215 protein-coding genes, 9 tRNA genes, 3 rRNA genes and 1 pseudogene (2 of these 228 cut by a window edge) are annotated in these 230686 nt (G+C 61.6%); 79 read left to right on the top strand and 149 right to left on the bottom strand.

Translation table 11 applies throughout. From position 1 onward, the window contains the following. Window positions 1-733, bottom strand: partial view of an ankyrin repeat domain-containing protein gene (locus STHERM_RS04675; RefSeq protein ID WP_148223867.1) — the 5' portion only. Its footprint begins 197 nt before the window's first position; only the first 733 of its 930 coding nucleotides appear in the window; the start codon lies at window positions 731-733; its stop codon lies beyond the left edge, outside the window. Window positions 734-826: 93 nt separating this feature from the next. Between STHERM_RS04675 and STHERM_RS04670 the strand changes: the two genes are divergently transcribed. Both STHERM_RS04670 and STHERM_RS04665 read left to right on the top strand, forming a co-directional pair. Next, complete coding sequence (locus tag STHERM_RS04670; protein ID WP_013313734.1) at window positions 827-2341, top strand: hypothetical protein; 1515 nt, start codon at window positions 827-829, stop codon at window positions 2339-2341. 23 nt (window positions 2342-2364) lie between these two features. After that, the gene (locus STHERM_RS04665; RefSeq protein ID WP_041623259.1) at window positions 2365-3141 is read left to right on the top strand and encodes a hypothetical protein; all 777 of its coding nucleotides are present in this window, start codon (window positions 2365-2367) and stop codon (window positions 3139-3141) included. A gap of 18 nt (window positions 3142-3159) precedes the next feature. On the opposite strand, the gene STHERM_RS04660 is transcribed toward STHERM_RS04665, so the two are convergent. The 3 genes from STHERM_RS04660 to STHERM_RS04650 all read right to left on the bottom strand — a co-directional run bounded on the left by STHERM_RS04660 (window position 3160) and on the right by STHERM_RS04650 (window position 4748). Further along, window positions 3160-3846, bottom strand: coding sequence for a queuosine precursor transporter (locus STHERM_RS04660; RefSeq protein ID WP_013313732.1), 687 nt, complete (start codon window positions 3844-3846; stop codon window positions 3160-3162). Between the two features lie 64 nt (window positions 3847-3910). After that, window positions 3911-4633, bottom strand: a complete 723-nt coding sequence (locus STHERM_RS04655) for a fumarylacetoacetate hydrolase family protein (protein WP_013313731.1) — start codon at window positions 4631-4633, stop codon at window positions 3911-3913. Between the two features lie 43 nt (window positions 4634-4676). After that, window positions 4677-4748: transfer RNA gene (locus STHERM_RS04650), tRNA-Val, on the bottom strand. 312 nt (window positions 4749-5060) lie between these two features. On the opposite strand from STHERM_RS04650, the gene cimA reads away from it, so the two are divergent. From cimA to STHERM_RS04625, 6 genes are read left to right on the top strand one after another with little or no spacing between them, the layout of a single operon-like run. After that, window positions 5061-6659 carry a citramalate synthase gene (cimA, locus tag STHERM_RS04645; protein ID WP_013313730.1) on the top strand — a complete coding sequence of 533 codons (1599 nt, stop codon included), beginning with the start codon at window positions 5061-5063 and terminating at the stop codon, window positions 6657-6659. Beyond that, a complete protein-coding gene (locus STHERM_RS04640; protein WP_013313729.1) occupies window positions 6656-7672 on the top strand; it encodes an AAA family ATPase in 1017 nt (338 codons plus the stop codon). The genes cimA and STHERM_RS04640 overlap by 4 nt, the downstream gene beginning before the upstream one ends. Window positions 7673-7683: 11 nt before the next feature. After that, window positions 7684-7818 carry a hypothetical protein gene (locus tag STHERM_RS12530; protein WP_257719906.1) on the top strand — a complete coding sequence of 45 codons (135 nt, stop codon included), beginning with the start codon at window positions 7684-7686 and terminating at the stop codon, window positions 7816-7818. 51 nt (window positions 7819-7869) lie between these two features. Further along, entirely contained in the window at window positions 7870-8496 is a 627-nt protein-coding gene (locus STHERM_RS04635; RefSeq protein ID WP_013313728.1) for a MotA/TolQ/ExbB proton channel family protein, read from the top strand. Beyond that, the gene (locus STHERM_RS04630) at window positions 8493-8900 is read left to right on the top strand and encodes an ExbD/TolR family protein (protein ID WP_013313727.1); all 408 of its coding nucleotides are present in this window, start codon (window positions 8493-8495) and stop codon (window positions 8898-8900) included. The genes STHERM_RS04635 and STHERM_RS04630 overlap by 4 nt, the downstream gene beginning before the upstream one ends. Before the next feature lie 4 nt (window positions 8901-8904). Then, complete coding sequence (locus STHERM_RS04625) at window positions 8905-9771, top strand: hypothetical protein (protein ID WP_013313726.1); 867 nt, start codon at window positions 8905-8907, stop codon at window positions 9769-9771. Here STHERM_RS04625 and STHERM_RS04620 read toward each other — a convergent pair. The 52 genes from STHERM_RS04620 to STHERM_RS04365 all read right to left on the bottom strand — a co-directional run bounded on the left by STHERM_RS04620 (window position 9768) and on the right by STHERM_RS04365 (window position 58534). Beyond that, window positions 9768-10388 (bottom strand): hypothetical protein, encoded by a 621-nt coding sequence (locus tag STHERM_RS04620; RefSeq protein WP_013313725.1) that lies wholly within the window; start codon window positions 10386-10388, stop codon window positions 9768-9770. The two genes, STHERM_RS04625 and STHERM_RS04620, sit on opposite strands and share 4 nt — an antisense overlap. Window positions 10389-10396: 8 nt before the next feature. Next, complete coding sequence (locus STHERM_RS04615) at window positions 10397-10729, bottom strand: hypothetical protein (RefSeq protein WP_013313724.1); 333 nt, start codon at window positions 10727-10729, stop codon at window positions 10397-10399. 3 nt (window positions 10730-10732) lie between these two features. Beyond that, window positions 10733-12646 carry a FapA family protein gene (locus STHERM_RS04610; RefSeq protein WP_420480338.1) on the bottom strand — a complete coding sequence of 638 codons (1914 nt, stop codon included), beginning with the start codon at window positions 12644-12646 and terminating at the stop codon, window positions 10733-10735. Window positions 12647-12684: 38 nt separating this feature from the next. Beyond that, on the bottom strand, window positions 12685-13473 hold the full coding sequence (whiG, locus tag STHERM_RS04605) for an RNA polymerase sigma factor WhiG (RefSeq protein ID WP_013313722.1): 789 nt from the start codon (window positions 13471-13473) through the stop codon (window positions 12685-12687). Window positions 13474-13479: 6 nt separating this feature from the next. Next, complete coding sequence (locus STHERM_RS04600) at window positions 13480-14136, bottom strand: hypothetical protein (protein ID WP_013313721.1); 657 nt, start codon at window positions 14134-14136, stop codon at window positions 13480-13482. Between the two features lie 58 nt (window positions 14137-14194). After that, window positions 14195-15058 (bottom strand): MinD/ParA family protein, encoded by an 864-nt coding sequence (locus STHERM_RS04595; protein WP_013313720.1) that lies wholly within the window; start codon window positions 15056-15058, stop codon window positions 14195-14197. A 3-nt stretch (window positions 15059-15061) separates the two neighbouring features. Next, the gene (gene flhF, locus STHERM_RS04590) at window positions 15062-16219 is read right to left on the bottom strand and encodes a flagellar biosynthesis protein FlhF (protein ID WP_013313719.1); all 1158 of its coding nucleotides are present in this window, start codon (window positions 16217-16219) and stop codon (window positions 15062-15064) included. A gap of 16 nt (window positions 16220-16235) precedes the next feature. After that, entirely contained in the window at window positions 16236-18320 is a 2085-nt protein-coding gene (flhA, locus tag STHERM_RS04585) for a flagellar biosynthesis protein FlhA (RefSeq protein WP_013313718.1), read from the bottom strand. A gap of 12 nt (window positions 18321-18332) precedes the next feature. Beyond that, window positions 18333-19496, bottom strand: a complete 1164-nt coding sequence (gene flhB, locus STHERM_RS04580; protein ID WP_013313717.1) for a flagellar biosynthesis protein FlhB — start codon at window positions 19494-19496, stop codon at window positions 18333-18335. Beyond that, a complete protein-coding gene (fliR, locus tag STHERM_RS04575; protein ID WP_013313716.1) occupies window positions 19493-20275 on the bottom strand; it encodes a flagellar biosynthetic protein FliR in 783 nt (260 codons plus the stop codon). Before fliR ends, flhB begins: the two co-directional genes overlap by 4 nt. Window positions 20276-20287: 12 nt before the next feature. Next, on the bottom strand, window positions 20288-20557 hold the full coding sequence (fliQ, locus tag STHERM_RS04570) for a flagellar biosynthesis protein FliQ (RefSeq protein WP_013313715.1): 270 nt from the start codon (window positions 20555-20557) through the stop codon (window positions 20288-20290). 11 nt (window positions 20558-20568) lie between these two features. Beyond that, entirely contained in the window at window positions 20569-21345 is a 777-nt protein-coding gene (gene fliP / locus STHERM_RS04565; protein ID WP_013313714.1) for a flagellar type III secretion system pore protein FliP, read from the bottom strand. Then, window positions 21342-21980 (bottom strand): flagellar biosynthetic protein FliO, encoded by a 639-nt coding sequence (locus tag STHERM_RS04560; protein WP_013313713.1) that lies wholly within the window; start codon window positions 21978-21980, stop codon window positions 21342-21344. Before STHERM_RS04560 ends, fliP begins: the two co-directional genes overlap by 4 nt. Before the next feature lie 33 nt (window positions 21981-22013). After that, window positions 22014-23066 (bottom strand): flagellar motor switch protein FliN, encoded by a 1053-nt coding sequence (fliN, locus tag STHERM_RS04555; RefSeq protein ID WP_013313712.1) that lies wholly within the window; start codon window positions 23064-23066, stop codon window positions 22014-22016. After that, window positions 23063-24088, bottom strand: a complete 1026-nt coding sequence (fliM, locus tag STHERM_RS04550) for a flagellar motor switch protein FliM (protein WP_013313711.1) — start codon at window positions 24086-24088, stop codon at window positions 23063-23065. The genes fliN and fliM overlap by 4 nt, the downstream gene beginning before the upstream one ends. A gap of 28 nt (window positions 24089-24116) precedes the next feature. Further along, entirely contained in the window at window positions 24117-24659 is a 543-nt protein-coding gene (locus STHERM_RS04545) for a flagellar basal body-associated FliL family protein (protein WP_013313710.1), read from the bottom strand. Between the two features lie 54 nt (window positions 24660-24713). Next, window positions 24714-25445: a flagellar motor protein MotB gene (gene motB, locus STHERM_RS04540; RefSeq protein WP_013313709.1), complete on the bottom strand. Its 732-nt coding sequence runs from the start codon at window positions 25443-25445 to the stop codon at window positions 24714-24716. Window position 25446: 1 nt separating this feature from the next. Next, window positions 25447-26235, bottom strand: a complete 789-nt coding sequence (locus STHERM_RS04535) for a motility protein A (RefSeq protein ID WP_013313708.1) — start codon at window positions 26233-26235, stop codon at window positions 25447-25449. Window positions 26236-26238: 3 nt separating this feature from the next. Beyond that, the gene (locus STHERM_RS04530; RefSeq protein WP_013313707.1) at window positions 26239-26436 is read right to left on the bottom strand and encodes a flagellar FlbD family protein; all 198 of its coding nucleotides are present in this window, start codon (window positions 26434-26436) and stop codon (window positions 26239-26241) included. A gap of 20 nt (window positions 26437-26456) precedes the next feature. Then, window positions 26457-27845, bottom strand: a complete 1389-nt coding sequence (gene flgE, locus STHERM_RS04525) for a flagellar hook protein FlgE (protein ID WP_013313706.1) — start codon at window positions 27843-27845, stop codon at window positions 26457-26459. Between the two features lie 10 nt (window positions 27846-27855). Beyond that, on the bottom strand, window positions 27856-28293 hold the full coding sequence (gene flgD / locus STHERM_RS04520; protein WP_013313705.1) for a flagellar hook assembly protein FlgD: 438 nt from the start codon (window positions 28291-28293) through the stop codon (window positions 27856-27858). A gap of 9 nt (window positions 28294-28302) precedes the next feature. Then, window positions 28303-29634, bottom strand: a complete 1332-nt coding sequence (locus tag STHERM_RS04515; RefSeq protein WP_013313704.1) for a flagellar hook-length control protein FliK — start codon at window positions 29632-29634, stop codon at window positions 28303-28305. Beyond that, window positions 29635-30258 carry a periplasmic-type flagellar collar protein FlbB gene (locus tag STHERM_RS04510; protein ID WP_013313703.1) on the bottom strand — a complete coding sequence of 208 codons (624 nt, stop codon included), beginning with the start codon at window positions 30256-30258 and terminating at the stop codon, window positions 29635-29637. Further along, window positions 30251-30709 carry a flagellar FliJ family protein gene (locus tag STHERM_RS04505; protein ID WP_013313702.1) on the bottom strand — a complete coding sequence of 153 codons (459 nt, stop codon included), beginning with the start codon at window positions 30707-30709 and terminating at the stop codon, window positions 30251-30253. Before STHERM_RS04505 ends, STHERM_RS04510 begins: the two co-directional genes overlap by 8 nt. After that, complete coding sequence (locus tag STHERM_RS04500; RefSeq protein ID WP_013313701.1) at window positions 30696-32042, bottom strand: FliI/YscN family ATPase; 1347 nt, start codon at window positions 32040-32042, stop codon at window positions 30696-30698. The genes STHERM_RS04505 and STHERM_RS04500 overlap by 14 nt, the downstream gene beginning before the upstream one ends. Window positions 32043-32045: 3 nt before the next feature. After that, window positions 32046-33026 carry a flagellar assembly protein FliH gene (gene fliH / locus STHERM_RS04495; RefSeq protein ID WP_013313700.1) on the bottom strand — a complete coding sequence of 327 codons (981 nt, stop codon included), beginning with the start codon at window positions 33024-33026 and terminating at the stop codon, window positions 32046-32048. A gap of 26 nt (window positions 33027-33052) precedes the next feature. Continuing rightward, complete coding sequence (gene fliG / locus STHERM_RS04490; RefSeq protein ID WP_013313699.1) at window positions 33053-34114, bottom strand: flagellar motor switch protein FliG; 1062 nt, start codon at window positions 34112-34114, stop codon at window positions 33053-33055. 1 nt (window position 34115) lies between these two features. Beyond that, entirely contained in the window at window positions 34116-35825 is a 1710-nt protein-coding gene (fliF, locus tag STHERM_RS04485; protein ID WP_013313698.1) for a flagellar basal-body MS-ring/collar protein FliF, read from the bottom strand. Between the two features lie 33 nt (window positions 35826-35858). Next, window positions 35859-36185 (bottom strand): flagellar hook-basal body complex protein FliE, encoded by a 327-nt coding sequence (gene fliE, locus STHERM_RS04480; RefSeq protein ID WP_013313697.1) that lies wholly within the window; start codon window positions 36183-36185, stop codon window positions 35859-35861. Between the two features lie 5 nt (window positions 36186-36190). Then, complete coding sequence (flgC, locus tag STHERM_RS04475; RefSeq protein ID WP_013313696.1) at window positions 36191-36649, bottom strand: flagellar basal body rod protein FlgC; 459 nt, start codon at window positions 36647-36649, stop codon at window positions 36191-36193. A gap of 11 nt (window positions 36650-36660) precedes the next feature. Further along, entirely contained in the window at window positions 36661-37077 is a 417-nt protein-coding gene (gene flgB, locus STHERM_RS04470) for a flagellar basal body rod protein FlgB (protein ID WP_013313695.1), read from the bottom strand. A gap of 82 nt (window positions 37078-37159) precedes the next feature. Beyond that, a complete protein-coding gene (gene hslU / locus STHERM_RS04465) occupies window positions 37160-38506 on the bottom strand; it encodes an ATP-dependent protease ATPase subunit HslU (protein WP_013313694.1) in 1347 nt (448 codons plus the stop codon). Beyond that, a complete protein-coding gene (hslV, locus tag STHERM_RS04460) occupies window positions 38503-39039 on the bottom strand; it encodes an ATP-dependent protease subunit HslV (RefSeq protein WP_013313693.1) in 537 nt (178 codons plus the stop codon). The genes hslU and hslV overlap by 4 nt, the downstream gene beginning before the upstream one ends. Continuing rightward, on the bottom strand, window positions 39036-39953 hold the full coding sequence (locus STHERM_RS04455) for a tyrosine recombinase (protein WP_237223360.1): 918 nt from the start codon (window positions 39951-39953) through the stop codon (window positions 39036-39038). The genes hslV and STHERM_RS04455 overlap by 4 nt, the downstream gene beginning before the upstream one ends. Window positions 39954-39970: 17 nt before the next feature. After that, window positions 39971-42142, bottom strand: a complete 2172-nt coding sequence (gene topA / locus STHERM_RS04450; protein ID WP_013313691.1) for a type I DNA topoisomerase — start codon at window positions 42140-42142, stop codon at window positions 39971-39973. Next, window positions 42139-43161 (bottom strand): DNA-processing protein DprA, encoded by a 1023-nt coding sequence (gene dprA / locus STHERM_RS04445; RefSeq protein ID WP_013313690.1) that lies wholly within the window; start codon window positions 43159-43161, stop codon window positions 42139-42141. Before dprA ends, topA begins: the two co-directional genes overlap by 4 nt. After that, window positions 43158-43871 (bottom strand): tetratricopeptide repeat protein, encoded by a 714-nt coding sequence (locus tag STHERM_RS04440; RefSeq protein WP_013313689.1) that lies wholly within the window; start codon window positions 43869-43871, stop codon window positions 43158-43160. The genes dprA and STHERM_RS04440 overlap by 4 nt, the downstream gene beginning before the upstream one ends. 2 nt (window positions 43872-43873) lie before the next feature. Further along, window positions 43874-44773: a tyrosine recombinase gene (locus STHERM_RS04435; protein WP_013313688.1), complete on the bottom strand. Its 900-nt coding sequence runs from the start codon at window positions 44771-44773 to the stop codon at window positions 43874-43876. Window positions 44774-44782: 9 nt separating this feature from the next. Beyond that, window positions 44783-45943, bottom strand: a complete 1161-nt coding sequence (gene ftsZ / locus STHERM_RS04430; protein ID WP_013313687.1) for a cell division protein FtsZ — start codon at window positions 45941-45943, stop codon at window positions 44783-44785. Window positions 45944-45968: 25 nt separating this feature from the next. Then, window positions 45969-47198: a cell division protein FtsA gene (ftsA, locus tag STHERM_RS04425; RefSeq protein WP_013313686.1), complete on the bottom strand. Its 1230-nt coding sequence runs from the start codon at window positions 47196-47198 to the stop codon at window positions 45969-45971. Then, on the bottom strand, window positions 47198-48013 hold the full coding sequence (locus STHERM_RS04420) for a cell division protein FtsQ/DivIB (RefSeq protein WP_013313685.1): 816 nt from the start codon (window positions 48011-48013) through the stop codon (window positions 47198-47200). Before STHERM_RS04420 ends, ftsA begins: the two co-directional genes overlap by 1 nt. Next, window positions 48006-49136 carry a putative lipid II flippase FtsW gene (ftsW, locus tag STHERM_RS04415; RefSeq protein ID WP_013313684.1) on the bottom strand — a complete coding sequence of 377 codons (1131 nt, stop codon included), beginning with the start codon at window positions 49134-49136 and terminating at the stop codon, window positions 48006-48008. Before ftsW ends, STHERM_RS04420 begins: the two co-directional genes overlap by 8 nt. A gap of 8 nt (window positions 49137-49144) precedes the next feature. Continuing rightward, on the bottom strand, window positions 49145-50200 hold the full coding sequence (gene mraY / locus STHERM_RS04410; RefSeq protein ID WP_420480339.1) for a phospho-N-acetylmuramoyl-pentapeptide-transferase: 1056 nt from the start codon (window positions 50198-50200) through the stop codon (window positions 49145-49147). 19 nt (window positions 50201-50219) lie between these two features. After that, complete coding sequence (locus tag STHERM_RS04405; protein WP_013313682.1) at window positions 50220-51632, bottom strand: UDP-N-acetylmuramoyl-tripeptide--D-alanyl-D-alanine ligase; 1413 nt, start codon at window positions 51630-51632, stop codon at window positions 50220-50222. Then, the gene (locus tag STHERM_RS04400; RefSeq protein WP_013313681.1) at window positions 51629-51898 is read right to left on the bottom strand and encodes a hypothetical protein; all 270 of its coding nucleotides are present in this window, start codon (window positions 51896-51898) and stop codon (window positions 51629-51631) included. The genes STHERM_RS04405 and STHERM_RS04400 overlap by 4 nt, the downstream gene beginning before the upstream one ends. Next, window positions 51885-52850, bottom strand: a complete 966-nt coding sequence (gene rsmH, locus STHERM_RS04395) for a 16S rRNA (cytosine(1402)-N(4))-methyltransferase RsmH (protein ID WP_071650357.1) — start codon at window positions 52848-52850, stop codon at window positions 51885-51887. Before rsmH ends, STHERM_RS04400 begins: the two co-directional genes overlap by 14 nt. 26 nt (window positions 52851-52876) lie before the next feature. Next, a complete protein-coding gene (gene mraZ / locus STHERM_RS04390) occupies window positions 52877-53317 on the bottom strand; it encodes a division/cell wall cluster transcriptional repressor MraZ (RefSeq protein WP_013313679.1) in 441 nt (146 codons plus the stop codon). A gap of 165 nt (window positions 53318-53482) precedes the next feature. Then, complete coding sequence (locus STHERM_RS04385) at window positions 53483-55099, bottom strand: glycoside hydrolase family 57 protein (protein ID WP_013313678.1); 1617 nt, start codon at window positions 55097-55099, stop codon at window positions 53483-53485. 3 nt (window positions 55100-55102) lie between these two features. Further along, window positions 55103-55816 (bottom strand): DUF4912 domain-containing protein, encoded by a 714-nt coding sequence (locus tag STHERM_RS04380; RefSeq protein WP_013313677.1) that lies wholly within the window; start codon window positions 55814-55816, stop codon window positions 55103-55105. A gap of 25 nt (window positions 55817-55841) precedes the next feature. Beyond that, window positions 55842-56696 carry a class I SAM-dependent methyltransferase gene (locus STHERM_RS04375; RefSeq protein ID WP_013313676.1) on the bottom strand — a complete coding sequence of 285 codons (855 nt, stop codon included), beginning with the start codon at window positions 56694-56696 and terminating at the stop codon, window positions 55842-55844. A gap of 9 nt (window positions 56697-56705) precedes the next feature. After that, window positions 56706-57545: a hypothetical protein gene (locus STHERM_RS04370; RefSeq protein WP_013313675.1), complete on the bottom strand. Its 840-nt coding sequence runs from the start codon at window positions 57543-57545 to the stop codon at window positions 56706-56708. Then, the gene (locus tag STHERM_RS04365; RefSeq protein WP_013313674.1) at window positions 57542-58534 is read right to left on the bottom strand and encodes a hypothetical protein; all 993 of its coding nucleotides are present in this window, start codon (window positions 58532-58534) and stop codon (window positions 57542-57544) included. Before STHERM_RS04365 ends, STHERM_RS04370 begins: the two co-directional genes overlap by 4 nt. A gap of 70 nt (window positions 58535-58604) precedes the next feature. Between STHERM_RS04365 and STHERM_RS04360 the strand changes: the two genes are divergently transcribed. Beyond that, window positions 58605-59027, top strand: a complete 423-nt coding sequence (locus tag STHERM_RS04360) for a cytidine deaminase (RefSeq protein ID WP_041623255.1) — start codon at window positions 58605-58607, stop codon at window positions 59025-59027. On the opposite strand, the gene STHERM_RS04355 is transcribed toward STHERM_RS04360, so the two are convergent. The 6 genes from STHERM_RS04355 to STHERM_RS04330 form a co-directional block, all read right to left on the bottom strand. Beyond that, complete coding sequence (locus tag STHERM_RS04355) at window positions 59015-59848, bottom strand: hypothetical protein (protein WP_013313673.1); 834 nt, start codon at window positions 59846-59848, stop codon at window positions 59015-59017. The genes STHERM_RS04360 and STHERM_RS04355 overlap by 13 nt on opposite strands. After that, a complete protein-coding gene (gene recN / locus STHERM_RS04350) occupies window positions 59841-61538 on the bottom strand; it encodes a DNA repair protein RecN (protein WP_013313672.1) in 1698 nt (565 codons plus the stop codon). Before recN ends, STHERM_RS04355 begins: the two co-directional genes overlap by 8 nt. After that, a complete protein-coding gene (locus STHERM_RS04345; protein ID WP_013313671.1) occupies window positions 61531-62376 on the bottom strand; it encodes an NAD(+)/NADH kinase in 846 nt (281 codons plus the stop codon). The genes recN and STHERM_RS04345 overlap by 8 nt, the downstream gene beginning before the upstream one ends. A gap of 14 nt (window positions 62377-62390) precedes the next feature. After that, entirely contained in the window at window positions 62391-63407 is a 1017-nt protein-coding gene (locus STHERM_RS04340; protein ID WP_013313670.1) for a DegT/DnrJ/EryC1/StrS family aminotransferase, read from the bottom strand. Window positions 63408-63417: 10 nt separating this feature from the next. Continuing rightward, window positions 63418-63897 (bottom strand): chemotaxis protein CheW, encoded by a 480-nt coding sequence (locus STHERM_RS04335; protein WP_013313669.1) that lies wholly within the window; start codon window positions 63895-63897, stop codon window positions 63418-63420. A 62-nt stretch (window positions 63898-63959) separates the two neighbouring features. Further along, entirely contained in the window at window positions 63960-64280 is a 321-nt protein-coding gene (locus tag STHERM_RS04330) for a hypothetical protein (RefSeq protein ID WP_148223865.1), read from the bottom strand. A gap of 114 nt (window positions 64281-64394) precedes the next feature. Between STHERM_RS04330 and STHERM_RS04325 the strand changes: the two genes are divergently transcribed. Then, entirely contained in the window at window positions 64395-65027 is a 633-nt protein-coding gene (locus tag STHERM_RS04325; protein ID WP_041623253.1) for an adenylate kinase, read from the top strand. 4 nt (window positions 65028-65031) lie between these two features. Here the strand turns inward: STHERM_RS04325 and STHERM_RS04320 are convergent, their stop codons facing one another. After that, window positions 65032-65949, bottom strand: a complete 918-nt coding sequence (locus STHERM_RS04320; protein ID WP_013313666.1) for a tetratricopeptide repeat protein — start codon at window positions 65947-65949, stop codon at window positions 65032-65034. Window positions 65950-66147: 198 nt separating this feature from the next. Here STHERM_RS04320 and STHERM_RS04315 point away from each other — a divergent pair, with 198 nt between their 5' ends. Next, window positions 66148-66636, top strand: coding sequence for a hypothetical protein (locus STHERM_RS04315; RefSeq protein WP_013313665.1), 489 nt, complete (start codon window positions 66148-66150; stop codon window positions 66634-66636). Between the two features lie 77 nt (window positions 66637-66713). On the opposite strand, the gene STHERM_RS04310 is transcribed toward STHERM_RS04315, so the two are convergent. From STHERM_RS04310 to STHERM_RS04280, 7 genes are all read right to left on the bottom strand, one after another. Continuing rightward, window positions 66714-66785: transfer RNA gene (locus tag STHERM_RS04310), tRNA-Glu, on the bottom strand. Window positions 66786-66801: 16 nt separating this feature from the next. Then, window positions 66802-66874 (bottom strand) — tRNA-Lys (locus tag STHERM_RS04305). A 58-nt stretch (window positions 66875-66932) separates the two neighbouring features. Continuing rightward, window positions 66933-68099, bottom strand: coding sequence for a hypothetical protein (locus STHERM_RS04300; protein ID WP_013313664.1), 1167 nt, complete (start codon window positions 68097-68099; stop codon window positions 66933-66935). Between the two features lie 83 nt (window positions 68100-68182). Further along, window positions 68183-69532: a tRNA (N(6)-L-threonylcarbamoyladenosine(37)-C(2))-methylthiotransferase MtaB gene (gene mtaB, locus STHERM_RS04295; RefSeq protein WP_013313663.1), complete on the bottom strand. Its 1350-nt coding sequence runs from the start codon at window positions 69530-69532 to the stop codon at window positions 68183-68185. Then, entirely contained in the window at window positions 69532-70164 is a 633-nt protein-coding gene (locus STHERM_RS04290; RefSeq protein WP_013313662.1) for a tetratricopeptide repeat protein, read from the bottom strand. Before STHERM_RS04290 ends, mtaB begins: the two co-directional genes overlap by 1 nt. Then, entirely contained in the window at window positions 70161-70514 is a 354-nt protein-coding gene (locus STHERM_RS04285; protein WP_013313661.1) for a bactofilin family protein, read from the bottom strand. Before STHERM_RS04285 ends, STHERM_RS04290 begins: the two co-directional genes overlap by 4 nt. Window positions 70515-70535: 21 nt before the next feature. Next, window positions 70536-71291, bottom strand: a complete 756-nt coding sequence (locus STHERM_RS04280; protein ID WP_041623250.1) for a prephenate dehydrogenase/arogenate dehydrogenase family protein — start codon at window positions 71289-71291, stop codon at window positions 70536-70538. A gap of 129 nt (window positions 71292-71420) precedes the next feature. On the opposite strand from STHERM_RS04280, the gene pta reads away from it, so the two are divergent. Genes pta through dapA form a run of 3 tightly spaced genes read left to right on the top strand, consistent with a single transcriptional unit; the run spans window position 71421 to window position 74053 of the window. Beyond that, window positions 71421-72413, top strand: coding sequence for a phosphate acetyltransferase (gene pta, locus STHERM_RS04275; protein ID WP_041623727.1), 993 nt, complete (start codon window positions 71421-71423; stop codon window positions 72411-72413). Window positions 72414-72423: 10 nt separating this feature from the next. After that, complete coding sequence (gene dapB, locus STHERM_RS04270; RefSeq protein WP_013313658.1) at window positions 72424-73179, top strand: 4-hydroxy-tetrahydrodipicolinate reductase; 756 nt, start codon at window positions 72424-72426, stop codon at window positions 73177-73179. Next, complete coding sequence (dapA, locus tag STHERM_RS04265) at window positions 73172-74053, top strand: 4-hydroxy-tetrahydrodipicolinate synthase (protein WP_013313657.1); 882 nt, start codon at window positions 73172-73174, stop codon at window positions 74051-74053. The genes dapB and dapA overlap by 8 nt, the downstream gene beginning before the upstream one ends. Here the strand turns inward: dapA and rsmA are convergent. From rsmA to STHERM_RS04245, 4 genes are read right to left on the bottom strand one after another with little or no spacing between them, the layout of a single operon-like run. Next, window positions 74046-74870: a 16S rRNA (adenine(1518)-N(6)/adenine(1519)-N(6))-dimethyltransferase RsmA gene (gene rsmA / locus STHERM_RS04260; RefSeq protein WP_237223356.1), complete on the bottom strand. Its 825-nt coding sequence runs from the start codon at window positions 74868-74870 to the stop codon at window positions 74046-74048. The genes dapA and rsmA overlap by 8 nt on opposite strands. 19 nt (window positions 74871-74889) lie before the next feature. After that, window positions 74890-76308, bottom strand: coding sequence for a ComEC/Rec2 family competence protein (locus tag STHERM_RS04255; protein ID WP_013313655.1), 1419 nt, complete (start codon window positions 76306-76308; stop codon window positions 74890-74892). Further along, on the bottom strand, window positions 76271-77473 hold the full coding sequence (locus tag STHERM_RS04250; protein ID WP_013313654.1) for a hypothetical protein: 1203 nt from the start codon (window positions 77471-77473) through the stop codon (window positions 76271-76273). Before STHERM_RS04250 ends, STHERM_RS04255 begins: the two co-directional genes overlap by 38 nt. Before the next feature lie 45 nt (window positions 77474-77518). Next, a complete protein-coding gene (locus STHERM_RS04245) occupies window positions 77519-78592 on the bottom strand; it encodes a PilZ domain-containing protein (protein WP_013313653.1) in 1074 nt (357 codons plus the stop codon). A gap of 68 nt (window positions 78593-78660) precedes the next feature. Between STHERM_RS04245 and STHERM_RS04240 the strand changes: the two genes are divergently transcribed. The 3 genes from STHERM_RS04240 (at window position 78661) to STHERM_RS04230 (ending at window position 80955) form a co-directional block, all read left to right on the top strand. Further along, window positions 78661-79329 (top strand): CPBP family intramembrane glutamic endopeptidase, encoded by a 669-nt coding sequence (locus STHERM_RS04240; RefSeq protein WP_013313652.1) that lies wholly within the window; start codon window positions 78661-78663, stop codon window positions 79327-79329. Between the two features lie 82 nt (window positions 79330-79411). After that, window positions 79412-80014 carry a TlpA family protein disulfide reductase gene (locus STHERM_RS04235; protein ID WP_041623244.1) on the top strand — a complete coding sequence of 201 codons (603 nt, stop codon included), beginning with the start codon at window positions 79412-79414 and terminating at the stop codon, window positions 80012-80014. After that, window positions 80011-80955 (top strand): cytochrome c biogenesis CcdA family protein, encoded by a 945-nt coding sequence (locus STHERM_RS04230; protein ID WP_013313650.1) that lies wholly within the window; start codon window positions 80011-80013, stop codon window positions 80953-80955. Before STHERM_RS04235 ends, STHERM_RS04230 begins: the two co-directional genes overlap by 4 nt. Window positions 80956-81037: 82 nt before the next feature. Here the strand turns inward: STHERM_RS04230 and STHERM_RS04225 are convergent, their stop codons facing one another. The 4 genes from STHERM_RS04225 to accB are packed head-to-tail and all read right to left on the bottom strand — an operon-like array spanning window position 81038 to window position 84717. After that, window positions 81038-82015 carry an acetyl-CoA carboxylase carboxyltransferase subunit alpha gene (locus STHERM_RS04225; RefSeq protein WP_013313649.1) on the bottom strand — a complete coding sequence of 326 codons (978 nt, stop codon included), beginning with the start codon at window positions 82013-82015 and terminating at the stop codon, window positions 81038-81040. Window position 82016: 1 nt separating this feature from the next. After that, complete coding sequence (gene accD / locus STHERM_RS04220; RefSeq protein WP_013313648.1) at window positions 82017-82919, bottom strand: acetyl-CoA carboxylase, carboxyltransferase subunit beta; 903 nt, start codon at window positions 82917-82919, stop codon at window positions 82017-82019. Then, entirely contained in the window at window positions 82916-84244 is a 1329-nt protein-coding gene (locus tag STHERM_RS04215) for an acetyl-CoA carboxylase biotin carboxylase subunit (RefSeq protein ID WP_013313647.1), read from the bottom strand. The genes accD and STHERM_RS04215 overlap by 4 nt, the downstream gene beginning before the upstream one ends. After that, window positions 84241-84717: an acetyl-CoA carboxylase biotin carboxyl carrier protein gene (gene accB, locus STHERM_RS04210; protein ID WP_013313646.1), complete on the bottom strand. Its 477-nt coding sequence runs from the start codon at window positions 84715-84717 to the stop codon at window positions 84241-84243. Before accB ends, STHERM_RS04215 begins: the two co-directional genes overlap by 4 nt. A gap of 171 nt (window positions 84718-84888) precedes the next feature. Here accB and fabZ point away from each other — a divergent pair, with 171 nt between their 5' ends. After that, the gene (fabZ, locus tag STHERM_RS04205; protein WP_041623242.1) at window positions 84889-85323 is read left to right on the top strand and encodes a 3-hydroxyacyl-ACP dehydratase FabZ; all 435 of its coding nucleotides are present in this window, start codon (window positions 84889-84891) and stop codon (window positions 85321-85323) included. 52 nt (window positions 85324-85375) lie between these two features. After that, window positions 85376-87286: an AMP-dependent synthetase/ligase gene (locus STHERM_RS04200; RefSeq protein ID WP_013313644.1), complete on the top strand. Its 1911-nt coding sequence runs from the start codon at window positions 85376-85378 to the stop codon at window positions 87284-87286. A gap of 105 nt (window positions 87287-87391) precedes the next feature. Here STHERM_RS04200 and STHERM_RS04195 read toward each other — a convergent pair whose 3' ends face one another. The 31 genes from STHERM_RS04195 to STHERM_RS04045 all read right to left on the bottom strand — a co-directional run bounded on the left by STHERM_RS04195 (window position 87392) and on the right by STHERM_RS04045 (window position 129203). After that, window positions 87392-88507 carry an endo-1,4-beta-xylanase gene (locus STHERM_RS04195; RefSeq protein WP_013313643.1) on the bottom strand — a complete coding sequence of 372 codons (1116 nt, stop codon included), beginning with the start codon at window positions 88505-88507 and terminating at the stop codon, window positions 87392-87394. A gap of 42 nt (window positions 88508-88549) precedes the next feature. Continuing rightward, window positions 88550-90601 carry a hypothetical protein gene (locus tag STHERM_RS04190; protein WP_013313642.1) on the bottom strand — a complete coding sequence of 684 codons (2052 nt, stop codon included), beginning with the start codon at window positions 90599-90601 and terminating at the stop codon, window positions 88550-88552. Continuing rightward, complete coding sequence (locus STHERM_RS04185; protein ID WP_041623240.1) at window positions 90602-91489, bottom strand: glycoside hydrolase family 43 protein; 888 nt, start codon at window positions 91487-91489, stop codon at window positions 90602-90604. Between the two features lie 10 nt (window positions 91490-91499). After that, window positions 91500-93782, bottom strand: a complete 2283-nt coding sequence (locus STHERM_RS04180) for a helix-turn-helix domain-containing protein (protein ID WP_013313640.1) — start codon at window positions 93780-93782, stop codon at window positions 91500-91502. 71 nt (window positions 93783-93853) lie between these two features. Further along, window positions 93854-95515, bottom strand: coding sequence for an extracellular solute-binding protein (locus STHERM_RS04175; protein ID WP_013313639.1), 1662 nt, complete (start codon window positions 95513-95515; stop codon window positions 93854-93856). Between the two features lie 50 nt (window positions 95516-95565). After that, window positions 95566-96474 (bottom strand): carbohydrate ABC transporter permease, encoded by a 909-nt coding sequence (locus STHERM_RS04170; RefSeq protein WP_013313638.1) that lies wholly within the window; start codon window positions 96472-96474, stop codon window positions 95566-95568. Then, window positions 96468-97406 carry an ABC transporter permease gene (locus tag STHERM_RS04165; RefSeq protein WP_013313637.1) on the bottom strand — a complete coding sequence of 313 codons (939 nt, stop codon included), beginning with the start codon at window positions 97404-97406 and terminating at the stop codon, window positions 96468-96470. Before STHERM_RS04165 ends, STHERM_RS04170 begins: the two co-directional genes overlap by 7 nt. 165 nt (window positions 97407-97571) lie before the next feature. After that, on the bottom strand, window positions 97572-100262 hold the full coding sequence (locus STHERM_RS04160; protein ID WP_013313636.1) for an alpha-L-rhamnosidase: 2691 nt from the start codon (window positions 100260-100262) through the stop codon (window positions 97572-97574). 11 nt (window positions 100263-100273) lie between these two features. Further along, window positions 100274-101101: a carbohydrate ABC transporter permease gene (locus STHERM_RS04155; RefSeq protein WP_013313635.1), complete on the bottom strand. Its 828-nt coding sequence runs from the start codon at window positions 101099-101101 to the stop codon at window positions 100274-100276. Further along, entirely contained in the window at window positions 101098-101955 is an 858-nt protein-coding gene (locus STHERM_RS04150) for a carbohydrate ABC transporter permease (RefSeq protein ID WP_013313634.1), read from the bottom strand. Before STHERM_RS04150 ends, STHERM_RS04155 begins: the two co-directional genes overlap by 4 nt. 89 nt (window positions 101956-102044) lie before the next feature. After that, window positions 102045-103352, bottom strand: a complete 1308-nt coding sequence (locus tag STHERM_RS04145; RefSeq protein ID WP_041623238.1) for an ABC transporter substrate-binding protein — start codon at window positions 103350-103352, stop codon at window positions 102045-102047. A gap of 76 nt (window positions 103353-103428) precedes the next feature. Further along, on the bottom strand, window positions 103429-104913 hold the full coding sequence (locus STHERM_RS04140) for a response regulator transcription factor (protein WP_013313632.1): 1485 nt from the start codon (window positions 104911-104913) through the stop codon (window positions 103429-103431). Further along, window positions 104885-106708 carry a sensor histidine kinase gene (locus STHERM_RS04135; protein WP_013313631.1) on the bottom strand — a complete coding sequence of 608 codons (1824 nt, stop codon included), beginning with the start codon at window positions 106706-106708 and terminating at the stop codon, window positions 104885-104887. The genes STHERM_RS04140 and STHERM_RS04135 overlap by 29 nt, the downstream gene beginning before the upstream one ends. A 20-nt stretch (window positions 106709-106728) precedes the next feature. Then, window positions 106729-108288 (bottom strand): methyl-accepting chemotaxis protein, encoded by a 1560-nt coding sequence (locus STHERM_RS04130; RefSeq protein ID WP_013313630.1) that lies wholly within the window; start codon window positions 108286-108288, stop codon window positions 106729-106731. Beyond that, window positions 108285-108578: a hypothetical protein gene (locus tag STHERM_RS04125; RefSeq protein ID WP_041623236.1), complete on the bottom strand. Its 294-nt coding sequence runs from the start codon at window positions 108576-108578 to the stop codon at window positions 108285-108287. The genes STHERM_RS04130 and STHERM_RS04125 overlap by 4 nt, the downstream gene beginning before the upstream one ends. A 13-nt stretch (window positions 108579-108591) precedes the next feature. Beyond that, window positions 108592-109854 carry an L-rhamnose isomerase gene (locus STHERM_RS04120; protein ID WP_013313628.1) on the bottom strand — a complete coding sequence of 421 codons (1263 nt, stop codon included), beginning with the start codon at window positions 109852-109854 and terminating at the stop codon, window positions 108592-108594. After that, window positions 109851-110999 (bottom strand): class II aldolase/adducin family protein, encoded by a 1149-nt coding sequence (locus STHERM_RS04115; protein WP_013313627.1) that lies wholly within the window; start codon window positions 110997-110999, stop codon window positions 109851-109853. Before STHERM_RS04115 ends, STHERM_RS04120 begins: the two co-directional genes overlap by 4 nt. 10 nt (window positions 111000-111009) lie before the next feature. Next, the gene (rhaM, locus tag STHERM_RS04110) at window positions 111010-111324 is read right to left on the bottom strand and encodes an L-rhamnose mutarotase (protein ID WP_013313626.1); all 315 of its coding nucleotides are present in this window, start codon (window positions 111322-111324) and stop codon (window positions 111010-111012) included. Next, window positions 111321-112325 carry an ABC transporter permease gene (locus tag STHERM_RS04105; RefSeq protein WP_013313625.1) on the bottom strand — a complete coding sequence of 335 codons (1005 nt, stop codon included), beginning with the start codon at window positions 112323-112325 and terminating at the stop codon, window positions 111321-111323. The genes rhaM and STHERM_RS04105 overlap by 4 nt, the downstream gene beginning before the upstream one ends. Further along, on the bottom strand, window positions 112322-113308 hold the full coding sequence (locus STHERM_RS04100) for an ABC transporter permease (RefSeq protein WP_013313624.1): 987 nt from the start codon (window positions 113306-113308) through the stop codon (window positions 112322-112324). The genes STHERM_RS04105 and STHERM_RS04100 overlap by 4 nt, the downstream gene beginning before the upstream one ends. After that, complete coding sequence (locus STHERM_RS04095; protein ID WP_013313623.1) at window positions 113305-114813, bottom strand: sugar ABC transporter ATP-binding protein; 1509 nt, start codon at window positions 114811-114813, stop codon at window positions 113305-113307. The genes STHERM_RS04100 and STHERM_RS04095 overlap by 4 nt, the downstream gene beginning before the upstream one ends. A gap of 81 nt (window positions 114814-114894) precedes the next feature. After that, entirely contained in the window at window positions 114895-115920 is a 1026-nt protein-coding gene (gene rhaS, locus STHERM_RS04090; protein WP_013313622.1) for a rhamnose ABC transporter substrate-binding protein, read from the bottom strand. A 93-nt stretch (window positions 115921-116013) separates the two neighbouring features. Further along, window positions 116014-117441 carry a helix-turn-helix domain-containing protein gene (locus STHERM_RS04085; protein WP_013313621.1) on the bottom strand — a complete coding sequence of 476 codons (1428 nt, stop codon included), beginning with the start codon at window positions 117439-117441 and terminating at the stop codon, window positions 116014-116016. After that, window positions 117422-119350 carry a sensor histidine kinase gene (locus STHERM_RS04080; RefSeq protein ID WP_013313620.1) on the bottom strand — a complete coding sequence of 643 codons (1929 nt, stop codon included), beginning with the start codon at window positions 119348-119350 and terminating at the stop codon, window positions 117422-117424. Before STHERM_RS04080 ends, STHERM_RS04085 begins: the two co-directional genes overlap by 20 nt. Before the next feature lie 16 nt (window positions 119351-119366). Then, a complete protein-coding gene (locus STHERM_RS04075) occupies window positions 119367-120629 on the bottom strand; it encodes a zinc-binding dehydrogenase (protein ID WP_013313619.1) in 1263 nt (420 codons plus the stop codon). Between the two features lie 4 nt (window positions 120630-120633). After that, a complete protein-coding gene (locus STHERM_RS04070) occupies window positions 120634-122154 on the bottom strand; it encodes an FGGY-family carbohydrate kinase (RefSeq protein ID WP_013313618.1) in 1521 nt (506 codons plus the stop codon). Between the two features lie 12 nt (window positions 122155-122166). Then, window positions 122167-123330 carry an SDR family NAD(P)-dependent oxidoreductase gene (locus STHERM_RS04065; protein WP_013313617.1) on the bottom strand — a complete coding sequence of 388 codons (1164 nt, stop codon included), beginning with the start codon at window positions 123328-123330 and terminating at the stop codon, window positions 122167-122169. After that, on the bottom strand, window positions 123327-124688 hold the full coding sequence (locus tag STHERM_RS04060) for a PHP domain-containing protein (RefSeq protein ID WP_052295659.1): 1362 nt from the start codon (window positions 124686-124688) through the stop codon (window positions 123327-123329). The genes STHERM_RS04065 and STHERM_RS04060 overlap by 4 nt, the downstream gene beginning before the upstream one ends. After that, a complete protein-coding gene (locus STHERM_RS04055; protein WP_013313615.1) occupies window positions 124689-127145 on the bottom strand; it encodes an alpha-ketoacid dehydrogenase subunit alpha/beta in 2457 nt (818 codons plus the stop codon). A gap of 37 nt (window positions 127146-127182) precedes the next feature. Further along, window positions 127183-128433 (bottom strand): dihydrolipoamide acetyltransferase family protein, encoded by a 1251-nt coding sequence (locus STHERM_RS04050; protein ID WP_013313614.1) that lies wholly within the window; start codon window positions 128431-128433, stop codon window positions 127183-127185. Between the two features lie 11 nt (window positions 128434-128444). Next, window positions 128445-129203 (bottom strand): DeoR/GlpR family DNA-binding transcription regulator, encoded by a 759-nt coding sequence (locus STHERM_RS04045; protein WP_013313613.1) that lies wholly within the window; start codon window positions 129201-129203, stop codon window positions 128445-128447. Between the two features lie 278 nt (window positions 129204-129481). Here STHERM_RS04045 and STHERM_RS04040 point away from each other — a divergent pair, with 278 nt between their 5' ends. The 5 genes from STHERM_RS04040 (at window position 129482) to STHERM_RS04020 (ending at window position 135053) form a co-directional block, all read left to right on the top strand. Continuing rightward, window positions 129482-130780 carry an ABC transporter substrate-binding protein gene (locus tag STHERM_RS04040; protein WP_013313612.1) on the top strand — a complete coding sequence of 433 codons (1299 nt, stop codon included), beginning with the start codon at window positions 129482-129484 and terminating at the stop codon, window positions 130778-130780. A 79-nt stretch (window positions 130781-130859) separates the two neighbouring features. Beyond that, on the top strand, window positions 130860-131789 hold the full coding sequence (locus STHERM_RS04035; protein ID WP_013313611.1) for a carbohydrate ABC transporter permease: 930 nt from the start codon (window positions 130860-130862) through the stop codon (window positions 131787-131789). Then, on the top strand, window positions 131790-132638 hold the full coding sequence (locus STHERM_RS04030) for a carbohydrate ABC transporter permease (RefSeq protein ID WP_013313610.1): 849 nt from the start codon (window positions 131790-131792) through the stop codon (window positions 132636-132638). Window positions 132639-132642: 4 nt separating this feature from the next. Beyond that, window positions 132643-133674 (top strand): glycoside hydrolase family 88 protein, encoded by a 1032-nt coding sequence (locus STHERM_RS04025; RefSeq protein WP_013313609.1) that lies wholly within the window; start codon window positions 132643-132645, stop codon window positions 133672-133674. Further along, window positions 133671-135053, top strand: a complete 1383-nt coding sequence (locus tag STHERM_RS04020) for a glucosidase (protein WP_013313608.1) — start codon at window positions 133671-133673, stop codon at window positions 135051-135053. Before STHERM_RS04025 ends, STHERM_RS04020 begins: the two co-directional genes overlap by 4 nt. Window positions 135054-135139: 86 nt before the next feature. Here STHERM_RS04020 and ligA read toward each other — a convergent pair whose 3' ends face one another. Continuing rightward, a complete protein-coding gene (gene ligA, locus STHERM_RS04015) occupies window positions 135140-137161 on the bottom strand; it encodes an NAD-dependent DNA ligase LigA (protein ID WP_013313607.1) in 2022 nt (673 codons plus the stop codon). Continuing rightward, on the bottom strand, window positions 137161-138876 hold the full coding sequence (locus STHERM_RS12645) for an SPOR domain-containing protein (RefSeq protein ID WP_013313606.1): 1716 nt from the start codon (window positions 138874-138876) through the stop codon (window positions 137161-137163). Before STHERM_RS12645 ends, ligA begins: the two co-directional genes overlap by 1 nt. A 166-nt stretch (window positions 138877-139042) precedes the next feature. On the opposite strand from STHERM_RS12645, the gene STHERM_RS04005 reads away from it, so the two are divergent. The 15 genes from STHERM_RS04005 to rlmN all read left to right on the top strand — a co-directional run bounded on the left by STHERM_RS04005 (window position 139043) and on the right by rlmN (window position 156877). After that, window positions 139043-140521, top strand: a complete 1479-nt coding sequence (locus tag STHERM_RS04005; RefSeq protein ID WP_013313605.1) for a polysaccharide biosynthesis protein — start codon at window positions 139043-139045, stop codon at window positions 140519-140521. Continuing rightward, window positions 140518-141711: a DegT/DnrJ/EryC1/StrS family aminotransferase gene (locus tag STHERM_RS04000; protein WP_013313603.1), complete on the top strand. Its 1194-nt coding sequence runs from the start codon at window positions 140518-140520 to the stop codon at window positions 141709-141711. Before STHERM_RS04005 ends, STHERM_RS04000 begins: the two co-directional genes overlap by 4 nt. Beyond that, window positions 141708-143711: a xanthine dehydrogenase family protein molybdopterin-binding subunit gene (locus tag STHERM_RS03995; protein WP_013313602.1), complete on the top strand. Its 2004-nt coding sequence runs from the start codon at window positions 141708-141710 to the stop codon at window positions 143709-143711. Before STHERM_RS04000 ends, STHERM_RS03995 begins: the two co-directional genes overlap by 4 nt. Further along, window positions 143695-144180 carry a xanthine dehydrogenase subunit XdhC gene (locus STHERM_RS03990; protein ID WP_013313601.1) on the top strand — a complete coding sequence of 162 codons (486 nt, stop codon included), beginning with the start codon at window positions 143695-143697 and terminating at the stop codon, window positions 144178-144180. Before STHERM_RS03995 ends, STHERM_RS03990 begins: the two co-directional genes overlap by 17 nt. Next, window positions 144167-145021 (top strand): FAD binding domain-containing protein, encoded by an 855-nt coding sequence (locus STHERM_RS03985; protein ID WP_013313600.1) that lies wholly within the window; start codon window positions 144167-144169, stop codon window positions 145019-145021. The genes STHERM_RS03990 and STHERM_RS03985 overlap by 14 nt, the downstream gene beginning before the upstream one ends. Before the next feature lie 122 nt (window positions 145022-145143). Further along, window positions 145144-148554, top strand: a complete 3411-nt coding sequence (dnaE, locus tag STHERM_RS03980; RefSeq protein ID WP_013313599.1) for a DNA polymerase III subunit alpha — start codon at window positions 145144-145146, stop codon at window positions 148552-148554. A 27-nt stretch (window positions 148555-148581) separates the two neighbouring features. Continuing rightward, on the top strand, window positions 148582-149172 hold the full coding sequence (locus STHERM_RS03975; RefSeq protein WP_013313598.1) for a YggT family protein: 591 nt from the start codon (window positions 148582-148584) through the stop codon (window positions 149170-149172). Window positions 149173-149179: 7 nt separating this feature from the next. Continuing rightward, on the top strand, window positions 149180-151231 hold the full coding sequence (gene recG / locus STHERM_RS03970) for an ATP-dependent DNA helicase RecG (RefSeq protein ID WP_013313597.1): 2052 nt from the start codon (window positions 149180-149182) through the stop codon (window positions 151229-151231). 9 nt (window positions 151232-151240) lie between these two features. Further along, window positions 151241-151783: a 16S rRNA (guanine(966)-N(2))-methyltransferase RsmD gene (rsmD, locus tag STHERM_RS03965; RefSeq protein WP_013313596.1), complete on the top strand. Its 543-nt coding sequence runs from the start codon at window positions 151241-151243 to the stop codon at window positions 151781-151783. Between the two features lie 27 nt (window positions 151784-151810). Further along, window positions 151811-152905 (top strand): ATP phosphoribosyltransferase regulatory subunit, encoded by a 1095-nt coding sequence (locus STHERM_RS03960; protein ID WP_013313595.1) that lies wholly within the window; start codon window positions 151811-151813, stop codon window positions 152903-152905. Continuing rightward, window positions 152902-153540 carry an ATP phosphoribosyltransferase gene (hisG, locus tag STHERM_RS03955; protein ID WP_013313594.1) on the top strand — a complete coding sequence of 213 codons (639 nt, stop codon included), beginning with the start codon at window positions 152902-152904 and terminating at the stop codon, window positions 153538-153540. The genes STHERM_RS03960 and hisG overlap by 4 nt, the downstream gene beginning before the upstream one ends. An 11-nt stretch (window positions 153541-153551) precedes the next feature. Further along, window positions 153552-154139, top strand: a complete 588-nt coding sequence (hisB, locus tag STHERM_RS03950) for an imidazoleglycerol-phosphate dehydratase HisB (RefSeq protein ID WP_013313593.1) — start codon at window positions 153552-153554, stop codon at window positions 154137-154139. 146 nt (window positions 154140-154285) lie between these two features. After that, entirely contained in the window at window positions 154286-154663 is a 378-nt protein-coding gene (locus tag STHERM_RS03945) for a hypothetical protein (protein WP_237223353.1), read from the top strand. After that, window positions 154656-155804 (top strand): tetratricopeptide repeat protein, encoded by a 1149-nt coding sequence (locus STHERM_RS03940; RefSeq protein WP_013313591.1) that lies wholly within the window; start codon window positions 154656-154658, stop codon window positions 155802-155804. The genes STHERM_RS03945 and STHERM_RS03940 overlap by 8 nt, the downstream gene beginning before the upstream one ends. 8 nt (window positions 155805-155812) lie before the next feature. After that, window positions 155813-156877, top strand: coding sequence for a 23S rRNA (adenine(2503)-C(2))-methyltransferase RlmN (gene rlmN, locus STHERM_RS03935; protein ID WP_013313590.1), 1065 nt, complete (start codon window positions 155813-155815; stop codon window positions 156875-156877). Here the strand turns inward: rlmN and STHERM_RS03930 are convergent. Beyond that, window positions 156834-158645 (bottom strand): alanine--tRNA ligase, encoded by a 1812-nt coding sequence (locus STHERM_RS03930; protein ID WP_013313589.1) that lies wholly within the window; start codon window positions 158643-158645, stop codon window positions 156834-156836. The two genes, rlmN and STHERM_RS03930, sit on opposite strands and share 44 nt — an antisense overlap. A 126-nt stretch (window positions 158646-158771) precedes the next feature. On the opposite strand from STHERM_RS03930, the gene STHERM_RS03925 reads away from it, so the two are divergent. The 6 genes from STHERM_RS03925 to STHERM_RS11440 all read left to right on the top strand — a co-directional run bounded on the left by STHERM_RS03925 (window position 158772) and on the right by STHERM_RS11440 (window position 164336). Then, window positions 158772-158844: transfer RNA gene (locus STHERM_RS03925), tRNA-Phe, on the top strand. Window positions 158845-158936: 92 nt separating this feature from the next. Beyond that, window positions 158937-159830 carry a CBS domain-containing protein gene (locus STHERM_RS03920; RefSeq protein WP_013313588.1) on the top strand — a complete coding sequence of 298 codons (894 nt, stop codon included), beginning with the start codon at window positions 158937-158939 and terminating at the stop codon, window positions 159828-159830. Next, window positions 159827-161113, top strand: a complete 1287-nt coding sequence (locus STHERM_RS03915; protein ID WP_237223351.1) for an SLC13 family permease — start codon at window positions 159827-159829, stop codon at window positions 161111-161113. Before STHERM_RS03920 ends, STHERM_RS03915 begins: the two co-directional genes overlap by 4 nt. Before the next feature lie 39 nt (window positions 161114-161152). Beyond that, a complete protein-coding gene (locus STHERM_RS03910; protein WP_013313586.1) occupies window positions 161153-161623 on the top strand; it encodes a COG2426 family protein in 471 nt (156 codons plus the stop codon). Between the two features lie 7 nt (window positions 161624-161630). Further along, window positions 161631-163628 (top strand): ATP-dependent helicase, encoded by a 1998-nt coding sequence (locus STHERM_RS03905; protein ID WP_013313585.1) that lies wholly within the window; start codon window positions 161631-161633, stop codon window positions 163626-163628. A gap of 9 nt (window positions 163629-163637) precedes the next feature. Beyond that, entirely contained in the window at window positions 163638-164336 is a 699-nt protein-coding gene (locus STHERM_RS11440; protein ID WP_013313584.1) for an NUDIX domain-containing protein, read from the top strand. Here STHERM_RS11440 and STHERM_RS03895 read toward each other — a convergent pair. Both STHERM_RS03895 and STHERM_RS03890 read right to left on the bottom strand, forming a co-directional pair. Continuing rightward, window positions 164318-164403: transfer RNA gene (locus tag STHERM_RS03895), tRNA-Leu, on the bottom strand. The genes STHERM_RS11440 and STHERM_RS03895 overlap by 19 nt on opposite strands. Window positions 164404-164469: 66 nt before the next feature. Continuing rightward, window positions 164470-165696: pseudogene (locus STHERM_RS03890) on the bottom strand (IS256 family transposase). A gap of 117 nt (window positions 165697-165813) precedes the next feature. Here STHERM_RS03890 and STHERM_RS03885 point away from each other — a divergent pair. After that, window positions 165814-166617, top strand: coding sequence for a TatD family hydrolase (locus tag STHERM_RS03885; protein ID WP_013313581.1), 804 nt, complete (start codon window positions 165814-165816; stop codon window positions 166615-166617). Between the two features lie 66 nt (window positions 166618-166683). On the opposite strand, the gene STHERM_RS03880 is transcribed toward STHERM_RS03885, so the two are convergent. From STHERM_RS03880 to STHERM_RS03870, 3 genes are all read right to left on the bottom strand, one after another. Then, window positions 166684-167388 carry a flagellar filament outer layer protein FlaA gene (locus STHERM_RS03880; RefSeq protein WP_013313580.1) on the bottom strand — a complete coding sequence of 235 codons (705 nt, stop codon included), beginning with the start codon at window positions 167386-167388 and terminating at the stop codon, window positions 166684-166686. A 9-nt stretch (window positions 167389-167397) separates the two neighbouring features. Next, window positions 167398-168171, bottom strand: a complete 774-nt coding sequence (locus STHERM_RS03875; RefSeq protein ID WP_041623226.1) for a flagellar filament outer layer protein FlaA — start codon at window positions 168169-168171, stop codon at window positions 167398-167400. A 98-nt stretch (window positions 168172-168269) separates the two neighbouring features. Continuing rightward, a complete protein-coding gene (locus STHERM_RS03870) occupies window positions 168270-169076 on the bottom strand; it encodes a hypothetical protein (RefSeq protein WP_013313578.1) in 807 nt (268 codons plus the stop codon). Between the two features lie 49 nt (window positions 169077-169125). Between STHERM_RS03870 and STHERM_RS03865 the strand changes: the two genes are divergently transcribed. Then, on the top strand, window positions 169126-170118 hold the full coding sequence (locus tag STHERM_RS03865; protein ID WP_013313577.1) for a class II fructose-bisphosphate aldolase: 993 nt from the start codon (window positions 169126-169128) through the stop codon (window positions 170116-170118). 97 nt (window positions 170119-170215) lie between these two features. On the opposite strand, the gene STHERM_RS03860 is transcribed toward STHERM_RS03865, so the two are convergent. Continuing rightward, the gene (locus tag STHERM_RS03860; protein ID WP_237223349.1) at window positions 170216-170896 is read right to left on the bottom strand and encodes a hypothetical protein; all 681 of its coding nucleotides are present in this window, start codon (window positions 170894-170896) and stop codon (window positions 170216-170218) included. 48 nt (window positions 170897-170944) lie between these two features. Here STHERM_RS03860 and metX point away from each other — a divergent pair, with 48 nt between their 5' ends. The 18 genes from metX (at window position 170945) to tsaB (ending at window position 184587) form a co-directional block, all read left to right on the top strand. Further along, complete coding sequence (gene metX / locus STHERM_RS03855; RefSeq protein ID WP_013313575.1) at window positions 170945-172123, top strand: homoserine O-acetyltransferase MetX; 1179 nt, start codon at window positions 170945-170947, stop codon at window positions 172121-172123. Next, window positions 172120-172749 carry a methionine biosynthesis protein MetW gene (metW, locus tag STHERM_RS03850; protein ID WP_013313574.1) on the top strand — a complete coding sequence of 210 codons (630 nt, stop codon included), beginning with the start codon at window positions 172120-172122 and terminating at the stop codon, window positions 172747-172749. The genes metX and metW overlap by 4 nt, the downstream gene beginning before the upstream one ends. Before the next feature lie 89 nt (window positions 172750-172838). Beyond that, window positions 172839-173357: a translation initiation factor IF-3 gene (gene infC, locus STHERM_RS03845; RefSeq protein ID WP_013313573.1), complete on the top strand. Its 519-nt coding sequence runs from the start codon at window positions 172839-172841 to the stop codon at window positions 173355-173357. 13 nt (window positions 173358-173370) lie between these two features. Further along, window positions 173371-173568, top strand: coding sequence for a 50S ribosomal protein L35 (gene rpmI, locus STHERM_RS03840; RefSeq protein WP_013313572.1), 198 nt, complete (start codon window positions 173371-173373; stop codon window positions 173566-173568). 28 nt (window positions 173569-173596) lie between these two features. After that, entirely contained in the window at window positions 173597-173956 is a 360-nt protein-coding gene (gene rplT / locus STHERM_RS03835; RefSeq protein ID WP_013313571.1) for a 50S ribosomal protein L20, read from the top strand. Continuing rightward, on the top strand, window positions 173957-174352 hold the full coding sequence (locus tag STHERM_RS03830) for a cell division protein ZapB (RefSeq protein WP_013313570.1): 396 nt from the start codon (window positions 173957-173959) through the stop codon (window positions 174350-174352). It abuts the gene before it with no gap. Between the two features lie 8 nt (window positions 174353-174360). Continuing rightward, entirely contained in the window at window positions 174361-174645 is a 285-nt protein-coding gene (locus STHERM_RS03825; protein WP_013313569.1) for a cell division protein ZapA, read from the top strand. A gap of 59 nt (window positions 174646-174704) precedes the next feature. Beyond that, on the top strand, window positions 174705-175529 hold the full coding sequence (locus STHERM_RS03820; protein ID WP_013313568.1) for a PilZ domain-containing protein: 825 nt from the start codon (window positions 174705-174707) through the stop codon (window positions 175527-175529). Window positions 175530-175559: 30 nt separating this feature from the next. Then, complete coding sequence (locus STHERM_RS03815; protein ID WP_013313567.1) at window positions 175560-176684, top strand: tetratricopeptide repeat protein; 1125 nt, start codon at window positions 175560-175562, stop codon at window positions 176682-176684. 200 nt (window positions 176685-176884) lie between these two features. Next, entirely contained in the window at window positions 176885-177742 is an 858-nt protein-coding gene (locus STHERM_RS03810) for a flagellin (protein WP_013313566.1), read from the top strand. A gap of 169 nt (window positions 177743-177911) precedes the next feature. Further along, a complete protein-coding gene (locus tag STHERM_RS03805; RefSeq protein ID WP_013313565.1) occupies window positions 177912-178760 on the top strand; it encodes a flagellin in 849 nt (282 codons plus the stop codon). A gap of 66 nt (window positions 178761-178826) precedes the next feature. Further along, window positions 178827-179156, top strand: a complete 330-nt coding sequence (locus STHERM_RS03800; protein ID WP_013313564.1) for a flagellar protein FlaG — start codon at window positions 178827-178829, stop codon at window positions 179154-179156. A gap of 24 nt (window positions 179157-179180) precedes the next feature. Continuing rightward, the gene (gene fliD / locus STHERM_RS03795; protein ID WP_013313563.1) at window positions 179181-181196 is read left to right on the top strand and encodes a flagellar filament capping protein FliD; all 2016 of its coding nucleotides are present in this window, start codon (window positions 179181-179183) and stop codon (window positions 181194-181196) included. 9 nt (window positions 181197-181205) lie between these two features. Further along, the gene (locus STHERM_RS03790; protein WP_013313562.1) at window positions 181206-182084 is read left to right on the top strand and encodes a hypothetical protein; all 879 of its coding nucleotides are present in this window, start codon (window positions 181206-181208) and stop codon (window positions 182082-182084) included. 5 nt (window positions 182085-182089) lie between these two features. Next, window positions 182090-183199 carry a PilZ domain-containing protein gene (locus tag STHERM_RS03785; RefSeq protein ID WP_013313561.1) on the top strand — a complete coding sequence of 370 codons (1110 nt, stop codon included), beginning with the start codon at window positions 182090-182092 and terminating at the stop codon, window positions 183197-183199. Window positions 183200-183230: 31 nt separating this feature from the next. Further along, window positions 183231-183497, top strand: coding sequence for a hypothetical protein (locus STHERM_RS03780; protein WP_013313560.1), 267 nt, complete (start codon window positions 183231-183233; stop codon window positions 183495-183497). Next, a complete protein-coding gene (tsaE, locus tag STHERM_RS03775) occupies window positions 183494-183916 on the top strand; it encodes a tRNA (adenosine(37)-N6)-threonylcarbamoyltransferase complex ATPase subunit type 1 TsaE (RefSeq protein ID WP_071650330.1) in 423 nt (140 codons plus the stop codon). The genes STHERM_RS03780 and tsaE overlap by 4 nt, the downstream gene beginning before the upstream one ends. Further along, entirely contained in the window at window positions 183913-184587 is a 675-nt protein-coding gene (gene tsaB, locus STHERM_RS03770; protein WP_013313558.1) for a tRNA (adenosine(37)-N6)-threonylcarbamoyltransferase complex dimerization subunit type 1 TsaB, read from the top strand. The genes tsaE and tsaB overlap by 4 nt, the downstream gene beginning before the upstream one ends. On the opposite strand, the gene csrA is transcribed toward tsaB, so the two are convergent. From csrA to STHERM_RS03745, 5 genes are read right to left on the bottom strand one after another with little or no spacing between them, the layout of a single operon-like run. Further along, window positions 184584-184817, bottom strand: coding sequence for a carbon storage regulator CsrA (gene csrA, locus STHERM_RS03765; protein ID WP_013313557.1), 234 nt, complete (start codon window positions 184815-184817; stop codon window positions 184584-184586). The genes tsaB and csrA overlap by 4 nt on opposite strands. Further along, window positions 184817-185269, bottom strand: coding sequence for a flagellar assembly protein FliW (gene fliW / locus STHERM_RS03760; RefSeq protein ID WP_148223863.1), 453 nt, complete (start codon window positions 185267-185269; stop codon window positions 184817-184819). Before fliW ends, csrA begins: the two co-directional genes overlap by 1 nt. A gap of 2 nt (window positions 185270-185271) precedes the next feature. Beyond that, window positions 185272-186519 carry a flagellar hook-associated protein 3 gene (locus STHERM_RS03755; protein WP_013313555.1) on the bottom strand — a complete coding sequence of 416 codons (1248 nt, stop codon included), beginning with the start codon at window positions 186517-186519 and terminating at the stop codon, window positions 185272-185274. A 10-nt stretch (window positions 186520-186529) separates the two neighbouring features. Continuing rightward, window positions 186530-188404 carry a flagellar hook-associated protein FlgK gene (gene flgK / locus STHERM_RS03750; RefSeq protein ID WP_013313554.1) on the bottom strand — a complete coding sequence of 625 codons (1875 nt, stop codon included), beginning with the start codon at window positions 188402-188404 and terminating at the stop codon, window positions 186530-186532. Between the two features lie 10 nt (window positions 188405-188414). Continuing rightward, window positions 188415-188906 (bottom strand): hypothetical protein, encoded by a 492-nt coding sequence (locus STHERM_RS03745; RefSeq protein ID WP_013313553.1) that lies wholly within the window; start codon window positions 188904-188906, stop codon window positions 188415-188417. Between the two features lie 172 nt (window positions 188907-189078). On the opposite strand from STHERM_RS03745, the gene trxB reads away from it, so the two are divergent. From trxB to STHERM_RS03720, 5 genes are read left to right on the top strand one after another with little or no spacing between them, the layout of a single operon-like run. After that, window positions 189079-190029, top strand: a complete 951-nt coding sequence (gene trxB / locus STHERM_RS03740; protein ID WP_013313551.1) for a thioredoxin-disulfide reductase — start codon at window positions 189079-189081, stop codon at window positions 190027-190029. Next, window positions 190022-191704, top strand: coding sequence for a glycoside hydrolase family 3 protein (locus STHERM_RS03735; protein ID WP_013313550.1), 1683 nt, complete (start codon window positions 190022-190024; stop codon window positions 191702-191704). The genes trxB and STHERM_RS03735 overlap by 8 nt, the downstream gene beginning before the upstream one ends. Next, a complete protein-coding gene (locus STHERM_RS03730) occupies window positions 191704-192537 on the top strand; it encodes a GNAT family N-acetyltransferase (protein ID WP_013313549.1) in 834 nt (277 codons plus the stop codon). Before STHERM_RS03735 ends, STHERM_RS03730 begins: the two co-directional genes overlap by 1 nt. A 21-nt stretch (window positions 192538-192558) precedes the next feature. Continuing rightward, window positions 192559-193998 carry a glycogen synthase GlgA gene (glgA, locus tag STHERM_RS03725; RefSeq protein WP_013313548.1) on the top strand — a complete coding sequence of 480 codons (1440 nt, stop codon included), beginning with the start codon at window positions 192559-192561 and terminating at the stop codon, window positions 193996-193998. A 48-nt stretch (window positions 193999-194046) separates the two neighbouring features. Beyond that, window positions 194047-195321, top strand: a complete 1275-nt coding sequence (locus tag STHERM_RS03720; protein WP_013313547.1) for a glucose-1-phosphate adenylyltransferase — start codon at window positions 194047-194049, stop codon at window positions 195319-195321. A 1-nt stretch (window position 195322) separates the two neighbouring features. Here the strand turns inward: STHERM_RS03720 and STHERM_RS03715 are convergent, their stop codons facing one another. From STHERM_RS03715 to STHERM_RS03690, 6 genes are read right to left on the bottom strand one after another with little or no spacing between them, the layout of a single operon-like run. After that, window positions 195323-195718, bottom strand: a complete 396-nt coding sequence (locus tag STHERM_RS03715; protein ID WP_013313546.1) for a (deoxy)nucleoside triphosphate pyrophosphohydrolase — start codon at window positions 195716-195718, stop codon at window positions 195323-195325. Next, on the bottom strand, window positions 195718-196149 hold the full coding sequence (locus STHERM_RS03710) for a hypothetical protein (protein WP_013313545.1): 432 nt from the start codon (window positions 196147-196149) through the stop codon (window positions 195718-195720). Before STHERM_RS03710 ends, STHERM_RS03715 begins: the two co-directional genes overlap by 1 nt. A 15-nt stretch (window positions 196150-196164) precedes the next feature. Beyond that, entirely contained in the window at window positions 196165-196719 is a 555-nt protein-coding gene (locus tag STHERM_RS03705) for a hypothetical protein (RefSeq protein ID WP_013313544.1), read from the bottom strand. Further along, window positions 196712-197758 carry an NAD(P)H-hydrate dehydratase gene (locus STHERM_RS03700; protein WP_148223862.1) on the bottom strand — a complete coding sequence of 349 codons (1047 nt, stop codon included), beginning with the start codon at window positions 197756-197758 and terminating at the stop codon, window positions 196712-196714. Before STHERM_RS03700 ends, STHERM_RS03705 begins: the two co-directional genes overlap by 8 nt. Further along, the gene (locus tag STHERM_RS12640; RefSeq protein WP_013313542.1) at window positions 197682-198185 is read right to left on the bottom strand and encodes an NAD(P)H-hydrate epimerase; all 504 of its coding nucleotides are present in this window, start codon (window positions 198183-198185) and stop codon (window positions 197682-197684) included. Before STHERM_RS12640 ends, STHERM_RS03700 begins: the two co-directional genes overlap by 77 nt. Beyond that, window positions 198185-199414: an LIC_12708 family protein gene (locus STHERM_RS03690; RefSeq protein ID WP_013313541.1), complete on the bottom strand. Its 1230-nt coding sequence runs from the start codon at window positions 199412-199414 to the stop codon at window positions 198185-198187. The genes STHERM_RS12640 and STHERM_RS03690 overlap by 1 nt, the downstream gene beginning before the upstream one ends. Before the next feature lie 75 nt (window positions 199415-199489). Here STHERM_RS03690 and secA point away from each other — a divergent pair, with 75 nt between their 5' ends. Continuing rightward, window positions 199490-202207, top strand: a complete 2718-nt coding sequence (gene secA, locus STHERM_RS03685; protein WP_013313540.1) for a preprotein translocase subunit SecA — start codon at window positions 199490-199492, stop codon at window positions 202205-202207. A gap of 32 nt (window positions 202208-202239) precedes the next feature. Here the strand turns inward: secA and STHERM_RS12525 are convergent, their stop codons facing one another. Further along, complete coding sequence (locus tag STHERM_RS12525) at window positions 202240-202374, bottom strand: hypothetical protein (protein ID WP_013313539.1); 135 nt, start codon at window positions 202372-202374, stop codon at window positions 202240-202242. 29 nt (window positions 202375-202403) lie between these two features. Continuing rightward, the gene (locus tag STHERM_RS03680; protein ID WP_013313538.1) at window positions 202404-203525 is read right to left on the bottom strand and encodes a peptidoglycan DD-metalloendopeptidase family protein; all 1122 of its coding nucleotides are present in this window, start codon (window positions 203523-203525) and stop codon (window positions 202404-202406) included. A gap of 108 nt (window positions 203526-203633) precedes the next feature. On the opposite strand from STHERM_RS03680, the gene STHERM_RS03675 reads away from it, so the two are divergent. Both STHERM_RS03675 and STHERM_RS03670 read left to right on the top strand, forming a co-directional pair. Then, a complete protein-coding gene (locus STHERM_RS03675) occupies window positions 203634-205487 on the top strand; it encodes a penicillin-binding protein (protein ID WP_013313537.1) in 1854 nt (617 codons plus the stop codon). A gap of 2 nt (window positions 205488-205489) precedes the next feature. After that, window positions 205490-207298 (top strand): 6-hydroxymethylpterin diphosphokinase MptE-like protein, encoded by a 1809-nt coding sequence (locus tag STHERM_RS03670; RefSeq protein ID WP_041623219.1) that lies wholly within the window; start codon window positions 205490-205492, stop codon window positions 207296-207298. Between the two features lie 151 nt (window positions 207299-207449). Here the strand turns inward: STHERM_RS03670 and rrf are convergent. The 15 genes from rrf to STHERM_RS03595 form a co-directional block, all read right to left on the bottom strand. Next, window positions 207450-207564 (bottom strand): 5S ribosomal RNA (rrf, locus tag STHERM_RS03665). A gap of 44 nt (window positions 207565-207608) precedes the next feature. Continuing rightward, window positions 207609-210607: ribosomal RNA gene (locus tag STHERM_RS03660) — 23S ribosomal RNA — on the bottom strand. A gap of 78 nt (window positions 210608-210685) precedes the next feature. Further along, a tRNA-Ile gene (locus tag STHERM_RS03655) sits at window positions 210686-210759 on the bottom strand. Between the two features lie 56 nt (window positions 210760-210815). Further along, window positions 210816-212362, bottom strand: a 16S ribosomal RNA gene (locus tag STHERM_RS03650). Together the 16S, 23S and 5S rRNA genes with 1 tRNA gene alongside form the textbook arrangement of a ribosomal RNA operon. A 287-nt stretch (window positions 212363-212649) precedes the next feature. Continuing rightward, a complete protein-coding gene (carB, locus tag STHERM_RS03645; RefSeq protein WP_013313535.1) occupies window positions 212650-215865 on the bottom strand; it encodes a carbamoyl-phosphate synthase large subunit in 3216 nt (1071 codons plus the stop codon). Window positions 215866-215868: 3 nt separating this feature from the next. Beyond that, a complete protein-coding gene (gene carA, locus STHERM_RS03640) occupies window positions 215869-217035 on the bottom strand; it encodes a glutamine-hydrolyzing carbamoyl-phosphate synthase small subunit (RefSeq protein ID WP_013313534.1) in 1167 nt (388 codons plus the stop codon). 84 nt (window positions 217036-217119) lie between these two features. Continuing rightward, a tRNA-Glu gene (locus STHERM_RS03635) sits at window positions 217120-217191 on the bottom strand. Window positions 217192-217200: 9 nt separating this feature from the next. Further along, window positions 217201-217271 (bottom strand) — tRNA-Gln (locus tag STHERM_RS03630). A gap of 47 nt (window positions 217272-217318) precedes the next feature. Further along, on the bottom strand, window positions 217319-217846 hold the full coding sequence (locus tag STHERM_RS03625) for an adenine phosphoribosyltransferase (RefSeq protein WP_013313533.1): 528 nt from the start codon (window positions 217844-217846) through the stop codon (window positions 217319-217321). Window positions 217847-217884: 38 nt separating this feature from the next. After that, entirely contained in the window at window positions 217885-218901 is a 1017-nt protein-coding gene (gene tsaD, locus STHERM_RS03620) for a tRNA (adenosine(37)-N6)-threonylcarbamoyltransferase complex transferase subunit TsaD (protein WP_013313532.1), read from the bottom strand. After that, on the bottom strand, window positions 218898-219830 hold the full coding sequence (locus tag STHERM_RS03615) for a divergent polysaccharide deacetylase family protein (protein ID WP_071650329.1): 933 nt from the start codon (window positions 219828-219830) through the stop codon (window positions 218898-218900). The genes tsaD and STHERM_RS03615 overlap by 4 nt, the downstream gene beginning before the upstream one ends. Before the next feature lie 36 nt (window positions 219831-219866). Further along, a complete protein-coding gene (locus STHERM_RS03610) occupies window positions 219867-220712 on the bottom strand; it encodes a sigma-70 family RNA polymerase sigma factor (RefSeq protein WP_013313530.1) in 846 nt (281 codons plus the stop codon). A gap of 186 nt (window positions 220713-220898) precedes the next feature. Further along, complete coding sequence (locus STHERM_RS03605; RefSeq protein ID WP_013313529.1) at window positions 220899-221186, bottom strand: rod-binding protein; 288 nt, start codon at window positions 221184-221186, stop codon at window positions 220899-220901. A 10-nt stretch (window positions 221187-221196) separates the two neighbouring features. Further along, complete coding sequence (gene flgG, locus STHERM_RS03600; protein ID WP_013313528.1) at window positions 221197-221991, bottom strand: flagellar basal-body rod protein FlgG; 795 nt, start codon at window positions 221989-221991, stop codon at window positions 221197-221199. 25 nt (window positions 221992-222016) lie between these two features. Further along, window positions 222017-222859: a flagellar hook-basal body protein gene (locus tag STHERM_RS03595; RefSeq protein WP_013313527.1), complete on the bottom strand. Its 843-nt coding sequence runs from the start codon at window positions 222857-222859 to the stop codon at window positions 222017-222019. A gap of 98 nt (window positions 222860-222957) precedes the next feature. Between STHERM_RS03595 and STHERM_RS03590 the strand changes: the two genes are divergently transcribed. Then, window positions 222958-223029 (top strand) — tRNA-Thr (locus STHERM_RS03590). Here STHERM_RS03590 and STHERM_RS03585 read toward each other — a convergent pair. Genes STHERM_RS03585 through STHERM_RS03575 form a run of 3 tightly spaced genes read right to left on the bottom strand, consistent with a single transcriptional unit; the run spans window position 223030 to window position 226300 of the window. After that, complete coding sequence (locus tag STHERM_RS03585; RefSeq protein WP_013313526.1) at window positions 223030-224682, bottom strand: ABC1 kinase family protein; 1653 nt, start codon at window positions 224680-224682, stop codon at window positions 223030-223032. It lies immediately after the preceding tRNA gene. Next, a complete protein-coding gene (locus STHERM_RS03580; protein WP_013313525.1) occupies window positions 224679-225326 on the bottom strand; it encodes a Crp/Fnr family transcriptional regulator in 648 nt (215 codons plus the stop codon). Before STHERM_RS03580 ends, STHERM_RS03585 begins: the two co-directional genes overlap by 4 nt. Beyond that, complete coding sequence (locus tag STHERM_RS03575; RefSeq protein ID WP_013313524.1) at window positions 225323-226300, bottom strand: cyclic nucleotide-binding domain-containing protein; 978 nt, start codon at window positions 226298-226300, stop codon at window positions 225323-225325. The genes STHERM_RS03580 and STHERM_RS03575 overlap by 4 nt, the downstream gene beginning before the upstream one ends. A gap of 137 nt (window positions 226301-226437) precedes the next feature. Here STHERM_RS03575 and STHERM_RS03570 point away from each other — a divergent pair, with 137 nt between their 5' ends. The 5 genes in view from STHERM_RS03570 to STHERM_RS03550 are tightly spaced (each overlapping or abutting the next) and all read left to right on the top strand, a layout consistent with a single transcriptional unit that may run on beyond the window. Continuing rightward, the gene (locus STHERM_RS03570; protein ID WP_269464878.1) at window positions 226438-227298 is read left to right on the top strand and encodes a PHP domain-containing protein; all 861 of its coding nucleotides are present in this window, start codon (window positions 226438-226440) and stop codon (window positions 227296-227298) included. After that, window positions 227295-228086, top strand: a complete 792-nt coding sequence (locus STHERM_RS03565) for an ABC transporter permease (protein ID WP_013313522.1) — start codon at window positions 227295-227297, stop codon at window positions 228084-228086. The genes STHERM_RS03570 and STHERM_RS03565 overlap by 4 nt, the downstream gene beginning before the upstream one ends. Then, window positions 228083-228895: an ATP-binding cassette domain-containing protein gene (locus tag STHERM_RS03560; protein WP_013313521.1), complete on the top strand. Its 813-nt coding sequence runs from the start codon at window positions 228083-228085 to the stop codon at window positions 228893-228895. The genes STHERM_RS03565 and STHERM_RS03560 overlap by 4 nt, the downstream gene beginning before the upstream one ends. Continuing rightward, a complete protein-coding gene (locus tag STHERM_RS03555) occupies window positions 228892-229875 on the top strand; it encodes an MlaD family protein (RefSeq protein WP_013313520.1) in 984 nt (327 codons plus the stop codon). The genes STHERM_RS03560 and STHERM_RS03555 overlap by 4 nt, the downstream gene beginning before the upstream one ends. After that, window positions 229872-230686, top strand: partial view of a tetratricopeptide repeat protein gene (locus tag STHERM_RS03550; RefSeq protein WP_013313519.1) — the 5' portion only. 148 nt of this gene lie beyond the right edge of the window; only the first 815 of its 963 coding nucleotides appear in the window; its start codon is at window positions 229872-229874; its stop codon lies off the right edge, out of view. Before STHERM_RS03555 ends, STHERM_RS03550 begins: the two co-directional genes overlap by 4 nt.

Below are 230686 nucleotides of genomic sequence, written 5' to 3'. Positions count from 1 at the left end.
TGCTCTGCACGTCGAGATCCGGGTCCTCCTGCAGGAGACGTACCACAATCTCCCTGTTGCCGTCCGCGGCCGCATCCATGATCGCGGTGTTCCCCCTGTCCCCGGAGACCGCATTCACATCGGCCCCGTGAGCGAGGAGCAGGTTCACCACCTCGAGCGACCGCACCCTCACCGCATGACAGAGGGCCGGGACCCCCTTCCTGTCACACGTATCGGGAGAGAACCCCAGAAGGAAGAACTTCTCCAGTGCATCGACCTTCTCCTTCTTCACGCACTCAATGAATCCTTCCGCGGAGAGAGGGATGTCCTGCTCCTTGAGGAAAAGCCTCGCCTTCTCCTGTTCCTGTTCGGCCAACCACTCCTCTTTCCCACGAAGGAACGCCGACCGCACCCCCTCCAACGAGGTGATCCCCTCTATGCTCCGGAGAAAGGGGGGGACGTGCACCCTCCCCTCGAGTACGAGATAGTAGACGTACCGGGTCTTGGCCACGCAGAAACCGGCGAGGAAGAACAACCAGGAGAGATCGCCGCTCCGCTCGTCTATGGAGGGGGGGACGACCAGGAGGATGTGCGTACTCGCATTGAGCACACCGAGGAGTCTGTCCGCCGCATCATCCTTCCACCAAGGATGGATCCTGTAAGCCGCTCCCGAGATGCCCAGCTCCTTCATCACCCTGAGCACCTTCGTGGCAATCTCCTCGTCCCCCGGGTGAAAGAACACCGCCACTCTCATACCTGACATTCCTGCTCTCACATTCCACATTACTGTAAAACGACCCGCTGTGCAAGTCTTGAAGAACCCTCACCTTTTCCCTAGTCTTTCCCCATGGAGTCGTTCATCACGATCTTCCTCTACTCCTTTCTCATCGCCCTCCCCCTCCTCCTCATCCCCCTCCTCATGCGGTTCCTGGTGAGCACCGTGGTCCTCCTGCGGGCGAGGAGGAAGTTCTTCCCCCTCGCGGAGTCCCAACTGGAGACGGGATGGAACGAGGAAGACCGGATCCTCCTTCAGAAGATGGAACAGTACATACGAGAGAGGATAAAGACCTACTCCCTCCTCCAGTTCAACCTCCTGCAGGACATCAAGGAACTTCTCCTCACCATCGAAACGCACTACCACCCCGATATCGAACAGGCACGAACTCCCCGGACCCTCCGCTACTCCTTCTCCATAAGGAGACTCCTCGAGTGCACCTACCTCGCACTCGACGACCTCATCCTCAGGAGCAGGAAGACCCTGTGGTTCTCCACCATCAAGAGGATCAGGCTCATCTGGTTCTACCGCACCCGTCACCTGCAGGCCTTCTACTCCGCCCTCATGAAGTGGAAACCGATCAGGATACTCTGGAGGAGCCGCATCCTCGGAAAGATCATCGCGCTCACCTTTCTCCTCCTCGCCTTTCCGGTGATAGGACTGCCGGCGATCCTCCTCTACAGCGTACGCTCGACCATCTCGAGTCTCCTCATCGAGGGGATGTACCGGCTCTTCTACGCCTCCCTCCTCTACCAGATCTCCTACTACGGCCTCTTCCTCTACGGTCGGAAGAACCCCCTCATATCCGATCGCATAGAGAAGCTCTCTCCTCAGACCCTACGGGAACAGGCGAGGCGTATAGAGGAACGACTCGCCACCTTCTGGAAATCGGAGACCACCCCCATCTTCCCGGAGGCACTCGAGGCCTACCAGCGCACGCTCAAGGAGATAGGACTCCCTGAAGACCCCGTATTCACCCACAGGGAAGCTCCTTCGTTCTTACAACACCTCTCCACCACCCTGCAGTCCCTCCTGCACTCCGCAGGCAAGGCCTATCAAGAGATGATCATCCCCCCGCAGGAGAGCCGCTCCTATCTCGACGAACTCCTCCTCATCTACTCCCGGACGGGATCCCTCTACGCCCCCGGTGGAGTGGAACCCCTCTTCCACATCAGGACCGGCCACCTGCTCACAGGAGCACACGCCCTCTCCGTGCTCCTCCTGAGTCTCCTCTACGGCATCCCCGGCGGGAAACTCCTCTCGGGAAGCATCACGGTGGAATTCATCGTGGGTGTCCAGGAGACCATACAGCGTCCCCCGGTGAAGACCGCCATGGACGTGGTCACCGGCAACCTCAGACAGTTCGGTCTCCTCCGGAAGGTGGGTATACTGCGACAAGGCATACACGGGCTTCGGAGACTCGGCCACGTGGTGACGGAGTTCGTCCTTCCCCCCGCCTTCAGGTTCATCCAGGATGCCTTCCGCCGGGAGATATACTACAGAACAGGCAGACTCCTTCTCTATACATGGGAGGAGAGCACCCTCAAGCACCCGCCGCTCGCCCTCTTCGACCTCTTGCCCCGGTGAGCCCTACCCTCTATAGTAGAACCATGATCGGTTTTCTCATCAAAAAGGCGTTCTTCGACACGTGGGATCATCTCATCACCGTGGTGGTCCTCAACCTGGGTTTCCTGCTCTCCTTCGCCATCCCGACCGTGGTTCCCGACTGGGTGAGCCCGCTCGGCCTCCCGGTGATGACCGCCGTGGTAGTGGTGGGGCTCGTCATCACCTTCCTCTATCTGGGCGTGCTCGCCATGGCCGCGAAGGAGATCGCCTTTTACCGCACCCCCTCGTTCGGCGACCTCGTCTCCTACCTCGCACACACCTGGAAGGGGTCCCTCGTCTTCGGCGGCCTCACCGCCCTCGCAGTACTCATCCCCTTCTTCTTCTTTCCCTTCTACGCATCATGGGGAGGCGCCATAGGATTCATCGGCATGGTGATCCTCCTGTGGGCCCTCATCGGGTGGTCCCTCATGAGCGTGTGGTTCTATCCCCTCCTCTGTCAGATAGAACCGAAGGTGAGGAAAGTCCTCAAGAAGTCCTTTCTCCTCGCCTTGGACAATCCGGGCCTGAGCATCCTTTTGATCCTCTCGACCCCGGTGATCCTCTTCATCTCCATCTTCACCGCCCTCCTCGTCCCGGGACCGGCCGGCCTCATGGTATGGCTCCAGGACGCGCTCAAGCTCCGTATGTACAAGTACGAGTACCTCGAAGCGCACCCCGATGCCGACCGGAAGAAGATCCCCTGGGAGACCCTCCTCATCGAGGAGCGGGAACGGGTCGGCAAGCGAACCCTCAAAGGTATGTTCTTCCCGTGGAAGGAGTAGTGCCCTGGAGACCGAGCACTACTCCCCGGGGACGAGATCTCGTCGCCTGAGCCACGTGGCAAGATAGAGGAAAGGCGTGTCGAGGGCAGCCACGATCCACTTGAACAGATAGGTGGTGACGGCTATCTCCACCACCACCCCGAACGGGTACACCCCTGTAAAGGCGAGGAACGAGAAAATCGCGCTGTCGAGGAGCTGGCTCACCATGGTGCTCGCGTTGTTCCTGAACCAGAGCCAGGAGGGGAACCGCTCCTTCCAGAAGTGGAAGGCCCACACGTCGTGGAACTGGGAAACGAGGTAGGCCACCAGGCTCGCGAGGACGATCCTCGGCATGAGGGAGAAGATCGCCTCCAAGTGTTCCTGCGAGAAATCGTCCGGACCGGGCACGAACCAGAGGGCGAACTGGGTGAGCACGATCATCGCGAGCAGGCTCACGAAGCCCATCACCACCGCCTTTCTCGCCTCCCGTGTGCCGTAGATCTCGGAGAGGATGTCGGTGACGAGGAAGGTGGAGGCATACACGATGTTGCCGAGCGTGGCGGTAAGCCCGAAGAGCGTGATCGTCTTCACCACCTGGATGTTCGCGATGATCACGCTCACCGGAATCCATAGGAAGAGTCCGACCTTCCCCATCGTCCGGTAGAGCAGGATCACACTCACAAAGGTAGCAGTGAGCATGAGAAACCAGAGGAGTTCGTTTGTCATGGAGGACTCCTTGTTTTGGTGAGGCGGGTTGCTGCGACCGCCGTATCCGCAACGCGGATACACGTCAGGGTGTCTCCGCCACCACAGGGTTGCGGAGCACTCCGATTCCTTCTATCTCCACTTCCACCACATCGCCTGGATGGAGGGGACCCACCCCCTGCGGGGTGCCGGTGGCGATGATGTCCCCTTCCTCCAGGGTCATATGTCGGGAAATGAAGGAGATGATCTCAGGAATCCTGAAGATCATGTCCCCCGTGGACCCGTCCTGGACCACCCTGCCGTTGAGACGACACCGAATCCGAAGGGCGTGTGGATCAGGGATCTCCCGGGCGGGCACGATCACGGGGCCGATGGGGCCGAAGGTGTCGAAGGACTTGCCGCGCCACCAGCCGGACTTGTCCCGCTTCTGGATGTTCCGCTGGCTCACGTCGTTGAAACACGTGTAGCCGAAGATCACCCCTGGGGCCTCCTCAGGGGAGATGTTCCTGCACTCCCTCCCGATGATCACCGCGAGCTCGGCCTCGTAGTCGGTGCGCTCAGGATCCTCTGGGGTAGCATAGCGGGCCGCCATCGCGGGGAGTACGATCGCATCCTCGGGCCCGATAAGCACATTGGGGGTCTTGTTGAAAAGGATGGGCTCCTCCGGCAGCTCCTGGGACCTCACTATCTCAGCGGTGATATTCTCTGCAATATGCTCCCTGTAGTTGAGTCCCAGGGCAATGATCTTGGAGGGACGAAGGGTGTAGGTCTCATCCGTCCCTGCAACGGGCAGCACGACCTTCCTCATGGGAAGCCCCCTTGTCACATGAAAAATCCCCCTCACGGGGGGATGGGCGATAGTGGATTTGAACCACTGACATCCTGCTTGTAAGGCAGGCGCTCTCCCACTGAGCTAATCGCCCATGGACGTATCGACGTCAAGGCCGATAGTAGTATGAACAAAACCATATGTCAACACGATCCGAAAACGGGCACCCGGTCTCCTGCCACACCTCTCCGTGCCCACCGATATGGAGAGGGGCGCCTCACGCCACCCTTGACTTTTTCTCCATCCTACTCTACAAGAACTACAATGATGTGGAGAAATGCATCCACCGGCATCATCATCCTCATCATCAGCTCGCCCTGAGGGCGGGTGGTGATGCCTCTGGGTGCACAGCCAGCCGTCCTCTCGGGTCGAGGGGACGGCTCATTTTTTTATGGAGGAGTGAACCATGGCCCATGAGCAAAAACCGTTCGTCGTGATCTACGACACCACCCTCCGGGACGGCATGCAGGGGATCGAGATAACCTACACTGTCGAGGACAAGATCCAGATCGCCCACAAACTCGACGAACTGGGGGTCGATTACGTGGAAGGGGGATTCCCCCTCTCCAACGAGAAGGAGGCGGAGTTCTTCAGGAGGGCACGAGATGAACACTTCGATCACGCAAAGATCGTGGCCTTCGGGTCCACCAGAAAGCCGGGCCGGAAGGCGGAAGGAGACCCTCACATCGAGGCCCTCCTGGAGGCGGAGACCGAAGCCGTCATCGTGGTGGGTAAGGCGTGGACGGAACACGTGACCAAGGTGCTCAAGACATCCCTCGAGGAGAACCTCGAGATGATCTACGACTCCATCTCCTACCTGCGCTCCAAAGGGAGGATCGTGTTCTTCGACCTCGAACACTTCTTCGACGGGTACAAGGCCGACCCCGACTACGCCCTCGAGGTCCTCAGAGCAGGGACCGAGGCCGGGGCCGAGTGTCTCGTGGTCTGCGACACCAACGGCGGCACCCTCCCCCACGAGGTCGCGCAGATCATGGGGGCTCTCCCCCAGAAGGAACTCGCCCCGCTCGGGGTCCACTTCCACAACGATACGGGGAACGCCGTGGCCAATTCCCTCATGGGCATTCTCTCAGGGGCCATCCACGTACAGGGAACCATAAACGGCTGGGGTGAACGGTGCGGCAATGCCAATCTCTGCAGCATCATGCCCACCTTGTACTACAAGATGGGGTATCCCATCACTGCAGGGCCGCACCTCACCAAGCTCACCGCGGTCTCGAGGTTCGTAGCGGAGAAGGCGAACATCATCCCCGACAAGAGGCAGCCCTATGTGGGAGAAGCGGCCTTCAGCCACAAGGCCGGCCAGCACGTGGATGTCCTCCTCAAGGCCGAGCACCTCATGGAGCACATGGACGCCTCGCTCGTGGGGAACGAACGACGCATCCTCATCTCGGAGCTCGCGGGCAAATCCACCATCCTCAAGAAACTCTCCCGTTACGGTTCCTTCACGAAGGACTCCCCCGAGGTGGAACAGCTCACCCGACTCCTCAAGGAAAAAGAGGCCGAAGGCTACGAGTACGAGGCGGCGGAGGCCTCTTTCGAGATCCTCATACTGAAGACACTGGGGCTCTACAAGCCGCTCTTCGAGTTCGACAACTATCACCTCGAATCATTCAAGGCCGGCTCCGCCGACTCCAAGACCGTGGGAAAGCTCTTCCTCTGTGCCGAGGACAACGAAGTGATGGGGGCTGCGGTGAAGGTGGGACCGGTGGAGGCCCTGGACGCCGCACTCAGGGACGCCCTCCTTCCCTACTACCCCTTCATCGAGGAGATTTCCCTCACCGACTACCGCGTACGCGTCCTCAACCCGGAGAGGGCCACCGGTGCCAGGGTACGGGTCTTCATCTCCTCCCGTAACCACAACGGCCATACCTGGGACACGGTGGGCGTCCATGAGAACATCATCGAGGCCTCGTGGCAGGCCCTGGTGGACAGCTACGACTACTACTACAACATCTTCGTCCTCAGTCAAAGGAATACGCAATGAAGAGACCCAAAGTCATCTACATCACCGGATTCAGACAGCACGCGGGCAAGACGATCACCGCGCTCGGGCTCATCGGTCTCCTCCAGAAGAAATACCCCCCCGAAGAGCTCGGCTACATGAAGCCGGTGGGACAGGAGCTCGTCCCCCTGGAGGACGGGACGATGATCGACAAGGACGCCCGTATCCTCCAGGAATTCAGCGGGATCCCTGACCTCGATCCGCGCGTGGTCTCCCCGGTCAGACTCGGAAGCGGGTTCACCAAGGAATTTCTCGATTCTCCCAACAGGAAGGCAGAAGAGGAAAAACTCACCAGGAAGGTCCTGGACTCCATGGAAGCCCTCTCCCACAAGAAGATCATCGTGGCGGAGGGAACCGGTCATCCCGGCGTGGGGGGCATCGTCGGCCTGTCCAACGCCCGCGTGGCTGAGATCCTGGGCGCGGAGGTCGTCTTCCTCTCGGGGGGAGGCATCGGGAAGGCTCTCGACATGCTCGAAGTCGACCTCCACTACTTCATGTGTCAGGGCGTCAATGTGAGGGGAGTGATCTTCAACAAGCTCATCCCCTCGAAGATCGATCAAGTGCGCCACTACATCACGGAGGAACTCCTCCAGGAGCGGTTCCCCTTCTTCACCCCGCCCATCCGGATCCTCGGATTCCTCCCCATGGTGGAAGACCTCTCCAGACCCACCATGCACCTTCTCAGCACCATCTTCCCCGGTACCCTCGCCATAGGCGACGTGAACCGGGAGGAGTGCACAGGCCGTGCGGGAAGATCATCATCATCACCCAGGACAAGGACCACCTCCACCCGGACCACTACCTCTCGGACCGGGCGCTCTATCTCATCGGCGCAGGTTCCCCGGACAGGGTGGCCCTCATCGTGGAGGCACACCGAAAGGCTGGAAAACCGATCGGAGGATTCATCCTCACCTGCGGGGACACCACACCTCTCGAGGACAGGACCGTCCTCACCCTGGAGCAGGAACACATCCCCGCCATCTACGTGCCGTTAGACACCGCCACCGTGCGGGAGAAGATAGAGGACGTGTACGAGAACCCGAAGCTCCAGATCCAGGACATCGGAAAGGTGACGAAGATCCAGGAGCTCTTCGAAGAATACTTCTTCTGGGACCTCTTTTGCGAGACAATGGACATATAGTCCTCTCCGCGATATACTTTGTCTCAAAAATCGTATGGGAAAGGGGGACCGATGCTCAATGTACTGATCAAGGGAGGGCCTGTCCTGTGGGCCATCATCCTTCTCGCCTTCATCGGCACCGCCATCGTGATAGAACGGATCCTCTACTTCAGGAAGATCCGGGTAGACGAGGAAAAGCTCTTCCTCAGGATAAAATCCTCCCTGGAAAAGGGACACTTCGATGAGGCGCTCTACATCTGTGACACCAACTATTCCCCCCTCAGCGTACTCATCAAGGTGGGGATCGAGCACAGGGACCATCCCGAGCACATCCAACGGGAGGTGATCAAGGACGCGGCGAACCAGGAGGTTCCGCGCCTCGAGAAGAACCTGTCGGGCCTCGGGACCATCGCCCACATCGCACCGCTCCTCGGCCTTCTGGGTACGGTGACCGGTACCATGAAGACCTTCGGCGTGCTCGGTCAGTTCGGCGCCGTCACCGACCCGGGCATACTGGCGACGGGTATCTCGGAGGCCCTCATCACCACGGTGGCAGGTATCCTGGTGGCAGTCCCCGCGGTCATCTTCTACAACTACCTGGTGACCAAGGTCAATCTCCTGCTCATCAAGATGGAAAACCAGGTCAACTCCCTCATCCTCATGATCAACGCGAGCAAGAAGCGGCAGGGGGCGTCATGAGACTGGAACGTCGGCTCAGCCCGCAGGTGAACGTAGATCTCACTCCACTCATCGACGTAGTCTTCCAGCTCGTCATCTTCTTCATGGTCTCCAGTGTCTTCAAGACCACTCCCGGGATCTCCCTCGAACTCCCCACTGCCGGGACGGCCGAACCACTCACCGTGCAGGAGCTCGTGATCACCGCCATCGCGGAGGACGAGATCTACGTGAACGAGGTGAGGACCACCCTTGAAGGCGTGGAGAAGCTCCTCGCATCCTGGAAGGACGAACATCAGGATGCCGAGATCCAGGTGATCCTGGAAGCCGACAAGGAGGCCCAGTACCAGCTCGTGATATCGCTCCTCGACGGTCTCCGGCGGCAGGGGTTTCAGGACGTGGGTCTCCGTACCAGGATGAAACGATAAGGCGATGAGGACCGATCTCAGACTCCGCGAAGACAGGAAGAGAGCCGCGCTTTCCCTCGCACTCACGGTGGCGATCTATCTCATGGTCCTGCTTGGATTTTGGATAACCGGACTCCTGAGGCTCGAGGAACTCTCCGACGTGGCGGGACCTGTGAAGGTACACCTCACCACGAGGGGGCAGCAAGAGAGCCCCGCATCCCCCCCCCGCCCCCTCGAGACACCTCCACCACCATCCCCCGCCCCCACACCACTCCCCACCCAACCGCCAGCAGCGACCCCCACCTCCGCCCCCACCACACCTCCCGTTCCTCCCACCACCCGACCCGCCGCTACCACGACTCCGAGCACCCCCCCGTCTCCCACGCCGGCGGTGATCACCGGGAGGGAAGAGGGGAACACCTATACACTCGGCTTCTCCGAAGCAGCGGGGAAAGTGGGGAGGAGCATCTACGTGCCGATCTATCTCTACATGCCGCTCCCCTCACAACTCCCCCGTTTCGTGGGTGAGAACATGGTGAAGGACCTTCGCTCGAAAGCCCTCTTTCTGCGCTACTACCAAGAGGCCGGGGGGGCATTCTCTCTCGTGGAGCAACCTCCTCTCGATGACCGCCCTGACCTATGGGATGCACTCAAGGGGGCTGGTTACGATATCGGTCAAGCCGAATACAGACACAGACCAGGTCTTCGCCCCGTGACCATCCAATTCTCGGTGGATTCCCATACCAGGGGGAGCACCCTCCTCGCAGTGACCCTCGTGAGTTCCTCGGGGTACTCCGACATCGATGAAGCGGTGCTCTACGGTTTTTCCCGTGCCACCTTCTTCAACAACACCGAAAGGCCCATCAAAGGGTCGTTCACCTACCGCTTCTAGCGATCCTTGAGGAACACGGTCTTCTCGAGGGATATGATGAGATCCACCTCTCCCACCGTGAGTCCGAGCTCACGGGCGATACGCTCAGGGGGATGACCATTCCTGTAGAGGGAGAGGACCGTCTCCGAAAGAGGAGAGAGCCCCTTCTGGCCCTGAATCTCCCGCACGGGGTTCGGCTCACGAGGGGAAGGGATATCTCCCTGTACCACGGGTTCCTCCGGGGTATCGGGCGAGCGTGTGGTACCGGGTGCGCCCACCTCCCCCGAGGATCTCTCTGTCTCTGGAGGAGTGGTCCTGTCCGCAGGTTCCCCCGCCTCCCCGCTTTCAGGCACGGCGCGGGGCGCGAGATCCTCTGACCGCCGAAGCAGATCCTGAAGGACCTGGATACGCTTGTCGGCACGGTCCACGAGCTTCCTGAGGCCCGAGACCCTGTGCTCGAGGATCGAGACATTCCTGTCGGTCGTCTCGTTACAGCTTGCCAGGATCTCCTCGAGCTCCCGTCGCACCCTGTTCATGAACTCGAGCGTCTCCACTTTCTGTTCGATCTTCCGGTTTATGAGGAAGACCGACCACAGGGTCCCGCCGATGAGTCCGCCAAGAAACCACAACCACTCCATATGTCACCTTACCCCAGGAGATCCACGTGGCGTCCGATGTCGGGGTCTTCCACGACTTCGGGTGAGGAAGAGGTCGCTCTACGGGACGCTTCCCGCTCCTCCTTCGACCGCCCCTTGCCCTGCCCCTGTTCGCGGCCTTTCTCCTCCTTCACTTTCTCCACCCCTTCCCCCACTTGGCGCGTCTCATTCACCGATCGGCTCTCCTGCTGCGCCCGTTTCACCAGCTCCTCACCCTGCACGGTCTGATGATGCACCGGTATCTCACGCACACCCCCCTGCTCCCGTCCAACCTCGTGGAGCCTCGTGAACATCGTCTGCAGGTCGATGGGATGGAGGGCCATACCCTACCTCTCGAGGAGATCCAGTTTGTCGAGATCCTCCGGTTCCTCGTACTTCGTCACCTTCACCATATTGGCCTCCGAGATGAACGTGACCGCCTTGAACTCGTTCTTCACCTGGAGCACCGCATCCCTGATGACGATCTTGACACCCGGAAACACGGTCCCCGAAGCCGAGATCCTCCCCTTGGTCTTGAGCTGAGACAGATAGGCGCGGGTATCCTCTATCTCCTTCTGCAGGTTCTCCACCTTGAGGGAGAGCTCCCTCCGACGGAGGAGGAGCTCCTTGTACACCTTGAGTCTCTCCTCGGAAAGCTTCTGGGTCTTACGCTGGTTCTCGAGCGTTCCGAGGTTCAGCATGATCTCCTTGAGCTCATCCTGCAGTTTCTCGAGTTCCTGGGAGAGATGCTCCTCCTTTTCCTTCGCCCTGGGATCGTATCCCACCTCGAGGATCGTCTCTATGCCGCCCACCGAGCCGAGGTTCTTCGCCACGATCTCTTCCGTGGCGATGAGCTTTCCTCCTACTATACTCGCCCGACGACCATGGCAGATGATCTTCTTGTTCGCCGAGACCGTACAGTTTATGATCCCATCCGAGACGAGCACGAATTCTCCCGCCTCCACCCGCGCGTTCTCGATGAAACGGGAGACCACGTTCTTCCCGGCCCTGATGAGAGCGGCCGACTTTCCGGCGATCCCCTGGTGGACCACGATATCACCCTCTGCATCCAGCTCGCACTTTCCCACGCTTCCTTTCACCTCGATATTGCCGCTCGCCTTCACCGAGAATCCGTCCTCGACATTCCCCTTCACGATCACCGTACCGAGGAAGAGGATGTTCCCGGTCTTCAGGCTCACATCCCCTTCCACGGTGTACACCGGTTCCACGGAGATCTTTCCGCCCGTGATCATCACCTGGCCGTTGATCTCGGCCACCGCCACCATCCCATCCTCGGAGAGTTTCACATTCTTGCCCACGGGGATGGGCAGATCCTTCCCATCGCGTGCGGGGAGGAGCGTACCCGTGACCGTCTTGCCGGGCACGCCCTTCCCGGGAGGAATCTTCTTCGCGAGCACCTGACCCGCCACTACGTTCTGGACGAGGTTGAGGTCCTTGTAGTCGACCCGTCCGTCGCGCTCCTTGAGACGGATCCGAGAGGGGTTGGTCTCGAAGTTGTACACGATCTTTGCATCCTCGCCATGCCGCGGCGGCGTCCCTTCCGCGATCAGTATCTCCTGTCCATAGCGCGGATTCCTCTCGAACTCCTCTATCACATCCTCCTTGAGGCCGTATTCCACTCCGTTCATCTTGAGGAAATCCCGGATCATCTCCGCGGTGGGATCGGTACCGCCCTCCCGAGGGGGCTGAGCGAGGAGATAGGCCCGCATCTCCCCATCGGTTATGTTCACACTGAGAACCGCATCGTGTGCGGGATTGTAGCTGTAAGGAGCGATCCTCACGAACTGCCCGTCGGCCTTCCGTACCACCTTGCTCACGAGGTTCACGTCCACGGAGGCGTCCGTCCTCCGGGCGATCGCCTCGAGCGCCGCCCGTTCCGTGACCGGTTTTCCCTTCCCCTCGGGAGGGATCACACAGAGATACACACCGTCGGGGGAGAGTCTCACGAAGGCCTGTCCATCCCGATCCTTGGGAAGCGGTGCCATCTCTTCGATGCCCAGTCCGGCTTCCTCTTCACGCACCTCTTCCTTCACCTTCTGTACCGCCAGGGAGGCCACGACGAGCCATGACTTCTTCCCCATACCCAGGAAACCGGACGATCCTTTCTCTATGACCTCATATTCCAGATCCTTTATCCTGCAACCGAGTTCTATCGCCGCCTCCTGGAGTGCCTCCTCCAGTGTCTGGCCCGTGACCTGGACGAGTTTCCTCCTCTTGTCCTCTTCCAGTTGTGTCTTCATGTAATCACGGAGTTGATCAAGGGAAATCACCGGTCCCCCTAGAAGATACCTTTACGTATGTTCCTCAGCTTCACCCTGAGCCGGCTGATCGCCTTGGTATGGAGCTGAGACACTCTGGACTCCGTCACATTAAGGATAGCCCCGATTTCCTTCAAAGTCAAATCTTCGTAGTAATAGAGCACGAGGACCTTCTTTTCCTTTTCAGGAAGCTCTTTTATGGCTTCCGCCACCACCCGCTTTATCTCCTCCCGCTCCACGCGGGCGGCCGGATCATAGGCCTGGGGGGCTTCGAGCATATCCGCAATGGCCACCCGATCGTTCTCGTCTCCTGTGTACCAGAGTTCCTGCAGGGAGAGGATGGAAGTGGAACTGATCTTCTGGAGTGTCTTCTGGAGCTCACGCGAGCTCATATTCATCTCCCGGGCGAGTTCCTCGTCGGTGGCGGCCCTCCCCAGGGAACTCTCGAGCCTGTGGAGGGCGTCCTCTATCTCCCTGCTCTTCTGCCGTACCGAACGAGGGACCCAGTCCATTGCACGGAGTTCGTCGTAGATGGCGCCTCTTATCCTGGTGACCGCATAGGTCTTGAACTTCACATGTTTTTCGGGGTCGAATTTCTCGATCGCATCGAGGAGTCCGAACGTCCCGAAGCCGATCAGATCGTCGAACTCCACGCTGCTGGGGAGCCCCACCGCGATCTTTCCCGCAACGTATTTCACGAGTGGGGCGTACTGCTTGATGAAGTACTCACGGATCTGGGGATCCCTTGTCTTCTGATATTCCTTCCAGAGCTCGTCTTCTGTCCTCTGCGCCAGGCTGCGTTCATCCATGAACCGTTACCCTTTCTCATCTTTTTTCAATAGGGTGCGTATCGCCTGAGCGATGACCTGTGGATCCTGATCCCCCATGCCTCCTCCGCCCCCCGAGATCGACTGAGAAGACTCGAATGACAGCGGATCCGTACCATCCTCCTCCGGGCCCTCCTCCTCGGCGGACACTTCTTCGAAGAAATCCTCTTCCAGATCATCGATCTCAGGGAACTCGTCGAGTCCCGCATCCTCCCGATCCGGACCGAGGGGAGAGGAGTCCGGCATCCCTTCCCCGTCCCCCTGACTTTCCCTCTCTCCACCCCCCTCCCCGAAGGATCGGACCGATTCTTCCAGATCATCCTCCCTTCCGATCCCCATCTGTTCCCCGGGAACCGTCCGTGGGGACGGGGAGGCCTCGTCCTCGAGCACGATATCGACCACGTGGTCCTGTTCCTCCTCCGATTTCTCAGGGAGCGACGAAGGGGCGGACTCTTCCTCCTGAACCAGCTCCGGGAGAAACCGCCGCACCACCTCCCAGACGACGTACAGCACCCCGCCGAAAAGGACTCCACTTCCCAGCGCCCGGAGCATCGCCACCCCGAGAGGATTACCGGAGAAGAGTCCTATGAGGAGGGACAAGGCCGCCACGCTCCCTCCTCCCGCCAGGGCATACGTTATCTTCATATAAATCCAACCGTTACCAGGTTAGACGAAAACGGTGCCTCCGTCAAGCAAAGCCCCCTCACCCCCTGCCGAGGAGATTTCGCAAAAAGCCTCCGAGTCCTTTCCCCTCACGGTATTCCACCTTCTCCAGTCTGCTCACGAGGTGTTTGACACATATGGAGGCCTTCCCCCTGGGATCGAGGACGATGAAGGGGCGCTGTTTCAGTACCGCATCCTGTACCGAACCGTCTTCGTACACGAATCCGAGATAGTCGATCTTCACGTTGAGGAACTGTCCCGCGATGGTGGTGACCCGCTCCGCCACCCGTCGTCCCTCTGCCACACTCTTCACCCGATTCACCACGAGCTTCAGTCCCATGTTGATGTTCTCTATCTCGGTCGCGATGATCTTGATGATCCCGTAGGCGTCGGTGATGGCGGTGGGCTCGGGGGTGGTCACCACGACCACATCGTCGGCAGCCGCCACGAAGGATATCACGTTCTGGGTCACCCCCGCGCTGGTATCGATGATGATGACATCGGCGAAGGAGAGTCCCACCAGTTCTTCGATGAAATGCTCACGCTCGTCGTCCGAGAGGTTCGCGATCTTCGCGAATCCCGATGCCCCTGCGATGATCTTGATACCGTACGGCGTATCGACGATGATCTCCTCCAGGGTCTTCTGCCGCCTTATGAGGTGATAGAGGTTGTACTTGGGAATGATGCCGAGCACCACGTTCACGTTCGCCAGGCCCAGATCGGCATCCATGAGTACCACTTTCTTCCCCAGCTGGGCATAGGCGATGGCGAGATTGGTGGCGACGTTGGTCTTCCCCACCCCTCCCTTACCGCTGGTCACGGCGATGATCCGTGTACGACTCTGCGAGAGAGGGACCATCCGACCTCGCATCAACTCCCGTAGAGATTCGGCCTGGTCTGCCATGATCTACTCCATATCTTCCAGTATGAAGCCGCGTACTGCAGCCAGAAGTTTGGCCGGTGTCGCCGCCGCGATGTCGTGGGGAACCGCCTGTCCGTTGGTGATGAAGGATATGGGTTTTCCCTTCTCCTCCAGCACGCTGATGATGTTCCCCACCGTGGTGGTCTCATCGAGCTTGGTGAGCACCACCGACGTGTAGTTGAACGGCTCAAACTGCTGCAGGACGGTATATATATCGGCTGTTTTCGTGGTGGCACTCAAGGCCAAATGTGTCTGGGCACGGCTGCCGCAGGCCTCGAGCATGTCCTTCATGTCGGCGAGTTTCCGGTAATCACGGGGGCTCTTTCCTATGGTGTCCACGAAGATGATGTCCACATCCTGGAAGAGCCTCACCTGGCGTTCGAGTTCTTCGTAGCTTTCCACACAGGCGACGGGGATGCCCATGATGTTGGCATAGGTCTCTATCTGTTGGCGGGCGGCGATCCGATAGTTGTCGATGGTGATGATCCGCACGTCGTAGCGGATGTTGTCCTCGAGCCCCAAGCCGTACATGGCCGCCAGTTTCGCGATGGTGGTGGTCTTCCCCACCCCCGTGGGGCCCACCAGGATGAAGATCTCAGGTCTCCTGGTGAATTTGAGCGGGTAGATCCGTATCGATTCCCTTACCCACTGAACGACGAGTTTCTGGAGGAGGGCGAAATCCTCGATCTGCTGGAGGGTGAGTTCGTCCCTGATCCGTCGGATGGTCTTCTCGATGTAGCGATCGGTGAATTCCGCTTCCTCGAGCATGGCCCGAAGACGTCTGATGTGTTCATGTTCCTTCTCATCCTCTCGTACCGTCCCCCTCTGGATGTTCTCCTTGATCTGGGCGAGCTCCGAGAGCACCTTCTCGAGGATCTGGTCACGGGGAGACTGCTCAGACTTCGCGAGCTCCAGGATTCGCCTCCGCTCCTCGTCGAAGGAACGCCTCGGGGAGGAGGGGGTACGTACTCCCTCGGGGACCACGTAGCCGGTGATCTCCACCCCTTCCCGGGGGAAGAGTCCGAGGAAGCCCCCAAGGCGTACGGTGCGCTGAGAGAGGATTCTCACCCTGTCCCCGTACTTGGTCCTGATCTTCTGGAGCGCCTCCGCACGGGTGGGCGCCTGCTCGGTGAAAAATTCCATAGGAATATCCGCCTCCTCAATCGATCCTGATCTCACCCAGTGCCTCCACCCTCACCTCCGAAGGGATCTCCGGGACCGAGAGCACCACCAGATCGGGGACGTCCCGGAGGGTGCTCTGCTTCACCAGGGGCCTCGCGGCCTCCTGACAGAGGACGATGGGAAGGTATCCCTGCTCCTGGACCTGCCGCACTGCATTCATGACCGCATTGATCCACTTTCGATAGACCCCGGGTTCGAGGGCGGTCACCACCCCCCCTGCGGTCTCCACCCTCGCATCGATGATCATCTGTTCGAGCGCGGGATCCAGGGTGAGGACCCGCAACACACGGTGCTCGTCAGTATATTGTGCGCAGATCTGTCTGGCAATCGCCTGTCGGGCCTTCTCTATGAGGAAGGTGACATCCTTCGTCATGCGGGCGTAGTCGGCGATCGTCTCCAGGATGCTCACGAGGTTCCGGATGGAGACCTGCTCTCTGAGGAGGCCCTGGAGCACCTTCTGGATCTCACCGAGAGTGAGCACCTCCTGGACGTCGTCCACCACCGCGGGGTAGTCCTCCCTGAGGGCGTTGAGCATCGACTGGATCTCCTGGCGTCCGAGGAGCTCGGCCGCGTGCTGTTTGATGATCTCGGTGAGGTGCGTGGCGATGATGGAGGGAGGATCCACCACTGTGTAACCAGCCCGTTCTGCCCTGTCGCGGTCCTCTTCCTTTATCCACCTGGCCGGAAGTCCGAAGGCGGGATCCCGGGTCTCCTCTCCGGGAATCTCCTCGGTCACTCCCCCGGGATTGATACACAGGTAGGCCCCCATCTTGATCCTTCCCCGGCCTACTTCCACCCCTTTGATCTTCACGCAGTACTCGGAAGGTTCGAGCCGCATGTTGTCGACGATACGTATCCTCGGGATCACGATCCCCAGCTCGAGGGCCGTCTCCTTTCTGATACGGGTGATACGCTCCAGGAGCTCCGCTCCCTGCTCACGATCCACAAGGGGGATGAGGGCGTACCCGATCTCGAGGGCGATGGGGTCGAGGGGCACCACCGGGGATATCTCGGGCTGCTGAGGGACGGGACGGGCGGCCGCCGCCTCGGCAGCGGCCGCTTCGGCCTCCCTGACAGGGCGTTGTGCGAGCCTGAAACCCACGAAGGCGAGCAGGCCCGCCATGGGAACGAGCACGTACCAGGGGAAACCGGGCAGGAGCGAGAGGAAGAGGAGGAATCCCGCGGCCATCCAGTAGATCCTCCCCTCCTGGGAGAACTGGGAGGAGACATCCTGGCCGAAGGTCCCATCGGAGATGGCCCGGGTGACGATGAGGCCCGTGGCGGTTGAGACCAGGAGGGCCGGAAACTGGGAGACCAGGCCGTCACCTATCGTGAGCGAGATGTAGGTGCGGAGGGCCACGTCGAGCGGTTCCCCGTGAATGGCCATCCCCACGATCATCCCGCCGAGGACGTTGATGAAGGTGATGAGGAGCCCCACCTTCACGTTCCCTGACACGAACTTGGAGGCACCGTCCATGGCCCCGTAGAAGTCGGCCTCCCTCTGGAGCTCCGCCTTTTTGCGGGCCGCCTCCTCCTCCGTGATCGCACCCGAGTTGTACTCGGCCTCTATAGCCATTTGCTTCCCGGGGAGGGCGTCGAGGGTAAACCTAGCCGCCACCTCCGCTACCCTCGTGGCCCCCTTGGTGATGACGATGAACTGTACGGCGATGATGATGATGAAGATGATGAACCCCACCACGAGGCCTTCGGTCCCCGCGGATCCGACCACGAAGGTGCTGAACGCCCGGATGAGCCGCCCCTGGAACCCGCTCCCCTGGGTGAGTATGAGCCTGGTGGAAGAGACGTTGAGGGCCAGTCCGAACACGGTCAACACGAGGAGGAGAGTGGGAAACACCGAGAACTCAAGGGCCCGCCTCACGGAGAGGACGATGAGGATGGTGAGGAGGCTTATGACCAGGTTGAGGGCCATCAGGGTGTCGAGGAGGACGGCGGGCATGGGGATGACGAGCATCATCACCACCACGATGACACCAATGGCTACGAGCACATCGGATCGTTGGGTGATGAACACGTTTCTGAGCATCTGCTGGACATCGGCCATAGCAGCCTCCCTTTACATCACCTTCTCCCGCCGGCGGGCATCCACGGCGTACACCTTCGCGAGAATGGTCGCCACCACGGCGTAGTACTGTTCGGGGATGGTATCACCCACCTCCACCTCCTGGTAGAGGGCCCGCGCGAGGGGTCTGTTCTCGACCAGAGGGACTCCGTGTTCCCTCGCGATGGCCCGCATCCGGAGGGCGAGTTCGTCCGCTCCCTTGGCCACCACCGTGGGCGCCTCCATTCTCGCCCGCTCGTACTCGAGCGCCACGGCGTAGTGGGTGGGGTTGGTGATGACCACATCGGCCTCCGGCACCCGGCGGATCATGTTCCTGGTGAGGATCTCCCTCATCCTCTGTCGGAGACGGCTCTTCACGAGGGGATCCCCTTCGTACATCTTCCGTTCCTCCTTCAATTCCTCCCGGGACATCTTGAGGGACTCGAGGTGTTGCCGTCTCTGGAAGAGATAGTCCACGATCGAGATGGCGAGGAAGACCACCGTGGCCTCGAAGAGGATCCGGAACACGAGCGCACCCAGGAACCTGATCCCCTGGAGGAGCGGAACACGGAGGAGGTTCACGAGCCGTGGAAGCTCCATCCGGATATTGAGATAGGCGAGGAACCCTATCGCGGCCACCTTGAGGATCGTCTTACCCAGGTTGAAGAGGGCCTCCGTCGAGAAGAGCACCCTCTTGGCGAACCGGGAGAAGTTGGGAACGATGCGCTGGAGATCGGGGGTGATGGGTTTCACCGTGAAGAGGAATCCGACCTGGAGCACGTTTCCCGCCACTCCGGCACACAGGGCGACCACGAAGAAAGGAAGCGTGAGTTTGAGGAAAAACTGGAGAAACAGGACGAAGAACCTGCCCGTATGGGTGGGCTCCGGAGAAGAGATGCTCGAGAAGAAGGTTTGGAACATCGAGACCATGGTGGAGAACAGGTAGGAAGAGAGGAGGGCCAGTGTGATGAGGGTGAAGAGCATCACCAAGGTGGAGGGGAGCTCGGGTGTCTTGGCCACCTTCCCCTCTTCGCGTGCCTTGCGGATCTTGTGCTCGGTTGGTTCCTCGGTTCGCCCCTCGTCCTCCGCCGCGAACCATTGGAGGTGCACGTGTACGAAACGGGAGATGGAACCGGCATCCTCATGCCACATCGCCTCGAGGGCGGTCTTCTTCGTCATGAACCACCTCCCGGCGAGAAAAGTTCCACCAGGGCATAGAACATGTAGTCGAATATCCTGCTCATCATCTCCGCCACGAAAGGGAGGATCACCAGGAGCAGGACGAACCCCACCCCGATGGAGATGGGGAATCCCATGAGCAGGAGATTCATCTGGGGGGCGGCCTTTCCGAGCAGCCCCATACTCACGGAAACGAGGAGAAGCACCGAGATGAGCGGAAGGGCAAGGACGAATGCGTACTGGAAGATACCCGCAAGCCCGTGGAGGAAGACATCGAAAAAATCTTCCCTGTAGACGAGGATGTCCGCCGATCGGAAGGCCTTGATCGAATAGTAGACTCCCGAGAGGAAGAACTTGAGGAACCCGCCGGTCACGAGGAACACGAGCACCGCCACGTTGCTCATGACCTGGCCCATGAGGGGGAGCTCCTCTTGGGAGAGAGGGTCGTACACCGAGGCGGCGTTGAACCCCATCTGGAAACCGAAGAACTCACCCGCGATCTGGAAGAGCGAAAAGTAGAGGAGTACGAAAAAGCCGGTGATGAGTCCCACGAGCACCTCACCCAGCAGGAGGAACGCATATCCCAGCCCGGTCTCCGGAATGGTGTAGAGAGACGAGGCCCAGGGGAAGACCGCGGCACTCGTAAAAAAGGCGAGTCCCACCCGGGCAATACCGGGAATGCCCGAGGAGGAGAAAAGGGGACTGATCGCAAGAAGACTGAACACCCGTGCGAACACGAGGAGAAAGAGCTCGGCACGGACGACAAGATCAGTGAACACCCGTCACCTCCTCTATCCTCCCATCTCCGGGATCATCTGGAAGAGATGGACCGTGAACTGGGAGAGAGAAGAGAGCATCCACGGGCCGAGCAGGAGGAGCACCAGGAGTATGGCGAGGATCTTGGGGACGAAGGTGAGGGTCTGCTCCTGGATGGAGGTGGTGGCCTGGAAGATCGACACGATGAGGCCCACCAGCATGCCCACCAGGAGGAGGGGCGCCGCTATCACGATGAGTTCGTAGATCCCGCTCCTGAGCAAATAGATCGCCTCTCCCAGTCCCATCTCTCACCTCCTCAGACGAAACTTCCGAGCAACTGCTGTGTGATGAGCGTCCACCCGTCCACGAGTACGAAGAGGAGCAGCTTGAACGGGAAGGAGATCATCACCGGCGGGAGCATGATCATCCCCATCGACATGAGGGTGGAAGCCACCACCATGTCGATGATGATAAAGGGGATATAGAGTATGATCCCTATCTTGAAGGCCACGGTCAGCTCATGGAGGATGAAGGCAGGGATGAGGATGTGGGTGGGCACATCCGCCAGGGTGTCGGGCCTGGGAAGACCGCTCATCCGCATGAAGAGCCGTATGGGCTCCACGTCGTTCTGCATCTGCCGGTACATGAAAATCCTCAAAGGGCCGACCGCCCTGCCGTAGGCCTCCTCTACACCTATCTCTCCCCTCGAGAGAGGGACGAAGGAATCGTCGTACACCTCCTGGAACGTGGGCCACATCACGAACAGTGTGAGAAAGAGGGAGATCCCCATGAGCACCTGTGTGGGCGGCACCTGCTGCAGACCGAGGGCCCTTCGGATGAAGTCCAACACCAGGGCGATCCTCAAGAACGAGGTGGTAAGGACGAGGATGGACGGGGCAAGGGTGAGTATCGTAAGCAGGAGGAGGAGCTGGATGGAGAGCGCCACCTCCTGATCGCTCTGAGGCTCGCGGATGGTGAGATCGACGAAGGGGATATTGAGTGCTTGGTCCTCTTCAGGACCCAATTGCGCCACGAGCCCGAGCGGACCCGGAAGGACGAGCATGAACACGACGAGGAACCCTATCCGTTTCACAGCCGTTTCAACCTCTCTCTCTGTTTCTCGAGAAAGGTCATCGCCCGGGGAGCCGGCCCCTCCTCCGAAGATGCAGGATGCTTCGGCGGGAAGAGACGGTCGAGGAAATCGGAGAAACGCCCTCCTCGCCCCGTCTCCTGCCTGGAGGCGATGAGCTCTATCCGGTCGAGGGTCTCCTTCTCCTCGATTCGGGCGATGAGCGTCACACCGTTCTCACTCGACCCCACGAGGAAATAGCTGTTCCCCACCCCGATCACATGAACCGCACGGGTCCCCTGGAGGACCCTGGTGTCCACCACTCTGATGAGATCCTCCCCACTCCCGCGGGCGACACTCATCTTCCGAAGGAAGTAGAACACCGCGTATATGGCTGCGAGCACCACCCCGAGCAGAAGGAGCATCCGGACGCCGTCCCAGAGGGTGAAGCCCACCGCAGGTTGAGGAGAAGGTGCGCCACCCCCGGTCTCTCCCACCTCGGGCGCATCAGAGGGAAAGACGAGTTCCGATTCGGAAACCTCCTGGGGGGCCGGGGGAGGAGTGGTCGTCTCCTGTGCAGGGAGAAAGGTCGTACTGAAGATCAGCGTTGCTACTATACCACCTATCAGTCGCTTCACATGGATCGGATGAGACTTCATCTGTTCTGTTCCCCTCCCAGTATGAAGTAGTCGCTACGTCAGCTCATTGAGACGCTCCAGCGGTGATATGATCTCCGTGACCCGCACACCGAAGTTCTCGTCTATGACCACCACTTCACCACGTGCAATGAGCTTGTGATTCACGAGTATGTCAACCGGCTCACCGGCCAGTTTGTCGAGCTCGATGATCGTCCCCTCGCCCATGGCGAGGATTTCCTTCACCATCTTCTTGGTCCTCCCGAGCTCCACCGTGAGCTCCATGTATACATCCATGAGGAGCGAGATGTTCGCCTGCTGTTCGGGACCAAGGGCCCCCTCCGGAAACGAGGGAAACTGCACCTGCTGGACCTGAGGGGCTCCCGGCCCCCAGACCGTTGGTTGTCCCTGTGACTGCGCCATGGTAGCCCCCTGTGCAGAAGTAGAAGCCTGGTTTGCAGGTTGAGAGGGAGAAGGTCGAGAGGGATTCACCAGAGATCGCACGAATGGGACGTCGAAGAATTCGATCACCTTGTGCCCAACCCCGTCGATGACCACCGGATATTCCGCCGTCACGACCTCCGGGACGTCGAGATTCAACTGATCCCTGGAAAATTCGGCTCCCTGCGCAGGGGCGGTCAGGATGGTCATCCCCGACACGTCACCCAGCGAGGTGACCACGGGCCCGTTCATCTGGGAAAGCCCCTCCTGAAGGGCGGAGACGGCGGCCTCGGTGAGCTCCACGTTCTCCTGTCCCATGAGCAGGCCGGCGATGAGGGTGGACACCTCCCTGTCGAGCACATACCCGTGAGCAGCTCTCGTACCCTCGGTGAACGGTATGTCCACCTTCACCACCTGCTCCGGGAGCCCTCGTATGAAGGTCTCCGCCTGGACCGCCTTCACCTCCGGAGGCTGGACCTCCACCTGTTTCCCCGTGAGCATGGAGAGATTGGCCGCCTGCGAGGCCACGGTGTTCTGCAGGAGCGCCCTGAACTTCCGGAGTTCCTCGGGGGACAACGAAGGGGCAGGCCCCCCCTCGGGCGTCGAGAAGTTCACGCTTCCCTGGAGAAGGGCATCGATCTCTTCCTGTGTAAGGGAACCATCACTCATAGTTCCTCTCCTTCCGCAGTCAGCTCCTCGACTTCCTGGGACTCTTCGATCTTCTCCACGAGCTGGACTGCAAGTTTTTTCCCGACACGCCCCGGCCTGCAGTAGAACTTGGGACGGTTCTCAATCTTGAGGACGAGCGGCTCCTTCACCCTCGTGGGAAGCATGATGACATCCCCCTTCTGAATGCTGAGGATGTCCCGCATCTTCAGGTTCATGGAACCCACCTCCACCACGAGGTTCACCTCGACGCTGGAGATACGTTCCTTGAGGATCGCGAGGTTCTCGGTGGTGCCGCCCTTTCTCACCGAGGAATACCAGTACTGTGCCGAGAGTTTGGAGATGATGGGCTCGATCGTGAGGTAGGGGATGCAGAAGTTCATCATCCCCTCCACGTCCCCCACCTTCGTCTCGAGGGTGACCAGGACCACCATCTCCGTGGGGGGAACGATCTGGGCGAACTGGGGGTTGGTATCGATCTGGCCGAGTCTGGGTCTCAGGTCTATCACCTGACTCCAGGCCTCCCGCATGTTCCCCAGGATGCGGACCATGATCCCCTCCATCACCGTGGTCTCGATGTCGGAAAGGTCTCGATCCCGGGGGACCACCGAGCCGTCCCCCGGTCCCCCGAAAAGCCTGTCTATGATGGAATAGGTGATGGTGGGGTCTATCTCGAGGATCGCGGAACCCTTGAGGGGATCCATGTTGATGATGCCTATCGTGGTGGGATTGGGGATGGAACGTATGAACTCCTCATAGGTGAGCTGATCGACCGAGGCCACGTGGACCTGGACGAGGCTTCGCAACTGGGCGCTCAGAGAGGTGGTCGTGAGACGGGCGAAGGTCTCGTGCATGATCGAGATGGTACGAATCTGCTCCTTCGAGAACTTGTCGGGCCGCTTGAAGTCATAGATCTTTATCTTTCTCTGCTCGGGAATCCGCTGGACTTCCTCCGTTTCTATCTCCCCAGCAGAGATCGCCGAGAGAAGCTGATCTATTTCTTCCTGCGAGAGGACCTCGGTCATGTACGTTCCCCTCCTCCCGTCATCCCTTCTAGAATTCTACCAGAGTAAAGGTATCGAATACAATATCCTGCACCATACCGCTCGTGAGGACATCGTTTATCTTGGCCTTGAGCTCTTCCTTTATCATCTCCTCGTACTGGGGGCGCAGTTCCTCGGCCCGCTTGGAGGAGAAAAACCTCCGGATGAGGTCGCGCAGATAAGGTCTCCGCTCGTTGAGTTCGGTCTGAAGGGCCTTGTCGTTCACCTTGTAGCCCAGGTAGACGACCGCGAGCAGGGTGTACTGGGCCTCGTCCGAAGTCCGGGCCCGTATCTCCCCTATCTCGTACCACGCGAGCACGGGAGGGGCGGCCTGGTACTCGGGCGAAATCTCGGGGGGATTCTGTGACTGGCTCGAGACGTTCAGGACACGCAAGGTGATGATGACCACCGTGACCACGAAGACCGTGGCGAGCAGCCCGAGTGCCACGTACTTGAGGATCTGGATCACGATACTGGGAAGGAACCCCACCTGTTTCGATTCCGCCTCTACGGCTCCGGGTTCCTGCGTTTCATCGTCGAAGATGTCGCTCACCTTCCCCTCCTATCTTCAAATTCTACCAGAAAATCAGAGAATTGAAAAGGTTTTCTACAGATGTCCCTCCGAGAGTATGACTATGTCGATCCTCCGGTTGTAGGCCCTCCCCTCGGGAGTGGAGTTGTCTGCGAGGGGTACGGTGTCGGCGAGCCCCATCACCTGGAAGTGATTCTCGTCCACCCCGTAGTCGGAGAGAAAGTGGAGTACGTTGATGGCTCTCGCCGAGGAGAGTTCCCAGTTGCTGGGCCACGGCCCCGCGGGATCGGTGGGCACATCGTCCGTGTGGCCCTCTATGCGGATCTTCCTCCCCTCCAGCTCCGGGGAGGTGAGGAGATTGGAGAGTTTTATGAGGGTCTCCCGGGCGGCCTCTATGTTGAGCTCGGCACTCGCACTCCTGAAGAAGGCGTCGGCCGCCAGGGTGATCACAAGCCCCCGCTCATCCTGCTTCACCCGCACGGTCTTGGCCCGTATCTCGGGTTGGAAGGCCGAGATGGCCTTCTTCCTCGCCTGATCGAGGGCCCGCCCCCGTTCCATGGAGGGAAGGCTCATCACGGTATTGCCGAGCTCGGCAAGACGGCCCACCGAGAGGGTGTTTCCTCCCTCCCGGCTCCCGAGCCCAGGGAACGCGGAGAGGATGAGTCTGAGCTGATATCCGTCGATCGTCGCAGTGGTGAACATCATGACGAAGAAGGTGAGGAGGAGGGTCACCATGTCACCGTAGGTGAGCATGTAGTCGGGAGCCCCCTCGTCACACTTCTTCTTTTTCTGCATCTCCTTCGCCATGTCAGTCCCTCCCCACCTCCTGGCGGACCGCCTCTCGCTCCTTTGGTGGTAGGAACGAGAGGAGTTTTTCGAGCAAGACCCGGGGATTGTCCCCTGCCTGGATGGAGAGGATCCCCTCTATCATGATCTCCCTCACCAAGGTCTCGTCCCGGTCCCTGTCCATGAGCTTGTTCTTGAGTGGTATGAGGAAGAGGTTCGCGAAGAGCGAGCCGTAGAGCGTGGTGATGAGGGCGGTGGCCATTCCCTGCCCGATCGCAGAGGTATCCCCGCCTGCGAGGTTCTTGAGCATCGCGATGAGACCGATGAGGGTTCCTATCATCCCGAAGGCGGGCGCGATCTTGGACCAGTCGTCGAAGATCTTGGCGCCCACCTCGTGCCGGGACTGCATCTCGTTGAGCTCGGTGTAGAGCACGGTTTTTATGATCTCGGGGTCGATCCCGTCCACCACCAGCTGGAGCCCTTTGCGCATGAACTCGTCCTCGATCTCGTCGAGGTTGTCTTCGAGGGCGAGGAGTCCCTCCCGCCTCGCCCGCTCGGCGTAGGCCACCAGGTCGTTGATCACCCTCCCCTCCTGCCAGTTGGGGACGTTGAGGGCATGTGAGACGTACTGCATGATCCCCAGCATCCGCGCGAGCGGGTTCCCCACGAGCATCGCTCCGAAGGAACCGCCGAACACGATGAGGACCGAGGCGATGTCGACGTACACACCGAGTGGCACCCCCGCCACCACAATACCGAAGATCACGAGTCCGAGTCCCACGACGACGCCAAGTATCGTACCCAGATCCATTCGTCACTCCTCGTTGAAGAACAGGCCGATCTTCCTGCGGTATTCGATGATCCTATCGAAAATCGTCTGGTAGTCCTCACGGACCACCAGACGCTTGCCCGAGAGCATGATGAGGGTGGTATCGGGATTGAGCTCGATGTACTCGATGTGGTGAGGATTCACGTAGAAGACCGTACCGTCGAGCTTCGTGACCTTGATCATACCCCTCCTATTCTACGACGCTATCGCTTGAGCGTCAGCAGCTCCTGGAGCATCTGGTCGGACGTGGTGATGGTCCGGGAATTGGCCTGGAATCCCCTCTGCGTCACGATCATATCGGTGAAGGCCTCGGCGAGGTCCACGTTGCTCATCTCGAGCGCCCCTGCGATGAGCTTCCCCTTTCCCGCAAAGTTCGGCGGTCCCACATTGGGATCCCCGGAGTTGAGGGAGACCCGGAACATGGTCTCACCCTCCTTCTCGAGACCGCCAGGGTTCACGAACGTGGCAAGCGCGATCTGACCCAGCGGACGGTTGTTACCGTTGGAGTAGACGCCGGTGATGACCCCATTCTGATCGATCTTGAACCCTTCCAGATACCCCATGGTGTAGCCGTTCTGCCGGAAGACCTTGGTGGAGCTGCGTTCCGCGAACTGGGTCACGGCGTCCACCACACTCCCCACCTGACCGAGATTGAGGTTGAAGGTCTGCCGTACGGCCGCCTCACCCGGCGGGATCGTGGCCTCGGGCACATCGAACCCCACCTGCACCTGGAGAGCCCCCGCATCGAGGACGTCTCCCGCCTCGTCCTCCACGGACTGAATCGTCCCAAGATTGTCGAACTGAATGATGAAGGTATTGGTGGCATTATTGGTCTCACCCACGTCCACCAGGGTGTTCGTGGGCGTCTCTGCATCGGGATCCACCGTGACCGTCGCACGCCACCGGTTGGGTTCACCCACCACCTTGGTGAACTCGATCCTGAGGGTATGCGGGTTACCGAAACTGTCATAGATGTCGTAGGTGGCCACCCAGGTGCCTTCACGCACCGTCTCGGGACCGGCGCCGGGAGGAATCTCGGGGAGCCGCTTGTCGAGGTTACAGGCGAGGAAGACCTCCGTAGTGGCGGAGGCGGGGTCCTTGCTCCCCACCGGGATGATGAGGTCCTGGAGGGATCCGGTGGTATTGATGAAGGTCTGTCCGTTCACGGTCTCGGCCCTCCACCCCTGGACGCGCAGCCCGTTGGCGGGATTCACCAAGTATCCCTCTTCGTCGAGGCCGAAGACCCCCGCCCTGGTGTAGAAACTGCGGTCACCCTTTCGGAGGATGAAGAAGCCCTCACCCTGGATGGCCACATCGGTCATCACGCCGGTGGTCTGGAGGGAGCCCTGGGTGTGGATGGTGTCGATGCTCGCGATGGTCATGCCGAGCCCCACCTGTTTGGGGTTCACCCCACCCACCTCCTCGGTGGGGCGGGCTGCACCGGAGAGCGTCTGGGAGATCATGTCATGAAAGTTGACCCTCCCCTTCTTGAATCCCGTGGTATTCACGTTCGAGATGTTGTTACCGATCACGTCCATCCTGATCTGATGGTTCTGAAGTCCGGACACACCGGCATACAGGGATCGCATCATGGTCTGCCTCCTACTCCATCCTCACGCTTTCTATCTGATTCATGTCGAAATATCTCCCGTTCACCAGGAGCTGCGGGAACTCCGTCCCCCTCACCTCCTCGACCACACCGGAGATCTCCTGCCCCCCGTTCTTGATCACCACCGTCTTCCCCAGGAGAGAAAACGCCTGGGAACTCTGGAGCCTCAGTGCGAGTTTCGAGAACTCCTGGCTCATGTTGGTCATCTGCTCCAGTGTGGAGAACTGGGCCATCTGGGCGATGAACTCCTTGTCCTCGAGAGGCTGGGTGGGGTCCTGGTGGGTGAGTTGTGCGACGAGCAGCTTGAGAAAATCGTCCTTCCCGAGCTCCTGCTTCACCTGCCTGCCCTCGGCGAGAGACTTGTTGAGGGCGTCCACCTGGGCGGCCACCTTGGCCTTCTCCACATCGTTCATCACAAGGGAGATATCCATACCTGTCTCCTACACGGTAAGGTTGATCGTCGTCGTCTCATATACCTCATCGGCAGCAGGTACCGCATGCTCAAGCACTCCGTGGGAAACGACCACCCTCACAGGGCCGGCCTCCGGCTCCTCGGAAGACGGGTCACGCTGCGGGGAGAAGGAACCGTTCCCTCCCTCAACGTCCACGAGAAACTGCCCCACCTGGAAGCCCTGGGACTTGAAGTGCTGAAGGAGGTCGTTGAGGTTCTGCTGAAAGACCTCCTTCACCACCATGTTCTCCACCAGGATCCTCCCCGAAAGCCTCCCCTCCGTGACTTCCACGTGGATACGCACGCGTCCGAGGCTCGGCGGTCGGAGTACCAGATGGATGTCTCCCTTCTCCTGATCACGAAGGACGAGCCTCGCCTGGCGCACGATCTCGTCGTTTCCGGCCTCCCTGAGCGAAGAAAGAAGTTGTCTCTGAACGATCGAGAGATCGGAAGGTGAGGGGTTCTGGGGCGTCCGGATCTGCTGGAAATCCCCCTCCTTACCCCTGAACACAAGGGGATCGAGGATGGGGTCCTCCCCCGAGGGGAGATGTTCGCGGGAAAGGGCACGGAGGTCCTCCTGTGCAGCCTTCGAAGGCGCTTTCGGGGAAGGTTCCCCCTCGGCCTTCCCCGCCACGCTTCGTTCCCGGATCACCTCTATGACTATCGGCTTGATGCTCCGAGGCTCCTTCACAGGGGCGGCCCCTTCGGTACGGACGTCTTCCCCTTCCTTCGATCGGGGCAACGCCTTGTCCGAGGAGGAGCCCGCGAATGGTGGTCCAACGGAGACGAACGAGGAGGCGACCCGATCGGCATGCGGTGACTTCGTGTTCTCCGTGCGCCCCTTGTCTCCGCTGCGGCTCTCATCACCTCGCTCTGGAGCGGGGGCATCCTTCAGGAGTGCGCTGTGACGAAGGGACACGGGTTGCTTCGGCTTCTCCCCCTTCGTGGAACGAGGATCCATCGGTACTTCACGGTTTCTCGCCGCATCCTTGCGTACAGGGGGCTTCTCCCCTTTCTTGCCCACCGGGACATCCTCCCCCATCCGCTCCTCCCTCCCCTCACTCCGGACATGGTCCTCTCCCTTCCTCGGTTTTCGGGCTTTCATCTCCCCGGCAGAGGGAGATTTCTCATCCACCTCATCGATCCCCCCCTCTTCGGAAGAGGCCGTCGGACGGCTTTCCCGCACCCCCTCCTCCCCCCTCTCAAGGTGCTCCTCCAGGATACGGGCGAAGGTATCCGAACGCGGCCCTCCGGGAGTCCTGGTCTGCTGGGAGGAGGGCTGAGGGGAGAGGTCGACCTCGGAGAGGAGCAAGGCCTTCATCTAGGGCCTCCGCACCATCTTGCGCTGAAGCCTGGCCGCACGATCCGCCGGCATGAGAGAAAGCCAGTACGGTACGATCGAATCCTCTCCCGTCTCCGCTGCGATTTCGTCAACCATCCAGAGGATATCGATGACATCCTGATCGTCCTCCATATTCAGAAGAATCTCCACGGCGCGGTCGGGCGGCATGTTGATGAGGTACTGGGCCGTCTGCCGTACGATGGCCCTTTTATTTTCGTATTGTTTCATCTGTTCATTGAACGATTTTTGTTGCTCCTCCAACGCCTTCTGCTTCTCCTGGAGCTCCTCCCACATGCTCTCGAGTTCCGCTTCCCGCTCTCCGAGACGCCGTTCCCACTCTTCCAGCTCGGCCTCTTTGAGTTTGAGGGCCTCCCGTTCCTTCTCGATCCGGGCGCTCTCCAGGAGGGTGATGCCCGGAAGGGCCGCGGCGGGCTGGGGGCGTTTCACCCCGATGAGATCGAGCAACGGGGAGAGTTGCTCCCTCACGTCTATCACCCCGAGATACGTGAGCCAGAGCCCTCCTCCCAGGAGGAGCAACACGATGAGAAAGACGAGGGCGAAGATACGGAGACCCGGCCCCACACGGGTATAGTTTTCAGGCATCGTGATCCTCCCTCACATGCGTGGCGGCATACTGTATCCCTGCCGCTTCGTCAACGGCCTTCTGGTCCTCTTTCATCCACTCCTTCCGGTACGCCTGGAAACAGCGGTCCCTCAGACGCTCGAACACCTGCGTCTCGGCCCGAGCCTTGAGGAATTCTTCACGGGCCCGGGCTTCCTCGTCCTCCAGGCGACCTCTCCTCGCGAGAAGCTCGTCCCGCTCTCTCTCGAGCCTCTCCCGGTAGAGGGCGGCTGCCTGCATCGTCCACAGATCGAGGCCCCCTCCCTCCCTCCCCTGACGGAGGGCCCTGACCGACTCCGCCACCACGTGTCGGATCGCCTGGTCCACCTCCTGTCGTTCCTGTACCACCTTTCCGAGTGCTTCCTTCTTCTGCTCTTCCACGTGTTCCCTCAACCTGAGCATGCGGGCGAAAGGGAACCTAAACCGTCTCATCGTCGCCGGATTCCTCCTCCGTGGTCTCCATCTCCGCAAGGTCAAACAGGCGGTGAATCGTCTCGGCGAGAGGGGCCCGCTCCTCGATCTCCTGCCTCAGGAAGGCGTTGATATCAGGCAGCTTCTCTATGGCCTTGTCCACCTCCGGGTTGCTCCCCCTCGCGTAGGCTCCTACGTTGATGAGGTCTTCGGTCTCCTGATAGGCGGCGAGCCACCTCATGACTCGTCTCGCCGCATCCCTCACAGGAGGGGTGGTGATCTTGGGAGCCAGTCTCGAGACCGATGAGAGGACGTCGATCGCAGGATAGTGCTGCCGCTGGGCGAGTCTCCTCGAGAGCACCACATGGCCGTCGAGGATGCCACGCACGGCATCGGAGACGGGCTCGTCCATGTCGTCCCCCTCCACGAGGACCGAGAAGAACCCGGTGATGGTCCCCTTCTCCGATGTTCCACATCGCTCGAGAAGCTTGGGGAGGGTGGAAAAGACCGAAGGGGGATAGCCCCTCGTCGCAGGAGACTCCCCCAGGGCGAGCCCCATCTCCCTGAGGGCCCTCGCGAACCGGGTGATGGAGTCGAAGAGGAGCATGACGTCCTTCCCCTGATCCCGGAAGTACTCGGCTATGGCGACCGCCACGAACGCCCCTCGATAGCGCGCCACCGCAGGGGTGTCGGAAGTGGACACCACTACGACCGAGCGCTTCAGCCCCTCCTCTCCCAGATCGTGCTCTATGAACTCCGCGACTTCCCTCCCCCGCTCGCCGATGAGGGCGATCACGTTCACGTCCGCGTTGGTGTTGCGGGCGACCATCCCCAGAAGGGTCGACTTTCCCACCCCGCTCCCTGAGAAGACACCCACACGCTGTCCCTTGCCTATGGGGAGGAGGCCGTCGAGAGCCCTGATCCCCGTGGCGATCTGCTCTTCTATGCGTCTGCGCTTGAGTACGTGCGGAGGACCCCCCTGCACCGGGTACCGTATCCCTGGAGGGAGGGGCCCCTTGTCGTCTATGGGCATGCCGCGGGCATCGAGTACCCTGCCGAGAAGACCTTCGGAGACCCGTATGGAGAGGGGCTCACCCATCGCCTCTATCACATCCCCCACCTGGATCCCCTCAGGGTCCCGGTATCCCATGAGATAGACGGTCGATCCCTTGAGACCTATCACCTCGGCCCATATCCCGGCATCAGGATCGTCCGGGGGATGGATGCGGCAGAGTTCACCCACCACTGCGAGGGGGCCCTGCCCCTCGATCCTCATACCCTGTACGGCCTTCACCCTCCCCCTGCATTTCACCGTCTCGGTCTTTTCCACCAGGGCCAGATACTTTCCGAACATGGACTACTCCTGTATTCGTTCCCTCTCGACGATGGGAACGGTCTCCAGGATCTTCTCCTCTATCTGCTTGAGTTGAGTGGAGATTCTCGCATCTATCTGTCCGAAGTCGGTCTCGACGATACATCCGCCCCTGTCCACCGTATGGTCTTCCATCACCGTCACGTTGCCCACGTGCTCTATCTTCTCTATGATCTCCTTGAGATGCGCCGAGGTGACCTCGAGGTCCTCGAGGTTCACACGGATGACCACGTCGGTCTTGGACTTGAGCTTGCGGAGGGCCTGGACCACGTTGTTGATCACGATGTTTTTCTGATGCTCCGAGAGCACCTTCACCACCTTCTGGGCGATGAGAAGCACGAGCTGGACGATCTGGGCCTCGGACTCCGCGAGAACCCGTTGCCTCGCCTCGATCACCTTGGAAATCACCAGATGAAGCCTGTCTATGAGACGATCCACCTCGTCCTTACCTCTGCGGAACCCCTCCTCTCTTCCCTCGGCATACCCCTTGTCGTAGGCGGCCTGCTCGATCTCCTCGGCCTTCTTCCGGGCCTCTGCAACCAGGTCCTCCACCCGCTTCTGCGCCTCGGTCACGATACGTTCGGCCTCCTTCGAGGCCTCTTCCTTGAGCCGGGCAGCCTCCTCGTTTCGCTTCTTCACCTCCTCGAAGGCGACCTGTTCCGCCTCCTTGATGATGCGGTCGGCCTCGACCTTGGCCCCCGAGATGATGGCCTCCCGTTCTTTCTCCCACTGCTTCCGGAGTTCCTCCTCTTGGCGGTGCAGGTGTTCGAGATCCACCTTCTCGACCACCTCTCCCTCCGCCTCCACCGTCTCCATCTCTTCCACCGTCTCAAGGAGATGCGGCTCCTCCTCTCTCTGTGCGTGTTTCGGAGGAGGTGTCCCCCGCCGTACCGGTTCGGGTGAGGGGAGCACGATCCTCGTGGAGAGGGGGGTGATCTCCCCTGCCTTGAAGATATACTTGGCCACCGGTCTGTCCTCCCTCGTCTAGGGGCCTATACCACGATCTCATCCTCACCGCCGCGCGCGATGACGATCTCGCCCTGCTCCTCGAGCTTCCTGATGATGGAGACGATCTTCTGCTGGGCCTCCTCGACGTCCCTCATACGGATCGGCCCCATGTACTCCATGTCCTCCTTGAGGAGGGTCGCCGCACGCTTGGACATGTTGCGGAAGATCTTGTCCTGCACCTCGGCATCCACGGCCTTGAGGGCCTTGGCGAGCTCCTGCGTGTCCACCTCGCGGAGCACCTTCTGGATCGCCCTGTCGTCCAGGAGCACGATGTCCTCGAAGACGAACATCTTCTTCTTGATCTCCTCGGCGAGCTCAGGGTCCTCCTCCTCGAGCGACTCGATGATGGACTTCTCGGTGGAACGATCCACCATGTTGAGGATCTCCACGATGGCGTCCACCCCTCCGGCCATGGTGTAATCCTCGGAGGCCAAGGTGGAAAGCTTCTTTTCGAGCACCCGCTCCACCTCGCGCAAGACCTCGGGTGAGGTGCGGTCCATGGTGGCGATCCGTTTCGCCACCTCGGCCTGGATGTCGTGGTCGAGGCTCGCGAGGATCACCGAGGCCTTCTGGGGATCCAGGTAGGAGAGGATGAGGGCGATGGTCTGCGGGTGCTCCTGCTGGATGAAGTTGAGGAGCTGTGTGGGATCGGTACGCCGCACGAAGTCGAAGGGCCGCACCTGGAGACTGCTCGTGAGCCTGTTGATGATGTCCACCGCCTTCTGGGTGCCGAGGGCCTTCTCGAGGAGTTCGCGGGCGTAGTCGACCCCGCCGGTGATGATGAACTCCTGGGCCATCATGAGTTCCTGGAACTCCATGAGGACCTTGTCCCGTTCCTCCGAATCGATCGTCTCGAGACGGGCGATCTCGAAGGTGAGGCTCTCTATCTCGTCCTCCTTGAGGTGTTTGAAGATCTCCGCCGAGAGCTCCGAACCCAGCGTCACCAGGAGGATGGCCGCTTTCTGCCGGCCGGTGAGCTCTCTCTTCACCCCCGGCTTCTTCACCTGATGCCCGGAAGCGGGCGCTGCGGTCTTGGTCTTGCCCATGTCATTCCTCCATCAACCAGGTTCGTATGAGCTGGGCCACCTCTTCCGGATGCTCCCGTGCCATGTTGATGGCCTGCTCCTGGAGCTCCATCCTGGCCCTCTCCTCCACGGACATCTCCACGGCCGCGGCCTCTTCCTCCGCGCTCCGCAAGGCGGCCTCCCTCATGGCCTGATGCTGACGGGCGAGCTCTTCCTCTTTGAGACGCCGCCGCCTCTCCATCTCCCTCGCGATGAGCCTGAAGATGATGAACGCCACGAGAAGAGCGGCCACACCCAGGAGGGAATAGAAGACAGTCCTCTCGAGCTGGCGTCTCGCCCGGAACGCCGCATCCTCTTCGGCGAACTGGAGCGTCCTGTCGAACTGGATGTGCTGCACCGTGATCAGGTCTCCTCGTTCCCTCTTGTAGCCCACCGCTGCTTTGATCAGCTCCTCAGCCTTCCTGATGTCCTCGTCCGAGACAGGGAGGTACGTCCGCTTGATGGAGCCATCCGGATTGAAGACTACCTCCCCCTTCTCATTATACTCCCACTTCCACACCCCGTCGAGTGCGACGGCCACGCTGATGCGCTTGATCTCCCATGGGTCCTTCCGTTCGGTGATGTTCCTCGTGTTCACCACCTCGTTCTGTATCACCGAATTGCGGGAGTACTTTCCTACCAGGCCTTCGAGATCCTTGTACGCGGGAGGTGTCTGGCCCTCCTGTCCCGGAGGACCTTCGGGGTTGAAGCCCGTGCCTTCGAACTTCTCGTCCTGGATCTCCTTGGAGAGGGTGATGGAAGGCACCACCTCGCTCTCGTCGTAGGGCGTCCTGGGGTTGTCGGGTTTCATCGTGATGGGGAAGTGTTCCTCGGTCTTCACCTCCACGTCGCTCATGTCGAGCTCGATGTCGAGGTTCACGATCTCGACCCTGTCCGGACGAAAGACCGTAGCAAGGGCAGAGAGGATCCGCTTCTTGTACTCGTTCTCGAGTTCCTGCTTGGTCTTCAGCTGCCTCCGGGCGAGTTCGAGACGATCGAACTGCTCCATACCTTCGAAGTCGTTGAGCACCACTCCCCGCTGATCGGTGATCGTGATGTTTTCGGGATCGAGGCCCTCAACGGCGAACTGAACCAGCTTCACGATCCCCTCTATCTTCTTTCGATTACTGGTGATGTCCGATCCCGGCTTGGGCACGATGATGATGGAGGCGCTCGGCGGTTCCTGATCCTCGGCGAAGAGAGCCTTCTCGGGCAGCACCAGGGTGACACTCGCATCATCGATGTCGTCCAGGGCCTTGAGGTGTTCCTCAACGGTCCTGGTGATGGCCCTACGCAGGTTCACGTTTCGTTCGAAGTCGGTGATGGTCCACCGCTCGATGTCGAAGAGCTCCCAGGGATCGGTCCCTCGGGGAACGAGGTCTTCCCGCACGAGGATGGCCCGCATCCTGCGTGCGGTCTTCTCATCCGAGACCAGGATACGGTTGTCCGCCGTCACCTGGTAGGGGACGTTCTCTTCCTCCAGGCGGGTGGTGATGTCCTCGAGCACCTGTGGATCGGTGATGGCCTTGTTGAGGAGCGGAACCATCGAGGGCGCACCGCTCAGGCTCGCGAGGAAGACGAGACTTCCCACGAGCACCATCACGATCGATATGAAGATGATCTTCTGGACGAGCGACCACTTACCCCACGCGTTCTTCACGCGCTCCAGAACGTTCTTGAGCCACTCATTCATGTTCCCCTCCCGGTACGGTAGATCCTATCCGCGTCAGCGCAACGACAGGATCTCCCTGTATGCTTGTACGGCCCTGTCCACCACCGACTTGGTGATGGAGAGGGCGAGATTCGCCTTGGCCATGGCGATGGTCACGTCGTGCGGGTCCAGGGAATCCGGATCCGTGATCATCTGCTGGCTGAGGAGTGCGCTCTTCTGTTGAAGGCTGTTCACTCCGTCGAGCGCCTCGAAGAGGAGTCGGGAGAAATCGTCCGGGTCCACAGGCTTTTCCTCGGGCTTGTGGCCCTGGAAGTGGCGTGGATCAGCCTTCTGAAGGGTGATCTTGTGTCCTACGGCCGTGGTCTCTGTCAGGAACTGCATCTAACTCACCTCCCTATCTCCAAGGCTTTCAGGAACATGGTCTTCGACCCGTTCACGACGGCCAGGTTCGCCTCGTAAGCCCTCGAGGCGTCGATGAGGTCGACCATCTCGTTCACGATGTTCACGTTGGGATACTCCACATAGCCCTTGAGCGGTCCCGACTTGATGGCGTCCGGATGGGTGGGATCGTAGACGAGTCTGGTCTTCGCGTCGTAGTCCTTCTCCACCTTCACCACCCTCACCCCCTTGCCGAGACCGTTGTCGAGCGGCTTGGGGAGGAACGGACTCCGCCAGTAGGGCTGCTCCACCCGTGGTCTGAAGACCACTCTGCTCCGTCTGAAGGGGCCCCCTTCGGTGGTGCGGGTGGTGGTGGCGTTCGCGATGTTGTTGGAGATCACATCCATCCGGAGACGCTGGGCCGTGAGCCCCGTGGCCGCTATGTTGATCGGTGTAAAGAGCCCCATCCCTCACCTCCTCACCTGAGCACCAGCTGGACCTGGGAGAACTGGTGGGAGACCGCCTGCACCATCATATTGTAGAGCAGTTCGTTGTTGAGGAGGTCCATGGTCTCCTGCTCCAGGTCCACGTTGTTGCCGTTGTTCTTACTGGTCGTCCAGAAATCGAGGATCTTCCTCGGCCGCACCGTACGGTAGTCCACCGGCCTGTTGAAAGGGATGTGCCGTGGGTCGGTGATGAAGGCAGGCAGCTTCCTCACCTTCTCGGACTCCAGGGCCTTCTTGAGGGAGCTTTCGAAATTGAGCTCACTCCGCTTGAAGTTGGGGGTGTCGGCGTTCGCGATATTGTTCGCGATGATCTGCCGGCGTATGAGGTTCACGTCCATCTCACGATGGAGGATATCGAGCGTCTTTCCGAACGTGTTGCCGATGAACATCACTGCGCCTCCCTGAACTGGAGAGATTCCCTCTCTTTACCTATCGGTCGCCTCCCCGTGGAGATTACGGATTTCTCCATGCCTAGAGGATGTACCGTGTGATATCTTCATTGACGAGCACCTTCGCCAATCGTTCTTTCACATAGTCGGCGGTGATGGTGATCTTCTGCCCCTGGATCTCGGGACCTGCGAACGAGACCTCCTCCAACACCACCTCCATGATGGTGTGCAGCCGACGGGCTCCTATGTTCTCGGTACGCGTGTTCACCTCCTCGGCGATCCGGGCGATCTCCTCGAGCGCTTCCTGCGTGAAAGAGATCTCCACCCCCTCGGTCTTGAGGAGTTCGGTGTACTGCTTGATGAGGGCGTTCTGGGGTTGGGTGAGGATCTTGAAGAACTCGTCCCGTGCGAGGGGCTCGAGTTCCACACGAAGGGGAAACCGACCCTGGAGTTCGGGGATCAGATCGCTCGGTTTGCTCATGTGGAAGGCCCCGGCAGCGATGAAGAGGATGTGGGAGGTATCCACGATGCCGTATCTCGTATTCACCTTGGCTCCCTCTATGATGGGAAGCAGATCCCGTTGCACACCCTCACGGGACACATCCACCCCACCCGTCTTGCCTTCCTTCACGGCGATCTTGTCGATCTCGTCGATGAAGACGATACCCATCTGCTCCACCCGCTGTCTGGCGATCTCCGCCACCTGATCGGTGTCGATGAGCCGCTCCATCTCCTCGGCGAGGAGCAACTCCTTCGCCTGTCGCACCTTCACCCTCTTCCTCTTCTCCCCTCCGAAGAGATTGGCGAGTCCGCCGAGACTCATACCTATCTCCTCGAATCCCGTACCGGAGAAGACCTCAATGGAGGGCATGAGCGGGCGCCGCACGCTCACCTCCACCATCCGGTCGTCGAGCTCCCCCTTCCTCAGCATCTCCCTGAACCGCTCCCTCGTACCGGGCGAGACACCCGACTCGCCGGTGGCGGTCCTGCTCCCGGGGAGGAGCAGGTCGAGGAGGCGTTCCTCCACCCTCCGTTCCGCCTCTTCCCGGACTCCTTCCTGCATCTCCGATTTCACCATGGCCACCGCCACGCTCATGAGGTCCCTGATCATCGATTCCACGTCACGCCCCACGTACCCCACCTCGGTGTACTTCGTGGCCTCCACCTTGAGGAAGGGTGCCCCGGTGAGGCGGGAGATCCGCCGCGCAATCTCGGTCTTCCCCACGCCCGTAGGACCGATCATGATGATGTTCTTTGGTGCGATCTCGTCCCGCAGCTCGGGGGGAAGCTGCTGCCGCCGCCACCTGTTGCGGAGGGCGATGGCCACCACCTTCTTGGCCTGCCCCTGACCCACGATGTACTTGTCGAGTTCCTCCACGATCTGCCTGGGCGTGAGGTCCTCCAGCTTCCGCTTCACCCCTTCACTCATGAGAGCTCCTCCACTATGATCTGTTCGTTGGTATAGATGCAGATGGATGCGGCTATCCGCAAGGACTCCTCGGCGATCCGCCTGGCGGAGAGGTCGGTGTGGGCGAGCAGGGCCTTCGCCGCGGCATGGGCATACGGCCCTCCCGATCCTATCGCGAGGACCCCGTCTTCAGGTTCCACCACGTCTCCCGTGCCCGAGAGGAGGAGCATCCGCTCCCTGTCGGCCACGAGGAGCAGCGCCTCGAGTCGCCGCAACATCCTGTCGGTACGCCAGTCCTTGGCCAGGGCCACCGCACTCCGGAGTACGTCCCCCGAGAACTCCTTGAGCTTGCCCTCGAACCGCTCGAAGAGGGTGAAGGCGTCGGCCGTGGCACCGGCGAACCCCACCAGGACCCTCCCGTCGTAGAGGGTCCTCACCTTGCGAGCGTTTCCCTTCATGATGGTGGTGCCCATGGTCACCTGGCCGTCCCCCGCCATGGCCACCACGCCGTTCCTCCGAACCGCGATCACCGTGGTGCTCTTCACCTCGCTCATGAATCGCTCCTTTCCGCATGAGGGTGCGCCTTCCGGTACATCCGCTTGAGGGCGGGAAGGCTCAAGTGCGTGTACACCTGGGTGGTGGAGAGACTCGCGTGGCCCAACATCTCCTGCACCACCCGGAGGTCGGCCCCCCTCGAGAGGACGTGCGTGGCGAACGAGTGCCTGAAGACGTGGGGGCTTATGCGCTTCTCCAGTCCCTTCTCCCTGGCCCGCCGTTCGATGATGTAGGCCACGCCCCTGGGCGTGAGAGGGCTTCCCTTCTGGTTCACGAAGAGCGCCCCCTCCTCACGTCTCCCCATCCGCTCGAGGAGGGCCTGCCGAAGGGGGAGATAGGCGGCGAGGGCCTTGCGCGCACCCAAGCCGAGGAAGAGGAGCCGTTCCTTGCCACCCTTCCCCTTCACCACACACCACCCCCGGGAGACCTGCACACCACTTGTGGTGAGCGAGACGAGCTCCTGCACCCGGCACCCGGTGGAATAGAGGACCTCGAGGAGGGCCCTGTCCCTGAGGCTCGCGAAGTCGCTCCCCTCTATGTCGAGGAGACGATCCACCTCGTCCTCGAAGAGAAACGAGGGAAGCCGCTTCCCTGCCTTCACCGAGGAGATCCCCTCCATGGGCGAGTCGCTCCTCACCCCTTCCTTCCTCAGGAATCGGTACCAGCTGCGGAGCGAGGAGAGCATGCGGTTGATGGAGGAAGGGGCCTGACGGGCGAGCGTGTACTCCGCCACGCAGTGGCGTATGTCCTCGCGCGTGGCGGAGACCAGATCGGTTCCCAGCTTCTCCAGGAAGGCCCCCACCTTCACCAGGTCGTTCCGGTACGATCTCACGGTGGCTTCCGAGAGTCCCCTCATGTGCGAGAGGTGGGCGAGAAACCGATCGATGAGTGTCTCCTGTGGGAGTGTGCTCACGGATCCTCCCTCCATGGTCATTCCTCACTCCCCACGGTGGAGATCTCCAGCTCGGAGGTGTCGCTCCCATCGATCACCACCGGCACCTCCCCCTCCCGTTCGTGGAGATAGCTACACGAGGGATTCACGCAAAGCTTCACGCTCCCCTCCTTCGAGGTCTTCTCCATGAGCGGCCAGCCGCACATGGGACACGAGGTCCCGCTGGGAGGATAGGGGCTGGTGAACGAACACTCGGGATAGCGCGTACATCCGTAGAAGACCCTCCGTCTCCCCCTCCTTCCCCGCCGCTCCACGATCTTCCCGTCACACCCCGGCATGGGGCAGTCGGCGAGGGGGAGGGGGCGTGCGTTCCTGCACTCGGGGAACCCGGAACAGGCGAGGAAGTAGCCGAACCGACCGAGCTTCTTCACCATGGGACGACCACACTTCTCGCAGGTCTCCCCGGTCTCCTCCTCGAGCGTGCCCTTGATCGACTCGAGGTGTTCCATCACATGGTCCACCTTCTCCTTGAACGGCCCGAAGAACTCCCGGATCATGCTCACCCACTCGACCTTCCCCTCCTCGATCTCGTCGAGCTGGGCCTCCATCCGGGCGGTGAAATCCACGTCCAAGATGTCGGGGAACGATTGCACCAGGATGTCGTTCACCACCTTTCCCAGTTCGGTGGGGACGATCTGCCGCTCCTTCCTCACCACATAGTAGCGGTTGAAGAGCACCTGGATGGTGGGGGCGTAGGTGGAAGGTCTGCCGATCCCCAGCTCCTCGAGGGCCTTCACGATCGTGGCGTCGGTGTACCTGCTCGGCCCGGTGGTGAAGTGCTGCGAGGGGATCCACTCCTCGATCGTGAGCTCTTGTCCCTCCTCGAGCGGAGGGAGCTTCTTGCTGGTATCCTTCGGTTTGAGGACCGAAAGCACGGAGAGGAAGCCCGGCTCCACCACCTGTGTGGCGCTCGCCCTGAGGATTCCTTCTCCCACCTCACACTCCACAGTAACGGTCTTCGTGACCATGGGTTTCATCTGGGACGCGACGAACCGTTCCCAGATGATGGAATAGAGGCGCCACTCGTCCCGGGAGAGATGCTGTTTCACGTGATCGGGCGTGTAGTCCACCACGGTGGGTCTGATGGCTTCGTGGGCGTCCTGGGCGCCCTTGCCCCGGGCATAGCGCACGGGTGCATCGGGAAGGGCCTCCGGATGATGGGTCTGGATGTAGTTCCGCACCATGGAGAGGGCCGATTCGGCCACCCTCGTGGAGTCGGTCCGCATGTAGGTGATGAGACCGATGCGGGTGCCACCGAGGTCCACACCTTCATAGAGACGTTGGGCGATCTGCATGGTCTTCTGTGAGCTGAAACCGAGGCGGTTCGCCGCCACCTGTTGGAGCTGGGAGGTGGTGAAGGGAGGTTTGGGCCGCACCTGCCGGGACGTCTCCTTGAGCGACTTCACTCTGCAGGGGTGCTCCCGGAGGAGGGCTATAATCTTGCCGGCTTCCTCCTCCGTCTTGATCTGGGGCTTCTCACCTTTGTAGCTCACGAGCTCCAGGTCGAGTGAGGAACGCCCCACCACGGCGCGGGCAGCGATGGTCCAGTATTCCTCCGGCACGAAGGATTCCACCTCCCGCTCTCGTTCACAGATGAGCCTGAGGGCCACCGACTGGACCCGTCCGGCGGAGAGGCCGTTCTTCACCTTCTTCCAGAGGAGGGGGGAGAGATGATATCCCACCAGGCGGTCGAGCACCCGCCTCGCCTTCTGGGCTTCCACCTTGTGGATGTCGATGGACCGGGGGTGCTCCACGGCCTCCCGTATCGCCTGGGGGGTGATCTCGTTGAACACGATCCGCCCTATCTCGAGATCCGGATTCTTCTTGAGGAGGGCATCCCTGATGTGATAGGCGATGGCCTCCCCCTCCCTGTCGTTATCCGAGGCGAGGAGGACCTTGGAGGAGGCGTTGGCCTTCTCCTGCAGGGCCTTCAGGATCGGGGCCTTGCCCCTCACCACGATGTAATCCGGTTCGAACGAGCCCTCTATGTCCACCGCGAGCCGTGACTTCGGCAGGTCTATGAGGTGTCCCTTGGACGCCTCCACCTTGTATCCCTTCCCCAGATACTTCTCTATCGTCTTCGCCTTTGCAGGAGACTCCACCACGAGGAGGGTGTAAGGACTGGTGTTCGTGTCACGCTTTTTCTTCATGGCTTCCTCTTTATGATCGATCCACCGTGTCGAAGGATGTGTCCCTCGAGTTCCGCCTCCATGAGGCGGGCCACGGTCTCTCCGGGGCGTCCCCGGTCCTCGGCTCGGGAACCCCCTCCCCCATCGGCCGGGGCCTCCCTCTGCGAAGGGATACCCCAGTCCTCCAGGATGTCCGCAATCCCGCCTACGGCCTTCGCCCCCGAGTCGGCGAGGGCCCGTACCCCCTCTCCCTGAGGCGAGGAGAGGAGATCGCCGTGGACGAAGACGTCCCGCCCCTCGTCCAGGGCGTACTGGGCGGTGATGAGAGCGCCGGAACGCGCCGGTGCCTCCACCACCACGGTCCCCCTCGTGCATCCCGCGATGATCCTGTTCCGCTCCGGGAAGTGGTGCTTTCGTGCCGGTACGGAGGGGGCATACTCGGAGATCAGGGCTCCTCCCGCCTCTACGATCCGGATGGCGAGGCGTCGGTGATGCCGAGGGTACAGCTCGCACAGGCCCGATCCGAGCACCGCCCACGTGGGACCTCCCGCATCCACCGCCCCCTTGTGGGCTGCACTGTCTATACCTCTCGCGAGCCCCGAGACCACCACACCCCCTTCCTGGACCGCGTCACACCCGAGAAGATAGGCCGCCCGGCTTCCCTCGAGGGTGGGATGCCGTGTCCCCACCACCGAGACGAAGAAACGGGGTTCCTTTGGCTCCAGATTTCCAATATAGTAAAGAAGGAAGGGAGGGTCAAAAGTCTCTCCAAGCAGGGGAGGATAGAGCCGCTCCCCCCTCCGACACACGGAGATACCCTTCGCCTCGCAGAGCCGCACCTCCTTCTCCGCGGCCTTCAGGGCCTCCGCCGGAGAAAGACGGGCCCGAGGTATGATCCTGCCGATCATCCTCTCTATCTCGCCCTGAGTGAGACGGGCGAACTCCTCCACAGAGGAGAGCGAGGCAAAGAGCTTCTCCTTCTCCTTCCCCGAGAGAGCGGGGAGCAGGTCCACTGCAAGGGCGAGCGGATTCACCTTCACTCCGTGCCTCCTGAGAGCTGGAGGATATGCTCCTGGGCCCTCGTCTTGATCTCACGATCCCGGGCGTGTTCCACCACGTAGCGGTACTCCTCCTTGGCCTCTTCTATCCTGCCCACCTCCACATAGGCCCTCGCGAGCACGAAATGCGGCTCCATCCAGCCCGGATCGATTTCCACGAGCTTCCTGAGATGTGGAATCGCATCCTCCGGCCGCCCCATCTCGAAGACATAGAGGATGGCGATCCCGTAGAGGCTCTCCTTGAGCCTGGGGTCGAGATCGAGGGCCCTGAGGTAGTAGGACTCGGAGAGTTGGAGATACCGATCGCGCTCCACGGGATCCATCTGGGCCTTCGCCATCCGGCCCGCGCAGATTCCCGCCATCTGAAACAATACCGGATTCTCGGGATAGATGGTGATCGCCTCTTCAAGGGCCTCGAGCGCGAGACCGAACATACCCTGCTGCATGTAGGCCTCGGCCAGGAGCTTGTAGTAGACCCCGAGCTGTCCTGCGGCACGGACCTTCTCCTGGACCACCTGCCTGTACTTCTCTATACCCTCCTTCAGTTCGGCGATACGTTCGGGGTCCTGCCTCGTCTGCTCAGGTTCGGGCTCGAAGACGAGGAGTCGCTCGAGCATGGCCTCGGTATCGTCCTTCCTGCACCCTCCAAGGAGAAGCAGAGGCACCAGAGTGAGGAGGACACGAGCTCTCATGGCTACCCCCTTGGGTGGTACATGTGATGGTAGGATGCGAGGCGACGGGCGTCCACATGGGTGTAGATCTGCGTCGTGGAGATATCGGCATGCCCAAGGAACTCCTGCACCTCCCTCAGATTCGCCCCTCCGTGGAGGAGGTGAGTGGCGCACGTGTGTCGAAACGTATGGAGCTTTGCGTCCACCCCGCTGGCCGCGACGAGCCTCTTGAGTCGGATCCAGGCGCCCTTCCGCGAAAGACGTCGTCCCCATCTGTTGAGGAAGACCGCCTGCTCCCGCGAGCCAGGACGGCGTGCCGCCAGGACCGGTCGCGCCTCGGAGAGGTATCGCCTCATCCAGTGCCCGGCCTCCTTTCCGAAGGGCACGAGACGCTCCTTCTCCCCCTTGCCCCGCACCTTCACGAACCCCTCGGAGAGAAAGATGTCCTGGAGGTCGAGTCCGCACGCCTCGGAGACCCGAAGCCCGCAGGAATAGAGCACCTCCAGGAGGCATCTGTCCCGCATCCCCTCGGGGGGGGCGGTATCCACCGCTTCGAGGAGGATCTCCACCTCCTCTTCCTCGAGGACGCGGGGCAGGGTCCGCGAGATCCGGGGCGCATCCATCTCCTCGAGCGGGTTGTCGGGCCGTACTCCCTCGAGCACAAGGAACCTGAAGAACGATCGGAGGGCGCTCATCTCCTTGGCGATCGTGCGGGTCTCCTTGCCCTCCCCCCGCTCGTCGACGATGAACTCCTCACACGTACGGCGGGAGACCGTCCCCACCTCCAATCCCCTGCACTCCAACCATGCGCAGAACCGTTCACAGAGAGGTAGATACGTCTCCTCGGTGAGGCGCGAACGCCCCAGCTCTGCAACGAGATGCGTCCGGTATCGGCGCAGCAGGCGCTCATGCCCGGTAGTCATAGACCTTCCTCACTGTCCCTTCCTTCGCTGATACCTCAGGACAGCAGGGATGCCCAACTCGTCCTCGCTGGGGAAGAGCGACCGTGGAACCATCCGTTCTTCCTTCTTCGGGGCCCCCCCCTTCCCGAGTATCCTGTCCCACTCGTCCACCGAGAGGACTTCCTTTCGTTCCTGGGCGGGCTTCTCCTCCTCCACCGCCCTCACGTGCTGGAATCCGGTGGCGATCACCGTGACCACCACCCAGTCCTCCATCTCGGGATCCTCGGCCGTGCCCACGATGATCTCGGTCTCCTCGTCGGACTTGGAGTTCGCATTGATGATGTTCATCACCTCGCTGTACTCCTGGAGGGTGAAGTCGGGCCCCGCCGTCACGTTCACGAGTATTCCCTTCGCCCCTTCGATCTGGATGTCGTCGAGGAGGGGGTTGTTGATGGCGGTGGTGGCGGCGTCGACGGCTCGATTCTCACCACGACCCCTTCCGACCCCCATGAGGGCATCGCCCCTTCCCTTCATGATCTTGCGGACGTCCGCGAAATCGATATTGATGATACCCGGCCTGGTGATGAGGTCGGAGATGCCCTGCACCCCCTGCCTGAGGACATCGTCCGCCACCTTGAAGGCCTCTCTGAGGGGGGTGTTCGGTTTCACCACCTTGAGCAGGTTCTCGTTGGGTATGATGATGAGGGTGTCCACGAACTCGCGCATCTTTCGGATCCCTTCCTCGGCGATCCGAGCCTTCTGTTTGCCCTCGAAGCCGAAGGGTCTGGTCACCACCCCCACGGTGAGGATGTCCAGTTCCCTCGCCACACTCGCGATCACCGGCGCCGCTCCGGTCCCCGTCCCTCCTCCCATACCCGCAGTGATGAACACCATGTCCGCACCGGTGAGGAGATCCCGTATGGTGTCCCTGTCCTCCTCGGCCGCCTTTCCACCCACTTCGGGATTCCCTCCGGCTCCCAGACCACCGGTGAGCTTCTTACCCAGGGGCACCTTGGTATCGGCCAGGGAGAGCCCCAGGGCTTGCACGTCGGTGTTCATGGCGACGAAGTCCACGTGCTGCACCCCCGCCTCTATCATGCGGTTCACGGCGTTGCACCCGCCTCCGCCCACGCCGATCACCTTTATTCGCGTGGGGTTCTGCGAAAACTCGTCGATCAATTCGATATTCATTTCCCCTCCCTTCGCCTCAAGGGCGTCATTCGAAAAAGTTCTTGAGCCACTGCCCGATCGAGGAGAACCACGACGATCTCCTCTGGGACAACGGCCTCACACCTTCCTCGAGGAGCACTTCCTTCCCGAAGAGGAGGAGACCCACCGCGGTGGCGAACTCCGGCGTCTCGAACTCCGGAGGAAGCCCCTTGACCCCCATGGGATACCCCACACGGGCGGGCTTGCCGAAGACCTCCATGGCGAGCTCGGAAGCCCCCTCGAGGAGGGCGCCTCCTCCTGTGAGCACCACCCCCCCACCCACGTGGGGGAGATAGCCCTTCTTCTGGATCTTCTCGAGTATGAGCTCGTAGATCTCGGTCATACGGGCCTGTATGATGTGCACCACCTCGGCCCTGCTGGTCGCGAGGGGAGGCCGTCCCCCCACCCCCGGGATGATGACCTCCTCGTCCTCCACGAGAGGGAGGAAACAGCAGCCCGATTGGCGTTTCAGCCGCTCGGCGGCCTCGAACGGTGTCTCCAGCATGATGGAGAGGTCGGAAGTCACCTGGGCGGCCCCTATGGGAATGGCTCCCGTGAGGTACGGAGCCCCGCCCAGATACACCACCACATCGGTGGTGCCTCCTCCGATGTCGATGTGGACGACCCCCAGGTCCTTCTCGTCCTCGGTGAGGACCGCCTTGCCTGCGGCAAGGGCTTCGAGGAAGAGGCCGTGCACGTCATACCCTGCCCGCTGGACGCACTTGATGAGGTTCTGGGAAGCCGTGACCGATCCGGTGATGATGTGCACGTCGGCCTCCAGGCGTACACCGAGGATGTTGAGCGGGTCCTTGATGTGGTCCTGCTCGTCCACCGTGTACTCCTGGGGAATCGCATGGAGGATCTCTCGGTCCATGGGGAGCCCAAGGGCCTTGGCCGCATCGAGGACCCGCACGATATCCTCCTGAGAGACCTTCCGCTCCTTGCCCCTGGGAGAGACGGCCACCACTCCCTTCGAGTTGATCCCCTCTATATGTGTGCCCGCGATCCCGGTGAAGACATCCTCCACCTCCCTTCCCGCCATCATCTCGGCATGCTCGATCGCCTCACGCACCGCCTCGAGGGTGGCATCGATATTGATGACCACCCCGCGGCGCAGACCAGGAGAGACGGCCCTCCCCACCCCTGTCACCTCGAGCTCCCCCCTCTCGGAAAGCTCGGCGATGAGACTCCTCACCTGTGTGGTCCCTATATCCAGTCCGACTACCACGGGATCCATCAGACACCACTCCTCTTCGTATACGTAATACGCCCTCCCCTGAAATCCACTTCAGACATCCCCTCCAGGAGGCCCTCCTTCGAGAGCACATCGAGAATCATGAGGGCATAGTGCACCTTCTCCTCGGTGAGATGACCCTCGAACCTCACCGGCACCCGGTAGCCTCTGAAGAAGACCTGGATGTCGAAGAGGTATTCCCCGCGGGCCACCAGCCTGAACTCCGAGATCAGCCCCAGAGTCCGGGGACTCGTCTTCCGGAGTTCGCCTACATCCTTCAGGAAGGCCCGTACCGCCTCAGGCACCCGGGCCCCCACCATGAACTTGGAGAACCGCACACCGCTGAGCACGGGCAGGTCCACAGCGGGGACCTGCTTCCCCGCGAGGAACACCACGCCCTCCTCGTCGCACACCGCAGGGACGAGCACCCCGTCCCGATCGACGAGAAGATACACGAGCGGCGTGCGAGAGGCAAGGCTTATCCTCAAGGTCCCGGGGAAGACCTTCTCCACCTCCACGTGGGCCACCACGGGCCAGGCCTCGAGTCTCCGCCGGATCTCCTCGGTCCTCACCGTGAAAAGGATGGGATGTCCGACATCGAGTCCCGCCCGCTCGAGGATCACCTCGGAAGACGCCGGGAGATCCCCCTCCAGGATGATCCTCGTGATCCTGAGCCGGGGGAGGAGCACCACCTGCACTACGAGATAGAGGGCGCCCGCCAGCAAGGAGCAGGCAAGCAGCCACCAGATCCACCGCCCTCTCGATCCCCGTTCCTTCGCAGGGGTCAGGTATTCCGCATAGAGCATGTGGTCAGCCATGCGAGTCCCCCCCCCTCCGTGACAGATTCCCCAGGAGTCCGCAGAACATGAGGGTCACGAGGGCCGCCGACCCTCCTGCGGAGAAAAACGGGAGCGGCACCCCGGTCGTGGGAAGCAGACCGCACACCACCGAGAGGTTGATGAGCACCTGGAGGGCGAGGGTGGTCGTCACGGAAAAGGCGAGCAGCCTGGGGAAGTCCTCTCCCTGGCGCATCCCTATCCGGTACCCTTCCAGGACGAGCATCGCGAACAGAAGGCAGATCCCCACCACCCCCACGAATCCCAACTCCTCCCCCACCGTGGCGAAGATGAAGTCCGAATGGGCTTCGGGCAACACCCCATACTTGTAGGTGCCGTTTCCCATGCCCTTGCCCCAGAAGCCCCCCTCCGAAAGGGCGCGGAGCGAGGCCTGAATCTGGTATCCCACACCGTCGGGATCACGGGACGGGTCGAGATAGGCCAGAAGCCTCAGCACCCGGTGTTCCCTGGTGAACAGAAGGATGAGGAAGAGCGGAACGCCCACCATGAAGAAAAAGGCGAAGTACCTGAAGGGCACCCCTGCCGCGAAGAACACGTACATCCCCGAGAAGAGGAGGAAGATGGCGGTGGAGAAGTCGTTCTGGAGATAGACGAGCAACACGAAGGAGAAGAGGACGACCGCGGGCGGCACGATGGAGACCCCCGGATCCTCGAACCTGTCACGTTTCCTGGAGAGGATGTAGGAGAGGTAGAAGACGAGGACGAATTTGGCGAGTTCCGAGGGCTGGAAGGAGACGCCGGCTACCACGATCCAGCGGTTCGCACCGAAGAACGACACCCCTATACCGGGCACGAAGGTGAGGAGGAGGAGCCCCAGGGTGCCCAGGACCATCCAGGGCACGGTGCGCTGCAGGACCTCGAGAGGGATGAGGACGAGGGCTCCCGCCACCACGAGACCCACCACAACCCTCACCGCCTGTTGGAGCACGAAGTAGTAGGGGTTGCCCACCAGGACTTCCGAGCGATAGTGGGAGGCGGAGAAGAGCATGGAGAGCCCCACCGAGAGGAGGAGCACCACCAGCAACGGGAGGAAGGTGCCTCTCGAGGAGTCGTGGACACGTTCGGGTGCGAATCCGCCTCTCATGGTACCCCTTACTGGATCTTGAGCGTGGAGAGCCCTATGATCGCGAACAGGCCTCCGAGTATCCACATGCGGATCACCACCTTGCTCTCGGGCCAGCCCGAGAGCTCGAAGTGGTGGTGGAGCGGCGCCATCCTGAAGATCCGCTTCCCTCCCCGAAGCTTGTAGGAGAGGACCTGGAGGATCACGGACGCTGTCTCGACAACGAACACCCCTCCCACGATGAGCAGAAGGATTTCCTTCTTGAGGAGGATACCCAGGACGGCGAGGGTTCCCCCCAGGCTGAGGCTCCCCGTGTCGCCCATCATGACCTCGGCGGGATGCGCGTTGAACCAGAGGAAACCGATGCTCGCCCCCACCAGGGCCGTGGCGAAGACCGCGAGCTCTCCGCTCCCGGGAAGATACGGTATCTGGAGGTACTCCGAGAAGTCCACACGACCGGACAGGTAGGCGAAGACCGCCACCGCCAGCCCCACCATGATCACCAGGCCGGTGGCGAGACCGTCGAGCCCGTCGGTCAGGTTCACGGCATTGGAATACCCGACGATGAAGATCACGGCGAAGGGGATGTACCAATACGAGAGATCGAGGACCGGATTCTTGAAGAAGGGGATGTAGAGGAGGGTGGTGTACTCGTTCCCCTGTCTGACGATGAAGAAGAGGATGAGAAGGGAGAGGACGATCTGTCCTATGAACTTCACCCCTGCCCGCAATCCCGTACGGTTCTTCTTGAAGACCTTGAGGTAGTCGTCGACAAAACCGAGAAGACCGAAACCCACCACCGAGAGGAGAATGATCCAGGTGTAAGGATTGCGAAGATCTTGCCAGAGGAGCACCGAGATCAGGATGGAGAAGATGATGAAGGTTCCCCCCATGGTAGGTGTACCCGACTTGGCCCGATGGGTGCTCGGCCCGTCCTCTCTCACCTCCTCCCCCGCTTTGAGTCGACGAAGCCAGTCGATCACCATGGGCCCCAAGACGAAGGAGATGAGGAGCGCGGTGACAGCGGCGTAGGCCGCCCTGAAGGTGATATACTGGAAGATATTGAAAGGCGTGAAGTACTTCACGAGCGGATAAAGTAGTTCCTTAAGCATGATACCTCCCCTCGAAGTCCTGGATGATCCGTTCCAGGCCCAGTGCCCTCGAGCCTTTGAGCAGTACGAGATCCCCTTCCTGAACGATCGAAACGAGGAGCGAGGACGCTTCCTCCACGGTCCTCATCCACCAGACCCCGCTCCGCCCCTCGAGTACAGCAAAGGCGGCTTCCATCTCCTCACCCACCAGCAGCACCACATCCGCCGGATATCCGGCGAGATAGTCCCCCAGCCTCCTGTGCTCGGACGGAGCGGCATCCCCCAGCTCACGCATGCTCCCGAGGACCACGATGCGCCTCCGGATCCCCTTGAGACCCCGCACGCCCTCGAGCGAAGCCCTCATGGACTCGGGATTCGCATTGTAACAATCCACGAGGAACCACACCCCCCCGATCTCCTTGAGCTCCCCTCTCCCGAAGAGCGGACGGTAGGCCTGGAGCCCCTCCGCCACCATCGAGGGAGGAACACCCAGGTGACCGGAGAGACGGATAACCCCCAGGGCATTCCTCACCATGTGTTCCCCGTATCCCTGGAGCGGTATACGCAGCCCCTTCCACGAAAGGATCACGCCTTCGAGCCCCCGACTCTCCCACCCCTCGAAGCCCTCCACCGTGGCAGGTCCGTAGGGGAGGAAGGTTCCACGCCACCCCTCCACCAGGACATGGAAGAACTCCTCGTCCTCGGGGATGAAGCCCACCGAGCGATCGTCGAAAGAGGAGAAGATCTTCGCCTTCTCGCGTGCGATGCGCTCCCTCGTGCCGAACCGCTCCAGATGCGCACTCCCTATCCCCGTGACGACCGCGAGATTGGGCTTCACGATACGCGCGAGCACGTCCATCTCCCCGACATGATCGATACCCATCTCGCAGATCACCACCTCAGGCTCCTCCCGGATACCGAGGATCGAGAGCGGCACGCCTATTTCCGAATTGAGGTTCCCTTCGGTGGCCCACACCCTCGAATAGTGGAGGGAGAGCACGGCTCTGAGCATCTCCTTGGTGGACGTCTTCCCGCTGCTCCCGGTCACCCCTATCCGAATCGGAACCCGGAGGGACGAAAGGTACCACTCGCCCAGGGTCTGAAGGGCCTCGAGCGTATCGGTCACCACGAGGAGGGCCCCGCGGGTCTGGACCACGTGTTTCAGGAGGGCCGATCCCGCTTCAGAGAACACGGTCTCCTGCACCAGGGCTGCAGACGCACCTCGTTGGAAGGCCTCTCCCAGGTAGAGGTGACCATCGGTGAAACGACCTCTGAGTGGGACGAAGAGCACGCCTTCTTCACACTCCCGGGAATCGATCGTGACCCTCCGGATCGGGGGGCGTTCTCCGGATGGGGCGACGAGGCGAGCTCCTACGATGGAAGCCAGCTGGTCCAGGGAGAGGGCGGGAAGGGTACGGGCGCTCATTCCCCTCCTCCTTCCACCTCGATGACGAGGCGGTCTCCCACGGGCCCGAGGCCCAGGGATTCCTCGCCGAGGCGCTCTATCCGCTGAGGATGTCTGAGGGCCTCCACCGCGGTGATGAGCTTCTTGTTCTCCTCCACCATCCGTTGCTGCTCCAGTTCGAGCCGCCGGAGTTCCTCCTTGAGGGCCGCATACCGGTACCCCTGCCAGATATTGAGAAAGAAGAGGAGAGAAAAGAGAAACACACCGAGCCACCTAAGGTAGCGCATGTCCCTCCTCCCTGAGGTGCGCCGCATCCCGGACCTTCTCGAGCACCCTCAGCCTGGCGCTCCTGGAAGCCGGGTTGGCCCTCACCTCCTCTTCGCCGGGACGGACCGGCTTCTTCGTGAGCACTTCGACTATGCCCTGTCCCCCACACCTACATATCGGCTCTTCCGGGGGGCAGGTACAGGCGCCGGCATAGAAACGGAAGAGACGCTTCACGATCCTGTCCTCGAGGGAGTGAAAGGAGATGACCGCCATCCTCCCCCCCGGCGCGAGGAGTCTCACTCCCGCCCTCACGGCCCTCTCCACTCTCTCCAGCTCCTTGTTCACCACGATCCTCAGGGCCTGGAAGACCCTCGTGGCCGGATGGATCCGTCCACGCCGTGCCTTGGGAGGCACGGCCTTCATCACCACCTCAGCCAGGTGATCGCTCGTGGTGATGGGCATCTTCCTCCTCTCACTCACGATCGCCCGTGCGATCCGCTTCGAGAAGGGCTCCTCCCCGAACCGGGAGAAGATATCCACCAGCTCGGTCTCGGAATAGGTATTCACCACGTCGGAGGCCTTCATGGGGAGATACGGAGAGAGCCGCATGTCGAGCGGCTCTCTCCGGAGAAAAGAGAAACCCCTCCCAGACTTCTCGAGATGATACGACGAGATACCCAGATCCATGAGGATCCCCACGGGTCTGTCCTCCGCAGGGAAGGACTCCAGGACCTCGTCGAACCACCCCTGGACGAGGCGCACCCGATCCCCGAACCGACTGAGACGCTCGCCAGCCCGGGAGAGCATGATGGGATCCGCATCCACCCCGAGGATCCGGATGCCGGGGCGAGATTCCAGGAGGGCCTCGCTGTGTCCGCCCTCACCGAGCGTCGCGTCCACCACCAGACCTTCCCGCACCGAAAGAAAGGCGCCCACCTCTTCCCTCAATACCGGTACATGTACTATCTCCATGCTCACCATCTCGTCTCCTCCTTTGTTCAGAAGAACACCATCTTCCCCAGGTCCTCGGCCGCCTCCTGGAACTCTTCCTCATGGAGTTCCCAGTACCGTTCGAGCTCCTCGGCGTCCCAGAGCTCTATATACTTCTTGATGCCCAGAATCACCACATCCCTCTGGAGCCCTGCGAACTCACGCATCGCCTGGGGAACCGTGATCCTCCCCGCCTTGTCGATCTCCACCTCCTGGGCGGGAGCGACGATCCTCCGCTGGAGGAGCCGGGCCTTCTGCTGGAAGGGAGAGATGCTCGTGAGCAGGTTCTCGGAGATACGGGCCCACTCCTCAGGGGGAAAGAGCCAGAGGCATCGATCGATCCCACGCGTGAGGATCAGAGAGTTGCCGGGGAGCTCGACCCTCATCTTGGAAGGGAGGAGGAGCCTGCCTTTGTCATCCAGCGTGTTCCTGAACTCCCCGGTGATCATGTTCCACTTTCCCCCTAAAATTTCCCACTTTTTCCCACTTATTTCCCATACTACCGCATTTTTGAGGTTTGTCAATAAAAAAGACTCAAGGTGACACGGGATTCTGCCGATAAAAAGGGCTCATCTCAACACATGTTGAGATGAGAAGAGGTGATGACGAGGCTGTCAGAGGAGGTAGAGGGACGGACTCACCGGCACGTTCGCTCGAGCGAAGACACGATAATCCATATCTCCGAAGAGAGGATACTGCCGCTCCCTCCCGGTGATGAGATCCGCAGGGAGCGCCCCCCGGGCAAACGCGTCGTAGATCTTTCTGAAATAGAAGAGGTGTTCCTTGATCCTCCGGAGCGCGTAGGGGACCATGGTGCCGTTCCGGATGATGAAGGGCCAGTCCGAGGCCTGCGCGAGGAGGAGCTCCCTCGCCGCCTGATTGAGGGCCCGCCGCCGCAGCCCCTCGGCATCGGAGAAACGCTCCACGAGGTCTTCCATCTGCTCCACGGCCGCATGGAGGTGTCGATAGATCCAGTCGTTCCGACCGTCGAGCCACACCTCCGAATAGCCCTTGGTCCCCCAGCTGGAGAACGAGGGAAGGTTCTCCTGGAAGGGGTATCCCCCTTTCAGGTAGTCGGAGGGACGTATGAGGGAGAGGGTCTCCTCCTCAGCCACCTTCCTGATCATCGCCTCGAGCCAGGCGGGTCCCTCGAACCACCAGTGGCCGAAGAGCTCCGCATCGTAGGGACAGACGATCGCAGGAGGAAAGGGCATGTGCTTGGACACCTGACGCACCTGCTCCGCCCGCTCTTTCACGAAGTGCGCGGCATGCTCCTCCACCCGGGCGAGGGCCCGGTCCGGATCGTAGATCTCCTTCTCTCCCGAGCGGCCCGTGATCGCATGGTACTTGTAGCCCGTGAAGACCCGGTTCTCCCCGTCGGGGAGGAAGAACGCCACGTCTTCGAGGGGGAGCTCGTACCCCACATCCCGGTAGAAGTCCCGGTAGACCGGATCGGCCGGGTAGCCGTCCTCGGACGACCACACGGCGCGTGCCGCTGCAGGATCGCGACCGAAGGCCACCACGCCGGACGGGGTTCGGACCGGTGCGAAGATGCCGTACTCCGGCCGCCTCTCGGCAAAGAGGATGCCATGGGCCGCGGTGAAGAAGTAATCGATCTGCGCGGCGTGGAGGTACTCCTCGAGACCCGGCTCATACCCGCATTCAGGGAGCCAGAACCCCCGGGCCGGAAGCCCGAAGGTGGACAGATGGGTGCTCATCCCCAGGGAGATCTGGGCCCACACCGCAGAGGGATAGATGGTGAAGAGGGGAAGATAGGCATGCGTGGCCGCCGTGGGGATGATCTCGAGATATCCCTTCTTGTAGAAGTAATCGAAACCCTTTACGATGTTGCGAGCGTATTTCGATTCGAAGTCCTCGAGATTCGTCCGGTAGAGGTGGAGGTACATCTCCACCACGCGTTCGAGTGCGGCCTTTCCCTGGACCCGCCGCTGCTCCTTCTCCCCCAGCTCGAGGAGGAGATGGAGATGATGGACGTAACGTTCCTGGAGGAGGGGGTCGGTGAGCATGGAGATGAGGGTCGGGGAGACGGACATCGAGAGGGAAAACGGGACTCCGTCCTTCTCCAGGCGTTCGAAGACCCGCAGGAGGGGGAGATAGGTCTCCGAGATGGCCTCGTAGAGCCAGAACTCTTCCAGAAAACGCGGGTGCTCGGGATGACGGACAAAAGGGAGATGTGCGTGGAGGTGGAAGAGCAGGTATCCCTGGGTCATACGTCACCCACCATAGTAGGAACTTGAACTCGTACTATCAACCCCCCCATCGGGGAAGAAGAGCTCATCGCGGTTGTGGAGGGCCGAGATGGAGATGAGGATATCGGAGTTGAGACTCACCTCGCCGGGTCGTTTCGGTTTCACCTGCGGCACGGGGACGTGTACCACGTTGGACCTGCAGAGCAGCACCTCGCGATCCTTCTCCATGGTGATGAGATCCACGCGGTAGGCCGCTCCCTGCACGGGGATGTTGATGTACCAGGAGCGGTCCTGCAATTGTACGGGAATCACGAAGCTCTCCTCGGAGAGGAACCCCTCTCCATCCATCGTTCCCCGATGTACTCTCAGGAAGAGCCCCCCGAACTCCTCCTTCTTGAGGCGAACGAGGAAGGTCTGAGGTATCTCCCAGTAGCAGAAGGCCCAGGAAGGATCCCTCAGAAGGAGGTAGATGCCTGTCCGGTTGTATTCCCGCGGGAAGGGGAACTCCTCCTCACCGTAGTCGATCTCCTCGTCGAGCGAGATCTCGTACTTCCGCTGCTCTATCCTCATGGGATGATTGGTGAACAACTCGCGTTCCTCCCTCCTCTCCTCGTAGAAATCCAGGAGGATGTCCACCAGCTCGTCCTTCTCCGCATCCTCGGGGAGGCGCACCCCTTCCCTGTCCGCAAGGCGCTGCAGTTCCGCGACCGAAAGCTGCTCGAGTCGCTTTCTCAACATACGTCTATCCTATGGAAAAGCTTTTTCACCTGTCAAGTAACGCATCCGTCTTCCTGGAAAGGACGATCATCACGTCGCCAAACCCCCACCACTTCGCCAGCACGTCCAACGGGCGTTTGAGATACTCGGGGGCGAGGCCCTTCGCGATCCCTCCCCAGGTCTTCCACCGCACGGGAGGGAGCCCTGCCCGGACGAGGAGACGGGAGAGATGTCGCTTCGTGAAGAGGAAGACGTGATCGGGAATGGCCGACCTCCAGCGTTCCTTGAGGAGACGGGCCTGGAGGCCCTCCCGGTTCGGAGTGACCAGGATACACCAGCCTCCCGGCACGAGGAGCGAATGGATGCGTTCGAGAAAACTCACGGGATCTGGGACGTGTTCGATCACGTGCGAGGAATGGATCACCGAGAAGGATTCGGGCTCGAAGGGAGCTTCCTCGAGGGTCCCCTCGAAGACGTCCACACCATGGTGTTCCCGTGCGTGACAGACCGAGTGGTGACAGATCTCGACCCCCTTCGTCTCCCATCCCCTGGAGGAGAGGTGGGCGATGAGGCGACCCGTGGCACAGCCGATGTCCAGAAACCGACGGACGGGCAGGGTCCGCTCGAGCCGGAAGAACCCCACGTCCCGGAGCCCCTTGAGCATGAGCTGGAAGAAGTTCTCCTCGTTCTCCAGCTCATACTGGAAGTACCGCTGGTCGTACCGGGCATGGAGGGCCCGAGGCACCGGTTGGGGATACTGGTACACGAACCCGCACGCCCTGCATCTCACGTAACCGAAGCCCTCTCCCTTCCAGAAGGGGAGGCGCTCCTCCGATCCGCACACGTAACACGGGATTTCTCGTACGGGCTCGTCTCCAGGCATCGAGGAATACGTCTTCATCACACACTCCTATCGTACGACCAGGGGATACACCCGGGAGGAGAGATTTCCGGCAAGATCACGGGCCACGACCCGAAGCTGCTGTCGGCCTGGGAGGAGCCTGAACGCACCGAGAAAGACCAACCCGTCCTCGGTGTAGACAGGCTCTCCCGGCACACTCCCCTCGGGGAGAAGGGCCTTCTGGACCAGGGAGAGACTGCTCCACTCGATCGTCGAAAGCTCCACCCCTTGGAGGAGGAGTGAACACCGGAACCAGAGGCCCTCTCCCAGGGGCCCAGGATCGTCAGCCCGCAGGAAGAACCTCCACACGCCGGGGGGTATGACGGTCTCCCCCCTGGGGGGGAGTGAGATCCGTGCCCCCTCCCTCTCCATAACGAGGTCCAGGATACGGGGAGGACGGGTATCGGGAGGATCGACGGGGGGAAGGACGATGAGGGGATTCACAATCTTTTGCCACCGGAGATCGAAGAGCTCGAAGTACCACGAGGTCCCTTCGATATCGGCGAGAGGAGTAATCGGCCCCGCCACAGGGGGCAGGGGAGAAGGGGGAAGCCCCTGATAGATGGAGAAGAAGTCCTCCTCGTGTGCGATCACCACGAGAGAGGACGTCCACAGGGGAAGGGAACCTGCATCCCCGGCCTCTCTCGTGAAGACCACCTCACCGGCCGCCACTGGCGACACCGTCCCCCGTGAGGTGAAGATGAGCCCGGGGAGCGTCATCCCCTCGACATGGCTTCCGAACCCCATGGAGAGGAAGGAGGGATCCACGGGCCACTGATAGGCCTCGCAGAGAGGAGACGTCAGAAAGGAGAACAGCACCCCCAGGAAGGGAAAGAGGGCCTTCCTCATACGTCATCCTCCAGTGACAAGGAGAACACCCCTCCCGGATGGCGGAGGAAGACCCTCCGTCCTTCGGAACCGGAGAAGGCAGGAGGAGGAAGGGGAAGGGAAAAGAGGACCGCATGCGTGAGGGATGAGATGAAGGAGAGCATCCTCCCCGGACCATCGCCGTGGTCCACCAGGTGGAGATCCGCACCCAGGGCGGCGGTGAGGCGGGGAGAGGAGAGAGGAAGCGTCCAGATCGCGCGGGTCCTCAGATCAACGAGGAGGAACCCTTGCGCCGATTCCACACCCAGAAGGGTGTCTGAAAGAAAAGAAAGGAAGACCGGACGCCTGAAGGAGGAGTCGAGGACGAAGCGCATACGCTCCTCGAGGCCTCCGTCGATGCCGAGGAGTACCACCTGCTGGGGGTGGAGCCCCACCACCGCCGCACAGAGGGAGAGATTCGGGCTGAGGGCCACACCGTACACCACTCCCCCCCCCTCCCACACCCCCTCACCCCCCCTCCCCCGGACCACCACCCGCCCCCCCACCTCCCCCGACGCCATCACTCCCCCCCTCACGTCCAGCGCCGTGAGCATCCCCGCATGGACCCACATCCCCCGCTCCCGCCCATCGGTCCCCCACTCCCAGACCCTCCTCCCGAACCGCCCCACCATGAAGAGCCGATCATCCTTCACGAACGGCACCCCTCTGTCCGGGAGCCGCCCCTGCACCCTCCCGTCCCACCCCCGCACCACCCAGCCATCCCCCTCCCGCGCCACCACACCCCACCTCCCCCCCACCACACCCTCCCCCCTCACTTCCCGCCACCCCTCCTCCCCCACCGCCCCCACGACCCCCGGTCCGCCGTACACCCACACCACCCCCCCCACATCCCCCCCCTCCCCTCCGCCCCACTCCGGCACCAATCCCACACCCGTCCTCACCCTGTACGGGAAGACGACGAACAACACCACCGAAAGCACCAGGATCCAGAAGACACCTGCTCGACTCACTTCCCACTCCCGGGACTATCCTATAAAATCGGAAGGAAGACTGTCAACAAAACTGGATCCGGAGGCCCTCATGCCCCTCGACCCCCGACACATCGAGGCACTCCTCACCGCCGCACACACCGCCGCCGGCCTCGCCTACGCCCCCTACTCCCACATCCACGTGGGCGCAGCCCTCCTCTGCGACGACGGCACCATCGTCCAAGGAGCCAACATGGAGAACCGATCGTACGGCCTCACCGTGTGCGCCGAACGCACCGCCCTGTTCCGCGCCCTCCTCGAAGGCCGACGCGCATTCACCGCCCTCGCCATCTACAGCCCCGACGTCCCCACCCTCCTCACCCCCTGCGGGGCCTGCAGGCAGGTCCTCAGCGAGTTCCTCCCCCCCGAAACCCCGATCGTCTGCCACGATCCCGAAGGAGAACCGAGGATATTCACCCTGGGCGAACTGTATCCCCACGACTCCCTCCGCCATCTCAACCCTCAGGCACCCTGAGGCTGTCCCCCGCCCGCAGCGCCCCTCTGCTGCATCTTCTTCTCGTCGTCCTCCATCTTGTTACGCCACACCTCGATCTTCTTCGACACCATCTCCACCTCCTCGCGCTCACCCAGGAGCATCATGAGCCGCTTGTAGCTCTCGAGATAGAGGATCGCCTTCCTGAAATCCTCGAGCCTGTGGGTGGCCAGCTCATAGCGCTCCCTGTAGCGCTCCGCCGCCTGCATGAGGAGGCGCTTCACGAGCTCCAGGTACTGCACCCGCTCCCTGTACCCCTCCACCCGGGGATCGAGCTTCTCCACCAGGGTGCGCAGGTCGAGGATATTCTTCGCCACCGTGGCGAATCGAGCCTCCATATCCACGAAGGCCCACTTCCACTTCGAGCCCTCACCGAAGGCCTCCCTCACGCTCTCCAGGGCGAACCCCAACTTGTGGATGAGGCGGAACCGCTCCTTCTCATCCAGACCGCTTATGGCATCCAGCCTGTCCTTGAGATCGGAGATGGAAGGGTCGATGAAGTCGGAGACCACCTCCTCGATCTGGATCACGCTCTGTGACCACACCTTTCTCGCCTCGTTGAGGAACCCATCGTTCTTCACCCCCAGGAGCCTCTCCGAGAGCGCGTCCATCACCAGGTAGCAGGAGACCTTGTTGAGGAGAAGTTCCGCGAGGGCGAGCTTCTGCACCTCGAACCCCGAATCGGCCTTCGAGACGATGGCCGACAGGTTCCGCTCCCTCGCCGAGAGCTGCTCGAGCCTGCTCGTATACTTCCGAATACGCTCCGTGTAGCGCGCCCGTGCCTCGGCGCTCACCTTAGCCACGCGTGGATCCTCCGTACTTCATGAGTAGCTCCCGTGCATGCTCCCGCGAGACCCTGCTGTCCACGTCCCCCGAGAGCATGCGCGCCAGTTCCTCCTCCCGGTCATCCCCTTCCACATATTCAATATCGGCCATAGTCTCGTTTCCCTCAACCCGCTTGCGCACCACCAGGTGACGATCCCCCCTGGCGGCGATCGATGCGATGTGCGTGATACAGAGCACCTGCTTGTACCTGGCCACCTCGTAGAGGTACTCGCCCACCGCGAGGGCCACCTCCCCCCCTATACCCGTATCCACCTCGTCGAACACGAGGGTGGCGATGGGATCGCTCTGCGCCGTGAGGGTCTTTATGGCGAGCATCACCCGGGAGATCTCACCACCAGAGGCGATCTTTCGGAGAGGCTTGAAGTCTTCACCCGGATTGGGGGCGATGAGGAACTCCACCCGGTCCATACCCGAAGGGGTGCACACGGGCGCCCCCCGCTCCGAGAGACGCTGCTCCACCTGGACGGAGAACCGTGCCTTCTGCATCCCCAGCGAGCGGATGATCGTCTCCACCCTCCGGGCGAACTCCTCGCCCACCCGGACGCGGGCCTCCATGAGGGCCTTTGCCCGTCGGAGCACCTCCCGCTGGAGCTCCTCCACCTCCATCCTGAGACGGGCCGTCTCCTCATCGTACGACTCGAGCCTCGAGAGCTTCCGGCGCGCCTCCTCGAGGAAGGAGAGCACCTCCTCCACGGTGTCGCCGTACTTGCGCTTGAGGCGCTGGATGAGCGCGCTCCGCTCCGCCACCGCCTCGAGCCGCTCGGGAGAGAAATCGAGCCCCTCCCGATACGACCTGATCTGCTCCGTCACATCCTCGAGCTCGTAGTAGGCGCTCTCGAGACGTGCCCCCAGGGGCTCCACCCTCCTGTCCACCCGCTCCACCTGACCGAGGAGCCTCCGCATCTGTTTGAGGGCGGGAAGCACCGCCTGTGGTCCCTCGGTCGCGAGGGAGAAGAAGTCCTTGAGGTCCTCGGCCACCTGCTCGAGGTGGGAAAGGAGGGAGAGCTCCTGCTCCACCTGTTCGTCCTCGCCCGGTGTGAGCCGTGCCGCCTCGATCTCCTCCACCGCATGGGCGAGGAGCTCCCGCTCCCGTACGAGGTCCCGCTCCTTGGAGAGGAGATCCTCGAGCTCACGCCGCCGCTCGGTGAGCCGCCTGAAGACCTCCGCGTACGCGGCCGCATCCCCCTCCAACCCGCCGAAGGCATCCAGGTACTGCCGATGCAACTCGGTTCTGAAGAGCGACTGGTGCTCGTGCTGACCGTGGATGTCGAAGAGGAACCCCGAGAACTCCGCGAGGTCCGCGACCGTCACCGGCGCGGCCTGGATGAAGGCGCTCGACCGACCGGAACTCCTGACCACCCGCCGCACCACCACCCGGCCGTCCTCGGGTTCAATCTCGCGTGCCCCGAGCCAGGCCAGGGCCTCCCGATTGCCCTCCACCACGAAGACCCCCGCCACCTCGGCCTGCTCCTGCCCGGCGCGCACCACATCCGCATCCGCCTTGCCCCCGCCGAGGAGCCCCAACGCCCCTATGAGTATGGACTTCCCCGCCCCGGTCTCACCCGTGAGGACCGTGAACCCCGAGGAAAAGTCCACCACGAGCTCACGCATGATCGCATAGTTACGCACCGAGAGCTGCTCAAGCATACACCGGTCCTCCCGACCATCCGAGTTTGGTCCGGAGCACGTCGTAGAACGTCCACCGCGGAGACAGCAGGAGGCGCGCCCTGATCCCCGCATCCTCCACCCGCACCTCGTCGCCGGGAGCGAGCTCCACCACCTCCTGCCCGTCTATGGTGAGGAGCACCCCCGTACGCAGGTGGTGATGCACCCGGGCGATCACCGGCTCGGAAGAAGGGGTCACCACCGGCCTGCTCGCGAGCGAGAGGGCACAGATGGGCGTGACGATGAAGGCCGGCACCTCGGGATGGAGGATGGGGCCTCCGGCCGCGGCCGAGTAGGCCGTGGACCCCGTGGGCGTGGCGATGATCACCCCGTCGGCATGGTACTCGCCCATGGTACAGGAGTGCATGACCACCGAGAGACGCACGATCTTCGAGATACCGGACGAAGAGATCACCGCATCGTTGAGCCCGATGCACGAGGCGACCACCTCCCCACCCCTGGAGACCGTGGCCTTGAGCATGAGACGCTCGCTCACAAGGGCCTCCCCCTCCTTCCAGGAAGAGAAGACCTCGCTCCACTCCCCCTCGCCGAGCTCCGCGAGGAAGCCCAACCTCCCGGCGTTGATCGGCAGAAGCGGTACCCCGTGGGAAGCCACGAGCCTCGCGCTGTAGAGAACCGTACCGTCGCCTCCTATGGAGATCGCCAACCGCGCGCCGTCGAGGGAGGCTTCAGGGAGTGACCCCTCCAGACCGAGCACGCGGTACGAAAGCCCTTCCCCCCTGAGACGCTCCTCCACCTCATGGAGGATACGAGGAGTACGCGGCTTCTCGAGATTTGCGATCACCACGACATCTGGCATACGTCCACCCGGATTCAAGGGAGGGAGGCGATCACACGCGCCACCCGCTGGACCCGCTCCCTGGACATGATGGGATAGAGCGGGAAGATGAGACACCGACGGAGGAGTTCCTCCGCTCCCGGACACGACCTTCCCACATCGAAACAGGCGATGAGCGTATCCTGGAAGGCGTCGCCCGCCTCCACCCCCTGTTTCTTCGCATACTGGAAGGCCGCCTTCCGTTCCGAGGAGAGGAGAACGGGAAATGTCCAAGGCACCGACACAGCCCCTTCGTGGACGGAGGAGAAGCCCGAATGTCGGGACCTCATGAGGGCATCGAGGTAGACATCCCAGATCCCCCTGCGCCGTTCCAGGAACTCGTCGAGCTGGGCGAGCTGTGTCATGCCGAGCGCGGCGTTCATGTCCGAGAGGAGGTTGCCGAAATGGATCTCCGCCCTCACCCGGGCAAGGACCTGGGCCTCCTTCCTCCCGCATCCCCCGATCACCGCACCACCCCCGGTGGTGATGATCCCATCCGACTCGAGGCTCACCACCACGTAGGAGGCGGACGTCCCCACCGGCGCGCCTTCCCACGATGCCCCCACCCCCTGGGACACATCCAGGACGAGCGGTACCCCCAGGGAGGCGAGCGTGCCCATGTGCGGCACCACCCCCAGAGGGAGATTCCAGAAGACCGCCCTCACCCCGTCCACGAGGTCCTCGACCCCCCGGGGATCACCCGTCCTCGGATCCACGTCGGCCACCACCACGTCCACCCCTAACCGCGCCCACACCTCACCGTACACAGCCGGAAGGAGGGGCGAGGCAAGGATGCGGTCACCGGGAGAGAGCTCGAGCACCCCCATCAGTGTGAGGAGGGCACGCTCGTACTCCCGAAAGGCCACCCCGTCGACTGCACCGAGGACCTTCGAGAGATCCCTCGCGAAGGTCCTGGAGACCTCACCCGGGGCGAGGCGTTCGTCGACCATCTGTGCGAGCACGGCCTCCATGTCCCTCCGTCGGATTGAGGGACGGAACAGAGGAATCGACATGCCGGACCCCTTACCTTGCAATGGTGCGTTCAATCTGCCTGAGCTCCTTGGGGCTGAAGAGTCTGTGGACATCCAGAACGATGAGGTACCCATCCTCCTGCTGGACCACCCCCTCGATGTACTCGGTACCGATACCGGTGAAGACCTCGGGAGGAGGCTGCACCTTCTCGTGCGGAATGGAGACCACCCTGAGCACCTTGTCGATGAGGACCCCTATCTTGTTCCTGTCGATCTCGAGGATGAGTATTCCACTGAGGAGGCGATCCTCCTCCGAGAGTTCGGGCTCCGGGATGTGGAACCGCCTGTGGAGGTTGATCACCGGGATGATATCCTTCCGCAACTTGAAGATACCCTCGATGAAAGGAGGGGCGTTGGGAATGGGACGGACCTCTTGCCTCCGCTGGATCTCCCGCACATCGAAGATATCCACGCCGTAGATCTCGTTCCCGAGCTGAAACGTCACCAGTTGGAGTTGATCCTGTTCGGCCATGCTTCCCCCTTCCCCATAGAATAAGGGAGGATATGGTATTGTGCAAGAGGAAACCCGCGAGGTTATGTATCCGACAACTCCTCGAGACGCCGCTGTTTGGTCTCGAGCAAGGAACGGAGACGCGAGAGCTCCTCGAGATGGTCCCGTATCGCCGGGGACTCGGCGGTGATGGTCTTCTGTCCCTTCTCGATGAAGGCGTGGTACACTTCCGCCCCGAGCAGGGTGCTCACCTGCTTGGCCTTTTGCTCGAGTTGATAGATCTCGACCCTGAGCGCACCCTTCTCTCCCGCCTCCTCGGCCTTGGCCTTGGCCTTGGCGAGGAATTCCGCCGACACGTCTACTCCCTTGTCCACCAACTCCCTGAGTTTTGCAAGAAAATCCATACACACCTCCTGTTCCATACTACCCCATTCGCGAGCGCTGTACAACATGCTTGTCATACCACGTCTTCCATGGTACATGAGAGCCATACATCCACGATGGGAAGGAGCATGCTGATGCGATTGGTATTCCTCGGCCCCCCGGGGGCGGGTAAAGGTACGGTGGCAGCCGTCCTGAAGGACCGGCTCGGGATCCCCCACATATCCACCGGGGACCTCTTCAGGGACGCCGTCTCCCGGAAGACCGACCTGGGCAGAGAGGTGGAAGGGATCCTCGCCCGGGGGGAACTGGTCCCCGACGAGCTCACCGTGGCCCTCGTCCGGGAGCGGCTCAAGGCCCCCGATGCCGGAAACGGATACATCCTCGACGGATTCCCTCGCACCATCGCCCAGGCGGAAGCCTTGGAGGCCTTCTCACCTCCGGAGAAGGTAGTCAACTTCGTGATCGACGACGAGGAAGTGGTGAAGCGCCTCTCGGGGCGAAGGGTCTGCCCTTCGACGGGGAGGGTGTACCACGTCATCTACAACCCCCCGAAGGTGGAAGGGAAGGACGACGAGACCGGGGAAGACCTCGTCATCCGTCCGGACGACAGGCCCGAGGCCATACGCCATCGCCTCGAGGTCTACCGCACCCAGACCGCACCCCTCATCACCTACTACGGCAAGAAGTCCAGGCTGGTGGACATACCCGCCGATCGTTCGATAGAAGAGGTGGTCCACCTCGTCGAACAGGCCGTACGAGGCCTCTGACACTTCATTCCCGGGGGAGCACCCCTTCCGGAAGGAGATCGTGCTCCCCCAGGATCTCCTTCACCTCATCCACAGGGACGAGGAAGGGAGAGGAGAGGAGCTCCCCTGCCCGTTCCCTGTCGGAGAACCCCAGTTCACAGGCCTTCCGGAGGTCGTCGAGCCCTTCCTTCACCTCACCGGCATAGAGGAGCCGAAGGCGCGCCCTCAAGAAGAAGGCATCGGGATCCTCGGGGTTCGCCGCGGTGAGTGTGGAAAGGAGGGTGAGGGCATCGGCGTATCGCTGGGTCGCTTCATACGCCCGGGCGAGCGCGCGGAGCAGATACGGATCCTTGGGATACGAGGAGAGCGCCGTCTCCCCGAGGGCCACGGCCTCCTCGTCCGTGGGAGCGGACTCGAGCCGCAGGATGGCATAGAGGAGCAGCACCTCCTTCTTATCCGGAGAGATCTCGTAGGCCTCCCCTGCGTACGAGAGCGCTTCGTCCACATCACCCTCCTCCATGCGGAGACGGGCGAGGTTGTAGAGGATCGTGACATCGCCCGGCGAGAGCTCGAGCGCCCGACGGTAGAAGTCCTCGGCGGTGTCGGGATCACCTTTGCAGATGAAGAGGTAGGCCAGGGTGGAGAGGACCATGGTGTTCACGGGATCCCTCTCGAGGAGGCCCTCGAGGAGGGCCTCGGCCCGGTCGTACTCACCCATCCGTATGTAGGTACGGGCGAGGTTGTATTCGATACGTGGAGTGTGCGGGGAGAACCTCAGTGCCTGGGTATACGCCTCAACGGCCCGGGAGAAGTCTCCTTCGTCGTAGTAGGCGTTCCCGAGAGAGAAGTACGCCTCTGCGAGATCGGGCCGGGGCGAGGAGGCACAAGAGGTGACCACGAGGAGACAGAGGATCGCCGCCGGGACGAGGCCTCGTACACCCATGAGAGGAGCCTATCCAGGCCCGCGGAGGAAAGTCAAGGGAATGCCCCACCTCCCTGCACAATGCAACAGGATCCCCTCGACGACGTCGGTCAAGGATCGACACCCGCTTGGAAGGCCCTCTCCACTTGTTTTTCATCTCGATACGCTCTATGTTGTATGGGTGCACCGTTCAGATTCATAGAGTAAGGAGGAAACGGCATGACCGTACGGAAACGCGTGCTCATGGTGGCGCTCCTGACGGCAGTGGCCCTCAGCGCTCACGGATTCGGCATCGGCCTCGCATTCGGACTCGAACCGGTCGGAGGGCTCCCCGGTACCAACGCCTTCCTGTCCGTGAAACCCAACGGTTCCCCTCTCCTCTGGGGGCTCGGATTCACGGTGGGGTCCGAGCAGATCTCCATCGGCCTCACCGGGGACTACTGGTTCACAAACGAGCAGCTCGTGGGCGTGCTCAACTACTACCTCGGGTTGGGGTTCTACGTGGGGTACGCCAGGATGAACGACGAGAACGACATCCAGCTGGGGGGGAGGGTGCCCATCGGACTCAACATCTTCCCCTTGAGTCCGCTCGAGCTCTTCCTCGAGCTCGCTCCCACCTTCACCCAGAGGATCGCGGATCCCTTCAAGTTTCCGGACTTCAACTTCGGACTCCAGGGATCCCTCGGATTCAGATTCTGGAGCAGGTGACACAGGGAGCCCCGCGTAGGCGGGGCTTTTCTGCTTGCTGGGACATGAAAAAAGCCGCCATCTCCGATGGCGGCCAGCGTCTCCTAGGGGATTCGAACCCCTGTTACAGGGATGAAAACCCTGTGTCCTAACCCCTAGACGAAGGAGACATGTATCGCCGAAGCTTGAGCCGCACAGGATTCGAACCTGTGACCCACGCCTTAAAAGGGCGTTGCTCTACCAGCTGAGCTAGCGGCCCCCCGCGACGGCGTGGACTATACACCAAGGCCTCCAGAATGTCAACATCCAGCCCCTCCTTACGGGAGGCCGAGTCTCACTCCCAGCGAAATACCCGAAAGGGAAAGAACGTCCCTCTCTCCGGATTCACGAAGCGGGAACCCTGCGCCGAGATCCACCTCGAGCACACCCATGTCCAGGCCCAGACCCCCGGAGAGGGCCCCCGATCCGTAACCGGCACTCAGTGTAAAGGTGCGAAGGATCGTCACCTCGGCACCTATGCGGAGCGCATCGGGCAGGTCCTCCCAGTCGCCGGAGAAGGGTCCCACGGAGACGAAGAGACGGGGGGCCCAGGTCTCTCCGGTGTCAGGGGCCCATCGGAGCCCCGCCGAGATGGTCATGGGAATCGTGTAGTCCTCTCCCACGCGTTCCCCTCCCTCCGGGAGTCCCATGCGGAGGAAGGCGTCCTTCGCCCTATCGAACGATGTCCTGGTATAGGAGATCCGGGTCCCTCCCACGTCCCGCACCGCCAAGGCCACGGCGAGGGATCCCGGCAAGGCCAGCACGACCCCCACGTCCCAGGCCACACCGTACCCGGTGAGGGTGTTCGCCGCATCTCCGAAGGTCCCCGATGAAGGGAGATCGAGGAGCGAGGCGAAGAGCGCGCCGGCCTCCTCCTCGTCGAGCGGGGCATACGCGCGCATGAAGGGCCTCACGTCCGTACCCACCCGCACCCGCATGCTCCCGAGTCCGAAGGAGAAGGCCCCGCCCAGGAAGAAGGAGTACTCGCCCAGGATCACCCCATGGACATGGGAGGGGATCGACGTCCCCCAGAAGAAAGAGTCAGTGGTCACGGAGAGGCCCAGCCCGAGGCCTCCTCCTGCATATCCCAATCCGAGATGAGAGCCCGCGCCGAGACCCGTCGCTTCGAGCTGTTCCTCCAGGGATGGAAGGAGCGCCTCCCCCTCCTCCGCGAGGAGAAGGGCAGCGAGGGTGTCCACGGTGCCCAGAGGGTCTTCATGGAGCCAGACCGAAGCGTCGAGGAGGGTCAGGTCGAAACCGTCTTCGGGCAGCATCGCGGGATTGGCGAAGAAAGAGGCGTATCCTTCATCGAAGAGCCAGCCCGCCCCGGCGGTGCTCACCGTGTGAGGCCGAAGGGGGATGAGGAGCGGGTCCTCCTCTGCGAAGAGGACAGGCGCCGTGAGGACACACACGAGGAGCAGCAACGCCGGGGGATATACTCGCATCTCGATCGTTCTCCAGAATCTCTAAAACCTCAAAAATCTCCAAAAGTTACAGGAGGTCCCACCACTACTTCAATATAGACCGATCACCCCTGGTTTTCAAATCGAACGGGAGATCCATAGACCGAACGCGGTTCCCCTTCGACCACATCCCCCACCTCGACTCGGACCGTCTCCCCCTCGAGGGGAACCGGTGCCCATACGAGCAGGTAGTTCTCCGAGGTACCCACCGCATACCTCTGTCCGGCCTTCTCCCTCTCCTGCTCGGGGATCACCTCCACCACCCTTCCCCGCTGCCGTGCGAGATAGGCCGAGGCGTACACCTCCACACAGGCATGCAGGGCCTCCTCCCGTTCCTTCGCCACCCGCTCGGGCACGTGCGCTTTGGAAGCATAGGCCGCAGTCCCCGGTCTGGGGGAGTAGCGGAAGAGGTGGGCCCCGGAGAAGGCGTTCTCATCCAGGAAGGCACAGGTGGCCTCGAAGTCCTCCCGGGTCTCCCCGGGAAATCCCACGATGAAGTCCCCCGAGATGAAGGGATCCGGGGAGACCTCCCGGAGTCTCGCGATGAGGGCCGAGATCTCTTCCGCCGTGTACCACCTCCCCATCCTCTTGAGGACACGGTTCGATCCGGACTGGACAGGGAGGTGGAAGTGGGGGCAGATCCTTGGGGAGGAGAGGGCTTCCCAGAGGGCCTCCGAGAAACCCTCGGGTTCCAGAGACGAGATGCGGAACCGGAGGCGTGAGGTATGCGAGAGGAGATGGAGGAGAAGCCCCCCGAGGTCGAGGGATTCCCACCGGTACTGGGCGAGGTTGACACCGGTGAGCACGATCTCCCGCACGCCCCGTCCCTCGAGCTCCTGGACCCGCTCCAGGATCCGCGCGGGGTCGTCGCTCACCGCCCTTCCACGCGCGAGCGGGACCCGACAGTAGGCGCACCGTCGATCACACCCATCCTGTATCTTGAGGAAGGAGCGGGCGTGGAAGGCAGGACGGTCCACCCGGTAGAGGAAGCGTCCGGCCGTGCCGTCGAGGGGGGCCTGTGTCCGGATCTCCTGGAGGAGACGCTCCACGCGTGAGGGATCCAGATCCTCATCTTGAAGCCGGGAAGGCAGTTGCAGGAGGAGGGGCTTCTCCTCCAATGGGAGGGCGATGACACGGTCCGAGAGGGCCTGCACCTCGTCCCTCTCGAGCTGTGGATAGCAGCCCGTCACCACGACGAGGGCCTCCGGATGCTCCCGGGCGATCTTCCGGATGATCCTGCGCGCCTTCTGCTCGCTCTTGCTCGTGACCGTGCAGGTGTTGACGATGTAGAGATCACCCGACTGGGGAAACTCCCCTATCCGGTACCCCGCCTCCCGGAAGGCAGCGGCTATACCTTCGGTCTCGTATTGGTTGAGTTTACACCCGAGGGTGTAGAAAACCACCACCGGCTTCATCAGGGCGTGCTACGGGCGAGGACCTCACGTACGCGCTCGACCCCGGCGGTCGCCTCCTGGTTCGAGGGGGCGAGCTTCACCGCCTCCTCGTAGGCCGCGAGAGCGAGACGGAGCTGTCTCGACTGCTCACGGGCGTATCCCAACCGTATCCACCAGGTGGGCACATCCTTCCTGTGGTACACAGCAGTGCTGAAGGCGATGTCGGCGTGGTAGAACTCTCCCCACCTGAGGTAGATCTCGCCCATGTAGGCGTACACTTCGGGGATGTGACGGCCCGTGGGCGCCACGGCCACGTACTGCTGGAAGTAGGAGAGGGCCTTATCGTATGCGCCCAGGAAATAGGCGCTCTCCCCTGCGTTCATGAGGAGCCTGTAGTCGTACGGTGCGAATGCGAGGGCCCGCTCGCTGTAGTCGAGGGCCTCCTGATAGCGGTCGAGGGCGAGGAGCGACCAGCCGAGCACCACGTAGGAATCCACCCGACGCGGTGTCTCCTGGATCTCCTGGAGACACACGGCCACCGCTTCGCTGTATCGTCGTTCTCTGTAGAGAGCGAGTGCATCGGGCTTCTCCTGGGCATAGAGGCTCAAGGCCATGCCGCCGATGAAGAACGCCAGCAGGAACGCACGTCTCATACTCCCTCCATCCTGCATTCCCCTGAGAATCGGGCGCCCCTTTGGATCACGAGCTCCTTGGTATCGATCTCCCCCCCTACCTTCCCCGAGGGAAAGAGCTCCACGAGGCCTGCGCACGAGACCTTTCCTTCGACGGTCCCCCTCACCTGGACGGCCCGGGCCTCCACCTCTCCCTCGAGGGCCCCTTCCTCGGAGATCACCACCTCCCCGGAGGAAGCGACCTCACCCTTCACCCTGCCCCTGATCCACAGGGCCTCCGGGACCTCGATCTTGCCCTCGAACTCCGCATCCTCACCGAGGACCATGTGGAACTGCGAAAACTCGAGATGTCGTTCCAGAAAACGTGGCACGTACACCCTCCTTCGGAAAGGTTATCGTACAGAGGGGTCCGCTCCTCCGTCAAGCGTCCTGTCGAGCACGGCGAGTATGCGGGTGAAGGCCCGGGCGAGATCCTCCCGCATCCGGCGCGTGTAGGGGTTGTAGTGCTGCAGATCCAGGAAGAGCTGCCAGGGATCGTTGCAGGTCTGTTCCCTTATCTCAAGGAGCTTCCTGTACCCGACAGTGGCGATCGGGCTGTCCTCGAGGTGGAGCTCCCCGAGGACTCTCCCCACGAAGTGGGTGATGCCCTGGGTGTAGGCCGCCTCCCTGTCGTGTTCTTCTGCCGTCATCCGGTGGACGCTGAGTCCCATCTCCCGGAAGGTCTCTTCCCAGAAGGAACTCTGCTCCTCCGTGACCCTGCAGGGGGTGAGGACGATGGGGAGACCGGCGATACCGTCTCTCGCAGAGTCGGGACCGAACATGGGGTGTGTCCCCAGGATGTCGATCCCGTCGGGGAGGGTTCTGGAGAGCACCTCGAGGGGATAGGTCTTCACGCTGCAGGTATCCATCACCAGGGTGGAAGGGGGAAGGTCCCGGGCGAGAGATCGGGCCACCTCCTCGACCGCGGAGATGGAGACGCACAGGACGATGACGTCACACGAGAGGAGCCCTTCGTAGGTGGTCAGCGTGAAATGCCGGGGGGCGATGGTCTTGGGCGTCCTGCTGTATCCGTACACCTCGAAACGGGTTCCGAGGGTCTCCGCCCAGAACCGACCGAACCGACCGAGCCCGTAGACACCGACGCGCATGGGAGCATCATAGAAAGTTTGCACACCTTTCACAATCCCCGGTATTTCAATTTCACGGGATCTCATCTATAATAGCTCGTGAGGGACATGATCACCCTTGAATCACCGATGCGTAAGGAGCAGAAGGACATGGATTTCGTAGCCGAGATGTGGAAGAAGGCCAAGGATCGCCAGCGAAGACTCGTGCTCCCCGAAGGAACGGAAGAACGAACCCTGAAGGCCGCACAGATCATCCGGAAACAGGGACTCGCTTCCCAGGTGGTCCTCCTGGGGGATCCCGGGGAGGTGGAGGCGAAGGCGCACGAGGCAGGGGTCTCGCTCGAGGGCATCAGCGTGATGCAGCCGGGTGTGCCCGACGACCTCGAGGCCTTCGCGGAGGAATACTACGAGCTGAGGAAACACAAGGGGATGACCAAGGAGACCGCCTACAAGGAGATCTGTGATCCCCTCCGATGGGGGGCCATGATGGTGCGTCTCGGCAAAGCAGACGTCATGGTGGCAGGGGCCGAGAACTCCACGGGAAACGTCCTCAGGGCCGCCCTCACCATCATAAAGACGCGCGAGGGCATCAAGTACGCCTCGTCCTGCTTCGTGATGAAGATGAGGGACACCTCCTGGGGGGTGGAGGGCCATCTCGTCTTCGCGGACTGCGCCACCATTCCCGATCCCACTCCGGAGCAACTCGCGGAGATCACCATCGCCTCTGCTGAATCGTGCAGGAACTTCCTCAACGCCGAACCGGTGGTGGCCATGCTCTCGTTTTCCACCAAAGGGTCGGCCCAACATCCCCTGGTCGACAAGGTGGTGGAGGCCCTCGAGCTCGTACGGGCGAAGCGGCCCGACCTCGTGGTGGACGGGGAGCTCCAGGCCGACGCCGCGCTGGTCCCGGAAGTGGGCAAGAAGAAGGCGCCCGGTTCCCAGGTGGCGGGCCGCGCGAACGTCCTCATCTTCCCGGATCTCAATGCAGGGAACATCGGGTACAAGCTGGTCCAGCGGCTCGCGGGGGCGGAGGCCTACGGGCCGTTCCTCCAGGGCTTCGCGAAACCGGTGAGCGACCTGTCCCGTGGGTGTTCCGTGGACGATATCGTGAACACCGCGGCGGCCACACTCGCCCAGGACTAGGGAGAAGACCATGAAGGTGGTGCTGGTAGGCTACGGCCGGATGGGACGAGAGGTGGAGCTGGTGCTCAGGGAACGTGGACACGAGGTCACCTGCCGGGTGGACCCCTCGGGCAGCGGCGACGCCCCCAGGCTCACGCCTTCCCTCCTCTCCGGTGCCGACATGGCGATCGAGTTCTCACATGCCTCGAGCGTAGTGGCCAACTGTGGCATCTACGTGGAGGCAGGAGTGCCGGCCGTGGTGGGGACCACGGGGTGGACGGATCGTATCGAGGACGTCAGGCGGATGGTGGGCGGGAAGATAGGATACCTCTGGGGTTCCAACTTCTCCATAGGAGCCCACCTCTTCTTCGCCCTCGCAGTCTATGCGACAAAGCTGGCGAACGCATTCCCTGAGTACGACGTCCTGGCGTACGAGCTACACCACAGACGCAAGAAGGACTCGCCCTCCGGCACGGCCCTCACGCTGGCGCAGAAGGTCCTGGAGGCGAGTACGAGGAAGAGACGTGTGGTCACCGAGCGACTCTCACGGGCTCCGGAGCCCGATGAGCTTCATGTGGCCTCGGTACGCGGTGGCGAGGTGCCCGGGACCCACACCTTCATGCTCGACAGCGAGGCCGACACCGTGGAGATCACCCACCGGGCCCGGAACCGGAAGGGGTTCGCCGTGGGGGCGGTGAGGGCCGCCGAATGGCTCCTGGGACGAAAGGGGTTCTTCACGGTGGAGACGTTCATAGACGATATCTTCGGGGAGGTAGCCAATGTTTAGAGGCGTGTTCACCGCGCTCATCACACCGTTCAACAAGGACGGTTCCGTGGACTACGGGGCCCTCAGGGATCTGGTGGAGATCCAGATCACCGAAGGGGTGAATGGTCTCGTTCCCGTGGGCACCACGGGGGAAAGTCCCACGGTGACCCATGAGGAGAACGTGAAGATCGTGGAGGTGGTGGTCGATCAGACGAAGGGCAGGGTCCCTGTGATCGCGGGTACGGGGTCCAACTGCACCGACGAGGCCATCCAGATGACGAAGCGGGCCAAGGAGATAGGGGCAGATGCGACGCTCCAGGTGGCGCCCTACTACAACAAGCCGAACCAGGAGGGATTCTACCGTCACTTCGTGACGATTGCCGAGACGTGTGAGCTTCCCGTGATCGTCTACAACATCCCCGGCCGCACGGGCAAGAACGTGGAACCCGAGACCATCCTCCGTCTCGCCGGGCATCCCCTCATCGCAGGGGTGAAGGAGGCGAGCGGGAGTATGGCCCAGGTGATGGAGATCCTCGCCAAACGGCCGGAGGGGTTCGCGGTCCTCTCAGGTGACGACAATCTCACCCTTCCCATCGTGGCCCTGGGAGGAGACGGCGTGGTCTCGGTGGCGAGCAATATCGTCCCCCGGAGGATGAGCGCCTTCGTGAAGGCCTTGCTCGAGGGGCGCATGGAGGAAGCCCGGCGCAGTCACTACGAACTCCTGCCCCTCTTCAAGGCGATCTTCATAGACACCAACCCCATTCCCGTGAAGTACGCGATGACCCTCCTCTCCTCCCTCTCCATCCAGGAGGTCTACCGTCTCCCGCTCTGTCCCCTGGCCGAGGACAAGAAACGAGTCGTCAAGGCCGTGCTCGAGGAACTGGGCATCATCTAGTCCCCTCTTCCTTCCACTCCTTCCATAGCGCGTGGATGCGGTCGAGGGGGAGCTGCTCCGCCCTGAGGGTAGGGTCTATCCCTACCCTCTCGAGGAGCGAAACCACCCCCTCCACTCCCCTTGCCGCCAGCGGTGACCGAAGGAGCACGTTCTTCAGCATCTTCCTCCGGTACCTGAAGAGGTCCCAGACGAACGAGAGGAACGGGGGAATGTGTTCCCGCGGCACCGGAGATGCGACTGGGTGAAGGCGGAGGACGGAGGACCAGACCTTCGGGCGGGGATGGAAGGCCGTAGGAGGCACGTGGAAGAGCAGTTCACAACGATAAAAGGTAGCCACGATCACGGAGAGGGCCCCGTATGCCGAACTCCCCACCGAGGCGGCCATGCGTTCGGCCACCTCTTTCTGGACCATGAAGACCTGCGGGACTATGAGTCCACCTTCGAGAAAGTCGAGGATGATGCTCGTGGCGACGTTGTAGGGGAGGTTGCCCACCACCCGGTGTGGGACACGTGTAGCGTACACGGTGCGCCAGGTGTCCCGCACATCGCCTTCCACGATGGTGAGCGGTGCCCCGCCGAACTCCTCTCTGAGGATCGAGACGAATCCCCTGTCGATCTCGAAGCCCACCACCTCCACCCCCTCGTCGAGGAGGTGGGCGGTGAGGGCGCCTATCCCCGGCCCGATCTCCCAGACCTGCTCCCCGGGGTGGAGATCGAGGGCCTGCACGATCCTCCCGAGCACGTCGTCCCGCACGAGGAAGTGCTGGCCGAACCGTTTCAAGGCGCTGAGCCCGTGGCGTGCCATGAGCTCTCTCATCCGGATGGGATAGGAGGTCTCACCCACGGGCCGTCCCTCCCCACGGGATGGATCTGCATACGAAAGGCACCGCCGCTGCTCCCATGAGAAGCAGTATACCCGGGAAAGGGCCCGGAAGTGAAGGAAGACCGCCCCAGGCCCGCACGACCCACAGGAGCACGGCGAGCAGGGTCCTGTGGGCCCCGGCGAGGAGCGTACTTCCCAGGGCCTCGAGGACGACTCTCGCGATACCCAGGAGGAGGAAGCCCGCCGCACAGGGTACGATGAAGAGACCCGAGAGGAGACCCTGAAGGGGGAGGGAGGAGAAGACGAGCGAGACCAAGGGCGCTGTACCGAGGAAGGCTCCTGCGCCCACCGAAAGGGGCACGGCGAGGAGGTCCGGCAGGAACCGGGTCACCGCGGCGCGAAGGAGGGGAGCGAGGAACACGATGCCCGCGAAGGCCGCCATGGAGAGCACCCCGCTGAGGGAGAAGAGCGCACGAGGGAGGAAGAGCACCATGAAGAGAAGCAGAGCCCCCAGGAGGGAGGGGGCGGGGATCTTCCGGGGGAGGAGGAACAGCGAGAGGCCCACCACCAGGGATGCGCGGAGGAGCGAGGGGTAGGGCCCTACGAACCACACGTAGATCCAGAGCCCAGCCGCCGCTACGAAGGGCTTCCAGGAGGATCCGGGGAAGGGGCGGAGGAGGAGGGCGAGGAGGCCGACGATGATCCCCGCGTGGAGTCCGGAGAGGGCGAGCACGTGGAGCGCCCCGGCCTTCCTGAACCGCTCGTAGAGGGGTGTGGGGATGAGGTGCCTGTCACCGAGGAAGAGGGCGGTGAAGAGGGCCGCGCACTCGGGTTCCCAGCGGGAGAGGATGCGCCGGACCCTCTCCTGCGCCTCTGCCCGGATCCGTGCGACCGGGGATGTCCACCCCCGGAACACGAGGCGTCCCCTCAGGGTTCCGTCGTCGGCATATCCCTCCAGGACCCCCTCCACCTTCATCCCCCTCCAAAAAGGCCCCTCGGGGCTCCTGAAGAGGCAGCGGAATCGTGCCTCGGTCCGGCTGGTGTCTCTTCCCTCCACCCCATGCACCGAGAGCTCCGTCTCCCACCACTGGTTCCGCCACCGTGAGTCCTCCACCACCACAGCCTGTAGACGTGCGATGCGATCCCTCGGAAGGCCCAGGTATCCATTCCCCTCCGCAACACGCCACCCCAACCCCCCGAAGAGGCCGACCGCGAGGAGTACGGTCACGAGGAAGATGCGCCTGTCCATGAGGGAAGAGGCGAGGCCGTACGAAGCCAGCAGGACGCCTGCCGCGAAAGATCCCGGAAGACCGAGGAGGGGAAAGGTCACCCACAGAAAGAGCCAGCCCCCTGTGACGAGGAGGCCGGCCCACAGTGTCCCGTATGCTGAGACCTCAATCGTTGAGGGCCTGCATGGCTTCCCGTGCTGCATTCTTTATCCGGGCGGGATAGTTGAGGAAGGTGGTGTAGAGGAGGCTGTTGTAGGCGACCTTCCTCCCCAGGTTCCTGAGATTTTCGATCACCGCAAGGGTGATCTGGATGTCGTAGTGGAGGCTCCGCTCGGTGTAGGTGTTGATGAGGTCGAGGTAGGCGGTGAGGCGTTCCGCGGCCTCGTCGGTATCCATGGCACCGAGGAGGGCCACGGCCTCGGCCACGGCACTCCGCGGCGCGATCCCTCTGTCGTACTCGAGGAGGGTGAGGTTGAAGTGATCGATGGCCACCGGAGTGAAGCTCCCTTCAGGAGGGTTCTCCACCAGGAAAGAGGCGATGCGGTACCGCCACATGCTCACCTGCTTGAGGGGCGCGGGAAGGGCCTTTATGACCTCGATAGCCACTTCGAGGGCCTTCTCCGCCACCCTCCTGTGCTGTTCCTCGGTGAGGGTAGGGGCCGTGGTGAAGACCTCGTAGATCTTCTCCCGGACTTCCTGTTGTTCCCTCTCCATCATCCGCCCGAGACCGTCGACCACATCGACGTCGCCGAGTGAGAGGAGGGCCTGGAACGCCTTCTGGGTGATGGTCTGCGAGTACTGGACCAGGATCGTATGGACAAGGGGATCAAAGGACGCAGGATCACCTATGACCGCGAGTGCGTCCATGCAGGCCTCGAGCACCTGCCTGTCGCGCTGCACCCCTGAGACGAGGGCGCCCGCGTTCTGTTCCTGCAACCACCTGTGGACTCCCTCCATGACCGGATCGCCCGGACGTACGATCTTCTGAAGGGCACGAAAGATCGCTACCCTGAGAGTGGTCTCTTCGTCGGCCTCGAAAAGGGTCCACAGGTCGAGGGCGGCCGGGGCGTAGGCGGTCTCGTCGACCCCCCGTACCGCGAGAGCGGCGAGTTCCCGGAGGGCAGGATCGCCTTTGAGCTTGTCCCTCTGGTTGACCACATAGGTGAGGGCGTCCTTGTAGAGGGGACCGAAGTCGGTCCTCCCCAGTTCGAGGGCGTCGGTGATGATCTGGACCTTCACCGGAAGGGAGGCGTTCTGGAACTGCTCACGGTAGGTCGCGAGCTCCCCGCTCTCGGCGGCTTCCTGGGCACCTGCCGACCCTGTGACAAAGAGAAAAAGCCCTGTCGCAAAGGCGAGTATCTTTTTCATCGTCCTGCTCCTTACTAGAGAGAGTAATGGGAAAAGTGTGGAATTTCAACTGTTTTTTCGAGATACGTCCATTCCGGGAGCAGGAGAGACCGGAGATCCGCCCTTCCTCCCTTCCTCTACATCGAAGACTTTGTAGACGTGGGTGAGTATGGTGTTCTTCATCTTCCGTGAGAGCGGTACGCTCTGGATGTGGAGGATGGACTGGTGGGTCTTCTTCTTGTACGAGACCCCCTTCACCATGCCGCACATGACGATGAGGTCCTCCCCGAGGCGGAACTGGATCTTCACGGGGATACCGGGCTTCGCGCGCCCTCCCACCAGGACCGCGGCCCCGTCTTCGGAGACGTCCACCATACGACACTTGAAGCCTCCCATCTTCTCCGGTTCCTCGCTCGCCTGGTGGATGTCCTTGAGGGGGAAGATGAGGGCCGGAACCGTTATGGGGAGTCGTATCGACTTGCGCTTCTGGGTCCGGACGAGTTCCTCGGCATGATCGATGTGGAGGATCTCGAACTTTCTCTCCTTGAAATCGCCGAGCACCCTGCTCGTGAAGAAATACCCGGCATCGTCCTTTCGCCAGAAATAGACGTGTATCTCCCTTCCCATCCAGGAGAAATCGGGAGGGATCGGGTGCGGACTCTGGGGATAGCTTATGGCGATGTACTTTCTCATGTTCTCCACCACGGAACTGGTGAAGATGCGCCCTCTCATCTCGGGGAGGATGATCCTGAGGATCTGTCCCGCCTCTATCTCGCGAGTGCTCCTCAACCCCAGGCGGTACTTGGGGAGGCTGAATTCCACCCGCTTCCTGTAGTCGAAGAGCCGGCCTATGTACTCTATGGAGTGCGGGTCGTGCTCCCTCCCTTGGTTCCTGAACTTGATGATGGTGTTTCGTATGCAGAGGTTGAGGGTCTTCTCTGACCAGAAGAGGGCCGTGGGATCCTTGAGGTGGTTGTCCACTGCAAGGCGCCTGAGGAGATTGAGATCACTGAAGGAGAATCCCGCCTCTTTCCCTTCCACATAGAACTTGATCCAGGGGAAGGTGAAGCCGCCCATCCTCTGGAACCCGATGAGGAAGACGAAGAGGGAGATGCCCATGATGATGAAAAACACGGTCATACATTACCCTTTTCGACGGATCGTGTGGTATCCTTGATGCTTACGAGAATTCCTGTTATCACCTTCACGTGGGACACCTACAGGGCCTGGTCCTCGCGGAGATGGGGGTTATCCTCCTTCTCCTCGTCCCGGGGTATGCATCGCAGTATGCGGTGGGCCCCGATCCTATCAGTGTAACACTTTCTCCCGATTTTGTCCTGGTCTACGGGCTGGGAGCGCTCCCATTGATGACCCTGGTGCTCTTCCTCAGGAAGGTGATGGTCCGCTGGGGCGTGCCTCCCTTCCCCTTGGGGGGGGTGAGGGAGGTGCGTCCCGGCCGGGTCCTGGTCACCCTCCTGGGGATGGGAGTGCTGGTGGGATCGTGGGCATTCGTCTTCCAGGATATCCGGCCGGACGAGGTGCTCCCTTTCCGGATGACGCCATCCTTCTTTCCCCTCTGGGCCTTCCTCTTCTCGCTGATCACGGGGTACTGGGAGGAGGTGGTCTTCCGTGGGTATGTCATGGGTCGTCTCACGGTACTGGGTGCGCCGGGCTGGGTGGCGACGGGTCTTTCGGCACTCCTGTTCGCCATGGGACACCTCTACGAGGGAGGGTGGTACGGCGGGGGGTTCACCTTCCTCCTGGGGGTCTTCCTGGGGGAGCGGTACGCCCGAGGCGGCAACATACACGAGGTGGCGTGGGCCCATGCCCTCTACAACATGGGCGTGCTCGCGCTCCTGTGGCTCGGGGGTCGGTGAGAGGATGTGCGGTCCAGAAAGGCTTGATTTTTTTGGTCATAAATATCATATTTTTTCTATATTTTCTCTCGAGGAGGTCTTCATGCGATGGTGGGCGATGGTGTTGGTGCTCTCCCTTGCGACGATGGGGTGCAGTGCGCAGCAGTCGGAATCCCAGAAGCAAGCGCCCGGACTGGGGCAGAAGGCTCTCGAACGGGTGAGCGTCTCGCTGGAGGAGTCGTTGGAGGGGTATCTCGCACGGGCGGGGTTCAGTACGCCGTCCACCCCGGTACCCGCGCCGGATTTCATGCTCCCCCTGCTCGAGGGGGGCCAGGTGTCGCTCTCGGATTACAGGGGGAAGGTGGTGCTCCTCAACTTCTGGGCCACGTGGTGCCCGCCGTGTCGTATGGAGATGCCGTCTATCGAAACCATGGTGAGGGCGCTTAAGGGAGAGGAGGTGGTCTTCCTCGCGGTGGATGTGCAGGAACAGAAGAGCCAGGTGAGCTCGTTCATCAAGGAGAACGGGTACACCTTCCCCGTGCTTCTCGATGCCACGGGGCAGGTGGCGCGCATGTACGCGGTGTCGGGGATCCCCACCACCTACTTCATCGACAAAGAGGGGAACGTGAGGGGGAAGCTCGTGGGAGCACGTAACTGGGATGCCCAGGTGGTCTACGAGGCGATCAAGAGGGCCCTCGCGGAATGAGCGGGATCGCGGTGCTCCCTCTGGCCCTCCTTGGAGGGGTGCTCTCCTTCCTCTCGCCGTGTGTGCTCCCGATGGTGCCGGTGTACCTCTCCCTCGTCTCGGGGGTGTCGGTACGGTCGATCGGTGAGGAACGGGGGGCGGTGCTCCGTGCGGCGCTGGGGTTCGTGCTGGGGTTCTCGATCGTGTTCGCGGTGCTGGGGTTCGTGACCTCCCGGCTGGTGGGGTTCTTCTCCCTGGACTGGGTGCGCTGGGTCTCGGGTGGGCTCGTCATCCTGTTCGGGATCCACACGGCGTTCGATCTGGTCCCGGGGTTGAACGTGGAGCGAAGGGTACACGTGAGGGCCCGGGCGGGGTTCATCCAGGCGGTGGTCCTGGGGCTGGCCTTCGGGGCGGGGTGGAGTCCGTGCGTGGGGCCGATCCTGGCGGGGATCCTGGTGCTCGCGGGTCAGGCCCAGGGGGCGGGGACGGCGATCGGGGCACTCCTCCTCTACGCGGTCGGCCTGGGGGTGCCGTTCCTCCTGGTGGCGGTGTTCTTCGAGCGGCTCGAGGGGGTGCTCTCGTTCTTCAAGCGCCACGCCACGGGGGTGAGGCTGGTCTCGGGGGGGTTCCTGGTGGGGGTAGGGGTGCTCATCGTGACGAACAGGGTGTTCGTGCTCAACGCCACGCTCTCGGGATGGGCCCTCGGGCTCTACGAGGCGGCCCGCTCGTTCCGGGAGGCGCACCCGGTGATCGCCCGGCTCGGGGCGGGTGGGGTGCTGGTGCTGCTGGGGGGGATGGGCCTCTGGCGCGGACTGGTGGGGAGGGGCCGGGGGCGGCGCGGATGGGTGTGGGGCGTGGCCGTGGGTGGGGTGCTGGGGGTGCTGGGCGCGCTGGGGATGGGGGGCGTGTGGGATCCGGGTGCGGCGGTGGTGTGGGTGCTGGGGGGAGGCGCCACGTTCTAAGCGGACGCCCCCCGGATGGTGGGCGAGGGCGTGAGGGGAGCGGGACTCCGGCGGCTCGAAGGGGACGAGGGGGGTGACCCGGTCAGGCGCCGGTCTGCTGGCCGAAGAGACGTCGGAGCAGCGAGGAACCTTCCTCCCCTCCCTCCTCGAACACGCCGATGGAGAAGTATTTCTGGCTCCGTTCCTTCACGAGCTGGGCGGGTTTCTTCTGCCTGAGCCGTTTGAGCGCATCCTTGAGGGTCTTCTTGATCTCTCCGGCGGTGCGATCGGGATCGGTGTGCGCTCCACCCGGGGGTTCGGGGACGATCCCGTCGATGATCCCGAAGGCGAGGAGGTCCTGGGCGGTGAGCTTCATGAGTTCGGCCGCCTCCTTGGCCTTTGATGCGTCCCGCAGGAGGATGGAGGCACATCCCTCGGGCGAGATGACCGAGTAGATGGCGTTCTCCAGCATGTAGATCTCGTCCCCCACGCCGATGCCGAGCGCTCCTCCCGAACCGCCCTCCCCTATCACCACGCAGACCACCGGCACCTCGAGCACGCTGAACTCCTTGAGGTTGCGGGCGATGGCTTCACCGATCCCCCGTTCCTCCGCGGTCATGCCGGGATAGGCCCCTGAGGTATCGATGAAGGTGATCACCGGCCGGGAGAACTTCTCGGCCTGTTTGGCGAGTCTGAGAGCCTTACGATACCCCTCGGGGTGGGCCATACCGTAGTTGCGCATGAGGTTCTCCTTCATGTTCCGGCCCTTCTGGTGGCCGATCACCGTGACCGGGAATCCCTCGAAGAGGGCGATCCCCCCCACGATGGCGGGGTCGTCCCCGCACCCCCGGTCGCCGTGGAGTTCCATGAAGGAGTCGAAGATGCGCTGGATGTAGTCGAGGGTGGTGGGCCGCTGGATGTGTCTGGCCAGCTCTACCCTGTGCCACGCCGAGACCCGCTGGTCCTCCTTCGTCTTCTCTTCCCACTTCTTTATGAGGAGGTCGAGGTCGGGCAGGAGGTCGGGTCGAGTGCGTTCAATGGAGGCCTTGAGCTTCTCCAGGTGGGTCCTTATCTCATCCATACTACGCCCCCCTTGTACCGAGCCATCCCCGCTGGGGGATCCTGTGGGTGTCCATGAGGAAGGTGAGGGTCTTCCTCAGATCCCTACGATGCACCACCGCATCGACGAAGCCCTTTTCCTGCTGGAAGGCCGCACGCTGGAACCCCTCCGGGAGCTTCTGCCGGATGGTCCCCTCGATCACGCGGGGACCCGCAAAGCCGATGAGGGCTCCGGGTTCTGCGAGGATCACATCCCCGAGCATGGCGAACGAGGCGGTGACCCCCCCCGTGGTGGGGTCGGTGAGGAGGATGAAGAGGGGGATGCGCTCCTTCTCCATGAGGGCCGCCGCGTGGGAGGTCTTGGCCATCTGCATGAGGGAGAAGATGCCTTCCTGCATACGGGCCCCTCCCGAGGCCGTGCAGATCAGGAGCGGGAGCCGCATGTCGATGGCGCGGAGCATGGCCCGCATCACCTTCTCTCCCACCACCGAGCCCATGCTCCCTCCTATGAAGAAGAAGCTCATCACCGAGAGGAGGAGTTCCCTCCCCTCCACAGCGCCCTTGCCGTTCACCACCGCCTCGTTGAGTCCGGTCTTCGCCATGGCCGATTGGAGCTTCTCTCTGTAGTCCGGAAAGCCGAGGGGATCGTCGCTCCGGAGATCGGCGTCGTACTCCTCGAAGGAGCCCTCGTCCACCAGGAGCTCGATCCGCTCCCATGCGTCGAGTCTGAAGTGGTAGTCACACGACGGACATACGTAGAGGTGCTCCTTGAGGTCCCAGGAATCCACATGGGTCTGGCACACGGGGCACTGGTGTTTCTTCTCCACGAACCGACGGGGGTCGAGGCCGAGCACGGGCTTGAGTCCTGGACGCTGAGGCGCCCCCACCCCGCCGAAGACCTTCCGGAAGACGTCTCCGAGTTTCATTCCTGGCCTCCTTCCTCGAGGATCTTCTCGAGCACGTCGGTACCGAACCGACCGCTCCGGAAGATGGGGTGGGAGACGATGCGCTTCTGGAGGTCGGTATTCACCGTGATCCCCTCCACCACGAGCTCGTCGAGGGCGCGGAGCATCCGGGCGATCCCCTCTTCCCTCGTGGTGGCACCCACGATCACTTTGGCCACGAGGGAGTCGTAGAAGGGCGGCACCTCGGCACCGGTGTAGAGGTAGCTGTCGATCCTGGTCTTGAATCCTGCAGGGGCGTGGAAGGCCGTCACCTTCCCAGGCGAGAGGGCGTTGATGCGGCACTCGAGGGCGTATCCGTCGAGACGCACCTCATCCTGGGTGATGGACAGGGCCTCTCCACCGGCCGCCCTGATCTGTTCACGCACGATGTCCACGCCGGTGATCATCTCGGTCACCGGGTGCTCCACCTGGATGCGGGCGTTCACCTCCATGAAGTAGAACCGACCGTCGGCCACGAGGAACTCCACCGTGCCCGCTCCCACATATCCTATGCCCTTGAAGAGCCGCACCGCGGCCTCCCCCATGGCCTCGCGCATCTCGGGAGTGACCACCGGCGAAGGGCTCTCTTCCACCAGCTTCTGGTGGTTCTTCTGCACGGAGCAGTCCCGCTCCCCGAGGTGGACCACGTTGCCGTGGGCATCCCCGAGGAGCTGGACCTCCACGTGCCGAGGATTCTGGAGGAACTTCTCGATGTAGAGGGTGCCGTCGGAGAAGGCCTTCTCGGCCTCCTGCGAGGCGATGCGGAGCGTACGCTCGAGGTCCTCCTCCTTCCACACGATCCGCATCCCCTTCCCTCCGCCACCTGCCGCGGCCTTGACGATCACGGGAAAGCCCATCTCCCTCACGAGGGCCCTGGCCTGCGCCACGTCTTCCACCGCGCCGTCGCTCCCCGGAATCACCGGTACGCCGTACTTCCGAGCGGTCTCCTTGGCCTGGACCTTGTCCCCCAGGAGGTGGATCACCTCGGGCGAGGGGCCGATGAAGACGAGGCCCTCCTCCCTCACCCTGCGGGCGAAGTCCGCCCGTTCCGAGAGGAAACCGAATCCGGGGTGCACGGCGTCACACCCCTTGAGGACCGCTGCGGCGATGAGGTTGCTCTGATTGAGGTAGCTCTCGGATGCGGGCGGAGGTCCCACGCACACCGCCTCGTCGGCCATCCGCACGGCGAGCGAGGTGCGATCCGCCTCCGAGCAGGCCACCACGGTACGGATCCCCATCTCCTTGCATGTTCGGATGATACGGACCGCGATCTCACCCCTGTTCGCGATGAAGACCGATCGGATCATAGACGCCTCACCTCGAAGAGCGGGGTACCGTACTCCACCATCTGCCCGTTCTCTGCCAGGACGCGCACGATCTCCATGGGGAACTCGGCCTCGAGCTCGTTCATGATCTTCATGGCCTCGATGATGCACAACGTCTGCCCCCGCTCGACCCTCTGCCCTTCCTCCACGAAGGGAGGCGCATCGGGGGAGGGGGCCCGGTAGAAGGTACCTACGATGGGCGAGGTGATGACCTCGAGGTCGGGGGCTCCCGGTGCCGCAGCGGAGATGCCCTCTGCACCCTCCTGGGTGGTGGGGGCAGCCACCGGCGCCGCCTGCGGAGTGGCAGGGTGCGGCGCGATCATGACCGGCTGTGATGCAGGGACAGCCGGGTGTTTCTTCAAGACGATGGTGAAATCCTCCTGTTCTATCTTGAGGACGTCGAGGCCGCTCTTCTCGAACCGGTCCATGAGGGCGAAGATCTCTTCCAGATTCATTCTTTCCTCCGCGTGCAGTCTCCTTTATGAAGACGCTAGCACGTGGCGGAGGCTTCGTCAATGGTTTTTCGGCCATCGGCCGATTTTTCGCTTGTGTCTTTCCCGATTTCCATATATACTGGTATGGACAAGCGTGCCGTTTCGAGACGATACAAGGAAAGGAGCTGTGAGATGCAGGAGATCACCGCACTTCTACCCCACAGGGAACCCTTCCTCTTCGTGGAAGAGCTGGAGAAGGTCAGCGACGAGGAGATCGTCGGGTACAGGACATTCACGGAGAAGGACTTCTTCTTCAAGGGACACTTCCCCGGATACCCGGTCGTTCCCGGTGTGATCCTGGTGGAAACCATGGCCCAGTGCGGCGGTGCCGGTGTGCGGGCGAAGGGACTCATCGCCGACGACAAGCTCTTCTTCCTGGCCACCATAGAGAAGGCGAAGTTCAGGCGCCAGGTGAGGCCGGGTGACAGGGTGAAGCTGGTGATCACCAACCAGCGGATCTCGAGCAGGATGATCAAGCAGAGCGGCAAGGCCTATGTGGGCGACGAGCTCGCCGCCGAGGCCGAATGGCTCTGCCTGGTGGGGGATGTACCGGCAGAGGTGAAATGATGGGAGGAGGGGCGGTCGCCCCTCCTTTTTGATTCTATCGAGAGGAGCGTCTATGAGTACGGTATACGAGACCCTGCCTCAACGTATGAGGCGAAAGATCCTCGAGGAGTTCCCCGAGGCAGTCGCCCTCTATGTGAAAGACTCCCAGGGGGTCTTCCAGCCCACGCCGTACAGGGAGTGGTGGTCCAAGGTGAAGGAGACGGCGGCCGGGCTCAAGGAGATGGGAATCGAGCGGGGCGAACACGTGGGGCTCATAAGCGACAACAGGTGGGAATGGATCACCCTGGACATGGCGCTACTCTCCCTGGGTGCGGTGGACGTGCCGCGGGGAAGCGATTCCACGGCCGAGGAGATCGCCTACATCCTCTCGCACGCGGAGTGCAGACGGGTAATCATAGAGAATCCGGCCCTGGCACACAAGGTGTTCTCCAGGAAGGAGAAACTCGGTGGGGTTTCCCAGGTGATCCTCATCGAAGGCGAGCCGGAGCAGTGTGAGCTACCCGAAGGAGTAGCCTGTACCACCTTTGCCGAGCTGGCTGCCCGGGGAAAGGAAGTCCTCGCTCAGGATCCCGAGATGGTCGACCGCGAGATAGACCAGGGGACGGGCGACGACCTCGCCACCATCATCTACACCTCCGGTACGACGGGAGAGCCCAAAGGGGTGATGCTCCCCCATCGGAGTTTCATCTTCCAGATCGATAAGCTCAAGAAGCCTCTCAACGTCGAGGTGGGAGACATCTTTCTCTCCATCCTCCCGATATGGCACTCCTTCGAGCGTGCCGTGGACTATATTCTCATGGAACGCGGAGGCGCCGTGGCCTATTCGAAACCGGTGGGGAAGATCCTTCTCGAGGACATGACCAAGGTACGGCCCCAGTGGCTCGCTGCGGTTCCCCGGGTCTTCGAAGGGATACGGAACGCGGTCTACCGCAACGTGAACAAGGGTCCGGCCGTCTCCAGGGTGCTCTTCCACTTCTTCGTGGGGGTGGGAGAGCTCTACGCCTACTTCTCCAACATGTTCCGCGGTCTCCTGCCCGACTTCCTCCCCCGGAACCGCATCCTCGACAAGGTGGTGGCCTTCGTGCCTCTGGCGCTCCTCGCCCCCTTCCGTGGTTTAGGAGAGGTGCTCGTCTTTCGAAAGCTCAAGGCAAAACTGGGCGGCAGGTTCAAGACAGGGGTCTCCGGAGGGGGTGCGCTTCCGCCTCATGTGGATACGTTCTTCCAGGCGGTGGGTATACAGGTCCTCGAGGGCTACGGCCTCACCGAGACAGGACCTGTGCTCGCCGTGCGGGACCAGAAGGCCCCCATGGTCGGTACCGTGGGTCCCCTTCTCGACGAGGTGGAGTACAAGGTGCTCGATGAGCACGGGAATCCCCTGCCTCCGGGACACAAGGGGGTGCTCTGGGTGAAGAGCCCCCAGGTGATGCTCGGCTACTACAAACGTCCCGAGGCCACGGCCGAGGTCCTCAAGGACGGATGGCTCAACACGGGGGATCTGGTACGGTTCACCCACGGTCGGGAGTTCGCCATAGTCGGCCGGGCAAAGGACACCATCGTGCTCCGGGGAGGGGAGAACGTGGAGCCAGGTCCCATCGAGGAGAAGCTCAAGGAGTCGGAGTTCATCGAGAACGCGGTGGTGGTGGGACAGGACCAGAAGTTCCTCGGCGCCCTCATCGTCCCCAACAGGGAGCGGATAGAGGAGTACGCGCGGGAGAAGGGCCTCTCCTACATGGAGTACGAGGACCTGGTGGAACAGGCAGAGGTCCAGGAGGCCATCAACGACGAGATCCAGCGGCTCATCAGCCCGGCGCAGGGGTTCAAGCCTTTCGAGAGGATCTTCCGCTTCGAGGTGATCCCCAAATCCTTTGAGGTGGGTGTGGAGCTCACCCCCTCACTCAAGGTGAAACGCCACGTGATAAGCGAGATGTATCGCGAGAAGATAGAGAGGTTGTTCTCCCGCTGACGATCGGAGGAATCACGTCCTCGAAACCATATCGATAGACGAAGTAAGAGGGGCAGGCCAACGGCACTGCCCCTCACATGTAAGGAGAAAACCCCTTACCGTGGTCTACCAGTTGATGATCGAGAAAAAGGCCTCCTTGGGATCGCCCTTTCCGTCGAAGAGCAGGGGATAGTTCTCCCTTCGCTTTTCAAGAAAGCGTCCTCCCGAGAACCCGTTGAGCCACGAATCGGGATCCGCGATACCCCAGAACGTGACCGATGTGACCTCGCCCTTGTGTCGCCTGAGGACCTCGAATATCTCCGCGTAGCGACGGGCGAGCTTCTCTTCGAGTTCCGATGTGTACGCCATCTCCGGGGCCGCGGGGTTGCCGTTGTAGCAGTCGATGTCGAGCTCGGTGATGTGCACCTCAAGCCCCATGGAGGCGAAGGTCTCGATCGTCCTGGAGATCTCCTCGGCAGAGGGCCACTGGAGGTTCCAGTGGGCCTGGATCCCTATGCCGTCGAGACCGGCCTCGACGAGATCGAGCTCCTCGATCATGCGGACGATCCGTGCCCTCTTTGCGGGCTGGACCACGTTGTAGTCGTTGTAGAAGAGCCTGGCGTCGGGATCCGCCATCCGCGCATACTCGAAGGCCTCCCTGATGTACTCGGGCCCTCCATACGACTGGTACCAGGGAGAAGAGGTGCGCCACTGCGAGCCGTCACCCACCGCCTCGTTCACCACGTCCCAGGCATGGATCCCCCCCCGGAAATGGCCCGCCACAGTGCTGATGTACTCCTCGAGGAGCCGCCGTGCCTCTTCTTTGGGGAGCGGGCGTGGGATGAGGGAGGAGGTCTGGTTGTGCCACACGAGGGTGTGGCCTCTCACCACGGCCCCATGCTCCCGGGCGTATCGGACGAGCCTGTCGCCGTAGGTGAAGTCGTAGGTGCCATTCCGGTAGACGTTCTCGGGCTTCATCCCGTTCTCTGCGGTGAACGAGTCGAAGTGCTGAAGCACATCCTCTCCGTAGGCCTGGTAGAAGGGCGTGCTGTTGTACTCGCCCAGCTTCACCGCAGCACCGATGGAGAAGTAGTCTTTATATACCTCTTTGAGAGGGGCATACGCCATGGAACGCTCCTTCATACCCGCGGGATGGAGGACCCCCAGCCCCACCAGGAAGGCCATGATGAGGATGGCACCTCTTGGTACAGGGTGTGTACTTCCCGTACTTGTCTTCATCATGGGGACAAGTATACCCCGGAATCAGGATTATAGCAAGTATTTTTAAAATTCTCTTATAAAAGATACGCCCGGGAGGTCTTCCACCTCGACCATCCATCCCATGGAAGCGGGAAAGCCCCTCGCCTCCCCTGCTCCGTCCTTCCCCGCCATGAGGGCCACGGCCCACAGGAGCGCGCCGTTACCGGGAAGATACACGGGCAGGTCGGGCCCCTGGTAGTTGTGACCGTTGGGGAGATAGGTGTTCTTGGGCGACTCCATGAGGAGGAGTCCCGGAACCCGTTCCACTTCCCCCACCCGGGCCGCCACGAGGGCGAGGAAAGGGAAGTCCCATCCCCACATACTGGGGAAGTCCCAGGTGGAAAGCACCAGCCCGAGGGTCCGACGGACCACCTGTCTGTCCACCGGCGGATCCGGCAGCAGGGCGAGGGGGAAGAGCATGGAGGGATGATCCCGGTTGTGCTCGGTCCACGTGGTGCTACACCGTTCGTGGGCAGGAAAGGCCCCTCCGCTCACGGGAAGCGGGGCGAGGAGGGACAGCGCCCGCTCCCATTCGGGAGGAGTCTCCCGTCCCGACATGCGCATCCATTCACGGGCTGTCTCCAGCGCCCACCTCCAGTAGGCGAGTTCGAAGACCGGGTTGAGGGTCTCGATGGGACGATGCGTCTCCTGGACCGGGATGAGGGGTGGCCCGAGATTGTAGCGCCGCCCATCCCACTGCAGAAAGTCCACCATGAACCTGGCGGTCTGGAAGACGATCTCGGCGTACTCCTCCACCACGGGCCTGGAGGGAAAGGCCCTCCGGAGGAGTTCCGCATACATGATGGGATGGGGTTGCTGCCAGCAGAGGTACACACCGATGGGAGAAGGGCTCTCTCTGCCCGAAGGATCGGTCATCTTCGGCCATCTCGCCCCTTCGTATCCCTGGGAGGCGGCGTGTGCCACGGCCTCGGGGAGGATGCGCCGGTACCACCAGAGGCTCCTCTCCAGGAGGTGTGGTTGTCCCCAGAGGACGAAGTGCCCGGCGTGGATCAGGTGCATCTCGAGATGGAACTTTCCGTACCAGCTGTTGCAGGTGAGGCCGGTCTCCTGGGGCGGGAGCGAGCCCGCGCACTGCACGGCCGTGAGATACCGGGAGAGGACGACCCTCCGCTCGAGCTCCCGAGCGCCGGGATGGGTGCTTCGGGAGAAGTCGATCATCCCACCGGTGCTCCAGAACTCTTCCCAGAAGGCAGAAGCGGCGTCGGCACATTCCGTCCACCCCGGACATGGGGTTCGGGGGAGGACAGGAGCGAACTCCACGCTCACCTCGAGGGGCGAGGATTCCCCCTGCAGCACGTAGAGATGGGGACGCATCCGGAAGAGTCGCCCTCCCCCCTTCCACCTGAGCTGTACGAAGTACACGGTCTCGTCGACATGACGGAGGAGAAGGGCATCCCCCGCCCCGGAGCGGACCACCTCCGTGCGGTGTCGATCCTCCGAATCCCAGTGGGCCCCCTCCATCCCATGTGAAGGATAGGGGAAGGCGAGCCTGAGGGCGATCTTCCTCCTCTCGAGGAGCCGGGGGGCCTCCACCCTCACCGCCACGAGATCACGCGAGGGGTGTACCACCGTGGAGACATCCACCGGAGATCCCTCCAGCAGGAAGGAGCTGTGGAGGGAGCCGGTCCACAAGTCGAGCTCCTGGCGAGGCGAGCGCAAGAGAGAGCACCCATCCTCCCCCATCGATCCAGCGCGCAGACCCTTTCCGAAGAGGAATCCCAGCGTCCCCAGGTGGAACCGATGTGGATTGATCCTCAGGGCCGTGTAGACATCCTCCTGCCCTGTGGCCTCGCTCATGTAGCCCACCACCCTCGACCCGCTCTGGTGGTACGTGAGCCGGAGGTCCTCACGGGGATGATCGGGATACGAGTGGAAGGCCCACTGGGCCATGGTGCAGAGGGGTATGCCCCCCTTCGGAACGGGGAAGGTCTGGAGCCCGGTGATATCGGCGGTGAAGGCGAACTCCCCATTTCCCACCGTGAGGGGCGAGAGAGGATCCGGCCGATGCAGCACCGGATTGTGCCTGCGGACCACGTCCTTTCGCCGTATGGCCATCTAGTGTTCCTCCCCCTTCAGTCGGAGCCCCTCCTCGCTCTCCTCGACCTCGACGTAGTGGAACCGCTCCTCCGGTGTCCGGTTGGGGTGATGGTAGGCGAGAGACCACCTCCCATCCAAGGTTCGGAAGATCATGGCGTGCCCGCGATCCCCGACGAGGAGCGGTTCTGGCTCATGGATCCACGGGCCTTCGACCTTTCCTGTCCTGGAGACGGCCACCCCCATCTCGTAGCCGGTGCTGCCCAGACTCGACCAGAGGAGGTAGAGCCTACCGCTCGGACCCCTCCAGAGGAAGGGGCCGTCGGTCACCCTCGCGTCGTGCCTTCCCGAGCCGTCCCTCCGTTCCAGTGGAGCGGGCCATGACGCCGAGGAGGCGCGGAAGAGGAGCACCGGGACGCCCACCGCGGTGAGAAGGTCCTCCGAGAGTCGAACCGCCCAGATCTCGCCGTCGTGCACCTGCACCCATTCCCGGCAGAAGACCATCCAGGGCTGCCCCCCTTCCACGTGGAGCGTGCCGTCGAGGCACTCCCACCCTCGGGGAGTGAGCGGATCGGGAGAGTGGGGGCGGAACGGCCCGAGCGGTGAGGTGGCGCGGAATACCTGGGTGGCCCTGCAGTGTCCTTCCGCCTTGAACGAAGCGAAGAGGTAGTAGGCCCCACCGTACACGTGTACCTCGGGGGCCCAGAAGTTGAAGCGACCCCAGAACCGTCCGGGCGGCCGGAACGCAGGATGAGGCCCTTCCCATTCCTCGAGGTCCCGGCTCACATAGACATCGAATCCGACCCCCTCCCCTCTCCAGGGATCGGGATCCGTGGTACCGTAGAGATAGTAGAGCCCGTCCTCACAGAGGATATAGGGGTCTCGTATCTGGATATCGTCACGTTTCATCGCCACTCCTTCACTGCGAGATGGAAGACCCTGCATGTTCGTCCCGATAACGATGGGGTGAGACGCCGAACATGCGCTTGAAGGCCCTCCTGAACGAAGAGACATTGGTGTACCCACAGCGACGGGCCACCTCCTCCACCGGCATCCTGGTGTGCACCAGGAGGTCCACCGCCCGTTCCATCCTGAGTCTGAGCAGGTAGCCGGAGAGATACTCGCCGCGCTGCTCCCGGAAGAAAGAGGAGAGGTAGCTCTCCGAGAGGTGGAACCTCTCTGCAATCGAGGAAAGGCAGAGCGAAGGGTCGTCGAAATGATCCCGGAGATACCCCTCGATCTGGAGGGCGAGGGTCTCGTTGTGGCTCCTCTTCTCACGATTCCTCATCTCCAGGATCCTGGTGAAGACATCGGTGACCCAGCGGATCCCCTCCTCCTCGTCCCCTCCCCTGGGAGGGGCTTCGAGCAGTGCGAGGATATCAGGAGAGGGCGGCCCGTTCTCGTTGACCACCCTGAGCATCGTACCCCGTAGTGCGAGAAAGAAGTTCTGGAGTTCGAGCCCCACCAGGGTCCGCTCCTGGAAGTTCTCCCTCCAGAGATCCGAGAGCAGGGAGACGAGGAGGTCCCTGTTCCCCCCCCTCACCGCCCGAATGAGGGCCTCCTCCACATCGAGGGGATACCAGTAGCCCAAAGGGGCGGGGTGGAGATCCTCGTAGAACTGAATCGAGGTCCTCCCTTCGGGTGGGATTGCCTCCAGCGCCGCTTTCGCCTCCCCGAAAGAGAGGGGCAGGAGGAAGGGATCCTCCACCGGGGAACCCACACCGAAGAGGAGGAGTCGAGAGAGGCGCTCCGGCAGCCCCTCCAGGGAGGTGCGCACCCACTCCTCCACCTCCCGCCTGCACTCTCCCCCTCCTGGCAGGTGTTTCACCACCGCCAGGATCCCCGACGGCATCCGGAGGCAGTGCTCCCCCTCTCCCGCCCTCTGTTCCAGGAGGGCTTCCACCTGATCCAGCGCCTCGGCCCCCATGCCCCCGAACTCGAGCGGACTCGTCCCCACCGCGATCACGAGATATCTGCCGCTAAGGAAACCGATGCCGAACCTCTCCGCATCCTTCCTCCAGATCTCTCGGTCCTCGTATCCCCCTCTGAGGAGGATCTGGAAGAAATAATCCCGGAAGAGACGATTCTTCCGGTCACTCTCCGCCTCGAGCTCGTGCGCCCTCTCGGAGAGGTGTACGAGGGCCTCCTCCACCTCCTGGTAGACGCTGGTGAGACCCCGGAACGATCCCCCCACCCCCTGGGGGATACGGCGTACTATCCTGCTCAAGGGCCTCGAATTGGAGAAGGCCACTCCATAGGCGAAGCTCACTCCACCCACACAGCCGAGCAACACGAGGAGGAGCCAGACCCCCCTCGCCGAGGAAAGCGGTGCGTTCACCTTCTTGGTGTTCACCACCGCGATGTAGTGCCAGTCCATGAATCCGGAACGATGGGAATATATCTTGAAACGCTCCCCTCCCACCCGGATCTCCTTCCTCCCTTCCCTCATCGCACCTCGCACCTCCTCCACGGGGAGGGGGACCCCGCTGGAAACCACCACCCTCCCTCCCCCATCGACCACCATCACCCCTCCCCCGTAGCTCTCGGGGAGAGGTGACAGGCGTCGCGCGAGGAGCTCTTTGTTGAAGATCGCCACGAGGACCCCCCTCCTGTAGGTCCCCGTACCGAGGGACCTGAGGAAGAACAGGACCGGTACGTAGTGGCCGCCGCTCACCTTGTAGGAGCCCGGAAAGAAGGAAGGCAGTTCTCTGGCGTTCACCTCCCCCATCAAGGAGAGCCACATCTGGGCCGAATATCCTTCCACCTCGAAAAGGGTGGTGTAGAAGAGGTCGTAGGGAGCGAAACCGTTCTCGTAGACGACGAGACCGCTCCTCTCGAGGTAGATGAAGATCCGCTCGAGGAACTCCATCCCGAGATGGAGAGACGAGAGCCTACGAGAGACACGTCTCGTATGGTAGAGCTCCGCACCGGTGAATCCACCGGGATGGTTGAGGTACCAGTTCACTTCGTAGTCGCTGCTCAAGGCCGTGACCGCCTTCTCGAAATCCTGGAATCTGAGATCGAGATCGGCGGCGGTGCGCTCGAGCTGGATCCGGGCGATATTGTCGGCCACCTCGAACATGGTCCTGGAGGCGAGGATATACGCCGCCACGCTCCCCACCAAGGCGGGAAAGAGGATCATGAGATTGCTCACGATGAACCGCAGGAAGATGTTCCACGAAAGTCGTTCGTTGTCGCGCATCGTCCCCCTTGTGAGGATTCAAAAGATAGTGGGCAAGGGGAACACGAGTCCCCTTGCCCAGGACGCATGGTTCATTTCGAAGTGTAATATCCTTCTTCAAGGATTTCCATGAACCGCGGGAGACCCAGGCTCTCGAGCTCCTTGAGATAGGCGTCCCAGTCCTTCTCCACGTCGAGATCACCCACGATGAATCTGTCGATGGCCTCACCCACATAGGTATGGATGGTTCTCCTCAGGTCGATGAACTCGGTGAGGTTCTCCTCAGCGATCGAAGCGGTGGCATAGGGATACCGCCTCACCTTGTAGGGTTCGTAGAGCAGGGTGGCGTTGTAGAGGAGTTCCTCGTAGGAGAAGCCCTCGGACTTCGCGAACTCGTTCTTCAGATTCCGCGTCCATCCCGGCCCCATGTTGATCTGGGCGTTGTCGTCCGGGGTGAGTGGCTTGAGGTACTTGTACTTCGCGGGCTCACCGTTGATCGCCACGAGATTCTCCGAGGGATCGACCTTGGCCCAGTGGACTCCCTCGACCCCCTTGTCGTGGAGGGCGGTCTCGAGGCGGTAGAAGTGGTCGGCCCACCTGAAGGCGACCTCCGGATACTCGCAGTTGTTGGTCATCACGAACTCCACGGGACGGATCACCGCATCGATGAACCAGGGTGTGTGGGCCTTGCCCTGCGGTCCCTTGATGGGCGGGAGTGCGGTGAACTGGTGCATGGGCGCCGCAGGATCCCCGGAGAGGCTGCACATGTTGGCCGGATGGTGGGAGGCATATCCTCCGATCCTGTTCACCTTCCCTTCGATCAGAGGTTTCACCTGTGAGCGGTCCTGAGTGAGCGCAGCCACGTCGAACAGACCCTCCTGGTAGAGCTTCCTGAGGAAGCGGAGTCCTTCCCTGAACTCGGGCTTGTTCGCGGTGAAGACCACCTTTCCGTCGATAATGAATTCGTAACAGTTCAGGAGCGCATCACCTGAATCATCTTGACCACCCGCCGGGATGAAGGCGTTCATGATCCACATGGCGAGGTCCTCCAAGTGGCGCTTGGCCCCGGTCATCGGGATCTCGTCGTTGGGATCGCCGTTCCCGTTCGCATCCTTTTCCTTGAAGGCCTTCATGACCGCGTAGAACTCATCGATCGTGGTGGGCATCTTGAGCCCGAGCCTGTCGAGCCAGGCCTTGTTGATCCAGAACTTCTGGCGCATGGTCATGTGGTAGTCGTCCGTGAACACGGCCGGGAGGCTGTAGATCTCGCCGTCGGGATAGGTGATGGCGTCCTTCACCCACGGCTCGGCCTCGAAGAGTTCCTTGATGAAGTACCCCTGGCTCTCGATGAGATCGGTGAGGGGGAGGAAGAGCCCCTGCCTCGCGTACCGATAGACATCCTGCTTGCTGAGGGCCGAATCGGTACATCCGAATATGATATCCGGATAGTCACCCGAAGCGAGGATCACCGAGAGCTTGGTGCGCGCATCCACCTTGCTCGTCTCGATCCACTCGATCTTGACGTTGGTCTCCTGCTCCACCCACTGGGCCATCGGATTCGTCTTCATGTCCTGAATGAATCCCACGCTCGGGATGAAGACGCTGAGCGTCACGGGTTCCTCCACGATGGGAAGCTCACCCGGAGGGGTGATCTTCACCTTCTGGGCGGCCTGTCGCTCCCCCTGTCCTGCAGCGGGAAGCACCGCCACCGCCAGGAGCAACAGGAGAGCGATACTCACGATTCGATGCCGCATGATAGACCTCCTGCATCTTGAATGTTCGCTTCCATGTCGACGACATGGGTCTAGCCCTTTATCGAGCCGATCATGATCCCCTTCACGAAGTAGCGTTGAACAAAGGGATAGATGACCAGCACCGGCAGGCTCGCCACCACGATGAGCGAGAACTTGAGCAGGTCGTTCAGGCCCGCCACCCGCGCCGCGTACTCCACGTTCTGGTACGAGTCCACCCCCATCTCGTTCATGAGCACGATGTTGCGCAGCACGATCTGAAGCGGAAACAATTCCTTCGAAGAGAGGAAGATGAACGGATAGAAGAACGAGTTCCAGTGTCCCACCGCATAGAGCACGGTGAGTACGCCGATGATCGGGGCGGAAAGGGGAAGAGCAATTTTAAAGAAGAAATAGAAATCGTCGCTCCCATCGATACGGGCCGCCTCCCTGAGGTCCGAAGGGAGATTCTGCTGGATGAAGGTACGGGCGATGATGAGATTGGCCACCGACATGGCGTTGGGGATCACCATGTCGAGCCTGTTGTTCAGGCCTATGGTGTTCTTCACCACAAGGTAGAAGGGAATGATCCCACCGGAGAACAGGAGCGTGAAGGTGAACAACACCATGATGGCGGTCCTCCCGAGGAGCTCCCTCTGGGCGAGAGCATAGGCTGCGGTCATGGTGACCACGAGGTTGATGAAGGTGCCCACCCCCATGTAGAAGAGGGAATTGAGGTATCCCGTGATCACGGTGTCGTACTTGAAGACGGCCTTGTATCCTTCCAGAGAGGGTTCTACGGGCCAGAGGATCACCGCTCCCCTCGAGACCGCGCCCGGAGAACTGAAAGACGCGCTCACCACGTACACCAGAGGATAGATCACCACCACGGCGATCACCGTGAGAAAGAGACCGTTCACCACGTCGAAGACCTTGTCCGCCCCGGTGGACCGGAGCGAAGGATGAGATGTGTGCTTCACCATAGGCTGGATTCCCCCCACTTTCGGGCTATGGTATTCATGGTCACCACGAGGACCAGATTGATGATCGAGTTGAAGAGGCCGATGGCCGTCGCAAAGTCGAAATAGCCTTCGAGAATTCCCACCTTGTAGACATAGGTGGTGAGCACCTCGGAGACACGGAGGTTGAGCGGAGTCTGGAGAAGGATCACCTTCTCGAACGATATGTCCATGATACGGCTCACCTCCAGTATGAAGAGCACCGTGGCGGTGGGAAGGAGCGAGGGGATGTCGATGTGGAGGAGGCGCTGGAACTTCGAAGCCCCGTCGATGGCGGCCGCCTCGTAGAGTTCAGGGGGCACCGCCGAGAGGGCCGCGAGATAGAGGATGGCCTGATAGCCCATGAGCTGCCACACATCGGTCCAGACGAAGACATGACGAAAGGCTTCCGGGGTGCCCATGATGTTGATGGTCTTACCGGTGAGACTCCGTATGAGGCCCGTAAGGATCCCATAGTGGGGCGAGAAGAGCTGATACACGATCCCCACCACCACCACCACCGAGAGGAAATAAGGGGCATAGGTCACGGTCTGGAGGAAACGTTTTATCCCGGGGGAACGGACTTCGTTGATCGAGAGGGCCAGGAGGATGGGGATGGGGAAGCCCACCGCAAGCTTGTAGAGTCCCAGGATGATCGTGTTGGAGAAGATCTCACCGAAGCGGTAGTACGAGAGGAACCTGCGGAAGTGTTCCAGCCCCACGAAGGGGCTTCCCGTGATGCCGAGCCGCACGTTGTACGACTTGAAGGCGAGCTGCAAGCCGTACATGGGCCCGTACCTGAAGATCAGGATGTACAGGAAGGCGGGCAAGATAAGGACATACAGCTGCCACGATCCTGCGATACGCCTCAGGAGGGTCCCGAATGATGTCTCTCGTCTCGTGTTGCGTACATGCATACCTCTTGGATATCATAGATACGGCTCCCGTCAAGGATACATTTCTTTGGAAAAGCGTGCTTTTTTTCATAAACATGAAGAGGGGAGAAGGTCTCCCCTCTCCCCGTCGCTTGAAAGAGGAACAGGCCCCTCTCAGGTGGCGTGAGGGGTGCTTCCTCGGCGGGATCAGGTCATACTCCGGAACCGCCTCACCGGGACAGGGCAGATGAGTTCGTACCTGCCGGAGCCGACCTGTGCCGCGGCACAGGGGCCACCATCTTCGATACGATCCTGCAATCCGAGCTTCGCTGCCCCCTCGACCGAACGGCTTTCCACCCCCCAGAGCCTCACCGTGGCCTTCGTATTGGGGGGCACCTCGAATACCCAGTGCATCCGGCCGTCCTCGATGGTCCACGATGAAGCGATCAAACCGTAGGGACTCCTGTAGTGGACAGAACACTCCCTCACGTCTCCACCGGGAAGCGGTTCGAGCGAGAACGAGGAGAACCCCGGCCCTCCATCCTCGGCCCGGATACCCCCCATCACCGCGTACATCCACTCTCCCACCGCGCCGTAGGCGTAGTGGTTGAAGGAATTCATCTGCGGGCTCCACATGGTGCCGTCGGGCTTGATCCCGTCCCAGTGCTCCCATATGGTGGTGGCGCCCGCCTTCACCTCGTAGAGCCAGGACGGATACTCGTCCCTGAGGAGGAGGGTATAGGCGAGGTCCGTATAGCCGTGATCGGAGAGTACGCGGAGGAGGAACGGGGTCCCGAGAAACCCCGTCGTGAGGTGCCCCTTCTCCCGCACGAGGTCCGCGAGACGCGCCGCTGCCTCCTCCCGGGCCGATTCCGGGACGAGGCCGAAGGCCAGGCCGAGGGTGTAGCCTGTCTGCGTCTCCACCCGGAGTCTTCCCTCCCCGGTGAAGAACTCACGGCACCAGGCCGCCGCGATCCGCTTGTGGAGGTCCTTGTACCGGCGCTCGTCTTCTTCCAGACCGAGCACACCTGCGGTACGGGCGAGGATCTCCGTGGAGAGGGCATAGAAGGCCGTGGCGATGAGCGGGAGGGGGGTGAGCCCTACGTAACTCCCCTCCTCGGCATCGAGGGCGACCCAGTCCCCGAAGTGGAAGCCGCGCTCCCAGACGAGTCCCTCCCTCGCCTGTGCCCTCATGTACTCCACCCAGCGTTGCATCGCAGGGTACAGGCGTTCGAGTATCCGCCTGTCACCGTATCGCCGGTAGAGGGTCCAGGGGCAGATGGTGATCGCATCCCCCCATCCGGCAGAGCCGAAAGGCGGCTCCCGGAAGTTGGGATCCTGCTGCTCGAGAAGGGAGAGCACGTCAGGCACCACAAACGGAACCGCACCATCGCGCCGTTGATCGAGTGTCATGTCCACGAGCCATTGGAGAAGGAACGATCGCGCATCGGAGAGGTAGGTAGCCGTCCCCACGAACATGGCCGCATCACCGGTCCATCCCAGCCGCTCATCCCTCTGGGGGCAGTCCGTGGGAATCGCAAGGCTGTTCCCCTTCCAGCTCCACTGTATGTTGTGGTGGAGCCGGTTCAGGGGCTCGTGCGAACACCTGAACTCGAGGAGGGGCTCCATGTCCGAGTGGAGCACCTCGGCCGTGAAATCGGAAGGATTGATCTCACCCGGCCACTCGTCCACGCACACATAACGAAACCCCTGAAAGGAGAACCTCGGAGAGAACTCTTCCTCCCCCTCACCTTTCAGGACGTACTCTACGATGTTCCGCGCCTTCCTCAGGTTGTCGGTGTAGAAATTGCCCTCCTTGTCGAGAATCTCGGCGTGACGGAGCCTCACACGATCACCGCTCCTCCCCCTCACCCTGAACCGGACCCATCCGGTGAGGTTCTGCCCGAAATCGAGCACCTTCTCACCACGGGGCGTGGTGATGATGCGGACAGGGGCCAGTCGCTCATGGATACGAACGGGAGGGGCCTCCTGCGCCTCGACTGCACGCCCCGAGATCTCGAGAACCCGGCACTCCTCCCACTCCCCGTCGTCGAATCCCGGCAGGTCCCACCCCGGTACCTCGAGACGGGAGTCGTAGACCTCACCATGATAGAGTTCCGCATACACGAGCGGACCGTCTGAGGACCTCCACGTGGAGTCGGTCACGAGCCGCCCCTCACCGCCCTCCTCCTTCCACCTGAGGTCCACGGAGAGGGCGATCTCCCGGCCGTACAGGTTCCTCTCGAGGAACCAGGTGAGCTCTCCTCTGTACCAGCCGTTCGCCACTATCCCCGCCACCACGTTCCTTCCAGGCCTGAGGTAGTCCGTCACGTCGTAAGTCTGGTAGAGGAGCCTGCGTCGGTAGGAGGTCCACCCCGGAGTGAAGAACGAGTCCCCCACTCTCCGGCCGTTGATGGAGAGCTCGTACAGTCCGAGGGCCGTGGCGTAGAGCCTGGCCCCAGCAACGGACCTGTCGATCGAAAACTCCCGGCGCACGTACCGCGGCCTGGAAGACCGTCCCACACGCTCCACAGGCTCGGGACTCACGAACGGGGCCGTCCACTCGGGGAGACCTGTCTCGAACCATGTGGCATCGCTCCATGGGGAGAGCTCCCCTCCAATAGGCTTCACCCGAACCCGGACATAATATCGAGTGCAAGGGGAGAGCTCAGGTCCCCCATAGTCGACCCACTGCGATCTTCCCTCGTGTACCATCCCGCTGTCCCACACAGGGGAGGTGAATCCTTCATCCAGCGCCACCTGGATCTGGAAGGCCTCCTGGAACAGATCTCCCACCCCCTCGGCCGCACCGATCCTCCAGGAGAACCGGGGACGGGCGGTGGACAGACCCAGAGGGAACCTCTGTCCCTCACACATGACATCGTAGACATGGACCATACCTTCCTCCTTCATGCTTTTATGGCCCCTGCCACCATACCTTCCACTATCTGTCTTCTGAAAAAGAGATAGAAAAGGAACGGCGGGACGGCGATGACTAGGACATCAGCGAACAGCAGATTCCATCTGGTGTGGAACTGAGTCTGAAAATTGTAGAGGCTCAGCTGGATCGTGACATTCTCCGCCCCTGGAAGGAAATAGAGTGGATTCACGAAGTCGTTGTAGACGTTGATGCTCGTGAGGATGATGATGGTGACACTCACCGGCTTGAGGAGCGGGAAGATGATACGGAAGAAGAGATAAAGCGGACCACATCCGTCGATGAGGGCGGCCTCGTCGAGATCCCGGGGGATTGAGATCATGAAGGCCCTGTAAAGGAGCACGGCGAAGGGAAACCCGAGGGCCACCTCTATCATCACCATGCTCAGGAGCGTCGGGTAGAGGCCCAATCCCTTGAGGATCCATATGGTCGGCACCACCGCAGGAGGGAGCATGAGGCCCGTCATGATGAGAAACAGGATGAGAGAGCCTACCCGTTCCCGCCTTCGCTCCAACACGAACCCGGTCATGGCACTCACCACCGTGAGTACCAGTATGGTGAAGATCGTGAGTCGTACACTGTTGTAGAATCCCCTCAGGACCATCCCCCCCCCTGCCCTGAAGACCTCCCTGAAGTTCTCCAGATACTGTGGGGACGAGGGGAGAGAAAAGGCCATGGTCGCCGCCTCGGCCGTACTCTTGCCTGCACTGAAAATCACGAAGAGAAACGGCACCCCGAATGCCACAGTGAAGATTACTACCACCAGGAACTCGAGCATGCGCCTGTGTATCTTTCTCATAGACTCACCTCCGACTTAGAGAGCACTCTGTTGAGCGGCACTGCGAGGAGCGCGATAAAGATGAAGAGTATCACGTTTCCCGCTGTGGACAGGCCGTAGAACCCCGACTGGTACTGCTTGTAGATAATGGAGGCGATGAGATCCGAGGAGAATCCCGGACCTCCTCTCGTCATGACCCAGATCAGGTCGAAGGTCCTGAGGCCCCCTATGAAGGAGAGCAGGATCACGGTATTCATGGCAGGCCGCGAGAGGGGAAGGGTGATGGAGAGAAGCCGCTGGCCTGAGGTCGCTCCATCGATCATGGCCGCCTCATAGTAACTGCGAGGGATCGACCTTATCCCGGCGATGTAGATCACGGTGGCTATCCCTACCCCTCGCCACACGTCCACCAGACTCACCGAGAGGAGTGCGAGGTGGGGATCCCCCAACCAGTCGGGACCGGGGATACCGATGAACGCCAAGGCCTTGTTTATGAGACCAAAGGCGGGGTGCATGAGGCCGCTGAATGTCACACCCACGGCCACCGTACTTATGATGGAAGGAAAGAAGGTGATCGACTGGAGAAAACCCGAACCCAGGGGTCTCGCCACGAGATAGGCGGCGAAGATGAACCCGAGTACGGTCTTGAGACCGCTCGTGAGCACGGCATAGATGAAAGTGTTGATGAACCCTATCCTGAGAGAAGGCTCCGAGAAGAACATCCTGAAATTGTCCAGCCCGGTGAAATACCAGTCGGTAAGGGTCCACCGGGTGAAGCTGAATGGAAAGGAAATGAGCACAGGGAAGAGGAAGAAGAGCCCGTAGATGACCATCCCCGGGAGAATGAACCAGTAGCTGTAGATTCTCGTTCTCATCGATTCTCCTTGTCGCTGGAGTCACACAACGTCTCGTAGTGGAGGGAGTGGCCCCCTGCCAGTGGCAGAGGGCCCGGATACCAAGGGCATCACCAGCCGGGGAGACCGAGCTGCTTCGCCTGCTTCTCCACGTCTCGATCGTACTCGCGGGCACCATCGACCGGGCTCTTGAGTCCCAACCCTACCTCGACGCAGATCTGAGGGAGGTTCGGCCCCTTGATGGGAGATATGAACTCGAGTGCAGGAGCGGTCTTTCCCGCATCTATGTAGGAAAGGAGATCCCTCGTCGCAGGAAAGATGTCGTCGGGGAGGGAAATCCCCTGAATGGGAAAGGGCCCAAAGGGCTTCTGCGCCCTCATATAGGTATCGAGGCCTTCCTGTGAGAGGAAGAAGGCCAGGAACCGCTTCGCCTCATCGATGTGATGGCTTCCCTTCCAGATGGAGAGTCCTGCAGGGAGCCAGATAGTGACCCCGTGATCGGAAGGATCATCTCCCGGCTGTCCGAAGAATCCGATGTCGCTCACCTTGTCCGGAGCCACGGCCTGAAGGTTGGCCAGCGCAACGGTGGCCATGGGGTAGTGGGCCGCCTCCCCGTTCGCGAGCATGAGGAGGGCATTCTCATACGTGGTGGAGGCGGGATGAGGACTCAGGAACCCTCTCTCGTAGACCTCCCGAAGCTTTTCGAACCCTCTGCGTGCAGCAGGGGTGTCGGCGAAACCCGCACGGTGGGCGGTATAGTCCTCGTGGAAGTCAGGATAGGCCCGCTGAACGTTGTAGTAGTCGGCAAGGAGGATGAGCTGGCTGGTCCAGGAGTCCTTGTAGGAAGCCGCGATGGGCGGGATCCCGGCCGCCTTTATCTTCTCGCAGTTCGCCATGAGTTCATGCCAGGTGTGCGGCACCTCGAGTCCGAGACGTTCATACACCTTTTTGTTGTAGAACCATCCCCCTGCCGTTATCTCACCCGCAGGAGCGGCGTAGACCCGCCCATTCACACTCACGACCTGCTTGAAGGTAGCTATCACCGGGTCCATGAAGGCCTCATCGGTGAGATCGACGAAGTACTGTGGAGGGTTGAGGGCGAGAAAGAGGGAACCGGAGTTGAAGTATGAAAGATCACTCATATCCCCTGCGACAAGCCGGGTCTTGAGATAGTTCTCTCCCTCCGGTCCGCCCGGTCTGAACTCGAAGGTGACCTTTATGCCCAGCTTCTCCTCGGCTGCAGCAGCAACGGCCTTGAGCCCATCGAGAGGGCTCTGGTTGTCGATGAGCAGGGTGATCTCCACCGGCTCGGCTCCTCCCGGAGAGGTGGAGGCAGGACCCTCGCCCTCTCCTGAGGCGAAGATCGGGAGGAGGGTCATCCCCATGATGACGAGCAGAAGCATCGTCTTCCATCTCATATTGTCCTCCTGGAAATGGTTTGTTACACTCATCCTACCACCCTTCCGAGAGAGGACCATGGACGAATCGACACACCTACATGGACTTTCCGGCAATCCCGCGGTATGCAGTGGGAGAGATGCCTGTGCGTTCCCTGAAAACCCGACTGAAGTAGAACTCGTCCTTGAAACCCACCGAGGAGGCCACCGCCTTGACGGGCAGTGGGGGTGTGAGGGAGAGCAATCGCTTCGCCTCCTCTATCCTGAGCGAGGTGAGGTAGTCCTTGAATGACGCACCCTTGTACTCGCGGAAGAGCTTCCTCAGGTACGATTCCGATATCCTGAACTTTCGGGCCACCTCTCCGGGTGAGAGTCGTTCGCGGAAGTGTTTCCTAAGATATGCACAGACTTCCGCGAACACTGCAGGGGCCCCTGCCAGATCGACATCTTCGAGCCTCACATCCCCGGGAACCACGCGGGAAGCGAGCGTCCTACACAACTCGGGATACGAATCGCACGACGATGCGAGATCGAGCACCTCTTCGCCTGTGGGGACCGGCCGCTCACCCGGAAGGAGAGAAGGCAGCTCGGCAAGGAGGCCCCTTACCCAGGAGATCACCCGTCCGAAGGGGACCTCGTGCTCCTCGAAGGCTCTGCCGGCGGACTCGAACCATCCTGGAACTCGTCCGGGATCGGTCTGCATGAACAAGACGATATCCTCTCCAGGCGGGACAGGAGTTGGATTAGCTGCATCCTCAGAAGTGAGATCCTCGTACCGAAGGAAGCGGGAGCGTCCGAGCACCACGTGTTCGTCGAGAGCCTTGTAGAGATCTACGGCCGCACGAGGAAGATCCTCAGGGGTGACGAGTGAAGAGCGAAGGATGAGGGTGCGGGTTTTTCGATGAGGATTGCATCCACCGAAATGACTACTCACGAACTGGGAGAACCTCGCGAAAGAGACCTCCGGCGGAGAGAGATAGAGGTACTCATCGACATCACGCCCCTGGAAGACAAAGATCGCTGAGCCGGTCTCGGGATCCCTGAGATCCACGTCCTGGATAGTCCGAGGCGTGGAAAGACGATACCTGAGAGGGGGAGAACCCAGTCTCGCAAGAGCCATCCAGAGATGTCGAGCTCGCACTGGGGCGATCTCCGTCTTCTCTCCCACTAGAGAGGCCAGGAGGGCATCCTCCTGCCTTCTACGTCGGGCATTGAGGAGAGAAGGTATCATCTCGGCGAGCGTCTTCCGCATGCGCTCGGGATTCACCGGCTTGAGCAGGTAGTGGACCACCCCGGTGTGAAGGAGCTCCTCGACATACTCGAAGTCGTCATAGGCGGAGACCACGAGTAAGGGGATGAGGGGATGTTCCCTCACGAGGGTATGCGCCAGATCAATACCATCCATCACCGGCATCTTCACATCGGTGATGACGAGATCGGGATCGAGTACCCTGATCCTGGAGAGGGCCTCCGCCCCGTCCTCGGCTTCTCCCACCAGGACGAACCCCTCCATCCCCTCGATGAGCCCCTTGAGGAACCTCCTCGCCGGAGGCTCATCGTCGATCACCATCACCCTGATCACCGCCGTCCTCCTTCACTCCTATTTCCACGAGGGTACCCTCACGTACGTTACTCTCCATCCGCCATACCAGTCGGTCCCGGAAGACCACATAGAGCCTGGTGTAGAGATTGACGAGCCCCGTCCCTCCTGGAGCCGAGACCGAGGGAAGCTCTTCCCCCCTGTCGAGGTGCAGGGCCACCAGGGCGAAAGCCCTCCGCACCTCTTCCATCTTCTCGGGAGTCATCCCCATACCGTTGTCCGAGACACGCACCAGCCAGGAGGCCCCTCGCCCCCTCACTCCTTCCACGCGGACGACGAGCCGTTCCTTCCTCTTCCTGTACTTGACGGCGTTCTCGACGAGCGGCTGAAGGATCATCCTCGGCACCCGTACACCGAGGAGCCCATCCTCCACCTCGACCCTCCACTCGAAGGCATCCTCGAGTCTCAGCTTCATTATGAAGAGGTAGTGGCGCAGGTACTCGAGCTCCTCCCTCAGGAGCACCATGTGATCCTGGGCCGAGGCGTATCGAAGCATGGCGGCGATGCCGTCACACACCGTGGGAATGATATCATCTCCCACCTGGAAGGCCCTCTGGGAGATCACGTTGAGGACATTATAGAGGAAGTGAGGGTTCACCTGCGAGTACACCAGATCGAGTTTGGTCTGCATCCAGGATGTCCGAAGCTGGAGTTCTCTCCGTATGGAGTCGTCGAGTCGATAGGTGAGATCCCTGAAGGCCTCCACCAGCTCCATCACCTCGTCGTGAGAGGTCTCGATGCGTCGGATCGAGGGGGGCGTGAGGGTCTTCACCTCGGTGCCCTCCATCCATTCCCTAAGCATACGGAGCGGCCGTGTGAGGGAACGAGTGAAGAGGAGATTGAATAGGAGGGAAATCGCGACCACGCTCAGGGCCATCATCGCAGCGATAAAGGAGGTGAAGCGAAGTGGTCTGAGCAGTGCATCCCTCTCGAGGATCCAGAAGACCCTCAAGCCGGCGATCTGTGACTCATATGAGAGTACGAGCTCTCTCCTTCCTGTAGTGGGATTGGAGACGAACTCCTCCCTTTTCTCCTCTACGATCCCACTGTAGAAGGTGAGGAGAGTGGAGGAAATCGGCGAACGACTGGGAGATGAGAAAAACGGCATCCCCCGCCACGCAATGATCACCGAAGTGTAGGGAGAAAGCGAAGGACGGATCAGGAGCTCCAGATCTCTTATCGGTTTCAGGACTACGAGCCAAGCCTTCTCACCTCCGGTATCCCATATGGTCCGGCCCATGCCGAAAACCTCGAGATGATCCTCTGTCCATGGATCTTGGAAAGGGGGGAGGAGGAAGAAAGGGGAGCCCCCAAGCTCATGGGGGAGGAGGGCGGCGATCTCATTCGGCAGCCCTCCCTTATTGAGCCCGCTTGAGTGTGCCATGAAATTGCTCGAGAAAAGATCACCCTGACCGTTCAGGAAGATCACGGCGTGGAAGGCCTTGTGAAAGACGTACGAGAGCAAGAACCGCCGGATGGTCCACATGGCATCGTTGAGGAAGGGGTTGTTGGAAGGATCGTCCCTGGGGAGTGTGTGCAGCGTGGTGACCGCGGATTTGAAAGAGGCATCCGACAGAAGGGTGAGAAGGACGAAGTCCATCCAATACCACATCGCGTCGAGCTGGGAGCCTACCTTGGAGACGAGCAACCTCGACGTTTCGACCGCGTTGCGTTCGAAGAGCCCCCGGGCGTAGAGGTAGAACCCCGCGGTGAGGATCACCACGAGGACCACGATGAGCAGGGAGTACCCCATGAAGAGCCTGGTCTGGAACCTCATGTCCCTCCACACATCCTCGGTTATGACTCCTCAGTCTTGAAATAACTCAACCGCTCCTCCAGGGAGGTCTCCCGTTCGGAGAGGATCACGACGAGATCCGAGGCCTTGCGGGAAGCATCCAGGACCTCCCGGAGATCCTCTTCCACCCGCCCCATGGCGGAGGTCACGTATTCGACCACCTCCTCGAGCGCAGAGACCGAGGCGGAGATCCTCCGTGTCTCCTCGGCCACCTGAAGGGAATCCTCATGTATCTCATTGCTGGTGTCCCTCAATGTCGTCACCGCGGAGAGAATCTGCTGGCTCCCGGTTCCTGCCTCCTGGAGGTTCCCCGCGATCTGCACGATCGCAGCGGACACCTCCTCGATCTTCTCCCCGAGCAGGGAAAAACTCTCACGGGTGTCCGAGATACCCGCACGGGCACCCTCGATGGCACCGGTGATCTCCCGTATCGAATCCGCGATCTCCCTCGAGCTCTTGCTCGATGCCTCCGCCAGTTTCCTCACCTCCTCGGCCACCACCGCGAACCCCTTCCCCGCGTCTCCTGCATGGGCCGCCTCGATGGCGGCATTGATGGCCAGAAGGTTGGTCTGGGATGCGATGTTCCCGATGATCCTGCTCATCTCCTCTATCCTTCCGGCCATCTCCACCACCGCCTCCATCTTCCTGAATCCGGACTCGAAGACATCCTTTCCCTCTTTCGAGATCCGTACCAGATCCTCTCCCAACGAAGTGTGTTCCCTGGCGATGGCGGCCATCGACCCTATGGTGGTGATCACCTCGGTCACGGCTGCAGTGGATTGTTCCACCATGGAAGCCTGCACCTGTATCTGCTCCTTGAGCCGATCCACGGCCTCCACGATGGAGGTCACCGCAGCGGCGGTGGCCCTGGCGGTCTCCTCCAGATACACCATCTTCTCCTCCACCCCTTTGACCGCCGCGGAGACCTTCTCGAGCGCAGCATTCGTCTCCACAGAGGCCCCGCTCAAGGACTCCCTCACCTCCCTGCTCGCGGACACGGTATCGCTCATACTCTCCACCACCGCGCGGAGCACACGGGTGAACTCCTCCATGCTGCGGCCGATCGACGCGAGCTCGTCGTTCCCCCGTGTGTCGAAGGCGACCGAGAGGCGGCCCTCCTTGAGCCTCCCTATCCCTCTGAGCATCCCATAGATACGCCGGGCCATACCCCGGGCCGTGAGGACGAGGACGAGGAGGATCGCCGTCACCATGATCCCCACCACCACGAGGGAGGACGAGAACGCCTGCTGGCGCAGGGCCCTGATCTGGCCGTCGATGAGATCGGTCTGCTCCTCGAGCACGGAGAGGGAGGTCTCCACGCTCCCATCCAATCCGGTGAGGGCGTTGTCGAAGAAGGAGAGCTGGACGAGGGCCTCCTCCCTTTCCTCCTCCCCGCCGGTGACCGGTGGTATCACATAGAACTGTTTGGGATACACCGAGTCACCCACCCCGTAGAGACGCCCGGCCCACCGGTAGAGCTCATCGTAGAGCCCCTGCACCTCGGCGAGATTTGCCAGGATGATCTCCTGAAGCGCCTCGATGGCCTCGAGCGATTCCCTCACCGCTTCGTTCTGTTCCCGGACGAAGGTGATCCCCGTACGGCCTGAAAGGCGGCATCCAGCTCCTTGAGGCGGGAGGCGAGATGCTCACGCCCCATCGAAAACCGGAGAGTATCGAGCCTGTTCACCTCCACCTGGAGGGAGAGGAGCGCCGTCGAGAGCTCATCGAGCGTGCGTCGCTCCTCCTCTATCCGCTCCTGGGGAGAGAGGAGGGCGAGGTAGACGCCTCCCGCGAGGACGAGTACGAGAAGCGATCCACCCACCAACCCGTAGAGCTTGCTGCGGATCTTCATCCTCTCTCCTTCATCAGGTCCGCTTCGAAAGCACCTGTCTCTCGTAGGCCTCCACCTCGCGGATCCACTCCACATCGAGGGGCACATCCTGGGAGCGACAGTAGTAATCCCACACCGCGGCGAACGGGAGGCTCTTCACATCCTCCATGAGGGCGAGCCGCTCACCGAGTCGCCCCTCCGCTTCGAGCTCCTCGAGACGGCCCACCGGTTCGAGGAAGGCCGAGAGGAGGGCCTTCTGCACGGCCCGGGCACCGATCACCCACGCGAGGATTCGGTTGATGCTCGCATCGAAGTAGTCCACGGCGAGGTGTATCCTGTCCCACATGCCGAGGCTCACCATCTCGGTGGCCACCGCGCGCACGTCGTCCGTGAAGAGCACCACGTGGTCCGAATCCCACCGCACCCCCCTGCTCATGTGGATGAGCACGTGCGGGACGAAGAGGACGAGCGAGGAGATCTTGTCGTGGATCGTCTCGGTGGGATGGAAGTGGCCCATGTCGAGACACACGCCCACCTTCCGGCTCACCGCATAGCCCAGATAGAACTCGTGCGAGCCGGTCACATAGGATTCCGAACCGATACCGAAGAGCTTGGATTCCACCGTGTCGATCACGCCCGGGAGACGCTCCCCGTAGATCTCGTCGAGCGATGCGAGGAGCCGCTCCCTGGGTCCCAGTCTGTCGACAGGGACGTCCTTCCATCCGTCGGGGATCCAGAGGTTGTTGATGCACACCCCATCCAGCTCAGAGGCGAAATACGCGGCGATCCGTTCGCAGGCGACCGCGTGCCTCACCCAGAAGGCCCGGATCTCCTTGTCGGGATGGCTCAAGGTGAACCCCGAATCCGCCAGAGGATGGGAGAAGAAGGTGGGATTGAAGTCGAGCCCTATCCTCAAAGACTTGGCCCACTCCACCCACTTCTCGAAGTGCTTCGGTTCGAGGGCGTCCCTGTCCACCCGCTTCCCCTCGGTCTCCGCATACATCGCGTGGAGGTTGAATCGCTTCGTCCCCGGGACGAGGGAGAAGGCCTTGGCCGCATCCTGGCGGAGCTCGTCGCCACTCCGCGCCCTTCCCGGGTAGTTGCCGGTCGCGAGGATACCCCCACCCGTGAGCGCATCCTTACCCTCGAGCCCCACCACATCGTCGCCCTGCCAGCAGTGGATGGAGACGGGGATCTCCGCACACCTCTTCACCGCGGCCTCGACGTCCACACCGAGGTCCGCGTACCGAGCCTTCGCCTCTTCGAAGGCCCGTTCAACTCTGTCGTTCGATGTCATCTGTTTCCTCCCTGATCGAGACTTACGCGGGAGCGGAAACGTTCCGCCTCCCAGTTGAGTATGAATTCCACGTCCTCCCTCGCGAGAAACCTCGGACCACCCAGGGTCTGGGCACAGAGAGAGATCCGACGCGCATCATGGAAGAGGAGGAGGGCCGTCCGGGCCGCCTTCTCCGAGGAGGCACGGGCGACCACCCCTTCCCCCTGGAGGAGGAAGATCCGGGGTAGCACGCCATACTCCTCGAGATACCCCCTCGTCCGGGCACGAGCCTCTTCCTCCTCGGGGACTCCCCCTCGCGTGGGGAGGAAGAGAGGAGCCGGGCCCGCGTAGACGATGTGGTCGGGGGTGAAGGCCCCCTTCACCCCCTCCATCCCCTCCTCGGCGGCAAGGCAGGCCTCGAACACAGGGTCGCGGCTCATGAGGTACACCCCCTCGGAGGTACCGGCGCTCACCTCCTGCACGATACGCTCGAGCATCCCCGGGATCTCTCCCTCGAGCGGCTGTATCACGCCCCCGAAGGGAGGGGGCACGTGCGGAAAGAGGGGGCGTATCCGTTCCATGAGACGGGTGTAGAGACCGATCACTCCTTCGGGCGAGTCCTCGCTCACGAACACCCCATGGTTCTGGAGGAAGACGATCCGGGGGAGTTCCCCACCCTGCCATCCCGCCACCACACGGTGGAACTCCCTGGAAAGCACGTATCCAGGGGTGGTGTAGGGCATCCAGAGGGCTTCCTCACCGAAGAGTTCCCTCGCGATACGCTCCCCTTCCAGGCTACAGAGCACCCCGTTCACCAGCGCAGGATGGGTGTGCACCACGTACCGGTAGGGGATGACATGATGGAGCAACGTCTCCACGCTGGGACGCTTTTCCTCTCCCGGTATCCGGCAGTCCAGGAGTGCCGCCACCACCTCACGTTCTCGTTCCTCCACGCGCTCCGGAAACGTCCTGGAGAGTATCCTCTCGAGGCACGCCCGCGTGAGCCTCACGAACCCCGTCTCGTCGATCGTGGCGAGGGAGACCCCCGAGGCCTTCACATAGAGGAGGGCCTCGTCCTTCCAGGAGGTATTCCCTCCCCCCGCGAGCACGAACTCGGGATCCGCACCATACAGACGGGAAAGCTTCACCAGGGCCTGCAGACTCATCCTCCCTCCCCTAATCCATGTGGAACATCTCTTCGAGCGGCTCCACCACAGGGGAGTCGTCCGGATTGGTCTCCATGAGGTCCTTCATGTACTCCCACCACCGCCTCATGATCGGTTGCTGGGGGAGAGCCGCCGTCCGCTCGTCATCCGCGAGACGCTGGACCGCAAAGAGCCGATACGTCTTCCGGTCCAGATAGATGGTGTAGTCCGAGATGCCCGCCTTTCGAAGCTCGTCCTTCAGCTCCGGCCAAATTCGGTCGTGGCGGCGCTTGTACTCTTCCTCGCAGCCCGGCTTGAGCTGCATCACGAAGGCGTGTCGTCTCATACCTGCCCTCCTTCCACGATCTCTGATGCTCTCTTTCTCTTCACGAACGCCATGAACTCCGGGATCACGATGGCCACGATGAGGAGCGCACCGGTCACCAGGTTCATGACCCGGCCCGGGACGTTCATGAGGCCCATCCCGAAGCGTATGAATCCTATCACGAAACTGGCGATCACCACACCCGGGATTCCACCGAATCCGCCGGTGATCGCCACCCCACCCAGGACCGCGATGGTGATCGCCTCGAGCTCGAAGCCTTGCGCGATGTTCGGTCGGGTGGAGAGTATCCTGCTCGTGAGCAACACGGAGGAGATCCCCGAGAAGAGCCCGTTGAGGGTGAAGACCGCGAACTTCACCCGCTTCGACGGTATGCCGGAGAACACGGCCGCGACCTCGTTACGCCCCACCGCGTAGACCATCCTCCCGAAGACCGTGTAGTGGAGCACGAGCCCCACCATCAGGGCGAGGGCGAGAAAGAGGACGAGCTGGAAGGGGACGAGCGTCCCCCCGACATATCCCTGGCCCAGCCACGCGAACTCCTCCGGATAGGTCGTGAATGCCTTGTCGCCGAGGATGCCCTGGGGGATCCCACGGAAAAAGGACATGGTCCCTATGGTCACGGCGATCGCCGGGATCCTCAGGTAGCCCACGAGAAACCCGTTGAGCATGCCGGCCGCCGTGCCGACCAGGAGCCCCACGAGCACGATCACGGGGACAGGAGCTCCATATGAGGCCACCAATCCCATACAGAAAGAGGAGAGGGCCACGATCGACCCCACCGAGATGTCGATGGACCCCGTGATGATCACCAGGGCCATCGAGAGGGCGATGATGGACTTCTCCGTGAAATTGAAGGTGGTATTGAAGAGATTCCGGACATCCCAGAAGTACGGACTCAGGATCCCGTTCACCACCATGATGGCGAGGAGGAGGAGGGAGAGGATGACCTCCCATCTCTGTAGTACGGCTCCGATGTGAATTCCCTGTCGCACGTTCTTCATACCCGGTGCCTCCATGTCTTGAGGAGCCTTTCGGCCCGCGAGCGTTCCGCAAAGGTATTGGCGAGGATGGCGATGAGGATGGCGATCCCCTGCACGAGCATTTGATAGAAGGGCGAGATGTTGATCTGGGTGAGCGCGTTGTAGAGGAGTCCCAGGAAGAGGGCCCCGAGGAGCACCCCCGTGCTCGTCCCCGATCCCCCGAAGACACTCACCCCGCCGATGACACAGGCCGCCACGGCCTGCAGCTCGTATCCGGTCGCGCTGTCGGTCTGGGCCGCCGCATACCGGGTCACGTAGAGAAGACCGGCGAGCCCCGAGATCACCCCGCTGAGCATGAACACGAGGTAATCCGTCTTCCTGGTATCTATCCCTACGAGCCGGGCCGCGTTTCTGTTGTCGCCCGTGGCGTAGATGGAGCGCCCGGTCCACGTGTACGTGAGAAAGAACGTCACCAGGAGGAAGACGATGAGGGCATACCAGATGATGGCCGGGATTCCCAGAAATCGCACCTCGGGTATGGAGACGAAACTCTCGCACATCTCGTGGGCGCTCACCCACTCCCCACCCGACACGAGGAAGACCAGGGCCCGGTACATCGCGAGGGTACCGAGGGTGGTGATGATGGGAGGAACCCTCAACTTCGAGACCACGATCCCGTTGAAACTCCCCAGAACGAATCCGAGGAAAAGAGCACCACCCACGTAGACATAGAAGGGGAGATCCGGCACCGCGATATTGAACATACCGAGCAACATCCCCGTGAGGGCCATGGTGGAAGGGATGGAGAGATCTATCCCCCCGGTGAGCAGGACCAGGAACTGGGCGAGGGAGGCAAGGATCAGGACCGACGAATCCTTGAGCACGTCATAGATGTTCTCCGCGGCGAGGAAACGAGGGGACCGCATCCCTACCACTGCCACGAAGACCACGAGAAACACGAAGAGGGTGAACTCACGGGTTTTCATGACTCTCGGCACTCTCATACCACACCCCTTTCACCGTGCCCGAGGGCCGCTCTCATGATCTCCTCCGAAGTACACGCCCGTGCATCGAAGACCCCTGTGACCTTCCCTTCGTGGAACACCACCACCCGGTCGGCCATACCGAGAACCTCGGGAAGCTCGGAAGAGACGAGGAGGACCGCAAGCCCCTGAGCCGCGAGATCCGCGACAAGGGCATGGACCGCGGCCTTGGTGGCGATATCGATACCCCTGGTGGGCTCGTCGAGGATGAGGAGGGAGGGCTGTGCGGCGAGCCACTTCGCCAACACCACCTTCTGCTGGTTCCCACCCGAGAGGGCATTCACCCACACGTGTACGTGGGGGGCCTTCACCTCGAGCCGCTTCGCATACTCCTCTGCGAAACGACGCTCACGTGCACGATCGATCCATCCCCTCTTGTGGAGCGCCGTGAGGAGGGGAAGCGTGATGTTCTCGCAGATACTCATGTTGAGGATGCACCCCTGCAGCTGCCTGTCCTCGGGTACGTACACGATACCGCGCCTCATCGCCTCCCGGAGAGACCGGAATCGCACCGTCTCGCCCCGAAACCTCACCTCGCCGCTGCCCCACGCATCTACCCCCGCGATACACCGCATCACCTCGGTTCTCCCGGATCCCACGAGTCCGAAGAATCCCAGGATCTCTCCCCTCCTCACCTCGAACGAGACATCGTGGAACACCCCTTCCCTCGAGAGGTTCCTCACCTCCAGTACGACCTCACCCGGCCGGGAGTTCCGCTCGGGATAGTACTGTTCGATCTTTCTCCCGATCATCATCCTGATGATCTCCTCCCTGGACGTCTCCCGGACCTCACCTTCCCCCACGTATTGTCCGTCGCGGAGCACGGTGAAGTGGTCGGCGATCTCCTCGATCTCCTCGAACTTGTGGGAGATGAAGACCACGCCCGTACCGGATGCCTTGAGATCCCTGATGATCCCGAAGAGGTCTTCCACCTCCCGTGCCGAGAGGGAACTGGTGGGTTCGTCCATGATCACGATCCTCGCCCTGTGGGTGAGGGCCTTCGCGATCTCCACCAGCTGGCGCTCAGCCGTGGAGAGGTCCTTCACGGGCGTCCGGGTATCCAGGGGCACACCCAGTTCCTCGAGGATAGCGGCCGCCCTGCGGTGCATCTCCTTCCACGAGAGGAGGGGAACCCGCCCGGCATACACGGGACTGCTCATGAAGATGTTCTCGGCCACCGAGAGGTCGGGGAACACCGCAGCCTCCTGGTGGATCACCGCGATACCGGCCTTCTGGGCATCCAGGGGGGATCCGAACGCCACTTCCTTTCCCTCGAGGAAGATCCGTCCTTTCGTGGGAGTGAGTACTCCGCTCATGATCTTCACCAGCGTGGACTTGCCCGCCCCGTTCTCCCCTATGAGTGCGTGGACCTCTCCCTGACGTATCCTGAACGAGACCCCATCGAGGGCGAGGGTTCCCGGATACATCATGGAGACGTCCTTCAGTTCCAGCAAAGGTGTTTCCATGTTCGCTCCTTCCTACGAATCTCGAAGAAAGGCCCGGAGCGACACTTCCTCCGGGCCTTGCAACGGGCCGCTCTGTAGAACCTAGAACATCGCGGCGAACTTCTCGATGTTGTCCTTGGTGAACACGAACGGCTCTCCCATGACCGCCACGCCGCCCGGTCCCACCTTGATCTCGCCCATCCTCCCGCAGGAGAACACGTCGCCTACGGCGCCGGTGTTCTTTCCCTTGATGAGGTTGTAGAGGATGTAGGTGGAGCTGTAACCGAGATCGATCGGATTCCACAGGGCCATCTTTTCACACACGCCGGAGAGGATGTAGGCCTTCATCTCCGAAGGAAGCCCGAGTCCGGTGAGTTGGATCTTGCCGGTGAGTCCCTGATCCTGGATGGCCTTGGCCGCAGCCGCGATACCCACCGTGGTGGGGGCGATGATACCCTTGAGGTTGGGATACGACTTGAACAGGCCCAAGGCCTCCCGGTACGACTTGTCGGAGAGGTCGTCACCGTAGACCACCGCCACGAGCTTCATGTTCTTGGCCTGCGGGTTCTCGGCGAGCTCCTTCTTCATGTACTCGATCCAGGCATTCTGGTTCGTGGCCTGGGCCGTGGCAGAGAGGATGGCGATCTCCCCTTCCCAACCGATGAGCTCACCCATGAGCCTCACCTGACTGCGCCCTATCAGCTCGGTGTCCGAAGGAGCGAGATGGAGGATCCGTCCGCCCTCGGAGACGCCGGAATCGAAGGAGATCACCTTGATCCCCTGTGCCATCGCCTTCTTCAGCACAGGCACGAGGGCATCGGGATCGTTCGCCGAGATGGCGATCCCGTCCACCCTGGTGGCGATGAGGTTCTCGATGATCTCGATCTGCCCCTCGGCCGTGGGAGAGCTGGGCCCCTGATAGATGATCTCCACGTCTCCCAATTCCTTGGCGGCCTCCAGGGCGCCGTCCCGCGCCGCCTCGAAGAAGCCGTTCCCGAGGTTCTTCACCACGAGTGCGATCCGGAGCTTCTTGCCCGCGGCCGCACCCGCCTGCTCCCCTGCCCCACTCGCGAACAGCGCCGTGGTGAGGAGGTTCATGGCTACCAGTACCGTGATCAGTCGTTTCATACGACCCTCCTGAATTGGAATGTGTTCCACCCCATCATACCCCCGCTCTCGTAACCCCAGAAGTGTCAGGAACTCACAGGATGGTGCCTTTTTCTACGATCTTGCCTCCTCGGAGGGGTATCTCCCGAAGAACCGACGGTACATGCGGGAGAAGTGGCGTACGCTCGCATACCCCACGGCCAGGGCCGCCTCCTTCACCGAATATCCCGAAAGGAGGAAGTCCCTCGCCTTGATGAGACGCAGCTCCATGAGGTATTCGGAGAAGCGTTTGCCGGTCCGTCGATGGAAGAGGAAACTGAAGTAGTTGGGGGTGAGATTGAGGTACGATGCCACCATGGAGACAGAAAGCGGCCGGGTATAGTGTTCTTTGACGAAGGCGAGGGCCCTCCGCACCGGATCGTGGTCCTCATCCCGGGATCGCATCCCCATCCTGGAGGCGAGAGGACACGACGAGAAATCCGCGGCGGTGAGGCTCGACGCAGGCCGTTCGATACCCATGTACCGACGGAGGAACTGCTCCACGTAGGAGAGGATGCGTCCCTCCAGATGGGGCAGTCGCGAGACGAGGTGTTCCACCGCATCGAGGAATCCCACCTCGTTGCGCTCCACGAGGGCCCGTACGATCGAGAAGAGGGTCTCGAACGTCTCCCGGTCTCCGAGGAGGAGGGTGCGGGAGGCGTCCTGGAGCACCCTCAGCGGAAGGATACGCTCGGAAGGGAACAAGGCGACGAACGGAAGCAGACGTACCGCCTCCCCGTAGAACTCCGCCACGTCACGGGATGACGAGGCTGCCCCACCCACCAGGAGGAGGGGATCGACCTCAGGACACCACTCGGGTAGGCGGTGCACGAGATGGAGGAGGGTCGACTGTACCGTCCCCTCGTCCCTGCGGAAGAGACAGAGGTCCACCCCATAGGGCGAGGGGAAATGGAGGAGCATGTCTCCCTCGGCCAGGAGCCTCTCCCCCTCGGCTTCGAAGGGCTCCTTGCACTTCGGATAGGAGAGCGCAGGGTGAAAGAGGAACAAGGGGATCGGATGCTCCGGGATCCCGTCCGGCAAGCTCGAATGAGAACTCGCGGCGGAGTGAGGAAGGACATGGAGATCCACGAACCACTGGTGCAAAACCTTCCGCCTTTCGCCCCTTCGCCTGGTGAGGGTCTCCTCGAGCCGCCCGAGCAGGGCCTCGACCTCCTCCCTGGAAGGGGGCTTGAGGAGGTATCCCCGGGCACCCAGCTCGAGCGCGGTCTTTGCGAACCCGAAATCCGCATAGCTGGTGACGACCACGAAGAGGATATCGCTCCGCTCTCTCAGGATCCTCGTCATGGCGTCCAACCCGCTCCCACCAGGCATCTTTATGTCCAGGAAGACGATATCCACCTCTCTCGAGAAGGCCGTCTCTTTCAGTTCCCGGATGTCCGCCGCCTCGAGGATGCATTCCACCCGAGGATGGCCGACTTCCTCGATGAGGCTTCGTATGGTGTATCGGGCCAGAGGCTCGTCGTCAGCGATGAGTATGCGCATGGATCCTCTTGAGCTCCTTCAAAGGGATAGAGACGATGGAGACCGTGCCCTTTCCGGGGGACGAGGAGATCTCGAGACGAGCGTGCTGGAAGAGGAGCTGCAACCTCCTCCTCACGTTGGCGAGCCCCACCCCTTCCTTCATCGTCTTCATGTGGAACCCTCTGCCGTCGTCCTCCACCGTGATGTGGAGGAATCCTCCCCCCACCGTGACCCTGATCCAGATGTGTCCTCCCTCCGAAACATCCTCGAGCCCGTGGACCACCGCATTCTCCACGAGGGGCTGGAGGAGGAGCTTAGGGAAGGGAAGTCCATCGGCCTCTCGGGGGAACAGGATCTCCCATGAAAGCCGTTCTCCGAAGCGGAGTTGCTGGAGCCGCAGGTAGTCCTCGATGAAACCCAACTCATCCCGAAGGGGGACCACGGCCTTGCTCTCGATGGTGTAGCGGAGAAGGCCCTTGAGGGAAAAGATCGCCTGCTCCACGGCCACATGCTCCTTCATCCTGTTGAGAGCGAGGAGGCAGGTGAGCACGTTGAAGAGGAAGTGGGGGCTTATCTGCGACTGGAGCGTCTCGTACTCCATGTGCTTCCGCTCGAGAAGCTCCTGATACTTGAGCGCGTTGTCGATCGTGAGCGCACCGAGTTCGAGGAAGTTCTCGAACCTGATGCGCTCCAGGTCGCTGAACTCCCTCCGCGCGACCAGGACGAGGAGACCGAAGCTCCTCTCCCCGATCCCCACGTGCCCCACGAGAAGATGTATCCCGGCGCTTGCCTCGAGGAGCACGCCGCCGTGTGGTGGTTCCGTTTCCATGGTCCCGAGGAGTCCTCCCACCTCATCCCGGAACGAAGGATCACCCTCGTAGACGGACCAGGTACACCCATTCTTCCCGGGCAATGCGATCCCCGCGGCATCGATCGATTCCTCCCTTGTTATGTACTCGACGAGCACACGGTGGACATAGGAGAGGAGGCCCTTGAGCTTGTCCGGCTCGTAGGCCGTGATCCTGTTCTCGTAGGCCACCGCCTCCGTGGCCACCTCCCGTACCACTTCCACCATCCGGCGGATGTTCTGCTCGAAGAGTCCCGCATACCTCCGGAAATTGGCCGCAAGATCCTCGAACTCGTCGCCCGAGCGAAAGTCCAGCGAGACGGAGAGCCTCCCCCCCGCGAGATCCCTGATGGCGCTTTCCACGGCGCGCAGCCGGCCTACGATCCTCCTGGAGAACACGGTGAGCACCACCGTGGTGAGGAGCACACTGAGGAACGAGAAGGCAAGGAGGGAAGCCCTGAGCACGTATTTGCTCCGCAGCGCCTCCTCCTCCAGGGCCTCGGTGAAGTAACCGAGGTAGCCCTCGAAGCTGTTCACCAGGTAGTAGGAGGTCTCGCGGGCCGTGCTGAAGATGCGTATGAGCCTCGGGTCCGTCGAAGACTGGATGGTGGCGTAGAGCGTAGGATCAGCGAAGAGATCCCGTTCCTGCAAGAGCTCCATCCCTTCGCAGAACTCCCGAAGCCGGGAGGCCGCCTTGTCCTTCATGATGAGGGCGGTCTCGTACTCGTTCTGGAGCATCCCCTGGCGTACCAGTCTCTGGAGCGGGGCACTCTCGAGGAACCCCGAGAGGCGCGAGAAAAAGCCCTCGCTCTCACTCCGGAGGTTCCTCACGAGGGATACGGGAGGATCGAAGTAGACCACGTCCTTCAGGCTCCCGTAGATTCCGGGAGAGAAGGCAGCGATCATGGTCTCTTTCACCCGATTTCGAAGTCTCCTCACCTCGTCCAGGAGTCGATCTGAAGTCCGTGCCACCTCGGTGATCGACTCGATACGGGCGAGGATGACGAAGTTGAGGACGATGACGAAGAGGAACCCCATGAAGACGAGAAGCGTGATGAGACCGAACTTCAGGCGCATCCTCATGGGTTCCTCCCTCTGATCAGATGTCGGGCGCGTGGGCGAGAAGGTAGTCTTCTGCTTCCTTGTTCCAGAGGTTGTGGTGTCGCGCACAGATCTTCGCGAGCTCGGCATAGAAAGGATCGGACTTTCCCCTCTCCTCGAAGTCCTCTATGGCCACCAGATCGAGTCTCTTGTGGGTGTAGATGAGCTTCTTTCCACCCGGAATCTTGTCCAGATTGAGTGTGGTATCGATCACCGCGTTGAGGCCCCCCACGTGGGTGATCATGGCCGCCGGATTGAGCCTGCCCTCGCTGATGAGGGCGAGGGCCTCTCGCATGTCGTCGGTGTTGCCGCCCGAGGTTCCCACGAGATGGTGGCCTTCGTAGTGCACCTTGTAGAAGTTGAGCTCCGCCTTGAACTCGGGATCGGTGGGGCCGGCGAAGAAATTGAGACACCCGTCGGGTCCCAGCAGACGGTCCCCCAGCTCCACTACGGCCCTCACCGGAGCGAAGACGAACACGTCGTCATAGGGCTGCCCGTCGTTGAGTCCCTTGAGGAGGTCCGCCGGGTCTTCCGCACCCGAGGTGTTCACATAGAGGAGATCGACACCCTCCTTGCGGGCCTCCTCCACAGGAATGAGTTCCTTTGCACGATCGAGCCGCCGCTGATCTATGTCAGTGACCACCACGCGTCGGGGCCGCCTCGGACCATGGATGGCATAGTCTATCGCGCAGAGCCCCATGGGTCCTGCAGCCGCCAGAAGGGCGAGGCTCCCCCCCTCCTTCACCCCCATCTCGTGGTGATAGGAGCCGGGATGGGTGTGATACTGCGCGTGGTAGGCCCCCACGATGCAAGAGACCGGCTCGGCGAGGGATCCCAGGAAGAAGGCCTCCCCCGTGTAGGGAAGGAGGCAGTCCATCTCCATCACCTCGTTGGGGATGATGACGTACGTGGCGTCTCCTCCTATGTATTCGTAGGAATACCCCGGCGCCCAGAGCGTCCCCTTGTAATTGAGGGCCGGCTGGATGGCGAACTTGTCACCCTCTCTGTACTTGTGCGCCCACTTCTTTCCCACCTTCTCTATCACACCACAGAACTCGTGCCCAATCATGACGGGATTTTTCTTGAGATCGTGGCGCACCCGCTTGTGGGCCTCCCCTTGCATCGCCAGCTTGTGGCTCGACATACAGATGGAATCGGAGACCACCCGGGCGAGTATCTCATCGTCCTTGGGTTCCGGGAGCTCGAACTCCTCGAGCCTCAGATCCATGACACCATAGAGGCGTACCGCCTTGGTCTTCATACACTCACCTCTCTTTCTCTGTGTGCTGTGCTATGAGATCGAGCCAGGCCTGTTCATACTCCTTGAGGCCGGGCACGTCGTGTTTCTCCAGTTCGGTGTACCGTATCGAGGTGTCACCGGAGAGCTCCTCGATACCGCTGCCGGTGAGCGCCATCCGCCCCGTCATGGCTGCTCCGAAACTCGTCGCCTCCGTGAGATCCGAAAGGTAGACCGGATGATCCGGAAGTGCCGATGAGAGGAGGAGGCAATAGGCCTGGTTCCTCCGGAATCCTCCCTCTATGAAGACCTTCTGTCCCTTTCGCAGGCCTATCCTCCGGAGTGCGACGAGGGTCTGCAACACGAGGGAGACCGTCAGGGCCGTGTAGGCCCTCTTCCCTTCGCGAAGCACGGGAGGGACCCTCCCACCCCGTACGATCTCTTCATAGGGGAACCACCGTCCCCCCTCGACGATACCCGGAGGCGAGCCGGGAAACTGGCCGGAACCGGGGATGAGCTCGGGGAGGATGAAGGTATCCGACCTTCGCAGGAAGTCCACGTAGTCCATGGGTATGAAATCCGGATCCTCATCGAGCGCGGCATACCTACTGATGAGCTCCCTGTACGCCTCGTACTCGGCCCCTCCCCTGAATATCGCGGTCTTGATCGGGGTATCCATGGCCGAGATGTTGTAGAACACCACCTTGCCGAGCTCTTCCTCTTCCATACGGTAACGATCAGTGGGGTTCATGAGTACACACCAGGTGCCCGTGGAGTTGAGGACGAACTCGCCCACCCGTTCCGTGACGAAATACGGGAGGAGGGATGCGTTGGAGTCGTGTATCCCCAGGGTGACGATCGTATCAGGGGCCAGACCCGTTCGATCGCTCACGGCCTCCGAGACGGTTCCCAGGCTGTCCCACGGTCTTCGTATCTCCCGGGGGAGGAGGGGCAGGATGCCCATGGAACGGGCCACCTCGGAGTACTCTCCGGTGAGAAAGTCCCAGAGATAGGTGTGACATCCCAGGTAGGTCCACTCCGCCCCTATTCGCCCGGTCAGCCTGTACCCCCAATACTGTGGGTAGGAGAGGATCCACTTCGTACGGGCCCATCCTTCCGGAAAGCGTTGCTTCACGAAATAGAGCCCCTTCCCGAGATTGATGAGCGCCTTGAACTCGGCCGTACCCGTCCGTCGCTGGAGGTCGAGGGGATCTCCGAACCGCTCGAAGAACTCCCTGTGGAACCCGGGACCGGGCTCGTGGGTATAGTAGACGCAGGGGACGCACGGCTCCCCCTGCTCGTCCACGCACACCGCGGTGGCCCCATGGGCCGTCACTGCCACCGCCTTCACGGGAAACCGATCGGCGTATCGGGAGAGCTCCTCCAGAAACCACTCTTCCATACCTGCAAGGTCGTGCGTCTCGATTCCATCCACCCGTACGGGGGGGAAGGTCCGATGGGCGGCTTCGAGGAGGTTGAGCCTGTCATCGAAGACCGAGACCTTCTTGTTGGTCATGCCGATATCAATCACTGCGATTGCGTAGTCCATACACCGTCTCCTCTAGCGGAGCATCACCTGTCCACCCGCCACCGGAAGGGCCTGGCCGGTCTCATACTCCTGCTCCACGATATAGTAGAGGGCCCGCATCACGTCGGGTCCGGTACATCCCCTTCCCATGGGGATCTTCGATTCGTAGTAGCGTCGCACATCATCCACCGTCCTGGCCCCCGGGACCTTCCCGGCCCGGAGGTACTGCACGAAGAGCCCCTTTTCCGGGTCGGACCAGAGGGGACCATCGAAGAAGTTGCCCGGACAGATGGCGTTCACCTTGATGTGGTACTCAACCAGCTCGAGGGCGAAGCTCTGGACGAGACCGATGCCGCCGAACTTGCTCCCGGCATAGGCCCCGTTCTTGTTCGATCCCGCGAGCCCAGACTTGGAGTTGATCTGTACGATGTCGGTGTACCACCGTGGAGCCAGGAGGTGCTGGGCCCGCATGATCCGGGCCGCATGTTTCGTCACCAGGAAGAACGCCACATAGTTCACCTCGGTGACGAACCGGAAGTCCCCGGACGACTGGGAGAGGACACTGCCGGCCCGCAACACACCCGCATTGCTCACGCAGAGATCCAGGCCCCCCGCCTCCTCCACGATCCGGGCAAAGAGCCCCTCCACCGAACCCTCGTCGGCCACGTTCACCTGGACGGCCCACGCGACAGGTTCCCCCGCCTCGGCGTTGATCTCGTCGGCGAGGCGCTCCGCACCTTCTCCGTTGAGATCGGCGATGCACACGTACGCACCCGAGGCACAGAGCCCCCGCACGATCTGCTCCCCGAAGCCCTGCGCACCCCCGGTGACCACCGCTACCCTTCCCCTCACGACATCCTCCCTTCCCTCGGTCGAGAGCCCCTCGTAGGGGGATCCCGGCTCACCTCTCCCGGGACCTCCGCCCCGTCTCTCCACACGGAAACACCGCTCCTCCTCAGGAAGCCGCACGAACAGGGAGAGGGATCCGGCGAGCTCATCCCTCCGTCCCTCGATCAGCGCGGAGAGGGACCGAAGGAGCCTCTCCTCCTCGATCTCTCCCATCTCCGAAAGGTCGATCTCGAAAGGAACACCAGGCGGATCCACCACCGGGACGAGTCGGACCGGTCTTCCGGTGCTCCCTATAAGCATTCCACGGATATACGGGAGCACCCTCCGCATCGATTCTGACAGACTCATAGCACCTCCCGTTTCATCTTCTCGACGAGAGCGGCCACATCCTCTCCCGACCGCAACCCGACCGCTTCCCGTCCCACCCGGGCGTAGGCCTCGATCCTCCGGCCAAAGGGGAGCCGGGAGAAAGGCCCTCCGCTGGAGAAGAGGCCATAGGAGGGGTCGAGATCCGCGACACGCTGATGTCCCACGAGGGCCCAGGTGGTATCGATGAGATGTCGGTACTCGGGTCCGAGTATCTCGGGGCAGTTGAACGACTGGCGGGGACTGTTGATGTCCACACCGGAAATCTCCAGGAGCTCATACCTCCTGCAGAGGGCCTGTACCCTCTCGAGCTGGACCCTCGTGTTCCGAGGCGGCATGTAGGTGACCGCCTGAAAACCCAGATCCTTGAGAAAGGGAATGAGCTCGTCGAGGAAGGCGTCCTCGAAGGTCTCGGCACGTTTGTCGCCGGTGGGGGATTCCTTCACGTCCCCCAGGTAGGCGTAGGCCACCACACCGTCGAGGTCGCGCAACCCCGGGAGCACCCTCTCCACCGGAGGGCACTCATCCTCATCGGGAGACTCGTAGATGCGCTCGAGGAAGTAGGCCTTGAGCACGCCGAGAAGATCGTATTCCAGATAAGGATTCTCCGGGTCGGAAAGATACGCGGCGAGCCTCGAACCGGGATCGAGACCCCACTCCCGGACAAGTCCCTCGACGAGGCGCCCACCTCTTCCGTAGGTGCGTACGAACCTGTGGGCGAGCGCCATGAGGAGGTGTCGCTCCGTGATGGTTCCCCCCTGTGGTAGGCAGGAGAGGGAGACCACCTCTTCCCACTGGAGACCGGGCATCCCCTTTTCCTCGAGAAGTGCGCCCAACCGCGCGACCATCCGTTTGGTACGCCGTACCCTCGCCTCCCTCACGGGGCCGAGGATGGGTTCCGCCTCTTTCCACTTCCCGGACGGTATGCCCTGCACCGTGATGTAGGCCACACCCTCGAGATCGGGATTGTTGAGCTTTCGATCTCCAAACGGTGTGTTCCGAAAGCTCACCCGAAGCTCGAAGCCCACGATACCTCCAAGCTCCAGGAGGCCGCTCGCCTCCACCATCTCTTCCGCGGCCGCGAGGGAATCGTGATCCACGGATCCCGCCACTGCAAGCCCTGCCTCCGCAGCCCTCAAGGCCGCCATGGAAGGGGTATACGGGCTGAAACTGTAACAGGTGTGGATGTGATTGTTCACTTCTTTGCCTCTCCTCCCCTCGAGCCCATGTTCCTCGAGGTAGAGAGAGAGGGCCTCGAGACGCTCTTCCTCCCGGATCCCGGGGGAATTGATCCTCTCCCTGAGGGTTTCCTTCTTTCGAAAGTGCGGCTCCATCCTCATCTACACCCCTTCCCTGTACCGGCGCATCACCTCCTCGGGGGCATGCATCCCCAAGGGCGTATACCCATCGAGAGGGAAGAATCGCTCGTCCACGGCGTCGAGTATCCACTCGACCTGCGGGAAGAACAGGCTCTCCATCTCCGCCGCGGGAGTGATCCAGTTACGGCTCCCTATCACCACCACAGGGGCGTCGAGATACTCGAACGCGAGATCCTGCACCTTCGAGGCGATGGTGTGGAGATACGAGCCCCGCTCCACCGCCTCGCTCACCAGGAGGAGTCGGCCGGTCTTCTTCACGGATTCCACGATGGGTTCGAGGTCGAGGGGGACGATGAACCTGAGGTCGAACACCTCGGCCGAAACGCCGAACCGGGATTCGAGCACCGAGGCCGCTTCCATGGCCTTGTAGAGGGAAGCCCCCACCGTGGCGATGGTCAGATCCCGCCCCTCCTTACGCAGGGCGGGTTGCCCCTCGGGGATCTCGTAGTAGCCCTCGGGGACCCCACCAGGAACAAAGTACTCTCCCACGTCGTAGAGGAGCTGGCTCTCGAAGAAGATCACGGGATCGGTCCCCCTGAGGGCGAGATTCATCATACCCTTCGCATCGTAGGGGGTGGCCGGGAACATCACCTTGAGTCCCGGGATGTGGGCCACCAGGCTCGACCACTCCTGACTGTGCTGGGCCCCGTACTTGTTGCCCACGGAGACACGGACCACGAGCGGCATCCTGAGGAGTCCGGCGGACATCGCCTGCCACTTCGCCATCTGGTTGAAGATCTCGTCCCCTGCTCTGCCCATGAAGTCGCAGTACATGAGCTCCACCACCGCCCGTCCACCGCAGATCGCATACCCCACACCCGCCCCCACGATGGCACCTTCGGAGATCGGTGCATTGAAGAGCCGGTGGTAGGGCAAGAGTTCGGTGAGCCCGCGATAGACCCCGAAGGCCCCACCCCAGTCCCGGTTCTCCTCTCCCCAGGCCGCCATGGTGGGATCCTCGAGGAACCGATGGACGAGTGCCTCGAAGATCGCATCCCTGAGTTGGAAGACCTTGGTCTTGGGGAGAGGCTTTCCCTCCGCATCGAGGCCGAAGCGTTCCTTCCTCCGGATGCTCTTCACCCGAGGATTCTCCTCGAGAGACTGGAGCACCTCCGGCTCCCGATCGTCGAACCGGTCCACCTTGTCGTTCGAGAACATGACCGACTCTATGAACGTCCCCGGCACCCGCGGTGAGACCTCATCGTCGGTGGCAAGCTTCACCACGGGGATGAGCTTCTGCCGCACCCTCTCGTCCAGTTCCCGGAGATCCTCGGGAGCGGCGATCCCGTGTTTCACCAGGTAGTCCGCATACCCCTTGAGTGGATCCACCTTCTCCCACCGCTTCACCTCATCTTCCGTGCGATACGAGGAGGCATCGGAGGGCGAGTGTCCGGAAAACCGGTAGGTGACGGTATCGAGGAGCACGGGACCCCTCCCCGCGAGGAGCAGCTCCTTCTTCCGGGCGATGGCATCCGCCACCGCGAGCGGGTTGTAGCCGTCCACCCGCTCCGCATGCATGTTCTCGGGGTTCACCCCTGCCCCTATCCTCGCGAGCACCTGGTAGCCCATGGTCTCGCCGAGCGTCTGACCACCCATGGCATAGAAATTGTTGAAGAAGTTGAAGAGCATGGGTGGAGCGCCCCCTATCTCTTCGGGCCACAGCCTCCGGTACTGGTCCATGCTGGCGAGCATCATCGCTTCCCAGACCGGTCCGCACCCCGTGGAGCCGTCGCCTATGTTGGCGATCACGATCCCAGGTCTCCGGTTGATGCGTTTGTAGAGGGCCGCCCCCACCGCGATGTCGGCCGAGCCTCCCACGATGGCGTTGTTGGGCATCACCCCGAAGGGAACGAAGAAGGCGTGCATGGAGCCCCCAAGCCCCCGGTTGAAACCCGTCTTCCGCGCGAAGATCTCGGCGAGCGTCCCATAGAGCACGAAGTTCTCGGCGAGGTCCTTCACGTCGGTGTGGGGAATCCGGTCCACCACCGCGAGTATCTCCCCGTCGAGATAGCCCTCCATCACCTCCCTGAGACGGTGTTCATCCAGCTTCCAGATGGCCGAATAGCACTTCGCGAGGATCTCCCCGTGACTCCGGTGGCTCCCGAAGATGAAGTCCTCGACGTCGAGGTTGAGTGCCTGGCCTACTGCAGCGGCCTCCTGACCGATCGAGAGGTGGGCCGGCCCCTTGTGATCGTACTTGATCCCCTCCCATGCGCCTTGTTTCTTGATCGCATCGAGCATGGACTCGAACTCGCGTATGGTCCGCATGTCGTAGTAGATCCGCAACAGGCGTTCCTTCCCGTATCGCGCGAGTTCTTCGTCGGCATTCCCCCTGTACCGGTTGAGGGGGATGGGATCTATCTTCAACGTGGCCCTTTTCCTCACTTCTTCGGGCGTCACCATGAGGTTCTTAGGCATCTTCCACTCCTTCCATGTAGGATAGGCGCTCCGGGGCTCACCGGGCGAGCCACAGATCTATGTCGGCTATGACCCCGCACAGGTGTTTCAGGAAGCGCGCGGCGGGCGCGCCGTCCACCACCTGGTGGTCACACGTGAGGCTCAGTACGAGTCGAGGTTCATGGACCACCTCCTCCATATCCCCGTCCCGATACACCGGCGTGGGCACGATGCCGCCCACCCCCAGGATGGCGACCTCGGGATAGTTGAGCACGGGAGTGAAGGTCTCGACCCCCAGCGGGCCGAGGTTGGTGACCGTGAAGGTGGACCCCTTCATGAGATCGGGATCGAGATCACCCCTCAGGGCCGCCCGGGAGAGCTCCTTCACCCTCTTGGAGAGCTCCAACAGGGAGAGCGAGGCGGCATCACGCACCACCGGGACCACGAGCCCCCGCTCGGTATCCACCGCCACCCCGAGATGGACAGAGGGATGAAGGACGAGGGACGTACCGTCGTAGTGGGCGTTGAGCATGGGATAGTCCGGCAGGAGGGCCCTCGAGACGGCGTAGAGGATGAGATCGTTGATGGTGATGGACGAAAGCTCCGGGTCCCCCGACTCCTTGCACCGCCTCCGGAACGAGAGGAGGGCCCGGGCAGGGGCCCGCATGGTGATGGTGTACTGGGCCGTCTGGGAGAGCGACTCCCGCATCCGCTGTGCGATGACCCGGCGTATCCCCGAGAGGGGACGGCCTTGCACACCCGTCTCCGCCGGCCGGGGCCGCACGTCGCCCCCCTCGGGAGCCACCCCCCTTCCCCTCCGTTCGATCACCGCCCTCACGTCCCGCTCCATGATCCGTCCTCTCGGCCCCGACCCCCTCATCCCCGAGAGATCCACCCCTTCCTTCTCGGCGAGACGGCGGGCCCGAGGGCTCGCATAGATGCGACCCGCCTCCCTCCCCTCCCCCCGGGACGGGACGGAGGACCTCTCCTGCGGTTCCGGAGCCCGGTCTTCGGGCGCCTCCTCACGGGACGGCCCCTCTTGGGGAACGGCCTCGGAGGAGATCTCCTCCCCGGGTTCTCCTATGAGGGCGAGGGGTGAAAGCACCGGCACGTCTTCCCCCTCGGCGTGGAGGAGGCGGAGCACCGTCCCGGACTTGCCCGCACGCACCTCGAAGGTGGCCTTGTCCGTCTCGACCTCGCAGAGTACCGTGTCTTCGGCGACCGTATCCCCCTCTTTCACCTTCCACTCCACGATCACCGCCGATTCCACGGTGCTTCCGAATCTCGGCATCACCACTTCATGAGCCATTTCTCAACTCCTTACACGATAATGAGATCAACCCCAGCCTCCCGCAGCTCCTCCCGCGCGTCCCCGGGGAGCCCCGCATCGGTGATCACCACGTCTATCTCCTCGAGCGGGAGGACGTGGACGAAGCCCACCTTCCCGTATTTGGAAGAGTCCGCCACGAGGATGGTCTTCACTGAGTGTTGCCGCATGGTCTTCACGATCTCGGCTCCCTCGAACAGGTGGGTGGTCATACCCCTCTCGAGGGAGAAGCCGTCGGTACCCACGAAGGCGAGCGGCACGTGGAGGCGCTGTATGGTGGAGAGCGCGATGGGCCCCACCATGGACTCCGTCTCCCGCCTGAACTCCCCCCCCACCACCGTGATCCTCAGCGAGGGATTGAGGCGGGCATAGGAGAAGACGAGGGTCGAGTTGGTCACGATGTGCACATCCCTCTTCCCCACCAGGTAGCGGACGATGAGGGCGGTCGTGGTCCCGGCCTCTATCATCACCACCATCCCGTCCTCGACAAAGGAACTCGCGGCCCGGGCGATCCGATGTTTCTCCTCGGTACGGAGACGCATCCGCTCCAGGATGCTGCGATGGAGGGCGGGCGTCGCCCCACCCCTCGTGCGGTTCACAAGGCCCCGCTCCTCGAGGCTCTTGAGATCGCTCCGGATGGTCACCTCCGACACACCGAAACGCCGTGCGAGATCACCGACCGAGAGGGAACCATTCTCCGCCAGGAGGGTGAGGATCTGCTGCTGCCGTTCGGCAAGGTCTTCAAGTGCCATGCACTTCACCTTTCATTATGGTTTCTATTTCTTTTCGATTTTACCATATTCCACAAAAAAATCAAGAGGGCAGACACACTGCGTCCTGTTTCAGCCCTCCCGCGGCCCTGCGTATTCGTACCCGCACGGGCCAACGGGCTCACGTGCACACCCCCTGGGACCTTCATTATTTTTTTGAATCTTTTTCTTGACTCTTTCGTTTCATATGATACAATCGAAGGAGAGAAAGCCATTCGCTGCTTTCTCCATCATCCCATACGACCATGAGGAGGAATGGAATGAGACGCAAAGGCATGTTACTGTTCCTCGTCCTCGTGCTCCTCGCCGGGCTTCCCCTCGGCGCATCGGGGACGGGCGAAGAAGAGGGAAAAGGAATCACCCTCCGCCTCGCCTGGTGGGGGAATCCCACCAGGGACGAACGTACCATCAAGGTGGTCGAGCTCTACAAGAGTCGACATCCCGAGGTGAACATCCTCACGGAGACGACCGGATGGGTGGGATACTGGGACAAGCTCGCCGCACAGGCTGCGGCCAACGATCTCCCCGACATCATCCAGATGGATTACTCCTACATCAGGCAGTACGGGGGAAAGAACCTCCTGGCCGATCTCACGCCTTTCGTGGACTCCGGGGTCATAGACCTCAAAGGGGTGGACGAGAACCTCATCCTCGGCGGCAAGGTGGGGGACAAGCTCTACGGTATCAACCTGGGAACCAACTCGTGGTGTCTCATCTATGATCCCGAGGTGATCCAGAGGGCAGGTCTCACGGAGCCCTCACCCACCTGGACCATCGACGACTTCGAGGCCATGGCCGTGACCATCTACGAGAAGACGGGAGTCCAGACCATCCCCTTCTCCACCACGGATCCACGCCACGCCTTCGAGAACATGCTGAGACAGACGGGCGCATCCTTCTTCGATCCCGCCACCGGGGCATCGCTGGGATTCACCGATCCCGCAGTCCTCGAGACATTCTTCGAGGTACAGCTGCGGCTCCTAAAGAAGGGGGTGCTCATACGGCCCGACGAGGCCTTCGTGAGCACCACGCCGGAGGAGGGGGCCTTCGCCCGCGGAAGGTCGTGGGTCGAGTTCCTCTGGAGCAACCAGGTGGTCTCCGCCGCGGCGGCGGCCAAGCGGCCCATCGGGGTGGCCCTTCCTCCCTACCTGCCCGGTGCGAAGCGCCCCGGCACGTACTTCAAACCTTCCATGTTCTTCTCGGTCGCCCAGTCCTCTGAGCTGAAGGAGGAGGCCGCCAGGTTCGTCAACTTCTTCGTCACCGACATCGAGGCCAACAAGATCCTCCTCGCGGAACGGGGGATTCCCATCGTCCCGGCCGTGAGGGATGCGCTCAAGGCCATCGTGGATCCCGTGAACCGCCAGGTCTTCGAGTACATCGAGCTCGTGGGCAAGGGGCACAACAGCCCCATCGATCCTCCCGATCCTCCCGGCGCGGGTGAGGTGGTGAAGCTCTTCAGGACCATCACCCAGGAGGTGCTCTACGGAGTCACCGATCCCAAGACCGCAGCAAAGAAGTTCATGGATCAGGCCAACGAGATCCTCGCGAGGAACAAGTAGCCCGACGCGGTCTCCTGTACAACCACGCAGAACCAGGGGTCTGCCGGCTTCGGCAGACCCCTTTTGAAGGAGCGATCACATGACATCCGTTACCACTCGGTATCCCTCACGGGAGAGAAGGACGCGCCTTCGCGACACCCTCGAAGGCTACGCCTTCATCTCCCCCTGGCTGGTGGGATTCTTCGCCTTCACCTTCTTCCCCATCCTCGCATCCCTCTACTTCGCCTTCACCGACTACGACCTCCTCTCGCCGCCCGTCTTCACCGGCCTTTCCAACTTCCGGGCCCTCCTCAGGGACGACCTCTTCTGGAAGTCCCTCGGGGTCACCTTTCAGTACGCCTTCGTCTCCGTGCCACTGAGGCTCGCCTTCGCCCTGGCGGTGGCGATGCTCCTCAACATGAACCTGAGATTCGTGGGGTTCTACCGGGCCGTGTACTACATCCCCTCGCTCATCGGGGGGAGCGTGGCCGTGGCGGTCCTCTGGCGACGGATCTTCATGAAGGACGGCATCGTCAACATGATCCTCGGCTCCCTGGGTATACACTCGGAGGTCTCCTGGATAGGAAACCCGAGGACCGCCCTCCTCACGCTCATCCTCCTCGCCGCCTGGCAGTTCGGATCCTCCATGCTCATCTTCCTCGCCGGCCTCAAGCAGATACCCCGGAGCTACTACGAGGCCGCACACATAGACGGCGCGAATCCCTTCCAGCGCTTCATACACATCACCATCCCCCAACTCACCCCTCTCATCTTCTTCAATCTGGTGATGCAGCTCATCAACGGCTTCACGATCTTCACCCAGGCCTACATAGTGGGAGGTCCCTCAGGGGATCCCATGAACAGCACCCTGGTCTACGCCCTTCAGCTCTACAAGAAGGCCTTCGAGTTCTATCAGATGGGATACGCATCCGCCATGGCATGGGTGCTCCTCCTCATCATCGCGGTCTTCACCGCGCTCATCTTCAAGTCTTCGTATCTCTGGGTGCACTATGAAGCGAAGGAGGGATAGATGAACTACAGGCAGACGACAAGGATCCTTCGTTCGGTCCTCACCCATGCGGTGGTGATACTCCTGGGGTACGTGATGATCTATCCGGTGCTCTGGATGATCGCAAGCTCCCTCAAGGAGAACTCCGAGATCTTCGCCTCGGCTTCGCTCATTCCCCGTGTCCCTTCCTTCGAGGCCTACGTGCGGGGGTGGAAGGGGGTGGGCGGGGTCTCGTTCGCCACCTTTTTCGGGAACTCCTTCTTCTACTCCACCATGGCGACCGTGGGTACCCTCCTCTCGTCCTCACTGGTTGCCTACGGATTCGCCCGCATCCGCTTCCGGGGACGGGCCTTCTGGTTCACCTGTATGCTCCTCACCATGATGCTCCCCTATCAGATCGTGATGATCCCTCAGTACATTCTCTTCTTCAAATTGGGGTGGGTGAACACCTTCGCCCCCCTCATCGTACCCACCTTCTTCGGTCAGCCCTTCTTCATCTTCCTCATGATCCAGTTCATAAGGGGTATTCCCCTCGAACTGGACGAATCGGCGAAGATCGACGGGTGCAGCAGGTTCACCACCTTCAGACACATCATATTCCCTCTCATGAGCCCCGCCCTGGTGACCAGCGCCATCTTCCAGTTCTACTGGAAGTGGGACGACTTCCTCGGACCCCTCCTCTATCTCAACAGGCCCGTGCACTACACCGTATCGCTCGCCCTGCGGATGTTCTCGGATCCCACCACCTCCACGGACTGGGCCGCCATCTTCGCCATGGGGACCCTCTCTCTCGTCCCCATCTTCCTCATCTTCATGTTCTTCCAGCGATACCTCGTCGAGGGGATCACAGTCTCCGGATTGAAAGGATGAGACCATGGACATGACGACGATCGATACAGAGACGCTGCGAGACGTCATCGACCGTGTGGTGAAGAGGACCATGAACGTGGACTTCACCTGGGACTGGCCCGCGGGAGTGGCCTTCCACGGGATCTGCAGGGCCTGGGAGGCCACGAAAAAGGACGAGTACCTCGAGGCCCTCATCCGGTGGGTGGACGAGTATCTCGAAGTGGGGCTCCCTCCCTTCACCGTGAACGCCTGCGCCATGGGCCACACCCTCCTCACCCTTCACGAAGCCACGGGCGAGACCCGGTACATGGACCTCGTGATGCAGAAGGTCCGCTACCTCAGGGAGGAGGCCCCCCGGTTCGGGGAGGGGGTGCTCCAACACACGGTGTCCACCAAGAACGACTTCCCGGAGCAGGCATGGGTGGACACCCTCTTCATGGCCGCCTACTTCCTCCTCCGGGTGGGGGTGAAGCTCCAGGACGATGAGATCATCGAGGACGCCCTCTCCCAGTACTACTGGCACGAGGAACTCCTCCAGGACGATACCACCAACCTCTTCTACCACGCCTGGGACAACCTCTCGGGGACCCATCTCTCAGGGGCCTTCTGGGGGAGGGGGAACGCCTGGGCCGCCCTCACCATGGCGGAGGCCCTCAGACTCATCGACTACACCTACCCCATGTTCATGCAGATCGACGGGGCCCTCAGGGACCTCCTGAGCGCCCTGGTGAGACTCCAATCCGAGGAAGGGCTCTGGCACACGGTGCTCACCGATCCTTCTTCCTACCCGGAGACGAGTGCCTCCGCGGGCATCGCCGCGGCCCTCGTGCTCTACGGCCACCCCCTCCACGGAAAGTATGTGGTACGCGCCCTGAAGGGCATACTCGACAACATAGGACCCGACGGTTCGGTGCGGAACGTCTCCGCCGGCACCGCGGTGATGAGGGACGTGGAGGCATACAAACGGATCCCGAAAAAACGTGTACAGGGATGGGGGCAGGGACTGGCCCTCGTCTTCCTCTCATCTCTACTTCAACAGGGAAAGGAGCACGCATGAGTCACATACCGCAATCGCTCGACATCGCCTACATAGGAGGGGGATCACGCGGGTGGGCGTGGAAGCTCATGGCGGATCTCGCACTCGAACCCGCCCTCACCGGGAGGGTCCGCCTCTACGACATCGATCAGGAGGCGGCGCGCCTCAACGAACGGATCGGCAACCGACTCTCCGCCCGGCCCGATGTGAAGGGGAAGTGGCGCTACGAGGTCAGGACGAGCCTCAAGGAGGCGCTCGAGGGTGTGGATGTGGTGATCATCTCCATCATGCCCGGCACCTTCAAGGAGATGGAGGTGGATGTCCATGCGCCCGAGGCCTTCGGGATCTACCAGTCGGTGGGTGACACCACGGGACCGGGCGGCCTGTTCAGGGCCCTGAGGACCATTCCCCTCTACGAGGAATTCGCACAGGCCATCGAGACATGGGCGCCGGCGGCATGGGTGATCAACTACACCAATCCCATGGCGATCTGCGTCAGGACCCTCTACGAGGTCTTTCCGGGGGTGAAGGCCTTCGGATGCTGTCATGAGGTCTTCGGGACCCAGGAGCTCCTCGCCTCGATGGCGGCCCACGAGGGGCTCGTCCAGGATCCTCCGCACCGGAGGGAGATCCACATCAATGTCCTGGGGCTGAACCACTGTACGTGGATCGACAGGGCTTCGTTCCGGGACGTGGATCTCCTCCCGATGTACCGGCGCTTCGCGGAGCGTCACAGGGAGGAGGGGTTCGAGACAGGGGGCGAACGCACCTGGGAGAACGACTACTTCACGAGCGCCCACAAGGTGAAGTTCGACCTCTTCCTGCGGTTCGGACTCATCGCGGCGGCAGGGGACAGGCACCTCGCGGAGTTCTTCCCCGCATCCTGGTACCTGAAGGACCCCGAGACCGTGCGCTCCTGGAAGTTCAGTCTCACCCCGGTCTCCTGGCGGGTTGAGAATCAGAAGTCGCTCGAGGCGCGGGCGCGGAGGCTCGCCTCCGGCGAGGAAGAGGTAGAGCTCGCAGCCTCGGGAGAGGAAGGGGTCCTCATGCTGAAGGCCATCGCAGGGGTGGAGGAGACGGTGAGCAACGTGAACCTTCCCAACCGAGGACAGATCGCCAATCTCCCGCCGGACACGGTGGTGGAGACCAACGCCCTCTTCAGGTACGACTCGGTCCAGCCCGTCCAGGCCGGGGCCCTTCCCTCCTCCCTCCTGGCCTTCCTCGCCTCCCATGCAGCCCAGCAGGAGACCATCCTCAGGGCCGGTCTCCAACGAGATCCCGAACTCGCCTTCAGGGCCTTCTGCGCAGACCCGCTCGCGGCACACCTCTCCCCGAGCGAGGCCGAGAGGCTCTTCTCACTCATGCTCGAGCGGCTCACACCCTCGATGCCCGGCTGGTGAGGGGGAAAGAACCGGAAAGCGAAGAGGTCAGGTCGACGATGGGGCCCGGAAGCCTCCTCCCGTGAGGCGAGGGCCCCTTCCCTTTCTCAACCGAGTGGATCCACTCCCGCGCCTTTGAGCATCTCGATGAACTGGTCTTCGGTGACGAGCTGTACCCCGAGGGAACGGGCCTTCTCCAGCTTGGAGCCGGGGTTTTCGCCCACGAGGAGGTGGGTGGTCTTGGAGGAGACGCTGCTTACCACCCTGCCGCCGAGGGAGGAGATGAGCTCCTCTGCCCTGCTCCTGGGGGTGAAGTGCCGGAAGCTCCCCGTCACACACCAGACCTGGCCTTCGAAGGGGCCGCCGGAGACCGCTTCGGGTCGCTCCTCCTCGAAGGAGAGGCCCGCCTTCCTGAGTTCCTCGATCTCCTTCCGCCACTCGGGGTCCCGCAGTGTCTCTATGAGCTGCCGGGCGGTCTTCTCCCCTATGCCTTCGAGGCGGGTGAGGGCATCGACGTCGCCTCTGTCCGCGATCTCCAGGAGCCGGTCGATGCCCGTGATGCCGCCCCTTATGAGGGTCTCCACCACGCTCGGTCCCACATCGGGGATCCCGAGGGCCACGAGCACGGTGGAGAAGGGCCGTCGCTTGCTCTCCTCTATGCCCTGGACGATCAGGTTGATCTTCTTCTCTCCGAAGCCGGGTTCGTCCAGCAGTCTCCGGTAGTCGAAGGTGTAGAGGTCGGGGATACGCCTGATGTAGCCTTTCTCCACCAGGAAGTCGATGGTCTCGTTCCCCAGGACGCGGATGTCCATCTGCTTGGGGCTCACGAAGAACTTGAGCCTGCCCGTGATCACGGCAGGGCACGACCGGTTGGGACAGAAGTGGTGGGCACCCCTTCGTTCGAGACGGGAGCTGCATTCGGGGCAGTGTTCGGGCATGCGCCAGACCGGTACGCCCTCCTCGTTCTTCTCCACCACCTTTTCGATGGCGGGGATCACGTCGCCGCGTTTGGAGATGGCCACGAGGTCGCCGGGCGCGAGTTCGAGGGCCTGGACGTAGTCCTCGTTGTGGAGGGTGACGTTGGAGATGGTGGAGCCGGAGAGCTCCACGGGCTTGAGCCTGGCGACCGGGGTCACACGGCCGGTGCGTCCCACCTGGACGTCGATCCGCACAAGCTCGGTGACGGCCTGGGGGGCCTCGAACTTGTAGGCGATGGCCCACCGGGGGTGGTGGCCAGTGTACCCGAGGCGGTCCCGGACGTCGAGCTCGTTCACCTTGAAGACGAGGCCGTCGATCTGGTAGTCGAGGGTCGCCCGCTCGGTGCGTTCCTTCTCGATGAAGGCGCGGATGCGCTCGGCCCGGTCGGGTGTGCCGGCGGGGATGCGCTCGTGTCGTGGGTTGACGGGAAAGCCCCACTCGATGAGGAGGTCGAGGCTCTCCGTGTAGGTGGCGACCGGGAAGGGGAGGTAGCCGTCGTAGGCCAGGAAGTGGAGGGGTACCCGGGCGACTTCGGCGCTGTTCTTCCTGCGCAGGACGCCGCCTGCGAGGTTGCGTGGATTGGCGTAGGGGACTTCCATCCGGGCGTTGATCTCGTCGAAGTACTGGAGGGGGAGGTAGACCTCACCGCGCACGACCACCTCCCCGGTCTCGGGGATGCGGAGGGGGATCTGTCTGATGGTCCTGGCGTTGGGGGTGATGTCGTTCCCCACCCTTCCGTTGCCGCGGGTGACGGCTCTGTCGAGGATCCCGCCCCGGTAGTAGAGGACGAGGGAGACGCCATCGATCTTCTCTTCGATGACACATCCGAGGGGTCGTCCCGCGGCGCGTTCTGTCTTCTCGATCCAGGAGAGGACTTCGGTCTCGGTGTAGGCCTTGTCGAGGCTCAGGACCGGGATGGTGTGTGCGACTTCGGGGAAGTCGACGGTGAGGTCGGAACCTACACGCTGGGTGGGTGAGTCAGCTCGCTTGAGGTGCGGGAATTGGGCCTCGAGAGTTTTGAGGCGATCGAAGAGGCTGTCGTACTCCTGATCCGTGAGGTGGGGGCGGCCGAGGACGTAGTACTCGTAGTCCGCACGCTGGAGGAGCTCGACGAGACGGTCGATCTCCTTCTTGGCTTCCTGTTCGGTCATCACCTCCCCCGTTGGATGAAAGCGTCTCTGAAGCCCTGTGCCTTGAACCAGTACAGGAGGGTGCCGCTCTCGTCCTCGCTTAATGGGCCGACGAGGATGCGGTAGAGGGTCGTGCCTTCCGGCCCCACTGAGGGATAGGCGACCACCGGATAGGTGGCGCGGATCCTCTGTACCAGGTGCAGGGCTGTCTGGGGGCGTCGAAAGGCCCCTATCTGGAGGTAATATGCACCTGGATCGAGGGAATCGACAAGGGGAAGACTGGTCTCGGACACCACAGGGGCGGGTGTGGGGGTGGGTGTGGGGGCGGGGGGGAGCTGCTCGATGATGCGCTCGATGGCCTCTTCCTCGGGACTCGGGGTAGGGGCGACGGGGGGGCGTTCCTCGGCGGGAACGAGGGCCAGTTCCACCTCTCCTTCAGGGGGGATCGGGGTGGGGGTGGGAGTGGGTGGGGCCTCGGCCAGGGTGGGTTCTTCCTGGGGGACGACGAGGGCGGTGTCGGGTATGGTGGGGGGGGTGAGGGTCTCCACGAGGGCCTCATCGCGTGCGGGTGCGGCAGGTTCGAGGAGGGGTGGGGCAAAGGCGAGGGAGGGGGCATGGGGTGGTTCGGGTGCGAGCTGAGGGGACGGGACGGGAGGCGGGTCGTCGAGGGGGATGGGGGTGGGGGTGGGGGTGGGGGTGGGGGTGGGGGTGAGGGGCCGGGGCGGGGTGAGGGCGATGAGGGGGCTCGGTGCGGATGCGGGTGTCGGGGTGGGGGCAGGGGTCGGGGTGGGCTGCGGTGTGGGGGTGGGTTGCGGCGTGCTCGTGGTGACCTCGGCAGGGGGTTCGGGTTCCTCAAGGAGTTCGATCTCGGCTTCGGAGAGGTCGAGGGTGGTCTCGGGTTCGGTGAGGAAGAGGAAGGGGTTCTCGGTGCGGGGGGGGAGTCGGAGGGGTTTGGAGGGGGTGCGTGAGGAGAGCTGGGCGAGGAGGGGTTCGGTGGGGGGGGTGGTGGGGGTGAGGACGGGGACGGTGGGGGTGGGGGTGGGGGTGGGGGTGGGGGGTGCGGTGGGTTCGGTGCGGGCGGGTTCGGGGGCGGGGGTCGGGGTGGGGGCCGGCGCGGGTGTGGGGGCGAGGGTGGCGGCCGGTGTGGGTTCGGTGCGGACGGGTTCGGGGGCGGGGGTGGGGGTCGGTGCGGGGGTGGAGGGCGTGGTGGGGACCGGTGCGGGTGGGGAGGGCTCGAGGAGGGAGGCGGTGAGGGGGACGGAGCCGGGTTGGAGGCGCGGGGTGGGGAGAGGGGTGACGGGGGTGGGGGTGGGGGTGGGCCTGAGGGCGCTCTCGGGGATGGTGGCTCCGGGATTGAAATCGATGTCGGACGTGATTCCTGCTCCTCCGGATGCTGTACCCGCCGTGACCCTGGACTTCTCCACCGCCCTCACCCTGGCGATGGTGCCCGAGGGGATGCCCAGGGCGCGGGCCGCATCCCCGGAGAGGAGGAGGAGGAGTCCTTCCTCTTTCAAGGGCTGGGTCACGATCACGGTGATCGTGGCACTGTTCTCGAGGTTGGTCACCTCGACCAAGGTGTTGGGCGGAAACGCGTTCGATGCAGCGTAGTACCCGCCGGCGGGGAAGTCGCCGTACCGCGAGACGGTGGCGGTCCCCTGCCACACGTTCTGGGAGGCCACGCTCGTCCACGCGAAACCGCCTATGAATATCATGAGGAGCAGGGTTTTCCGATCCATGGATCTCTCCTTACTCTTGTCTATCGGAAGAAAAAAACCGATAGCTTAACATGTAAAGAGATGAGTTGAAGGGCGAGACCTTCTCGTGTACTCTCTATGTACACTATATCACAGGTCATGAAGGTATGGACAGGTCCGGAGACCCTCGATCGAGAGAGGCGGCCGTATGAGAAAGACGACGGGTTCATCGCGAATCTACATCATAGGCGCAGGGCTGGCCGGTACGGCCATTGCGAAGGAGATCCAGGAGAAGGGCATCTTCGGATCCGTGGCGGCTTTTCTGGATGACGACCCCGGGAAGATCGGCACGAAACTCATGGGGGTTCCGGTGCTGGGTCCCATACGAGACGTCCTGCCCGTCCTCGGCAATAGACCTCACGACGAGGCCCTCATCGCCATGCCGGGTGCCTCGCGCATGGTCCTCAAGGGGATCTACGAGGCCCTCAAGCAGGCCGGCTTCAGCCGCATCCGCATCCTCCCCACCATATCCCAGATCCTTGACGGCGAGGCACATCTCATCCAGACAAAGGAGATAGACCCCGTCGACCTCCTCCCCCGGGAGCCCCTCACCATCAATCTCTCCGAGGCCCTCAGGTACCTTCGGGGGAAGCGGGTCCTCATCACCGGGGCGGGGGGAAGCATCGGGAGCGAGCTCGCGCGCCAGCTCCTCTTCGGAGGGGTGCAGCGCCTCTACCTCCTCGGCCATGGGGAAAACAGCATCTACGAGATCGACCGGGAGCTCCGCCTCCTGCAGAAGGAAGGGGTCGGGGAGAAGGCCGCGGTGGTCCCCATCATCGGGGAGCTCCAGGACAGGGACTTCATGTTCTACATCCTCGAGCGCCTCAGGGCCGACGTGGTCTTCCACTGTGCTGCCCATAAGCACGTGCCGCTCATGGAGGCGAACCCGGTGGAGGCCATCAAGAACAATGTCTTCGGCACCAGGAACCTCGTGGATGCGGCCCGTGCCGCCGGGACGCAACGGTTCGTCTTCGTCTCCACCGACAAGGCGGCCGACCCGGTGAGCGTGTACGGCTGTTCGAAACGGATCGCCGAGGAGATCGTGCTCTCCGGCGATGGGGAGGTCTGTGCCTACATGGTGGTCAGGTTCGGCAATGTACTCGGATCCCGGGGGAGCATCATGCCGCTCTTCAAGGAACAGATCCTCACCGGAGGACCCGTGACCATCACCACCCCCGGCACCACCCGCTTCTTCATGACCATACCGGAAGCGGCATCCCTCATCCTCAAGGCGGGAGGGGTCACGGAGAAGGGCGCGCTCTTCGTCCTCGACATGGGAAAGCCCATCCGGATCCAGGACCTCGCCGAACAGATGATCAGATTCTACGGGTTCGAACCCCACCGTGACATCCCCATCGAGTACATCGGTCTTCGTCCTGGAGAGAAGGAACACGAAACCCTCACCGCAGAGGACGAGGAACTCAAGCCCACCCCCTATCCCGGGATCCTCCAGGTGGTGAGGAACGGCGGGGCGAACCTCCCGGTGGAGAGGATCGTCGAGGAGCTCCGGCCCATCTGTTTCCGGGTACCGGGAAAGGAGTACCTCTACCGGAACAGGGAGCACCTCACGGAGGTACTCGCGAGATACTTTTCCTCCTATCGGGTGCTGGTGGGGCGTTCGGCATGAGCGAGGCATCCCCCTCCTACACCATTCCGTTCGCCCGGCCCCACATAGGGAAGGAGGAAGAAGAGGCGGTGCTCAGGGTCCTACGGAGCGGCTGGCTCACCACGGGGAAGGAGGCCCTCGCCTTCGAGGAGGAATTCGCCAAGGCAGTGGGAGTTCCGCATGCGTGCGCAGTACAGTCGGCGACCGCGGGGCTCCACCTGGCCCTCGAGGCCGTGGGTGTCCGGGAAGGGGATCTGGTGATCACCACCCCCTACACTTTCACCGCCACGGCCGAAGTTGCCCGTTACCTCGGGGCGGAGGTCCTCTTCTGCGACATCGATGAGAAGACCCTCACCATCGATCCCCGTGAAGTGGAACGTGCACTGAAGGACCCCGTGGTGGTTCGAAAGGCGAAGGTCGTCCTGCCGGTGCACCTCGCAGGACGCGGGGCCCGGATGGCGGAGCTCCTCGAGATCGCACGCACCGTCGGAGTCGCGGTGGTGGAGGACGCTGCTCATGCCTTTCCAGTGGAGACCCCGCTGGGGACGCTCGGCACCATCGGGGATCTGGGGGTCTACTCCTTCTACGCCACCAAGCCCATCACCACGGGTGAGGGGGGCATGGTGGTCACCGCGAGCGAGGTGTATGCGAGGCGTGTGAGGCTCATGAGGCTCCATGGGATCGACAGGCCCGTATGGAATCGCTATCGAACGGCCGGGGCCGCGTGGTACTACGAGGTGGTGGAACCGGGATTCAAGTACAACATGCCCGACATCCTCGCCGCAATAGGCCGGGTGCAGCTCCGCAAGGCCTGGAAGCTCAGGGAGGAGAGGAAGAGGATCGCCCTCCGCTACCTGGAGGCCTTCGCCACCAGGGACTACCTCATACTTCCCGACGCCCCGGAGGAACACGCCTGGCACTTGTTCATACTTGGGATCAGGGAGGATCTCCTCTCCATCACCCGGGATGAGTATGTCGAAAGCCTCACCCGGCGGGGTATCGGCACATCGGTCCACTATATCCCTCTCTTCCTCATGCCTTACTACCGCGAACGCTATCACCTCTCGCCGGATGATTTCCCCGTCTCCATGAAGGTGTACCAGCGGTCCTTCAGCCTTCCCCTCTATCCCGGTCTCTCGGACGAAGAGGTGGACTACGTGATCCGTTCGGTCCTGGAGACGGGAGACGCCGCCTACAGGAAAAGGCCATGATGCTCAGGGATCTGAGGACCGTACTCACCGGAGGGGCCGCTCATCCCCTCGACCTCTCGTTCCCCGGGATGCTCCACGTGGGCATCCTCAGGTCCACCAGGGCCCACGCAAAGATCAAGGAGATCCAGCCCCCTCAGGACCTCCCCTCCACCATCGGCATCATCCGGGCACCCGACCTCCCCCGCCCCACCCTCACCATCCTCGATGAAGAGATCCCTCTCCTCGCGGAAGACAAGGTCTTCTATGAAGGACAACCCATCCTCCTCGTCGTCGCACCCTCCTCCCGGGAGATGCGGGAGATCCTCTCGAGGATACAGGTGACGTACGAGGAACTCCCCGCCACCGTCTCGCCGGAAGAGGCCCTGGGACACCAGATCGCGCACGTTCGAACCGCCACACGGGGTCCCTGGGAGGAGGAACCGGAGACGGAGATCGTACAAGGCCGCATCCTCGTCCCGTCCGAGTCCCTGCCGCCACTTCGCGAGGAGACCATCGTCGCCTACCTCGCTGACGGAGTACTCCACATCGCCACCACATGTCCGTGGCCCTCGCTCGTCCGAGACACCGTCGCCCATGTGTGCGGCAAGCCCTCCTCCAAGATCCACGTGCACCTCTTCAGGGAGGAACATCTCTACGATGCGGACGTCCTCACACCCCTCCTCTGCTCCGCCTATGCGGCCTTCGTCACGTGCACAACGGGGCGCCCGTGTAGGCTGCACCTATCCCCCCACGAGATGAGCCGTTACGGCAGCAAGGCCCCCTCGGTACTTCTCCAGTACACCGCCTGGATCGCCCGGAACGCCGTGAGGAAGGTCGACCTCCTCATCTCCATCGATGCAGGGTACATCGCGCCCTTCAGCAGGGAGATGGTCGATCGGGCATTCTCCGCCATCCTCTCCCTCTACCGATGGAAGAGCATGCGGCTCACCATACGCGCCGTCCGGACGAACCTCCTTCCCACTGGGTTCTTCGCCGGCCTGGGAGATGTGCCCATCGCCCGTGCCGTGGAGGACATGATGAACCACCTGGCACTCAAGGCCGGGGTCTCTCCCGAGGAGTGGAGGCTCACACACCTCCGGGGAGACCCTTCCTTCGACGCGCTTCGTACCCTCGTCCGGGAAGCCACCCGGAAAGCCGACTTCCCGCGCAAGTTCACGGTCGAACGCCTCGCATCAAAGAGAGAGGCCCTCCCCTTCGAACCGAGGAGAGGCATGGGTCTCGCGGTCGCAGGCCTCTGGCACGGGTTCTTCTCGTTCCCCGAGAGGTGGCGACGCGCCGCCCTCTCCCTCTCTCTGGAGACCGACGGAACGCTCGTAGTACGAAGCACCCACCTCCCGCAACATCCGGAACTACGTGAGGTCTGGACATCCCTCATCAAGGAGTACACCGGCATATCGGAGGGGAAGATCACCTTCTCGTTCGAGGGGACCTCCGACCTTCCCGCAGGAGGCCCCTCATCCATGGGGAGAAACGTGAGGCTCTTCACCGGGCTCCTGGTGAGGGCATGCAGGGAACTCCAGCAGAAACGATTCCGTACCCCCCTCCCCATCCACCTCTCGGTCTATGCGAGGGGGACGAGGGTCAAACCCACCACCCAGGGATATCACCTCCTCCCTCCCAGTGAAAAGGCATGGGGCGTGGGCATGGTGGAGGTGCGGGCCACCCCGCTCACCCCCGTCCCTCGGATCGTGAAGATCTGGCTCTGCATCGATGCCGGACGGATCCTCTCTCCCGAGGGCCTCAGGCGGACCCTCATCCAGAACACCCTGACGGCCCTTTCGATGAGACGCTCCTCGTGGGGAAGCGATCTCTCTCCCGACGTCTCCCTTCCGAACATAGAGATACACTTCTTCCCCTCCCAGAACACGGTCCCTCTCCCCGCGGGGAACCTCCCCTTCGCCCTCATCCCACCCGCCCTCGATCTCGCCCTCCTCCAGCTCCATGGGGAGGGCTCAACCACCCTCATCCAGGGAGAAGAGCACCATGTTGCTCACCTGTGAGCTCGATCACGTCCACCTTCAACAGGAGGTGGATCCCCTCATGGACCTGCACTCCTTCCTCAAGAGTGAACTCCGGATCACCGCGGTGAAGGGGTCGTGCGGTAGCGGCTACTGCGGACGATGCGGGGTGCTCATCGACGACGTCTTCTCCCTCGCCTGCATGGTCCCCCTCTTCTCGGTACAACAGCGTCGTATCCTCACGATCGCAGGCTTCTCTTCCACCCCCGACTACGTGGATCTGGAGAAGGGATTCCACGCCGAGAAGGTCTTCCCCTGCGGGCACTGCGCCCCCTCCCGCATCCTCCTCGGTCACAGTCTCCTCGTATACGCCGAGCACCATCAGACGGACCCCAGGGGCATGAGGGAACACGTGGAACGGTTTCCCTGCACGTGCATCACCCCAGAGGAGTATACCCGGGCCCTCGTGAAGGCCCTCCGATTCAGGCAGAGGCGATATGGACACCACTAGACACTCCGGCGTCGCCATCTACTATCCCCAAGACCTGCAAGACGCCCTCCTCCTCGCCCGGAAGCGCCCCGAGGCCGTCCTTATGGCAGGGGGTACCTACCTCGCCATGAGCGGCACCTGGACCCGCTTCCAGGGACCCATCATCACGCTCCAGCGGGTCTCGGAACTGAGCCGAATCATCCGCACGGAACGGTATCTGGAGATAGGCGCCATGGTGAGCCAGGGCCATCTCTCCACCGTGGCCCGCGCCGTCCTCCCCCCCCTCCTCACCCGGGCCCTCCTCCTCGCGGCCCCCCCCACCGTCAGGTGGAACGCCACCATGGGCGGCAACCTCACCATACCCGACAGGAGCCTCGGGATCTCGCCCGCCCTCATCCTCCTCGACGCGGTGGTCGAGATCCGCACATCCACGAGGAGCAGGTGGATTCCCGTCTCCGCCATCAGGAATCAGCAGGGCTTCAGCCTCCTCCACGAAGACGAGATCCTCACCCGGATCCGCATCCCCCGAGTCCCCTGGACCCACACCCACCTCTTCTCCGCCACGCCGCCCCACCGCATGGATCGTCCACTCACCCTCTACGGCCTCGCCCGGAGCGAGGGCTCCCTCCTCGAGGAGATCCGATGGGCCTTCCACACCCGACACCCCCTCCCCATCCGGATGGCCGACCTGGAAGGACTCCTCTCCGGCCAACGTCTCCCCCTTCCGGAACGGGAGATGACACGCACCCTGGACGAAGCCGAGGCCCTCATCGCCCAGGAGCAGTACGGCCTCTCCCCCCACGAACAGCGGCAGGCCCTGCACCTCCTCCACACCTTCCTCCTCAACGTGAGCTATGCCTGAGCGATCTCACGGTCATATCTTCATACCGATAAACACATTACACACATGGCGGCCGGGCTCGGCCTCCTCTCTGCAGCCTCCCATGTTGCACGCCCCCCGGTTTCGGGATATAGTGTAGGGTCATGAGCACCCATCCGTTCGTGCACCTCCACGTACACAGCGACTACAGCCTGCTCGACGGTTCCATCAAGACAGGGGACCTGGTCAAGAGGGTGAAGGAACTCGACATGGACGCCGTGGCCCTCACCGATCACGGCAACCTCTTCGGCATGATAGAGTTCTACAAGAAGGCCAGGGCGGCAGGAGTGACCCCGATCCTCGGATGCGAATGCTACGTGGCCCCGGAATCCCGCACCCTCAAGGATCAAGACCACGCGGCCAACTACCACCTCATCCTCCTCGCCGAGAACTACACCGGGTATCTCAATCTCCTCAAGCTCGTGACCGAGAGCTACCTCACTGGTTTCTACTACAAACCCCGTATCGACGACGGACTCCTCGCCGCACATCACGAAGGGCTCATCGCCTTGAGCTCCTGCCTCGGGGGAGAGATTCCCTCCCTCATCCTCGGCCGCCAGATCGACAAAGCCCGCGAGCGCGCCCGGTTCTACCGGGACCTCTTCGGCCCCGACCGCTTCTACCTGGAACTCCAGGATCACGGCCTCCCCGAGCAGAAACGCGTCAACAAGACCCTGGTGGAACTCTCGAAGGAGCTCGACATCCCCCTGGTGGCCACCAACGACGTGCACTACCTCCTCAGGGAACACGCCGAGGCCCACGAGGTGCTCCTCTGCATCGGCACGAACAAGAAGCTCTCAGACCAGGACAGGATGCGGTTCGAGACCCAGGAGTTCTATCTCAAGTCGCCCGAGGAGATGGCCCGCCTCTTCGAGGACATCCCCGAGGCCCTGGAGAACACCGTACGGATCGCGGAACGCTGCGCCTTCGAGATACCATTCCCCGGTCCCCTCCTCCCCGAATACCATATCCCCGAGGGATTCGACTCGCCCGAGGCCTACCTGAGACACCTCACCTACGAGGGCCTCAAGAAGAGGTATCATCAGATCACGCGAGAGATCCGCGAGCGGGCCGACCTCGAGCTGTCCATCATCATCCAGATGGGCTTCACCGGATACTTCCTCATCGTGTGGGACTTCGTACATTTCGCAAAGGAACAGGGCATCCCCGTGGGCCCGGGTCGAGGGTCCGGGGCCGGATCCATCGTGGCCTATGCCCTGGGCATCACCAACATCGACCCGCTCAAGTACGGCCTCCTCTTCGAGCGATTCCTCAACCCCGAACGGATCTCCATGCCCGACTTCGACATAGACTTCTGCTACGCGCGCCGCGAAGAGGTGATCGACTACGTGACCCGGAAGTATGGAAAGGACCGGGTCGCTCAGATCATCACCTTCGGGACCCTCAAGCCCAAGGCCGTGATCAAGGACGTGGCCCGGGTGCTCGGGATCCCCTTCGCCGAGGCGAACGAACTCACCAAGCTCATGGGCGATGCATCATCGGTCGAGGAGGCCATCCAGAGGGAACCGAGACTCGCCCGCCTCGCCGAGGAGGACGAGACCTACACGCGCCTCTTCCAGATAGGCTCGGTGCTCCAGGGCCTCAGCCGTCACGCATCCACCCATGCGGCGGGTATCGTGATCGGCCGGGAAGCCCTCACCAACTACGTGCCCCTCTACCGGGATCCCAAGACTGGCGACATCTCCACCCAGTACTCCATGGAACACCTCGAGGACTGCGGGCTCGTGAAGATGGACTTCCTCGGACTCAAGACCCTCACCCTCATCACCCACACCGAGGAGCTCGTCCGCACGCACACTCCCGACTTCGATACGGAACGCATACCAGAAGACGACGCACAGACCTTCCAGCTCCTGGCCGAGGGGAAGAGCACCTGCGTCTTCCAGTTCGAGAGTGAGGGTATGCAGAACATCCTCCGCAGGGCGAAACCGGAGAGCATCGAAGAACTCATCGCCCTCAACGCCCTCTACCGGCCCGGGCCCATGCAGTTCATCGACCAGTTCATCGAGGCGAAACAGGGCAGACGGAAGATCACCTACCCCCACCCCGACCTCGAACCCATCCTCAAGGAGACCTACGGGGTCATCGTCTACCAGGAACAGGTGATGCAGATCGCCCAGAAGATCGCGGGCTACACCCTGGGCGGAGCCGACATCCTCCGCCGGGCCATGGGGAAGAAGAAGCCCGAGGTCATGGCGAAGGAGAAGGAGAAGTTCATCACAGGGGCGGTGGCCCAGGGCTACTCCCGCCAGTTCGCCGAGGAACTCTTCGATCTCCTCATCCCCTTCGCAGGCTATGGGTTCAACAAGTCCCACGCCGCAGCCTACTCCGTACTCGCCTACAAGACCGCCTACCTCAAGGCCCACTATCCCGCGGAGTTCATGGCCGCGAACCTCACGAACGAGATCGGCAACCCGGACAAGCTCGCCCAATACATCGGCGAGACCAGGGCGATGGGCATAGAGGTCCTCCCTCCCGACATCAACGCCTCCGAACGCTACTTCACGGTCCGGGACGGGAAGATCGTCTACGGCCTCGTGGGCATAAAGAACGTGGGGACCGCTGCAGTGGAGGAGATCCTCGGCAAGCGGAAGGAAGGACCCTTTACCTCGTTCATCGACTTCCTTTTCCGAGTGGATCTGCGCACCGTCAACCGGAAGGTGATCGAGACATGCATCCAGGCAGGGGTCTTCGACAGCCTCCATCCCAACCGGGCGGAACTCATGCACAACCTGGAGGCCCTTCTCGCCCACGTGAACCGCATAAAGGAGCAGCAGGAGGCCTCTCAGGGCTTCCTCTTCGAGGAGACCGAAACCCAGATCCGGGAAGAGTTCCAGTTCACCCCTGTGGAAGACTGGGACACCATGGAGAAGCTCCGCTACGAGCGGGAACTTCTCGGTTTCTACTTCTCATCCCATCCCCTCGACCACCTGCGCGAGATATGGGAGAAGGGGGTGAACCTCGATCTCTCCCATCCGGAGAGGACCGATCCCTCGAGGACCTACCAGCTCATGGGAGTCCTCAAGACCGTACGCGAAATCACGACCCAGAAGGGGAACCGCATGGCCTTCGGTACCATCGAGGACTACAGAGGGAGCATCGAGGCGGTCTTCTTCCCCAACGTATACGAGGCACTCTCCTCCCCCCTCGTCCCGGACACCGTGGTCGCATGCAGGGGACGTGTGGAGAGGAACCGTGATGACTACAAGTTCATCGTGGAAGAGATGCTCGATCCGAAGGACCTGCCCCCCGTGGGCGCACAGGAAGTCCACATCAGGCTCGCAAGTCCCCAGGTACCGGAAGACCACCTCTTCAAGATCCGGGAACTCATCCTCAAGCACCGCGGCCGCTGTCAGGTGTTCCTCCACGTACCCCTCTCCTCGGGAAAAGAACAGGTGGTGAAGGCGTCCGTCCACATCACCACATCGCCTTCGAGGGACCTGCTCGATCAGCTCCGGAGAGAGGAGTACGTGCAAGAGATATGGGTCCAGTGAGCCCATGAAGATCGAAAGGAGGATGTCATGATCGCGACGATACTCTATACCCTCTCCGCCCTCGTCACACTGTACAGTCTGATACTCATCATTCGGATACTCCTCTCCTGGTTCTACCCCTCGGGAGGGGAGGCGCTGTTCCTGCTCTATCGGATCACCGACCCCTACCTCGCCCTCTTCAGGAGGATCGGCTTCCTCCGGACCGAACGTTTCGACTTTTCCCCCATCATCGCCCTCCTCGCCCTCTCGGTGCTGGGGAACATCTTCCTGAGTCTCGCCCGCACGGGACGGATCTACGTAGGACAGATCCTTTCGATCATCGTAGGGGGACTCTGGTTCGCGGTCTCTTTCATCCTCATGTTCTTCGTGATACTCATTGCCGTCCGACTCCTTGGTATCGCCTTCCGCGCCAATTCCGTGGGGCCCTTCTGGTTCACGCTCGACAACATCCTCTCCCCCCTCACCTACTCGGTCTCCCACTTCTTCTGGCGTACCTCCCGACCCCTCTCATACCGCACGGGACTCCTCATCACCGGGGTGCTCTTCCTCCTCCTCAACCTCGCAGGGAACGCCCTCGTCTCCCTCGTGACCCGAGCCCTCATCCTCCTTCCCTTTTAGAGCCGCCATGCTCCTGGAGGACATCAGCGCCCCCATCACCACCCTCGCCGGCATAGGAGGCAAGACCGCACGGCACTTCCACAAGCTCGGCATACGCTCCGTGGGCGACCTCCTCCAGCACTACCCGCGCGACTACGAGGACCGCAGCACCTTCACCTCCCTCGCCGAGGCCCACGCCACCGGCAAGGCCACCACCGTGGCCACCATCACCCTCATGGACTACATAGGGAAGCCCTCCAACCCCGTACTCCGCATCTTCATCAACGACGGGACCGAGCTCGCCGCCCTCGTCTGTTTCGGCCGCAACTTCCTCTCCCGGAAGTTCTCCCCGGGGATGAAGGTCTTCGTGAGCGGCCAGTTCGAGATGCGCTACGGGAAGCTCCAGTCCACACGCTTCATCATCGAACCCTACACCGAGAGCCCGAAGGAGTTCGGGAAGATCCTTCCCATCTACCCCACCACCGAGGACCTCCCCCAAACCATCCTCCGCTCCGCCGTGCAGGCCGCCCTCCGCCAGTACCTCCCCCTCCTCGACGACCCCCTCCCCCCCTCGCTCCTCGCAGCCCGCTCCCTCCCCCCCCTCCCCGAGGCCCTCGCCGCCATCCACTTCCCCCCCGACCGGGCCGCCCTCACCCGCGCCCGCACCCGCCTCATCTACCAGGAACTCTTCTTCCTCCAGGTCATCGTGGTACGCGCGGCCATGAAACGAAAGACCCAGCTTCAGGCCCCCGTCCACTTCCCCCGCACCCTCCAGGAACGCGTCCGACGCTCCCTCCCCTTCCCCCTCACCCCTGACCAGGAGAAGGCCCTCGAGGAGATCTACGCCGACACCACGAGCCCCCGCCCCATGGCCCGCCTCCTTCAGGGCGACGTCGGCAGCGGCAAGACCCTCGTCGCCCTCCTCGCCGCCCTCCCCTACATCGAAGCCGGACACCAGGTCGCCTTCATGGTCCCCACCGAGCTCCTCGCCCTTCAGCACGCCGAGACCGCCCACACCCTCCTTTCCCCCTTCGGCATCCGCACCGCCCTCCTCGCCGGCACCCTCCAACCCGCCGCCCGCCGCACCCTCCTCTCCGCCATCCTCCGCGGCGAAGTCGACCTGGTCATCGGCACCCACACCCTCTTCAGCGACGACGTGGCTTACCGCAACCTCCGACTCGTCATCATCGACGAACAGCACAAGTTCGGCGTCTCACAACGCGCCCGACTCCTCGAGAAGGCCTCCCACCCCGACCTCCTCCTCATGACCGCCACCCCCATCCCCCGCACCATGGCCCTCACCCTCTACGGCGACATGGACATGAGCACCATCAAGACCATGCCCCCCGGCCGAAAACCCGTCCGCACCCACCTCGCCGTGCTCGGCAAAGAGGAAAAGGTCTACACCTGGGTCGAGAAGGAGCTCGAGAAGGGACATCAGGCCTACTTCGTCTACCCCCTCATCGGCGAATCCGAGAAGCTCGAGCTGCGCAACGCCGAATCCATGGTCGAGTTCCTGCGCCGCCGATACCCCCGGTGGAAGGTCGCCCTCATCCACTCCCGCATCCCCGACGAAGAGAAGGAACGCATCATGCGGGAGTTCATGCAGGGAACGATCCGGATCCTCGTGGCCACCAGCGTCATCGAGGTGGGGGTGAACGTTCCCACCGCCACCTGCATCGTCATCGAACACGCCGAACGCTTCGGCCTCGCCACCCTCCACCAGCTTCGTGGGAGAGTAGGGCGAAGCGACCGCCAATCCTACGCCTTCCTCGTCTACAGCCCCGACCTCACCGAAGAGGCAAAGGCCCGACTCCGCACCATGAAAGAAACCACCGACGGCTTCCTCATCGCCGAGAAGGACCTGGAGATACGCGGCCCCGGCGACCTCCTCGACGGCACGATCCAGGCCGGCCACCTCAGGCTCCGGATCGCCCACCTCACCCGGGACGCCCCCCTCATGCACGAGGTGCGGAAGGACGTGGAGGCCCTCCTCGCGAGGGACCCCGGCCTCCTCAGGCCCGAACACACCCTCATCCGCACCCTCATCGAACGGACCGACAAGGAACCCGCCCTCTAGGAGGCACCCATGAAACCCATGCGCATCACCGGCGGCATCCACAAAGGCCGCACCGTTCTATGCCCCCCCGGCATCATCCGCCCCGCCATGGCCCGCATGCGCGAGGCCCTCTTCTCCTCCCTGGGGAACATGGAGGGCCGATCCTTCCTCGACCTCTTCGCGGGATCGGGCATCATGGCCATCGAGGCGGCCTCCCGCGGCGCCTCCCCTGTCGTGTGCGTGGAGAAGGATCGGAGGAAACGACCCGTCCTCGAACGCAACCTGCGCGAACTCGGGATAGACGGCCGCATCCTCATCGAACCCGCCGAGCACTACATCCGGCACGCCACCTCCCCCTTCGACGTGATCTACCTCGATCCCCCCTTCGCCTACCCCCACAAGGACCGCCTCCTCGAACTCGTCTCCTCCTCGGCCCTCCTGCACGAGACCACCGTGATCCTCATCCACCACCCCTCAAAGGACCCCCTCCCCGGGACACCGGGGAGGCTCGAACGCTTCAAGGAGAAACACTTCGGTCAGTCGTATGTATCTTTCTATCGAATTGTGCTATAGTGCCCCCACAGACCACTGGAGACCGCGATGCAGAGAAAGAACAACCACGCACGACCCGACCTCCCACTCGCCCAGACCACGGAAACCGCCCGGGCGCGCCTCCAGATTCCACGGGGCACCGAGCAGCTCCTCCAGGAGGAAGCCCTCCTCCATCGGTTCGTGGTCCGGACACTGGAAGACCTCTACCTCTCGCAAGGCTATCTCCCGGTACAGACCCCGGTCTTCGACTTCTTCGACATCTACCGTCCCCTCCTCGACCCCGCCGTCCAGGCCAAGACCTACCGCCTCGTCGACCGGGAAGGCGACATCCTCATGCTCAGATCCGACATCACCCTCTTCCTCGCGAAACAGCTCGGCACCACCGTGGCCCCCGAAGACCTCCCCCTTCGTGTCTTTTACGCCGACACCATCCTCCGGCACGAAGGCCAGGAGGACATATCCCACGACGAGTACTTCCAGGCGGGGGTCGAGCTCCTCGGCCTCCCGGGCCCCGAAGGCGACCTCGAGATCCTCACCCTCCTCGCACACACCCTCTCCCTCTTCGATCTCCCCCCCCACACCCTCCACATAGGATCGAAACGCCTCTTCTCCCTCGCCTTCTCCTCCCTCCCGGACGGACTCTCCTCCCGCATCGCCCATGCCATCGCCACCCGCGATCGCAGCCTCTTCACGCGGATCCTCACCCAGGCAGGCTGGGACGAGAGAGACATAGAGAACCACCGTCGGCTCTTCTGGTTCATAGGAGAACCCGGCGAGATCCCCACACTCACCTCCCTCGTCCGTGACCTCCCCACCGCCCTCGGGGAGGAAGTGGCAGCCCTCGCATCGCTCGTCGAAGCCCTCACCTCACAGGGCGTACCCGGATCCCTCCTGCGCATCGACCTCTCGGAGACAGGGGGGCAGGACTACTACACCGGCATCGCCTTTCGTGTGTACGTGGAAGGCGCCGATGCGGCCGTGGTCTCCGGAGGGCGTTACGACTCCCTCCTCTCCTACTTCGGCCTCGAGTGCCCCTCCGTGGGATACTCCCTCATGCTCCGCAAGCTCGAACCCCTCATAAGGGACCCGCATCGATTCATCCCCCCCTCCATCCTCGCCCGCATACGAAAGGAGCGCATATGAGCGACCGCCTCACCATGGCCCTTCCCAAGGGAAGGCTCCTCAAGAAGGTGCAGGACCACTTCGGACGCTACGGCATCATCTTTCCCGACGAGGACGACCGTAAGCTCGTCATAGAAGACACCTCCGGCAGATTCACCTTCTTTCTGGTGAAGAACAGCGACCTACCCGTCTACGTGAGTCACGGGATCGCCGGACTCGGCATCTGCGGCGAAGACGTACTCACGGAGAGCCAGACCGACCTGCTCAAGCTCGCTCCCCTCCCCTTCGGCTCCACCAAGATGTGCCTCGCCGCCCGGAAGGACACCCCGCCACCCGCAGGATCCGGTCCCCTCACCATCGCCACCAAGTTCCCCCACTTCACCCGGACCTACTACCACAAGCTCGGCGTGGCCGTACAGGTCATCAAACTGGCCGGTTCGGTGGAGCTCGCCCCGGTCCTCGGCCTCGCCCCCTACATCGTCGACCTCGTGGAGACAGGCTCCACCCTCAAAGCGAACAACCTCTACGTGGTCCAGGAACTCGCCCGCATCCGGGTCTACCTCGTGGCGAACCCCGCCTACTACAAGCTCCACTACAAGGAGATTGAGGAATTCCTCGAAATGCTCGATATTGAAACTACAGAACCCTCCCCCTGAAAGGAGACGCCGTGGAGAACCCTATCCACATCGAACGGATCACCAAGGAGACCCGGATTACCCTCAGCCTCCACCCCGGGAATCCCGACCGGATCTCCCTCAACACCCCCCTCCCCTTCTTCACCCACCTCCTCCACGCCGCCTCGTTCCACGGCGGCTTCGGACTCGAACTCGAGGCGCAGGGCGACATCGAGGTCGATCCGCACCATCTCGTGGAGGACACAGGCATCGTGCTGGGCAGCGCCTTCAGGGAGCACCTCCAGCGCGTGGAAGCCGTCCGGCGCTACGGCTACGCCATCATCCCCATGGACGACGCCCTGTGCCAGGCGGTGGTGGATGTATGCGAGCGCCCCTATCTCGTGTACAGGGTGACATTCCCCCAAGCCCAGGCCGGCGACTTCCCCCTCTTCCTCCTCAAGGAATTCTTCCTCGGATTCGTGAACAACGCCCGCATCAACCTCCACCTCGAGGCCTTCTACGGAGAGAACGGACACCATATCGCAGAGGCCCTCTTCAAGGCCTGGGGCAAGGCCCTCGAAGAGGCGTACACCCCGCGCGGCACCTCACGGTCCCGCATGTCCACCAAGGGGACCATCTAGGGAAAAGCTTGCATTTTCCTGTTCCCTTTACTATGTTTTACTTAACAATCAACACGCCGTGCCGATCTTGAATAAATGATACTTTTGGAGATTTTAGAGGTTTTGTAGAAATTGGTTGAAAAACATCCACGCATATGGTAAAGTCGGTGGAAAAGGACAGAGACCCAAGAAAAAAAGACGATGAGCTTCTTGCGCACATACCTCCTGGAGGATTCTTCAGGCTTACCGAGCGGCCTTCAGCTCCCTCTCTCAGCCAGTCCGACAGGGTACAGCTCATCAGAAAGGGCAACGAACTCCTCAACCGGGGAGAGGTCGATATGGCGAGGAAGATCTTCCTCACCTGCGACTACAAGGACGGTCTTGTGAGGGTGGGCGACTGGTATATGAAGCACGACAAACCGATCGACGCCATGAAACTATACTATCTCAGCGGCAACAAGAGGAAGATCGAATCGATCACGCAGAAGATCGCGGGAATCATACGACACTGGCTACACGAAGAGGGGAACGTGCGTCATGAATGAGGAGATCAGGGAACACCGACCATCCTATGAGGAGGACTTCCCCATGGGAAAGGACCTCATCCAGGAGGTGGACGAAAAGATCCTCCAGCTCTCGCAAGAAGGCTACGCCCTCCTCAAGCAGGACAGACCCGAAGAGGCCATCATCCGCTTCGAGAAGATCCTTGAGCTCGACAGACACAACAACTACGCCCTCGTGGGCCTGGGAGACGCCTACAGGAAGAAGGGCGAGCACGACCGCGCCGTCTCCTACTACAGGGAGTGCCTGCGTTACTACCCCGGCAACAACTACGCCCTCTTCGGCCTGGCCGACTGCTACAAGGCCCAGGAACGCTATCGCGAGGCCATCGAGATATGGGAGAAATACCTCAAGTACGACGAGACCAACGTCACGGTCCTCACCCGGGTGGCCGACGCCTATCGCAAGACAGGAAACTTCAAACGATCCAAGGAACTCTATCTCAAGGTGCTCGAACTCGACGAGGGCAACCCCTACGCCCTCATCGGACTCGGCCACCTGCACTACGACTTCAAGGACTACCGAACCGCGATCAGCTACTGGGAGGCCATACTCGAGAGGGACAGGGACCGTGTCGACATCAGAGTGCTCACGGCAATAGGGAACTGTCACAGAAAGCTCAAACAGTACGAGAGAGGCATCCCCTACTTCCTCAAGGCTCTCGAGAAGGATCCCCACAACTTCTACGCCCTCTTCGGCCTGGCCGACTGCTACCGAGGGGTGGGCGATCACCGCAGGTCCCTCCAGTATTGGGAGCGTATCCTCGAGAAGGACCCCCACAACAAGGTCATCCTCACCCGCACCGGTGACGCCTACCGTCACCTCGGGGATCTCGCGCGGGCCGAGGAGTACTACCACCAGGCCCTCAACATAGAATTCGACAGCTACGCCATCCTCGGCCTCGCCATGGTGCACAAGGCGAGGAAGGAATACCGCGAAGCAGCGGAATCCCTCAACACCATACTCCGGCTCGATCCCGAGAACCCCAAGATCTACATAGAACTCGCCGACTGCTACCTCCATCTCAATCAGAAGGAGGAGGCGAGATCCGTGCTCAAGGAGTTCTTCAGGAGGGGGTTCAAGAACACCCACATCCAGCACCTCCTCGACAGACTCGAGACCTGAACAGCGCCATGAGAACCAGGGAACGATTCTCCCTTTCAGGCCTGCTTCCGGAAGATATCTCCGAACTCCTCACCGCGGAACCACGCTACCGATCCCTCCAGATCTTCGAGTGGATCCATGCGAAACGGATCTCCTCCTTCACCGGCATGACGACCCTCCCCTCCCGCCTGAGGGAGGAGCTCTCCTCTTCATACCACGTACGAGGCGCCTCGCTCCACGCACTCCTGCAGGATCCCGGAGACGAGACCATCAAGGCCCAGGTACGCCTGCAGGATGGGCAGATCGTGGAGGCCGTGGTGCTCACCGACGGGAAGGGACGGAAGACCGCCTGCCTCTCCACCCAGGCGGGGTGCGCCATGGGGTGCGCCTTCTGCAACACCGGTCAACTCGGATTCTCCAGGAACCTCACCCCCGGAGAGATCGTGGATCAATGGCTCATCCTCCAGGACACGGCCGGTCCCCTCTCGCACATCGTCTTCATGGGCATGGGGGAACCGCTCCTCAACCTCGCGAACCTCAGGAAGGCCATCTCGATACTCTCCCATGAGCGGGGTTCCCGCCTCAGCCTCAGGAGGATCACGGTCTCCACCTGCGGTATCGTCCCGGGCATCCTCAGCCTGGCGGAAGAGGGGCCGCACGTCCGCCTCGCCTTTTCACTCACGAGCGCCCGGCCCGAGGTGAGGAAACAGCTCATGCCCGTCGAAGCACGCCACCCTCTCGACCATGTGAAGGAGGCGCTCCTCAGATACCAGGCGGCGACAGGCAAACGCATCACCCTCGAGGTGGTGGCCATAGAGGGCCTCACCTGTACCCCCGAGGAGAGCAGGGCCATCGCAGGATTCGCCGAAGGCCTCAGGGTGCTCGTGAACGTGATCCCCTGGAACCCCGTGCCCGGCCTCCCCTACCGTCCTCCCTCTCCCGCAGCCCTCTCCTCCTTCGTCTCCTCCCTCACGAAAAAGGCCCTCACGGTCACCGTCAGGTACCGCAAGGGCCAACACATCCATGGCGCATGTGGACAGCTCGGCGTCGTCACTCCTCGGAAGACCCATCGGGAGGCAGGAGCACGGCCCTGATCCTCCGCACACCCGCCGAGGAAGACTGCTCCTTCACGATCTTGAACCTCCCGAGTACCCCGGTACGCTCCACATGCGGCCCGCCGCACACCTCTTTCGAGAAATCTCCCACCGAGTACACCTTCACCTTCTCGTCGTACCGGTCGGTAAAGAAGGCGATCGCCCCCTTCTCCTTGGCTTCCTCCAGGGTCATCACTTCCATGGTGACAGGGAGATCCTCTTTGATCTTCTGGTTAACGATCTCCTCCACCTTCCGTATCTGCTCGGGCGTGAGCTTCTCGGGATGCGAGAAATCGAACCTCAAGCGCTCGGGCGTGATGTTGCTCCCCTTCTGCTGGACGTGGGGGCCGAGTACGATCCGCAACGCCTGATGGAGCAGGTGGGTGGCGGTGTGGAGCTTGGTCGTCTCCTCGGTGTGATCGGCGAGCCCTCCCTTGAACACCCGGTCGGCGCCTTGCTTGGAGCGTTCCCTATGGCGCTCGAATTCCTCGTCGAACCCCGCTCTATCCACGGTGAGCCCATGCTCCCGTGCGAGCTCTTCGGTCACCTCGATGGGAAACCCGTAGGTGTCGTAGAGCCTGAAGGCGATCCGCCCTGGAATCACCTTTTTGGGATTCTTGAGCAGGTTGGGAAGCATCTTCTCGAACTCGTGCTCGCCCTTCTGGAGCGTCTTGAGAAACTTATCCTCCTCCCCCCGGAGTTCTTCGAGAACGAAATCGCGCTTTTCCGCGAGGAGAGGATAGTACTCCTTGTACATGTCCAACACGACCTGGGCGGGCAGGTGGACGAAATTGCCCTCGACTCCGAGCTTCCTCGCATGCCGGATCGCCCTCCGGATGAGACGCCGGAGCACATACCCCTGCCCCACGTTGGAGGGAGTGACCCCCCGTTCGTCTCCCAGGATGAAGGTCGCCGCCTTGATATGATCAGAGATGATCCTTATCGAGACATCCTTCTCGGGATCCTTCCCATACACCGCCCCCGTGGACTCCTCGATCGCCCGTATGATGGGCACGAAGAACTCGGTATCGTAGACCGACTGCTTTCCCTGGAGGATCGCCGTGGTACGCTCAAGCCCCATTCCGGTGTCCACACACCGGCGGTCGAGCCGTTCGTAGGAGCCGTCGGCCTTCTTGTTGTACTCCATGAAGACATCGTTCCAGATCTCGAAGTACTTTCCGCACGAGCAGCCCGGCTTACAGTCCGGCCCGCATGGAGGCTTGCCGGTATCGATGAACATCTCGGTGTCAGGCCCGCACGGCCCCGTCTTCCCCGCAGGCCCCCACCAGTTGTGCTCCCTCGACATGAAGTGGATGCGTCCGTCGGGAATCCCGAGGCTCCTCCAGATCTCCGCAGACTCCTCATCGCGGGGTACCATCTCATCCCCTGCAAAGACGGTCACAGAGAGTTTTTCCGGATCGATCCCGAGCCACCGGGGGGAGGTGAGAAACTCGTAGCTCATCCTTATGGCCTCTTCCTTGAAGTAGTCCCCCAGCGACCAGTTTCCCAACATCTCGAAGAACGTGAGATGGCTCGCATCACCTACCGAGTCGATATCACCGGTGCGGATGCACCGCTGGTAGTCGACCAGCCGCTTGCCTGCCGGATGTTCCGCTCCGAGGATGTAGGGCACGAGTGGGTGCATCCCCGCCGTGGTGAACAACACCGTCGGATCGTTCTCCGGGATGAGGGAGAACCCGGAGATCTCTGCATGACCGTGTTCCTTGAAGAACCGGATATACTTCTCGCGCAGCTCTTTTCCTGTCATGGTGGTAAGATAGTAATAAAACCACCATGAGGTGTCAACATGAATACCACCGGAAGGAGGATGCCCGCCACCTCTTACACTTGACACGTCATCGATCTTCTGGTATATAATCCTCAACGTAACGATGCCGCTGTAGCTCAGTTGGTAGAGCAGGGGACTGAAAATCCCCGTGTCCGCAGTTCGATTCTGCGCGGCGGCAGATCGGCCGAAAGGCCGGTTTTTTTTGTGCCTCGAAGCGGTACCGTGGCCTCTCCTCTTGGCAAAGTGAGGTCTCTCGCCTATAGTGAGCGCATGAAACTCTCGAGCTACCTCCACCCGGAGTACATCAAACTCAAGGCCCGTATCTCCTCGTTCGAAGAGGGGGTGAAACTCCTCCTGGGGCTCATTCGTGGCCTCGTGAACCAGGACGAGGAGGCCCTCTTCTCCCGTGTCCAGGAGAGGGAGGCGCAGGCACCCACGGTCCTCGATCACGGGCTCTGTGTTCCCCACCTCAGGCTCGACGACTTCGACGACCACGTCATCGCCATAGCGGTGCCAGAGAGGCCCTTTACCTATGCGGGAAAAGAGGTGAGGATGCTCGTGCTCATCATCTCATCGAAGGCCCAGCCCTCCACCTACCTCAATACCCTCAAGGGATTCGGCCTGCTCTTCAAGGATCCCGCGATTCGAGAATCCCTCCTTTCTGCGAAAACCCCCGAGCAGTTCCTCCGCATCGTGGCGGCTCACGACGTGGAGATAAAGAAGGGCCTCCTCGTCAGGGATATCATGAACCCTTCCATCATCTCCGTCTCTCCCGAGGATACGATAAAGGATGTGGTGGATCTTTTCGTGAAGCACCACACGAGCTACCTTCCGGTGATCAATGCCTCCGGGCGTTTCGTGGGTGAGATCCGGATGTTCGACGTCCTCCATATAGGACTTCCCCAATACACCACCATGCTGGGGAACCTGAGTTTCCTCTCCTCGTTCGAACCCTTCGAGGAACTCCTCAAGAACGAGGACCGCATCCTGGTGAAAGAGGTGATGAAACAACCTCACCCCGTGTGCACACCGCAGACCACGGTGATAGAGCTCTCCTTCGAGATGACCCGGACCCAGCGTCGTCACGTTGCGGTGGTGGAAGGGGAGACGCTCGTAGGCGTGGTGAGCTTCATGGACATTCTCGAGAAGGTGCTGAGGGTATGAGCATGGGATGGCAGATCTACGGCGCACTCATCCTCTTCGTGGTCATCTATGTACTCATCTCTCTTGAGAAGATCAACAAGACCATCCTCGCCCTCCTGGGGGGATCGCTCTTCCTCGTGCTCAAGTTCCTCACCCAGGAGGTGGCGTTCCTCGAACACATCGACTGGAACGTGATCCTCCTCCTGGTGAGCATGATGATCATCGTGGGGATCACCAAGGAATCGGGGCTCTTCCAGTACGTGGCCCTCAAGACCGCAAAGCTCACGCGGGGGAATCCCGTCCTCATCCTCATACTCTTCGCCCTCATCACGGCCGGGTTCTCGGCCCTCCTCGACAACGTGACCACCGTGCTCATCCTCACGCCCATCACCATCCTCATCGCGGTGGAGCTGGGTATCTCGCCGATCCCCTTCGTGATAAGCGACGCCCTCGCCTCGAACATCGGCGGCACCGCCACCCTCATAGGCGATCCGCCCAACATCATGATCGGGAGCGCCGCGGGGCTCTCGTTCATGGACTTCCTCGTGAACCTCACCCCCTTCATCCTCTTCTTCCTCGGGGTGTACGCCCTCCTCGCCTGGTGGCTCTTCGGGAGGGATCTCAAGGTGAGCAACGAGCGCAGGGCCCGCCTCATGGAGATCGACGAGCGCAAGGCCATCACCAACCCCCGGCTCCTCAACCGCTCGCTCCTCGTCCTCGGACTCGTGATGGTGGGGTTCTTCCTCCACGGCGCCCTGGGACTGGAGCCCGCCACCATCGCCATGGCCGGGGCCTCGCTCCTCATGCTCCTCTCCGGTGAGCACGAGGTGGAGAAGTTCTTCCACGAGGTCGAGTGGGGTACCATCTTCTTCTTCATCGGGCTGTTCATCATGGTAGGCGGTCTCGTCGAGGTGGGGGCCATCGAACGGCTCTCCCAGGCGGTGCTCTCACTCACCGGCGGGAACATCCGCTCCACCTCCCTCCTCCTCCTCTGGGTTTCGGGCCTCTTCTCGGCCATCGTGGACAACATCCCCTATGTGGCAACCATGATCCCCCTCATCGAGCACATGGGAGAGACCCTCGGCCACCCCGCCATCCAGCCGCTCTGGTGGTCCCTCGCCCTGGGGGCGTGCCTCGGCGGGAACGGCACCCTCGTGGGGGCCTCGGCGAACGTGGTCTCGGCCGGCATCGCGGGGAGGTCGGGCTACCGGATCTCGTTCCTCGAGTTCACGAAGTACGGGGCCCTCGTCACCGGGGTATCCCTCCTCTTCTCCACCCTCTACATCATCCTCCGCTACTTCTAGGGCCATGCGGAGCGCAGCAATCGTCCACAGGGAGCACCCATGACGAGAACCCTCCTCATCACCGCACTCCTCACCCTCGCCCCGATATCTGAGCTCAGGGGGGCCCTCCCCTTCGCGGTGGCCCAGGGCGTGTCCCCCATCCTCGCCTACCTCTACTGTGTGGCCCTCAACAGCCTCGTGGCGCCCCTCCTCTACCTCTTCCTCAACACCATCCACAGGGCCCTCCTCGGCATCCCGTTCTACCGCCGCATCGCCGAGCGCCTCCTCGAGCGGGCCAGGAGAAAGGTGCACGATCAGGTGGAACGCTACGGGATGTGGGGGCTCATGGTCTTCGTGGCCGTCCCCCTCCCCGTCACCGGAGCCTACACCGGGACCCTGGGGGCTTGGATCCTCGGCCTCCCACTCAGGAAGACGGCCCTGGCCGTGGTGCTCGGTGTGGCGATCGCCGGTCTCATCGTCCTTATCGTGACGCTCACGGGGATAGAGGCACTCAAGTTCATCGTGAAGTGAGGCACCTATGAGGATCGACTACCGCGCAGAGCTCAACCCAGCCCAGTACGAGGCAGTCACCACGATCGACGGACCACTGCTCATCATCGCAGGTGCGGGATCGGGCAAGACCCGCGTCATCACCTACCGCATCGCCTACATGCTCGACTCCCACATCCCCCAGAAGGCCATCCTCGCCCTCACCTTCACCAACAAGGCCGCCCGGGAGATGTGGGAGCGGGTCCGCACCCTCACGGGCAAGAAGCTCACCAACCTCACGGTGGGCACCTTCCACAGCTTCGGGGCCCAGATCCTGCGCGAACACATCCACCTGCTGGGATACCGTCCCACCTTCAGCATCTACGACACCCAGGACCAGAAGGCCCTCATCAAGCAGTGCATCCAGGAGGTGGGACTCAACCCCGACCTCGCGAACATCTCCGCCATCCGCACCCTCATCAGCGCCATAAAGACGGGAAGGGCCGGGTGGAATGCCGAGAACGAGGTCTATCGGCCTGTGTACGAGGAATACCACGCCCACCTCCGAGCCTACCATGCGGTGGACTTCGACGACCTCATCGTCCTCCCCATAGGGCTCTTCGAGACCCACCCCGAGGTCCTCGCCTCCTACAGGGAGCGCTTCCGCTACATCCTCATCGACGAGTTCCAGGACACCTCCATCCTTCAGTATCGCTTCATCAAGCTCCTCGCCGAGGAGCACCGCAACCTATGCGTGGTGGGAGACGACGACCAGTCCATCTACTCATGGCGAGGCGCCAACTACGAGAACTTCGCCCTCTTTGAGCGGGACTTCCCCGAGCGGAAAGAGGTGAAACTCGAGCAGAACTATCGTTCCGTACAAACCATCCTCGAGGCCGCCAATCAGCTCATCTCACACAACACCAACAGGAAGGAGAAGCGCCTCTGGAGCGGGAGGCCGGGCAAGACATCCATCTACCTCACCTTCCCCTCGAACGAGCGGGAGGAGGCGGAGTACATCGCGGAGACCATCCGCACCGTGGTCCTCAAGGAAGGCATCCCCTATCACGAGATAGGGGTCCTCGTGCGCACCAACAGCCTCATGGCCCCCATAGAGGACGCCTTCCTCAGGCACAACATCCCCTACAAGCTCTCGGGCGGTACGAGCTTCTTCGAACGTAAAGAGATAAAGGACATCATCGCCTACCTGCGGGTCATCCTCAACCCGGACGACGACGTGAGCCTCCTGCGCATCATCAACACCCCGCGGAGGGGGATAGGCCGTCAGACCCTCCATATACTCGGCGAGTATGCCACGGAGCACGAGCTCTCGATCTACTCCGCCCTCACCTCGCTCCTCTACGCGCAAGGCCTTCCCCCCCAGGTGGCACGCACCTTCGACGAGTTCGTCTCACTCATCGAGGAATTCGGGGAACGGATCACCGGTCGCACCTCCATCGCAGAGACCGTTCGGGACCTCGTGGACAGGATCGACTACTTCGAGTACCTCATGCAGGAACACCGCGACAACGAGAAGGTGGCGCGGTACCGGTACCAGAACCTCATGCTCTTCTCCGACCTCATCGAACGCTGGGAGAACGATCCCGACAACCTCAACCCCAACCTCGGCGCCTACCTCACCCGCATCAGCCTCATCACGAAGGACGAACTCGACGAGGAGGACACGAAGGGAAAGGTGAACCTCATGACCATCCACGCCGCCAAGGGGCTCGAGTTCGCCCACGTCTTCCTCGCAGGAGTGGAAGAGGGGATCATCCCTCACGCCCGGGCACTCGAGGACTCCGAGACGAACATAGAGGAGGAGCGCAGGCTCTTCTACGTCGCCATCACCCGGGCGAGGGAGGCCCTGTACCTCACCTCCTGCAGACAACGACGCGTGATGAGGGAGGACCAGGAGCAGACTCCTTCCCCATTCCTCGAGGAGCTCCCCGATCATCTCATCGAGACCGAGGCGCCTCCCTCCGATCTCACGGAAGAGGATGTGGAAGACATCTTCGCCCGCATGAAGTCGAGATTCGGCTCCTAGGAGGCGGATATGAGGGACGCAGGACATCCGGAGAGCCCCTCAGCACCCGTGTTCGGGGGGAAAGGCCTCGTATGGGAGGGCGAGACGGAGGGCAAGTCGCTCTGGGGGGAAACGCGACCCGGGACCTTCAGCGTCCACGTACTCCCGTGGCATGGAGGCCCCGGCGTAGCCGAGCCCGGAGACATACCGCCCACTCCGGAGGATACAGACCACCCCGCCCTCAGACTCTACCTCGCCGACCGGCTTCACATCCCCCCCACCTCCTTGTTCCCGGATCACACCGTGGTGACGGCCGCAGTCCTCGTGGCCACCGAGGGCCACATCCTCCTGGGCAAGAGGAAGCGCGGAACACACGCGGGCCTCTGGGAGTTTCCCGGTGGGAAATCGCTCCCCCAGGAGACCTCGAAGGAGGCCCTCTCCCGGGAACTCGAAGAGGAGCTCCACCTCCGTCTGCCGGACCACTTGTTCCGCTTCTTCTATGTGTATGAATACGTGCAGGAACGCCTTCTCCTCGTGAGCTACCTCGCCCCCCTCCTCCACCCTCCCGGACACCTCGAAGACCACCAGGAGATCACGATCGTACCTCCGGGAGACGCACGGGCGCTCCCTCTCCTTCCGGGCGACAACGAAATACTTTCGACACTCCTGTGGGCGATGGAACGGGGATGGTCGATCAGATGGAAGGACGATGCCGGAGGCCGGACTTGAACCGGCACGGCCCCGAAGGGCCAGGGGATTTTAAGTCCCCTGTGTCTACCAATTCCACCACTCCGGCATCTCGTGCTCATCACTATACCTACAGCCCGACGGTATCGTCAAGAAAGGAGCATCAGTGGCACTGTCAAGGAGGAGTGTTGAAATTGAGCTGGAGCTGATAAGGGGTGCGTCTCCCACACTGCGAGTGTATCTGCATGCCCACCACATAGAGGCCTACCACCTCATCCGCATGGGCTCGACTCATATACCCAGGATACCGTCGAAGAAATGTCCTCATGTGCCGAAAGAGGTTCTCCACAAGGGCGTTCGTCCTCACCTTCTCCTTCCACTCATAGGGTAACTCCAGATAGGAGAACAGTCGCTCCTTCCGCCACAGGAGTGCGGCACTCATCCGCGGCGCACGGGCTCCCCACTCCTTCCAGAACCCCTCAAGGGCCTTCTCCGCCTCCTCCTTCTCTCGTGCCGCCAAAAGCTTCCGGTAGGCGTCCCGAAATGCCCGCCGCCTCTCCTGTACGTGCCTCTTCTCCTTACCTCTCAGTTCATTGAGGAGCGTCCGCTCAAGGTGCCAGAGGCATACCTGCTTCTTCGCTTCAGGATACACCGTCTCCACGGCCTGCCAGATCCCCTCAGCCTCATCGGCCACCACCAGCTCCACCTCATGAAGCCCCCGCTCATAGAGCCTGGTAAGCAGTCGCTCGTAGCTCGCTCGGTCCTCCCGCTCCGCAACGACCCAGTCGAGGAGCTCATGAGACCCGTCCTCCTTCACCCCCACGGCACTCAGGATCACCAGCCCCTTCCTCCCTTTTCCCCTCAGCTTTCCCCACACCCCATCCAGCACGAGCGCCTTCACCCCACTAAGCGGCCGCCTCCGCCACCGCTCCTTCTCCTCACGAAGACGCTTTATGATCCGTAAGATCGTCTGCGGGTGGGCCTCGCCTATCCCTCACTCCCGTAACAGGATGGCATATCTCCGCGCGCTCATCCCTCCCACATACCCAAGGAGGAGCTGCTCGGTGAGGGCCACGAGCCTCTGCTCGGAGGTCACCAACTTCACCTCCTTCCCCCCGCCGGTGCGGATCCGGGGCACGCGTACCTCCTCGATCGGCCCCCATGGGGTCTGCACACTCTTCCACTTCCTGTAGCCGTACCGGTAGTACGGTGCCTCCCCGGCCTCCTCTCGTGCATATCGCGGTCGCCCTACTGCCTCCTCTCTCAGTGCCTCAAGGAGGTGCTCCAGGTACGTCTTGTAGGTGTGGCGTACCTCCTCCCGGAGCTGGGCCTCTACTTGCTTCATGAGGCCAGAGAGGGTATACTGTGTCTCAGTCAGTGCGCGTGTCTTGCCGCGCTTCATGGGGTATCTCCTCCTTATCTAATAGGTGTTTGTGGTGGGAGATACCCCTTATCTTTTTTTCCCGCGTTTTTCAACACTCGATGTTACAGGCCCGCATCAGTCAAGAAAGGAGCATCAGTGGAGTACATAGACTCACACTTTCACCTCGACATCATGGAAGGCAAAGGCGTGGATGTGGCGACCCTCTGCCGCACCCTCCCCGAAGAAGGATGGCGGGGAGGAATCCATGTGTGCACCGATCCCCGCAGATGGAGGGAGGCCCTCCGCTATCCGGACCTCCATCCCCGGATCCGGCTCGCCGTGGGCGCCTACCCTTCGCTCTGCGAAGAGGACCACTCCCTCCTGGTGTCACACCTGAAGGAAGCCCTCTCCGACCCCGCATTCGTGGCCATAGGGGAGATCGGCCTCGACTTCTTCCGGTCCTACGGCACGAAGGAGGCCCAGATCGCCCTCTTCCGCACGCAACTCCTCCTCGCACGGGAGACCGGCCATCCGGTCATCCTCCACCTCCGTGAGGCCTTCCGCGAGGCCATCTCCCTCCTCGACGAGATGCCCCCTCCCCCGGGAGGGATCGCACACTGTTTCTCGGGAGGGCCCGAGGAGGCGGAGGCCCTCCTGGAGAGAGGCTTCTACATCTCCTTCGCAGGGACCCTCACCTATCCCAGGAACCACGATCTCAGGGATGCGGCCCGGGCCACACCGCTTTCGGCCATACTGGTGGAAACCGACTCACCCTACCTCGCCCCCCAGCCCGTTCGGGGGACGGTCAACCATCCCGGCACCATCCCCCACATCATCGAGGCCCTCGCCTCTCTCAAGGGCCTCTCCCCCGAGGAGACGGCCTCCCACATCATGTCCAACTACCAGCGGTTCCTCGATCGAGTCCCCCCTCCCTCCGAGCCGCCCACCCTTCACCATTGAGAAAGCAGCATCGAAAAAGGCCGCCATTCGGCGGCCTTCTAGGATTTCACGCGTGCGACAACCGGTTCACCAGTTGTCGGCCATATCGTCCTCGTCCCTCACCTCTATGGGGAAGAGGTCGGTGACGGCCCGGAGATCGTCGAAGTACACGTAGTAGCGTCCAAAGGCCTCCATCATGTCACACTCGATGATGAACCCTTTGATCCGTATCCCGGACTTCTGCCCGTAGTGGTAGTCCTGCTGCTTCAGGGTAGTAGGAAGCGGCACTGAGAGGCGTTTCCAGCCCGTGAAGTTGAGCTTGCCCATGGTGAGGATCGCCTCGTTCCCAAAGGCGTCCTCTATCCACACCTTGAGGGTGTGGTTGAAGTTACGACCCACGACCCATACGGAGAGGGTCTTCACAATGCCTTCCACGATGATGGGCCTCGAAGGTTTCACCAGGATCTCCACCGGCCCCCGCCGGAAGAACGATGCCTTCACACCCAGTACGTACCGATCTTCTTCCTGGATACCGGCCTCCACCTCCGCCTGGATGGGCTCCTTGTCCTTCGGCCCTCCTTCGAACCGGCGGAACTCGACGAGGCCGTTGTCGAGCGGCATCCTCACCGTCCAGAAACCGGGGTTTTCAAACCGGTCCACCGAGACTTCCTGGAGCTTCTGCTGTGCCGTATCGGTGCCCAGTTTGGTGGGATCGATCTCATCCACGTTCTGAGCCATCACTGGGAAGAGGATCATGATAGACGTCGCTATGATACCTGCTATCCTTTTCATCGTTCACTCCTATTCTCTTCCTGGTGCCGGGGCATTGGCCCAGAGATCCTGTACCTGCTCCGGGTTGGCAAGGACGTCACCGTCGAATCCCGTCTCAAAGAGATCGGTGAGCACCTTGATCTGATCGATGTACACGTAGAAGTCGTCGACCTTCTCCTCCGGGGTGGTCCACAGGACCAGCTTCACCAGCGAGAGCTGTTTGAGTGAAGGAACGTACTGGACAGCCTGCTGAATAGCCCCGGGGAACTTCACCCTGAGGTTCTTCCACCCCTTGAACTTGATGGATCCGAAGTCCAGTACATGGATCCTCCCCATGTAGTCCTGGATGTGAGCCTCCAGGGTATAGTTGTGGTTCGAGCCCCACACCCACAGGTCCATCTCCTTCACCCTTCCGGGGAGCACGATCGGATCGGGGACATACTCGCCGTTCTCCTCCCTCACGGGAAAGAGCTCCACGTAGTTGTAGCCCTTGAGATCGAACTTCCCGTGGATGCCAAAGACCCTGAGGGTCTTGCCCTCGGGAGGACGTCGGAAGAGGGCCTCGGGATAGGATTCCACATATGCCCACTGAGGATAGGCAACGCTTCCCTGATCGGTTTCGATCACGGAGGCGTACTTGCTTCCCCTCGCGATCCAGATGTGCGAATTCGCCTCCTGTCCAGTGGGGTCGTCGAAGGTCTCGATGACTATCGCCTGGATGTTCTCCGTCACCTCATCGGCATACACCCCTCCCGCCCCGACGAGGAGGAGGATGCCTATACACAGGCTTATCCCTCGTTTCATTCTCGACTCCTTTTGCCAGCGCTCGTCTAATTGAATTATATGAGCATCAATTTTCTTTGTCAAATAGTTTTCGGTGAAAAAATTGGAAAGCACTCGTTTCATCCTCGCTCCACGATCATGAACTTCCACCGCAAGGGCGGAGAGGGCTCTCCTTTGCACCATGCCTCGAGCATCCCCATGAGGTCGGGATAGAGAACCCCTTCCACCTCACGTTCAGTATCGGCAGGGGCATCCTGTAATATTACCCACCGCACCTCCCCCTGAATGGAAGGCGGAAGGCTCTCGGCGAAGACCGGGTCGAGGATGCACACGAGCGAAGGACCCCCGTCCTGACCGACCCCGAGAAGGGTCCGGACTTCCTCCAGCGATGTCGCCTCGTCCGTGGGGATGAGGATCACCCCCAGTCCTCGCAGCACGGAAGGAAGGATCCCGTCCTCCTCCCTGTAGACCACGAGGATCCTCGGCCGCTCCGGTTTCTCTTGAATCTTCCTTATATATGCAGCAAGATCCTCATACGCCTCCCCCATGTCCGCATGGATCACCTCGATTCCCTCGGGGACCACCATGCTGCTCCAAGGGAACAACGACACGGTGGTCCACCCGCCCCCGGGAGGGGGCAGATCCGGTCCGAGGCGTCCGGAGACGAGGAGGAGCGGATCCACCAGCACGCGCGACCTCCGGGAGAGGGCCCCCGGATCCGCATCATCCTGGAACACCTCCACCTCGCACCCGGTACGCGCCTCCACTTCGTCGAGAGGAAGGGAGAGGGCGCGCTCCCAGAACATCACCCCCTCGGGCGAAAGGAGCAGGACAGGCCTCTCACCCGAGTCACACCCGAAGAGCAGAAGGGAGAGGGCGAGGATGGGTATCGGAGAGCAGAAGCCGATCTTATTGACAGCCCACATGTAAGTCCATAATATGGCACTACACACCCTCACGTAAAGGAGCAGAGAGATGATTTCCTACAAGGAACTCGGTCTGGTAAATACAAGGGAGCTCTTCAAGAAGGCGATGGAAGGCAAGTACGCCATACCTGCCTATAACTTCAACAACATGGAGCAGCTCCAGGCCATCATCCAGGCATGCGTGGAGACCCGCTCTCCCGTGATCCTCCAGGTCTCCAAGGGAGCGAGGGAGTATGCGAACCCCACCCTCCTCCGGCACATGGCCCGTGGCGCCGTGGAGTACGCGAGGGAACTCGGATACGAGATCCCCATCGTCCTCCACCTCGACCACGGTGACAGCTACGAGCTCTGCAAGTCCTGCGTGGACATGGGCTTCTCCTCGGTCATGATCGATGGATCCCATCTCCCCTATGAGGAGAACGTGGAACTCACCAGGAAGGTCGTGGAGTATGCTCACAAGTACGACGTCACGGTGGAGGGAGAACTCGGAGTGCTCGCCGGCATCGAGGAACACGTCTCCTCGGAGAAGACCATCTACACCGATCCCAACCAGGTCGAGGACTTCGTGAAGCGCACGGGCGTGGATTCCCTCGCCATCGCCATCGGGACCTCTCACGGGGCCGTCAAGTTCAAGCCCGAGCAGTGCACCCGGCTCCCGGATGGACGGCTCGTACCTCCCCCCCTCAGGTTTGACATCCTCGAGGAGATCGAACGGCGCCTGCCAGGCTTCCCCATCGTCCTCCACGGCTCCTCTTCGGTTCCTCCTCAGTACGTAGAGATGATCAACAAGTATGGCGGAAAACTGAAAGACGCGGTGGGGATCCCTGAGGATCAGCTCAGGAAGGCGGCCCGGTCCGCAGTGTGCAAGATCAACATCGACAGCGACGGCAGACTCGCCATGACGGCCATGATCAGAAAGGTGCTCCACGAGCAGCCCGAGGTCTTCGACCCCCGGAAGTACCTGGGTCCCGCCAGGGCGGAGCTCAAGGAACTCTACAAACACAAGATCATCAATGTGCTTGGATCGGAAGGAAAGGCATAACGCCCGGCGAGAGATCGGCACTCAGGATAAGGAGAGCCCGCCTTCCATGGGCGGGCTCTCCTTTTACGATGAGGGGCATCCCCTTTCAGGCATTCCCTCAGACGCTGCGAGCCTCCTCTTTCCCCCCTCCTACGCGACGTTCCACCCACGAGATGAGAGAGGGAAGGAAGACCCCGCTCACTGCCACCGCTCCTCCTACGAGGACCACTACCACAGGGGTCACCAGCGGAAAGTTGCTGTAGGAGAAGAACGGCACGAGGGCGGTGGCGAGCACCACGACCACCCCATGGATCCAGTACCCCCATATCCGCAACCTTTTCCCCGCCCTGCCCCACTCCGTATACATGCGTGGTGCCATGTACAGGAAGAGGGAAAAGAGAAGGGGATGATAGAAGAGGGTGTAGGCCCCCATCCATCGCACGTGGAGGAGCAGGTCGAGAACCTGAAAGGCCAGCAGGAACCCCCCCGAAAACCAAAGGAAGCGAGCATGACGCTCCAGCCCTTCACCCCAGCGGGATCCGAAGAGCTCCCCGGCGAGGAGGAGCGCCAGGAAGGGAAGTCCGAGACCGAGGACGCCCTCCCGTACGTAGAGCCAGAGCCCCTCGTATGCGGGCCCCGTCCCCTGCATGACGAGCACATAGAGCACTGCAAAGGGGACGGCCCACACGAGTCCTCTCAGGAACCGGTACAACCCCTCTTTACTCTCGGGAACGAGACCCAGTATAGTTATCAGAAAAATCAGGAATAGAGGCATGCTCACGAGGGCGAACAAAATCATGTGCCCATTAGAGCACATTTCACTCATTCCTGCAATGGAGCGAGGATCATGGGCAAGGAACGTCGCAGGTGGGACGATGGAAAGGGGATAGGGCTCGTCACCCCCCAGGATTTCACCTTCGGGAGACCGGGAGAGGGGCTCATCCTCGAGAGCGGAAAGTCGTTCGGACCGATCACCATCCGCTACGAGACCTACGGGGAGCTCAACCGCGATCGGAGCAACGCCGTCCTCATCCTCCACGCATTCTCCGGCGACGCCCATGTGGCGGGCTTCCACTCCCCCGACGACCCGTCCCCGGGATGGTGGGACACGATGGTGGGACCCGGCAAGGCCTTCGACACGAACCGATACTTCGTCATCTGCTCCAATGTCCTGGGAGGATGTCAGGGCTCCACAGGGCCCTCTTCGATCAACCCCGAAACGGGAAGCCCCTACGGCATGAGCTTCCCTGTGATCACCATCGGCGACATGGTGAACGCCCAGGTGAAACTCATCGAACACCTGGGAATCGAGCGCCTCCTCGCCGTTGCAGGGGGATCCATGGGAGGGATGCAGGCGCTCGAATGGGTCACGGCCCATCCCGAGCGGGTACGATCGGCGGTGATCCTCGCCTCCACCGCACGACTCACCGCCCAGGGGATCGCGTTCAATGCCGTGGGAAGGAACGCCATCATATCCGATCCCCGCTGGAACAACGGGGATTACTACGGAAAGGAGATCCCCGCCCGGGGCCTGGCGATCGCCCGAATGATAGGCCACATCACCTACCTCTCCGACGAGGCGATGAGGGATAAGTTCGGACGAAGGCTCCAGAACCGGGAGACCTATGGCTACGACTTCGAAGATCAGTTCAGCGTGGAAAGTTACCTCGAGTACCAGGGGGACAAGTTCGTCGAACGGTTCGACGCCAACACCTACATCTATCTCACCAAGGCCATGGACTACTTCGATCTCAGCGAGAAATACGGGAGTCTCGTCCAGGCCTTCTCACGGGTCATGGGGAAGATGCTCGTGGTCTCCTTCTCCTCGGACTGGCTCTATCCCCCCTACCAGTCGAAGGAAATCGTCTTCGCCCTCATGAAGGCGGGGAAAGACGTCTCCTACGTGAACATCGACTGTCCCTATGGACACGATGCATTCCTCATAGAGACCGAGCGGCAGACCCCGCTCATCGCATCCTTTCTCGAGACCGTGGCCAGGGAAACCACGGGAAGGAGGTCGTCATGAGGTCCATGCCCCCCTCGCCCACGGCGTATCAGAGCGAGAACTACATCTTCGATGTGATCGTGGATATGGTCGAACCGGGGTCTCGGGTGCTCGACCTGGGATGCGGGAACGGGGCGCTCCTCTCCCGCCTCATCAGGGAGCGGGGCGTGAAGGGGATGGGGGTGGACATCGAAGAGGCGATGGTCCTCCAGTGCATCCAGAAAGGGATCAGCGTCTTTCAAGGCGATCTCGACGAGGGGCTCAAGGACTACGAGACGGGAAGCTACGACTACGTGATCCTCAGCCACACCCTCCAGGTCGTGCACAGACCCAAACAGCTCCTCCAGGAGATGATCCGGGTGGGGAGGAGGGTGATCGTCAACTTCCCCAACTTCGGATACCTCGGGGTACGGCTCAAGCTCCTCTTCACCGGGAGGATGCCGGAGACCAGGGATCTGCCCTACAAATGGTACGATACTCCCAACATCCACCTCTGCACCCGTGCCGATTTCCTGGATCTCTGCAGGGAACTCGGGATTCCGATCCTCAAGGAGATCACGTTCAGGCGCGGCCGTATCCTCAAGGGCCCCCTACGGAACGTGAGGAGCACCGAGGCATGCTATCTCTTGAAAGGCCTCACAGGCTGATTCCTCCGGGTGGTTTGACTCTTTCCGGAAAGAATGATATAGTTTTCTCCACTCGAACAATCCGCAATGCATGAATGCGAGGAGGCTGATTGGCTGACAAGGATTTCAGGACGAACGAGGCGATCACCGCACGTGAGGTGCGTCTCATCGACGAGAACGGCGAGCAGCTCGGAGTGGTGCCCACCCAGGAGGCCCTCCGACGAGCCAGAGAGAAGGGACTTGATCTTGTGGAGGTCGCCCCTCAGGCGAAACCTCCGGTCTGCAAAATCCTCGATTACGGCAAATACAAATTCGAGCAGGAAAAGAAGCTCAAGGAGACCAAGAAGAAGCAGAAACAGAACAAGCTGAAAGAAGTGAGGATGCAGCCCAAGATCGATTCCCACGATCTTGAGTTCAAGACGCGCCACATACGCGAGTTCCTCGAAGAGGGGAACAAGGTGAAGGTTACCATCCGTTTCAGAGGAAGAGAACTCGCGCACACCGAGATCGGCAGAGGTGTCCTCGAGAAGATTCTCGAGTTGCTCGAGGACGGCTATACAGTGGAGAAGACACCGAGCATGGAGGGACGCTTCATGTCCATGGTGCTCGCTCCGAAATCAAAGAAGTAGAGGGGAGTCCTGTATGCCGAAGATGAAGACCCGTAAGAGCGCCGCGAAGCGGTTTTCCATCACCGCACGTGGGAAGGTGAAGTACAAGAAACAGAACCTCCGTCACATACTCACGAAAAAGGCCCAGAAGCGTAAACGCCACCTGAGGAAACCGGGGCATCTTCCCAAGATGGAGGAGAAGCGGGTGAAACGACTTCTCCCCTACGGTTGACCACACCACACCATGAGAGGAGAGAACCATGCCGAGAGCGATAGACGGTACACGACGAAAGGACAGGAGAAAGAAGATCCTCAAACTCGCGAAGGGGTTCTGGGGAAGACGGAAGTCCAATTTCAGGACGGCCAAGGATGCGGTGGCGAAGGCCCTCGTCTACTCCTACCGCGACCGGAAGTATCGCAAACGTGAATTCCGGAAGCTCTGGATCGCTCGTATCTCCGCCGCATGCAGGGAGGAAGGGATGACCTACTCCCGCTTCATCGAAGGGCTCAGAAAGAGCAATATCGCCATCAACAGAAAGGTCCTTTCGAATATGGCGATCGAGGATCCCCAGGCCTTCAAGGAGCTCGTCGCCACTGCGAAAAAGGCCCTGGAGGTATAGATGGTGAACGTGGAGCAGATCAGGGCCCTGGAGGAGGGGGTTCAGAAGCTCGTCAAGAGGGTGAGAGAACTGAAAGAGGAGAACACCCTCCTCAAGGAGAAGCTCGCAGGCTACACGGAACGGATCGAAGAGCTGGAGCAGCTCATCCATCAGTACCGTGAGGATCAGAAGGAGATCGAGGAAGGGATCCTCTCCGCGCTCAAGCACCTCGACGCCCTTGAAGACGAGTTTCTCTCCTCCGAGAAGGCACCTGCCGCTCCACCAGACACCGGAGAACCCCTCTCCCCGCAGGAAGCATCTTCCGATGGAGAGGAGGATGAACCCGTCTCCTCCGAGGAAGAGGGAGAGGAGGATGAGTCCTCCCCTCCCCCTCCTCCGGAACTCGACATCTTCTGAGTCGAGAGATGGAACACCCCTTCGAGATCAATATCCTGGGAACCCGATTCGCGATAAGGACCGATCAGTCCCCCCAACACATGGAGCGGGTGCTCTCGACGTACACGCGAAAGGTCGATGACATCATGAAGAAAACGGGCGTGCAGGACCCTCTCAAGATCGCGATCCTTGCGGGACTCGTCCTCGCCGACGACCTGCTTCACGAGCAGACGGACCGCACCTCTCCCCATGGGGATGAACTCGAACGTCTCACCTCCCGGCTCCTCCTCCAGATCAACGAAGCCCTCGAATAGGGTGGTTCCCCCCTGTTGTTGACAAACAGAGATGAAATGCCCCATAGTTGCTACTAGGTATGGCCATCGTCACCAGCCAGCAGATCACTCGATACTACAACCAGTTCAAGCATATCGAGGTCACCTTCACCAAGGGTATCAACGCCGCCATAGGACTCGTACCCACCCAGACGTACGTGAAGTGCCTCGATGAACAGTGGCCATGCATCATCTATTCCTCCTCCATGGAAGGGGCGAAGATCATCCTCAACAACAAGCTCAACTTCATGGACAAACTGAAGGAGGCGAAGAATCTCGTGAGCCTCCGTTTCTGTTTCCAGCAGCGGGACAAGCACCAACCGCTCTCCTTCTTCGTCTCGGCAAAGGTGGCGGGAATCACGCCCTACGGGAAACAGGATGCCTCGGTGAGCTTTCTCACCCTTTCCTATACACACAGGCCTCCCGACGACCTCATAGAGATCCTGGGAACCCTCCTCGAAGCCAACATCAACGCCAAGAACAGGAAGGAGGAGCGCATCCTCCTCAACGAGGAGATGCAACGCCGACTCAAACTCCGCGAACGGAACACCCTCGTCTACATCCAGATGGTCCCCCGCAGGTGCCTCCTCAGGGACCTCTCGTTCTCAGGGGCAAAGGTGATCATGATGGGGGTGGCGAAGTTCCTCCTCAAGAAAGAAGTGAGACTCAGGCTGGAGTTCGAAGACCCCCAGGAGGCCTTCGAGATTCCCGGTCGCATCATCCGCTATGAGCCGGTGGAGGGACGGAAAGACATCGGAGCGTACGGAATCCATTTCGACGAGGACAAGGTACCCCACGGCTACAAGATCCGTCTCAACGAGGCCCTCAAGTACCTCTCCCGACAGAGCACGGACACCCCTCAGTGAGCACCCATTCCTGAGCCCCAAGGAGAAACCATGCAGGAGCAGAAACACGATCCCCTACGACATATCGTCTTCATATCCCTCCCCGAAGATCTCGACTTCTCCATAGAGGATTTCACCATCGACCCTCGCATCCCCCTTCCCGTGGAACCCCCCCCGGGAAAGGATGCCTTTTCCCTGGAGGAGCTCTCCTGGGAGATGATCCTCTCCGGCATACTCAAGGTGCTCGCCTACGAACCGGGGGATCCACATGCCGCATACTATCGCCGCTTCGCGAAGGCGGTCCGCCCTTCTCTCACGGAAGAGCTTTCCGAGACAGGGGTCTTCAAGGCGAAGCAGGGGGACTACGACCTCGCCGAGGAGATATTCCTCGCATTGATCGGACTCGAGCCTGAGAACCCCGGGCACCTCCTGAACCTCGCCGTGGTCTACGAGGAGCGGGCGAAGAACTACGAAAAACTGGGACAGGAAGAACGGGCCGAAGAATACCGAAAGAACGCTGCCTTCACCTACAACCGACTCTTCCTCATGGAAGAAGGGCTTCCCCCCACCGCGTATCTCAACGCCGGGTTCTTCTACGCTGAACAGCACGACTATGCCACCGCCCTCACCTACCTCAAACGGTTCCTCGACCATCCCGAAGCGTCCCCCTCCAGGAAGGGAAAAGTACGGGCACTAGTCGAGGAGATCGAGAAGCACCACCTCTACGACGAACTCTTCCAGCAGGCGTACGAGGCCATCAAAGGAGGCAGGGAGGAAGAGGGGATCGATCTCATCCGCCAGTTCCTGGAGGTCTACCCAGAGGTCTGGAATGCCTGGTTCCTTCTGGGCTGGGCGCTCAGAAGGAAGGAACGCTACGGGGAGGCCCTCGAGGCCTTCAGCCGGGCGGAGTCCCTCCATCCCGGTGATGCCGATACGCTCAACGAACTCGCCATATGTCTCATCGAAGAAGGGAGGATCGAAGAGGCGGAGGAGGCCCTCAACCGAGCCCTCCGTAAAGCCCCGGAGAACACGAAGATCATCTCCAACCTCGCTATCGTGGCCCTCAAACAACACCGGGTGGAGGAGGCGAGAAGGCTCTTCCAGGTGGTCCTCGAGTTCGCTCCCGACGACCCTCTCGCACTTCAGTACCTGAAGATGCTCGAAGACGAGGTGTGACCCTCGGATTGCACGAAAAAACAGCGCCCCCCTAAAAGTTATACCCCTCCTCGTCGATAAGAGAGTGAGGCTTCTGCCATGGAGGAAGGTCAAAGGCAGGGGCTCTCCTATTCGTAGTGTCGGTATGCCGGCGTGCCGACATGAGCGAAAATTTTCCGGGCATGGACGCCCGGACCACTACACCATTCATGGAGGAAGGTATGATTATCAACCACAACCTCAGCGCCATGTTCGCTCAGAGGCAACACGGGATCGTCGATCTCGACCTGAGCAAGAACATGGAGAAACTCTCCTCCGGCCTCAGGATCACCCGTGCGGCCGACGATGCAGCGGGACTCGCCATCTCCGAGAAGATGCGTTCCCAGATACGAGGCCTCAAGCAGGCATCCCGGAACGCCCAGGACGGCATCTCCTTCATCCAGACTGCCGAAGGATTCCTCCAGAACACGCAGGACATCCTCCAGCGTCTGAGGGAACTCGCGGTCCAGGCGGCCAACGGGATCTACAGCGAAGAGGACAGGATGCAGATCCAGGTGGAGGTCTCCCAGCTCGTGGACGAGATCGACAGGATCGCATCCCACGCCCAGTTCAACGGGATGAACCTGCTCACTGGCCGCTTCGCTCGGGAGGAAGGGGAGAATGTGGTCACGGCCAGCATCTGGTTCCACATCGGCGCCAACATGGATCAGAGGGAACGGGTGTACATCGGTACCATGACCGCGGCGGCTCTCCAGATGAAGAACGCCGACAACACCCCGATCTCTCTCGCCGATCCCGAGAGCGCCAACCGCGCCATCGGCGTCATCGATCTCGCCCTCAAGAAGGTGAACAAGCAGCGGGCGGATCTCGGTGCCTACCAGACGAGGCTCGAACATGCGATGAAGGGACTCGACATCGGTGCCGAAAATCTCCAGGCCGCCGAATCGCGCATCCGGGACCTCAACATGGCAGCCGAAATGGTGGATTACACCAAGAACCAGATCCTGCTCCAGGCCTCCACCGCCATGCTCGCGCAGGCCAACACCAAGACACAATCGGTGTTGCAACTTTTCGGATGATGGAGTAAAATTGTAGTAGCTCTTTGAAAAGTCCACCCTCCAGGGGATGTCTCTTCAAGGGGGCCCGGGATCCCACCCGGGCACTCCTTCACGTATATAACCGGACGGTACGTCCGGGGGAAAGGCAGGGATCGCCTTTCCAGAAGTCTCTCTATACAGGGAGGGTCACATGATCATAAACCACAACATGAGCGCCCTGTACGCGAACAGGACGCTCGCCGAACGGGACACGGCGATCACCAAGAACATCGAGAAGCTGTCCTCCGGTCTCAGAATCACCCGGGCAGCCGACGATGCAGCGGGGCTCGCCATCTCCGAGAAGATGCGTTCCCAGATCCGCGGTCTCAACCAGGCGGCCCGGAACATCCAGGACGCAGTCTCCTTCATCCAGACCACCGAGGGATACCTCCAGGAGACCCAGGACATCCTCCACAGGCTCAGGGAACTCTCGGTCCAGGCCGCGAACGGGATCTACAGCGACGAGGACCGGCTACAGATCCAGGTTGAGGTGTCCCAGCTGGTGGACGAGATCAACAGGATCGCATCCCACGCCCAGTTCAACGGGATGAACCTGCTCACCGGTGGATTCGCGCCCAACGGTCCCAGGAGCCTCACCATCCAGGTGGGTGCCAACATGGATCAGCAGGAGCGGATCTACATCGGAACCATGACCGCAGAAGCCCTTCTCGGCGGTCAGAACGCGGGTGCAGGGGCCCTCGTCTCCATCTCGACTCCCGAGGACGCGAACAGGACCATCGGTCAGGTCGATACCGCCCTGAGGATCGTCTCCAAACAGAGAGCGGACCTCGGTGCGTATCAGAACAGGTTCGAGATGGCCTGGAAGGGCGTCTCCGTGGCGGCGGAGAACATCCAGGCGGCCGAGTCCCGGATCCGCGATGTGGACATGGCATCGGAGATGGTGGAGTACGTGAAAAACCAGATCCTTACCCAGGCCAACACAGCGATGCTCGCTCAGGCCAACATGAAGACTCAGTCTGTGCTCCAGTTGCTGGGGTAAGGCATCCTCTTTTGAGGAAGGGGGGAGGAACGCATCGCGCGATCCTCTCCCCTCTAGGAGGATCACATGAGGATCGACGGAGTATGGGGGGGGAACCAGCAACAGCAGGACTATGAGACACACCGACAGGCGAACGATATATCCTCATCCCACGAGACATCCGGCACGGCGAGGGAAGCCCTCAGAAAGGAGACATTCAGTCCCCCGACACGACTCCCCTCTCTCTTCAATAGACGTCTCAAGTACATGATAGATCCAGAAGTGCATCAGGTAATCGTAAAGGTGATCGACAGGGAAACCGAAAAGGTGATAAAGGAGCTCCCGCCAGAAGCATTGCAGCGTCTTCACAGACGCATACGAGAGGCAGTGGCTCTTCTGGTAGACGAGCAGGTATAGGGGGGAGAATGGAGGGGGCCTCGCATGTCCGACATCTCAATTCCCGGTGTCACGAGTAAATACAACACAGAAGAACTCGTCGGCAAGCTCGTCGAGGCGAAAAAGGTTCCCCTCACCCGAATGGAGGACACCCTCGCCTCTTACAGGAAACAGCAGGAAGCCTGGCAGGAAATAGCCACCCTCACCTCCAAGGTGAGGGAAAGTGCAAAGCGCCTCTACGGATTCGAGAATCCCTTCCAGGAAAAGATTGCAGAGAGCTCCGACGAACGAGTGCTCACCGCCTCCACCACCAGAGAGGCCCTGGAGGGGACGCACAGGATCGAGGTCACCCGTCTCGCCGCAGCGGACCGCTTCCTCTCCGATCCCGTGTCCGAGGAGTACACCGTCCCGGAGGGGACCTATACCTTCCGCATAGGGGAGGAGGAGGTCAGCTTCTCGTTTTCCGGCGGCAGTATCGAGGACTTCATCGCCCGTCTCAACCGGCGGGGGGAGGGACTCCTCAAGGCGAGCATCGTACGACAGTCCCCCACACAGGAGGTCCTCCTCCTCGAATCGCTCAAGACAGGCAAGGACGCCGCGCTCGCCTTCGAAGGCGCGGCGAGGGAACTCGCCGTGGAGCTCGGCCTCATCGAGCCCGTGCCCGTCACCTCGTTCGAGGCCCGATTCGACGAGGCCCATATCGCCTCCTGGGAGACCCCTCTGGAGGAATCCGGCCACAGGATCGTGGACTCCACCCTCGTCCTCCCTCCGGGGAGTTCGCTTCAGCTTCCCGTCTCGCCTCCCGTCAAGGTGACCCCCCGGATGGTCCTCGAGGTCACGTTGGACGTGAGGGAACTCGAGGAACCGCCTCAACCCACCCCCCCTCCCGGCCCTTCCCTCCCAGGCACGGAAGGCGTGACACTGGACGGCGTCTCGGTGGAGGGAGCTCCTTCAGAGGTCCCCTTGCCCCAATGGACTCCACCTCCGACCCCTCCCCGCGTAGACGACGATCAGGTACTCTTCGCCATGAAGAACGGGAGAACGGTACCCCTCACACCCCTCGACCGGGGACCGTTTCCCAAGACGATCACCATTCCTCTCTCGTCCCTTGTGGACGGTCTGGACGCGATCGCATTGCGGAACAGGAACACCCACAAGGAGATCACGATCTCATCCCTCCGCATCTACGATCCCTCTGTGCGGGCGGATTTCATCCCGAAACATCCCGTGAGCCAGGCCCAGGACGCCGAGCTCCTCCTCGACGGCATCCCCCTCACCCGACCCACGAACGACATCGAGGACGCGATTCCCGGGACGACCCTCCATCTTCACGACACGAGTGATCGCACGGTGAACCTCTCCATCCGCCCCGACAAGGAGACCATCAAGGACACCATCATCTCGTTCGTCGGACAATACAACAGGCTCATGGCCTATCTGAACATATACACCCAGGGTGACGAACAGGTGATCTCCGAGATAGGGTATTTCACCGACGAAGAGCGGGAAGGGGCGAAGGAGAAGCTGGGGATCTTCCGGGGCGACATGACGCTCACTCAGCTCAGGAACAAGCTCCAGACCATCATGATGAATCCGTATGAGACGAGGGATCCCTCCGTCCGGCTCCTCGCCCAGATAGGAATCTCCACCAATGCCACGAGGGGAGGCCCGTTCGACCGCACCAAGCTGCGGGGCTATCTCGAGATCGACGAAAAGGTCCTGGACGCCGCCCTTGAGAAGGACATCCTCGTGATCAAGGATCTCTTCGGGAGGGACAGCGACGGGGACCTCGTGGTCGATACAGGAGCGGCCTTTCTCACGGAGGAGACCCTGAAGCAGTACGGGAGCACGGGGGGGGTGTACGACATACGTCTCAACACCTTGAAGACAAAGATAAACGCCACGAACAAAGAGATCGAAGACTACAAGGAATACCTTCAGGACTACGAGGTGGAACTCCGAAGGAAGTATGGTATGATGGAGGGGATGCTGGAGACGCTCGAAAAGAATTCCCAGGAGATCGAAAACTTCTCCCGGTCCCTTTCGAATCAGAACAGATAGGGGGAACACATGGAGCTCGTCATCAACCAGAAGAAAGTGGACATCGCGCTCGAACACGAGCAAACGCTCGGGGAAGTCTTCTCAGGAGTGGAGGAGTGGCTCAACAAGGCGGGTCTCTTCATCACCGAAGCCCGACTCAACGGAGAGGCCGCGATCCCTCTCGAAGAGCGGAACGAGTGGGAACGCCTTCCCCTTGATCAGGTGAAGATGCTGGAGATCACCGCCTATACTCCGCAGGAGTTCAGGGCCTATACCCTCTCGACATTGAGAGAATACCTCCTCGTCATGAAATCGCTCGTGGAGAAGGAGGACTACGCGAACCTCCGCCTCCTCGCCGAAGACTTCTTCTCCCTGCGGGAACACCTCTCCTATCTCCTCCCTGAGATCTTTCCCGCAGAAGGCCCATCCCCCCTCGAGAAGGCCCTCAAGACCTCTTCCCTCCTCACGAACACATCCCTCTCCTCCGAGAGCAAGGAGGAGATACTCGGACTCGTCTCCGCACTGCTCGTCCTCATCGAGGACAGGATAGAAGAACTCCTCTCTCCCCTCGATCACCTGAGGAAGACGGCCCAGGCGCTCTCCTCCGAACTCGAGCGCCTCTCCGAGGTTTCCATACTCCTCCAGACGGGGAAGGCGGTGGAGGCGCGGGACATCGTCCTGAGATTCAGCGAATACCTCCAGAGGATCATACGGCTGCTCGGGAACCTCGACAGGGACACCCGGGAACAGTGGGAAGGCCTTCCCGCTCTGGCCCAGGAGATAAACGGATTCCTCACCGAGGTCACGCAGGCCTACGAGGATCAGGACTACGTCCTCGTGGGAGACCTCTTCGAGTACGAGATCATACCGAGGATGCGACGGTTTCTCACATTCCTGCTGGACAGGTGAGCGAGATGCCGCTCCTTCGCTACGAGTTCCAGTTCTTCACCGAGACCGACCCCACCACGAATCTCATCATGATCCTCGTCCTCATCGGTGCCGTACTCCTCACCGTGGTGGTGGGAAAGCTCACCTCTCAACGGAGCGGAGGGGGGGCGAGAAGCCTCTCGGGACTCGGCACCTTCTCCTTCCGGCGGTCGGCCAGGAAGATCGGTCTCACCCGACACTATATCCGCCTTCTCGAGGGACTGGTGAAGAAGTACCGTGTATCCAATCCCGAACGCGTACTCCACAACAGCCCCGTGCTCGACAACATCCTCAGGCGGGAGATGGCCGAGATAGAGGAATCGAGACTCCCCGATGCTGAGAAGGACCTCAGGAAGCACCATCTGTTTCTCATCAAACAGGTGATCGAGGCCAATAGCCCCAGGAGGGGGACCCTCGGGTCAACCAGACATCTGAAACCCGGGGAAGAGGTCAAGCTCTACCTCCCTCATAGCCGGAGGCTCTACCTCTCCGAGGTGGCGGAGAACACCCCCACCTATCTGGGGATACGAGCTCCTCTGGACGAACAGGGAAAGCTCGTGAAACTCCCACCCGGAAGCCGGGTCCACCTCAGCTTCGTACGCTACGGCACCCAGCTGTTTTCCGCCCCTGCCACCGTCCGCCACGTGAGCACCCGCTCCTCCATCCCGATCCTCTACATCGATCACCTCTCCCGGGTGCCACAGGTGTTGAAACGACGACACAAGAGGATCGAATTCAACGCGCCCACCTACTTCTACAAGGTCCAGATCGTGGAGGGAACGGGACGGAGACGGGAGGCGGTCGTCAATACCGGACAGCGATACAACGGAACCATCATCGACCTCTCGGCCGGCGGCTGCGGAGTGAGGACCTACTATCCCCTCCCCCCCGGCTCCCTCCTCAGGCTCGACTTCAGGACCGACCTGGGGGAACCCATCTCCGCGTACGGGAAAGTGCGGGGAGTCACCACCGAGAGGGGGAAGGGGACGATCATGCATGTGATGTTCACCAGCATGTCTCGTCACCATCTGAACGAACTCCGGGAGATCATCTACGACATGCGTCCCGGGCTCAGCATCTCTCCTCCCGGATATTGACTCCCACCTGCTTTTGCGCTACCCTCTCAAGATGAAACTCATTTCCGTGGAAGACATTAAGGAAAAGGATCACCCACTCGACTACCGTAAGACCTACACCGCGAGGGCGGTGTTCCAGTCGGTGGTGTACGGGAAAGAAGAGATCCCGATATCGTTCCACATCGAATACACCCCCCTGGGAGAACCGAGGATAGAGGTACAGCTCCATGAGCATCCGAGGAGCGGGGAAGTCTTGGGTGCCGTGAAGGCACTCAAGTCGCACATCAAGGCCTTGAGGGAACAAGGAGTCCTCTCCTGAACGAATACCTCTCTCGCGGACCGGAGGAAACCGAGGCGGTGGGGCGGAGGATCGCTTCACGCATCACTGCTCCGGTGGTGGTGGCGCTCTATGCGCCCCTGGGAGGGGGCAAGACGACACTCATGAGAGGTCTGGCCCGCGGGTGGGGATACGACGGCCCCGTGACAAGCCCGAGCTATACCATAGTCACGGTCTACGAGGGTGAGGTCCCCATCTATCACATCGATGCGTACCGGATCGCCTCCGAGGAGGATCTCATCTACCTGGGGCTGGAAGACATCCTCTACGGGGATGGTATCGCCGTGATCGAGTGGGCCGAGAAGGTGAAGACCCTTCTCCCCGAACGACACGTCTCGATCACCATAGAGGTAGTGGACGCATCCAGAAGGAAGATCACCGTGAAGGAAGAAGGGCGATGAACATCCTCTGCATAGACACCTCCACGGAACTGCTCTCGGTCGTGGCATCCTCTGGCAAAGCCCACATCTCTCTCCACGTGGATCGGGGATTGGTACATGCCGAACAGTTGCTCCTCACTATCCACAGGGTGTGCACGCTTCTCCACACGTCGCTGAGCAGGATGGATCTCCTCGCCTGCTGTGCAGGACCAGGCTCGTTCACCGGACTGCGCATCGGCCTGGCCACCATGAAGGGCCTCTCCGTGAGCCTCGGGATCCCCTTCGTACTCGTGCCCACCCTCGACGCATACGCCCTCCCCTACCGGGGAGAGGAGTATCCGGTGCTCCCGGTGATCGATGGGAGGAAACAGCGCTACTACACCGCCCTCTACCTCGAGGGTACACGCAGGACGGAATATCTCGACCTCACCCTCGGGGAACTCTCCGAACTCATCGCCCCTTACCCCAGAGTCTCCTTGGCCGGACCTCACGCACAGAGATGCAAGGCCGCCTGGTTCCCCGAGGACCAGAAGGTGCAGGTCGCACCTCGGTTCCGGGAAGCCCTCGACGGAGAGGCCCTCTCCCTCGCCCGATCGATCTATGAGGAGCAGGGAGGTGCTCCTCCTTCTGCTCAACCTCTCTATCTCCGGCTCAGTGAGGCGGAGATAGGGATCACGCGAAGAGCAGATTAAGGCGCGTCGTCGCCCAGGAGATCATCGAGGGAGGGAATCTCCCTGGAGACGCTCAGAGCCGAACGGTTCTCCTCCTGGATGGCACGATACACCTCTTCCCGGTAGATCTTGATCTGAGGTGGGGCGGAGATCCCGATCTTCACCTGGTCTCCGCGGATATCCACCACGCGGACCTCTATATTGTCTGCGATGATGATGCTCTCGTTCTTCTTCCTGCTCAAGACCAGCATTATCTCTTCCTCAGGGCCGCAAGCTCTTCCAGGATCCTGTGTTTGACATGCCACCTGTCGTCGGTACTGATCACCTGAGCGGCCCGACGCGTCTTCCTGTTGACGAGCAGGGGGCCTTGCAGGTTGGCCGTCATCTCCCTCTGGTTCTCGGGAATCGTGACGATCGCGAAGATCAGGAGGTCCTCCTGCCGTTCCAGCCCAAGCGCCTCGAGATCGGAAGGAAGGGGTGCAGGATCGTAATCGGGTCTGAAGACGCGAGGATCTATCACCACGAAGGCCACCTGGGGGTCCTCGAGAGACTGAAGCCAGTAGAAGGGAGGCTGATGCGAGTCGAGAAGGGCGTACCGGGTGAGGTGCTCGAACCCGAAGAGCCCGTTCACAAAGGTGAGGATCTGTCGTTCGTCAACGGTCAGTGGCCCATATGGGCGCGTGTCAATCGTCACCGTCCCCATCGTCACCTCAGAAAATCGAGAAGTGTAGGCGGTAGAATACGCGCAGCCGTCGAGAGGGCCGCCTTGTGCGTGTATTCCAGTCGCTTGAGCTCGATGATGGCCTCGGAAACATCGAGATCCACCCGCTTCGCATAGAGTTCCGTCACATCCGGGATCTCCTCCTGATTGTGAGCATAGGCGAATCTGAGCCTCGTCCCCCGCGCGCCTATCTCACCCATCTTCCCCACGAGGGCGGAGAGGGCCTCATCGATCATACCGAGTCCCCTTCCTCCCAAGGCCTCCTGATCGCCCACCATCATGGCATCCCTCACACGCATCACCACGTCGAAGAGGGAACCACCTCCGTGGACAGCGGAGGCCGCAATGTTGCCGGGCGGACGGTGAACATCCGGAGGAGCGATGATCCCGAGATCCTGGAGTACGCTCCCTTCCCCGTCTTCCATCCACAACTGGTGAGGTACCGTCGTCTCCAGGATGAGGGAGTGGTTCACCGGATCTATCCTCGCCCTCACGGGAGCGGCTGAATCGTTTATCTTCTGCACGATGGAATAGAGGGTATCACCTTCGGTCACGTCGATACGCACTCCATCTATAGAAAAATATCCGGCTTCTCCCACCCTGTAGTCAAGCGCGTCGATGGTGGCATACACCTGCTGTTGCTGGGCCCCGAATACGAAGTTTCCCGAGAAACCGGTGGTGATGAAGGCACCCTCCGCGATCTCTGTCTGCTTTTCCGTGATATCCCCGATGTATTCGACACCCGTGATGAGCAGATCGTCGGCCCCGGGGACGTTCCCGCGTACCACCCGGAACGGCTCCCCCCTCGTCCGCGCCCCTCCGAAGAGGAACCGCCCTTCGGGGCCACGGGCATTCGCGATCTGGACGAGCTGCTCGAGGAGTTCATCGACTTCCTTCCCCATGGCCTTGAGGTCCTCTGGGGTGTAGGTCCCGTGTGCCGCCTGTACCGTGAGCTCCCTGATCCGCTGGACGATCTCCACCCCTTCCTTGAGATGGCCTTCCACCACATTGTAGTAGTCCTGCACGTACGCTATGTTCTCCCCGTAACGTGTGAGGCGCGTGAGGAAGGAGTCATAACGCACCGCGTGGGCCGCCCCCACGGGGTCGTCCCTCAGGTCCTGGATCCTCGTCTGGGAGGACATACGGTTCTGTACCCTGTAGAGGGCCCGTTCCCGCTTCTGGAGGTGGTAGACCATGTCGTCATTGGGCATGTTGGTACTGATCCGATTCATCTACGCCTCCTCACACCGCCATCCTGTTGATGAGCAGATCCAGCATCGAATTGAACGTGGTGATGAAACGCGCACTCGCCGCGTATCCGTGCTGGAACTTGATCATCTGGGCGAGCTCCTCGTCTATGTTCACTCCCGAGATACTCTCCCTGAGATCCTTGAGATCTTTCATGATGAGCTTCTGGGTCTCGTCCGCTATCTGGGCCTGCTGTCCTTTGAGGCCTATCTCCGAGACGGCCTCTGCGAAGTAGTCGTCGAAGGTCATGAGTCTGCCTATCATCACCGGTTCGGTCCTGAGGTTCGCGACGGCGAGGGCGGCCGATCCATCACCCGGAGGCGCGGGCCTCCCCTCCTGTCCGAAGCCCGCCGCCACACTCGCCGGATCCCGCTCCACCTCCGGGTTGAGTACCACCCAGCCCGAAGGATGTGCGAAAGGCGCCACCCCGTACTCCGCACCGCCCCTCAGGGTGAGCACCCCGTCCACGGTCTCCCAATCGTAGGCGTTCTCGGGACCGCTGCCCGCGAGGATCCCCGCATAGCCGGAAAGGAACTGTCCGGAATCCTCCACGTGGCGTATCACGAAATCGGGGAACGCCACATCTTCACTCGGGGTTGCCTTGAGGACGAGCCTCCCCAGACGATCGAACGAGGCGCTCACCTCTGCTCCCGAGGTATTGATGCGGTTCACGATATCCTGGACCGTATCAGTGGGATAATAGGCGATCTGGACATCCTCCTCGGCCCCCGAGAGGGTGATGACCCCCTCTATACCCACCTGGGCGTTGGGATCGAGTGGGTTCGTGCCGTGGATACGGAAGAGATAGGTGGAGTCGAACTCTCCATCGCCGTTGCGATCGTAGTTCCCCACCGCGTTGAGGACGGCCGGATGCTCCACGAAGAAATCGACTCCAGTCTGTCCGTTGAGCCCATATGCGTTCCTGTGGACCTCGTTCACGAGGTTCACCAGATTCACGGTCATGGTATCGAGCTTCTGTATCTCCCCCCTCACGTCACCGTCCCGGAGCTCGAGGAGGGCGGCGAGCTTGCCCCCTTCGAGGCGGACCTCTTCCGTACTCCCCTCCCAGAGCACGGCACTGAATCCCTCGTTCTGGGGCCTGGGGTCGAGGGCGAAGGGATGATACACCTTCCCCTGGACGAGATGTCGTCCCCCCACATGGATGGTGAACTCGTCCGGATCACGTGTGTCCACGGTGACGTTGATGAGCTTCGCGAGCTTCTCCACCAAGAGGTCCCTCCGATCCATGAGATCGTTGGGATTGTCACCCATGGCCTTCACCTTCACGATCTGTTCGTTGAGGTGGGCGATCCGGGCGATGTAGTCGTTCACCTCCTTCACCGTCGCCTGTACGTCCTCTTCGATCATCTTTCGTATGCTCGAGAGTGCGCGATACCGTTCGTGTATTCCGTCCACCAGGGCCTTCGCATTCTCTATCACGGCGTGCCGGGCCGCCATCTCGTCCGGATGGATCGAGAGTTCCTGCCACGCATCCCAGAAGGCGTCGAGGAGACTCCGTACCGAGACATCGGAAGGCTCGTTGTAGGTCTTCTCCACCATGAGGAGGTAGGAGTTCCTCGTCTCCCAGTACCCGCCCACATTGGTCTGGGCCACGATACGGCCTTCGAGTATTTCATCCCGTATGCGTTCGATCGACTGTATGGAAACCCCCTGCCCTATCTGTCCCGGTGTCTCCTCCCGATTGAGTCCGGGCATGTAGAGGGGATCCATGGCCTCGAGGTTCACCCGCTGTCTCGAATAGCCTTCCACGGAGGCATTGCTCATGTTGTGACCCACGGTAGCGAGCCCCTGTGTGTGCGCGAGGAGCCCACGCTTCCCTATCTCTATGCTCATGAACGTAGAGTGCATTTCCTTCCTCCTAAAGCCGCGTATCTATGAGGAGAGAGGACTCGCCCTGGGACCTCCTCCCGTCCTTGCCGTATCCCCCCAGGAACCGGTCGGGAAAGAGCTCCCTGAGGCAGGCGTACACCGTTGCATAGGAGGCTTCGGCATACCTGGCGATCACCTCACCAAGGCCGCGTACCCTGAGCAATCGTTCCCGCAGACGCCCGGCCACATCCGCTATGCCCTGCGCCACAGGCGGATCGATGTATCTGAGGGCCGTCCGGAGGGGCGTGTCGGGCGCGAGTTCGAGCTCGCTGAGGAGCTCCGCATAGACACGCATCCTGTCCTCTTCGAGCATCTGGAGGGCCTGGCTCTTCTGGACGAGCGCCGTTACCTTTTCTTCAACCCCGACCCACTCCCTCTCGAAGAGTGCATTCCTCAGCTCCTCCTGTAGATGGGGCATCTCATCCAACACTCTCACCATCTGCTCGAGCGTCCGCTCCATGATATGGGCCAGGACTACCATACGCGGCTCCTTTGGGAAGGTCTCCCTCTTAATCATCGGATGACCCTCTGGAAATGATTATCGGAAATATCACCCTTCGGTTGCCCACTGCGGGAGACTGTGGTAGAGTAAGATTGACGGGATACGATAGTATCTATATCTTAATATATATGAAATTTTTTATGGAGGAATCATGACACCCGACCGCGATGTGATCATCGTAGGCGCAGGTCCCGCAGGGCTTGCCGCAGCTCAGTACGCCGCCCGTGCAGCCCTCGATACCCTGGTGATAGAGCAGATGGCACCAGGCGGGCAGGCGCTCATCATCGACACCCTGGAGAACTATCCAGGATTCCCGGAACCCATCTCGGGCTTCGAGCTCGCCCAACGTTTCGAGACCCAGGCGAGGAACTTCGGCGCTTCCTTCCTCAACGCCACGGTGAAACGAATCTCCAAAAAGGAGAAGGTGTTCGAGGTCGAGACGACGAAGGGGGTGCTCACCTCCTACGCGGTGATCCTCGCCTCGGGAGCCGCACATAGGAAGCTGGGGATCCCGGGAGAAAAGGAGTATACCGGTCGAGGGGTCTCCTACTGCGCCACCTGCGACGGTCCCTTCTTCAAGGGGAAGCGGATGCTCGTGGTCGGAGGAGGAGACGCCGCGTGCGACGAGGCGATGTACCTCTCCAAGCTCACGGACAAGATCGTCCACATCCACAGACGCGATCGGTTCAGAGCGCAGAAGGCCTTGGCACAGAGGGTGCTCAACAATCCTCACATCGAGGTGCGGTTCAATACCGTGGCGGTGGAGATAAGGGGTGAGGAAGTGAACGGGGTGAAGAAGGTCTCCTCCGTGCTCCTCAAACGCGTGGATACGGGAGAGACATACGAGGAACCCATCGATGCGGTCTTCATCTTCATCGGCTCCGATCCCCAGACCGGCTTCGTCGAGGGAGTGGAGAAGGACGAATCCGGATACATCATCACGAATCAGGAGATGATGAGCTCCATTCCCGGTCTCTTCGCGGCCGGCGATGTCCGCAACACCCCCTTCCGTCAGATCGTGGTGGGTGCGGGGGAAGGGGCGGTCGCAGCCCACTGTGCAGCGAAGTACATCGACGAACTCAAAGGGGAAGCCTATGAGTAGAGGGGGACACGCCCCCCTACTTTCCCTTCTCCTCCTCCCATGGATGCTGCCGGCCGGTCCCGCTTCGTTCTGGGACCTCACGGAGGAGGAGATCCCTTCCTTCCTCGAAGCCATGTCCGACGAGGAGACGATCAGCCAGGTCTTCCTCATAGGGTACGAGGGCGAGACCCCCGACCCCCGGATCCTGCAGTGGATCGAGCGCTACAACCTGGGCGGCATCAAGATCTTCGGGAGGAACGCCGAGCGCCTCCTCCCGGTGGTGAGGAGTGTGGCGGCCTACCAGGAAAAGGCGCTCGCTCACCGTTCCGGCATCCCCCTCCTCGTCGCCACCGACCAGGAGGGCGGATGGGTCCGCCACATAAAGGGGGAGACCGTAGAGACTCCCGGGAACATGGCCATCGGCGCGACCCGCCTCCCCTACGAGGCCTATCAGACCGGCCTCCTCATCGGAAAGGAATTGAGGGCCCTGGGGATCACCATGAACTTCGCCCCCACGGTGGACGTGTACGTCAATCCCGAAGCCCACGTGATAGGGCCCAGATCCTTTGGATCGGATCCCCGGCTGGTCGCCACGCTTGCGCTCTCCTTCTACCATGGGAGCCTGGACGCCGGGGTGATCCCGGTGGCCAAACACTTCCCGGGACACGGGAACGCCCGCGGGGACTCCCACGGCGAGCTCCCCGTGGTGGAAGACGACCTGGCCACCCTCTGGGAGAGGGACTGGCTCCCCTATCGGATCCTCATCAGGGAGGGGTTGCCCGCCGTCATGGTAGGACACCTCAACTTTCCTCTTCTCTCCAAAAACGACCTGCCCGCCACCCTCTCCCCCCGCGTGATCTCTCTCCTCAGGGAGAAACTCGGCTTCCAGGGACTCGTCATCACGGACGACCTCTACATGATGGGGGCCCGCGTCGCGGGGGAGGACATCCCACATATCGTGGTAGAGGCTCTCTCGGCCGGCAACGACATGGTCCTCTTGTCGAGGCCTCCCCATCCGGGAGACCCGGTCTGGGAGGCCGTGCTGTCGAGATATCGGAACGATCCCGAGTTCAGGAAACGAATACAGACCTCCGTGAGGAGGATCATCACGCTCAAGATCCGATATCTGAAGGCCATGGGGCCAAAAGGCCTCATCCCCTCCGAGGAGACCCTGCGGGAGGTCTTCCCCGACGAGGAAACCGCGGAGGCGTTCGGGGAACAGGCCCTCAGGGCCGTCACCATGATACGAAACGGGAAGGTGCCGCTCTCCCCTGGAGGCGATGCACGCGTACTCCTCGTGGGGCAACACACCAGGTTCCTCTCCATCGGGAAGGAATACTTCCCCCGCGCGGACACCTTCCAGTTTTCCTATCTCCCCTTCTATTTTGCCTCCGAACAGGTGAAGACTCGACTCTCCCGTCTCGTCCAGCAGTATGATCTGGTCATCTACTGTCTCATGAACCCCAACAGTCTCGAGGTCCTCGCCTCGCTCGAAGAATGGGCGCCACGAATCGCGGTGCTCTCCACCCTCACACCGGTGTACCTCGCCGAGGTCCCCTGGGTGGACACAGCGGTGGCCATATACGGCACGAGCGAGGAGTGTTACCGGGGTGGCTTCCTCGCCCTCATGGGCAAACTCACCCCCGCCGGGACACTCCCCATCTCCCTCACCCCCCCCTCCGGAGCACCTCCCTGATGTCCGTCGTTCCACTGGATCTCAGGGACGAGACGCTCAGACGATGGGTCACGGACATCCTCACCCAACGGGAGTGGGAGTGTGTGTACCTATCCTCCCGCACCCTCGTCGAGGCCGAAGCGACCCCAGGACGCCGCCTCTGGGGCATCTTCCGAGGAAGGAGGCTCGGAGGTGTCATTCTCCTCGATCACGGAAGCCTCTTTCCCTACCTGCCGGAGGTCGAGTGCCTCGAGCCGGAGGAGGAGGCCGCACTCCGAAGCCACATCCGGCGAGAGGGGAACCGCTGTCTCGGCCTCCTCTCCGAAGTAGAGAAGCTGCTTCCGCTCTTCGCCTCTCCTCCCGAGGTGCTCAGGGAATACGACCTCATGCTTCGAACCCGCACATCGCCTCCTCCGGAACCCGCCGTCCCTCTCGTCATACGACCGGCTCTCGCCTCCGACATACCCGCCCTCTACCAGCTCCAAGAAGGATACGAGAAAGAGGAAGTCCTCTACGATCCCCGTCTCTTCTCCCCGCTCCACTGTTTCGCCACCATACGCCACCTCCTGCGGGATCAGCTCCTCTACCTGGCCTGTACAGGAGACACCATCGTGGCCAAGGCCGGCACCAATGCCCGAGGACTCACCGTGGACCAGGTAGGAGGGGTCTACACCCTTCCCGCATGGCGGGGAAAGCGGATAGCCCAGGCATTGGTTCACACCATTTCGCGGACGAGTGAAACTTTAGGGAAAAAAGTGTGTTTATTTGTTCGAAAGGGGCATACCATCGCCCGGCACGCCTATGAAAAGGTGGGATTCGAGGTGGTAGGCGAATTTGGTATCGCATACTTCTAGAATCGAGCGGGAGTCCAAGAGGTGCGAGTCCTTCTGGTCACGAGTGAGTTCACCCCCCTCGCCAAGGCAGGGGGATTGGGTGATGCAGTAGCCGCCCTCGCAGGCGCACTCCGAACACAGGGTGTGGACGCGAGAGTACTCCTTCCCAGGTACCAGGGGATGGAAGTCCCCGAGTCCCCAAGGGTGGAAGAGCTCAACATCACGATGGGCTCACACACCATGTGGGCCCGAATCCTGCACGTGGAAGTGGATCGGGTTCCGGTCTTGCTCCTGGAACATCCCCTCCTCTTCGGATCGCGGAAGGGTATCTACACCACCACGGATCACAGGGACTTTCCCGACAACCTCTTCAGGTTCTCCTTTCTCTCCGCTGCGGCCTATGCCCTCGCCCGCCGCGGCACATGGCGGCCCGAGGTGCTCCATTGTCACGACTGGCCGACGGCTCCCGCCGTCCTCTACAGCGCCCGCGCCGGTGGAGATCCGCCGACGGTCTTCACCATACACAACCTGGGCTACCAGGGGGTCTTTCCCCTCCACCAGCTCCCCACCATGGGCATCACCAGGGAGGAAGCGGAGAGACTGGACATCGTCACCGGAGAGGCCATCAACCTCCTTCGCGGGGCAGTGGTCAACGCAGACCTACTCACGACCGTCTCGCCCACCTATGCCGAGGAGATCAAGACCCCCGAATTCGGATACGGGTTGGAAACGATACTCAGGGAGAGAGGGGAAAAACTCCGGGGCATCCTCAACGGGATGGACTACGATCTCTGGAACCCGGAGACGGATCCCCATCTTCCTGTGCACTACACCGTCGAAACGCTGGAAAGAAAGGAAGAAGTGAAGAGGCACCTCCTCTCCCTCGCCGGTCTTCCGGACCGAGGACGTCCCCTCGTCGGCATGGTGACCCGACTGGTGCACCAGAAGGGACTCGGCATCCTCTGTGGTCCCTCCGACCCCGCCCTTCCCCAGTTGCTCCGGCTCCCCCTCACCATGATCGTTCTGGGCACGGGGGAACGGAGGTTCGAGGAATACCTCAGAACCCTCGCCTCCCAGTACCCCAATCTCTCGGTGCACATCACCTTCGACGAACACCTCGCCCACCTCATAGAAGGGGGAGCGGACTTCTTCCTCATGCCGAGCCTCTATGAACCATGCGGTCTCAACCAGATGTACTCCCTCGCCTACGGCACCATCCCGGTGGTGAGTCGGCGCGGCGGGCTCGTGGACACGGTGGAAGAAGTGGACATCCGGAAGGGGAGCGGCACCGGATTCTTCATCGATCCGCTCACACCCCACGGTATCGTGGAGACCATGAGACGGATCTGTGAGCTCTACCTCACATCCCCGGATCTGATCCGCACCATACGAGAGAACGGCATGCGAAGACGCTTCCTCTGGGAAGACGCCGCCCGGTCGTACCTCTCATGCTACCGGGAAGTGCGGGGATCATCCGATTGACGCTCCATCCCAGGGAAGGTATCTTTCAGCAGGAAGGGAGGAGAGGCATTGGAAAACGTGCTCACCATCATCCTCGGGGGGGGGAAGGGGACGCGCCTGTACCCCCTCACCAAGGAGCGTTCGAAACCCGCCGTGCCCTTCGCAGCGCGGTATCGTATCGTGGACATCCCCCTCTCCAACAGCATCAATTCCGGCTTCAGGAAGGTGTACGTCCTCACCCAGTTCAACTCCGCATCACTGCACCTCCACCTCGCCCAGGCCTATCAGTTCGACAGCTTCAGCAGGGGCTTCGTGGAGATCCTCGCCGCGGAACAGGGCTTTTCCCACGCAGGCTGGTATGAGGGCACCGCCGACGCGGTACGGAAGAACCTCCACCACTTTAGGACGCAAAACCCCTCCCACTACCTCATCCTCTCCGGCGACCAGCTCTACCGGATGGACCTGAGGGAGTTCTTCAGATTCCATGTGGAGCGCGACGCCGACATCACTCTCGCCGTGACCCCGGTCCGGAGGGAAGACATCGGGCGCTACGGCATCATCGTGAGCAACGAGTCCTACAGGGTGAAGGCCTTCGAAGAGAAGCCCGATCCGAGGGGAGAGACCGAACATCTCAAGAGCTCACAGATCGTGCCGCCTTCCCACAGGGAACAGGGGAAACACTACCTCGCCTCCATGGGCATCTACCTCTTCAAGGCGGAAGTGCTCGAGAAGATGATGGAGGGCCCCTACACCGACTTCGGGAAGGAACTCATCCCGGCTGCGGTGAGGGAATATGCGGTCTACTCCCACGTCTTCACCGGGTTCTGGGTCGATATCGGGACCATACGATCGTTCTACGAGACACACCTCGCCCTTGCCACCGAGTATCCGGAGTTCGACCTCTACGACGAGACCTCCCCCATCTACACCCGGATGAGACACCTCCCCCCCTGCAAGTTTCTCAATACGAAGATCGACACCTCGCTGGTAGGCGAAGGGTGCATCATTAAGAACGCCTCGATCAGCCGTTCGGTCATCGGGATAAGGACCGTGATACGAGACCACTCGGTACTCGAAGGAGTGGTGTGCATGGGGGCCGATCTCTACGAGACACCCGCCCAGAAAGAGGAAAATGTACGGAAAGGGATCCCCCATATCGGAATAGGGCGGAACTGTCACATAAAGAACGCCATCATCGACAAGAACACCCGCATCGGAGACAACTGCAGGATAGGGGTGGATCCAAAGGAACGCAGGAACGGCGACTACGGGAGCTACCACATCCGTGACAACATCATCGTGATCACCAAGAACCAGGTCATCCCGTCCGGCACCGTGATCTAGGTCATTCCTTCGACCTGTAGAGGAGGGCCTCGAGGAGCGGCCTGTCAGAGGGGACGAGGAGCTCTTCCCTCACCGAGACCAGATCCCACCACCGGAGCTCGGCATGCATGTCGTTGAGCCGGGGCTCCCCTTCCGCCTCGACGAGGAAACCCAGGAGCGTATACCTCACCTCGCCGTTTCTGAAGCTTCCCGTATAGATGCACTCCCTCACCTCCACCTCGAGGCCCAGCTCCTCACGCAGTTCCCTGGCAAGCGCTTCCTCCGGAGCCTCCCCGCGGCGCACCTTGCCTCCGGGGAACTCCCACAACCCACCCACCGATCCCCCCTCCCTCCGGAGGGCGAGGAGGACCTTCCCTCCCCTCAGCAGGACGCCAGCAGTGGTGAGCCGCTCCTCCATCAGAGGAAGAGCACCCTCGGGAAGAGGAAGTGGAGGAGCGCGGCCACCACCGAGAGCACGCCCACCAGGGTCTTGTTCTGCGAGAGAAGGGCGTCGATCCTATCCACCGCATCGCTTCCCACCTCGGCGCCTTCACTCGGGGTCCGCCGTTCCCGGTAGAACATGAGGAGAAGGGCGATACCGGATGCGAGACCGGCGATGGCCGGGAGGAGATCCCCTACGATGATGACGTCCCCTTCGGTGACCGAAAGGATCTTGAAGACCCCCGTCACCGCAGTGAGGATTCCCCACACGAGGAGGAACGTCTTGCTCCTCAGCACCTCGGGATTGAACAACGCGGTGATACCCGTACGCTCCGAGAACGTCTCCTGGGCCAGGATGATCCCGCTCATGAAGTTCGTGAGCACGGAAAGCGCGTAGAATTGCAACATCATGGACCTCCTTCGCTAGTCTATCCTTCTAGGCTCCCGGGAGAGGAGGAAGGTCTCCTGTCCCACCTGTAATAATACATAAATCGTTGGACTCTGGCTATCCGATTCGGGAAGCGGAAGCGAAAAGGTGAACACCCAGGGCCCCTCACCCTCTCCCGCGATTCCCGAAAAGAGAGGCTCCCCCGAAGAGGACAGCTCCTCCTTCTGGAATCCAGCATATCCCAAGACCTGCACCGGCACGACCCTCTCATCATCCCGCCTCACCTTCACACTGCCCAGGATCCGGCCCTGATAGGAGACGGCCTCGAGCCTCCACACGTATCCCGAGGCGATGACCTCCCAGTCTCTGGGAGCGAGGAAGAAATGGTAGATGAGGGCCATGATGACGATCACCACCACGTCGAGGAGGAGGATCATGAGCGAGGTGTTCCTCCAGAAGGGACGGGAGTCGATACGGGATCCATCGCGGGGGGGAGCCATGGAGAGGCGTTCCTCCCGACTGTAGCGGAAGGTGAGCTCCTCCTCGTGGGGGAGGGAGGGGGGAAGATCCTTTCCTTCCCGGTCAGCCATAGTCGACCCCCAGATCCTTCAAGATGCTCCCCACCTCCCCCACCACGTCCTCCGCTCCGAACCATCCCCTGCGCGCGAACAAGCGCCTCCCCGCCTCCCCATGCGCCACCACCCCCGCACACGCTGCCTCCTCCACCCCCACCCCATGCGCCAACAGCCCCCCTATCACCCCGGCCAGCACATCCCCCGCCCCTCCCGTCCCCAACGGCGCGCACATCCCGTCGTACACCCACACCCTTCCCGAAGGCCCCACCACCCACGTGGTGTGCGCCTTCAGGACCACCACCGCACCCAACCCCCGCGCGAGCTCCCCGCACACCCGCCCAGGCGCGTCGAGCACCTCCTCCACCGTACACCCTGCAAGACGCGCGCACTCTCCGGGATGCGGCGTGAGGACCCACCTCCCCCCCAGATCGAGCCGGCCCTCCCCGTCCCGCAACCGGGCGAGGGCCTCGAGCCCATCCGCATCGATCACCCCCCTCCCGCAGCGCCCGAGGATCGCGGCCAGCTGCCCCACCCGTTCCTCCCCCCTTCCCCACCCCGGCCCCACCACCGCCGCATCCACCCGCACCCCCTCATCGCCCGGCCGCACCACCACCCCACCCCCCAGCCCCCCCAGAAGCCCGTACACCTCCTCGTCGCAACAGAGGTAGACCAGTCCTGCGGGCGTCCTCGCCGCAGCCCTCGCCGAGAGCAACGCCGCACCCGCCAGACCCCTGCTCCCCGCCCACACCCCCACACGCCCCCTCTCCCCCTTGTGCGACGCCGCCCGCACCCTCCCCACCAGACCCCCCACATCCCCCGGCTCGAGCCACCATCCCTCGGCCTCCTCCCTCACCACCTCCGGAGGAAACCCTATCGGCACCACCCGGAGCTCCCCCGCCCGCTCCCGCCACGCCGGCACCAACACCTCCCACTTCCCCACCCCCACCATCGCCGTCACATCCGCCCTCACCCCCCCCTCACAACCCACCCCGCCGGGCACATCCACCGAAAACACCCTCGCCCCACCCTCCCCCACCACCCTGAACAACTCCACCACATCCTCCGCGAGCCCCCCCCCTCGCCCCCACCCCCAACACCCCCTCCACTACCCACCCCGCCTCCCTGCACACCCGCCTCACCTCCTCCCTCTCCTCCTCCCACACCAGCACGGGCACACCCAACCGCTCGAGCACCCTCGCCTGGACCCTCCCCGCCTCCGAGAACCGCCGCGCCCTGAGGACCAGCCGCACATCCCGCCTTCCCTCCAACCACGCCCACCGCGCCATCACCATCGCATCCCCCCCATTGTTCCCCGACCCGCACACATACACCACAGGCCCATCCTCCCCCGCCACCTCCCGGAACACCTCATGGAGCCGCATCCCCGCCTGCTCCATGAGCACCAGCTCAGGCACCCCATACTCCTCCCGGGTCCGGGCATCCACCCGCCGGGCACCCTCCACGGAGACGAGCGGCCTCATCATCCACCCCCCGACACGAGGTAACGATCCGTCCTCCACCAGAACAAATCGACCCCCCCCGCCGACACCACCAACGCCGCGAGCATCCCCTCCGGCGTCACGGTGAAACGCACGTACACCGGCTCGGCCCGAGGCATCTCCAGCCGGAAGTCCCTCGCCACGAGAGTCACCGCATCCACCACCCTGAGGGAGAGTCCCTCCTCCCCCTCCTCCCTCTTCACGAAGAACAAGTGCTGACCAGGCCCCACCCCCACGAAATCGTACGGCACCGGCACCGCCTGATCCCTCCTCGCGAACACACGCTCCTCCGAAAAAAGCCGTTCCTCCGGAAGCTCGTAGAACGAGAGGTAGCGCCCTTCCGAGAAACTGTACCAGTACACCCTGCTCACGTACCGTTCGATCCCCCACACCGTACCCGTCTCCTCGTCCACCCCCTCGATGAAGTAATCCAGCTTCACGAACACCCCCTCCCCATCCATATCGGGCACCACCCCGGCGATGGACGGCACCACCCGTTCCACGGGGACCCCCGACGGCAGGGGCAACCTGTCCAGACCGAACGAGCGGTACCACCGCCGCTTCCCCTCCCTGTCGTACCAGTAGACCTCCCAGGAAGCCCCCACCCGACACACCACCACCACCTCGTCCCCCTTCACCACGTACACCCCCTCGACGTAGGGGAACGGAGCCCCTGTGACACCCTCCCTCCCGAGATAATCGCGGTACGACCCGTCCTCGGCGAACCGCACCACCACCTGATTGAAGACCATCCCCCGCTCCTCGTCGCGCTCCACCCGCTCAGGCGGAAGGGCATCCTCAACCAGGAGCTCCATCCGCGACGTCACGGCCAGACTCTCGTTCTGCACGAAACCGTAGGGAAAGGCCTTCCTGGGGCTCGACCTGTCCCCCACCTGCGAGAGCATCCCCGGCGGGGGATTCTTGGCCGGATTGTACCACAACCGCAGGAGCTCACCGTACGACGAAAACTCCATCACCTTGGCGGCACTCGCATTACCCACGAAGAACCTCCCCTCCCGGACCGCGAGATTCACATCGTTCGCCGCCACGTCCCCGGCGAAGGGGAAAAAACTCACCTCGTCCTCGAGCCGACCGAACGGGAGGTGGATCACGTTCTCCATCGGGAGCTCCACCACCTGCGTTCTCCCGCATGCCATCACGAGGAGGAAGACCCCCCCCGCCGCCGCCCTGTAGAACCATGACAATTTCATTACCAGCTTATACTAACCGTGGCCTATCTCCCTGTCAATCTTGACCTTATCCCCTCAAAGCGATAGCTTAAAACCATGAGCATACTCGAACGCCTCTTCGGAACCAAACGGGAACGCGACGTGAAGGCCCTCCTCCCCCTCCTTCACGAGGTGAACAGACGCGAGTCATGGGCGACATCGCTTCCCGATCACGCCTTTGCCGAGAAGACCCGGGAGTTCAAACAGCAGATCCAGGCAGGCCGCACCCTCGACGACATACTCCCCGAAGCCTTCGCCCTCGTACGTGAGGCCGCCAGACGGAAGCTCGGCGAACGCCTCTACGACGTACAGATCCTCGGTGCCATCGTCCTCCACCAGGGCAAGATCACCGAGATGAAGACCGGTGAGGGGAAGACCCTCGCGAGCGTCCCGGCCGCCTATCTCAACTCCCTCACAGGAAGAGGCGTCCACATCGTCACGGTGAACGACTACCTCGCCGAACGCGATGCCAACTGGATGAAACCCGTCTACGACCTCCTCGGCGTCTCGGTGGGCGCCATCCTCTCGCAGATGGACACCGCCGCACGGAAAGAGGCCTATGCCAAGGACATCACCTACGGGACCAACAACGAATTCGGCTTCGACTACCTGCGTGACAACATGTGCTACGACATCTCTCAAAAGGTCCAGCGCGGGCACGTCTACTGTATCGTGGACGAGATAGACTCCATCCTCATCGACGAGGCCCGTACCCCCCTCATCATCTCAGGCCCGGCTGAAGACGACCGCCGCAAATTCCTCGACGCCAACCGGATCGTCCCTTTCCTCCAGGAGTGCGAGAAGGATCCCGAGACCGGCGAATACCTCGAGGAGACAGGAGACTACAAGATCGACGAGAAAGGCAAGCGGGTCATGTTCACCACCCGCGGTCTCGAACGCATAGAGGAACTCCTCCTGCGACACAAGGTCATCCAGGGATCGCTCTTCTCCGAGGAGAACTTCGAATACATCCACTATGTCACCCAGGCGTGCAGGGCGCACTTCCTCTTCCACAAGGATGTCGACTACGTGGTCAAAGAGGGACAGGTGCAGATCGTCGACGAATTCACGGGCCGCATCCTCCATGGACGCCGCTACTCCGACGGACTCCACCAGGCCCTCGAGGCAAAGGAAGGCATCCGCGTGGCCGAGCGCAACCGGACCCTCGCCACCATCACCTTCCAGAACTACTTCCGCATGTACGAGAAACTCGCCGGCATGACCGGCACCGCGGAAACCGAGGCCAAAGAGTTCGCCAAGATCTACGGCCTCGAGGTCGTGGTCATCCCCACCAACCGACCCGTGCGACGGATCGACGACGACGACCTCGTCTTCCTCAACGAGGAGGAGAAACTCAACGCCATCTGCGACGAGATCGTGGAGGTCCACAGGAAAGGCCAGCCCATCCTGGTGGGCACCATCTCCATAGAGAAATCCGAGACACTGTCGACCATGCTCAAACGACGCGGCGTCCCCCATGAAGTCCTCAACGCGAAAAACCACGCCCGTGAGGCCCTCATCATCGCGGAGGCGGGAGCGAAAGGCGCCGTCACCATCGCCACCAACATGGCCGGCCGTGGTACCGACATCAAACTCGGAGGGAGCCCCGAGTTCCGCGCCCGCAAACGATGCGGCACGGACGCCGCCCCGGAGGACTACCTCGCCGCCTACGAGGAAGAGCTCAAGCGATGGGAGCGCGATTACGAAGAGGTCAAGGCCCTGGGAGGACTCTACGTCATCGGTACCGAGCGTCACGAGTCGCGCCGCATCGACAACCAGTTGCGCGGACGCTCCGGGAGGCAAGGGGACCCCGGTCGCTCCAGGTTCTTCATCTCCATGGACGACTCCCTCATGCGCCTCTTCGGCGGCGGCAATCTCAAGCAGATGATGGTCCGGGTGGGCATGCAGCCCGGCGAACCCATCAATCATCCCCTCATCAACCGGAGCATCGAGCGGGCCCAACAGAAGGTCGAGGAGCGCAACTTCGAAATCCGGAAACACCTCCTCGAATACGACGACGTACTCAACGAACAGCGAAAGTTCATCTATGCCCAGAGGGACGACATCCTCACGGACACCCACCTCCTCGACCGGGTCCGCACGGCCATCGAAGACCTCGTGGACGAAGCCCTGGAACACGTATTCCGAGACCCGCACCCCTCGCCGGACCTCCTGCTCCGTACGCTCCAGGAACACCTCTATTACGCCCCCCCCATTCCGGACGACATCCCCTTCACACAGGAAGCCCTCCGTGATCACCTGCTCACCCTCATCGATAGGGAGCTGAGAGAGAAGGAAGAAAAGGCGGGCAAAGAGGCCCTCAACCTCTTCCTCAGATTCGAGTACCTCAGGAACATCGACCAGGGATGGCAGGAACACCTCGAGCAGATGGAAGCGCTCCGGGAAGCGGTGTACCTACGCGTGTACGGGCAGAAGAACCCTCTCCTCGAATACAAGCTCGAAGGATCCGAGATCTTCGAAAAGATGATCTATCGGATCAGGGCCGGCATTGCGCGGAAGCTCCTCCTCCTCCGTATCGAGGAACGCCCTCCGGTGGGGACCGGCGCGCGCCGACCTCAACGCATCCAGGCCGTACACCAGGACTTCAGCGTACTCCAGCCGGCGGGGGCACCCACGCGCCAACGCATGAGCACCCCTCCCCGCGCGGCCCAACCGGCCCAGGCGACCGTACGCCGGACCGGGCGGAAGATCGGAAGGAACGAGCCCTGCCCCTGCGGGAGCGGAAAGAAGTACAAGCACTGCTGCGGGAGATAGGAGGGAACCACCGGGTGCCGAGGAAGCCCGCCTCAGCCGTCCACCACACTGGCGGCCGCCTGAGCGGGCTCTTCGCTATGGGCAGTACGGGAGAGCTCACTCGTATACACGTTCACCAACGTCACCACGGCGAACAACACTACGAGTACGATGGCCAGTCGTCGCATTCCATCCCTCCTCGAATCGTCGTCCTATTTTAATGAAGATATCGAAGCGGGTCTACCGCCTTTCCATACTTGAATATCGAGAAGTGGAGGTGGGGTCCCGTACTGTACCCCGTGTTTCCGACATCACCGACCCTTCCCCCCTGGGAGACGTAGGCTCCCTTCTCGACCCTGATCCGCGAGAGATGGGCATAGAGGGTCTGAAACCCATCGGGATGAGAGAGGATCACGTACTTCCCATAGATCGGATGCGTCCCCGTCTGCACCACCCTCCCCCCGAGTGCTGCATACACAGGAGTCCCCACATCACCGGGGATATCGATCCCATTGTGGAACTTCGGCACCCCGGTGAACGGATCCGGGCGTATACCGAACCCCGATGAGATCCTCCCCCGCAGGGGAAAGATGAAGAGCTCTCCCAGAGCCTTCTTGAGCTCGAAGGAAGTCATGCGGGCACCGGGGATGAAGAGCTTCTGTCCTGGCGTGAGCACGTCGGAGTCGAGATCGTTCGCATCGAGGATCCGTGCGAGTGAGACCCCGAATCGTCCGCTCAACCCTTCGAGCGTATCCCCCCGCCGCACGGTATAGAGGAGGCCGTCCCTATCCGGCACCTGGATCTGCGCCCCCACGGGGATACGCCTCACATCGTCTATGGTATTGAAACTCACGAGGGTGTCCATTCGCAACCCGAAACGCCTCGCCACATCGTAGAGCGTGTCCCCCTCTTGTATCGTATAACTACGGATGGAGAGTCTCGAGAAGAGGGAAGGATCGACGGGTTCGAGGATATCGGCGGGAGGATGCTCCTCCCTTCGTACGTACGAACGGAGGATCTCCGAGATATCCTCGTGTGATTCTGCCACGGGAATCGACACGGTCACGGAGGAGAGGGAAGGAGCGATGAAGAAGAAAAGACTGAGCGCCAACGACACGGTCATCACCGAGAGCGCCCCCCTCCTGCAGAGGTCAGAGGAGGTGATGCGCTCCCACACCCGATGCAACAGGACCCGCCCCGGACGAGTACGCCTCTCCACGGAAGGGAGGTGGCCCACCATCCTGATCCGGGACCCCGGGATGCGATCAGGGACACGCCTCTTCCGGGGGAGACCCGGCTTCACATAGGTGCTTTCCATGTAGAACGACGTTCGTTGCATCGATCCCCTCCTCTCTCTGATATCGACAGGGAGGGATCGTTACCTTACACGGAGATCCATCCATATCGATTGAGACGGACAGCTCAATCGTGCTAGGGTAGGATGGCAATGATCGGTTCCAGACTTGGCTGGCGCGACATCCTGGTGTTCACCCTCATCGGCATCTGGGGCGTGCTTCTCGTGGGTCGCTACGCCCACCTCATGCTCTCAGGTTCCCCCCAGGAATCGGCTCCTTCCCGCTCCATCATACGAGGCCCCATCCTCGACAGGAATGGGGAGATCCTCGCCATGCAGACACGTCTGGCTGCTCTCACCGCATGGAAACCTTCGATCACTCGACCGGAAGAGGCGGCCCGTCTCCTCTCGCCCATACTGGAGACGAGTGAGGAAGAGCTCCTCTCCCTCATCCAGCGATACCCGGGGTTCTTCTACGTGAAACGTCGGATCTCCCCCTCTGAGGAGCAGGAGATCAAGGGACTCCTGGAAGCCGGATCCCTTCCCGGCTTTTCCCTCCAGCCCGAATTCGTACGGATCTATCCTTTCAAGCGACTCGCTTCACACGCCGTAGGTTTCGCCGGTACCGACAGCAGGGGACTCGACGGCATAGAATACACCATGGACAGGACCCTCATGTCATCCCCCCTCGAGAGCCCCGCAGCATCGGGCAATCAGGTGGTCCTCACCATCGACGTGAACATCCAGCACAAGACCGACCAGATCGCCCGCCGGATACAGGAGGAGGAACAGGCTGACTCGGTGATGATCCTGGTGGCGGACGCCCTCACAGGCGAGATTCTCGCCTACACCGCGCTACCCGACTTCGATCCCAACCACTATCCCGAGGCAACGGACAAGGAACGCTTCAATTACCCTGTCTCGGCGGTGTACGAGCCCGGTTCCGTGTTCAAGATCTTCAGCCTCGCCAGCATCGTGGAACTGGGAGGAGCTTCCCGGGAGAGCACCTTCTTCTGCAACGGCTTCTACGAAAACGCCTCGGTCTCTCCCCCCATCCGTATCAGATGCCTCGGGGTCCACGGGACCGAGACCATACAGGACATCCTCGCGAACTCCTGCAACGCCGGAGCTGCCTATGCCTCGGACACCGTGGATCGCCAGCGATTCTATGAGATGCTCACGAGGCTCGGATTCGGTTCCAGGACAGGGATCAGACTCAACGGGGAGAGTGCAGGGGTCCTGCAGCCGCCGCGTCTCTGGTCACTCAGATCCAAACCCACCATCGCGATCGGGCAGGAGATAGGGGTGACGGCGATCCAGATGATCCAGGCGGCCACCGCTCTTGCGAACGGCGGCGTGATGCTCAGACCCCGTATCGTGAAGAAGGTCCTCTCGTCCGACGGAAGCGTGATCGAGGAGATGGGACCCGAACCCGCAGGCCGGATCTTCTCGGCCGGCACCGCGGCCCTTATACTGGAAGGCATGAGAGAAGCCGTGGAGCGGGGCACCGCGAGACGAGCCGCCCTGGAGCAGCTTCCCATCGCGGCCAAGACAGGTACCGCCCAGAAGGTGGACCCCGAGACCGGGCGCTACTCCGCGACCGCTTTCGTGGCCTCCACCCTGGCCCTCCTCCCTGCCGACGACCCGCGGGTCATCGTCTATGTGGTGATCGACACCCCGCATGGGGACAGCTACTACGGTGGAAGGATCGCGGCCCCGGTGGTACGGGAGATCGCCGCCTTTCTCCGGGACTACCTCCCCCTTCCCACGGGGAATCGGACCACGCTCGTCGGTACCGGCCACGTGACCCCCCTCTTGCAGAGACTCCCCGAGATCGGAGATGAGATCCCCGACTTCACAGGCCTCTCCAAAAGGGACCTCATCCCTCTCCTCCTGAGAGAGGATATCGAAGTGATCATCAGGGGCTCTGGATGGGTGACCCGACAGGACCCCCCGCCGGGTACACCCTACAGCCCCGGTATGCGGCTCATCCTCGAACTGGAGTAGGAATGGACACCTTCACGGCCAATCTTGAGGCACTCAAACGCCTCCTTCCCCGGGAACACCTGTCCCTGCTCGAACGATCCGGTTCCGTCCCTGTGGAGCTCCAGGAGGGAGCCATCCCCACCCTCCTACTCGCGGGCCGTGTGGTACACAGCAGCAGAGCGCCCGAGAAGGAAGCCGCTCGGCTCTTCGAGCATCGGCCCGAACTCCGCCATGCCCAGGTCGTGGTCTTCCTCGGATTCGGACTCGGCTACCACCTGGAGGCCTTCCTGGAAAAGAACCACTACGGCGAGGCCTGGGTGCTGGAACCCGCCCCGGAGGTGCTCCTCCATGCCGCGCGGGTGAGATCCCTCACCCGTATCCTCTCCTCCGATCGCGTGAAGATCCTCCTCCCCTCCCCCGATGTGCCACACCGTCTCTATCACGACCTCCTGGGGAAAGGATCGGAGAAGATCTTTTTTCACTCCCTCCCGGCCTATGCCCATGCCTTCCCGGACGAAGCCGCCCGTCTCGCCTCACTCGTGAACCGCATCCGGGAGACGAGGAGAATCAACCGTTTCACCATCGAACGCTTCGGGAGGAGGTGGATCCGCAACCTCCTCGTGAACCTTCCCTGGCTCCTCTACGGGAGGGGGATCGAACTCCTCCAGAACGAACTCCCCTACCCCACCCTCCTCCTGGCAGCGGGACCCACCCTGGATCAGATCGGCTCCCTCCTTCCCGAGCTCGCGAGGCGCTGCATCGTGGTGACCACGGACACCGCCTTCGGATGGGCCGTGGCACACGGGGTGGAACCCGATTTCGTCGTCATCGTGGACCCTCAGTACTGGAACATCCGGCACCTCGATCACATGGACCGGGGAACCTCCCTCTTTATCATGGACCCTGCGGTCTACCCCTCCCTGATCAGGAGGCACGCATCCCGGAGCCTCTTCACCGCATCCCCTTCCCCCCTCGCCGCCTATCTCTCCCGGTGGATCCCGTTCCGCGCCCGACTCGGCGCAGGAGGCTCGGTCTCCACCACGGCATGGGACTTCTGCCGATACATCGGGAGCAACAGGATCTTCTGCGCCGGCCTCGACCTCGCCTTTCCCGGGGGGAGGACCTATTACCGCGGCTCGCTCTACGAGAGGCTCCGCCACTCGACCTCCTGGAGGCTCAATCAACCCATTCAGGAGGAGACGCTCGGACTCTGGGAGGCGAGAGCCGACATCGTCAAGACCGAGGGAGCTTCTCCACTCATCACCAATGCGAGGATGAAGCTCTACGCATCCTGGTTTTCGCTCCACCTCCCCGAGAGCACGGTGAAGAGCGCGCGTATCACCGGGCCTGGCCTCCCGATCGATGGAATGGAACAATTTCCCCCCGAGGACATCCTGGGACTCCCCCCTGTTCGAGAACAGGTCGACGCGCGCATACGAGAGGTCCTCTCCGTCGATCTTCCCCCTCACACTCCGGACACGAAGACGGGGGAGATGGCCTGCGCGATCTATGACCACCTCCTCGAAGGTCTTTCCGATCTCGATTTCCTCCTCGAACAGGGGCTCAAAACGCTCGACACCTGGGACGGTACCCCCCAGCATGCCCAGGAGATCTTCTCATCCCTGGAGGGGGTGGACGGCCGGATCTATACCCATCCCCTGAGAGACCTCGTGGGATTCCTGCTCCAGGATATCGTGGACAGGCTCTCCGACGAACCGGCGCTGGAACACGTGCTCGGCAACTCCAGGATCATCTATCAGAAGATCAGAGAAGGTGTCGTCCTCCATCGCACTGAAATAGAACGAGCTCGTGAAATGGCGAAAAAACTCTAAACTCAGGGGGAAACGGACCGAAAAGAGAAGTGTGGTTTATGATCAGTGACCCCCTGGAGGGGCACGGCATGCTTCCGGAGGGAGCATGCCGTTTTTTTATGGAAAAAGCCCCACCGAGAGGTGGGGCACGTCGTATTCCAGCAAAAAAAGAGCCTGGCGACGGCCTACTCTCCCACCCCTTATGGGGCAGTACCATCGGCGCTGGAGGGCTTAACTTCCGTGTTCGGAATGGGAACGGGTGTTGCCCCTCCGCTCGAGTCACCAGGCAATGGATTCCATTATTTGGCAGAGGAAAGGGGATCAGGAAGATACGGTCAAGTCTCACGGAGGATTAGTACTGGTCGGCTGAACGTGTTACCACGCGTACACCGCCAGCCTATCGACGAGGTCTTCTCCCTCGCTCCTTCAGGGCACATAACGTGCCAGGGATGGTTCATCTTGGGGTGGGCTTCCCGCTTAGATGCCTTCAGCGGTTATCCCTTCCGGACTTGGCTACCCAGCAGCTACCGCTGGCGCGATAACTGGTACACCAGAGGTCCGTCCACTCCGGTCCTCTCGTACTGAGAGCAGACCCCCTCAACCATCCAACGCCTGTGGCAGATAGGGACCGAACTGTCTCACGACGTTCTGAACCCAGCTCACGTACCGCTTTAATCGGCGAACAGCCGAACCCTTGGGACCTGCTCCAGCCCCAGGATGCGATGAGCCGACATCGAGGTGCCAAACCCTGCCGTCGATGTGGACTCTTGGGCAGGATCAGCCTGTTATCCCCGGAGTACCTTTTATCCGTTAAGTGACGGCCCTTCCACTCGGTACCGCCAGATCACTAGGACCCGCTTTCGCGCCTGCTCGACCCGTCGGTCTCGCAGTCAGGCCACCTTATGCCCTTGCACGTCCACGCTGATTTCCAACCAGCGCAAGGTGACCTTCGCGCGCCTCCGTTACCCTTTAGGAGGCGACCGCCCCAGTCAAACTGCCCACCTGACACTGTCCACCTACCGGATCACGGCAGATGTTAGAAACCCTACATGGCAAGGGTGGTATTTCACCGACGGCTCCACCTGTGCTGGCGCACAGGCTTCCCTGCCTCCCACCTATCCTACACATGCCATGCAAAGTCCCCATGCCAGGCTGCAGTAAAGGTTCACGGGGTCTTTCCGTCTAGCCACAGGTAATGGGCATCTTCACCCATACTTCAATTTCACCGGGTCTCGCGTTGAGACAGCGCCCAAGTCGTTACACCTTTCGTGCGGGTCGGAACTTACCCGACAAGGAATTTCGCTACCTTAGGACCGTTATAGTTACGGCCGCCGTTTACCGGGGCTTCGGTTCACCGCTTCGCCCAAAGGCTCACGGATCCCCTTAACCTTCCGGCACCGGGCAGGTGTCAGTCCCTATACGTCCTCTTACGAGTTCGCAGAGACCTGTGTTTTTGGTAAACAGTCGCTTGGGCCTGGACTCTGCAACCCCCAGTAAGCAGCTTACGCCACCCACCAGAGGCCCCACTTCTCCCGAAGTTACGTGGGTAGTTTGCCGAGTTCCTTAACGCGAGTTCTCCCGCGCGCCTTGGAATGCTCATCCCGCCTACCTGTGTCGGTTTCCGGTACGGTCTCTCACAGCTTACCCCTAGAGGCTCTTTCTCGGCAGTCTGACTACACCGGCTTCGCCCCTGTTACAGGGCTCGGCTTCACGGCTCACCTCAGGCGGCGGATTTGCCTACCGCCCTCTCAGGCTCGCTCGCTTACACCGGGTCTACCATCCCCCGGCCCGGCTTCGCCTCCTGCGTCACCCCTTCGGAAACTGTGAGAGGCACGGGATTATCAACCCGTTTCCCATCGGCTACGCCTTTCGGCCTCGCCTTAGGGGCCGGCTAACCCTGAGCAGACGACCTTTACTCAGGAAACCTTAGGCTTTCGGCGGAGGGGATTCTCACCCCTCTTTTCGTTACTCATGCCTGCATCCTCACTTCCGCCCCCTCCAGCATGCCTTACGGCACACCTTCATCGGTACGCGGAACGCTCGCCTACCGCCAACACCCTCAAACAGGTGTCGACCCGCAGCTTCGGTACCGTGCATAGCCCCGTTACATTGTCAGCGCAGGGCGACTCGACCAGTGAGCTGTTACGCACTCTTTTAAGGAATGGCTGCTTCTAAGCCAACCTCCTGGCTGTCTTCGCCGCCCCACCTCTTTTCCCACTAAGCACGGTTTGGGGACCTTAGCTGGCGGTCTGGGCTGTTCCCCTCTCGACCACGAACCTTGTCGCCCGTAGTCTGACTCCCGCAGAGCCTGTAGCGGCATTCGAAGTTTGGTTGGGTTTGGTACCCGGTGAAGGGCCCTAGCCCATCCAGTGCTCTACCTCCGCTACAGTCAACTGCAAGGCTAGCCCTAAAGCTATTTCGGCGAGAACCAGCTATCGCCGGGTTTGTTTAGCCTTTCACTCCTATCCACAGCTCATCCCTGCCTTTTTCACCAGACTAGGGTTCGGTCCTCCACTGGGTGTTACCCCAGCTTCAACCTGGCCATGGATAGATCACCCGGCTTCGGGTCTACTGCTGCAAACTAGCGCCCTCTTAAGACTCGGTTTCCCTACGGCTCCGGGACTCCTGTCCCTTAACCTCGCTTGCAACAGCAACTCGCAGGCTCATTCTGCAAAAGGCACGCCATCACCCGCTTCCGCGGGCTCTGACTGCTTGTAGGCCTATGGTTTCAGGTTCTCTTTCACTCCCCTCCCGGGGTTCTTTTCACCGTTCCCTCACGGTACTTCTCCACTATCGGTAGCCGCCTCGTATTTAGCCTTGGAGGGTGGTCCCCCCAGATTCAGTCGGGCTTCCTCGGGTCCCGACCTACTCGGGTACCGTTCCCACGCAGGCACCTCAGCTTTCGTGTACGGGGCTTTCACCCTCTCTGGCTGGCCTTCCCAGACCATTCCACTAGCCGGGTGCTTGGTAACTGCGCGAGGGATTCCGGGCTCCCTCCAGAACGGCCCCTCAACCCCATGCTGGCAACGGCCCGAACCTTCTACACCAGCATGGTTTAGGCTCCTCCCCTTTCGCTCACCACTACTCAGGGAATCTCATCTTGATTTCTTTTCCTCCGGGTACTGAGATGGTTCAGTTCCCCGGGTCTCGCTCCTATGAACCTATGTGTTCAGTCCATAGGTGACGGGCCTCCAGCCCGCCGGGTTACCCCATTCGGGAATCCACGGATCTCAGGGTGTGTGCCCCTCCCCGTGGCTTTTCGCAGCTTACCACGCCCTTCTTCGCCGAGCGGCTCCGAGGCATCCACCATAGGCCCTTATCTCCTTGACCATATCTCCCCTCCCCCCTTCTCTACCCTCTGCCAAAGAACAGAATGCGTGCAGCACACGCTGCCACGCTTATCCACAGTGGGCCTGACTAGATTTGAACTAGTGACCTCACGCTTATCAGGCGTGCGCTCTAACCACCTGAGCTACAGGCCCACACTCGTTCCACGAGAAAAAGCGAAGGGAGGTCTTTCAGGGTGTCTTTCTCTCAGAAAGGAGGTGATCCAGCCGCACCTTCCGGTACGGCTACCTTGTTACGACTTCACCCCCCTCACCAGGCGTACCTTCGACGGCGCCCTCCCTCGCGGGTTAGGCTACCGGCTTCGGGTACCCCCGACTCGGGTGGTGTGACGGGCGGTGTGTACAAGGCCCGGGAACGTATTCACCGCGCCATGGCTGATGCGCGATTACTAGCGATTCCACCTTCATGGAGTCGGGTTTCAGACTCCAATCCGTACTGAGACCGGCTTTCTGGGATTTGCTCCGCCTCGCGGCTTCGCCTCCCTCTGTACCGGCCATTGTAGCACGTGTGTAGCCCAGGGCATCAGGGCCATGATGACTTGACGTCATCCCCACCTTCCTCCGGTTTGTCACCGGCAGTCCCGCCTGAGTGCCCGGCTTCACCCGATGGCAACAGACGGCAGGGGTTGCGCTCGTTGCGGGACTTAACCCAACACCTCACGGCACGAGCTGACGACAGCCATGCAGCACCTGTCTACCAGCCCCTCGCGGGGAAGCTGCATCTCTGCAGCCGCCCGGTAGATGTCAAGCCCTGGTAAGGTTCCTCGCGTATCATCGAATTAAACCACATGCTCCACCGCTTGTGCGGGCCCCCGTCAATTCCTTTGAGTTTCACCGTTGCCGGCATACTCCCCAGGCGGTGCACTTAACGCGTTAGCTTCGGCACCGAGCCTCCAAGGCCCAACGCCTAGTGCACATCGTTTACGGCGTGGACTACCAGGGTATCTAATCCTGTTCGCTCCCCACGCTTTCGGGCCTCAGCGTCAGTCTCCGGCCAGGAGCTCGCCTTCGCCTCCGGCGTTCCTCCCGATATCTACAGATTTCACCCCTACACCGGGAATTCCAGCTCCCCCTCCGGGACTCCAGCCCAGCAGTTTCCGGTGCACACTACGGTTGAGCCGTAGCCTTTTACACCAGACTTGCCAGGCCGCCTGCGCCCCCTTTACGCCCAGTAATTCCGAACAACGCTCGCCCCCTACGTATTACCGCGGCTGCTGGCACGTAGTTAGCCGGGGCTTATTCCCCAGGTAACGTCATCAGACGGGCATTACCTCCCGCCCTTATTCTTCCCTGGGAAAAGGGGTTTACAACCTTCCGGCCTTCTTCCCCCACGCGGCGTCGCTCCGTCAGGCTTTCGCCCATTGCGGAAGATTCTTGGCTGCTGCCTCCCGTAGGAGTCTGGGCCGTGTCTCAGTCCCAGTGTGGGGGGCCATCCTCTCAGACCCCCTACCCATCGTCGCCTTGGTAGGCCGTTACCCCACCAACTAGCTAATGGGCCGCAGGCCCCTCCTCAGGCGACCCTTATCGGGCCTTTCCTCCTCAGGCCACAGCCAAAGGAGGCCATTCGGTATTACCCCGTGTTTCCACGGGCTATCCCCAACCTGAGGACAGGTCACCTACGTGTTACTCACCCGTCCGCCGCTCTCAGGTGGTGCAAAGCACCACCCTACCGCTCGACTTGCATGCCTAAGACGCGCCGCCAGCGTTCGTTCTGAGCCAGGATCAAACTCTCCATCATTCTCTTAACCACACTCCGAAGAGTGCGGTTCTCCTTCTCTAGCTCAAACCTTACCTCATGCCGTACCACTACCCAACGCAGCAGTACGACCACTTCGTCTCCATCACACCCTTACTCAACCTCCCCTTCGCTACCTTCTGCCAAAGAACACAATTCCACAGCGCAGTTTTATAGTATGCGCCTTTTCATTCACTTTGTCAAGCGGGTTACATCCGCTCGCTCTTGCGAATGCGAGGGTGACTATACCCGACTCCCTCTTTTTTGTCAACACCTCCGGCGCAAAAAACTCACTCGAATTTCGTCACCTCCTGCACCCGGACTTCACCGGAGAGGAGATACTTTATCCCCTCCACCGCCGCCTTGGCCGCGGACGTGGTGGTGGTATAGGGGATCTTCCTCCTCAAGGCCTCTATGCGGATGTGTTCGTCCCCCCGCTGGGAGAATCGACCGAGGGGGGTGTTGATGACCAGATGGATCCGGCCCCTCCTCATGTGATCGACGACATTCGGATGCCCCTCGTGGAGCTTGAGGAGGACCTCCGAAAAGATACCGTGTCGATAGAGGAAGTCGGCGGTCCCTCTCGTGGCTGCGATCTCGAACCCGAGCTCCACGAGTTCCTTCACGATAGGCAGGATCGTCGCCTTGTCGGCATCGTGGACCGAGACGAACACCCGTCCCTTCGTGGGAAGGGTGTTTCCCGCCGCCAGCTGGGCCTTGGCGAAGGCCTCTCCGAAGGTGCGGCCTATCCCTATCACCTCGCCGGTGGACTTCATCTCAGGCCCGAGTATGGGGTCCACGGTGCGGAATCGGTCGAACGAAAACATGGCCTCTTTCACCGCCCAGCCCACCACACACCGTCCTTCGCCCACACCGTCCTCTCCGACAAGCCCCTGGGTCTTGAGGTCCTCCCCTTCCCACACCCTCACCGCGGCCTTCACCATGTTCACCCCCGAGGCCTTGGAGAGATAGGGTACGGTCCGGGAGGCCCTGGGGTTCACCTCGAGCACGTAGAGCACGTCGTCCTTCACCGCATACTGGATGTTGAGGAACCCCTTCACCCCCAACTCACGGGCGATCTTCACCGTGGCCTCCTTCATCTGGGTGAGCACCTCGGGGTTCGACTTGTACGGGGGGAAGACGCAGGCGGAATCGCCGGAGTGTATGCCCGCCGCCTCGATATGCTGCATGATCCCCCCGATGTAGACGTTCTCCCCATCGGAGACCGCATCAACGTCGTATTCGAAGGCATCCTCGAGGAACTGATCCACGAGCACCGGACGATCAGGAGAGATCTCCACCCCCCTCCTGAGGAACTCCTCGAGTTCGTCGGGTGAGAAGGCGATGAACATGCTCTTCCCGCCCAGGACGAAGGAGGGACGGAGGAGGACCGGATAGCCAATCTCCTCGGCAAAGGCGCGCACCTCTTCGAGGGTGCGGGCGGCGCGGTTGGCCGGTTGGTTGAGCCCCACTCGACGCACGAGATCGGCGAAAAACCCTCGGTCCTCCGCTTCCTTGATACCCCGCACCGGCGTCCCCACGATCTCGGCGCCTGCCGCCTCGAGGGCCTCGGCCATGTTGAGGGGGGTTTGGCCGCCGAGCTGGACGACGACCTTTTTAGTCCTCTCCTTCTTGAGTATCTCCCCCACATCTTCCGGGGAGAGAGGCTCCAGGTAGAGCCTGTCGGAGACGTTGAAATCGGTGGACACGGTCTCGGGGTTGGAGTTCACCATGATGGCCTTCTTCCCCAGCTCCCGGTAGGCCATGGTGGCGAGGGTACAGCAGGTGTCGAACTCGAGCCCCTGTCCGATCCTGTTCGGCCCGGAGGCGATGATGATCACGCTCTCCTCACCGGCATCACCGCCCTCGTCGATCTCGCCATAGGTGCTGTAGAAGTAGGGGGTCTGGGCCTCGAACTCCCCGGCACAGGTGTCCACGAAGTGGTAGGAGGCCCTGAAGCCATGGGCATCCCGCATGGCGCTCACCTCCTCCTCGCGCATCCCCACGAGCGAGGCGATGCGCCTGTCGGTGAGTCCGTACTGCTTCGCCTGGAGGAGGCGTTCCGGGGTGAGCGTGCGCTCACGCTCGAGCTCGTTCTCGAACTCGGCCACCCGGGCCATCTCGAAGAGGAACCACGGATCCACCTTGGTCTTCTCCGCGAGATAGGGGACCGCCCCTCTCCCCTCCCGTCGGAGCACGGTGTAGATGGCGAAGAACTTCCTGGGGTGGAGGAAGTGGAGCATCCGGTCGAGGTCCTCGTCACTCACGCCACGAAGCTCCTGGAGTCCCTCGAATCCGTATTCGGCCGCACGCCAGGCCTTGTTGAAGGCCTCGGCGAAGGTCCTCCCCAGGGCGAGGGATTCGCCGATCGACTTCATCTGCGTGCCCAGCTCCTCGTACTCCGAGGGGAATTTGTCGAACTCGAACCGGGGAACCTTCACCGCCACGTAGTCGAGAGCCGGCTCGAAGCAGGAGACCGTCTTCCCCGTGATCTCGTTGATCACCTCGTCCAGGGTATACCCCACGGCGAGTTTGGCGGCACACCGGGCGATGGGGAAGCCCGTGGCCTTGCTCGCGAGGGCACTCGACCGAGAGACGCGGGGATTCATCTCTATCACCACCATCCTCCCGGTGTCCGGCCGTACGGCGAACTGCACGTTCGATCCCCCACAGTCCACGCCGATGGCCCGCAGCACCTCTATCCCGGCGGTCCGCATCTTCTGGTACTCCCAGTCGGAGAGGGTCTGGATGGGAGCCACGGTCACGCTGTCACCGGTGTGCACGCCCATGGGATCGATGTTCTCTATCGAACAGACGATCACTGCATTGTCCATATGGTCACGCATCACCTCGAGTTCGAACTCCTTCCATCCGAGGAGCGACTCCTCGATGAGGGCCTCGTGGACCGGGCTCTCGAGGAGGGCCCGTTCCAGGAGGAGTTCGAAGTCCTCGGGCGTGGAGGCGATGCTCCCTCCCTTGCCGCCCAAGGTGAAGCTCGGCCGGATCACCAAGGGCAAGCCGATCTCCTCCATCACCTTCCGTCCTTCTTGGAGGCTCTTGACCATCGCCGATCGGGGCACATCCAGGCCGATGCTCGTCACCACCTCCTTGAACTGCCCCCGGTCCTCGGCCTTCCTGATGGCCTCCACGTTCGCGCCGATGAGCTCGACCCCGTAGCGGTCGAGCACCCCCGCCTCGTAGAGCTCCACCGAGAGGTTGAGGCCCGTCTGCCCTCCCATGGTGGGGAGCAGGGCGTCAGGCCGCTCCTTCCTGATGATCTCCTCGAGGTAGGGAACCTCGAGCGGCTCCATGTACACCACGTCGGCGAGGCCGGGAGTGGTCATGATCGTGGCGGGGTTGGGATTCACGAGGATGACCCGGTACCCCTCCTCCTTGAGGGCCTTCACGGCCTGGGTTCCGGAATAGTCGAACTCACAGGCCTGGCCTATCACGATGGGACCTGAACCTATGATGAGTACCGAAGAGATGTCCTTCCGTGCCGGCACGGGCTACTCCTTTCTCGCCCTGAGGGCGGTACTGATGAACTCGTCGAAGATCCAGGAACAGTCGTGAGGGCCGGGTCCTGCCTCGGGGTGGAACTGGGAGGCCTTCACCGGGAGGTCCTTGTGGGCGACTCCCTCCACCGTGGCATCGTTGGCGTTCCTGAACCAGACGAGGAGGTCGTCGGGGAGGGTCTCTTCGTCCACTGCGAACCCGTGGTTCTGGGAGGTGACGAAGACCCGGCGGGTGAACTCGTCGCGCACCGGGTTGTTGATACCGTGATGGCCGAACTTCATCTTGTAGGTCTTGGCGCCGAAAGCGAGGGAGATGATCTGGTGACCCAGGCACACGCCGAAGAGGGGCTTCTTGCCGATGAGGGAGCGGGCGAGGTCGATCTGCTCGGTGAGCACCGCCGGGTCGCCTGGGCCGTTGGAGAAGAGCACGGCGTCGAACTCGGGCTTGAGGAGCTCGTCGGCCCCCACGGAACTGGGGAAGAGCGTCACCTGGACGTCGCGGGCCTTGAGCTCCCGTATGATGTTGGCCTTGATCCCGCAGTCGATCACCGCGAAGTGAGGAGGCCGCCGGCCCTCCAGGTCCACGACCTGATGCGTGCCCACGTACCCTATGAGGTTCGCCCCCTCCATGTGGGGGATACTCGTGAGGTATTCCACCACCTTCGTCCGCTCCTCGTCGTTGAGCCTCTCCCTCCCGTGGGGCACGGCCACGATGACGCCGAAGGGGCTCCCGCCGTCGCGGAGTCTCAGGGTGAGGGCACGGGTATCCACGCCGGTGATGCCGGGAATCCCCTGTGAGGCGAGGTACTCGTGAAGGGACATGCGCCCCTCGGGAACCGGTCCGTCGTAGAGCGAACGTATGACGAAACCTGCGGCCTTCACCTTACGTCGTCCCTCCTCCGGACCGCTCTCGCACCAGGCCTCATCCACCCCGTAGTTCCCGATATGGGGATAGGTCATGGTCACGATCTGTCCGGTATACGAGGGATCGGTGAGGATCTCGAAGTATCCCACCATCCCGGTATTGAACACCACCTCTCCCACCCCTTCGAGCGGTTTCAGCCCCGGGGTGAGGCGCTCGATCGGAAGGGCGGGGGCACCGAAGGAGGTGCCGTAGAAGACCATCCCGTCTTCCAGGACCAGGGCACAGCGTTCTTCCATTACTGGCTCCTATTGCATATTTATGCGATATTTTCTGCATATTTATGCAGAAAATCCTAAAAAAAATCCGGCAGCCGCCGGATATAGCCCCTAGGGGAGTCGAACCCCTGCCTGAAGAATGAGAATCTCCTGTCCTAACCACTAGACGAAGGGGCCATGTCTCCGTTCCCCGGGGAGGACTCGAACCCCCACAAGCAGATCCAGAGTCTGCGGTGCTACCATTACACCACCGGGGAATGAATCTTACCAGAATCTACAAAAAACCTTTCCCCGTGTCAAGCCCCTACTCGTGCTCGTAGTCGATGAGGGTGGTGACGGGGATGCCGGCGAGATACTCCCTGAACTTGAGGAAGGGGAGTCCGATGACGCAGAAGATCTCCTCCACCTCGGCCCCACACTCGACCAGGAGTTCCGCCGCTGCCTTGAGCGTGCCTCCCGTGGCCACCAGGTCGTCCACCAGGAGGATGCGCTGCCCCTCGTGCACGTCGGCCTCGTGGACCTCGATCACGTCCTCCCCGTACTCGAGCTGGAACCGTCGTGCCCGCGTCTTGCCCGGAAGCTTGCCCTTCTTCCTCACGAGGACGAGGGGAAGCCCCATCCTGTGGGCAAAGGGCGCGGCGAAGAGGAACCCCCGGGACTCCACGGCTGCCACCGCGTTGACAGGGCGGTCCTTGTACCGCTCGACCATCCGCTCGATGCAGTAGGAGAAGGCCTCAGGATCCAAGAGGATGCTCGTGATGTCGTAGAACAGGATGCCCGGCTTGGGGAAATCGGGCACCTTGCGGATTCTCGCGTCGAGATCGAAGGACATATCACCCCTCCGTCGATGAGTTTCACCCCAGCCGGAACTCATGTGCCGGCATAGGGCTTGAAGGCCTCGACCCGCGCATGGACGTCGAGATCGAGGGCGGCGAACTTCCCCTCCCGCGCGTAGTGATAGGCGATACCCGCCACCATGGCACCGTTGTCGCCGCAGAGCGGGAGAGAGGGGAAAAAGACGTCCCAGTCGGTCCTGGCACCGAGGGCGTTCCTGAGATACGAGTTGGCGGCCACCCCACCGCCCACCACGATCCGACGGATACCCGTATCCTCCACCGCGAGCTCGAGCCGTCTCAGGATCATGTCGATGGCCGCCTTCTGGAAGGCCGCGGCGAGGTTCTCGTCGGTCCTGGGGTACTCGGGGTTCCAGAACTGGTCGAGCTGATGGATGGCCGCGGTCTTGAGTCCCGAGTAGGAGACATCGTACCGGTGTCTCCCCTTGTGGAGAGAGGGGTCGGGGAAGGCGCACGCCTCCGGGTTCCCCTTCCGGGCGAGGCGGTCTATCACCACACCGCCGGGATATCCCCATCCGTAGTGCTTGGCCACCTTGTCGAAGGCCTCGCCGCACGCATCGTCTATGGTGGTACCGAGCACCCTGAACTCGTCGTAGCCCTGCACCTCTGCGATCACCGTGTGTCCACCCGAGAGGAGGAGTCCCAGGAACGGATACGGGATATCGAACTCCATCAGGGGGGCATAGAGGTGGGCCTTGATGTGGTCCACTGCGACGAGAGGCTTCCCGAGCCCATAGGCGAGGGCCTTGGCGAAGGACACACCCACCACGAGGGCTCCCACGAGCCCCGGCCGGTTCACCACGGCCACCGCATCGAGGGATTCCTGGGCCACACCTGCCTCATCGAGCGCCTTGAGGTAGACATCCTCTATCCATTCGACGTGCTTCCGGGAGGCGATCTCCGGCACCACCCCGCTGTAGGGCTTGTGGAACTCTATCTGGGTGGCCACCACGTTGCTCAGGATGCGTCGTCCGTCTTCGACCACCGCCACCCCGCACTCGTCGCACGAGGTCTCTATACCCACTATCCTCATCGCCGCTCCAGTACCTCCAGTATGTCCCCCAGGATCACGCCCTCATCCCTGGCGCGATCCGCCATGCGGCCGAGCACGCCGGGAAGGACCCGCGTCCACACGTGGCCTATGGCCACCGCCCTCCCACGCCTCCTGGCGATCTGCACGGCGTGCATGAAGGCCTGTTCCACGTAGACTGCGGTCTGCTCGTTGTCCAGGAACACGTCCCGCTCCATCACAGGCACCCCGAGCCTGAAGGCCGTCTCCCTCACCACGCTCTCGGGCGTGGTCCTGCTGTCGACGAACAGGAGACCGCCGGCCGCAAGGATACTAAGAATCCACTCCATTCGTAAAGGGTCCTTGGTGAAACGCGAGCCCATGTGGTTGTTCACACCTTGCACCCCGGGGACCGAGGCGAGGTCCTCCGCGATCACATGCTCGATCTCCGCCCGGGACATGGAGACATAGAGGGCCCCCGGACCGGGGTCTTCATTCCCCTCGGGCTCCATGGGGAGATGCAGGAAGAGGGTCTTGCCGGCCTCCCGCACCCTACGGGCCACTTCCCCCGAGAGGGGGAGACCCGGGAGCACGGAGACCGCGAGCGGGAAGGGAAGGGAGAGGAAGGGCTCCACCTGTTCGAGGGAATACCCCGCATCGTCGATGATGAGGTAGAGGACCCCCTCCACCCGAGGGGTGGGGGAGGGCGTGGGGACCGCGCTGGGAAGGGGTGAGGGGGAAGGGAGGGGTGTGGGGAGAGGGGACGGCACCGGACGGGGAGGCGCCACCACCCATACGGCGACCGCGCCCGCGAGCAGGCCGAGGAGAAACCACACGAGGCCGAAGCCCTTCGCGCCCCTCTTCGCCTTTGCACGCTTTCTCGCGGGCTTCCTTCGGCCGCGGGATCGGGCCCCCCCGCTTCTCTTCCTGGGAGACGGCTTCTCTGTACTCACACCTCATATATCGCCGTTTCCGGCGTAAACTTCAACTCACCGAGAGAGCACGTAATCACCCACCACCTCGGCCCGCTCCCTCAACTTCCGGAGGGCACGGATCTCTATCTGCCGCACGGTCTCGGGAGAGATCCCCAGATGCTCGCTCAACGTCTTGAGGGTATAGCGAGGTCCGGTGAGCGCGTAGCGGTGGAGGACCACTTCGCTCTCCCGGGAATCCAGGGTCCGCTGTATGAGGGTGAGGGTATCCTCCCTGCAGGCCTTCCTGCACACCTCTTCTTCGGGAGAGGCACCACCGGGACACACATCATGGAGGTCCATGCTCCCGTCGTTGATCTGGGTTTCCAGGGAGACCACCTCCTGGCCCAGGTTGATGAGCTCTTCGACCTCCTCGGTCTCCATGCCGAGAAGCTCGGCGATCTCCTCGGTGGAGGGTTCTCTCATGAGACGCTGCTCGAGGAGCTGTTTCGCCTTCTCTATCTTGCGGAGCACGTCCTCCTTACGGTTCGGAAGCCGTATCGGACGCCGCTTGTTCATGAGCGCCCTGTGGATGGCCTGTCGTATCCACCAGGCCGCATAGGTGGAGAAGCGGATGTTCCTCCGATAGTCGAACTTCTCCGCCGCCCGGATGAGGCCGATGTTACCCTCCTGTATGAGATCGAGGAGGGGGATATCGGGTACCGAGAACTGGAGCGCGATCTTCACCACGAGCCTGAGGTTTGCGGTGATGAGCCGTTCCCGTGCTTCAGGATCACCCCGGCGTATCCGCTTGCCGAGCTCCCTCTCCTCTTCGGGAGAGAGCAGTTTATAGCGCTTGATCTCCCTGAGGTAGGCTATCTCTTCCCTTCCGACGCTGTACTTCACGACTCTCTTTCTGCTCATGGCACACTCCTGTCCATTATCCAGCAAGGAGCGTGCCACAATCATGTGGCCATATAATTCACTTCAATAAAAAGAAAAGGGAAGGATCATGAGATCCTCCCCGTGCCATTCCAGCTTTCACCTCGTATTCTGTCTGCTTTTTCATACATCGGTGCGGCACATTTTTCTCATTTCGCTACACCTCGATCATCCGGAGAGTTCCTTGTAGAGCATCTCCGCGAGACCGAACCTGGTGGTCTTAGCCATGAGCCGCGCATACTCGTCGTAGAGCATGTCTTCGAAGACCTCCTCGGCCATGTTCTTCTCGAGGAGCCCCGATCTCGGCACCCCCTTCCGCATCTGATCGACCATCATCTTCACGAAAAGGGCTTCAAACTCCTCGGTTGCCTCCTTGAGCTTCGGATCCTCCTTCCGGGGGAGCCCGGGAGGCACCGGTGTGTCTACTATCTTATACAGGTCGAGGGGGTTGATCACCGTGCTCCTCCTAGCGCTTGAGGTTCACGGCGGTGCCAAGCATGGAATCCGAGGTCTGGACCGCCTTCGAATTGAGCTCGTAGGCCCGCTGAGCCACGATCATCTCCACCATCTCGTTCACTACGGAGACATTGGACATCTCGAGGAACTTGTGAAGGAGCTTGCCCATACCATCGAATCCGGGTCTCCCGCCTATGGGATCACCCGAGGCGTTCGTCACCTTGTAGAGGTTGTCGCCCACGGCGAGGAGTCCTGCGGGGTTCACGAAGCGGTAGAGCTGTATCTGCCCCACCTCCACGGGATCGTCCTGACCGGGCACCTTCACGGTCACCCTTCCGTCCTCCGAGACCGCGAGGGTGTCGGCAATGAAACCTTCGGGGAGAACGATCTCGGGGATGAGGCGGTACCCGTTCGAGGTGACCAGCTGACCGTTGCTGTCGATCTTGAAGGAGCCGTCACGGGTGTAGGCGTAGGTGCCGTCGTAGAGGAGGACCCTGAAGAACCCCTCGCCCTGAATCGCGAGGTCGCTCACGTTGTCCGTGTGCTGGAGGGCCCCCTGGGTGAAGATCTTGCTGCTCGCCGCCACCCGTACGCCGTGTCCCACCTGGGTGGGGGTTGGCACCACGGTCACCTCGGTGGCAGGGGTACCCGCCATGCGGACGGTCTGGTAGATGAGGTCCTGAAAGTCCACCCGGTTCTTCTTGAATCCGGTGGTATTCACGTTCGAGAGGTTATTCGCCACCGTGTCTATGTGGTACTGCTGTCCCACCATGCCGGATGCCGCGGTCCAGAGCGATCGCATCATATCTCCGCCTCCTGATCCATCATGTTCATATCTTCAGCACCTCGTTGATGAGTCGGCCGAGCAGGGTGTCCTGTGTCTCGATGGTCTTCTGGTTGGCCTCGTAGGCCCGGTTCACCTCTATCATCTGCACCATCTCCGTCACCGGGTTCACGTTCGACCCTTCCAGGAAGCCCTGGCGCACCTTCGGTCTTCCTTCCTGGAGGATCTCCGCCTCCCCGGACTCCCGGGTGGTCCTCCAGAGCGAGTCCCCCTGCTTCTGGAGATAGCGGGGCCTGCGGACGTTCACTATCTTGAGACGATCCACCAATTCCGTCTCGTCCCACTCGTTTTCCTCGAGGGCTACGAGCCTGTCGGGATCCTCCGCGAAACGGGCGTTCTGGAAGATGCGCCCGTCTTCATCGACCACGAAGTTGTTGGCCTTGATGCGGATGAGCCCGTTCTCACCCACCACGGGGTAACCTTCCTTGGTGACGAGCAGCCCCTCCGGTCCCAGGATGAAGGACCCGTTCCTGGTGTAGCGCTCGCCCTGCGGGGTGAGCACGGTGAAAAACCCCTGTCCCTCGAGGGCGAAGTGGAAGGGGTCCTTGGTCTCCTTGAGCGGTCCCTGCTCGAACACGGTGTAGACCTCGTTCGTCTCCACCCCGGTGCCGAGCTTCCCCACCACGGGGGTGTTGTCGATGGATCCCCACGGGATCTTGAAGTACCTGTCGTTCATCCTTCGGATGAGCAGCTCGGGGAAGGCCTTGAAGATCGCGGTGTCCCGTTTGTACCCGGTGAGGTCCACGTTGGCCAGGTTGTTGGCGATGGCGTCCATCCGGTTGAGCTGGCTCGCCATGCCGCTCGCGCCTATGTAGTACCCTCGTATCATACCACTTTGATTATCGACCCCGTGCGGGAAGAGTTAACGGTTTTGCCGGACGGGCTTCTTGATTTTCGGGAGGAAATAGGGTATATATGCGTGCGCACGCCAGAATAGCTCAGAGGTAGAGCAACGCTCTCGTAAAGCGTGGGTCGTGGGTTCGAATCCCACTTCTGGCTCTAGGATCGCTTCAAAAAGTGAAGCACGAGCAGTCCCCCGAGGATTCCCACCGTAGCGAGACCGACGACTCCGAGAATCGAGACACCGTTCCAGAGGGGCGGTATCTTCGCCTGGATGAGGATGGAGGAGCCCACGATCGCCGCGGCGATGATGAGGCTCAAGGAGAGCCGGGTGGTCGACTCGTCCACCTTCTGGGAGAGGAGTTTGAGGTCGGTATCCGAGAGGTCCACCACCACCTTCCCCTCCTTGAGTCGCTGGATGAGCTGGGGTATCTCGAACCCCGTCTCGTTGAGGCTGTCGAAGGCCTCCGAGAGGAAGAAGGGGATGTTCTTGAGGAGCTGGTTCTTCCTGAGGGTACTGGCCACGAACCGTTCCACGTGCGGCTGCAGGTACTCGACCAGCTGGAAACCCGGGTCGAGGGTCCTCCCCAAGGCTTCGAGTGCGAGCAAGGTCTTGAAGAAGAGATAGAGTCCCGGAGGGAAGACGAGCCTGTGGTGGAGGATGAGCTGATAGAAGCGTTCTATCACCTCCTTGACGTTGAGCGCACCGAGAGGCAGGAACGCATAGTCCTGGATGAGGTCGTAGACCTCCTGCTCGAGGCGTCTCCTGTCCAGTCCTTCCCTGCGACCGGCGAGTGAGAGGAGACCATAGACCACCTTCTGTGGACTCTGTTCCCCTATGCCGAGGAAGATCTGGGCGAGGTGGATCCTGGTGGACGGATCGAGGACCCCCATGGCCCCGAAGTCGAGGAAGCAGAGGCTTCCGTTGGGCAGGACCAGGATGTTGCCTGGATGGGGATCGGCATGGAAGAACCCGTGCACGAAGATCTGGGTGAGTACGCTCTCAACCCCGACCCGGGCGATGTCCGCAGGGTCTATGCCCGCATCCCGGAGGGCATCCAGCTCACTCACCCGGATGCCCTCCACGTACTGCATGGTGAGCACGCGGGTTCCCGAGAGTCGCTCGTACACATGAGGCACCATCACCCGGGGCATCCCGGCGTGCATCTCCCGGAAACGCTGGATGCGACGAAGCTCTCCCGAGAAATCCATCTCCTTCCGCAGCTGGCGTCCGAACTCCCGGACAAGGGCCTTCATGGGGATGTGTCCCTCGAAGAACAGCTGCTCCAGGATCGAGCCGAGGCGTTCCATGATCTCGAGATCGGTCTCGATGATCTCCTCGAGGTGAGGGCGTTGGATCTTCACCGCCACCTGTTCACCCGATGGGAGATGGGCCCGGTAGACCTGGGCCATGGATGCCGAGGCGATGGGCTCACGTTCGATGCGTGCGAACACCTCCGAGGGGGCGACCCCGAGCTCCTCCTCGAAGATGGCGAACGCCTCCTCCGAGGGATAGGGGGCGACCCGATCCTGGAGCTTCATGAGCTCTCTGGCGAGCCGGGGGGGCACGAGATCCGGTCGGTTGCTGAGGAGCTGACCGAACTTGATGAAGGTGGGACCGAGATCCTCCAGGAGGAGGCGCACCCTCGTTTCGTAGGGAAGCCCTTCCACCTTCCCACCGCGTCTTTTCCTCACGAAAAAGCCCCGCAGCGGGAGGCGGCGGAGGGCCTCGTCGAACCCGTATCCCACGAGGAGGGTGAAGATCTCGCGGTAGCGGGCAAGGCGTGCCTTTCTTCCCTGTCGTCTTCTCATTTCCGTATGGGTCTCCGGGAGGACACCAGGCGCCTGAAATCGTTGATGTTGTGCACCACGATCTTGTCGGGATGGAGCGTCACCCGGTGCTGTGAGGCGAACTGGTTGAGCACGTTGCGGGCGCGGGTGGGATTCATCCCGGCCCAATGGGCGATGTCGTCCACCGTGGTCTCGAAGACGAGCCCCTTGCCCTCGTCCTCTTCTTCCTGAAGACGGGACTCGGCGAGCATGAGGAACACGTCCGCGATCCTGGCCTGCTCATCGTCGAGGGTGAGGATCATGAGCCTTCGTTTCTGGTCATAGATGCGCTTGATGAAGAGCTTGAGGAGCTTCAGGGCGATCTGGGGGTTTCCCTCGAGGAGGAGGGAGAAATTCTCCTTGGTGAACTCGAGTAGTTTCACGTCGTCCAGGGCCACGGCCGTGGCCGAGCGCGGTGCCTCCTCCAGGATGGCCATCTCTCCGAAGATCTCTCCCGGCTTGAGGATGTCGATGGTCTTTTCGAGCCCTCCCATGATCTTGGAGATCTGTACCCTCCCCTCCTGGATGAGGTAGAAAGTGTCCCCCGGTTCATACTCACAGAAGATGATGTCACCCCTCTTGTAGTAGACGGCGAATCGGTCGAATGACGGCCCCGTGAGCATCATACCCGTTCCTCCAGGCCCCTGAGTGCCTTCCGCGCCTTCTTCACCACTTCGCTGCTCACTCCCGGGAGGGAGAGCACCTTACGGTAGAGTGCCCCTGCCCGTGCTCCATCGCCCTTCTCCTCGTAGGCACGGGCGATGAGGAAGAGGGCCTCCGAGGTCTCCGGTGCGTCGGAGAAGTCCCGTGCGAACCGTGAGTAGTGCTGGATGACCTCGTCGTAACGCGCCATGGCCATGAGACACCTCCCCGACTCGAAGAGGGCCCTGCGCCGGACATCCTCCTGGTCGGATCCCTCTGCAATCCGGGTGAAGGAGGCAAGGGCCTCCTCGTACCGTTCCTGGCCGAACAGGCTCTCTGCCTCGTAGAAGTCCTTCTCCGCGGACGAGAGGGAGGGCTTCCTGGGCTCGGGCGACGGGATGGAAAGCGCACCCGTACCCCCTCTCGCCTGGGCAGCCTGTACGCGGGTGAGGGCGGCCTTCACCTCCTCCACGTGGACGCCATCCGGATAGTAGGCGAGGTACCGGCCGAGGGCGTAGGCGGCCTGTGAGAACTGCTGTTTCTCGATGTAGTACTTGCAGATAGAAAAGAGGCCCTCTTCGGGATTCACCTCCTCCGAGACGGCGAGCAAGGTCTGAACCCGCTTGTGGATACGTCGGAGCTGACGGGAGAGCACCTTGAGCATCTTCATCATCACCCGGGGGTTCTTGAGGAGGAAGCCCTCGAACTCAGAGGCGGAGAACTCCAGCACCTCGGCGTCGGAGAGGACCATCGCAGTCTCCTCCCGGGGATAGCGCCCCACGCTCGACTTGACACCGAAGAATTCCCCCTTGCCTATCCGTTCGTGCACCTCCTGGCCCGTCTCGAGATCGGTGGAGGTGAGGACGATCTCTCCTTCGCGGAGGATGTAGGCCTTGTCTCCCACATCCCCTTCGAAATAGATCACGGAGCTCGCTTTGTAGTGGACGGTTCGGGGCATATCCTCTCCTTTTTCGACTGTAAAACCATACCTCGAGAAAATCAAGCATTTATATAGTATACCATCCTCCACGGGATTTCCCCGCCCCTCCCCGGGGCATTGAGCAGGAGTCGGTTTTTTCCTACTGTAATAGGTGTATGGAAGCTATGCGGCTCGATCTGCACACGCACAGCACCGCCTCGGATGGGGCCCTCTCCCCCTCCCTCCTCATAAAGGAGGCCGCCCGCCTGGGCATCGGGCTCCTCGCCCTCACCGATCATGATACTACGTCGGGGCTCGAGGAGGCATCACGCGCCGCACGGGAGGAAGGGATCTCCTTCATCCCGGGGATCGAGATGGAAGTGGCCCACGAGGGCGGCGAATTCCACCTCCTCGGGCTCGGGATCGATGCCTCGAACCCCGTGCTCGGGTATCTGCTCGCAGACTTGAGGAGACGCCGCCACGAGCGCAATGTCCGCATCATCCACAGGATGCGCGAAGCGGGCATAGAGGTCTCCCTCGAGGACATGGAGGAGGTGCAGGGGGTGGTCACGCGTCCGCACTTCGCCCGCCTTCTGGTGGCGAGAGGCCTGGCTCGATCCATCCCCGAGGCCATGGAGGAATATCTCAACTACGGGAGGCCCTTCTACGAGCCCAAGGCAGGGTGCACCTTGGAGGAGGCCGTGAGGGCCATCCATGCGGCGGGGGGGCTCGCCGTGATCGCACATCCCGTGAGCCTCGGGATCCCGGACGAGGAGCTCGTTCGGCGCTTCGCCGACTACCGTGAGGCGGGGGTGGACGGGGTAGAAGCCTACCACTACTCCCACTCCCTGGAGGAGGCACGGAAGTTCTCCCGGACTGCCGCCTCGCTGGGCCTCCTCGTCTCGGCGGGCTCGGACTTCCACGGCAAGGACAGGCGGGATGTGGACCTGGGCACCACCGCGGGGGGGCTCACGATCACCTCATCCCTCATCCCGGACTTGATCGAACGACTTTCCCACTGCGGAGTCTGTACATGAGCGGAGACATCCTCAGCTCCCTGGGAAATCGGGCCATCGCTCGTACACACGACATCCTCTACGGCATAGGGTACGTGGCCACGGTCATCAAGGAGACCGTCCTCTTTTTCCGCAAACGACGGGGGGAAGCCGGGAGGGTCCTCGTCCTTCAGATACTCTTCACCGGCGTGGAGGCCCTCAACGTCATCGCCCTCCTCGCCCTGGGGATAGGGGCCCTCATCATCATCCAGGGCGTCTCCCTCCTCCCCCAGTTCGGACAGGGAGACCTGGTCTACCCCATCCTCATCGCGGTGATCACCCGGGAGCTGGGTCCCATCCTCACGGCCTTCATCGTGACCGCTCGATCGGGAACCGCCATCGCCACCGAGATCGGCACCATGGTGGTCTCCCACGAGATCGAGGCCTACATGGCATTCGGCATAGACCCCATCTCCTATCTCGTGGTACCCCGGTTCCTCGGCGCCATCGTGGCCGTCACCCTCCTCAACGTCTACTTCAATATCTTCGGACTCCTGGGTTCCTTCTTCGTGACCTCTCTCATCCACCCTATACAGTTCGCCGAGTACTTCCACAACCTGCTCCTCAGGCTGAAGCCGGTGGACATCCTCTCCTCCCTGGTGAAGAGCGCCACCTTCGGGGCCGTGATCGCCCTGGTCGGGACCTACAGCGGGTTCCAGGTGGAACGCGCCTCCACCGAGATACCGCAGGTGGCCATAAAGGCGGTAGGCAAGGGATTCGTCTACTGCATCGTGGCCGATGCACTCCTCACCCTGGTGTACTACCTATGAGACGGAGTTGTATACGCCTGGAAGAGGTGACCGCGACCATAGAAGGGGTATCCATCCTCAAGGAGATCACCTTGGAGGTGCCCGAAGGCATGACCACCGTGATCATGGGCCTCTCCGGATCGGGCAAGTCCACCCTCCTCAAAGTGATGAACGGACTCAAGGAGATAGAGAAAGGCCGGATCATCTTCGGGGAAGAGGAGATCACCCGGCTCTCCCACGAGCGACTCCTCTCGATGAGGAGGCAGACCGCCTTCGTGTTTCAAGACGCGGCACTGTGGGCGAACATGAGCCTGCTCCAGAACCTCACCCTCCCGGTGCTCCAGAGGGATCCCTCGGCCGACAGGCAGGCCCTCTTGCGAAGGATCGAGCGTATGTGCGAAGAGTTCCTCTTCGACGACGACCTCTCCCTCCGCCCTTCCCAGATCTCTCTGGGGGAAAGGAAGATCGCCTCGTTCATGAGGGCCCTCCTCGTCGAACCGCGCGTCCTCTTCCTCGACGAGCCCACCTCATCGGTGGATCCGGCCGTCTGTGAGCGGATGATCCAGCGCCTGAGGAAGGAGAAGGGGAAAGGGGTGAGCATCATCGCAGCCACGAACGACCCAAGGGTCTGTGCCAACCTCGCCGACGAGGTGATCATCCTGAAAGAGGGACGTCTGGTGGAGACCGGCTCCCTCTCGCAGGTGATCCGAAGCACCAATCCCGAGACCATCGAGGCCCTCTCCGACGTGCTCAGCCAGGCGGCGAGTTACGACATGGACATCCTCTCCCTCCTCGATGGAGAAGACGTGTGGCAGGGGGGTTCGCCATGAAATTCAAGATACGCTTCGCATCCCAGATCGTGGGTCTCTTCGTACTGGGAGGCCTCGTGGCCCTCGTCGGGGTCCTCATCCTCCTCGGCGTGAACCAGCGGTGGTTCTCGAAGAACTACCACTTCTATACGTACTTCTCCGAAACCCATGGGATCAAGCCGGGGATGGGCATCCAGTTCAAGGGCTTCGCCATCGGGAAGGTCACCGACATCACCCTCGACGAGGACAACCGGGTGAAGGTCTTCCTCTACATCGAAGATCGGTTCTACGACAAGGTCTACGAGGACTCGGTGCTCGCCGTGGTCTCGAACCCACTCGGGTTGGGAGGGGGCCTCGTCTTCTACCAGGGGAAGACGCCCACCCCGCCACTCCCCGAGGGGAGCCTCATCCCCTCGCTCGACTTCGAGGAAGGAAGACGCCTCGTGGAAGAGGGACGTGTGGACGTTCCTCCGGGCGCCGACGCGATCACCCGGCTCCTGGGGGAGGTGGAGCCCGTGCTCCAGAACCTCAACACCGTACTCCTCTCCCTCGATCGGACCCTCACCACGGTGGAGGCAGGGCTCTCGGGGAACGAGGGAGTGGCCCTGGGCGCCGTGCTCCAACGGATAGAAGGGATCGCCGCCAACATCGAGACCCTCTCCGCAGGGCTGTCCGAGGTGGAAGGGCTCGTCCCCCGGCTCCTGGGTGCCCGGGGATCCCTCGCCAAGATACTCGACGACGAGATGGAACTCTACAGCACGATAGAGGCGAGTCTCAGCGAACTCGAGGCGGCGATCTCGAACCTCAGGCAGTTCACCGAATTCCTCACCTCGACCGAGCCCCAACTCGTGGGTACCCTCGAAGAGGGGAAACAGGCCATCCGGAGGGGAAGGGAGGTCCTGGAAGGAATCCGGAACAATCCCCTCATCCGCGGTGGGATACCCGAGGAACAGACGCAGGAGACCCTTCTCGAACCTCTACGTGAAGGAGCCTTCCGATGAGGCACGCACACCTGCTCTTCGCTCTCCCCTTGATCCTCGCATCCTGCTCGAGTCAGCCGCCCGTACCCGAGGAACGTTTCGAGGTGCGCAACCAGGCGGCATCCTACCTCACGTACGGGTGGGACTACTTCACCAAGGGGCGCTACGCCCAGGCCGAGGCCCTCTTCCTGCGGGCCCTCCATGAGAACCTCTCCGTGGACCACATCCCGGGGGTGATCCGCTCCTATCTCGCCCTCGCCGAGGTGGCCATCGCCCGAGGCGACGAGACGGGAGCCGGGGCGGCCCTCACCCGGGCGGAGGAGCTCCTCGTCCTCACCGACGACCGGCTCCTCTCATACGAGGTTCGCTCCGGCAGGGCCTCCTTCCTCCAGCGCACAGGACGGATGGAGGAGGCACGAGCGATGCTCGACTCGCTCATCGCCTCCTCGTCGGACGTGGAGAAGGAACACCCGGAAAAGGTGGCCACCGTGTACCACAACATGGCCCTCATGCTCGCACGGGAAGGGCGACGGGAGGAGGCGAAGGCCTATCTCGAACGTGCGGCGGCCCTCAACGAGAGGGCGAAGGATCAGCGGGGACTCGCCGCCAACTACTACGTCCTCGCCTCCATCGCCGCCTCCGAGGGGGATACGGAGACCGCCGTGGCCCTGCTCCAGGAATCCCTTTCACATGACAAGAGGGCCGAACATGCCCCCGGGATCGCCCTCTCCCTCACGACCCTCGGGGACCTCTACCTCGAAAGAGGGGAAGACGAGCTCGCCTATCTTTCCTACACCAGGGCCTTAGGCATATGGACGGCGATGGGAGAGGA

It is taken from the genome of Spirochaeta thermophila DSM 6192 (assembly GCF_000147075.1).
In the GTDB taxonomy this organism is placed as follows: Bacteria; Spirochaetota; Spirochaetia; order Winmispirales; family Winmispiraceae; genus Winmispira; species Winmispira thermophila_A.
This window is presented reverse-complemented; position numbering and strand designations above follow the sequence as displayed.

Excerpts from the sequence above, each read along its gene's own strand:
- STHERM_RS03915 (WP_237223351.1), top strand. The coding sequence starts at position 159,827 with ATGAGCATGGGATGGCAGATCTACGGCGCACTCATCCTCTTCGTGGTC.
- STHERM_RS04020 (WP_013313608.1), top strand. The coding sequence starts at position 133,671 with ATGAGTCACATACCGCAATCGCTCGACATCGCCTACATAGGAGGGGGA.
- STHERM_RS04345 (WP_013313671.1), bottom strand. The coding sequence starts at position 62,376 with ATGCCAGATGTCGTGGTGATCGCAAATCTCGAGAAGCCGCGTACTCCT.
- STHERM_RS04025 (WP_013313609.1), top strand. The coding sequence starts at position 132,643 with ATGGACATGACGACGATCGATACAGAGACGCTGCGAGACGTCATCGAC.
- fliD (WP_013313563.1), top strand. The coding sequence starts at position 179,181 with ATGTCCGACATCTCAATTCCCGGTGTCACGAGTAAATACAACACAGAA.
- STHERM_RS04180 (WP_013313640.1), bottom strand. The coding sequence starts at position 93,782 with ATGCGCGACAACGAACGACTTTCGTGGAACATCTTCCTGCGGTTCATC.
- STHERM_RS04290 (WP_013313662.1), bottom strand. The coding sequence starts at position 70,164 with ATGAGACGTGCGTTCCTGCTGGCGTTCTTCATCGGCGGCATGGCCTTG.
- fliM (WP_013313711.1), bottom strand. The coding sequence starts at position 24,088 with ATGACCGAGGTCCTCTCGCAGGAAGAAATAGATCAGCTTCTCTCGGCG.
- STHERM_RS04070 (WP_013313618.1), bottom strand. The coding sequence starts at position 122,154 with ATGGACTACGCAATCGCAGTGATTGATATCGGCATGACCAACAAGAAG.
- STHERM_RS03985 (WP_013313600.1), top strand. The coding sequence starts at position 144,167 with ATGGACACCACTAGACACTCCGGCGTCGCCATCTACTATCCCCAAGAC.
- dapA (WP_013313657.1), top strand. The coding sequence starts at position 73,172 with ATGTTTAGAGGCGTGTTCACCGCGCTCATCACACCGTTCAACAAGGAC.
- flgE (WP_013313706.1), bottom strand. The coding sequence starts at position 27,845 with ATGATGCGATCCCTGTATGCCGGTGTGTCCGGACTTCAGAACCATCAG.
- STHERM_RS04125 (WP_041623236.1), bottom strand. The coding sequence starts at position 108,578 with ATGAAGATCCGCAGCAAGCTCTACGGGTTGGTGGGTGGATCGCTTCTC.
- STHERM_RS04500 (WP_013313701.1), bottom strand. The coding sequence starts at position 32,042 with ATGTTCGGAAAGTATCTGGCCCTGGTGGAAAAGACCGAGACGGTGAAA.
- STHERM_RS04045 (WP_013313613.1), bottom strand. The coding sequence starts at position 129,203 with ATGGCACTTGAAGACCTTGCCGAACGGCAGCAGCAGATCCTCACCCTC.
- STHERM_RS04510 (WP_013313703.1), bottom strand. The coding sequence starts at position 30,258 with ATGCCTGAAAACTATACCCGTGTGGGGCCGGGTCTCCGTATCTTCGCC.
- tsaB (WP_013313558.1), top strand. The coding sequence starts at position 183,913 with ATGAACATCCTCTGCATAGACACCTCCACGGAACTGCTCTCGGTCGTG.
- STHERM_RS03575 (WP_013313524.1), bottom strand. The coding sequence starts at position 226,300 with ATGCCCCGAACCGTCCACTACAAAGCGAGCTCCGTGATCTATTTCGAA.
- STHERM_RS03815 (WP_013313567.1), top strand. The coding sequence starts at position 175,560 with ATGCAGGAGCAGAAACACGATCCCCTACGACATATCGTCTTCATATCC.
- recN (WP_013313672.1), bottom strand. The coding sequence starts at position 61,538 with ATGCTTGAGCAGCTCTCGGTGCGTAACTATGCGATCATGCGTGAGCTC.
- STHERM_RS04225 (WP_013313649.1), bottom strand. The coding sequence starts at position 82,015 with ATGGATGAGATAAGGACCCACCTGGAGAAGCTCAAGGCCTCCATTGAA.
- STHERM_RS03910 (WP_013313586.1), top strand. The coding sequence starts at position 161,153 with ATGACGAGAACCCTCCTCATCACCGCACTCCTCACCCTCGCCCCGATA.
- STHERM_RS03940 (WP_013313591.1), top strand. The coding sequence starts at position 154,656 with ATGAATGAGGAGATCAGGGAACACCGACCATCCTATGAGGAGGACTTC.
- STHERM_RS11440 (WP_013313584.1), top strand. The coding sequence starts at position 163,638 with ATGAGGGACGCAGGACATCCGGAGAGCCCCTCAGCACCCGTGTTCGGG.
- STHERM_RS04115 (WP_013313627.1), bottom strand. The coding sequence starts at position 110,999 with ATGAGTCTGCAGGCCCTGGTGAAGCTTTCCCGTCTGTATGGTGCGGAT.
- rpmI (WP_013313572.1), top strand. The coding sequence starts at position 173,371 with ATGCCGAAGATGAAGACCCGTAAGAGCGCCGCGAAGCGGTTTTCCATC.
- rsmH (WP_071650357.1), bottom strand. The coding sequence starts at position 52,850 with ATGGAGATAGTACATGTACCGGTATTGAGGGAAGAGGTGGGCGCCTTT.
- STHERM_RS03830 (WP_013313570.1), top strand. The coding sequence starts at position 173,957 with ATGGTGAACGTGGAGCAGATCAGGGCCCTGGAGGAGGGGGTTCAGAAG.
- STHERM_RS04230 (WP_013313650.1), top strand. The coding sequence starts at position 80,011 with ATGAGCGGGATCGCGGTGCTCCCTCTGGCCCTCCTTGGAGGGGTGCTC.
- STHERM_RS04100 (WP_013313624.1), bottom strand. The coding sequence starts at position 113,308 with ATGAGAGTGCCGAGAGTCATGAAAACCCGTGAGTTCACCCTCTTCGTG.
- STHERM_RS04375 (WP_013313676.1), bottom strand. The coding sequence starts at position 56,696 with ATGAAGACGTATTCCTCGATGCCTGGAGACGAGCCCGTACGAGAAATC.
- flgB (WP_013313695.1), bottom strand. The coding sequence starts at position 37,077 with ATGTTCATCGGCAACACGTTCGGAAAGACGCTCGATATCCTCCATCGT.
- STHERM_RS04300 (WP_013313664.1), bottom strand. The coding sequence starts at position 68,099 with ATGCGAGTATATCCCCCGGCGTTGCTGCTCCTCGTGTGTGTCCTCACG.
- STHERM_RS04165 (WP_013313637.1), bottom strand. The coding sequence starts at position 97,406 with ATGCATGTACGCAACACGAGACGAGAGACATCATTCGGGACCCTCCTG.
- rhaM (WP_013313626.1), bottom strand. The coding sequence starts at position 111,324 with ATGAGACGACACGCCTTCGTGATGCAGCTCAAGCCGGGCTGCGAGGAA.
- dnaE (WP_013313599.1), top strand. The coding sequence starts at position 145,144 with ATGAGCACCCATCCGTTCGTGCACCTCCACGTACACAGCGACTACAGC.
- STHERM_RS04095 (WP_013313623.1), bottom strand. The coding sequence starts at position 114,813 with ATGGAAACACCTTTGCTGGAACTGAAGGACGTCTCCATGATGTATCCG.
- STHERM_RS04660 (WP_013313732.1), bottom strand. The coding sequence starts at position 3,846 with ATGACAAACGAACTCCTCTGGTTTCTCATGCTCACTGCTACCTTTGTG.
- STHERM_RS04400 (WP_013313681.1), bottom strand. The coding sequence starts at position 51,898 with ATGCGCTACCTTAGGTGGCTCGGTGTGTTTCTCTTTTCTCTCCTCTTC.
- STHERM_RS04150 (WP_013313634.1), bottom strand. The coding sequence starts at position 101,955 with ATGAGAACGAGAATCTACAGCTACTGGTTCATTCTCCCGGGGATGGTC.
- STHERM_RS04195 (WP_013313643.1), bottom strand. The coding sequence starts at position 88,507 with ATGATGAAGACAAGTACGGGAAGTACACACCCTGTACCAAGAGGTGCC.
- STHERM_RS04340 (WP_013313670.1), bottom strand. The coding sequence starts at position 63,407 with ATGTCGATTCCTCTGTTCCGTCCCTCAATCCGACGGAGGGACATGGAG.
- flgG (WP_013313528.1), bottom strand. The coding sequence starts at position 221,991 with ATGATGCGATCGCTCTGGACCGCGGCATCCGGCATGGTGGGACAGCAG.
- hisG (WP_013313594.1), top strand. The coding sequence starts at position 152,902 with ATGAGCGACCGCCTCACCATGGCCCTTCCCAAGGGAAGGCTCCTCAAG.
- STHERM_RS03585 (WP_013313526.1), bottom strand. The coding sequence starts at position 224,682 with ATGAGAAGACGACAGGGAAGAAAGGCACGCCTTGCCCGCTACCGCGAG.
- STHERM_RS03785 (WP_013313561.1), top strand. The coding sequence starts at position 182,090 with ATGCCGCTCCTTCGCTACGAGTTCCAGTTCTTCACCGAGACCGACCCC.
- STHERM_RS04315 (WP_013313665.1), top strand. The coding sequence starts at position 66,148 with ATGACCGTACGGAAACGCGTGCTCATGGTGGCGCTCCTGACGGCAGTG.
- flgC (WP_013313696.1), bottom strand. The coding sequence starts at position 36,649 with ATGGGGCTCTTTACACCGATCAACATAGCGGCCACGGGGCTCACGGCC.
- flhA (WP_013313718.1), bottom strand. The coding sequence starts at position 18,320 with ATGGCCGATGTCCAGCAGATGCTCAGAAACGTGTTCATCACCCAACGA.
- STHERM_RS04670 (WP_013313734.1), top strand. The coding sequence starts at position 827 with ATGGAGTCGTTCATCACGATCTTCCTCTACTCCTTTCTCATCGCCCTC.
- STHERM_RS04610 (WP_420480338.1), bottom strand. The coding sequence starts at position 12,646 with ATGAAGACACAACTGGAAGAGGACAAGAGGAGGAAACTCGTCCAGGTC.
- STHERM_RS03975 (WP_013313598.1), top strand. The coding sequence starts at position 148,582 with ATGATCGCGACGATACTCTATACCCTCTCCGCCCTCGTCACACTGTAC.
- STHERM_RS12525 (WP_013313539.1), bottom strand. The coding sequence starts at position 202,374 with ATGCGACGACTGGCCATCGTACTCGTAGTGTTGTTCGCCGTGGTGACG.
- STHERM_RS03570 (WP_269464878.1), top strand. The coding sequence starts at position 226,438 with ATGGAAGCTATGCGGCTCGATCTGCACACGCACAGCACCGCCTCGGAT.
- STHERM_RS12645 (WP_013313606.1), bottom strand. The coding sequence starts at position 138,876 with ATGGATCGGAAAACCCTGCTCCTCATGATATTCATAGGCGGTTTCGCG.
- STHERM_RS04505 (WP_013313702.1), bottom strand. The coding sequence starts at position 30,709 with ATGAGACGGTTTAGGTTCCCTTTCGCCCGCATGCTCAGGTTGAGGGAA.
- fliN (WP_013313712.1), bottom strand. The coding sequence starts at position 23,066 with ATGAGTGATGGTTCCCTTACACAGGAAGAGATCGATGCCCTTCTCCAG.
- tsaD (WP_013313532.1), bottom strand. The coding sequence starts at position 218,901 with ATGAGGATAGTGGGTATAGAGACCTCGTGCGACGAGTGCGGGGTGGCG.
- ftsA (WP_013313686.1), bottom strand. The coding sequence starts at position 47,198 with ATGGATCCCGTGGTAGTCGGACTGGATATAGGGACCACACAGGTGAGG.
- STHERM_RS04215 (WP_013313647.1), bottom strand. The coding sequence starts at position 84,244 with ATGATCCGATCGGTCTTCATCGCGAACAGGGGTGAGATCGCGGTCCGT.
- STHERM_RS03880 (WP_013313580.1), bottom strand. The coding sequence starts at position 167,388 with ATGAAAAGGATAGCAGGTATCATAGCGACGTCTATCATGATCCTCTTC.
- STHERM_RS03565 (WP_013313522.1), top strand. The coding sequence starts at position 227,295 with ATGAGCGGAGACATCCTCAGCTCCCTGGGAAATCGGGCCATCGCTCGT.
- STHERM_RS03710 (WP_013313545.1), bottom strand. The coding sequence starts at position 196,149 with ATGTTGCAATTCTACGCGCTTTCCGTGCTCACGAACTTCATGAGCGGG.
- STHERM_RS04560 (WP_013313713.1), bottom strand. The coding sequence starts at position 21,980 with ATGAAGTCTCATCCGATCCATGTGAAGCGACTGATAGGTGGTATAGTA.
- rhaS (WP_013313622.1), bottom strand. The coding sequence starts at position 115,920 with ATGAAACGACTGATCACGGTACTGGTAGCCATGAACCTCCTCACCACG.
- STHERM_RS03875 (WP_041623226.1), bottom strand. The coding sequence starts at position 168,171 with ATGAAACGAGGGATAAGCCTGTGTATAGGCATCCTCCTCCTCGTCGGG.
- accB (WP_013313646.1), bottom strand. The coding sequence starts at position 84,717 with ATGAATCTGGAAGAGATCTTCGCCCTCATGGACCGGTTCGAGAAGAGC.
- STHERM_RS04105 (WP_013313625.1), bottom strand. The coding sequence starts at position 112,325 with ATGAAGAACGTGCGACAGGGAATTCACATCGGAGCCGTACTACAGAGA.
- STHERM_RS04135 (WP_013313631.1), bottom strand. The coding sequence starts at position 106,708 with ATGAGGTTCCAGACCAGGCTCTTCATGGGGTACTCCCTGCTCATCGTG.
- STHERM_RS04420 (WP_013313685.1), bottom strand. The coding sequence starts at position 48,013 with ATGGCTGACCACATGCTCTATGCGGAATACCTGACCCCTGCGAAGGAA.
- STHERM_RS03670 (WP_041623219.1), top strand. The coding sequence starts at position 205,490 with ATGGACACCTTCACGGCCAATCTTGAGGCACTCAAACGCCTCCTTCCC.
- fliQ (WP_013313715.1), bottom strand. The coding sequence starts at position 20,557 with ATGGGACTGGGAGAGGCGATCTATTTGCTCAGGAGCGGGATCTACGAA.
- STHERM_RS04655 (WP_013313731.1), bottom strand. The coding sequence starts at position 4,633 with ATGAGGAAGGTCGTGCTGCCCGTTGCAGGGACGGATGAGACCTACACC.
- STHERM_RS04515 (WP_013313704.1), bottom strand. The coding sequence starts at position 29,634 with ATGAAGGCCTTGCTCCTCTCCGAGGTCGACCTCTCCCCTCAGCCCTCC.
- STHERM_RS04360 (WP_041623255.1), top strand. The coding sequence starts at position 58,605 with ATGCCCCTCGACCCCCGACACATCGAGGCACTCCTCACCGCCGCACAC.
- fliG (WP_013313699.1), bottom strand. The coding sequence starts at position 34,114 with ATGGGCAAGACCAAGACCGCAGCGCCCGCTTCCGGGCATCAGGTGAAG.
- rlmN (WP_013313590.1), top strand. The coding sequence starts at position 155,813 with ATGAGAACCAGGGAACGATTCTCCCTTTCAGGCCTGCTTCCGGAAGAT.
- STHERM_RS04030 (WP_013313610.1), top strand. The coding sequence starts at position 131,790 with ATGAACTACAGGCAGACGACAAGGATCCTTCGTTCGGTCCTCACCCAT.
- STHERM_RS04050 (WP_013313614.1), bottom strand. The coding sequence starts at position 128,433 with ATGGCTCATGAAGTGGTGATGCCGAGATTCGGAAGCACCGTGGAATCG.
- STHERM_RS04040 (WP_013313612.1), top strand. The coding sequence starts at position 129,482 with ATGAGACGCAAAGGCATGTTACTGTTCCTCGTCCTCGTGCTCCTCGCC.
- pta (WP_041623727.1), top strand. The coding sequence starts at position 71,421 with ATGGATTTCGTAGCCGAGATGTGGAAGAAGGCCAAGGATCGCCAGCGA.
- STHERM_RS03860 (WP_237223349.1), bottom strand. The coding sequence starts at position 170,896 with ATGATTTTGTTCGCCCTCGTGAGCATGCCTCTATTCCTGATTTTTCTG.
- flgK (WP_013313554.1), bottom strand. The coding sequence starts at position 188,404 with ATGCACTCTACGTTCATGAGCATAGAGATAGGGAAGCGTGGGCTCCTC.
- STHERM_RS03990 (WP_013313601.1), top strand. The coding sequence starts at position 143,695 with ATGTTGCTCACCTGTGAGCTCGATCACGTCCACCTTCAACAGGAGGTG.
- STHERM_RS04385 (WP_013313678.1), bottom strand. The coding sequence starts at position 55,099 with ATGACCCAGGGATACCTGCTCTTCCACCTCCACGCACATCTCCCTTTT.
- STHERM_RS03905 (WP_013313585.1), top strand. The coding sequence starts at position 161,631 with ATGAGGATCGACTACCGCGCAGAGCTCAACCCAGCCCAGTACGAGGCA.
- csrA (WP_013313557.1), bottom strand. The coding sequence starts at position 184,817 with ATGCTGGTCTTGAGCAGGAAGAAGAACGAGAGCATCATCATCGCAGAC.
- STHERM_RS04435 (WP_013313688.1), bottom strand. The coding sequence starts at position 44,773 with ATGACTACCGGGCATGAGCGCCTGCTGCGCCGATACCGGACGCATCTC.
- STHERM_RS03960 (WP_013313595.1), top strand. The coding sequence starts at position 151,811 with ATGCAGAGAAAGAACAACCACGCACGACCCGACCTCCCACTCGCCCAG.
- STHERM_RS03920 (WP_013313588.1), top strand. The coding sequence starts at position 158,937 with ATGAAACTCTCGAGCTACCTCCACCCGGAGTACATCAAACTCAAGGCC.
- STHERM_RS04120 (WP_013313628.1), bottom strand. The coding sequence starts at position 109,854 with ATGACATCGAACGACAGAGTTGAACGGGCCTTCGAAGAGGCGAAGGCT.
- STHERM_RS03755 (WP_013313555.1), bottom strand. The coding sequence starts at position 186,519 with ATGAATCGGATCAGTACCAACATGCCCAATGACGACATGGTCTACCAC.
- STHERM_RS04035 (WP_013313611.1), top strand. The coding sequence starts at position 130,860 with ATGACATCCGTTACCACTCGGTATCCCTCACGGGAGAGAAGGACGCGC.
- STHERM_RS04060 (WP_052295659.1), bottom strand. The coding sequence starts at position 124,688 with ATGAGGATGGAGCCGCACTTTCGAAAGAAGGAAACCCTCAGGGAGAGG.
- STHERM_RS04665 (WP_041623259.1), top strand. The coding sequence starts at position 2,365 with ATGATCGGTTTTCTCATCAAAAAGGCGTTCTTCGACACGTGGGATCAT.
- STHERM_RS04595 (WP_013313720.1), bottom strand. The coding sequence starts at position 15,058 with ATGGCAGACCAGGCCGAATCTCTACGGGAGTTGATGCGAGGTCGGATG.
- flhB (WP_013313717.1), bottom strand. The coding sequence starts at position 19,496 with ATGACGAAGAAGACCGCCCTCGAGGCGATGTGGCATGAGGATGCCGGT.
- STHERM_RS03625 (WP_013313533.1), bottom strand. The coding sequence starts at position 217,846 with ATGTCCTTCGATCTCGACGCGAGAATCCGCAAGGTGCCCGATTTCCCC.
- rsmA (WP_237223356.1), bottom strand. The coding sequence starts at position 74,870 with ATGAGAGAGCTCATGGCACGCCACGGGCTCAGCGCCTTGAAACGGTTC.
- fliE (WP_013313697.1), bottom strand. The coding sequence starts at position 36,185 with ATGCAGTTCCTGACAGAGACCACGGCCGTAGGACACAAGATCACCCTT.
- STHERM_RS04250 (WP_013313654.1), bottom strand. The coding sequence starts at position 77,473 with ATGAAAAAGATACTCGCCTTTGCGACAGGGCTTTTTCTCTTTGTCACA.
- hslV (WP_013313693.1), bottom strand. The coding sequence starts at position 39,039 with ATGAGCGAGGTGAAGAGCACCACGGTGATCGCGGTTCGGAGGAACGGC.
- cimA (WP_013313730.1), top strand. The coding sequence starts at position 5,061 with ATGGCCCATGAGCAAAAACCGTTCGTCGTGATCTACGACACCACCCTC.
- secA (WP_013313540.1), top strand. The coding sequence starts at position 199,490 with ATGAGCATACTCGAACGCCTCTTCGGAACCAAACGGGAACGCGACGTG.
- STHERM_RS04320 (WP_013313666.1), bottom strand. The coding sequence starts at position 65,949 with ATGGGTGTACGAGGCCTCGTCCCGGCGGCGATCCTCTGTCTCCTCGTG.
- rsmD (WP_013313596.1), top strand. The coding sequence starts at position 151,241 with ATGAAACCCATGCGCATCACCGGCGGCATCCACAAAGGCCGCACCGTT.
- STHERM_RS04380 (WP_013313677.1), bottom strand. The coding sequence starts at position 55,816 with ATGTTGAGAAAGCGACTCGAGCAGCTTTCGGTCGCGGAACTGCAGCGC.
- rplT (WP_013313571.1), top strand. The coding sequence starts at position 173,597 with ATGCCGAGAGCGATAGACGGTACACGACGAAAGGACAGGAGAAAGAAG.
- STHERM_RS04170 (WP_013313638.1), bottom strand. The coding sequence starts at position 96,474 with ATGGTGAAGCACACATCTCATCCTTCGCTCCGGTCCACCGGGGCGGAC.
- STHERM_RS03930 (WP_013313589.1), bottom strand. The coding sequence starts at position 158,645 with ATGACAGGAAAAGAGCTGCGCGAGAAGTATATCCGGTTCTTCAAGGAA.
- STHERM_RS03705 (WP_013313544.1), bottom strand. The coding sequence starts at position 196,719 with ATGGCTGACCGGGAAGGAAAGGATCTTCCCCCCTCCCTCCCCCACGAG.
- STHERM_RS04235 (WP_041623244.1), top strand. The coding sequence starts at position 79,412 with ATGCGATGGTGGGCGATGGTGTTGGTGCTCTCCCTTGCGACGATGGGG.
- STHERM_RS04155 (WP_013313635.1), bottom strand. The coding sequence starts at position 101,101 with ATGAGAAAGATACACAGGCGCATGCTCGAGTTCCTGGTGGTAGTAATC.
- STHERM_RS04145 (WP_041623238.1), bottom strand. The coding sequence starts at position 103,352 with ATGAGATGGAAGACGATGCTTCTGCTCGTCATCATGGGGATGACCCTC.
- STHERM_RS04085 (WP_013313621.1), bottom strand. The coding sequence starts at position 117,441 with ATGCGCATACTCATCGCTGACGACGAGCCTCTGGCCCGATACACCATA.
- hslU (WP_013313694.1), bottom strand. The coding sequence starts at position 38,506 with ATGAGTGAAGGGGTGAAGCGGAAGCTGGAGGACCTCACGCCCAGGCAG.
- fliW (WP_148223863.1), bottom strand. The coding sequence starts at position 185,269 with ATGGGGACGGTGACGATTGACACGCGCCCATATGGGCCACTGACCGTT.
- STHERM_RS03790 (WP_013313562.1), top strand. The coding sequence starts at position 181,206 with ATGGAGCTCGTCATCAACCAGAAGAAAGTGGACATCGCGCTCGAACAC.
- STHERM_RS03595 (WP_013313527.1), bottom strand. The coding sequence starts at position 222,859 with ATGATACGAGGGTACTACATAGGCGCGAGCGGCATGGCGAGCCAGCTC.
- metW (WP_013313574.1), top strand. The coding sequence starts at position 172,120 with ATGAGGTCCATGCCCCCCTCGCCCACGGCGTATCAGAGCGAGAACTAC.
- STHERM_RS03580 (WP_013313525.1), bottom strand. The coding sequence starts at position 225,326 with ATGATGCTCACGGGGCCGTCATTCGACCGATTCGCCGTCTACTACAAG.
- flgD (WP_013313705.1), bottom strand. The coding sequence starts at position 28,293 with ATGGATATCTCCCTTGTGATGAACGATGTGGAGAAGGCCAAGGTGGCC.
- dapB (WP_013313658.1), top strand. The coding sequence starts at position 72,424 with ATGAAGGTGGTGCTGGTAGGCTACGGCCGGATGGGACGAGAGGTGGAG.
- STHERM_RS03745 (WP_013313553.1), bottom strand. The coding sequence starts at position 188,906 with ATGGTAGTCCTGGCCCATATCATGGAGCGGACGCTCGAGCAGATGGTG.
- STHERM_RS03690 (WP_013313541.1), bottom strand. The coding sequence starts at position 199,414 with ATGAAATTGTCATGGTTCTACAGGGCGGCGGCGGGGGGGGTCTTCCTC.
- STHERM_RS04185 (WP_041623240.1), bottom strand. The coding sequence starts at position 91,489 with ATGAAACGTGACGATATCCAGATACGAGACCCCTATATCCTCTGTGAG.
- STHERM_RS04080 (WP_013313620.1), bottom strand. The coding sequence starts at position 119,350 with ATGAGGATGCGCCTGAAGTTCGGTCTCATCACGCTTCTCGTCTTCATG.
- STHERM_RS04635 (WP_013313728.1), top strand. The coding sequence starts at position 7,870 with ATGCTCAATGTACTGATCAAGGGAGGGCCTGTCCTGTGGGCCATCATC.
- STHERM_RS04330 (WP_148223865.1), bottom strand. The coding sequence starts at position 64,280 with ATGGATTTTCTTGCAAAACTCAGGGAGTTGGTGGACAAGGGAGTAGAC.
- STHERM_RS03780 (WP_013313560.1), top strand. The coding sequence starts at position 183,231 with ATGAAACTCATTTCCGTGGAAGACATTAAGGAAAAGGATCACCCACTC.
- STHERM_RS03680 (WP_013313538.1), bottom strand. The coding sequence starts at position 203,525 with ATGCAACGAACGTCGTTCTACATGGAAAGCACCTATGTGAAGCCGGGT.
- STHERM_RS04280 (WP_041623250.1), bottom strand. The coding sequence starts at position 71,291 with ATGCGCGTCGGTGTCTACGGGCTCGGTCGGTTCGGTCGGTTCTGGGCG.
- STHERM_RS04405 (WP_013313682.1), bottom strand. The coding sequence starts at position 51,632 with ATGAGCGCCCGTACCCTTCCCGCCCTCTCCCTGGACCAGCTGGCTTCC.
- STHERM_RS04620 (WP_013313725.1), bottom strand. The coding sequence starts at position 10,388 with ATGGAGTGGTTGTGGTTTCTTGGCGGACTCATCGGCGGGACCCTGTGG.
- STHERM_RS04000 (WP_013313603.1), top strand. The coding sequence starts at position 140,518 with ATGAGCGAGGCATCCCCCTCCTACACCATTCCGTTCGCCCGGCCCCAC.
- STHERM_RS04615 (WP_013313724.1), bottom strand. The coding sequence starts at position 10,729 with ATGGCCCTCCATCCCATCGACCTGCAGACGATGTTCACGAGGCTCCAC.
- STHERM_RS03800 (WP_013313564.1), top strand. The coding sequence starts at position 178,827 with ATGAGGATCGACGGAGTATGGGGGGGGAACCAGCAACAGCAGGACTAT.
- ftsZ (WP_013313687.1), bottom strand. The coding sequence starts at position 45,943 with ATGAATATCGAATTGATCGACGAGTTTTCGCAGAACCCCACGCGAATA.
- STHERM_RS04200 (WP_013313644.1), top strand. The coding sequence starts at position 85,376 with ATGAGTACGGTATACGAGACCCTGCCTCAACGTATGAGGCGAAAGATC.
- ligA (WP_013313607.1), bottom strand. The coding sequence starts at position 137,161 with ATGACCGAACAGGAAGCCAAGAAGGAGATCGACCGTCTCGTCGAGCTC.
- STHERM_RS04255 (WP_013313655.1), bottom strand. The coding sequence starts at position 76,308 with ATGCAGCACGGGAAGCCATGCAGGCCCTCAACGATTGAGGTCTCAGCA.
- flhF (WP_013313719.1), bottom strand. The coding sequence starts at position 16,219 with ATGGAATTTTTCACCGAGCAGGCGCCCACCCGTGCGGAGGCGCTCCAG.
- STHERM_RS04065 (WP_013313617.1), bottom strand. The coding sequence starts at position 123,330 with ATGAGTCTGTCAGAATCGATGCGGAGGGTGCTCCCGTATATCCGTGGA.
- carA (WP_013313534.1), bottom strand. The coding sequence starts at position 217,035 with ATGGAAGAACGCTGTGCCCTGGTCCTGGAAGACGGGATGGTCTTCTAC.
- mtaB (WP_013313663.1), bottom strand. The coding sequence starts at position 69,532 with ATGAAGCCGGTGGTGGTTTTCTACACCCTCGGGTGTAAACTCAACCAA.
- STHERM_RS03735 (WP_013313550.1), top strand. The coding sequence starts at position 190,022 with ATGAGTAGAGGGGGACACGCCCCCCTACTTTCCCTTCTCCTCCTCCCA.
- STHERM_RS03730 (WP_013313549.1), top strand. The coding sequence starts at position 191,704 with ATGTCCGTCGTTCCACTGGATCTCAGGGACGAGACGCTCAGACGATGG.
- fabZ (WP_041623242.1), top strand. The coding sequence starts at position 84,889 with ATGCAGGAGATCACCGCACTTCTACCCCACAGGGAACCCTTCCTCTTC.
- STHERM_RS04245 (WP_013313653.1), bottom strand. The coding sequence starts at position 78,592 with ATGACCGTGTTTTTCATCATCATGGGCATCTCCCTCTTCGTCTTCCTC.
- STHERM_RS04325 (WP_041623253.1), top strand. The coding sequence starts at position 64,395 with ATGCGATTGGTATTCCTCGGCCCCCCGGGGGCGGGTAAAGGTACGGTG.
- STHERM_RS04630 (WP_013313727.1), top strand. The coding sequence starts at position 8,493 with ATGAGACTGGAACGTCGGCTCAGCCCGCAGGTGAACGTAGATCTCACT.
- STHERM_RS04055 (WP_013313615.1), bottom strand. The coding sequence starts at position 127,145 with ATGCCTAAGAACCTCATGGTGACGCCCGAAGAAGTGAGGAAAAGGGCC.
- STHERM_RS04640 (WP_013313729.1), top strand. The coding sequence starts at position 6,656 with ATGAAGAGACCCAAAGTCATCTACATCACCGGATTCAGACAGCACGCG.
- STHERM_RS03995 (WP_013313602.1), top strand. The coding sequence starts at position 141,708 with ATGATGCTCAGGGATCTGAGGACCGTACTCACCGGAGGGGCCGCTCAT.
- metX (WP_013313575.1), top strand. The coding sequence starts at position 170,945 with ATGGGCAAGGAACGTCGCAGGTGGGACGATGGAAAGGGGATAGGGCTC.
- STHERM_RS03675 (WP_013313537.1), top strand. The coding sequence starts at position 203,634 with ATGATCGGTTCCAGACTTGGCTGGCGCGACATCCTGGTGTTCACCCTC.
- STHERM_RS03560 (WP_013313521.1), top strand. The coding sequence starts at position 228,083 with ATGAGACGGAGTTGTATACGCCTGGAAGAGGTGACCGCGACCATAGAA.
- STHERM_RS04600 (WP_013313721.1), bottom strand. The coding sequence starts at position 14,136 with ATGAAGATAACGTATGCCCTGGCGGGAGGAGGGAGCGTGGCGGCCTTG.
- motB (WP_013313709.1), bottom strand. The coding sequence starts at position 25,445 with ATGGCGAAGGAGATGCAGAAAAAGAAGAAGTGTGACGAGGGGGCTCCC.
- STHERM_RS04530 (WP_013313707.1), bottom strand. The coding sequence starts at position 26,436 with ATGATCAAGGTCACGAAGCTCGACGGTACGGTCTTCTACGTGAATCCT.
- mraZ (WP_013313679.1), bottom strand. The coding sequence starts at position 53,317 with ATGATCACCGGGGAGTTCAGGAACACGCTGGATGACAAAGGCAGGCTC.
- STHERM_RS03715 (WP_013313546.1), bottom strand. The coding sequence starts at position 195,718 with ATGGAGGAGCGGCTCACCACTGCTGGCGTCCTGCTGAGGGGAGGGAAG.
- STHERM_RS12640 (WP_013313542.1), bottom strand. The coding sequence starts at position 198,185 with ATGAGGCCGCTCGTCTCCGTGGAGGGTGCCCGGCGGGTGGATGCCCGG.
- recG (WP_013313597.1), top strand. The coding sequence starts at position 149,180 with ATGCTCCTGGAGGACATCAGCGCCCCCATCACCACCCTCGCCGGCATA.
- STHERM_RS03610 (WP_013313530.1), bottom strand. The coding sequence starts at position 220,712 with ATGAGCAGAAAGAGAGTCGTGAAGTACAGCGTCGGAAGGGAAGAGATA.
- STHERM_RS03805 (WP_013313565.1), top strand. The coding sequence starts at position 177,912 with ATGATCATAAACCACAACATGAGCGCCCTGTACGCGAACAGGACGCTC.
- STHERM_RS04160 (WP_013313636.1), bottom strand. The coding sequence starts at position 100,262 with ATGGTCCATGTCTACGATGTCATGTGTGAGGGACAGAGGTTCCCTCTG.
- STHERM_RS03810 (WP_013313566.1), top strand. The coding sequence starts at position 176,885 with ATGATTATCAACCACAACCTCAGCGCCATGTTCGCTCAGAGGCAACAC.
- STHERM_RS03555 (WP_013313520.1), top strand. The coding sequence starts at position 228,892 with ATGAAATTCAAGATACGCTTCGCATCCCAGATCGTGGGTCTCTTCGTA.
- STHERM_RS04440 (WP_013313689.1), bottom strand. The coding sequence starts at position 43,871 with ATGAGAGCTCGTGTCCTCCTCACTCTGGTGCCTCTGCTTCTCCTTGGA.
- STHERM_RS03865 (WP_013313577.1), top strand. The coding sequence starts at position 169,126 with ATGATTTCCTACAAGGAACTCGGTCTGGTAAATACAAGGGAGCTCTTC.
- STHERM_RS04075 (WP_013313619.1), bottom strand. The coding sequence starts at position 120,629 with ATGAAGACCAAGGCGGTACGCCTCTATGGTGTCATGGATCTGAGGCTC.
- ftsW (WP_013313684.1), bottom strand. The coding sequence starts at position 49,136 with ATGAGAGGCGGATTCGCACCCGAACGTGTCCACGACTCCTCGAGAGGC.
- STHERM_RS03825 (WP_013313569.1), top strand. The coding sequence starts at position 174,361 with ATGGAACACCCCTTCGAGATCAATATCCTGGGAACCCGATTCGCGATA.
- STHERM_RS03820 (WP_013313568.1), top strand. The coding sequence starts at position 174,705 with ATGGCCATCGTCACCAGCCAGCAGATCACTCGATACTACAACCAGTTC.
- STHERM_RS04625 (WP_013313726.1), top strand. The coding sequence starts at position 8,905 with ATGAGGACCGATCTCAGACTCCGCGAAGACAGGAAGAGAGCCGCGCTT.
- fliF (WP_013313698.1), bottom strand. The coding sequence starts at position 35,825 with ATGAATGAGTGGCTCAAGAACGTTCTGGAGCGCGTGAAGAACGCGTGG.
- STHERM_RS04370 (WP_013313675.1), bottom strand. The coding sequence starts at position 57,545 with ATGAGGAAGGCCCTCTTTCCCTTCCTGGGGGTGCTGTTCTCCTTTCTG.
- STHERM_RS03870 (WP_013313578.1), bottom strand. The coding sequence starts at position 169,076 with ATGTGGGCTGTCAATAAGATCGGCTTCTGCTCTCCGATACCCATCCTC.
- whiG (WP_013313722.1), bottom strand. The coding sequence starts at position 13,473 with ATGGATGAACGCAGCCTGGCGCAGAGGACAGAAGACGAGCTCTGGAAG.
- STHERM_RS04190 (WP_013313642.1), bottom strand. The coding sequence starts at position 90,601 with ATGGCCATACGGCGAAAGGACGTGGTCCGCAGGCACAATCCGGTGCTG.
- accD (WP_013313648.1), bottom strand. The coding sequence starts at position 82,919 with ATGAAACTCGGAGACGTCTTCCGGAAGGTCTTCGGCGGGGTGGGGGCG.
- STHERM_RS04175 (WP_013313639.1), bottom strand. The coding sequence starts at position 95,515 with ATGCGGCATCGAATCGTGAGTATCGCTCTCCTGTTGCTCCTGGCGGTG.
- STHERM_RS04335 (WP_013313669.1), bottom strand. The coding sequence starts at position 63,897 with ATGGCCGAACAGGATCAACTCCAACTGGTGACGTTTCAGCTCGGGAAC.
- STHERM_RS04535 (WP_013313708.1), bottom strand. The coding sequence starts at position 26,235 with ATGGATCTGGGTACGATACTTGGCGTCGTCGTGGGACTCGGACTCGTG.
- topA (WP_013313691.1), bottom strand. The coding sequence starts at position 42,142 with ATGAAGAAAAAGCGTGACACGAACACCAGTCCTTACACCCTCCTCGTG.
- STHERM_RS04005 (WP_013313605.1), top strand. The coding sequence starts at position 139,043 with ATGAGAAAGACGACGGGTTCATCGCGAATCTACATCATAGGCGCAGGG.
- trxB (WP_013313551.1), top strand. The coding sequence starts at position 189,079 with ATGACACCCGACCGCGATGTGATCATCGTAGGCGCAGGTCCCGCAGGG.